Origin of the sequence: Emticicia sp. W12TSBA100-4 (genome assembly GCF_040253585.1) — a bacterium.
Taxonomy (GTDB): domain Bacteria; phylum Bacteroidota; class Bacteroidia; order Cytophagales; family Spirosomataceae; genus Emticicia.
Map to the genome: position 1 here is coordinate 237,844 of NZ_JBELAU010000003.1, position 198,356 is coordinate 436,199.

Sequence of the window (198,356 nt, forward strand, 5' to 3'; positions counted from 1 at the left end):
TTTCCGAATGAAGATTTTACTAAAATTGAACTTTATAGTAAAGGTGGAAAAGCTGAGTTGACCTCAGGAGCATTATCTCCATTGAAATCAATTTGGAAGAAATAAAATAGGTTTCTCGTGGGAACGTCCAAATTGGACGTTCATCGCAAAAAATAAAATAATTATACTATTAGTCGTTAAAAATAATGTCAAAGAAAAATATAGTTTGTTTTGGAGAAGTTTTGTGGGATTTGCTTCCTACTGGAAAAATAGCTGGTGGAGCTCCAATGAATGTGGCAGTTCACGCCAATCAACTGGGTTTGGATGCCATCATGATTAGTGCCGTTGGCGACGATGAATTGGGAGAAGGAATTACTTCATTTTTATCAAGCAGAGGATTATCCGTTTCAACTATTCAGAAAAATGAATATCAAACAGGTATTGTAGAAGTAACTTTAGATGCAAAAGGTAGTCCATCTTATGAAATCATCCAGCCTGTTGCTTGGGATTTTATTAGGTTGACAGAAAATGCAAAAAAAGCTGTTCAAGTAACTGATGCTTTGGTTTTTGGTAGTTTGGCTTTACGAAATGAAGTTTCTAAAAATACACTTTTCGCACTTCAAGCAGAGGCTAAGTTGAAGGTTTTGGATATCAATCTCAGAAAACCCTTTTACACTTCTGAATTGGCCGATGAGCTTTTTAAAGTTGCCGATATTGTAAAAGTTAACGACGAAGAACTCGAAATGATTTGTGCATGGTATGGTCAAACAGGCGACGAAACAGCAAATGCAAAGTTTTTGAAAGAACGCTATCAACTTAAAGGAATCATCGTAACAAGAGGAGGAAACGGTGCATTTTTTATAGATGAAAACAATGAGTTTGCTGAGCATCAAGGTTTTAAAGTGACAGTGAACGACACCATCGGAAGTGGAGATTCATTTTTAGCATCCTTCATAACAAAATGGCTAAACGGAGAAAAACCAGCCGAAGCATTAAAATTTGCCTGTGCAGTAGGGGCATTTGTGGCTACGCAGAAAGGAGCAACGCCAGTTATTTCGGAAGAAGATATTTTGAAAATAATGAATTAATTATGTACAACAATCTTCCAAATTGTTCTTGTAGTAACAATTTGGAAAATTGTTGTACTATCAGTTAGTAAATAAATACGCCCACGCTATCAAAACCAATTGTAAAGGAAGTCTTAACCACAGCAACCACTGTGGTATTTTTTTGAATTTTCCAGAAGTTGCCATGTAAATATTTGCTGGGAAAACCGCAATCAGCAATAAAATAATTCCCCATGCCGCCAATGCTTGAGTTTGACTAAAAAGTAGTCCAATACCCAAAATAATTTCTGCAATTCCGCTGATAATCACCATTTCTTCGTGGTTTGGAATGTACGGAGGCATGGCTTTCATAAAAAAGTTTTTCTTCGTAAAGTGAGAAATTCCAGCAAATACAAAGAATCCCGCCATGATATAAAGGGGTATTTTCTCCATAAGTCTCATCATTAAATTTATTCATCGCAAATTAAGCCAAAAATTGATTTTTATGGTTTATTTTACAGATAATCTTTATCCGAACTACATATCTATATGAATAAAACTTCTGCTTTTCTTATAATAATTTGGGGATTTTTGTATTTAAACTCTGTTTTTGCTCAAAAACCAAAAACAGAGGCCTATTTTCCTGCATTCAATAATTGGCAATCAAAGAATCCTGCCGAATTAGGTCTAAATGTAGAGAAGATTAAGGAAACGATAAAATTTGCTCAAGATAATGAAATAAAGAATCCAAGAAATATGGAAGTGTCTCATTATCAGTCATTTGGTAAAGAACCTTTTGGCTTTGCAATTGGGCCTTTTGCCGAACGTGGCGAACCAACTGGTTTAATCATTCATAAAGGATATATTGTTGCTCAATGGGGCGAACCAAATCGTTGCGATATTACACACAGTGTCACCAAAAGTTTTATGTCAAGTGTGGTTGGGCTTGCAGTTGACAGAGGTCTTATCAGAAGCGTTTTTGATACTGTTGCATCTTATGTTCCACCTATCGAAATTTATGGAAATCCAGTTAATCGTATGGCAGATGATTTTGGAAAACCCGAACTTCTTCAACTTTTTGATACGCCCCATAATAAAACTATTACATGGAATTCATTACTCCGCCAAACGAGCGATTGGGAAGGTACGCTTTGGGGAAAACCCGATTGGGCCGACCGTCCAGACAAAGATGCGGCAAAATGGCTAAATCGACTAAGAAATGCACAAGGAAGCGTTTATGAATATAATGACGTAAGAGTAAATGTATTATCATTAGCGGCGTTGAGTGTTTGGCGTAAACCTTTGCCACAAGTTTTGAAAGAAAATCTGATGGATAAAATAGGAGCATCAAATACTTGGCGTTGGACTGGCTATAGAAACTCATGGATAGTGTTGGATGGGCAAGCTGTTCAGTCGGTAAGTGGAGGTGGACATTGGGGTGGAGGAATGTTTATCAATGCCTATGACATGGGGCGTTTTGGTTTGCTTTCACTAAACAAAGGTCGTTGGAAAGACCAACAGCTTTTATCAGAAAATTGGGTAAATCAAGCACTAACACCAACACCCGCACAGCCAACGTATGGGTATATGAATTGGTTTTTGAATACCGACCAGAAACTATTGCCAAGTGCTTCATCAAAAGCGTTTTATCATCTTGGTAATGGAACAAACATGATTTATGTTGATCCCGACCACGATTTGGTGATGGTTGTTAGATGGATTTCAACTGATGCTATGGATGGAGTTGTGAAGAAAGTTTTAGAAGCATTTCCTCAGAAGTAGATATAGAAAAGTATGAAATATATGAAAGTCGGATTCGATAATTAAAATATAAGTTGTTTATAATAAGTGTTTTATCTCTTGTTTTTTGTCTAAAATCTTTCGTTTAGTTATTTAATAATTATCTATTCAAAATAAATCAAAATGAAAAAAATCAACCTAATTGCAGTTTTATTAATTATTTCAATGGGTGTTTTCGCCCAAGCAAAAAAAGAGTTTTATGAACTCCGTACGTATGAATTGAAATTTGGTACGCCCCGTTCAAATATTGAAAATTACTTTAAAAATGCTCTTTTTCCTGCCTTAAATAAATATGGTGTGAAAAATATCGGTGCTTTTGGCGAAATGGGATTATCTGACCCTGGAAAAATATATATCTTGATTCCTTATGCTTCTATCGAAGAATTTGCGAAAGTCAATGAAAAAATTAAAACTGATGAAGATTTCTTGAAAGCAACCCAAGAATATAATGCTTTACCGCCTGAAAAAGCACCTTATGCTCGTTATACTTCTTCGCTCATGAATGCGTTTGACGGAATTCCACAGTTGGTAAAGCCAACTGCTGACCAAAAATTATTTGAATTGAGAATTTACCAAAGTTATTCAGAAGATGCAGCTCGTCGTAAACGTAAAATGTTTAATGATGAAGAATTAAAAATTTTTAGAGATACTAAGCTCAATTCAGTGTTTTTTGGAGAAGTGATTGCGGGCGAACACATGCCTTGCCTTACGTACATGTTAGCTTTCAAAAACATGGAAGAGCGTGATGCAAATTGGAAAGTTTTTGGCTCAAACCCCGATTGGAAACGCATTTCGAGTGCTGCCGAATATGCCAATTCAGTTTCGCATATTATTAGAGTTTTCTTAGTTCCTTTACCTTATACGCAACTCTAAGATTATGAAAAAATACATTTTAATAGCATTTTCATTGTGTTTGACATCGGTTTTAAAAGCACAAAATGAAACTTACGCCGAAAAATTAGGTTTCCCGAGAGGAGCAAAGGTAGTAATCATGCACGTTGATGATGTCGGGATGTCGTATGATTCAAATGTCGGTGCCATTAGAGCCGTTGAAGAAGGTGTTGCTACTTCAATGAGCGTAATGATGCCTTGTTCGTGGGTGCCAGGTTTTGTGCATTATCTGAAAAGTCATCCTCAAATTGATGCTGGTTTGCATCTTACCCTGACTTCTGAATGGAAAGATTATCGTTGGGGGCCGCTGGCTGGAAAACCAACCGTTCCGAATTTAGTCGATTCAGAAGGGGCAATGTGGCGAAGTGTGGAAGAAACTGCCAAACACGCTTCAGCCGATGAAATTGAAAAAGAAATCAGAAGTCAATTAGAAAGAGCAAGAGCAATGGGCTTTGAACCAACGCACATGGACTCGCACATGGGAACACTCTTTGCACGACAAGATTATTTGGAACGCTATTTTAAAGTTGGTATCGAAAATAAAATTCCTGTGATGTTTCCAGGCGGGCATGATACGATGATAATGCGTGATGGTGCGGCAGGACTGACTTTGGAGCAAGCTCAAAAAATCGGCAAAATGCTTTGGGATGCTGGTTTGCCAGTCTTAGATGATTTGCACAATATCAGTTATGGCTGGACAATGGACAAAGTGAAAAATCCTGACGAAAAGGCTTTACAGAAATATAAAACTCAAAAATACATCGAATCATTTAAGGATTTGCAGGCGGGCGTAACAATGGTGATTATGCACTGTACTTCGCCAACCGAAGTTTTCGAGCATATTTCTGATTCTGGAAATACTCGTCGTGGCGATATGCTGGCCATGATTGACCCCGCTCTGAAAAAATATATCCAAGATAACGGCATTATTCTGACAACTTGGAGAGAACTGAAACAACGGAGAGATAAAGTGAAATAAAATAATTGAGTAAAACGCCCACCATAAAAAGATGGGCGTTTTATTTTTACATCATTCCAAAAATATCATTCGTATTAAAACCTCGGCGTTTGATGGCTTTTTGTTCTTGACGATATTGGTCAATTAGGTATTTAACTTGGTTGCTATCCTTATAATACGGTGCTTGTTTTTCTTCGTTTTTAATGATTTTCTTTAGGTTTGAAATCTCTTTTTTAAACTTAGTTTCTAAACTTTGGTAGTTATCAGAGCCAAAACGGTCATATAACGAAGGACCGAAAAATGAAGTTTGCCCAAACGAAGTTGTTTCTGAAAGCTCATCCTCGAGTTCGGCAACTTGTTGTTTCAATAATTTTACGTAATATTTCAAACTTTCATCATTGCTATGTTCGAAATCCGTTCCTAAAAGTTCGAGTCGGAGACGTAGCAAATCAAAAAGGTCGTCTTTTTCGTAAGCTTCCGTAATTCGGTGCATCAAAAGAGTTTTTCGTTCTTTTTCAAGGTCATCCTTTTCACGGTCGGGGTGAAATGCTTTCACCAATTCCATGTAAATCTGACGACTCGTTTTGTTCAAATTCTTTTCTTCTTGGCGTTTTTTATCTTCTTTTTCAATTTGTTTGGCTGTTTTCTTTTTATTTGCTCGTCGGGCTTCATATTCGGCTTCATCGGCGGCCATTTGTTGTTCGAGGTATTCTTGAAATTTTTCGGGGTCGCTCAAATCCACCTCATCATCGAATTTCATTCCAAACATTGAAGAGAATGATTCTTTTAGCGTTTCAGATGCCATTTTATTGGCCTCTTCGTTTGCTTCTTCAAAACTTACACCGTTGTTATGTCGAGTAAAAATATCGCTTAATTCATCAGATTGTGTTCGAGTGATATACTCACCCGCACGCTCTAAAATCATCTCCGAAAGTGTTTCATTTTCACGTTTTTTGAAGATATTTTGCTGAAAAAGAGCATCTAAATAAATGATTTCTTTTACCTGAATCTCAATAAGTTTTTGTTCGAGAGGTAAAATTTCGGCTGAAATCTTTACTTGAATCTGCTCAATTTCTGTTTTTACAAAAGCAATTTTACTTTTCAGCAAATCTATTTTCTGAATGTTTACATTGAATTGCTTCTGTAATTTGCTCAATACCGCTGAGTTTTGAGTTTTTATTTGAATGAGTTCTGACATCAGAATGTGCTAAGTTTTTTGATAGAATTAAACTGCAAAGTATTATTTTTGTGAAAAACGAATCGGCTGAATATAAAACAGCAGTTTTCAGCGTTATACAATCGAATGAAACATCTCGTACTTATATTGATATTTTTGTTTGCACTCCAAAGCTGCTATGTTTATCGACCTTGCCCTGTAAAATCTTGTAAGGTTGAGATGGAACATAAACACGGTGGACGTACTTTCAATCCACGTAAGTTTTGGAAAGGGAAAATACATTATTTGGGCGAAAAGGCCATGAAAGACCGCAAAAAGCAACAAAAACTTCAGAAAGAACGCCGTCGAATGGAACGTCAACGAAATTAATAGGCAGCACAAGTTTCAAACTTGTGCTATTAAAAATCTAAATGACAGTTTATCCAACCTTCATCAAAACGAGTTGGAAAGTTTTTGCGGTAGAAATTAATGGCTGGTTCGTTCCAATCAAGCACTTGCCACATCATTCCTGTGCATTCAGTGTTTTTTGCTTCTTCAATTACTTTATCGAAAAGAAGTTTTCCTAAGCCATATCCACGCATCGACTCTGTAACCACAATATCTTCAAGATATAAACGCTTACCTTTCCAAGTTGAATAGCGGTAGTAGTAGATTGAAATACCCTGAACTTTGCCATCCACCTCAGCAACAAAGCAACCAAAAATCTTATTTTTGCCGAAACCATCTTTGAGCATCATCTCAACGGTATTTGTCACTTGTTGAGGTTCTTTTTCATAAACCGCCAATTCATAGACAAGCTCATACACTCGCTCAACATCGGTTTTCTTTATTTTTCTTATCTTTATTTTCATAGTTTTAGCTCTAACACTTTGTTGGTAAATGAGATTTTAATTGGTTAGGTATTTCTATTGTTTTGATAACTAAGTTTTAAATGTCTTTTATTTTCGATTTAAAGTAAAAGGATGAATTTATTTTAAACTTGGTGAGGCTTAAAAAATTGTTGGTTAATGCCTTACATTCGTCATTCGTAAATCTAAATTCGTCAATCTACTTAATTAGGAACGTTCGTTATTTATATAAGACTCCCATTTTTCAAGAACATTCTTGAAATCATCGGGTAGCTCAGTATCAAACTGCATCCATTCTTTGGTTCGAGGATGAACAAAACCAAGAGTTTTTGCATGAAGAGCCTGTCGAGGCATTACTTCGAAGCAATTTTCAACGAATTTTTTGTAATTAGAAAACTGCTGTCCTCTCAAAATTTTATCTCCACCATATTCGGAATCACTAAAAAGAGTATGCCCCAAAAATTTCATGTGAACCCTAATCTGGTGAGTTCGCCCAGTTTCTAAATTGCACTGAATCAACGAAACATAGCGAAAATCTTTCAGAATCTTGTAGTGCGTAATTGATTCTTTGCCGTGAGAAGCATCTAAATATACTTCGCTCAGTTTTCGGTTTTTCAGACTTCGACCGATATGATTATGAACAGTTCCAGTTGTTTCTTTCGGAACTCCCCAAACTAAGGCATAATACGTGCGTTCGATGGAGTGGTCGGAGAACTGTTTGGCCAGAAAAGTCATCGAAAAATCGTTTTTGGCAATTACTAAAAGTCCAGAAGTATCTTTATCAATCCGATGCACTAAACCAGGGCGAATCTCACCATTTCTATGCGTTGGAAGGTTTTTAAGGTAATAAACTAAGCCGTTCACCAACGTTCCCGACCAATTGCCAACGGCAGGGTGCACCACCATACCCGCAGGTTTATTGACAACCATCAGGTCTTCGTCTTCATAAACAATATTTAGTGGAATATCTTCTTCGAGCAATTCATGGTCACGTGGAGGGCGTGGCAGCGAGAATGTAATGACATCGAAAGCTTTTACTTTGTAACTTGCCTTAACCGTAATGCCATTGACTTTGATGGCTTCTGCATCAATAGAGTTTTGGATTTTATTTCGAGAAATATTTTTGGTAAAATGAGGCAAATATTTATCCAGACGCATCGAAACTTGACCTTTATCGACCACAATACGTTGATGCTCGAATAACTCGTCTTCTTCTTCGTTTTCTATATTTTCTTGTACTTCAATCATTATCCTTAAATTTACGGCAAATTTAAGATAAAATGGCTGATATTTCTGCAAACATCGTTTTCTCTGAGCAAATTAATCGAATTCTTACTTTGCCTTCACCTTTACAAAAATTAGACGACGCTCTCTTTACAAAACATGGAATTGATGTTTTTGTAAAACGAGATGATTTGATTCACCCCGAAATTTCAGGAAATAAATGGAGAAAACTAAAATACAATTTGTTAGATGCTCAAAATCAGGGAGTTAGACAAATTATTACATTTGGAGGAGCTTACTCTAATCATATTTATGCAACGGCAGCTTCAGGAAAATATTTTGGTTTTGAAACCATAGGTATTATCCGTGGCGATGAATTGAGTGAAAATTCATCAGAAACACTAAGATTTGCTGCGGAATGTGGCATGAAACTACATTTTGTTTCAAGAACAGCATATAGAACTTTGAGAGAAAATCCAGCATCTCGTAATACATTCAGTCATTCAAAATTAATTCCAGAGGGAGGAACATCGCCACTGGCATTGGGTGGAGTAGGGGAAATGGTAGATGAAATTGTCCAGCAGTTGGGTCAAGCACCTGACTATATTTTTTGTCCAGTAGGGACGGCAGGTACGATTTCAGGAATAATTGCCAAAACTACACCAAAGACAAAAGTTATAGGCGTTTGTGTCTTGAAAAATGGACAGTATTTACTGAATGAAATAGACAATTTGCTTGAAGTCTCGAATGTTAACAGGGTTCAAAACCCGGTCAACGTTAATCTTGAAATTTTATGGAATGAACATCATGGAGGATACGCAAAAAAAACACCCGAATTGTTTGATTTTGTTTCAAAATTTAATGCTGAGCATGATTTTGAAATTGAACCAATTTATTCGGGTAAAATGTTTTTTGCATTTTATAAAAATTTTTTAACAATGATAAAACCTCAATCTAAAGTTATATTGATTCATACGGGTGGATTACAAGGATTTATTCACTAATGTCTTGAAAGTAAGTGTGTTACCATAAGTGGTCATGCCATTTGAAACCACAAATGCTCGAAAATAGTAGCTTGTATTTGGTATAAGATTGGTGGCATCTTCACTATAAATTGTTGGAAAAATACTTACATTTTTTTCTTTACTGGATTTAGAATCGCTCGTTGTAGGTAGATTATTGCTTGCCGACCAACAAATACCATATTCATTGACATCGAAAGTCCCTTTTGCTTCTACGATCCCTCTGAGTTTTGCCGTTGTGGTAAATATTAAAATAACGGCATCGGTTTTTATAGTTGGCTGAATGATATCAGCAGTTTTGAAGCTTATTGTTGGGCCAAAGATTGTTTCCGATGCAATAGTTGCATAATTTCTTGCATAATAAGTTGTACTCGTTTTTAAGCCTTGAATTATATCTGAAAACTTGAAAGGGACAACATTCACCACCGTAATAGCTCCATGCGATATTTTTGAGTCAGCCAAAGTTGGCATTGCATTTGTTTCAGCATAAACAAAGCCGTAATCTGATATATATTGATTGCCGACATCGATGATGGCACTCGAAAATCTCGTTGATGAAATTGTAGTTTCTGATACTGTAATAGCCTCTAAAATTGGTGGAATCGGAACAATTTCTTTTGTTTTGCAAGAAAGAATGCTTGTCAGACAAAGTAAATTAACAGTGATTTTAAAAAATGCTTTCATAATTACCGATGTTTTTTTTACAAAGGTCTGGGAAATTGCTTTAAAAAGTTTTACAGAATTATACTCAATTCTTATATCATTCACATTTCTTTGAAATTACAGAATAAAGGTGATGAGAAATGATGACTTAAATTATGAGATTAAACATATAATTGTATGAAAAATCCCCCAAAAGTTCTTATAAACCTTTTGGGGGAAATTCTTTAGCTTGTTCAAATAAGATCATAATTCTGATAGTAACAGCGGGGTTAGTTTCAACTGGGTTTTGGGCCAATGTAAATTTTTAAGTATTACAAATAAGAGAATTGTTGTCTTTTTCATGGACATAAAGAGCATGTTGCTTATGAACCAAAGTTCATCATTTAAAAATATGGTTTTGATGTAGCTCGTATTTTTAACTATGAAAACCCCTTCGATAAAATTAGATCATATTTAAAAGTAAAAGTTAAAAGCTCTATTTAGAGCTTTTTAATTGTAAAAACCACAGGACGTGCCACATAAATTGTTGCTGGATTTGAGACATCGTATAAATTTGAGTAGTAGTCACGGGTTGTAAAATTAAAGCTAATTTGGTCTCCAACAGTTAAACTTAATAAGCTAATGATTTTTGCTGCATCATACGAGACTGTGTTTGAAGCACAATCATACTTATAACCACCTATAAATTTTTCAATTACCGTTCCGTTTTTAACAATTTGAACTTGATAGTTGAATGACTTATAGCATAAGGGCAGGTTATTTTCTGTATCACTATATAAATTTGCATCACCTAATATTTCGTAAACTCCTGTCTCAGGCACTGTGTAAATACCCGTTGTGTTATTCCAATTACTGCTTACATCCAAATCTTCAGTTGTATTATTAAATGGATAGGCTGAGCCATCTCTAAAATCATTAGTCAGGTAGCTACTGAATCCCCCAGAAGGTCTTGTCACTTTTACTGCACCATAAGCTGGGTTACGCCATGAACTATTTCCAGTGGCATCAGACACTAAATTTTTACCGACTCCTTGGGTTCCATTAGAAATCTTTAAATCTCCTGTCATACTTGTATTACCGATTACAGACATACTTGCGTTTATTGTAGTACTCCCATTTAGGGTTGTTGTTCCACTTACAGTTGTATTCCCATTTAGTGTCGTGATTCCGTTTACAGTCGCATTTCCAATTACCTGGAATTTGCTGGTTGGATTGGTTGTTCCTATTCCAACATTACCATTATTTAAGATAGTCATTCTTTCTGTCAAACCTGAAAAAGAAGTACTTGCCCCCGTAAAAAACGATAAATTAGCCTCGGTGGTTGATGTACCCATTGCACTGATTCGTCCTGTCCAATAATTTCCATTTTTGAAGTACATATTGTTATTATTTGAACTAACAAGGGTATTAAGGTTTCTTAAAACCAGATTGTTTCCATCGGTACTACCCATATCAACTCTTCCACTCGGAGAAATTGAACCTAAATTGACTCCAATAAATCCTGCTGCATCAATTTCAACACCTTTATTGAAACTACTATTTGAGCCTGACCCAAACATAAAGCTATTACTCGAATAAAAATTAACATCACCACTACTACTAATACCAATTCCATTGTCAGCAGTACCATTTAACGATATTTTGGGAGTAGCTCCTAAAGCAAAGCTTAGTGGTGCGTTTGGGGTCGAATTTCCGATTCCAACATTACCATCAGTTGCAACTGTAAGAGCTGGCGAACCAATATTATTATTCGAAAAAAGTGTCAGAGGATGATTTGTTGTTGTTCCTATACCACCTGTTGTGGTTGTTGCATAGGTTGAAATTCCAATAGTTCCATTTGTATGTGTTAAACCTGAACTGTTTGTGGGTGTTTGTATAGTCAATCGACTTGAAGGAGAACTTGTACCGATTCCAACATTTCCTGATGTAGTAAGTGTCATTTGTGTACTACCCCCATTGGTATAAAAGTAAAGTGGAGCTAAGGTTTTAGTCCCAATCCAGCCAGCATTGCCACCTACATAAGTAGAAATTGTATTTGTACCATCAGTGTGAGAGATGCCATATGCGTTTGAAGCAGTTTGGACTGTCAATTTATCGGCAGGTACTGAAGTCCCGATGCCTACATTACCAGTATTGGTCGGTGATATATTATTATTGTTAACTATATTTCTTGACCATAGGTTTTCGCCCTCAGTGAGTAAAGACCAATTTGGGATAGATGGAATACCACTTCTGTTCACCCAAAAACCAGATGGACTATCTGTTTGGTAAATCAAAAGTCCTTGAGTGGGATTACTAATTGCACTCTTTTGGGTAGCGGTCACTCTTGGAATTGCAATTCCACCCGTTGTAGAGGAAATATTTATATTACCAGTATTACCAGAAGTAGGACTAATAGTAATTGATTGTCCAAGTGCATAATTTAAAGCAAATACTGAGAGGATAAAAATCTTTTTCATGGATATAACGAGTTTGATTGGTTATGATGCAAATTTCTGCATTCATTCAACACCCGTCAATCGGATAAATATATGGTTTTGTCAAACCAATTTGTCTTTCAAAGCCTTCACAACGGCTTCGGATTTTGAGTTTACGTGTAGTTTTTTGTAAATATTATTTATGTGGCTACGAACAGTTCCCATGCTGATATAGCAGTTCGAGGCAATCATTTTATATGAATCTCCATTGACGAGACATTTTAGAATGTCCAGTTCACGCTCCGAAAGGTTGTTTTCTTCGTTTTTAATAGCTTTGGGTTGGGCAAAATACTCCAAGACCTTACGGGCAATGGCAGGAGTCATGGGTGAACCCCCGTGATAGATTTCATGGATAGCTTCAATGATTTCGATGATTTTTGATTTTTTTAGTAAATATCCACTCGCACCAGCCTGCAAAGCACTAAAAAGTTTATCTCGATCTTCAAAAACTGTCAGAATTAGGATATTTACACTTGGGAAATGCTCTTTTATTAGTTGTGTGGCTTCAATACCATTCATTTGTGGCATATCAACATCCATCAGAATTACGTCAGGAATACCTTCATTCTGACAGTTCTGAATAATATTGATAGGAGATTCGTACGCTCCCAAGAAATCGAATTCTTCTGAGCTTTGCAGCAAGTGTGTGAGGCTTGTGCGAAGCGTCAGGTTATCTTCGTATAATACTACTTTTATCACGGTTTCAGGCATAATGGTTATGGGTAGCAAAGTGAATAATTTTATGTTTACGAATCAATCGGATAAATATATGGTTTTATGTGTTGATACTTAAATTTACCTTCGTGCCTTTGCCTATATCGCTTTGCACAACCAAGTCTGCCCCAATTTTTTCGGCACGACGTTTCATGTTTTTTTGTCCGTTTCTTTCTGATTGTGCCTCAGTATCAAATCCTATGCCATCATCTATGATGTTTATAATTAGTTTATTATAGTTTATTTTAGCATTAATTTCAACAGTTTTACACTTGCTATATTTTACCAAATTATTGATGGCTTCTTTTAGAATTAAGTAAATATTACGGCGTTTGCCCATATCAATACTCAAATTTTCTAACTCAACCGAAAAATTGAACTGAAAATCAATATCTTTCGATTCAAAAAGCGGAATAGCAAATGATTTTAAACGAGTTTCGAGGTTGTTGAAAGAATCATTTTCGGGGTTGATTGTCCAAATAATATCATCCATTTTTTCAATCACTTCTCTCGAATCATTGCTCACTTGCTGCATGATTTCTGGCTTAAATTCTCCCTTTTTTTGTTGAAATGCTACAATTTCCGATAAAATAGAAATACTACTTAGTGTACTACCTATTTCATCGTGGAGGTCGGCCGAAATTCTGTTTCTAAGTTTCTGATTTTCTTCCAATCGCTTCAATTTATTTCTATTATTCAGAAAGGCAATTGAAATAACAGCCAATAAAATTGCTAAAATAGTACCTCCTAAAAGAGCATTTCGTTGCCAATTGGCAGTTTTAGCTTCTTCGTTTAAAAGTTTTATTTGGGTTTCTTTTTGTTCGGTTTCGTATTTTGCTAATAAATCTCTTGATAGCTCTTCCGACTCAATTTTTGCACTTGAATCTTTCAAAGCATTGTATTCTTGCAGTAACTCAAATGCTCTTTTATGATTATTAGTCTTTGCATAAAACTCAGCCAAAATGTTGGTACTATATTCTTTGTCTGCCAAATCTTCAACTTTTGCATTTAGCTGATAAGCTTCTACCAAATATTTCTCGGCTTTAGGATAGTTTTTTTGTTCCATATAATACTCACCTAAAATCCCAGTAGCAGATTGAAGTCCAACAGGCGACTCCAATTGTCGGCAAAGTTTTTCGTTTTCAATTAAATAAGGTTCTCCTTTTTTTGGTTCTCCAAGATTTGCGTAAGTCCGCCCAACATTTGAAAGTAAATCAGTTTGCAACAATAAATAATTGGCCTTTTTGGCATGGCTAAGCCCTTTAAGATAATGAGCAAGGGCATCTTTTTCTTTGCCCATATCATCGTACAGATTCCCCATTTTATTTTCTTGAATACCCATACTTTGCTCATCGGCTTTTTTAATAGCTATTTCTAAGGCTTTTTGTGTATATTTTAATGCTTCTTGCGGTTTTTTATAGGCTTTCAAAACTCCAGAAACTAACCCATAAGGCCCCGCATCTAAAAACTTTATCGGAAAATTGTTTTTTTCCTGTAATTCTATGGCTTTTAAAGCCCATTCCATTGCTTTATCTTTATTACCAAGATTTCTGTGAGCTAATGCAATATTGGCAAGTGAAGCTTCCTTTAAATAAAGATTGAGTTTATGTTTCACAACCATTTCCAAACATTTTTCATAATTGGCAAGTTCGAGTTTATATTCAGATTTTTGATTATGAATAATCCCTTTTAATAAATAATGAAAATAATAGCCTCGTCCGTAATTCAATTTTTCGGAAAGCGACAAAACTACTCTATTCAGGGAATCGGCCATTTTATAATTAGCCTTTTCATAAATCACTTTCAAGGTGTAAGGCCGTAATGCCCAAATGTAAAGTGTATCTTTAGGTTTTGTTTTTAGGAATGTTGCCAGTGAGTCGTAAGTAGTAGGTACTTGGGCTTTCGAAGCGGTGGTGAAACAGAGCAATAAAATGAATAAATATAAAGTTCTCATCGACTTTTTAGGTTAGTATTGTGACATAACTATTTGATGAGCAGAAAATTAAAGCAGAAATCTGTGATTACAAAAACAAAAGTAAATTATTGAGAATACGGTATTTATGAGATGAAATAAAATTGCAAAAACAAATATTAAATCATAGCTTTGAAGCCTTAGAAATCATGTAATTTTAATAAATGCAAATACAAACTTTTCAAAACCCAGAGCAATTAGCAACTCATACAGCTAAGTTTATCATTGATTTAGTAAAAACCAAACCTACTGCGACACTGATTTTAACTTCGGGTGACACGCCAGTTTTGACGTATAAAAAAATAGTAGAATTGGCAAAATCAACTGATTTTGAGCAAGTTACAATCATTGGTCTCGACGAATGGGTCGGTATTCCTGCTACCAGTGAAGGTAGTTGTCGATTCATTGTTGAAGAAAATCTATTGAAACCACTTAGTATAAACCCCAAGCAATATACGTTTTTTGATTCAATGACTGCCGACCTTTATTCTGAATGTAAACGAGTTGATGAATTACTGTTCAGTAAAGGCGGAGCAGATTTGATAATTGTTGGAGTAGGAGTGAATGGCCATATTGGCTTAAATGAACCTGGCTATAGTTTTGAAAATTATTGTCATGTTTCTGAACTGGCCGATGTGACGATTCAAATCGGTCAGAAATATTTTAAAGAAAATACACCACTTACACAGGGAATTACGATTGGTTTGAAACATCTATTGGAAGCTAAAGTGGCGATTCTGATTGCAACTGGCGAACGTAAAGCTGAGGTTTTGAAACAAACAATCGACCAAGAGCCAAGTGTAGAATTACCCTCAACTGTATTCAAATTGCACAAAAATTCATTTGTGTGGATTGATGAAGCAGCAGCTAAATTATTATAAAGCATAGATTGATGACCCAAAAAAACAAACACTTGCTATTTATAGCTATTGCTATATTTTTACCAATTTTATATGGCGTTTTTTTTATAAGAAATTTCTCAATGCCTCTTTCGGGCGGTGGCGATGTGGACGAATGGGAATATGTCGGTTATTATTTATCGCAACATCTAAGTTTTAAGCCTTTTCCGAGTTTAGTTTTTAATCATAATCAAACTTTTTATCCATTCGGCACAACGCAGGTTTTTTCTGATTGGTCGCTCGAAAGTAATTATTGGTTTGCACTTTTTTATAATAATTTTGGTCATGGTGCTTGGCTAAACTACTATTATATTATTAGTTTAATTGTCTCATTTTTAGGCACTTATCTTATCGTAAAAAAAGATTTTGGACAAAACAAAGCTTTTTTTGTTGGCTTTGTAGTTACCTTTTTTAATTTTTATGCACTCAATAAATACCCTCATCATTACAATCATAGTACCATTCACTGGGCAATTTTAAGTCTTTTTACTGATTTTATTTTGGTTAAAAGAATTATCAAAAGTGAAAATATTTCCTTAAAGTGGGTTTTCTTGAAAGCATTTGTTTTGCTGGCTACACTTGGAATGAATTTAGGATATATCTGTGGATTTGCACTCAATAGCTTCGTTATCAGCCTTATCTGTGTAATTATTGTATTATTGAAAAGAGTTCTGAAGAACGAAAACCAAATAAAAACATATTTTCAATGTTGGTCTAATGACCTTAAAACCTCACCACTATTGTATTTGTTGTTGAGTTTTCCTATTCTGTTGATTATATATTTTTATCTGCCGCTCGTTTTTCAGATTTATTTTGAAGCTAAATCATTTCACCTTGATAACGCCAACGCACCGCATTTTTGGAGTCACCCTCTGAGAATTCTTCTTCCCTATTTCCCTAAAATTAACACAATTTATAATCCGTATAGGGAAATTTTGAAAGATATGCCCGAAGGAATGGGTTCGGGAAGCCCAGGCTGGTTCTGTCTTGGCTTAGGAATTATTGGTTTTTTTGGTAATCGAAAACAATTTTGGATGGTATTCTTACCTTTCTTGATACTTTTGGTAATTTCTACTTTTTATCATCCGAACAAAATTCCAACATTGAAGATTTTTCCTTGGGGAGCTTATAACCGTGTTCCATCAAGGTTCACTTCGCTTTTACCCGTCATTTTTTCGTGTTTTTTTCTGCCAACAGATTTAAAAATAATACCTTTTAAAAAAGTTTTTGTACTTCTCTTTACAACCTTTTTTGTGCTCGAACTGTCAGTAGTATATAGTTTCCGATTTGAGCGAAAACCTTATGAGTTTGATAAAAATTTTTTTGAATATGTTGAAAATTTAAAAAAACAAAAAGGTGAAGCGGTTATGGATTTTCCATTTTGTATTGTGGGAGGAGATGGCACAGGGTTGAGAGAAAATCTATGTCCGATTTTTCAGAAAACTTGTAATGTCTATGCTCTTAGTCGTTTTCATGGTAAAAAAGTAATAGGTGGTTATTATAGCCATGTCCATGAGTCTGCGGTAAAAGGATTTGTTGGTGTAGGAGTTGGGAGTTGGGCAAAACCAGATAATGATTCATACATAGAGGGATGGAAAAAGGCGACAAAAATTATCAACTCATTTGATGAGCAGCAACTGAAACACTTTGTGAAATATTTTCAATATAATGAATTTGCTGGTATCAATGTTTGTGTGGATTTAATTCCAAGCGAAATGTATCAGCAAATTGTAGAAGCTATTGGGCAACCGACCAATTCAACATATTTTCCTGGTGCGGGAAAAGTTGTATTTATTCCAAAACCAAAAGAATGGTTTAGATATACAAATACTGAAAAGGGGAAAAATATTAAATTTCCGTGCGGCTGTGATTGAATATTTGTTAAGCAATATTTCTATTCGTTGAGGTTGTTAATTTTGAAAGAATAGGTGGTTTTGAGTAGATCTTATTAAAAATTTTAAAATTATTTTAGAAAAGTTGCATGGCCAAGTTATTGGAGCTCCAAACATATTTGTCAGATAAGGGAAGTTTAACGGTATTTGAAAAAGTACTGAAGAAAGGAATTAAGCGTATATTTTATATCTATAATGCCCACAAGCAAGAACGAGGAGGTCATCGACATAAGTTAGCATACAATGCTCTTACTTGCGTAAGCGGCTCTTGTGAAGTTTATGTGCATAATGGCGAGAAAGAAGAAACTTTTATTCTTGACTCACCAGATCAATGCTTATTACTTGAACCAAGAGATTGGCATACAATGTATAATTTTTCTGAAAATTCCGTGCTTCTCGTACTTTCAGATAGATTCTATGAGAAGGAAGATTACATTTATGAAAAATATGAAGAGTTGATCGCAATAGTATAAAAATAAAAAGACGAACCTTGAAGATTCGTCTTTTTTGATATTGTACCTAAAGCGTTTCAATAATAATGTTATGATTGGTGTAGATGCAAATATCTGCTGCGATATTTAGGCTTTCTTGTACCATTTGCTCAGCAGTAAGGTTTTCTGCATGTCGTTTCAAAGCAATCGCTGCCGATTGGGCATACATACTACCAGAGCCAATTGAGGCAATCTGATTGTCAGGTTCAAGTACATCACCTGTTCCTGAAATAATGAGCATTTCTGCTTCATTTGCAACAATCAACATAGCCTCCAATTTTCTCAAAAAACGGTCAGTTCTCCAATCTTTTGCTAACTCTATGGCTGCACGTTTCATATTTCCACCAAAAGCATTGAGTTTTTCTTCAAATCGTTCAATTAATGTAAAAGCATCGGCAGTTGAGCCCGCAAATCCTGCCAGTATTTTACCACCATACAGTTTTCTAACTTTTCGAACATTGCTTTTGGCTACGGTGTTGCCCATTGTGGCTTGTCCATCAGCACCGAGAGCTACTTTACCGTTATGAATTACCCCCAAAACGGTGGTTGCGTGTATTTTTTGCATCTAATTATTTCGATTCAATTTTTGATAATTTCCAAACATTATTCTCCAAGTCTAAAGAATATATGTACGTAACTTTATATGGATTTTTTAAATTTACAACAACTTTGGCTTTATTTCCATTAATGGCTGATGTTGAGGTCTTATTTAAAGCAAACAACAGATCTTTTTCAGTTGGAGGGTCTTGCGACAATGTATATCTATCGTAGTCAATTCCTTCTGTAAAGCCTTTCTTTTTTATTTCAGATTGTTTAGATACAAATTCTTGTTGTAAACCTTTAATGTAAATGCTTGAGAATAAGCCAGTTGTTTCAATCGACTTGATGTATTTTTGAACACATTTTGTGTCAATTTTTGTAACATCTATACCGTCTGCCTCATAGCAATCTCCTTCAAAAGGAATAGTATCTGTTTTTCCATACCACTTATAAAAAGCCGCAATTCGTTGTTTGGGTGTTTCTTTTGCTTGTGCGAAAGTTTTAAAATGACATATAAAACAAATCCCCCATAGAGAGATTGTTAGCCAACTATACGGAGGATTTATCTTTTTCATTATTTCAGACCCTTTTAGGGAGTTTAGACCAATAATTTGTACGGCTCTTCGAGCAATTCTTTCAAGGTTACCAAGAACGCAGCACCCGTTGCACCGTCAACTACTCGGTGATCACAAGTGAGTGTAACTTTCATTACACTTGTTGCGTAAAACTGACCATTTTTAACAGCTACAATTTCTTTGATTCCACCAACCGAAAGGATACAAGACTCGTTTTTAGGATTATTGATAATCGAAGTAAATGACTCGATGCCAAACATTCCTAAATTACTTACTGTAAATGTATTTCCTTCCCAATCTTTAGGTTGAAGTTTGCCATTTTTAGCTTTTCCGCCTAAATCTTTTGTTGTTGCTGCTAAAACTGAGAGTGGGAGTGTATCAGCAAATCTGATTACTGGAACAACCAAGCCTTCAGCAATGGCCACTGCCATACCAATATGTACGTGAGCGTTGCGTCTGATGTGGTCTTCTCTCCAAGAAGAGTTTACGTTTGGATGTTTTTTAAGGGCGACACCACACGCTTTTAAAACCATATCATTGAAAGAAATCTTAACAGGAGATGCCTGATTCATTACTTCACGAGCCTGAATAGCTTTATCCATGCAGATTTCCATTGTTAATTGGAAATCAACTGCAGTCGATTGTGATTCTGCCAAGCTGCGTGCGATTGCTTTACGCATTTGTGTCAAGCCAATTTCTTCATAGCTTTCAACACCAGACACCGCTGCCACTTGAGCTGTTGCTGCTTTTACTTCTGGAACTTTCGGTGTGAAATTGTCAACATCAGATTTCACAATTCTACCACCTTCTCCAGAACCACTTAAGTCTGCTAATTTAATACCTTTTTCTTCGGCTAATTTTTTAGCGAGTGGTGAAGCTAAAATTCGTCCATTACTATTTGATGCCGACTGAACAGGTGCTGCTGTCGGAGCTGCCACCTGTGCAGAGGAAGAGGCTTTCGGAGCTTCTGCAGCAGCAGGAGTTGCTACTGGAGCTGCCGCAACTGGTGCGGCACCGAGTAGTGCTTGGTAATTTGCACCTTCTTCGCCAATAACTGCAATAACAGCATTCACTTTAGCTGCTTTACCCGCTTCTACACCAATATATAATAAAGTTCCATCTTCATAAGCTTCAAGTTCCATGGTAGCTTTATCGGTTTCGATTTCTGCTAAAATATCACCTGATTTTACTTTATCACCAACTTTTTTCAACCAAGTATGAATTACGCCCTCGGTCATGGTATCACTCAAAAGTGGCATTGTTACAACCTTTGCTTTGATATTTGACGTATCAACTACTGGTGCGGCAGCTACAGGAGCAGTAGCTTCGGCCACTGGTGCAGGCTCTGCAACTGGTGCTGTTGGAGTTCCACTCAATAAACTTTGAAAATCTTCTCCAGGTTTACCAATTACAGCCATGATAGCATCTACTGGAACGGCCTGGCCTTTTTCAACACCTATATAAAGTAGCGTTCCGTCGTAATATGACTCCATATCCATGGTAGCCTTATCGGTTTCGACTTCTGCCAAAATATCACCTGATTTTACAACGTCACCAACTTTCTTGTTCCATGCCGCAATTACACCTTCTGTCATGGTGTCGCTCATCTTGGGCATTCTGATTACTTCTGCCATTTTTTAAAATTTGCTTAGATTTTGGATAGTATCATTATTCAACCCTCAAAATTATAACAAAGTTTTGGATGTCCTTAAAAAACTAATGAGAAAGTTTATAATAAGTTTCATTTTGCCGTTTTTTATCCAAAAATTATCATAAAAATACCAAGTACCGATGATTGTGATAGATGATTATTAATTTATCCAAGTTGTTTAATATGTTTATGGTTTGTCATTCTTAAAAAACATTCTTTTAAGAATAATTTTCCTTTAAAAAATCTTGCCATTCATCAATTAATTTTCCTTTCAAAACTCTTGGAAACTTGTGTTGACCGCCCACTTTCCCCTTCTTTTTCATCCACTCGTAGAAGGCTTGTTGAGGAAGAACTTTGACAAAAATGTTTTTTAAACCGTGTCTTCGCTCTACGGCATAATCATCGTTGAGTTCGCAAAGTTTTTCGTCAAGTAATTTGCAGAATTGCTCTTCATCGACCTTTACATCAGAAGCAACATACCACTGATGAGCAAAAAGTGGCGGATGCTTAACTCCAATCACTGTAAATTCACGAATATCAAGTCCTAAATCTTTAGAAACTAACTCAATACCATTATTCATATTATCCACCGAAAGGTGTTCGCCACATAAACTCAAAAAATGCTTGGTTCTACCCGTAATTTTTATCTCCATGCGTTTTTTATCGGTGAATTTTACGGTATCGCCAATTAAATATCGCCATGCTCCCGAACAAGTTGAAATAAGTAGAGCATAATCAATATCTTCTTTTACATCTTGCACCATTAAGGTTTCGGGATTGCTCACGAGATTACCGTCTTCATCAAAGTTTTCCTCATTGAAAGGTATAAATTCAAAGAAAATACCACGATTTAGCACTAAACGCAAATTGCCATCTGGACGGTCTTGATAGGCCAAAAAACCTTCCGATGCCATATAAGTTTCAATATATATGACAGGCTTTCCGAATAATTTTTCAAGCCCTTGTTTATAAGGTTCAAGTGATACACCTCCCCACGCAAAAGCAGTAAGATTAGGCCACATATCGTGGATGTTTTTGAGGTTGTATCGCTTAATAATACGTTCCAACAAAATTGTGTGCCATGCAGGTACGCCCGCCAAGAAACCAATATCCCAATTGGGTGCATTCACTGTTATATCTTCAAGTTTATTTTCCCAGTCACGCAGAGCAGAGATTTTCTGACCGGGTTTATAAAAATTCTGAAACCAAATCGGAATTGTACCCGTGGTGATTCCACTCAAATCTCCTTCATAATGAGAGTCAACCTCATTGAGGGCTGTGCTTCCTCCGAGCATTAAATACCCTTTTTCAAATAAATCAGCGGGTAGTTCGGTATATTGTCCGAGTGTAATAATCTGATTAATACTGGTTCGCTGAATGGCCTTAATCATATCTTTCGTTACAGGAATTGCTTTTGAAGCTGCATCCGAAGTTCCCGAACTCAATGCAAAATATTTTACTTTTCCAGGCCAACAAACATTTTTTTCACCCAAACGAGCTTTGTACCACCATTCGTTGTAAATCCTGGTATAATCGTAAATCGGCACATTTTGAGTGAATTTTTCGTAAAATTCGTTTCCCTCTTCAAAAATTGCCGAACTGAGAATTTCCTCAAAATTGAATTTCTCACCAAATTGTGTATAGCGTGCTTTTGATAGCAATTTAGTGAATGCTTTTTTCTGCCATTTTGCAGGCTTTATTTTTCTAATTTGTTGAATCGTGCTTGTAAATTTGATACTACCCTTTAGTAGTCTTCCTAATACTGCCATATATTTTGTTTCGAATAAAGTAATCAAATAGGCTATATAATTTCAAAAATAATAGGTTTTCTTGTAAAAACATAAAATGCTTTTAGTCAATTGTTTAGTTTAACGTATAGGGCATTTTCTATTGCTAAATTTACAACTTCCAGCGTTTCAAATCTTTGATTGTTTTATGAGCGGTCATGTCATAATGTACAGGGACAATTGAGACATAATTGTTTTCGAGGGCGTGTAAATCTGTTCCTTCAATGTTTGGTTCACGGTTCACAAAATCGCCGCCCATCCAAAAATATGGTCTGCCATGTGGGTCAGTTCTGGCATCAAATTCTTCGTGCCAATATCCATTTGTTTGGCGACAAATTTTAATGCCTTTGATTGGATTCTCTGAATATTTTGGGAAATTGACATTTAGTGCAACATTTGCAGGAAATTCATTTGCTAAAGCTTTTTCAGTAATTCGTTTGATCCAACGTTTGATATGAGAGAACTCAGAATCATATTTAAAATCATCTAATGAGAAGCCAATTGATGGAATACCCTCGATTGCTCCCTCAACTGCTGCAGACATAGTTCCTGAATATATCACCGAAATAGAAGAATTTAGACCATGATTGATGCCACTCACAACTAAATCAATTTTGCGGTCTTTTAAGAAATGATGTTTGGCCAATTTCACGCAGTCGGCTGGTGTTCCTGAGCATTCGTAAGCCTCAACGTTTTTGTAAATTTTATTTTTCTTGACGTGAATAGTGCTATCAACCGTAATGGCGTGTCCCATTCCTGAGTTCGGACTGTCGGGAGCAACTACAAACACTTCTCCAATTTTTTTCATTACTTCAATCAATACCGAAATGCCTTTTGATGTAATGCCGTCGTCGTTTGTAACTAATATCAGTGGTTTCATAAATTGTGGAGCGAACCGAACTTCGGCCGCATCTTGTTTTCAATAAAATTAAAATGCAAATTAACAAAATGATATGCAGGCATACCATATATTTGCGGTCAAATTTGAAAAGATGATGGAATTATCGTACAGAGTTGCCACTCACAAAGATATTAAAGCGATTCGAGAAATCGCTAATAAAACTTGGTTTGTTACCTATGAACCAATATTGGGTAAAGAACAGCCAAAATTTATGTTTGATGAAATTTATAGTGAGGAAGCACTGGCAAAACAAATGGATGATGGACAAACATTTATTTTGCAGTTTTTGGGAGAAGATGTGGTGGCTTTTGCATCATATTCAATTAAAAAAGATGAGGAAATTACTTATAAATTGAATAAATTGTATCTGAATCCAGATTTTCAAGGCGGAGGATATGGCAAAAAGTTAATTTCGGTTGTAGAAGAAAATGTAAAAGCTCTGGGGGCAAAAATCTTAGATTTGAATGTAAATCGTTATAACAAAGCTCGTTTTTTCTACGAAAAAGTTGGTTTTGAAATTATAAAAGAAGAAGATATTCCGTTTGGAGAATATTGGATGAATGATTATGTGATGCGTAAAGTGTTAAGTTAATTGCTCAATTCGTGCAATGTAACGCTGAAAACGCTCTAAGTTTTGAGTAGGTTTACCCGATTCAATGTATTCAACCGAAAAAGGTGTTTCTCCTTTCAATGAGAGTAAATTTAGTTTACCTAAGATATTTTTCAGATGTCGTGCTGTACCTTCATTGCCGTCAAAAATGCTTAATTGTGGTGCCAATTGATAAAAAATTGGCTCAAAATAAGTAAAATGTGTGCAGCCAAGGACAATCGAACCAAATTTTTCAATATCAAGTTGGAGTAATGTTTCGGTGATATATTCTTCGGCAGCTTTGCCAAATTCCTCTCTTTCAGCGAGTTTTACTAATTCAGGCAAAGCCATTCTTTCAACTATTCCATCAGCATTGAGAGAGTCAACTAATCTTTGGAAACGAGCAGAGCGAAGTGTTATTGGAGTTGCACAAACCAAAATTTTCTTTCGTTGTGCATCAAGTTCGGCAGTATCATTATCAACCGCTACTTTCACGGCTGGCTGAATTGCTATGATTGGAATACTTAATCTGCTTCGTAAATCTTCGACACAAACATTTGTTGCTGTATTGCAAGCCAATACAATAGCTTTTACCTTTCGATCTAAGAAATAATTGATAGCTTCTTCAACAAATTCTTTGATTTGTTCCTCACTTTTAGTGCTGTATGGAACATTTTTGGTATCGGCATAATAGCAATATTGTTCATTAGGTAATTGTCTAATGATTTCGTGCAAAAGTGTAAGCCCGCCAATACCAGAATCAAAAACACCAATCATTACAAATACTTAAAGATTACGAGATTTTATTTCCTTTTCTATTTTATTTCTATAAATGAACTTTTGAGAAGCCGAATAAACAAAAAAGATTATTATGCCCGTTAGAATGAAACTAAATGTGTCTTTCAGAACATAAAGAGCCATCGAAATGCTTAGAATAGCTATGGAAATATGAGCAATGAAGGATTTAGGATTAAAAAAAGTGTCGAACAATTTCTTTTTCTCGGCATTAAGTTCCTCCAAAGTCATTTCTGAAAGTTTCTTTTTTGTATTCATTTTGCACTTTTTGAAAAAAATACAATTATATATCAATCAATTAGAAAGGAAAATCTGTTTCAGCATCCAAATTCCTTGGTTGATTTGCCTTACTTCCGAGTGTAACTGTACCACCACCAGTGTTTGGGCTCGGAGGTGCACTTCTCTCAAAGTTATCTAATGAGCCAGCAGTATTGATAGGTTTTGGCATATTAAAATCTCCAAAATTATCTTGTCCAGGAAGCGGCGTATAGAAACCATCTAAGTCAGTAAATTTGGTGTATTTACCAATAAATTTAAGTTTGACAGTATCGACATCTCCACTACGGTTTTTGGCAATAATTACCTCACCAACTCCTTCGGTTGAGTTTCCTTGTTCGTCCTGCGTAATTTTATAGTATTCTGGACGATACAAAAACATAACCATATCAGCATCTTGCTCAATTGATCCAGATTCACGTAAGTCAGAAAGTTGTGGGCGTTTATCACCTCCACGAGTTTCAACCGCACGACTCAACTGCGAAAGTGCAATTACTGGAACGTTGATTTCTTTTGCAAGGTTTTTCATCGCTCTCGAAATTGCCGCAATCTCTTGCTCACGGTTGCCTTTTCCGCCACCACCACTTTCAGCGGTCATTAGCTGTAAGTAATCAATAATTACCAAACCAATATCAAACTGGGCTTTCAAACGGCGGCATTTCGCACGCATTTCCAAAATTGAAAGGGCAGGGGTATCATCAATATAAATTGGAGCAGATGAAAGATTTTTGATTTTTTGGTGCAGTTGTACCCACTCATGGTTTTCGAGTTTTCCTTTGCGAAGTTTGTTACTATCGATTTCTGCTTCGGCCGAAATCAAACGTAGCATCAACTGGGTGGCCGACATCTCCAAAGAAAACATAGCCACAGGAATTCCCCACTCAACGGCCGCATTTCTCATGGCTGAGACTACGAAGGCCGTTTTACCCATCGCTGGCCTTGCAGCAATAATGGTAAGTTCGGTGTTTTGCCAACCACTTGTAATACGATCAAGTGCCGTAAAACCACTGGCTACACCGGTTAACCCATCTTTATTATTTTTCTTCTTTTCGAGTTCTTCGATGGTCGCACGCATGATGGTACTCGCATCTGCATAATTTTTACGAATATTACGCTCCGAAATTTCAAAGAAATTTTGTTCGATTTTATCTAATAGAGTAAATACGTCAGTTGTATCTTCGTATGCGTCTTTTAAAATATCGCCCGCAATTTTAATCATATCACGCTTGATAGCTGATTGTGTAATGATACGTGCATGATATTCGATATTAGCTGCCGAATTAACTTTATTTGTCAATTTTACAAGATACGATGCACCACCAATAAACTCAAGTTCGCCATTGCTACGAAGCTGAGTCGTTACGGTAAGCATATCAATCGGCTCTGATTTACCAAATAATTGAAGAATAGCGTTGTATATTCTTTGATGAGCCTCTTTATAGAAACTTGATGGTTGGAGAATATCTACAACCGAAGTTAGTGCATCTTTTTCAATCATTAACGCACCAAGAACTGCCTCTTCAAGTTCTAATGCTTGAGGAGGTAGTTTGCCCGATTCATTTCGGAAACTTTCTAAAAATAGATTTTTTCCGAAACCTCTTTGGCTATTTCTATCGCCAGTATTGCTATTTTGATAACTTTTTTCCATAATATTAATACAATGTTAAGAAGAAATTTACGGTTTTGAAATACATTGTATTTTAAAGTTTGGCTTTTAATTATTATAAAAGCCTGATAATCAGTCCTTCATCAAAGTTTTGAGTTTTTTTTGTGGAAAAATAAGCAAATTTGTGAATAATTTTTGAACTTTGGGAAACAAATAGCACCACTCAAAGGTCTTAATTTGTGAAATTAGCTATGTTTTACATTTAAACAATATAATTTTTATTTTGACAGATAAAGTATTCACATTAGAAGAAGAAATCTCATTGACCGATTTTCTTGGAGTAGAAAATATACACATCAGAGAGGTGGCAAGTGCATTTCCATTAAGCAAAATTATTTCTCGTGGAAATCAGATTTTAATCAAAGGAAATACCGAAGAGATTAATAGAATTTCGGAAGTGTTGGAAGCAATGATTGAGCATTTGCGAAAGTACGGAAGAATTTCAATTGACCAAGTAAAAAGTTATATCAAGGAAGATGCCGAGTCGGCCACACATGAAACCCCTGATGATGAACTGATTTTAGTAGGTACTAAGGGAAATGCAATCAAAGCAAAAACGGCCAATCAAAAGAAAATGGTCGAAGCCTGCAAAAACTTTGATATTATGTTTGCTACAGGTCCAGCTGGAACTGGTAAAACTTACACTGCTGTTGCATTGGCAGTAAGGGCCTTAAAAGATAAACAAGTAAAGAAAATCATTATTACTCGTCCAGCCGTTGAAGCAGGAGAGAATCTCGGTTTCTTGCCCGGTGATTTAAAAGAAAAAATTGATCCTTATTTACGTCCAATTTATGATGCTCTCGAAGATATGATACAGTCAGAAAAACTGAAGTTTTATATCGAAAACAGAACAATTGAGATTGCTCCTCTGGCTTATATGCGTGGACGTACCCTAAATAATGCCTTTATTCTGCTCGACGAAGCCCAAAATACTACTCCGATGCAAATTAAAATGTTTTTGACTCGTATGGGGCCGCTCTCAAAAGCCATTATCACTGGTGATAAAACACAAATAGATTTGCCATCGAAACAAAAATCTGGATTGGCTGATGCTCTTTATATTTTGAAGGATATTAAAGGAATTGGTTTTATTGAGTTAGATGATAGAGATGTTGTGAGACACAAGTTGGTCAGAGATATATTGAAAGCTTACGAAAAGGCCGAGGCTAACTAAAAAGCTTGTTGCGTTGCAACCAAATCCACTCAATGATTCGTCTTTATGGTTATGAAAAAGAACATTTACATTACAGTATTTTTTGCATTATTATATTGTAATTCAATGGCACAGAAATTTCGTTCGTGTGCCAATGAATTCTGTGATTCGGTGTCTAAAATTTCTGATGCACAATATCTTATCAGAAAAATGAGATATGAACAAGCTCTTGAGAATGAAGTGAATTTACGTAAAAACTTTCGAGTAGCGGCAGAAGTTATCCGAATTCCCGTTGTAGTGCACGTAATTCATAACCAAATTAATGGTCAAATCGCTGGGAGTAATATTCCTGATGAACAAATTTATTCACAGATTAAAGTTCTTAATGAAGATTACCGTAAAAAAGTAGGCACATTAGGCTTTAACACAAATCCTGTGGGTGCGGATACTGAAATTGAATTTTTCTTGGCAAGTATAGACCCTTCTGGTAATCCTACTTCAGGAATTAAACGAGTTTATTCACCAAGAGCGAGTTTTAATATTGTCAATGACAATGACCGACTGGCTATGTCAAATTTGTCTTATTGGGACAGTAATAAATATCTTAATATGTGGGTTGCTCCGCTGAGTTCAGGCTATATTGGGTATGGCGAATTTCCATATTCTGAATCTGTGGAAGGTTTAGATATTGATTCAGATGAAAGAACGGATGGTGTTTTTATTGACTACACAACTTTTGGAAGAAAATCGGGTACTAATCAGTCTGGAATTTATAGTTTTGGCAGAACAGTAACCCATGAAGTTGGGCACTGGATGGGACTTTACCATACCTGGGGCGATGAGCGTTGCGGAACTGATTATGTATCAGATACACCAGTTGCTACTACATCAAACAGTTCGGCTTTTTGCCGAGATGTGTTTTCCAATTGTACAGGAACACGCACCAGAAATATGATTGAAAACTACATGGATTATTCACCAGATTCATGTATGAATATTTTTACAGAAGGACAAAAACAACGCATGAGGGCAGCTCTTGACCTTAGTAAAAGACGTAAAAGGGTTTTGAACTATGCCAAATTTCAATTACCGCCTTCTACTTCTTTGCAAGTGAATTTTGAGAATCCTTTGCCTCTTACCAATCCACAGTTTCAAATATTATTGCCAGATTTTCAGGACTTTACTATTGTAATTCGTGATATTTTTGGAAGAATTGTTTACAATCAGTCTTATGTAGATTTACCAAGTACAGTCATTACATTACCAAAAGGAAATATTATACCCGGGGTTTATATTCTTAGTGTAACATCCAATCAACAATTGATACAGAAGAAATTAGTATTTTATTGAAAAGTTTTTTTAATGGTGCCACACCTGAGTGACACCATTAATTATAAATTAGTATTAATTCCTTCTCTTTTTTTTCTTTTTTGAGGTTTTTTCAACCTCTCCAATTTTCTGAATTGGAACCGATACTTTTACATTATCCCAGAGTAGAAGCATGTTAAACCCATTGTTCACATCTTCAAATTGAATAGTAAAACCTTCATAAATATCTGAGTTTGTACTTACTGATGCTTCATAAGTGAGCACGTTTTTACTGGCATCATAGGCAAAATCTCCCCATTGACCAAGTTCAGAATTTAGAATAATCGTCCATTTATCTTTATTAGGAATCGAAAAAAGCGTGTAAGTTCCTGCAAGAAGTTGAGTTTCTCCAATTTGGATATTTGTTGTAAATGTAACTTCGGTTGCTTCGTTTGCACCTGTTCGCCAAAGTTTACCATAAGGAACTAAATTGCCGAAAATTTCCCGTCCCTTCTTCAAAGGTTGTCCATAGGTACATTTTACGTAGTTATTTTCAGTAGTTTTTAAATTTGCAATCACAATCGGACTATTGCGTACTTGTGGTTTTACAATACTATCATTCAAGATACTTGCTGATGTTGATAACGGAAAAAGACAAATGAATACAAAAAGAAAACCTAAGGACAGCACTCCGTTTGAGTAAGATTTCATAATTTAGCGTTTTGATTTTTATAAGTAGCAAAAAGGGATTTTTGTTATATTTTTTACAAAGTAACGACCATTTTATGGAAAAAGTTGTAAAACAACGCCCAGATTTTGATGAAATTTTTATGGAATTAGCCGAAAACCTTGCCCTTCGCTCGCACTGCGTAAAGGCTCAAGTTGGAGCTGTTCTGACAAAAGATACACGAATTATTTCAATCGGATATAATGGACCACCTGCTGGAACTCATAATTGCGATGAGGAATTTCCAGAACATGGCTGTCCACGTGACTCTAAAGGAAGTTGTTCCTTAGCTCTTCATGCCGAACAAAACGCTATTTTATATGCTTCAAAAAATGGGGCGAATATTGAAGGTACAACTTTATATGTAACTCTTTCGCCTTGTATAGCTTGTGCAAGAGTCATTTACTCAATGAAGATAAAAAAAGTGTTTTATGCCAAATCGTATGCTCAATACAAAGGCATTCCGGTTGATGAAGGTGTAGAGTTTTTGAGAAAATTCGGTGTAGAGGTTATTCAATTTGGTGCTTAGTTGTTGATTACTTGTTATTAGTTACTGGTTATTAGTGAATTGCCACCAATAACCAGTAACCAATTTACTAATCACCATTTCAATGCACAACGCCACCTTCACCATGTACGTGTCCATGAGCTATTTCATCTTTGGTTGCATCTCTAACGGCCAATACTTTGCCCGAGAAATGCATATTTTGCCCTGCTAAAGGATGATTAAAATCTAAAATAACGAACTCTTCAGTAATTTCAACAATTCTTCCATTCATTCTATTTCCTTCGTCATTTGAGAATGGAATCATATTGCCAATTTCGAGCATCCCCTCAGGAATTTCTCCGTCTTCAATCTTGAAGTTTTCAATCGGAAAATCAATAATAGCTTCTGGGTCAGGATCACCATAACCTTCGGCCGCATCAATCGAAAACTTAAATTCGTCACCTGCTTGTAGTCCATTCAATTGGGCTTCAAAAGCTTCTGGTAAACCACTCATTCCTTGAATAAAAACCATTGGCTCGTCGTCTTGTACGATTTCGAGCATTTCTCTTTCATTTTCGCCGCCGATTTCTAATTCATAGATTATCTTTACTACTTTGTTTGCTTCAACTTTCATCAATCAATTTTTTTGATAGTTTATAGATGTTATTTTTCTAACTTTGTCGCAAACGTACGCATATTCGATTATTTTAATGAATTTTTTGGCACATTTATTTCTTTCTGGTAAAAACGAAGAGGTCATGGTGGGAAATCTTTTAGAAGATTTTGTAGTCGGTAGAATCGACCACCCAAGAAATGCAATTTATAATGATGAAATAAAAAATGGAATTTTACTTCACCGACTCATTGATAGCTTTACTGATACTCATCCTGCGGTAAGTGATTGTAAATCAGTATTATATGATAAGTACCATAAATATGCTGCTGTTTTAATTGATATTTTTTTCGACCATTTTTTAGCCGTTCATTGGGCAGAATATTCTACTGAACCTTTTGGTGATTTCAGGAAAAGAGTTCATTCTTCATTTGAAAATCATTGGTCAATACTTCCCGAAAAAATGAAGCCCATGATTGAGTCGATGATCAAACATGATTGGCTCAAAAATTACAGCGAATTTTGGGGAATTGAACGAGCTTTAATTGGAATTTCGAGGCGAACCACTTTTGAGTCGAACATGGAAAAAGCTACCGAAGATTTAAAGTTTCATTATCAACTATATGATGAAAAATTCGCAGTATTTTTTCCAAAAATGATTCTCGAATGCAATAAGTTTTTGATTGAGAAAGGTTATAGCGTAACCAATATGGATGCTTTCAGTAAAATCTAAAACTACTATTTTTAACAACAGTCAACGAGTAACTAATTTATAAACAACAGTGGCTTGCCACAATATAGTCGATGTCAGAGATTTTAAAGTCAATAAAAAAAGATTCTATAAAACCTTTGTATTTTTTACACGGTGAAGAACAATTTCATATTGAGCAGATTGTAGAAAAAATACAAAGTTTAGCTATACCTGCTCATGAAAAAGGTTTTAATGAGTTTGTTCTATTTGGAAAGGATTTAAACGTAGGTGCGTTGTTGAATTATGCCCGACGTTTTCCGATGATGGCTGAAAAACAACTGATTGTTGTCAAAGATGCCAATCAAATCCAAGGGATTGACTTAAAGGAAAATCAAAAGTTGATGGAGGATTATGCTCTAAATCCGTTGTCTTCAACAATTTTGGTTTTAAGTTTCTCAAATGCCCAAGATGAGCGTAAAACTTGGGTAAAGGCTTTTACAAAAAAAGGAGTCTTACAAAACTTTAAAAAATTGTATGATAATCAACTCCCAGAGTTTGTGGCAGCTTATTGTCATGGCCGAGGAGTGAAGATTAGCATGAAGGCCATTCAATTATTGATTGAACATATAGGAAATGACCTCAAAAGATTGACGGGCGAATTAGAAAAAGTAATTTTGAATGTTAAGTTGGGTGATGGAATTGATGCCGACGTGATTCAAAAATATGTTGGAATTAGCAAAGAATATAATGTTTTTGAGTTGCAAAAGGCACTTATTCAACGTGATGTAGTAAAAGCTAATCAAATAATTATCTACTTTGGTAATAACCCAAAAGACAATCCAATTCAACCTATTTTGATAATTTTATATAATTTTTTTAGCAAAGTTTTATTGATTCATGGCTCAAATGATAAATCTGAATCAGGTGTTGCGGCTTTATTGAAAGTAAATTCCTTTTTTGCAAAAGATTATTTAGCGGCTGCAAGAAATTATTCTTTGTCAAAATTAGCATTTGTGATACATTGTATTAAAATTGCTGATCTAAAGTCGAAAGGCGTTGAAGCAGGTGAAGAAAAAGAAAATGATATTTTACAAAAATTAGTTTTCGAGATTCTTCATTAAGCTGCGTGTAGAACTTATAATTTTCTTATTGAACTGTAAAATTTGCATAAAAAAAGAGTCTCAAAATAGAGACTCTTTGGAAGTTGCGGGAAGCGGAATCGAACCGCCGACCTTAGGGTTATGAATCCTACGCTCTAACCATCTGAGCTATCCCGCATTATTTTTAAATATTATTTGAGACTTTTGTTGTTGTCCCGAAGAATATGTTGCAAAATTACACAAAGTTTTCTTACATTGCAAAAAAAGAAACCGAAGTAAGTCAAGATTTCGTAAAAATTTATAGAAAATCTTGAAATAGTTATTTAATAAGGCTAAATCGAGTTCGATTTAGGTTGTATTTTTTTAAATTTTACGAATTATGGAAAAATTCAAATTTTCTCGTGAATACGAATTTAGGGCATCTCCCAAAGTTTTATATCAGTATTTTAGTACACCTGCGGGTTTACAACAATGGTTTGCTTCAAAGGTTAAATATACCAGTGACTCAAATTTTGATTTTATTTGGGACAACGAAAGCCACCCAGCTCGAATGTCAGTTCAGAGAGTCAATAAACTTGTAAAATTTGAATTTTTGAAAGATGAGCAGCGAGGAAATTACGTTGAATTTAAACTCGAACAGAGTGAACTTACCAATGCAACCTTCTTGAAAATTACAGATAATTCAGACAACCATGATGTTGAAGAATTAGAAGATATTTGGGATGATATGATTTATAAATTGAAGGAGATTGTAGGAGGTTGAAAAAGTAATTGTGTTAAATAAACTTAATGAACTTGTGAAAATGAATTTCCTGTCGGAATTTTGTGCCGTAGAATCATTATGTCTTGAATGAAGAAAATTGATATTTTAGTTATTAGGTCTTTCATTGGACCATTCATATTAACTACCTGTGTGGTAGTTTTTATTTTTTTGATGCGTTTCTTAATGCTTTACTTCAATGATTTTGTAGGTAAAGATTTAGGATATGATGTTTTTGGAAAACTCTTTGTTTATTTTTCTTTAATTACGGTTCCAATTGCACTTCCGCTGTCAGTTTTGTTGGCTTCATTGATGTGTTTCGGGAATTTGGGTGAATACACCGAATTAACTGCCATAAAGTCGGCAGGAGTTCCAATCTCAAGAGTTTTGCTGCCCGCAATGATTTTTGCTTTCTGTGTGAGTGTTTTTTCGTTGTGGTTCAATAATACAGTCAATCCGTGGGCGAACTTAAAAGGTTACAGTCTTTTGTATGATGTAAAAACAACAAAAGTTACCCTCAATGTAAAAGAAGGTATTTTCTACAAAGAAATCCCTGGTTATAGTATCAAGGTTTTAAAAAAGTTTTCAGATGGTAAAACGCTCAAAGGTGTAACAATATATAATCATTCAAGTAATAACGGCAATGTAAATGTTACGTTGGCCGATTCTGGTAAAATGTACACCATGTATGATAATACCTACTTGGTTTTTGAACTATTCAATGGCACAAATTATGTTGATTATAAGAGTAATGACGGAAATTATAATGAAACTCAGTTTGTGAAGAATAGTTTCAAGCAGAACAAAATGGTTTTTTCATTGGAATCTTTCGGTATGCGTCGAACAGACGAATCTCAGTTTAAATACCATGAGTATATGAAAAATATCACTCAGCTAAATAATCAAGCCGACTCTGTTGCAATTGATATTGATAAAACCCTGAAATCTCAAATCACTACGGTTTCGCAGATGTATAATTTTCAGTTTAAAAAATATCCAGTAGATACCTCAAAATTTGCCCGTGAAAAAAAGCCAATAGTTGCAGGAAAATGGGTGAATGATAAAATTAAGGATATTAGTAATAAATATGGTAATGAAGAAACTTTTGAAACGGCAATATCTCAATCCAAAAATATTCGTGACCAATTCTCAACTACAGTTGATATTTTGAAAAGTAAAAAACGTGATGGTATAAAAGCCCAAGTCGAAAAATGGCATAAGTTCACGATGGCTTTTGCATGTTTTGTGATGTTTTTGATTGGTTCTTCTCTCGGTTCTATCATTAAAAAAGGCGGTTTTGGAATGCCAGTTTTGCTTTCCATCACTTTTTTTATTCTGATGTATGTACTAATGCAATTGGGCGACAAGTACGCTAAAGAAGACATTTGGCCAGTCTTATTGGGTGTCTGGATGCCCGATGCTGTGCTTTTGTTTTTCGGTATTTATTTCTTGAATAAAGCTACCAATGATGCTCGTTTGTTTGAAAGCGATATTTATGATGTATATTTCGATAAGTTGAAAACCTATTGGAAAAATCGAAAATTTTTAAGGCCCAAAACAGTTGTTAATGTTTAAAAAAATGCCATGAAGTCAAACTTCATGGCATTTTTACTACAAAGGATTCCCTTGCTGTGTAAAATCGACAGTGATAATCTAAATATGCTGTATTTCAAGCTGCGTTCCCATACTTATATTTCGGTCGATTATTTCTACGATATGCTCGAAATCTTCGTTTCTTTCGGCATAGTCAAGGTTATTTACATCAACAATTATCAGTTTTCCATGAGTGTATAGATTCGCAAAGTCTTCGTAGAGTACATTTAGGCTCAACAGATAGTTTGGGTCAATGTTTTTTTCAAAATCTCGCCCACGTTTACTGATTTGCTTTTGTAACTTCGGAAGGTCAGCACGTAAATAAATCATCAAATCGGGGTGAGTTATTGCCTGTGTTATTGTATTGAACATACTTTTGTATGTCTGATAGTCAGTTTCATTAAATTTTCCTGACTCATAAAGGTTTCGGGCAAAAATATACGCATCTTCATAAATCGACCTATCTTGAATAATTGTTTTCTCTTCAGTCAGTTTCTTGATTTTCAAAATCTGCTCAAAACGGCTATTTAAAAAGTAAATCTGTAAATGAAATGCCCATTTTTCCATGTCGTCGTAAAAAGGTGGTAAATACGGATTTCCATCAACAGCTTCGTATAATACTTCCCATCCGTAATGATTTGCCAGTTTAGTAGCTAAGGTAGTTTTGCCGGCACCTATATTGCCCGTAATCGCAATGTGCATTGTTACTTTTTCGGAATTTACATTGATATAATTTACAAATTAAGGCTTTATCTGATAAAAATCATAGAATTAAAAAAATATGTTTCGTAATTTTGCATCAATTCAAATCAAGTTTACACCTTGAGAGATTGAAAATCAATGGAAAAACATACAAATACAATTACTGAAAGCTCAGTAGAAACAGCGATTGCTGCCCCAATTTATCACGTTTTGCTTTACTACATTTATTCGCCCATCGAAAACGTAGTTGAGTATCGAGACATTCATCATCAATTCTGCTTAGAAAATAACCTACTCGGACGTATCATCATTGCTCCCGAAGGACTCAACGGCACTGTTTCGGGTACACCAGCCGACACTGAAAAATACATGACTTGGGTAAAATCAGACCCAAGATTTACTAAAGTTGATTTTAAGGTTGAGAAAGTTTCTAAACACGCATTTACCAAACTTTATGTGCGTATCAAAAAAGAGATTGTACATTCTGAATTGCCCGTAAATCCCTTGGAACAAACTGGTAAGCATCTCGAACCAGCCGATTTTAAAGAATTACTGAAAAACGATCCAAATGTTGTTTTGGTTGATATGCGTTCAAATTATGAGCATTCGGTTGGAAAATTCAAAGGTGCAGTCACTTTTGATATGGAAAACCTCCGAGAATTGCCTGATCATGTCAATGAAATTGCTCATTTAAAAGATAAGAAAATCGTAACTTACTGTACAGGCGGAATTAAATGCGAAAAAGCCAGTGCTTATTTATTGTCGCAAGGTTTTTCGGATGTTTATCAACTACACGGAGGAATCATTAAATACGGTTTGGAAGAAGGTGGTGAAAATTTCGATGGAAAATGCTACGTTTTTGATAATCGCTTAACGACCGAGGTAAATTCGATTAACCCAGTTGTGATTTCAAAATGTCACATTTGTGGAACTGACTCTGACCGAATGGTCAATTGTGCCAATCCTGATTGCAATGAACATTTACCTATTTGCGAAAAATGTGGGCATGAAATGGAAGGTGCTTGTTCGGTAGCATGTAAAGAAAATCCAAGAAAACGTCCGTATGATGGTACTGGCTATTATGCCAAAACTACTGTTGGCTATAAACCCGAAATTGCTTTCAGAACTCGAAAAAATACCAAAACTCTTCACATTGTTGAAGAATTAGGGTTGAAATGATGAAAGTGCGAAGAATTATAGATTAAGGATTGCAAAATTAGAGATTGTTGATTGATGAGAAAAATCAAATATTATCAATCAACAATCTCTAATCTATATTTTTTTGTTTAAAAATTATTCTTCAAATCCAATCTCACCACATTTTCAACATGGTGTGTATGCGGAAACATATCCACTGGCTGAACTACCGAAATTGTATATTTTTCGCTTAAAATTGCCAAATCACGGGCTTGTGTTGCTGGGTTACAACTTACATAAACAATGCGTTTTGGAGCTGCTTCCATGAGCGTTCTTACAACAGGTTCGTCCATTCCTGCACGTGGAGGGTCGGTAATCACAACATCAGGTTTACCGTGTTGAGCAATAAATTCATTTGTCAAAAACTTACGCATATCACCAGCATAAAAGGTTGTGTTATGCAATTCGTTGACCTCTGAGTTTATTTTTGCATCTTCAATAGCTTCTGGCACATATTCAATTCCGATTACTTTTTTAGCCTTTTTCGCCACAAAATTGGCAATAGTGCCAGTGCCTGTATATAAATCATATACCAGTTCTTCACCTGTTAGACCCGCCAAATCTCTTGTAATTTTATACAGTTCATAAGCTTGTTCGGAGTTAGTTTGATAGAATGACTTTACTCCAATTCTGAAAATCAAACCTTCCATATTTTCTTCTATGTATGGTTTTCCTTGATAGGTATGTACATCTAAATCAAAAAAAGTATCGTTTCTTTTTTGATTCAAAATATAGTTTAATGAACTAATTTGCGGGAAATTGGTGTGCAAATGATTCATTGTTGCCTCAATGTCTTCTTTGTTATCTTGTGCAAATTGCACCATTACCATCAAATCGCCAGTAGTTGAGGTACGAATCATGACGTTTCGCAGAAAACCTTCATGAGCGATGTGGTCGTAATATGTATAATTATTGGCATCGGCAAAATCACGCAAGGCGAGACGAATGTCATTTGATGGGTCAGCTTGATGGTAACATTTTTCAATCGGTAGTACTTTTTCAAAACGTTTCGGCACGTGGAAACCCAAAGCATTTTTGCTCATGGCTTCTTCGGTATTGATTTCGTCTCTTGTGAACCATCTGCTATTCGAGAATGTATATTCCAATTTATTTCTATAAAATTGCGTTTTTGCCGAACCCAAAATTGGATTGATTTCTGGTAAATCAAGTTTTCCGATTCTCTTCAATTGGTCGCTTACTTGTGTGAACTTCAAATCAAGCTGTTTTTCATAAGGTACGTGTTGCCATTTGCAGCCCCCACAAACACCAAAATGCTTACAAAAAGGAGTAATCCTTTCACTCGAATATTCTAAAATCTCAAGTACATTTGCTTCTGCGTAGTTTTTCTTTCTGTTATTTACAAAAAGTTTTACTTTATCGCCTGGATGAACATTGCTTCCTTCAATAAATATTACTTGACCGTTGTGTTTTGCAATACATTTTCCTTCGGCTGCAAAGCTCTCAACTACAATTGACTCTATGACAAATGTCTTTACTTTTCCCATTATTTAATTTGCTTAACCATTTTGTTTAGAAATCGCATAATTTACGTTTTCTCTTTAGTTTTAAAACACAAAAGTATTTAACTTAGCTTGAAGTTCAAAATCCAACCTTTGCCTAAGAAATTTCGTCTATATAATTGATTCACTTGAATTGAATTTCTCCCTTCGAAACTTATTTGCTATGAAAAGATTTTACCTACTCGTTTATTTTCAGTTTTTAGTTTCAATATGTTTCGCTTCACACATAGTTGGTGGCGAGATTGAGGTTGTTCCCCTTAAAAGTCCTGTCGCTGGAAGCAGTACGCACCAAGTTACACTTAGTCTATATTTTGATGCAATCAATGGGCGTACTGCAGCCGAAGACTTATCAATCACGCTACAAATCTACCGCAAACGTGATTTAGCTCGCATGGGGCAAGTTACTTGCCCACAAGTCTATCGCCAACCTATCAAATATGTTGATCCTTCATGTCAAAAGGGCGATTTATCAACTTTATTAATGAAATACAGCAGTTCTGTAAACTTATCGGCAGAAAATTTTTCTGACCCTGACGGATACATGATTGTTTGGGAAAGATGTTGTAGAAATACTATTATTACTAATATTCAAAATCCAAGTAATGTAGGAATGGTTTTTTATACCGAATTTGCACCAGTAACTACTGTAAACACAACGCCACATTTTAGAGATATCATTGCGGATTATGTCTGTATGAACCAAAATTTCGAAATGGATTTTAGTGCTACCGATGCTGATGGCGATAGTTTGTCTTATGCTTTAGTTGTGCCGTGGATAGGTAATTCGTCACCTCAACAATCAAATCCCACAAATTCTCCAAGTAATAATTACCGTGAAGCAACTTGGGTTGCTGGAATTAGCCTGGATAATGTGATTCCGGGCGAAATTCCATTAAGAATTGATGCTCAAACTGGCGTTTTGAATGTGAAACCAAATAAACTGGGGCTTTACGTGTTTTCGGTAATGGTGGAAGAATTTCGTAAAGGTAAACGCATTGGACGAATGAAAAGAGATTTTCAGTTAAAAGTAATTGATTGTATTTTCAATAGTCCGCCACAGGTAATGGTTGCGAATCAAAACTCAAAGAAACTTTTTAAAGATGGAGAAATCATAACCCTAAAAAAAGGTGAAAAAAGATGTTTTGACGTATTGTTTACTGATCCTGATATCAATCAGAAAGTTACAATTACAGCACGAGGAGTTAACTTTGATACCCGAAAAATCCTTTTACAGTCAAGTACTAACATTGAAATAAAGAGCAAAGATACGCTGAAAACATCGTTTTGTTTAGAGGAGTGTATTGTGACGAGAAATAACGTTCCAGCTGAGTTTTTTATTAATATCAGTGATAATGGTTGTCCTGTCCCTCAAAATAGGGCCTATCGAATGAAAATTCAATTTGAAGAAAACCAAAATACTCGACCGACTATTACAACCTCATTGCTCGCAAACCCTGTTGTGACTTATGGAGACACACTTAAATTTACAGTTTTTGGAAATGATATCGATAATGATACCCTAGCTTTGACCGGCAATGGTCGAAATTTTAATTTTGGAAGCTACGGTTTTAGTTTTCCATCTAAACAAGGTCAAGGAACTGTCAATTCTATTTTACAATTTATACCTAACTGCGAAGCTCTCAAACAAAAGCAAATGTTATTAGACTTTGTGGTGCGTGACCAGCGTTGTGGTGTAAGTACCCAAACACTTTATTCTGTACCCGTGGAAGTAAAAGGAAAGCAAAATAATTCTCCAACCGTACTTACAACTCTCACAAATAACACTGCCGAACTTATTTTGAATCCAAATATTAATAATGAACTAACTTTTAACGTTAATTCACAGGATATTGATAATGAACAACTTACACTTACGGGAGTACCAAGTGGATTCGATTTTAAGAATGTCTTAATGGCATTTGAAAATAAAGAAGGAAAAGGGAAAGTGAGTAGTGTATTTACATGGAAGCCAACTTGCTTTATGCTTGGCGGCAAAGAATCAAGAGAGTTCATCGTTAATTTTACGACAAAAGACAATAATTGTTTGCAGTTACAAGATTCAGTAAGTGTTAAACTTATCTTGAAAGATAATGTAGTCATTGATAACCCTGTTCCACCATTCAATACATTCACTCCAAATGGAGATGGTAAAAATGATTATTTTACTTTGGGTGCTATTGCAGAGGATAATTGTAAAAGGCAATTTAAAAAGTTTGAGGTGATGAATCGTTGGGGAAATTCGGTTTTTCAGACCACCGAACGAGACTTTAAATGGACAGGCGAAAATGCTTCAGCAGGTGATTATTTTTATGCCCTTACTTTTTCCGACCAAGTTTATAAAGGAATCATTCATTTGGTAAGGTGATTTTAATTTCGAGCTTCTCGATTTTAATTTTTATCGGGAACATTTTTACGAAAAAAAACATTTTAATATAAATATAGTTGTACCAGATATTGGTAATAATTTATTTTTTTAAATATTTTTTTCCATGCTAACAGATAAAGTTGTAATCATTACGGGTGGTTCGTCAGGTATTGGTAAGGCTCTTGCCTTTGAGCTTGGTAAAGAGCGTTGTAAGTTGATTATTACTGGTCGAAATCTCGACAATTTAGAACAAACCAGTCACGAACTTTCAATCCAAGGAATCGAAAACCATTATATTGTGGCCGATTCAAGTTTAGAGTACGATAATAAACGTATTGTTGCCGAAGCAATTTATCATTACGGTCGCATTGACATCGTAATAAATAATGCAGGTATCACGATGCGTTCAATGTTTGAGGATGCTGATATTGATGCTACCATTCGTAAGGTAATGGACATTAATTTTTTTGGTACAGTTTATCTCACACAAGCAGCTTTGCCTTACATAAAAAAAGCCAAAGGTACCATTGTGGGTATTTCCTCAATTGCAGGCTTTAGAGGCTTGCCAGTAAGAAGCGGATATTCAGCTTCAAAATTTGCGGTCAATGGTTTCCTCGAAGCAATTCGTACTGAATTACTACACACAGGTGTAAACGTACTTACAGCTTGTCCAGGGTTTACTTCATCGAATATTCGTTTTGCAGCCATTGACGCCCACGGAGAGGTGAGTCAGGAAACCGTGCGTGACGAACAAAAAATGATGTCATCGGAAGAATGTGCTATGCACATCGTAAAGGCAATTAAGAAAAGAAAACGCTCGATTATTTTGACGAATGAAGGGAAGCTCACCGTTTGGCTCAATAAATGGTTCCCTCGATGGGTCGATAAATTAGTATATACGACACTATCCAAAGAAAAGAATTCACCATTAAAACAAATCAGTGAAATTCATTGATTTGTTAAAAAAAGTCCATCTACAATCATAGATGGACTTTTTTATTTCACCACCCAAATATCACTTTCTTTTAAATAACAGAAATTCCCTTCCCATAAAACTTGGTACCAAATATCGTCTGTTTTTATAACATTTAATCTGTTCCCTTCACTAATACTTCCTACAATTTGTGAAGCTGCCGAAGGGTAATCTCTGAGATAAACCTTCTCATTTTTTATAATTACAGATTTATAGTTATTAGGTAGATTTATTAAGCTTGCTAAGAAGATTAGATAGATGAAAAATATAATCTTATGTTTGATAGGGGAGAACTGTTTATTTTTTTTCTTCAGTATCAGCACGGTGAAAATATAAATCCCTAAAAGCAAGAAACCCGCCCAAACATAATTTGAATATTGTCGGTAATAGAACAGAAAATAGTTCAAATCATTTTTTTCGTAACCCTTAAAACCGTTTTCGGTTGCTACCACGTACATTTTTTCAAAAACCTTTTCGTTGGGCTGTTTAAAAAAATATAGATTGAGGTAATATAACTCTTTCACAAATTCTCCCTTCGATTCCGAAATATTAGCGAGTTTCAAATAAATTTTGGGATTGATATTTTCCGAATTTTCTAAAACTTTTTCATAAATTGAGCGGGCTTCATCAAATTTTTTCTGAATAAATAAAGAATCTGCTTTTTTATTTAGAGACGTTTGTCCTTGACTATCAAGTACTTGAAGGATTATTAAAAAAAAAGTAAAAAATATTTTCAGAAATTTCAAAAAGTTTGTTTGCATCGTATTGTTAAAAGTACTAATTTTGCACCATGATTTAAGAACAACGGCACAGAAAAGCAAAGTTAGTACAAATTATTCTACTTTCAAATCTGTTTAATTGTTTAATATTTAAGTCGAAAAAATAATGATTCCGTAGCTCAGCTGGTAGAGCAATACACTTTTAATGTATGGGTCCTGGGTTCGAATCCCAGCGGGATCACAAGGGCTATCAGTGATAGTTCTTCTTCGTGTCAGAGGACACATCAAATATATACAAACAGAGGTTAATTCCAAAAGTTTGAAGATTCCGTAGCTCAGCTGGTAGAGCAATACACTTTTAATGTATGGGTCCTGGGTTCGAATCCCAGCGGGATCACAGAAGCCTCCAACAGAGGCTTTTATTTTTAAAGTACAAAGCAGAATAAAAATTTGGAAAAATCTTTGACCTTATTTAGTTTTGCAATAGAAAATAAATCTATCAATGGCGAGGTGGTGAAATTGGTAGACACGCTACTTTGAGGTGGTAGTGGGCGAAAGCCTGTGAGAGTTCGAATCTCTTCTTCGTCACATCAAGTTCATACTTGAAAAATTTTTAAGTTTAAGTTGAACATTTGTTATTTGAAAAGCCTTTCCGATTGAGAAAGGCTTTTTTGTTGTTCAAATTTTGGTTTAAATTAATAAAAAACGGGTGATTCTTCATTCATATTGTTGTTCGCCATTCGTCAATTGAATAATTCGTCATTTACTCTAATCTTTGTTCTTTATTTTCATTATTTATTGAAAATAAATTCTTACCTTTGCAGTTGTTTTTCATATTTATTAATCTAAGTTAACATCAAATGTATTTAACTACGGAAAAAAAGGAAGAAATCTTTGCTGCAAAAGGCTTCCAAAAAAAAGCGACTGATACTGGTTCTGCCGAGTCGCAAATTGCATTATTTACTTTTCGTATTGCTCACCTTACAGAACACTTGAAATCTCACAAACATGATTACTCTACAAGAGCGGGTTTGTTGAAATTGGTAGGTAAGCGTCGTAGATTGCTCGATTATTTGTACAAAACAGATATCACTCGTTACAGAGCAATTATTGCCGAATTAGGAATTCGTAAGTAATAATACATTTCAGGGAATTCTCTTTTGGGCATTCCCTGATTTTTTTATTTGAAAAAAAGACCTTCAATAATATTCAATTTTATCCCCGCGGAATTCGGATAACAAACTACCACGTCGAAAGCGGATACGTGGCTTTAATCTTAAACTAAAAAATGTTTAACATTCACACTAAGACCATCGAAATGCCCGATGGCAAAGTGATTACCCTTGAAACAGGAAAACTTGCAAGACAAGCCGATGGTTCAGTAGTGGTGAGAAGCGGCAACGCAATGCTTTTAGCAACTGTTGTAGCTGCTCAAGAACACAAAGAAGGAACTGACTTCTTACCTTTATCAGTTGATTATCAAGAAAAATTTGGTTCAGCGGGAAAAATTCCTGGAAGCTTCCAACGTCGTGAAGGAAGACTTTCTGACAATGAAATTCTAATCAGTCGTTTGATTGACCGTGCTTTACGCCCAATCTTCCCAGAAGATTATCATGCAGAAGTTCAGGTTATCGTTACTTTAATTTCGGCCGATGCTGAAATTCAACCAGATGCTCTTGCTGCATTAGCTGCATCAGCTGCAATTGCGGTTTCTGATATTCCATTCAATGGCCCAATTTCAGAAGTACGTGTAGCAAAAGTAAATGGTAACTACGTTGTAAACCCAACTTCAACTGAAATAAAATCTGCTTCTTTAGACTTAATCGTTGCGGGAACAGTTGATAATATCATCATGGTTGAGGGTGAGGCAGACCTTTGTACAGAAGAGGAAATGATTGAAGCAATTAAGATTGCTCATGAAGCCATCATAGTACAAGTAAATGCTCAAAAAGAATTTGGTATTGCCGTTGGAAAAACAGAAAAGCGTGTTTACAATCATGAGACACATGATGAAGAGCTACGTGAACGCATGAATAAAGAACTTTATGATAAAGTTTATGCGGTTTGTTTAGAAGGAAATAATAAGAAAGAAGTAAGAAAAGAAAAATTCGGAGCAATCCTTGATGAATTTATTGCTTCGCTTTCTGAAGAAGAGTTGGCTGCCAAAAAGCAATTTATCAAACCATATTTTGGCGATATTCAATATTATGCGTCAAGAAACATGGTTCTAGATGAGCGTACAAGACTTGATGGTCGTAAACTTGACGAGATTCGTCAGATTGTTTGCGAAGTAGATTTCTTGCCCTCAGCTCATGGTGCAGCATTGTTTACAAGAGGTGAAACCCAATCATTGACAACTGCAACGCTTGGTACTAAACTTGATGAAATGATTGTTGACCAAGTAATGCTTTCTGGATACAGTAAGTTTTTCTTGCACTATAATTTCCCTGGCTTCTCTACTGGAGAAATCAAGCCTAATCGTGGAGCAGGTCGTCGTGAGATTGGACATGGAAATTTAGCTCAACGTTCGTTGAAGAAAATTCTTCCGCCAGATTCTGAAAATCCATATACAATTCGTGTGGTTTCTGATATTCTTGAGTCGAATGGCTCGTCATCAATGGCAACTGTTTGTGCAGGATGTTTAGCTTTGATGGATGCAGGTGTGCCAATTAAAGCTCCAATTTCAGGTATTGCTATGGGTTTAATTACCGACAATGCTACTGGAAAGTGGGCGGTTTTATCTGACATCTTAGGCGATGAAGACCATTTAGGTGACATGGACTTTAAAGTAACTGGTACTGAAGATGGTATTACTGCTTGCCAAATGGATATTAAAATTGGTGGCTTATCGTTTGAAGTTTTAGAGCAAGCATTGATGCAAGCAAAACAAGGACGTATCCACATTCTTGGAAAAATGAAAGAATCAATCGCTGTGTCTCGACCAGAATTGAAACCTCATACTCCACGTGCCTTTACTATCGTTATTGATAAAGAATTTATTGGAGCTGTAATCGGACCAGGTGGTAAGATTGTTCAAGAGATTCAACGTGAATCTGGTGCAACCATCACTATCGAAGAAAAAGATGGAAAAGGTTATGTATCTATTTTCTCATCAAATGGTGAGAGCATGGACAAAGCTAAGAAGAGAGTTTACGGTATTGTAGCTACACCAGAAGTGGGCGAAGTTTACGATGCAAAAGTAAAATCAATTCAACCATTCGGAGCTTTCGTAGAGTTTATGCCAGGAAAAGAAGGTTTGCTTCATATTTCTGAAATCTCGTGGGAAAGATTACCAAGTATGGATGGTGTTTTAGAAATCGGTGAAGAATTACAAGTAAAATTACTTGAAGTTGACCCGAAAACTGGAAAATTCCGTTTGTCAAGAAAAGCCCTTTTACCAAGACCAGAGAAAAAGTAATTTGGATATTGGTTAATTAGTTATTTGTTACTGGTATTAGTAAAAAGTTTTTAGTAAGAAAGTTTTATACAATAACCAGTAACTAATTTCCCAATAACGAGTAACCATCCAAAGATGAACATTTAACAAATTTTATTTGTTCTATAAGTCAAGGTATTTAAGTTTTTTACGTTATAATAGAAATCTGTTGGGCAACTGCCCGTTAAAAATAAGATATGCGTCAGCTAAAAATTAGTAAGCAAATTACCAATCGTGAGAGTCAATCTCTCGATAAGTACCTCCAAGAAATTGGTAAAGTAGATTTGCTAACTCCCGATGAGGAAGTTATTCTTGCACAGAAAATTAGAGATGGAGACCAATACTCGTTAGAGCGTTTGACAAAAGCAAACTTACGTTTTGTGGTTTCGGTAGCGAAACAATATCAAAATCAAGGTTTGTCTTTGGGCGATTTAATTAATGAGGGGAACTTAGGTTTGATTAAGGCCGCACAAAGGTTTGATGAAACTCGTGGTTTTAAGTTTATCTCCTATGCCGTTTGGTGGATTCGTCAGTCAATCTTACAAGCTTTGGCCGAACAGTCACGTATTGTTCGTCTTCCATTAAACCGTGTTGGTTCATTAAATAAAATCTCAAAAACTTTCTCTGATTTAGAGCAAAAATTTGAGAGAGAGCCATCACCAGAAGAATTAGCCGAAGTTTTGGAAATTACAGCTGCTGAGGTAATTGATACCTTGAAAATTTCTGGTCGCCATGTATCGGTTGATGCTCCTTTTGTGCAAGGAGAAGAAAACAGTTTGTTGGATGTACTCGAAAATGATAGCGAAGTAAAACCTGACCAAGGCTTGATTGATGACTCACTTCGTAGAGAAGTTATGAGAGCATTGTCAACTTTGACACAACGTGAAGCGGAGGTTATCACATATTATTTCGGCTTGAATGGGGAACAAGCTATGACGCTCGAAGAAATTGGTGAAAAGTTTAATCTTACTCGTGAACGTGTACGTCAAATTAAAGAAAAAGCGATTCGCCGTTTACGTCAAACTTCAAGAAGTAAGGCTTTGAAAGCTTATTTAGGTTAAAATTAATTTTGAATGATTGAATGTTAACAATATAATTCAATGAATTCAAATGCAAAATAATATTAAAAAAGGTGCGTTTAACGTGCCTTTTTTTGTTTCTTTTCATAAAACCAATTTTTGAAATGGCGATTTTACAACCGATTCATAATATTGCAGAAGTTTTTTCAAAGAAAAATGTAAAAACAGCGATTCTTTGTCCAGGTTCTCGTAGTGCTGCTCTTACTATTTCGATGGTACGCCACCCTGATATTGAAACTTTTAGTATTAGTGATGAACGCTCAGCAGGATTTATTGGAATGGGTATGGCTCACGTAACTGGAGAAAGTGTTGCATTAGTTTGTACGTCAGGAACTGCGGCTTACAATTTCGCTCCAGCAGTGGCAGAAGCATATTTTCAGGAAATTCCATTAATCGTTCTTACTGCTGACCGTCCTGCTGAATGGATTCATCAGTATGATGGACAGACAATTTTTCAAAGGGAAATTTATGGTAAACATGTAAAGAAGAGTTTTGAATTACCCGCTGATTATACAAATGCGGACGCTGTTTGGCAAATTGAAAGGGTTTTGAATGAAGCATTAAATCTCGCACAAGTACATCCTAAAGGACCAGTCCATATTAACGTTCCGATTCGAGAACCTTTTTATCCGACAGCTGAGGAAGAAATTACTTTTGACAGAAATGTGAGAATTATTGCTAATGCTCAGATAGAGAAAAAACTATCGAATCAGTTTTGGAACGATTTCAAAGAAATTTGGCAAAGCTGCGAAAATAAACTAATTATAGTTGGGCATCGCCAAAGTTCGGAATTGAATAAAACTTTACAGAAATTTTCCGAAGAGCTGGGTGTTCCTGTAATTGCTGATGTTATTTCAAATGTAAATAATATTGACCCAATTTTGGCGGATGTATTTTTATCTTCTAAAAATGAAGAGTTTAAAAGAAAGCTGAAACCTAACTTACTGATAACTTGTGGGAAGTCAGTTATTTCTAAAAACTTGAAGATATTTATTCGGAACAACCGACCTACGTATCATTTTCACATACAAGAAAATCCAGATTTAATTGACCCGTTCCAAACGCTGACTCATAAAGTTGAAGTTTCACCTGAATATTTTTTTAAGCAACTTTTTGAAGATTTAGACTTTTTGAGTTTTAAAGAAGGTGATGAAGAAGCCGATAGTCAATACTTTGAATTTTGGAATGAGGCAAGTATAAAAGCAAAGCAAAAACTGAATAGTTTCTTGAATGAGACAGATTATTGTGAGTTTAAAGCAATTAGAAATGTGATTGACAAACTGCCTGAGAATTCGATATTTCACGTTGCTAACAGTATGGTAGTGCGATATTCAAATCTCATAGGCTTAGAAAAGGGTAAAAATGTAGAAGTTTTTGCTAATCGAGGTACAAGTGGCATTGATGGTTCACTAAGTGCTGCTGTTGGAAGTGCATTAAAAACTGATAAAATTGTCACTTGTTTGATAGGGGATATGTCATTTTTCTATGATAGAAATGCCTTTTGGAATTCGTATCTACCTGATAATCTGAGAGTTATCTTAATAAATAACCACGGAGGAAATATTTTTAGGATAATCGACGGCCCAAGTAAACAGCCAGAAGTTGGTGAATATTTTGAAACCAAACAAAACAGTTCGGCCGAGTATTTTTGTAAAGAAAATAATGTGGAATACTTTAAAGTTAATGATGAAACAAGTCTCGAAAATGCGTTAAACTTGCTTCACCAAAAAACGAACCGACCAGTTGTGATTGAAGTGGAAGTGGATGGTTCTCGAAATGTTCAAGTCTTTGCTGAATACAAAAAATTATTTGCAGACTTTGCTTAACATTTCAATCGACTTAACTTCATTAAGTTTCTGACCAATTGACCAATATTCACAAGCCTTGGATTTATTTCCGAGGCTTTGTTGTGTTAAGCCCAAGTAGTAATTCAATAATTCGACAGTCGGGTCAATTTTATCCGATTTCAAAAAGTTTTCATTAGCACTCGATAAATCATTAGTTTTCAGAAAATACACTCCGAGATTTCTGAAAGCCCAAGCACTATTTTTATTTTTTTCAAGAACCAAATCCAATAGTTTTTTTCCTTCTTCGAGTTTACCTAAATTTAATAAATAATAAGCTTTGTTATTTTGGTAGATTTCATTTTTGTTTATTTCAATCGCTTTTTCTACGGTTTCGAGTGCTTTTGCGTAGTTTTCTTTTTGGGCATAAATTAAACTTAAGTTATTAAGTGCAAAATCTTGCTTTGCATTTAAGCTGATAGCTTTTTCAAAGTTTTGTTTTGCTGCATCATAATTTTTATCAGTATATTGTATGTATCCTAAATTGGTGTAAGCTTTATCGTTCTTTGGATTTAATTTTAAAGCAACTGCGAGATTAGAATTAGCTTCCGCAAAGTTATTTTTTTGAATAAGTACATTACTGAGCGTAACATAATAGAATGAAGAATCTTTGTATTGATTTGAAATTTGTTTCAATAGCGTTAATGACTCTTCTAATTTATCCGTATTTGAGTAGGCTTCCGCTAAATTGAATTTTGCCATATAAAATTTATCATCAATCGAAACTGCTTTCTCAAAATCTTGTATTGCACCTTCCAAATTGTCTAATTCAAGTTTTACTCTTGCACGGTTATTATACGCATCCGCAAATTTTGGTGTTTTTTCAATTGCTTCAGTATAAAACTTTATGGCCTCTTCATAGTTTCCTTTCTTATAAGCCACATTTCCTTGTATAAAAAACAATTCTGTATCTTTTTTAGCTCTTCCACAGCCATATAACATAATAATAGGTAGGAAAATATAAAAAAATCTAAAAGTATTAAAAGTATTTTTCATTATTAATTTATAGTTTGTATAATAAAATATTTAAGTTTTGTTTTTTGAATTGGAAATACTTTCGTAACATTGCATTTCAATCAACAAATTATTCGAAAATGAAATTTATAAAAGAGATTCCCAATAATTTTTGTAAGGCTTCCCTCTTTGTATGGAACAATAAATTCATCATAAAGTTTGAAGCAGGTATGTACGAACAGACATACAAAGTTAGTGAATATGATGTGTCGGGCGAAGATGAAATTGAAGAAATGCTTGGTGATACCTTTATGGAAAGAGTGGTGACAAGATTTAAAGAGATGGCCGATGATTTTGAATTGATATTAGATTCAGTAGATTAACAAAAAAAGCTCGCAGAAATGCGAGCTTTTTTGTTCGAAAAAATTATTTTATGAATAACCACTTCTTATAGAGTGCTTCTTGTTCTGCTGATGGGTTTTGTACTTTTTCAAGTTTAAACTTAATCGCTGGATTGGCTTTTAGAACAACATCATAAGTAAATTCTTGACCGAAACGTTTTACTTTTACAGCAATTTTATCTCCAACTTTTTTGTCAGAAATTGCAGCTGTTGGGTTCATTGTTCGCATACCATTGATTTCCAAGATTTCATCATTTACATTTAATCCTCCATCATAAGCAGAAGTTCCTCGTTGAACACTTGCGATTCTACCGTTTGCAATTGTTACTCCCAAAAATGGAGTATTTGTGTCAATTTCTTTGGTAAGAGTCATTCCAACATATTTATAGAACTCATTGTAATCAATTGGTTCGGCTTTCCAAACATATTTGTTGAAGAAGGAATCCATGTTTTTACCTGCAATTAATTCACATGCTTTCTGGAATTCTTCATCTTTAAATCCTCTTTTTTGTTTTTTATAATATTCATTCCACAAGTAACGAAATACATCATCAAGTGATTTTTGACCTTTAGTCTCTCCCAAAATATAAACGTTTAATAAAGCTCCTAATACGCCACCTTTATCGTAATAAGAAATTGTACTATTTCTTGAGTTTTCATTTGGTCGATAATATTTTATCCAAGCATCCCAACTTGCTTCTGCAACTGGTTGAACTGCATTTCCCGCTTGATTTTCAATGCCGCTAATGGCAATTTGCTCACGTTTGATGTAATCGTCTGGGGTATAAATTCCAGCACGTAACAAAATATTGTCTTCGTAAAAAGAAGTAATCCCTTCCGAAACCCAAAGCATGTGTGTGTAATTTTCGTTTTCATAATCGAATGGTCCGAGTGCTATCGGACGAATACGCTTTACATTCCAAAGATGAAAATATTCATGAGCAATCAAACTCATCGAATTTTTCATTGTCCCTTCATTCATGTAGGCACTCGGCGAAGTTTGACAAGTTGTAGAATTTAGGTGTTCGAGTCCGCCACCGATGCCAGGTAATTGATGAATAATAAACGTATAGTCTTCACATGGATGTTCGCCAACTACACTTGCCGCCGCTTCGGTTACTTTTTTGAATGTTTCAACCGTCAATTTTTCATCTGCCAAAAGTGGAGCATTACTATACAAGGCAATAGCGTGTGGAATTCCTAAAGCTTTGAAATTCAAAACTTTATGTGTGCCAATTTCGATGGGGCTATCAACCAAAATATCAAAATCTGGTGAGAAGTAAGTGAAGTCTTTATCAGAAACTCGTTTAAGTCCAGTCGAAATGGTATTCCAGTTTTTGTATGGTTTGATTGTCAAAACTGATGGCGACATTTTCAATTCGGGTACATATAAGAACATACTCGCACCGTTCAGATAACCGTGAGAATCATCCAAAAAACTATTTCTTACGCTCAGCTCAAAAGAATATACTTTATAGCTAATTATAATTTTTGAATTTTTACCGTAAACTCGCCATGTGTTTTTACTAATCTTTTCAAACTTTAAATCTTTTTTGCCATCGGAGACTTTTACCGATTCTACATTTTTTGCGTATTCTCTAATCAAATAAGAACCCGGAGTCCAGACTGGCATTTTGAAATCTACATAATCTTTTTTGCTTAGAGCTTCAATTTTTTCAATATCGCTAAGAGTCATGCTTACTTCAAAATAGTGTGTCCAAGGTTCAGACATACCAAGTTCATAAGCAATATTGGTTTTTGGAATTGTAGTTTCTTCAGGAGTTTTTGCAAAACTAAATTTGATACCAATCAGTAATAGAAAAAGTGGGAGTTGCCTAAAAAGTGTTTTTTTCATCGAAAATTAAGGATTTGTTTGTTGTTGAAACTTGATAAACAATTTTTTTATAAAAATATCGTTTTTTGCATGAAATTACTTCATTTTTCTCGCAAATATAAAATTGGCATCCTGTTTGATTTAATATTTTTACCTAACTTGGTTTTTGTTATACTATCCTTAATTCCATGAATAAATTTATTGTTTCAGGGCGACGTCTCGCTTTGCTAGTCGGTACATTATTGCAAGTCAGTTATTCTTCGCATTCGCAAAATACGCTTGCATATACCGACCCCGAATCTCACTACAACAAAGGAATTGAACTTTTTCAGAAAAAAGTTTACACTGCTTCTCGTGAAGAGTTCAAACATTATATTCAGCTTACAGAAAAAACACTCAAAGAAAATGAGTTTAATTTGACAAACGCTGAATACTATTCAGCGTTATCGGGTTTATATGCTAAAGCCATTGATGCCGATATTGAAATTGAACGTTTTGTGGTTAATCATTCCGACCACCCCAAAGCCAAAGTTATCTACAATGATTTAGGAAAATATTTTTACGACCAAGGAGACTATAACAAAGCTATCGTCTATCTCGAAAAAGCCACCTCTGATGCGAGTGATAGTCAACAATCGCTCGAACTGAAATATAAATTGGCGGTATCTTATTATCAGACTAATAATTTTCAGCGTGCGTTACCAATTTTTAATGAGGTAAAAGCAGTTGCTTCTGATTATCAATCACATTCTGCCTATTACGCAGGCGTGATTAACTACAAAAATGAAAATTATGATGCTGCACTTACTGATTTAAAGAGGGTTGAAAATGTGAATCCTTATAGAATAGAAATCCCGAATTGGATTGCTAATATTTTATATGTCCAAAAGAAGAATGATGAGCTTTTGGCCTATACCGAACCAATCATTGAAAAACCGAATGGAAAAAAAATAGATGATATTTGTTTAGTAACGGCTGAGGTTTGCTATTTCAAAGATGATTTTGTGAAAGCGGCAAAATATTATGATAAATTCAGAAATTTTAAACGTGGAGCAGTCTCAAATCAAGTTACCTTCCGACACGCTTACAGTTTATATAAAACCAATGTTTTTGATAAAGCCGTAGAGAATTTCAAGAAAATTGCTGCTCAAAATACAGAAATCGGTCAACAAGCGGCTTATTATTTAGGCATTTCTTCATTAAAAGTCAATGATTTGAATGCGGCATTGGCAGCATTTGACCGTGCGAAAACCGCTAACTTTGATAAAGTAATTAAAGAAGAAGCTCAATTCAATTATGCTAAAGTTGCCATTGACTTAGGTAATAATCAGCAGGGAATAAATGAATTACAAGATTATCTAAAAAATTATCCAACCGGAAAATATGAAGATGAAGTAAATGAAATTTTGAGCGATGTTCTATTCGATTCAAACAATTATTCACAAGCAATTTCATACATAGAAGGCTTAAAGAAACGTACTAGCAAAATCAACTTGGCATACCAACGCCTATGCTACAATCAAGGAGTATTAGATTTTAATGCAGAGCGATATACCCGAGCCATTCAGTATTTTGATAAATCATTGTCGCAATCAATTGATGGTGAACTAAAGAATAACGCACAGTTTTGGAAAGCTGAAGCTGCTTATGCTGTAAAATCTCCTGAAGCTGAGGCTTTGTATAAAGATGTTATCAATGGTTCAAATGAAGTTCTCAGACAAAAGAGTCGCTATGGCTTGGCTTACTTAAATTACAATAATAAAGACTATAAACAAGCGAGTAATTATTTCAAAGAGTTTTTGAAAGGAAAACGTGATGAAAGCAGTCGACAAAATTTTGAAGATGCATTGGTAAGAATCGGAGATTGTTATTTGGCAACCAAAAATTATAATGATGCCATCACGTATTATGACCAAGCAATCAAAGAAAACAAAACCGAGAAAGATTATGCGATGTACCAAAAGGCACTTACATTAACCTTTTTGGGCAAAAATCAAGAAGCTCAACAACTTTTTGATAGACTTTCTGCACAATATCCAAATTCTCGTTTAGTTGACGATGCTCTTTATCAAAGTGGTGCTTTAGAACTTGACAAAGGAAATAACCAAAGTGCTATTACGATTTTGAGTAAAATGGTTCGTGACCGTCCGAAAAGTGCTTTAATGCCTAAAGCTTTAGCAAAAAGAGCCTTGGCGTATTCAAATATGAAAAACTTTGAAGCTGCAATTATTGATTATAAGGTTATTTTACAACGCTACGGAAGTTCAGATGAAGCTGATAATGCTTTATTGGGTTTACAAGAAAGCCTAAATTCTGTTGGTCGTCCAGAAGATTTTTCTACGGTAGTTGATGAATACAAAAAAGTAAACCCAGCCAACGGTTCAGTTGAAAACTTGGAATATGAGTCGGCTAAAAACCTTTATTTGAATGAAAAATACGATAAAGCGATTGCCGCACTTCAAAAATACATCAGGAACTACCCAAATAGTACCAATAGCTTTGAAGCAAAATATTACATTGCTGATTCATATTATATTTCAAATGATAAACCAAATGCTTTGAAGTTTTATAGTCAAGTCATTGCCGATAACCGTACAACCTTTGTTACTAAATCTGCGTTAAGAGCAGCGGCTATCGAAGTATCAAATAAAAGCTACCGAAATGCAATTACAAATTATAAAACTGTATTAGTCACTTCTCAGAACAAAAGAGATATTGTGACGGCATGGCAAGGTTTAGCGGATTCATATTATACAACGGGTAATCAAGACTCTGTAATGGTATTCTGTCGTGAAATTATCAATAATGGCGGAAGCATTGTTATGGGAGCCACTAACAAAGCCCAACTTCAACTCGGAAAAGCGTATATGCAAAAAGCTGATTATCAAAAAGCCGAAGAAGAATTTAAGAAAACGATTGCAATGGCCAAAGATAACAATGGAGCGGAGGCAAAATACTTCATCGGTGAAATGCAGTATAAATCGAGAAAATATAAAGAGTCGATAAAAACTTTACAAGAATTAGCCCAAGATTTCTCAGAATTTGTGTATTGGTATGAGAAAAGTTTCTTGCTTATTACGGAAAATTATATTGGTTTGGACGATTATTTTATGGCTAAAGCAACGCTTAAATCAGTCATTGAAAATTCGGATACTCCCGATACTATCGATGCTGCTAAGAAGAAACTAAAAGAAATCGAAAACAAAGATTAAGCTGTTAGTTGTCTTTTTCTTAAAGTCTCATAATCAATAAGTTAAGTGGGTAAACTTAAAAAAAACTTAAAAACATGAATTTTCTCAAAATTAATAACTCGTTACCGCTCAATAATTTTATGGTTTTTAGAATTATGTCAATTTTTGGCGTAGTTTTAATAAAAAGTACAAGTGTTTTTGCACAATTAGATGATGACATCGTAATCACAAAAGACCGTAAAGTGGAGCTTCCACCAGCCAATCGTGTCTTTGAAAAAATTCCTCCCATAAAACAAAATCCTGAAGACCGTCAGATGAAATATTCTTTCTTCGACCGTAAGTTAAAGGGAATAGAAGAGGTTAAATTTAATCCAACTGTGGTTTCTCCCGATGGAGGAAAAAAGAAAGAAGAGCAAGAAAAATACAATAATTATGTAAGTCTCGGAGCTGGTAATTTTGGAAGAATTTTTGGAGAATTGTATGTCAATTCTGCTCAAGATAGTAAAATGATTTTTGGGGTTCATGCCATGCACAACTCAACAAGTCGTGGCCCTGTCGATGATAAAAACTCTGCAAATATGTATGACAAAGCTGAGTTGACAGGAAAATATTTGGCTGAGAAATTTCAAATTAATGGCGGCCTTTCCTACAATCGTGACCAATATTATTTTTATGGATACAAGCGTCCAAGAGTTGAGTTTGACCGTAAAGAAATACGTCAGATTCTGAACACATTAAACTTCAATGTTGGTTTTGAAAACATTGCTCCAAATCCAAGAGTCGATTATGCTCTGAAAACAAATATTCGTTCGTTAAAAGACAACTACGCTGCTCAAGAAACCGATTGGACAACCACTTTCAATGCTTATTTCCCGATTATCGAAGATAAATTTATTGCTGTCGTAGATGCAGATGCCAATATGGCTCAACGCAGTGACGGGGAAGTTGATAAAAGAAATTTGTTCAGAGTTGAGCCATCTTTCAAAGTCAATCTCAATCGTTTTGGAGCAAGTTTCGGTTATAAAGCGGTCAATGAATTTGATGAAGTCAAGAAAATCAATCGTACAAAAGGATATCCAACGGTTGAACTTACCTATAAATTCCCAAGTTTAATTTACGTTTTTGCAGGTTATGATGGCGATATTATTCGTAATACACTGGGTAGTTTCTTGACAGAAAACCCATACTTAAAACCTCAAACTCAATTATTAAATACTGAAAAACTGCAAGAGTACTACGTCGGTGGTAAAGGCGACATTGTTTCGGGGCTAAGTTTTAATTTTAGAGGCTCAATGGGATATTACAAAAACTTGTATTATTTCAATAATTATGCTCCAAAAGCCAACGAAATTTTGGCTGATACTGCAAAATTTACTGTTTTGTACGATAGTCTAAAAACGCAATATCTGAATGTTAATGTGCAATTAAATTACCAACCAGCTCAGATCTGGCGTACATATCTTCGCACTGAAATCAATCATTATCAAAGAAGAGCCTACGAAAAACCATTCCATCGTCCACTCCTTACTGTTAAGTGGGGAAATACTTTAATCGTTTCGGATAGGCTCATCGCAAATTTAGATTTGGCTTACATCGGAAAAACTTTTGCTAAAAATCCGACTACAAATGCACTCGTGACCAACAAAGCGATTTTTGATATGAATGCCGAGTTTGATTATCTGTTCGGGAAGCAATTCACCGCTTTTGTTAAATTGAATAACATTTTAGGGAAGAAATACGAACGCTATCTCTATTATCCGCAACAAGGTTTGAATTTTCTTGTAGGAGTCAATTTTTCGTTTTAACTTAGCATTACAAAGGACTCCAAATTTATAATATCTCTCATGAGACCAGTTGCTGACCATATCCGTACCTTATTATACGAACACGATTACGTGACCGTACCAAACTTTGGGGCTTTTATCGCAAATTATTTACCCTCAAGTTTCAATGAAATTAGTGGCTCATTGATGCCACCACAAAAAAGAATTGCTTTCAATGAGATTTTAAAACAAGATGATGGGTTGTTGGCTACACACATTTCTCGCCGTGAGAGTGTAACCATTGATGAAGCAAAAAGAAAAATTCAATCTTTCGTAACCGACATCAAAGATTCATTGGCCACCGAAAAAACATTTAGTTTTGATAAAGTTGGAAATTTTGTGTTGAATGAAGAAAACAGTTTAGTTTTCGAGCCAGATAGAAAGAATAATTTTTACAGTGAAAGTTTCGGTTTTGATAGTTTATTTCCACGCCAAATTGCTAAAGAGAAATATACTTATAGTCAAAATTTTGAAGAAGATGCCGAGGAACTTTTGATTCATAAGTCATCGTATTCGAGTACAGCCGTAAGAAAATCGACTGGTTGGACTTACGCACTTTATTCTATTCCGATTTTACTTTTATCAACTGGCTTATTTGTTGTTCTTTTTGCAGGGCCAAAAAGTAATAGCGATACTGCAAAAAGTAGTTTTAATCCTCTCGACTATATTCCTAAAAAAGAGGAAGTTGTTCAGAAAGTTGCCTTTAAAACTCCAATTACAGAAACCGAAATCATCAAACCGAATTTTGATGAAAAACCATTAACTACAACTGAGTTAAAACCAGAACCTGCAAATCCAGTTGCAAAAATTGAGATTGCTCCAAAACCAGTGGAGGCTAAACCAGAAGTTACGAAACCAGTTGTAAAACCAACAGTTGAGACAGTAGTTTCAACAATAAATAATACTGAAAAGCGTTATTTGATTGTTTCAGGTGTTTTTAAAAGTTTAGAAAACGTAGAAAAATTGCAATTTATTCTTCAAAAGAATGGATTCTCTCCAAGTGTTGTTAAAGTAGGTGAATTATCAAAAGTAGTTGCTGCCGAAGCCAGTTCTTATGCTGAAGCGACACAGCTTGCCGAAAAACACACGAAATTAATTGGAGAACGACCAGCAATTATCAAAGCTAACTAATTCTATTCGATTGATACAAAAAACCTGTAAGCAGCACTTACAGGTTTTTTTATGAATATTTGTTATAGCAAAATAGGTAGATAAATCTTTATAATTCGTCAATCATCATTCGATTTATTCGTCATTTAAAATAAAATTCTATGCAATCAGCATCGCTCGATAACGAAAATAAGCAAAATCAGACTACTGCTTTTTTATTGAGTTTAGTAATCTATGCTCTATTTTTGGGTTTACTGTTTTTTTTAGAATTGATGTACACACCGCCAGAAGAGGCAGAGGGTGTCGAACTCAATTATGGTGTTGACTTAGTTGGGAGTGGCGATATTCAAACAACCAACAAAGCCAATGTCTCACCAAATAACTATGATGTAAAACCTTCAGAAAAAGATGAGGCCGAAGCAAAACCACTGAAAACAAAGCCAATCGTTACGCCACCACCTGTCGAGAAAGTTGAAAAGGTGAAAGTGAAGGAAGCTCCTGCAAAACCCGTGATTACGGCTGATGATGAGAAAAGTCCAGTAACTGAAAAAGAAAATAATAAGCCAGTAAAAAAGGTTGAGACTAAGCCAGTAGTTAAGCCTACTCCAGTAGAGACAAAAGCTAAACCAGAACCAGTGAAGCGTTCAGTTGAAGAAGGTTCGATAATGAAAAAAGGTGGAACGGGTTCTGGAAGTGGAGCGAAATCTAATAGTTCATCAAACGGAACAATCGGTACACGAGATGGAGTTGGTGGTAATAATAATGGTGATGGTAAAAAAGGAGAAGTCGGTGATAAAGGAGACCCAAGAGGAACGCCCGATGGAAAAAGTATGATGGGCAAGCCTGGTAAAGGTGGAGGCTCTGGTGCTTCAATTGGTGGACTTAGTGGATGGAGTAAAAGAAAATTATCATTACCCAATGATGGTTCTTCCGAAACTGGCAAAATTGTTTTTAAAGTTACAGTTGACGATTCAGGAGATGTGGTTGGTATTAGCGTTATTTCATCAACGGTTAGTCCATCAGTACAGAACTTTTACAAAAATTATATTCAACAAAAACTTAGCTCAGTGCTTTCTCCCGAAGGAACGCCACCGCCAAGAGCAACGGGAACAATTACAATTAATATACAATCGGGTAATTAATCTAATTCAAGATAAAATCAAAGGGCATCCATCGGATGTCCTTTTTTATTTGTCCATTTATTCAACTAAATACATTTTCTGTTTTGCCACTATCTTCTTAGCTTTGCACTAAAGTTTATTTCTCGAATGACGTACAAAGAAACCATAGATTATTTATATTCACTACTCCCAGTTTTTCATCGAGATGGTGAAAAGGCATTTAAAGGGGATTTGACAAACATTTTAAAAATTTCCGAATATTTAGGAAATCCACATTTAAAGTTCAAAACAATTCATGTGGCAGGCACTAACGGAAAAGGCAGTACATCTCATTTTTTATCAGCAATTTTGCAGAGTGCGGGATACAAAACAGGGCTTTATACCTCTCCACATTTGAAAGATTATACAGAAAGGTTCAGAATAGATGGTGTATCAATTCAAAAGGCGAATATAATTTCCTTCGTTCAAGAGCATAAGGACTTTATTGAACAACTACAACCATCTTTTTTTGAATTGAGTGTCGGAATTGCATTTGATTTTTTTGCTAAAGAAAGAGTAGATATAGCTGTAATTGAAGTTGGTCTCGGTGGTCGTCTTGATTCAACCAATATCATTACACCTGAACTCAGTGTCATAACAAACATTGGCTTTGACCATGTAAATATTTTGGGGGATACATTACCAAAGATTGCCAGCGAAAAAGCCGGTATTATTAAACCAAAAGTACCAGTTGTAATTTCAGAATATAATGATGAAACGAAGCCAGTTTTTTTAGAAAAGGCACAATTGACAGACTCTGAAATTTATTTTGCCTCAGAAAATCTCAACATTATTGAAAAGGAAAGCCAATCAACTAAGTTGATAGTTGATGTTTTTGCAGTAGATGGTGCAGAGGAAACTTTGTTGTATGAAAATTTATCGTCACAATTGATTGGTAAATATCAGTTAAAAAATATTGCTGGAGTGATTCAAAGCATTCAAGTACTCAATAAAATCGGTTTTAAAATTTCAGATAAAGCTCTCAAAAATGGTATTTCAAATGTTGTAGATTTAACTGGTTTGAAAGGCAGATGGCAAATCTTATCAGAATCTCCATTGACCATTTGTGATACTGGTCACAACGAGAATGGAATAAAAAGTGTTTTAGCTCAAATCTCAAAGCTTAAAGTTAAGAATAAGTATTTTATTCTTGGCTTTGTGAAAGATAAAAACATAGATGAAATTCTTGATTTATTTCCAAAAGATGGAATTTACTATTTTTGTCAAGCTAAAAACCCCCGTTTTACGCCCGCTGAGAATTTGATAAAAATAGCTGATTCGCATGGATTATCAGGCTATTCAATTCTCAGCGTGAATGAAGCACTTGAATTTGTTAAGAATTTGGCTCAAAAAGATGATTTTATTTATGTAGGTGGAAGTACTTACGTTGTAGCCGAGTTAGATGAGATATAATTTAAAATGTATAGTTTTATTAAAAGTATATTTAATTTAATAAAATTATTTTAAATATAAATACTAAAAGTATTATAAGAAAAAGTATATAAGTGTTTGATAATTAATAATTTGTAAATAAAGTAGGAGAGTGGCAAGAAGAAAATTACCAAGATTTCAGCATAATGCAGAATCTGAAAATGTTGTCGAAAGAGGCAAAGAATTATACACTACCATCAAAGGGAAATGGAGAGAAAAATATTTCAAAAATTCTAATCCAATTGTTCTTGAACTGGCCTGTGGTAAAGGAGAATATACAACTGGTTTAGCAAAAGAATTTTCTGATAAAAATTTCATTGGAATTGATATAAAAGGCGACAGAATTGCTCGTGGGAGTAAACGTGCCAATGATTGGGGACTCACAAATATCGCTTTTTTGCGAACTTCAATGGCTTTTTTAGAAGAGTTTTTTGAAGATAACGAAGTTGACGAGATTTGGTTAATTCATCCCGACCCTCAACCACGAGATAAAGAAGAACGGAAACGTCTTACTAACAGTCGCTATTTAGGTCTTTATAAAAAAGTCCTAAAAAATGATGGAGATTTCTTTTTCAAAACTGATAATTACCCTCTTTTTGAGTACTCTCTCGATACTATTCCAGCAGCTGGATTTGAAATTTTAAGGCAGACAACCGATTTATATACTTCACCGTTACTTGCCGAACACTTCGGAATTGAGACTCATTATGAAAAATTGTTTGTTTCTAAAGGGTATAAAATCAATTATTTAGCGTCTAAAAATCGAAAATAAGTAATAAAAAAAAGGGCTGTAAAAGCCCTTTTTTTTATTATAAGTAGTCCAGAGACTACAAATTATTTTGAAATCAATGTTGCAAAATACTTAACAGTTCTTACAAGTTGACTTACATAACTCATTTCGTTGTCATACCAGCTAACAGTTTTTACTAATTGGCTATCACCAACCGTTACAACTTTAGTTTGTGTGGCATCAAATAAGCTACCGAAAGTTGTTCCGATAATATCGCTACTAACGATTTCGTCAGTGTTGTATCCAAAACTTTCAGTTGCGGCTGCTTTCATTGCATCATTTACTTCATCAAGCGTAACTTTTTTGCTCAAAATACAAGTCAATTCTGTCAAGCTACCAGTAATTGTTGGAACACGCTGAGCACCACCGTCTAATTTACCTTTCAATTCTGGTAAAACTAAACCAATTGCTTTTGCCGCACCAGTACTATTAGGGATGATATTAGCAGCAGCAGCTCTTGCTCTACGTAAATCACCTTTAGCATGAGGAGCATCGAGCGTATTTTGATCGTTAGTATAAGCGTGAACTGTTGTCATGCTACCAGCTACAATTCCAAAGCTATCATTCAATACTTTAGCCATTGGAGCTAAACAGTTAGTAGTACAACTTGCACAGCTAATGATTGTTTCACTACCATCTAAGATATTATGATTTACATTGAAAACGATTGTTTTCAAATCGCCAGTTGCAGGGGCACTGATAATAACTCTTTTTGCACCAGCAGTTAAGTGAGCAGCAGCTTTATCTTTATCAGTAAAAAAACCTGTACATTCCAATACTACATCAACATCATGCTCTCCCCAAGGAATATCCGCTGGATTTTTTTGAGCATAAATTCTGATTTCATCACCATTAACAATAATGCTATTTTCAGTCGATGTAACAGTAGCGTTAAATCTTCCTTGAGCACTATCATACTTTAATAAATGAGCGAGTGTAGAAGGACTTGTTAAGTCATTGATTGCTACTACATCAATTCCTTCCATGTTATAAATTTGACGATAGGCTAATTTACCGATACGTCCGAATCCATTAATTGCTACTTTAACTTTTGACATTTACGTAAAATTTTGGTTTAAGTAATACGATGCAAGTTAATAAATTTATTGTGAAATATAAATATAAAACGATTAAGAAGTTTAGAATCATATATTTGTAATCCTTGGTTAGTAATACAAAATATAAATACTAATATAATTAGTATTACTAACTAAAAACTCAATTATATTTTAGCAAAAATTGCTAAAATATATAGTAATATTTTACTCTTTCATTCACAATGTCGAGTATAAATTCTATATATTTCGCCTCCTTACTAAAGTATTTAACTTTAAAATAGCAGCCTTAGCTTATTTTCAAAGTTTTAAATTGACTATCATTATACAAAGTTTATTAATCCCAGATGGTGGAAGGTAGGGAAGGAGTCTTTATCCTCCTCAATAACCATTATTAAATACACTCTCTACTTGCAAATAAACTTCTACCTATGTATCTTTGAGTATTATAAATTTAGATCAAAACAAAGGATATCTTAATATCTGCCAAATTTTATTTGCCTTAGAAAAGTACAAGGATTTTAAATAAATATAAAACTTAAAAAAACCTTAAACTAAACACGTAAACACCTTATAATTAACCATTTACACCAAATAAAGCAAACAAATACTTTATATACTTATTTTATAATGAATCAAAGAGAAATCATCGAACAAGCATGGGATAACCGTGAATTATTAAAAGAACAAAGTACACAAGATACTATTAAAGAAATAGTTGATTTGGTTGATAAAGGAGAACTTAGAGTGGCTGAGCCAACAGCAGATGGATGGCAAACTAATGACTGGGTAAAGAAAGCTATTATCCTCTACTTCCCAATGCAACAAATGTCGGTACAAGAAGTTGGTATTTTTGAATACCACGATAAAATGAAACTAAAAACTGGCTACGATAAATTAGGTGTACGAGTTGTACCTCCAGCCGTGGCTCGTTATGGTGCTTTTTTAGCAAAAGGTGTTATCATGATGCCATCTTATGTAAATATAGGAGCTTATGTGGATAGTGGTACAATGGTTGACACTTGGGCGACAGTAGGAAGTTGTGCTCAAATCGGTAAAGATGTTCACCTTAGTGGTGGCGTTGGTATCGGTGGAGTGCTTGAACCACCTCAGGCTTCACCAGTAATTATCGAAGATGGTGCATTTATTGGTTCAAGATGCATCGTTGTAGAAGGTGCAAGAGTTGGAAAAAGAGCAGTTCTTGGTGCTGGTGTAACAATTACAGGCAGTTCAAAGATAATTGATGTAAATACTGGTACTGAATATATTGGATATGTACCTGATAACTCTGTTGTTATTCCAGGAATGTTACCAAAAAAATATCCTGCTGGAGAGTTTGGAGTTCCGTGTGCTTTAATTATTGGCCAAAGAAAGGCAAGCACTGACTTAAAAACATCACTCAATGAAGCTTTAAGAGAAAATAATGTTTCGGTTTAAGATAAAAACAACGAATTATCTGATACCAATAACAAACACAAAATGCCCATTCAAACTAATTTGAATGGGCATTTTTGATTAATGCTGTCTATTTACCAAAAACATATATATTATCCTCTTCAACTTACTCTGTCTTATTCATTTTTAAGCTCTTAGAGACCTCTACACGCTGCGAGTGATAAATTCCCTTACTGCCACTAAAATAATACGCCACAACACATGAAATAGCGTAAAACAGGATATATTCACCGCCAAATAATTCAACTCCAAGTATGATACTTGCCAAAGGAGTATTGGTAGCAGCGGCAAAGACCGCAATAAAGCCTAATCCCGCCAAAAGGTCAATCGGACAACCTAACAAAACAGCCAATGTATTCCCCAGAGTTGCTCCAATGAAGAAAAGAGGTGTTACTTCTCCACCCTTAAAGCCCATACTTAGGGTAATTGCAGTAAGTAACAATTTCCAAAACCAACTAAATGCCTCTACACCATCTTTATTAAATGCTGATACAATACTAACACCACTTCCACTTTGAGTCTTTACACCCAATCCAAGATAATCAGTTGTGCCAAGCAAATAACTTATCGCTAAAACTAATCCTCCGCCAACAATGGGTAGAATCCATTTTAGTTTGATAAACTTACTACTTGTTTCTTTAATCATATCTGAGGTTTTCACAAACAGCATGGCTACTAAACCAAAGGCAATACCTGATAATGTAACTTTTGCAACCAAAACAAAATCAACAGAAGGTTTTAACCACGAAACAGATTGATGATAGTTGATATAATATTCTGTATGCGTAATTCCACAGGCAGTACAAACAACATCGGCCACGATAGCAGCAAACAGACACGGCAATAAAGCATCATACTTGATACGCCCAATAGATAAAACTTCTAAGGCAAAAACTGCTCCTGCAATTGGGGTTCCAAAAACTGCCCCAAAACCTGCTGCAATTCCAGCCATGAGCAATACGCTATTATCACTTTTTGAAAGTCTAATGATTCTCGAAAAAAAAGAAGCAATACTTCCACCAATTTGAACTGCCGTTCCTTCTCTGCCAGCCGAACCACCAAACAAATGAGTAAAGACTGTGGTGAAAATAATGATAGGTGTCATTCTCAAAGGAACCCCATTTTCAGTGCTTTCGTGTATCTCATTAATGATTAAATTGTTTCCAGCCTCTGTGCCTTTTCCATAAAACTGATATAACATCGTGATTACAATCCCTGATAACGGTAATAGATAAATCAGCCAATTATTATTCCATCTAAGTTCAGTTGCAAAATCAAGCATCCACAAAAAAAATGCAACTAACAATCCAATTACAACAGCAACGGGTGTAACCAATAAAATGCTTCGGAATATATGTCGTATTAGTTCTATCTGCTCTCTTGTATTATTGTTCTTTACCATATAGTTCTGTTTAATCTCTCCTGTGTAGGGGAGAAGACTTAGATTATAAATTAAAAAGTTTTTGTTGCGAATGCGTTGGGTAGTTAATTGGCGAATATGTAGTTCATTTTTACCCGTATTTCAACGCTCGCTCTAAATTACGAGTAATTTGTTAGGTGTTGCGAATGAGTCGGGTAAAATAATGGCGAATACGTCGCTACATCAAAATCCAGAAGTACCAAAAAACACATGTTTAGATTAAGCCAGAAATATTTTTTGCGAATCCGAAGGCAAATAGACGAATCTGACGATTATTAATTTGCATGGAATAATAGGCAGCAAATACAAACATGAAAGACAAAATGACAGATTAAGTAAAGAATAGATCGTTAGTAAAATAAAAACTCCTACCTCAGAAAGATAGGAGTTTATGACGATTGAATCCCAAATTGTTGGTATTGCTACCCTCAATGTAAACCTTTACTTAAATTTTTCTTAAAATTCTTTTAATTAGAAAAGCAACGTAAGCCGATAGTTTTTTAATTTATTTAGAAAAGCACTTGTTAATACCTCTGAGTTTGTGTTTACAAAGATAAAGACATTTGTATTAAAAACAAAACATTTGGCAATTATTTTTAAATTTTATTTACTTATGTACTTTCTCTCATATTGTTCATTTAAATCAAATAATTGCTATTATTCTCAATTTCACAAAATTCAAATCGAGAATCTGGACTTTACTTGAGCCAACTTTTAAAAATTACGAAAGCACCTAAAATACAATATAAACAACTGATAATCAATTGGTTAATATTTGTAAACACCCTGTAAACAGCCTCTATTTACAAATATAAAAATATATTTACAAAAGTATTTGGTTTACAATCTCAAACAATTTATATTTGTACATAATCAGTTTATAATTGTAACTATTTACTCTTTTATACTGTTTCATTATGTAAAATTCATAATTTAACTTTGTGACAAAATGAACCTCAACGAAAAGATCAGACGCTTCATAAGTGAGCAAGATTTAACATCCACCAAGTTTGCTGACGAGATAGGTGTGCCTCGTCCGAGTATTTCACACATTTTATCTGATAGAAACAAGCCAAGTTTGGAAATTGTACAGAAAATGTACCGTAGATACCCCGAATTAGGTTTCAATTGGTTTTTGGAAGAAGATGAAACAACGATTAAAACACCCACTCAAGTATCTGGTAATCAAGCACTTACGAGCATAAAACGCCCAGAGTATTCGCCACGAGAATCGAATGAAAGAAAAATGCCAGAGCTTAATACAGCACAACAAAATCTGAATCCTGCCATTTTGTCAAATCTGAACCAAAACCATGGAAGCATTGCTCGTATCATGGTTGTCTTTACAGATGGAACAATTCAGGAGTTCAAGACCAACTGAAAAAATATTATCCCAAATTGAGATTCATTATAAAATGTCTTAACGGCCAAAACACATTACGTTTGTTTTGGCCGTTTTTTTATCCTCTACAATTACAAATCATATCTTCTGTTTTCAGAATCAATTTTATTCTATTACCTTTGTTTATGAATTACGGTGCTATCGGTAAAACTTCTTTTTGCTTTTAGCTTAATAGGGAATCTCGTCCAGCAGTAATGCTCCAATCGAGAACTGTCCCCGCAACTGTAAACCTCCTCAGAATTTCGGTTCTGAAAACTGATTGCCTTGTCTATGGCATACTTAGCTTTACCACTGCTTCTAACCAAGCGGGAAGGTGTCGCAATCAGTGAGGTGAGTCAGGAGACCTGCCGTATTTCGTATGTATCATTTGCTTTCGGAGGAAGAGCAATGTTGCGAATCATTTTCAAAATCCTTGTTTTTTATTAGTCGAAAAGCACCGACTTGACTAACCTTTATTTGGGTTTGAAGTGTGCTTTTTGAAGAATAATTTTATTCTATTTTCAAATGCAAAATCCTGCGAACGCTGCCTTACGGCGTATCAAGAAACTGGCCCAAAAAAGCCAGAATAATATTCCCAAAATTTTACTTTTGGGCTGGAGTTTTGGTATCTCAGTAGGGGCTTTTTCTCAAGAAATTTCATCACCCGATTGCAAGGATTGTAAGCAATTAAACGAAGTTCAGGTGTTCGGATTTTCGCCAGAAAAATTCATGGCGGGATTAAAAGTACAGAAGATTGACTCCATAAATTTGGCTCGATTTCAGTACCAAAACTTGTCAGATTTTTTGCAGTTCCAAGCACCCATAGCCCTAAAATCTTACGGCTCTGGCCAGCTCACAACCATCTCTTTTCGAGGAACCTCTGCAAATCATACAGCAGTACTTTGGAACGGTCTAAACATCAATTCACCAACAGTCGGGCTATCAGATTTATCTACAATCCCACTAATGGGTTTCGACCAAATGGCTATTCAGTATGGTTCGTCGGCAAGTTGTGTGGGTAGCGATGCAGTTGGAGGAAGCATTTTACTAAGCTCTGTACCTAACTGGAACAACAAAGGAGTGAATGCAGTGGTTGGCGGACAATACGGAAGTTTTAGAAGTGGAAATCTGAATGCAGGATTACGCTTCAGCAAAATCTATAAAAATGGCGTCCTCAACGGAAAAACACTTTTCTATGGTGGAAACATCCGAAACTTTGACGGTAAAACTCCAGCACTCAATGAATCAAGAATTGACAGGAATGGTCGTGAATACGCTATTGAACCTTCCGAAACTACTCAAAAAGGACTCGTACAAGATTTATATTTTAGATTTAATACGAATAAAAAATCTTCCTATCGACTTATTTACCTCAATGCTTGGCTTACTGATAATAAACTAACAATTCAACCGAGTATCATTGATTTTAGAGAAATTACTCAAACACAAGCATTAAGATTTATTGGCGGAACACAACTCGATAATACTTCAATAAAGCTTGGTTTCATCAGAGATATTTTAGATTATGGCAAAGGTGATTTCTTAAATCCAAGCAATGCCTCAACTGACCGATACATCATAAGAACCGAACATGACTTTATTAGCCATAAAAACCACGCCGGTTTGACCGTCAGAGCTGGTGGTGAATTCGTTCATTATGCCACCAGAGTTGATGGTTACGGGCCTGATATCATCCATGAAAACCGTGGCGATATATTTGCTCTTATCCGTAAATCATTTGAATGGAATAATCAACCAAATAAAATTATTACGACGCTTAACCTAAGACAAGCACTTTCAAGTCGATACAAAGCTCCATTCACCCCCGCATTTGGATTAATTTTAAATCTTTTTACGAATAAATCTCAACAATTGGAGTTCTTAGGAAATGTAGCTCGTAGTTATAGACTTCCTACTTTAAACGAACGGTACTGGAAAGTTTTGGGCAATATTGATATTCAACCAGAAAATGGTTTCAATAAAGAAATAGGTTTGGAGTATAAACAACTGCACGGACAATATTTCAAATCTTCTTTTTCGGTCAATGCTTTCCATAACCTCATCGACAACTGGACGTATTGGAATCCTGAGAAAAACTATAGGGTAGAAAATCTACAACAGGTTTTGAGCAAAGGAATAGAGTTTAGTTCTTCTCTCAAATACAATGATTTCATTCAGCAGAAAACTGCGGGTTTAATTTTGGCATATTCACTCACCTATGCTTCACAACAAAAAGTGTATGATGTCTATGCTCAAGACCTCATCGGTAAGCAACTTATCTATGTGCCTCGCCATGCGGTTTCTGGCAGTATTTATTACAGCAAAAAACGTTGGAATGCCAGCCTACAAGGGGTGTTCAATTCTGAACGCTATTTCACTTTCGACCACTCAGGTCAGCCTTTCCCGTCATACTTTATCCTTAACTCAACTTTTACACACAAAATCAAAATTATGTCGCAAGATGCTAACTTGATTTTTCAAGCTAATAATCTTACGAACACAGTTTATCCGAATGTCAAACGCAATGCGATGCCAGGTATCAATTTTCAATTGGCAGCAGTATTCAATTTTCATTAGACGCCCTAATATACTGCTAAGTGTATCACGGTATAGAGAAACTTTAGACAACATTATTCTCAACATCAGCAAACAGTCAAAAAGCATTAATAGTAAATTTTCAAACTAAAATTGCGGTAGGCCCGCCCAAAGAAAAATGACAAACAATTTTTTATCAACACGCACACTCAGAAATCTAAGTTTAATTTCATTAACAGCCATCGCATTTAGTTCATGCGAGAAAACAGAAAGTACTCCAGCACAACCTTATGATGATGGCGTCTTCATTATTAACTCAGGAAACTTTTTTGATAATAACGGAACGCTCTCTTTAGTGAACAGAAGTAGCAAAACCGCCTCGACTGACATTTTCTTAAAAGAGAATAACACTTCGATAGCAGGCGGTATTACAGATTATTCAGAGATTGACGAAAAAGGCATTATATTGGTAGATAATTCAACCGATGGAAAAGACGCCATTGAAATAGTCAACGCTCGTACATTCAAAAGTATAGCAAGTATTAAAGGAGAAATAGATAACCCAAGAAAAGTAGTTAAGGCAGGAGCTAACAAAGCCTACATAACCTGCTGGGATACATTTAATCCTGACTATTCATACAAACAAGGCTTCGTGGCAGTGCTTGACTTATCCACTAATAAAATCACAAAAAAGATTCCAGTTGATAAAGGAGCAGAGAGTATCTTAGTAATTGGTACAACGGCTTACGTTGGTAATGTTGGCAGTCAGAAAACAATTAAGGTAATTGATACACAGAAGGACGAAGTAACGACTACGATTGAAGTAGGTGCGAATCCAAGTAATTTTACTTTAGATGCGTCAAATAAAATTTGGATGATTGCCGAAAAAGAATTGAAGTTGTTTAATCCAACGACTAAAATAGTGGAAACAAAATTGAAAGCTGGTACGAATGATAAAAAATCTCCGAGCAGTTTAAGCATCAGTAAAGATAAAAAAACACTTTATTGTACCTACAATTTTTATGATGCAGCCGATGGTTATAAACTTAAAGGAGAAGTAAATGCAATTGATATTGCTACTGGCACAAGCAAAACTTTTATCAATAGAACATTTACAGCTGTTGGCTTCGACACTGAAAGTGACATTATTTACACAAGTCTGATTCCGTCATACAAACAAGCTGGTTATATTTTCAGATACCAAACCTCAGGAACATTAATAGATTCAGTAAAAGCTGAGATAGCTCCGAGCGGATTTTATTTTAAATAAAAGAAAAAACGAATCAGACATTTTATAAGGAGGAAGGCAACTTTCTCCTTTTTTGTTTTATAATTTATACTAAAATTTATCCCTAAAATTCATTTTTAGCGTCCAAATTTGAAAATGCACCACATTATTGGATAAATGAAATTTTCCCATCCATATTACAAACTAATGCTACCTAATTTTAAGCCCCAAATAACTCCATTGAAGCCATCCAAGATTACAGATAAGGTAGTTTATCATTTCTTAAAAAACACACCGCTTAAAAACGATTTTCAAGACCTTTTGAAACCCAAACCTTTTCTATAATATTATACTATTCGTACATATTTATATACTTATAAAATATTTTTCATACACAACAAACAATACTTTTAATACTTTCTTATATTTTTATTTATATAATACTATAAGAACTTTAAATTATATATAATTTTTACTTTTAAATTTACACATATAAATTGGTTTATTATATAAATAAGTTTTATATTTTTAATTAAGTATATAAATATTATTATTTTGAAATGTATTTTTTAAATATATACTTAACAATATTTTTATACATATTTTTTTGTTATTAAATATTAATCATTAAGATTTTAACAATAAATATTTAACAATTAATAAGTACTATTACAAAATATAAGTATATTTTGTTAGATATTAACTTATTAAAAAATACTGTGGATAAAATTAATAACAACGATATTGCTGATATATTTTATTTGACCTATATTGCGGGTAAATATTATTCTTTCATATCCAATGATTATTAGCGTAGTTAACAACAAGGGGGGGGTTGGCAAAACCACTTCAACTCAAAACTTAGGAGCGGCGTTTCAAAAATTTGCAGGAGCAAGAGTCCTGTTTATTGACCTGGATGGACAAGCGAGTTTGACTCGTTGCTTCGGAGTACAAGAAGCTCAAGTAGGAAAAAATCACGTAGGAAATTATTTGACTGGTGAATTATCATTCGATACCGTAGCCATTGAAACACCCATTGGTGATTTACTACCAAGCTCTGCTGAACTGAATGCTAAAGAGGATACCATCAAGGCATCGCCTGTATTTCCATTCAACTTAAAATTATTACTTGATAAGGTCAAGAAAAATTATGAGTTCATCATGATAGACTGTCCGCCAACACTTTCGGGTATGACACGAATTGCACTCATTGCTTGCGATATGTATTTGGTTCCGCTTCAAGCCGAATTTTTGAGTTATGAGGGTTTGCGTAATTTCTTGATTTACTCATCGGAGCTTCAACAGATAAGTCCAAATACACATTTGGGTGGAGTATTTGCAACTCGATACAATCCGAAGATAAACAAAAAATTAAGTAACGACTTAGTTGAAGCAACCAAACAGCAGCTTGGCGATAAGTTTTTCAAAACTACGATTCGTGATAACATTGCAGTTTCGGAAGCACAAGCCAATGGCACGGATATTTTTTCTTACTCGCCAGATAGTAATGGAGCAATGGACTATTATAACCTGACCAAAGAAATTTTGGAAAGTATAAAACAGTAGATTGTTCATAGAGCACCTAAAAGATTTTGAATATACTAATAAGATAGTATCCTAAAGTAAAATTTAAGACAATGGCAAAAAATAAAAATTTCACATTTGAAAGTTTAGTTCCAGCAGGCAAAACCGCTGAAAGTGCAGCAGCAACTCAAGCAAATACGATACTAAATGCTATGCAAGAATCTGGGCCATCAACCAAAGTCACTTTTGACTGCCCGAATGAACTTGTTGAACAAATGAAAGACTATGGGTACTGGGAAGGCATGTCACAAAAAGATATTATAATAGAAGCACTTGGTGTATTCTTTGAAGACAAAAAGATAAAAGAACGCCCAGAAAAAGTAAAAATGCGTAAGAAAGTTGGTCGTAAGCCGAAAGCATTAAAGGCTTTTATGAGTTAAATATAATAAATTTCCTCTGTAAGTTTCAAATCCTGAAACTACGTATCAGAGCATAGTAGCCATTAATTCTCAAAGAAACTGGTATACTATGCTCTTACAACTATTATCAGCATTCTCCAATAAGAGGTATATAATGAAGACTTAATTTAGAATTATTCAGTAGGGGACTCAATTACTTTAGATATTCTCAACACATATTCACAAAATATTTCACTTTTTCCACAAATGTTCCACGTGGATTTTTCTGCATTTGTGGATTTATTTTTCCGAAAATAGTCAATTTGAAGAAATGAAATACTACTTATCAACACTCTACAACTGGCAAGTAAGAAAAATTATCCATACGTTTCAGAAACTACAAATTTATTATTCCCTGATTGAGAATACTCTAACTTAATTTTCGTTTGAAAAATCATTCTAATTTCTGTAAGCAATCATACATGAGATTAAATCTATTTAACGCAATTTGTTCAAAATAGCCTTAACAATAACAGCAGTTTCTTAAAAAATTATATTAATTTAATTGTAGATTTATTCGAAAACCTTGTTTTTAAGCTTTGCGAGAATTGAATATTTACCGACAATCTATCAGGAAACATTTTTCATTCAATTCTCAGCCACAACAAAAATGAGCAAATCATTGAATTAGTCGATAAAATTTAAATGTACTAAACGGAGCAATTTGAATTTTGAAGAGTGTAGTAAGGTGAGAAGTGAGTGAAGGGGTCGAGTAGAAAAGAACACCAATAGGGTTTATATTTAATACTAATTTTACTTATTAAATATAAAGAAAGTATATTATATATACGTATGCTACGAAGATAGCTTGACAGCATTCAATCATCCCGAATTTACAGGTTTTCTAATCACATTAGAAAACCTTATTTTTTTATACGGATACCACCTAAGTCTTTGACTACCAATAGATTGATGAGCCTGCTTAGGCGTTTTGTAATCTAATGAGGCATGCGGACGGTAATCATTATAAGTCTTGATTACTCGTTCAATTACCTCCGAAGCCTCACAAAAAGAAATAAATCCCTTCACATTAAAATCCTCTTTTAAAGTACGATTCAGGCGTTCAGCCATCGAATTTTCATTGGGTTCGGCCGCAGAACACATACTAATTTTCACATTTGCATCCCTTAATAAATCCACATACGCCCACGAGCAGTACTGTACACCTCTGTCAGAATGGTGGATTAATTGTGTGGCTTTAGTGCGGGACTGTAACGCCATTTTTAGAGCTAAAACAGGCCCCTTAGCATCCAACTTTTTTTGTAAAGACCAACCAACAATTTTTCGAGAAAAAGCATCCATAATCAACGATAAATAAGCAAAGCCACGACCACACGAAAGATAAGTCATGTCGGACACCCACAACGATTCTGTTTCGGTTGGAATAATATCTTTTACTAAATTTGGATACTTTTTCAAGCAATGGTCAGAATTGGTCGTAACCACTCTACGACCTTTCTTTTTGACCAATAAACCCTCTTTTTTTAACAAAAGATGAACCTTATCTCGACCCATTTTAATGAAATGGGAAAACAAAAAGGGCTTTAAAAGCTCATACAATTTAGCCGTGCCAATACCAGGTATTCGCTTACGAATAGCCAAGATTTCAGCCAAAACAGCATCAAATTCAAACGAAACCTTTTCTTTCTGCTTGATAGCCGCATACCAAGCTTGACGACTAAACCCAAACAACGAACAGAGCAAACTCATACCCAGCAATGGGTAACGACAAGTCAGCTTTTCAACCGTTTGGGTGCGAACTTTTTTTTGATGGAAATATTCATAGTTTCTTCGGCCACATCGACCAAAGTTTCCCACGCAACAGCCTTCAATTTGAAGAATTCTTTTTCTTTTTCAAGCAACTTGATTTTTGCTTCAAGTTCTTTGATTCGAGCATTGTCTGATTTCATTTTCTTAGTCTTTTTAGGTTTAAGAAGGGGCAAAATTCGATGCTTAAAATACCATCTGTTAAGATGTCGGACACGCTTAAAATCCATCTGTAAACCAGTCTTCAATTCAGTAGAAGAGACCAGTCCAGCACGGTAGCTTTCTACTACTTTTCGTAAGTAGGGTATGAAGTTACGATTTTTTTTATTTCTTTGTAAGTCCTTGATTATCATATATTTATAAGATATATGTCAAGTCAATTTAGTAGCATATGATATGTTTTATAATTTACATTATGTTAAATAATAATTTCCTATTCCCCCATATATACTTGCGATATACATAATAAAAAAAGCCTGCTAAGAAATTTCTTAGCAGGCTTTTTTTATTATAATTCACAAATAAATAATTGATAATCAATTATTTACGTTTAGCACATTGCTCAAGTACTCCTTTCAAATTTTCGAGATTTGAATTTGTATCTTGGTCATCAGCTTTCAATGACTTACATTTATCAAAATATATTTTTGACTGCGTAAAAGTTGCACAAACTTGCTCTTCGATGGCTTTACCTTTCTCATTATAAGTTTTCATATCCATTCTATCTACAGCTCCTTTAGCTACAACGGCAGAGTTAAAATAAAACACTCCTAAGTTATAGTTTGCATCAAAATTACTTGGGTCGATTTCAAGAGCTTTTTTATAATTTGAAACGGCCAAATCTTTCAATTCTGTTTCTTTTGCTCTTAAACTATTTAATTCAGCTTCATTTTTGCTGTTATTTTGTGCTACTTGAGCTGCTTTTTCAATTTTCTTTTTGGCAGCATCAACTTCTGCTCCTGCTGCTGCAATCATTTGATTTACAGAAGCAATGCTACCTTTAATTGAAGCTGCATTTTTAGGCTCTTTTTTCAATCGGTCAGTTAAACGCTTTAATTCTTCTTCTTGAGCAGATTTCTTTCCTTCTACATTTGCTAATTCTTTCTCAGCCTCAATTTTATCTTTAGCAGCTTGAGTTACATCATGTTCAAGTGGACGGATTTTCTTTTCGTATTCTCCAGCACCATTTTCATATAAAGTTCCCAAGTTTTTGAAGTCTTCAGCTAAATTCTTAGCATTCTCAGGTGTATTCGGTGTGCTCGCAACTCTTTGTTTCATCATTTCAATAGCTTCATTCATCATACCACCACCTAAATAAGCATTGATAAGTGAGCTTTGTAAATCTTTATCTTTCGGATTTACGGCAATACCTTTCTTTAAGATTTCTACTGCTTTCGCATGTTCTTTATCGTTTCTGTATAATTCAGACAAACCATAAAATACTGCTACGTCTTTTCCACCTTGGTCGATAAATTTTCCAAAATATGTTTTGGCATCATCCATTGCCTGCCCTTGTTGTGCTACAATACCTGCATATAAAGTTGCGATTGTATCTTTAGGACTTGTTGTCGATGCTAATTTGAAAAGATTAAGGGCTTTACTGTAATTCTTTAGGTTATAATAGCCGGCACCTTGTTGCATCAAAGAAGTGTATAATCTTGATGTTGAACCTGTCATTGCTGCTTCAATATCTTTCACGCCCTTCCCTCCTGCTGCTTTATCTACTTCCAAAGCTTTCAAATAAGTATTGTACGCTTTTTCTGATGCTGTTGAGTCTTTGCCACAATCAATAGCCATTTCAAGTTGAGACTCAGCGAGTTTTACCCATGTTGCTGATTTCAATGCTTTCTTGGCATCTTGAGTTGCTTTTTCTGCTTTAGCTATATTATCAGTAGCGGTTTTACATTGGGCTTCTTTTAGTTGGGCATCAATTGCACCCTGTGCATAAACGCCTGTTGTAAATACTGTCATTACAGACGCTAAAATGATTTTTTTCATTTGATAAATTCGGTTTTGGTGATAATTATTTTCAATTTAGGGTTTTGACTATTTTTTTAGTCGAAAATATGAAATTTCTGAGCAATTAACAAAAGTTTAACATTATCAGTTAATAAACTTCAATAAACAATTATCATCTATTTTCTTGTATTCTAATGTAACCTATTGACGAATAGACATTTATGTAAATCTTTAGGTGAATGATAATTGTTTATTGAAAGCCTCTTCTCTCCTACTCTATTCTAAATTTCTTACTCTACAGTTGGCGTTTCTGACGAACCTGAAACTTCAGTTGCTGAAGATCCATCAACTGCACCATCTGCTGAATTTTCAACTTCTTCTTCCTCTTCTCTGATAATTCGAGTTACGGATGCGATATCGTCGGTATCGCTCATGCGAATGAGTTTAACACCTTGGGTATTACGCCCCATTACACGCAAATCAGAAACCTTGATACGGATAGCAACTCCTTTTTTTGTGATAATCATTAAATCATCATCATCGGTCACTTCTTTGATGGCTACCAAAGCACCCGTTTTATCAGTAATATTGAGCGTTTTAACACCCTTCGCTCCTCTCGACGTTACTCGGTAATCTTCAACATCAGAACGTTTTCCGTAGCCTTTATCCGATACAACTAAGAGTTGCGTATCTTCTCTCGACACACAGACCATTCCAATTACTCGGTCGCCTTCTTCGAGATTAATACCACGAACACCAGTTGCCGTACGGCCCATCGGACGAGTACCTGATTCATGGAAGCGAACTACTTTACCATTACGAGCTGCGATGACGATATTGTTATCGCCGTTAGTCAGAGCAACATCTAAGAGATTATCGCCTTCGGCGATATTGATGGCAATGATACCACCTTGACGTGGACGAGAGTAAGCCTCCAAAAGAGTCTTTTTCACTGTTCCGTCTTCGGTACACATTACGATGTAGTTATTTTTTATGTAATCTTCATCAACGAGCGTTTTGACATTCAATACTGCTTGAATCTTATCATCGGCTTCGATATTGATAAGGTTTTGAATAGCTCTACCTTTTGATGTTTTTGCTCCTTCGGGTGCTTCAAATACACGCATCCAAAATAAACGACCTTTGCGTGTAAAGAATAATAAGTAATTGTGATTGGTTGCAGCAAAAAGATGTTCGGTATAATCTTCATCTTTGGTTTTTACACCACGTGAACCAGTACCTCCACGCCCTTGTGTTCGATATTCTTGCAGTGGTGTACGTTTGATATACCCTTGATGTGAAATGGTTACGAGCATTTCATCATCTGGAATCATATCTTCAATACTAAATTCACCAGCAGCCATCTCAATTTTAGAACGACGTGCATCGCCATAACGAGCTTTCAATTCAGCCAACTCATCTTTGATGATAGTACGTTTACGTTCTTCTGATGCCAAAATTGCTCTCAAATCATCAATAATTGCTTTGATTTCGTTGTATTCAGCAATAATTTTATCACGTTCTAAACCTGTGAGGCGTTGCAAACGCATATCTAAGATAGCTTTTGCTTGAATTTCGCTCAATATAATTCCACTGGCAGCGTCATTGTCGTAAGTTCCTTCGATTTGAAGGCGTTGAACACCCGAACTTAGGAACTCATCTTTTTCTTTAGCCGTCATAAAATTACCTGCCATCAATCCAGCTTTTGCTTCATCGGCATCTTTCGACTTACGGATGAGTGCAATTACGGCATCGAGATAATCTAAGGCAATTAATAAACCAACTAAGATATGAGCTCGTTTTTGTGCTTCACGGAGATCATATTGAGTACGACGAGTGATAATCTCCATGCGGTGGTCAACGTAGAAGCGAATCATATCTTTGAGGTTGACCGTTACGGGGCGACCTTTAGATAATGCTACGTTGTTGATACTAAATGAAGATTGAAGCTCAGTATATTTAAATAAATTATTCAAAACTACATTTGGCACGGCATCCTTACGGAGGTCATATACGATACGCATACCATCACGGTCTGACTCGTCACGCATGTCGGAGATTCCTTCAATCTTCTTATCATTAATCAAAGAAGCAGTTTTCTCAATCATTGCTGCCTTATTGACCATATATGGAATTTCAGTAACAACGATTTGGTCTTTGCCTGTTTTTGACACTTCAAAATTAGCAACAGCTCTAATGACGATACGGCCACGCCCAGTCTCAAACGCAGATTTAACACCATTGTAGCCATAGATAATTCCTCCTGTAGGAAAATCAGGTGCTTTGATGTGTTGCATCAACTCCTCAACCGTAATTTCGTTATTATCAACGTAAGCAGTGATACCATCTACTACTTCCGACAAATTATGCGGAGCCATATTGGTAGCCATACCAACGGCAATACCAGACGAACCATTTAGAAGCAAGTTTGGTATTTTACCAGGCATTACTGATGGTTCTTCGAGGGAATCATCAAAGTTAGGTTGAAAGTCAACCGTTTCTTTGTTGATGTCAGCCAAAAGTTCTTCGGCAATACGCTTTAAACGTGCCTCGGTATAACGCATGGCAGCGGGTGAGTCGCCGTCAATTGAGCCAAAGTTACCCTGTCCGTCAACGAGCATATAACGCAACGACCAAGGTTGGGCCATACGCACCATTGTACCGTAAACTGATGAATCGCCGTGTGGGTGGAATTTACCCAGTACCTCTCCTACGATACGGGCTGATTTTTTGTAAGCACGATTGTGATAAACGCCTAGCTCTGCCATACCGTAAAGCACACGACGGTGAACGGGTTTTAGACCATCTCTAACATCAGGTAAAGCACGTGAGATGATAACAGACATTGAATAATCAATGTACGCACCACGCATTTCGTCTTCGATGTTAATTGGGATAATTGTGCCGTTGTTGGAAGATTGCGAATCGTCGCCAATTGGAGTTAAATTTTCTGTTTCCTCAGCCATTAGCCTTTAATTTTACTTAAATGAAGATAATTATATAATTTTTTTAGGTTTTTATTGTACTTTTCTACCTGTATCATATACAAATTTACTATTTTTTTATGGATTTTGCAAGGAAAATGCGGTGTTTAAAGGTAAAAATAGGGGTTTGATAATATATTAACTATACTTTTTAATAATATATATCTTTTTATTTTATATTATTAGTTTGTTTTGCATAATACTAAATATAATTTTCATAAATATTATTTATGATCAGTAAGCTCTCTATTTAGAATGGTAAAGCTTGATAAAGTAACTTTCTTATCACGATGCAATATTTTTATTACTCTGTAAGTGAGGTTTTGAATATTAAATTGCTTGAACTCAACTGAATAACTTAATGCCATATAAGACAATTCTTACCACGGAGGTACACGAAGTATAAGACTAATTTATACAAAGAAAAAAAAGAAAACTCATTGATTTTTTAACTATAGGCAAATATCTTTGAATAAACACAAAGAAACACTAAATTATCAATTGTGAACCAATAGTCGAAAACTCAACGGCTACAACCGTCTGAATTTATCTTTCTACTCGTAATTAGTGTAAACTGTGAACTTGTGTTTTTCAAAATGTCTGCTTCTACAGTCAATATGTTAGTATTCTAAACTTAATTAATTGTAAAATACATTAAGTCTATATAAGGATTTTGCAAAACTGAGGCGAAAGTATTAAATTTGACCTGTGTACTTCTATCGAACTGTGTGCTTCTAATAAACTGCGTTGATAAATTGAACTTTTATGTTCCAAATACCTCAACTTCTCAAAGCCCCAGACTGTTGTGAGTCATGCTCAAAGGGCTAACCCTATTTAAACTAATGATTAATTACTGATAAACGAATGCTATTTAATTCTCTACAATTTGCTATATTCTTACCTATTGTTTTTGCTCTTTATTGGTTCGTAACAAATAAAAGACTTTACTTACAAAATGCTCTATTGCTCATATCAAGCTATTTCTTCTATGCCTGTTGGGACTGGAGATTTATGTTTTTACTTATGTTTTCAACTTTACTTGATTATTTCACGGGCTTAGAGATGCAGCATGCCAAAAATCTTCAAGTAAAAAAGTTTTGGTTTTGGTTAAGTATTATTGTAAATCTTGGTTTTCTTGGAATTTTCAAGTATTACAATTTTTTCACCGAATCATTTGCTTCGGCGATGTCATCTATCGGATGGCAAGTCAATCCTTTGATGATAAAAGTCATTTTACCTGTTGGAATTTCTTTTTATACTTTTCATGGGCTGTCGTATGTAATTGATATTTATAAAGATAGAATCAAGGCTGAGCAGAGTTTCGTGGATTATGCAGTATTTGTAAGCTTTTTCCCTCTATTAGTTGCTGGTCCAATCGAGCGAGCCACTCATTTACTACCACAAATAAAAAAACAAAGGATATTTGACTATAAGAAATCCGTTGATGGCTTACGACAAATACTTTGGGGCTTATTTAAAAAAATAGTGATTGCTGATAATTGTGCAGAATTTGCGAATCAAATTTTCAATAATTCAACCGAAATGAGTGGAAGTACACTTTTTTTGGGAGCAATATTTTTTACTTTTCAGATTTATGGAGATTTCTCTGGGTATTCAGACATCGCCTTAGGTACTGCTCGATTATTTGGCATTGAATTGTTACGCAACTTTTCCTATCCGTACTTTTCAAGAGACATAGCTGAATTTTGGAGACGTTGGCACATTTCTTTATCGTCTTGGTTCAAAGATTACTTATATATCCCGTTAGGAGGAAGTAGTGGTGGCAATTGGATGCGAATTCGTAATACATTTATTATCTTTATTGTAAGTGGCTTTTGGCACGGTGCTAACTGGACTTTTATTACTTGGGGAGCATTGAATGCTCTTTTCATCATGCCTGCTATTATTATGAAGACCAACCGCAACTATATTGACATCGTTGCTAAAGGCAGGCAATGGCCAAGCATTAAAGAGTTTTCTCAGATAATTATCACTTTTCTTTTAACTGTATTTGCGTGGATATTTTTTAGGGCAGAAAGTATCCATCACGCAACAAATTACATCTCTGGTATTTTTTCTTCTTCAATTTTATCAATTCCACAGTTCGAAGAAACAAAACAAGCATATATTACATTAGCTTTGATAGGTATTTTTGTTTTAATCGAATGGTTTGGAAGAGAAGAACAATACGCTATTGCAAAATTAGGCCACAACTGGAAACGTTCGTTGAGATATGCCTTCTACTACGCAATTATCATTACAATATTCACAAAAATATTCTTATTTTCAGGCCAAGACCAACAATTTATCTATTTTCAGTTTTAGGATTTACATGAAAAAATTTATACTCAAAACATTAGTATTTCTTTCACCAATACCACTTGCATTTATCTTGGGAATATTGCTACCCACAACTCCTCGTGCTTCAAAATCACTTTTAATGGCCAGCATTGGAAAGAATTCATTATTACAAAATACGCCATCGCCACGAATAATTTTTGTTGGTGGTTCAAATCTTTGTTTTGGCTTAGATAGTAAAACTATAAAGGATTCCTTAAAATTAAATCCGATTAATACTGCTATTCATGCTCTGATAGGTATAAAATATATGATTGATAATACAAGCGAATATATACAGAAAGGTGATATTGTAATTCTTGTTCCCGAATACGGTCATTATTATAGAGGCCTTGATGCGGGATCTGAAGAGCTAATGAGAACAGTTTTTGATGTAGATTTTATGAATATAAAGCATTTAAATCTGCCTCAACTTTCGAATATAGTTCCGTTTTTACCAAAATACATCTTAACAAAGTTTAAGATAAGTGAATATCATAATTTTAAAGACAGTGATATTTATTCCGTAAATTCGTTTAATCAATATGGAGATACCTACACACATTTAGAAAAAGAGCAAGAACATTTTGACCCCTATTCTACCATCGGTGGTGAATTTAACGATGACGTGGTACGGTATTTTGAAAAATTCCAGATCGAGCTCAATAAAAAAGGAGCATCACTGTATGTTTCATTTCCTTGCTATCAGGAAGCATCCTATAATAATTCGATTATTCAAATTAGAAAAGTTCAAGAAGAATTGAGAAAATCAAAACTACAAATTATAGGCTCAGCTGAGAAATATAAAATGCCTGATTCACTTCTATACAATACCCCATATCATTTGAACAAAAAGGGAATTGAATACAGAACAATGATGATGATTGAAGACATAAAAAAAGCCCAAAATAACAAAAAATAGCCTTAGTAAATACGGAAGGAATTACAGTAACAAAAAAGACTTGACCTTAAAGTCAAGTCTTTTTTGTTACTGTAATAAATCTGGTCGACGCTCTTGGGTGCGTTTAATAGATTGCTCCATTCGCCAATCATTGATTTTTTTCTCGTGGCCAGAAAGTAAAACCTCTGGCACTTTCCAACCCTCAAAATCGGCTGGTCGAGTATATACTGGCGGAGCCAAAAGATTATCTTGAAAAGAATCTGTAAGGGCTGATGTTTCATCGTTTAGCACGCCAGGTATAAGACGAATAAGAGCATCGCTCACAACAGCTGCGGGCAACTCTCCACCTGACAAAACGTAGTCTCCTATTGATATTTCTTTAGTAATAAAGTGTTCTCTAACACGCTCATCAATTCCTTTATAATGCCCACACAAAATCATAAGATTTTTGCTCATCGAAAGGCGATTGGCCATCTTTTGTTGAAAGCGTTCGCCATCGGGAGTCATATATATTATATCGTCATAAACTCTAATACTTTGTAAATTACGAATACATCGAGCAATTGTCTCGATTCCGAGTACCATTCCAGCCCCACCACCGAAGGCATAATCATCAATCTGTTTTTGCTTCTGGATTGAGTAGTCACGGAGGTCATGAATCACTACTTCGGCATGACCAGCATCTTTGGCACGCTTCAAAATCGAGTGGTCGAAAAAGCTATCCAACAAGCGAGGGACACACGAAATGATGTCAATTCTTAGTCCAGAATTTGGGGTATCTTCAATAGTTATTTTTTCTGCTTCCATCATTTCAAAACTTCTTATTCTTCCTCGTCGGCATCATCGGGTGTTCCAGCTTCATCTAAATAAACTTCAATTAAGCCCGCTGGTAAATTTGTATAAAGTTCTTTTTTTTCACGGTCAATCGTCTTCACGATTTCATCACTCACCGGAATTAATATTTCTTGGTTCTGATAATTCATCGCAATCAAGTCTTGAGCCTCGGCGGTATAAACGGCCGTCACTTTACCCAATTTTCCTTGCGTATCATCCACTATATCAAAACCTATAATTTCGTGGTAATAGAATTGATCGTCGTCCAATTCTTCCAAATTTTCATTTGGCAAATATAAATCACAATTGACGAGTTTTTGTGCCGCTTCAATCGAATCTACATCTTCAAACTTAATGATTGATTTATTGGCTCTGATTTGAATCTCTTCTACGAAGTAAGGTATCAACTCTCCCTTCATTTCTACCAGAATAGATTCTAAGTCTTCGTATTCTTCGGGGTAGTCAACATCTAACCAAATGGCCATTTCGCCTTTTAGTCCGTGGGTTTTGGTTAGTTTACCCACTAAATAACAATCTTCTTTTGTCATAGTAAGCGAATTATTGAATTAAATAAAAATCCTCGCTTTTGGGGCGAGGATTCTTTATAAATGACTGCAACTGTAAGAATTAAGCTTCTGCAGGTGTTTCCTCAGTAGTTTCTGCTACTGGAGCTTCTTCTGTGGCTTCTGCTTCTTGAGCAGCAACCTCAGCTTCTGCTTCAGCTATTGCTTTTTGTTGAGCGGCTTCCATATCAGCACGTTTTTTCTTTTCTGCATCAAATGCTGCTTTCTTAGCTGCATCTTTCCCTTCAGTTAACTTTGCTATCTTAACTTCTCTTTTTGCGTCTTTTTCTTTAGACCAAGCCTCGAAACGAGCATCAGCTACTTCTTGTGTGATAGCACCTTTTGCTACACCTACTTGTAAGTGTTTTTTCAACATAACACCTCTTACTGACAAGATTTTTCTTGTAGTATCTGTTGGCTCTGCTCCAACCATTAACCAATACACAGCTCTATCATCTTTCAATGAAATTCCTGCTGGAGTTGATTGTGGGTTGTACTGACCTAATTTCTCGATGAATTTACCATCACGAGGTGAGCGAGAGTCAGCTACTACGATGTCATAAACTGGTGCTTGCTTGCGTCCTCTTCTTGCTAATCTGATTTTAACTGCCATTTCTTTTGTTTTATTTAAAGTTGGGGAACTCGTCCCCTGTTTTATTTGGACTGCAAAGGTATAACTATTGCATTGAAAATCAAATATTTAGCAGAAATTTTATTGAATGGTAAATAGTAAAAGGCTGTTTTTAAGGAATTTTCTATCCGAATTTGAAGTTTTGTAAAAGAAAAAATAAGCCTATAAGCCGAATTCTGTATTTCGATTTCTCGAAATTCTTATCATTTATCTCGAACAAGTATCGCTACTTGCCTCTATCAACCTACCCTCCGACTCAGACGAGCAGCCTTAGTCCCGAAGGACTGTCGGTTTATTTGGTCTTTCAGCTCATGAGGTTTACCGTGCCTCGTTTGTCACCAACCGAGCGGTAGGCTCTTACCCTACCTTTTCACCTTTTCCGTATGACTACGGTAGTTTATTTTCTGTTGCACTGGCTGTAAATAATCAGTCGCCCAATTACTCCCTACCCGTTAGGTAGCATGATGCTCTTTGCTGTTCGGACTTTCCTCAATTCTCTAAAGAATCGCGATAAGACGGCTTACTTTTTCTGATGCAAAGGTAGAAAAAAAACCTGTAAGGCCTTGAATACCTTACAGGTTTTATATTTAACGTCAATGTATGTTTTTCTTATAAACCTTCTACTTTTACTTCTACTTTACCCTTTGCCATCACGAGTGCAACTATACTTGTTGGAGTAAGATATACTTTATCAGGTTGAACAGCATCAATTTTCCCGCTTAGTTTTACACCTTTTTTGTATTCGGTATTCATGGCAGTTTCTATATTCTGTTTGGCATAGGTGATTAGTTCATCAACTGGCAAACCATATTCATCTTCAATCATCTTCACGAGTTTACCTTCTAAAAGCCAAGCAGCAGCTTTTGCTAAGATATTTTTTGTCTGAATATCAAATTGCGAATTCGATAATACGATTTTTTTCTTTATTGGGTCATACACAGGAATACCTTTAATATATACAGCACCTTTTAGACTACCTTTAATATCAGCCTTGATTACCAAAAACTCATTGCTTCCATAAATGTCAATTTCGGTAATCTCGATTTTATATTTTCCTTCTTGAAACTCATATTTCTGCCCTACAAACATCTTTTTTGCCTGTGCGGCAGCTTCTGTAAACAAAACATCGCTCATTAAACCTACTTGAAAATCATTTGGAATACCTGTGACAATCTTTAGGTTAGGCACAGAACTCACCGAAAAAGGAGCAAAAGGGCGGTCGCCAGTAAGTGTTTCGGTGAATGCTTTAATACCAATAACTGACTTTATATTACGCCCTACGGTTCTTAATGGTACCATCGAAATCTCCAAAGGGGTAATTTTCACCCAAGTGTGATATTCTTCTGATACTAAATAAGGTTGCATAGCCGCATTCCACGCTTGTATAACATAAGGCTTGATTGTCATATTCTTTGCAACGGCATCATCAAGCGATTTAGCGAATTTGGTGTGGTTATTATCAATTATTTTTCCGACAATGAAATCAAGAGGTACATCGAAACCAACATTTACCTTTGGTTTTGTAATCCATTCATAGCCATTTGGCGTGGTAAAAGTTTGCACTGACCAATCGGGTTTTATGGTAAAACGGGTCGAAAATTTCAGATTCATCTCAAATTCAAGTGGAATATACTTCATAATACCGAATGCTCCTATACCTTTTTCAGCCCAAACTTTAATCGGAACAGTGAAATCAAAGACATCATTTGTAGCAGCAGTAATAAGGATATTAGACTTTTTCCAAACTTTACATTTAAAATTATCATTATTATCATCGGTATAACTATTATCTTCGAAAATCAAACCCGTGACTGTTGCATTAATTTGCTTCTCGATGTCGCTCATGGCAATATCGAACGGAATACTAATATTTGAAGGTATCTTCTGCACGAGTACGGTATCTTGTAAATAGTTTTCGACTGGAGCTTCGGGGTTTGATTTCTGCCCGATGGCATAGAATGATGTAAAAAAGGCAGTAAAAAAGGCAATAGCAACAAAATTGAGACTCGCTAACTTACTTTTCATTGATTAATTTAATAATGGTTTGGTTATATTTGACAAATAACTTCAAAAAGTATCATTTTATTTTAATTCGAGTAGCTCCGTAGCCAAATTTTTCTTTTTGAGCATCTTGAAACCAAGCTACATTTTTATGTCCTGCTAATTTCTTCTGAATCTCTTGCTTCAAGACACCATTTCCTACACCATGAATAAATACGATTTCATCCATACCAGATGCAATGGCATTTTCAAATTTTGCTTCAAAAGTTCGCATTTGTAGGTCGAGCATTTGTGCATTATTCATACTCAGAGCATTTGTGGTGAGTTGCTCAATATGCAAATCAATGGTTGCAGCAGGTTTTTCAATGGTTTTGAGAGGAATTTCTTCCGTTTTTGACTGCATCATTTTCTCTTTCAGTTCCGCTGGGTTGATTACAAGTGGCAAATCATCTGCATCTAACTGAAATAAATAACAGTCTTTGGCAAGAATAGGTGCTGACTTTTTGTGGCTGAAGAAAGTATTGGCACGCAGCCGCATTTTCTTTATAAAAGTTGGCCGCTCAATGAAATAACCCAAATTATAGTAAAATGCTTGAAAAGTTAAATTTCCCCAATCGTCAAAGTCTATTAAGTCTAAATCTTTAGGATATTTCTGGAAACTTCGAGCCGTGAGAAAACCACCAAGCAAGCCTCGATGTGTTTTTTCTGAGCCTGTAGTCAATGAAAACGGCAAATCCCAATCACTATTGTTAATGATGTGCAATGAAACCAATTTTTCATTGATCGGCAAAAATGCTAAGTAGATACCTTTATCGGCTTTTACGTGTGAACTACTTCTTTCAGCAACAGGTCTCTGTGGTGGTATCGTTTCTTGTACTCTCGACTGCGGCTTGAAAGCCTTATCTTCTGCTTTTGAAACGACTGCCAATTCTTTGCGTAAAACAGGCAATTTAAAACCTTCTTCAATTTCAACCTCTACGACATCATTCTTCAAAAAACGGGTTACTATACCTTCTTCTTTTGAGTGTATGAGCCTTACCTTATCTCCTATATTCATTATTTTGGTTATCCTAAAATTATGTTAAACTTAATGTATTCTGCAAAATTAGCTGAAAATAAAGCAGGATTGAAGATAAATGAATAATTTGTAATAATGACCATAAAAAATTCGCCATACGATTTTAAACAAACTGTATGGCGAATTAAATGAAGAGATAAAATTATTGCTCTTTAGTAACTTCCAAGGTATTTACGTATGCCCCATTCTACGGTGGCAAGTACCAATAATAGAAAGAAAAACCACTTCAGATTGATAAACTCATTCATCTCCTCGACACTCGTCACTTTATCTGGAGCTTTATTTGAAGATAAGAAGTCTTTCAATTTTTCAAGTTGATTCGCCACAAAGAATTTACCATTATTTTGAGTGGCCAAAGTACGCAACATATTAAAATCAGCAGTTGTATTGAGACTTTCCAAGTCAGTATTACGAACAATAAACTGCCCATCAACAACTTCGCCTTTACCCAAAACTTGCGTAGATGCCTTGTAACGATAGACTCCTTCGGGCAAGCCAGTAATCTCAAAACGGCTATTATCTTTCGTTGTAGTGTAGCTAAAGCTTCTTACTTTACCTTTTTCATCAGTGATATCCAATTTAATATCTTGGTTGTAGATTCTCTCATAAATATCATTATATGCCTCGTTTTCAAAGATAACTTTTTCATCAATTGAGAAATCGGGCGAGATTGGATAAACTCTAAGTTTACGTTTATCATCTTTTACTGAAATCAATTGAAGGGTTTTCATCACCACTTCATCAATAATTTCTTGTTTATCGGTCAACGAAAACTCTTCGAGACGCCAAAGCCAAAGACCTTCGCCAGCCAAAACTGCTGATTTTCGAGCGGAAGTTGTATTGGCAATCAACAATGGTTTAGGTGTGGTGAGTGAACCGACTCTCTGATAAAGGATAATTTCGCTACCAGCCGTTGGTTTATAATCACCAAAAGGAGCCAAAATAGGCGGAAGTCGTTCTAAAAGGCTCAGTTTATCCCCATCGAGATTAAATAAATTGAAATTAGTATTAAACTTTGCGGTCACTTTATCGGCCTTTCCTGCTTGGGCAGCAATCGAAAGTGTTTGCTGCATTCCATTAAAGCTTGTGATATTCGTTTGATTTCCGAGTACGAATAAGGTCGGTTTCGCTTGTGCCAATAATCGACTTACCACATTGCCGCCCATTCCATAAATATCAGGCAATTGATGTAAAATCAAAACATCGAACGGTTGAGAACCAATTTGACTTAAATCATCGCTTTGAATAATCTTAATTGTCAATTCATACAAATCATTTTTTTCGATGATACTTTTCAATGCTTTTACATCGGGATGTGGAGCAAGTGCCACAAGCAAAACTTTTTCTTTCCCATCAACAATATCAATATAGGCATCTTTTGCGTTATTTTTAGTCGAAAACTCTGCATTTAGCGGTACAACTTCTACCGTAAAGCGTTGCATTCCTTTTTGTTGAGCAGTTACATAAAATGTAATTTGCTTCAAATCATCTTGCTTATCGAAGCTAACTATTTGTTTATCAACGACATTTCCTGCTTGTTTCAATAAAACTGTTGTTGATTTCCCTTGAAAACCATAGCTCGACACCTCGGCTTGAATTGGGAATTTATTACTCAAATAAGCAATTCTGTTGGCATAAATAGCATTTAGTTTCACATCTCGTTTCTGAGTTGTATCACCTAATCCGACTGCATGAATATTAAAGTTATATTTGCCGTAAGTTGGAGAAATACCTTCATTAGCAATACCGTCAGATACCAAAATTAAATCAGTGAGGTTTCTACCTTCATAACTCGACTTGATATTTGCCAGCATTTGCGATAAATCTGACCTCTTTTTATTGAATTTTATATCACTAATATTCTTATTATCAGCTTCTTCATCAAGGCTTTGAATTTCGACACTCGCACCTTTTGCTTCGATAGACTCTTTTAGTTGTTGTAGATTTTTCTTTAATGCTTCTAATTTTGCTTGTCCGCCATGCATCATCGACGATGAATTATCAACAGCCAATACCACTGTTGGCTTCTCTATCGTAGATTTATTATTGCGTAAAAGCGGGTTTATTAACAAAAAAGCCAATAAGCTAACCAAAAGACCACGAATGATGGTCAGCATTCGATTTTGTACAGGACTGAAAGTTTTTTTGTTTTGATAAAGTACGAAAGCGTAAATCCCACCAGCCAACAAGCATAGTAAAATAAACCAAGGTGAAGATTGAAAAATAAATTCTGATTTCATTTATATATAAGGTCGATGGTCTATTAGGTGCTACTATATTCCAAGTCGAAGAGTATTTCAAAATTGTGATATAGCACTCAATTATAACAAGAATAGCTGTTCAAATATTCTGCCAAGATACAAAAAAATGTCGTCAAGCAGAAGAAAACTTCTACCTGACGACACTTATTATGAGCTTTTCGTCTATTCTTTTCTTACATTAACATTCCACCATCTACTTGGAGGGTTTGACCTGTAATATATTTCGACATATCAGAAGCCAAGAAAACGCACGCATTTGCCACATCCTCGCCTTGTCCTGCACGTTTAAGCGGAATATTTTTCAACCAATCTTCCAAAGCTTTCTCATTCAATTCGCCTGTCATTTCAGTTTCGATAAAACCTGGAGCAATAGCATTTGAGCGAATGTTTCTTGAACCTAATTCTTTAGCTACTGATTTGGTAAAGCCAAGAATACCAGCTTTTGATGCCGAATAATTTGCCTGACCAGCATTTCCCATTAAGCCAACTACCGAAGTCATGTTGATGATTGAACCACTTTTAGCTCTCATCATTGGCTTTGTGGCAGCTTTTGTAAGGTTAAAAACTGACTTTAAATTTACTCTTAACACTTCGTCCCATTGTTCCTCAGACATTCGCATTAAGAGTGTATCACGAGTAATACCCGCATTATTAACTAAAATATCAAGCGTTCCGAAGTCAGCTACTACATCTGTTACTAATTGCTCGGCAGCAGCAAAATCAGAGGCATCCGAACGATAACCTTTAGCTTTGATTCCATAAGCAGCAAGTTCGGCCTCAAGAGCTTGACCCTTTTCAATGCTTGATAAATATGTAAAGGCAACGTTTGCTCCTTGTTCAGCAAATTTCTTAGCAATTTCACGTCCGATACCACGTGAAGCACCTGTAACTAAGGCTACTTTGTTCTGTAATAAAGTCATTATTAAGAGAATATTAAATTACACGATTACGGTTCAAAATTACGGTTTAATCATTTGAGATTTCAGAAAAACTTCGTAAATTTTCATAGAAATCAAACAACACAGCCTATGACAGACAAAGAAATGGAATTATTTGAGAAAATTCAAGCCTTTGAATTAGACGATAATTCTGCCAATTTCAAATTCTCCGAGCGACTCGCAAGAGAAAATGGTTGGAACAAAATTTACACCCTAAGAGTAATTGACGAGTACAAAAAGTTTATTTTCCTCTGCTGCATTACTGATTCGGGTGTTACTCCCTCCGACCCCGTTGACCAAGCTTGGCATTTACATCTTACCTTCACAAAATCCTACTGGATTGATTTCTGTCAAAACACTCTCAGTCAGCAAATTCACCATAATCCAACAAAAGGAGGAACTAACGAAAGAGAAAAATTTAAAAGCTACTACAATTCATCTGAAAGTCTCTACAAAGAAAAGTTTGGCATTTATCCACCCGATGATATTTGGCATAATACTCAAAAACGCTTTTCAGAAATAAACTTCCAGAGAGTAAATCTTCACAAAAACTGGGTTATACCAAAACCAAACTTTGAACTTATCTCTAAAACACTACTTTTTTCTTGTATTCCGTTTATCATTCTACAAGCAAACCCAACAAAAACAGTCCTGATAGCAATTTTAATTTTTGGAGTGTTTTCCATAATTGTTTACGCAGTGGTTAAGGCTTCACAAAATCAATCAAGTCCAAATGATAGCACTGGTGGCAGTGGTTGCTCTTCCTGCGGCACTTCACATGATACTGACAGCGGTGGTGATAGTGGATGTTGTGGCGATAGCGGTTGCTCAGGTTGTGGCGGATGCGGTGGTGGCGATTAAGCCTCTACTCGTTCCTTAGCTAACTCTTCTCGCAATTCTTTACTTGTTTTCGTGCTACCATCTGGTGACCAGCCAGGTGGCATCAAAAGTAATTTAATTTTAGTTGAAAAGTTTGATGGCTTTCGGAGGTCATTCCACAAATCTACCCAAGCATGAAAAACAATATTTACGGCTCCCCGATTCTCTAATGGATAAGTTAGTCCGTACCTGATTGGTAAATCATCAATTTCTTCTTGAAAAGTACCAAACAACCTATCCCAAATAGATAAACACATACCCATATTCTTATCTAAATACTCAGTATTTGATGCGTGATGAACTCGGTGCTGAGAAGGAGTTACAAATACGTATTCCAAGAGCTTATAAGGCATTTTACGAAGTTTTGGAACATAGCTTGTATGAACTAAAATTCCATAAATTTGAGTAATCGAATACATCACTGCCATATCTACAACCTTGAAACCAAGCAATGAAAGTGGAATAAAATAAATAAAACGATATAGCGGCTGAAACACCGAAGACCTAAACCCAACTGTTAGATTAAACTGTTCAGAAGAATGATGTGTAACGTGAGAAGCCCAAAAAAAACGAGTATAATGGTCAACCACATGAAGCAGATAGTACACAAAATCTTCGGCAACAAAAAGTAAAAACCAGTATAAAATAGGGTTTTGAATCTCAATAAAATGATATTGATAGACCCATGCCAAAATTCCCCAAGTAATTCCTCGTGAAAGCAAATCGAGACCACCGTTCAAAATCATTAGATAAAGATTCGTAATTGTATCTTTAAATGTATAAAAATGACGATGCTGAAAATTACTCAAAAGTATCTCGCCAACGATTAAAATCGTATAAAGTGGCGTTGTAGTAAAAATAATAAACTGCTCTAAGGTAAGGTTTTTAATGGTTTCAAACATTCTAAAACTCAATTATAGGTTATGTAATGGTTATTCTTTCCCTGCAACAACTATAACAATTTCACCTTTTACCGTACGATTGGCAAAACTTGCAATAATTTCGGGTAATGTCCCACGCACATTTTCTTCAAACATCTTTGTGATTTCTCTCGAAACACATGCTTGACGCTCTGCTCCAAAATATTCAATAAACTGTTCTAAAGTTTTTATTAATCTGAAGGGTGATTCATAGAAAATCATCGTTCTATCTTCTTCAGCCAATGCTTTCATTCGAGTTTGTCTTCCTTTTTTTACAGGTAAAAAACCTTCAAAAACGAATTTATCACATGGTAAACCCGAATTTACTAAAGCAGGAACAAATGCTGTCGGACCAGGTAAACACTCTACTTCTATCTCATTACGCAGGCATTCTCTTACTAATAAAAACCCAGGGTCGGAAATTGCGGGGGTCCCAGCATCTGAAACTAAGACGATTTTTTCACCTTTTTTAATCCTTTCTATAACTTTATTGAGCGTTTGATGCTCATTAAAAGCATGATGGCTTTGAAGTGGCTTCGAGATTTCGAGGTGTTTTAGTAAAAATCCAGTATTGCGAGTATCTTCTGCTAAAATCAAGTCAGCTGATTTTAAAACATTAATTGCTCGTAAGGTTATATCTTCTAAATTGCCAATTGGCGTTGGTACTAATACAAGTTTCACAGTGTTTTTTTCGACAAAAGTACAAATTTTTATAGCTATTAACGCAAGATCGCAGTAAAATATCAAAACTTAATCACATAAAATCAAGACATTTTTCTCCTAAAATATATTGCATGACACCGTTCAATAAGATTTATTATTCAAAAGTTATATAATTTTCAAAATTTTCTGAAAATACTTGACAAATAAATATTTAATACTTACTTTTGAATCAATTATTTCCCTTTAATCCTAATAAATCCCATAAAGCCATGTTATTAGCAGCATTAGCACTCGCAATCGGCGGAATCATGATGACTAAAGTTCGTGAAACCGAAGAACTTTACGCTCCCAAAGGTTATTTAGCAAGTTTACAATCTCGCCCACGTAATGTTTATTACTATTAGAATGGATTAAAAATAGTTTTTATTGAAAGATTCCACTAAAAATCATCTCTTTAAAAAATATTTTAACATTTTTTCTAATCATCGAGTGTATTTTTTCAGGTTTTACGATAAAAAAATCTGATAATCAATACTTGCTTTTTAATTGGCATTGTTTTTAATAAAGTAAATAACAAATATTACACCATAAAACGTGCAAAACTATGTTATTACTCACAATTGCCTCACTCGCTATCGGTGGTCTTTTAATGACCCGCATGAACGAAGAAAAAGAATTGTATGCTCCAAAAGGTTATTTGGTAAACTTACAATCTCGTCCTCGTAATGTTTATTCATGGTATTAAGATTTATCTTTCATCTTAATTGAAACAATACATATTTCAAAATATGTATCCTTGAATGCTTTTGCTTATTTTTTGATTAGATTTATGGCTTTTTAGCTATAATATTGCTAAATTTTTGTCTAAATCTTCTATAATTGTGCTGGCTTCTTCTAATCCGATATAAAATCGGAGCATATTAACTTGTGGATCATTGGCTTCTACAAATGCACATTTAGGCATTATTAAAGATTCGTGTCCTCCCCAAGAGACTGCGATTAGAAAGTTTTGTAAGGATTCACAAAATTTCTTGATTGCAGATACATTTCTATTCTTCAAAGCTATAGTAAACATACCCATCGGCATCTTCATTTGCTTTTGGGCGAGAGTTTTTTGTGGGTTATCATCGTTAAAAGGATACCAAATATGTTCAATTTTATCTGAATTTTTCAGATACTCCAATACTTTAAGAGTTGTTTCTGATGATTGTTTCAATCTTATTGGCAAAGTTCGTAAGCTACGGAGCATCAACCAAGCATTATGCGGGGCCAGAATATTACCAAAAGTCATAAATTCATTATGAAATATTTGAGTAATTTTCTCTTTTAAACCACAAATTGCACCAGCTACCACATCACTATGCCCGTTATAATACTTTGTTGCCGAATAAATTACCAAATCAATGCCAAAATCTATCGGTCTTTGGCATAATGCTGTACAATAACTATTATCAATGACGGTTGTAATTCCTCTACTTTTGGCAAAATCTGCAATTTGAGCTAAATCTTGTAATTCAAATGTCCATGAACTTGGAGATTCTAAATAAATTAACTTCGTTTCTGGCTTACAAGCCATTACAAAATTTTCAAAATCTGTTCCATCAACAAATGTTGTTTCAACTTTAAATCTTGGCAAAATCTTAGTCATCAAATGATTAGCCCACGAATATGGGTTCTTCACACTCACTATATGTTCACCAGCATTTACCTGCGAAATCACTGCATTGCTGATTGCAGCAGCACCACTACCCACCATTAGGCAATCTTCACTCCCTTCGAGTGCCGCCATTTTTTTACAAAGCATATCTACCGTCGGGTTATTTCCTCGTGTATATATGTGCTGGTCTTTTTCATTTTCTATGGCAAATTTAAATTCATCAACGGTTGGATAGGCAAAATTGCTGGTTTGAATAATTGGTGGAGCGACTGCATGAAAATAATTTTCTCGGTCTTCAGCTAACTGATTTAGGATAAAGGATTGGTTCATTTTTTATCAATAATTGGATTTAAAAATCTTATTATCAGGCATTTACATACTTGCTAATGTACTTCACTTAATATTTTTCTTTTTAAAATATAGAAAAACTACTGAGCCGATAGCTAAAAAAATAATACCAGCTATGGCTTGTTGTGGCTTTTCAATAAGTGTGTTTAAAACAATGAAGCTACACATTGCTATAAATACTATAGCTGTAAGTTTACCAATAAGTGTTTTTTGTTTGATAAGTTTAAAGTATGTAGCTGCTGTTAATAGAAAGAAAGCTGTATCTACAAAAACTACATAAGTAATTAAATTTGAGAAGGTTTTCCAGAAAATTAATAATAATATAGTCCATATTGATTGAAAAATGATGGCCCAAAATGGTGTATGGTATTTAGGATGTATCTCAGCAAACTTCTTAAAAAATAGACCATCATCGGCCATTGCAAAATAAATGCGAGGAGCTGTTAAAATATAAATTCCAATTGTTCCTAAAACAGATAAAACAATCAAAAAAGATATAAATTTACCTCCGAGAGTCCAAACAGTACTAATCGCATCTGAGGCTAAACTACCTGAACTCGCAATCTGAGTAATTGGAATAAGCTTAAGATAAGCAAAATTGATAAATAGATAAGCGGTACAAACCGCAATTATACCTAAAATCAGAGCTTTTGGCACAATTCTACTGGCATCTTTTACCTCTGCTGCAATAAAAGTTGCATGTTGATACCCTCCATAAGAAAAACTTACGCCAATTAAAGCAAGCCCAAAAGCTGAAATAAGTGATAAATTATTCATATTTGTTGGGAAATCAATGTTAGTAAAACTCACATCAGTGTTTGTGCCAAACAAAAATCCAATAAAAATAACTGATATGATACCGAGTAATTTGGCAGAAGTAAAAATGCTGGCAAAAAGGCTACCTAATTTTACACCTAAAATATTCATTATGGTAAGTAATGTAATCGAACCAATTGCGATTACGAGTTCCATACTTTCGGAAACGGGAAAAAATACTTTTAAATAAGAGGTAAAAACTAAACTTAGGGCAGCTAACGAACCAGTATTAATGACAATCAACATTGACCAACCATATAAAAATGCGGGTAGTTCGCCGTAAGCTTCTTTCAAATAAACATAAAATCCACCAACTTTTGAAAAATGTTCTGCAATTTTAGCAAAGGTTAATGCTCCACATAATGCAATTGTTCCGCCCAAAATCCAAACTGACAGCATTAATCCTTCGCTTGGTAAATATCCAGCGATTTCGGATGGAGTACGAAAAATACCCGACCCAATACTTGAACCAATCGCTATCATAGTCAGACTGAATAGACTTATTTGTTTTTTTAGCAGATTCGACATTTTATAGTTTTAGTTAGGATGAAAAGTATATCAGAATTATAGGTTTTAGGATTTTTTTATACGATTATGTACGTTTTATTACCACTGAGAATCAAATATCCTTGACTAAATACAAGGAAATGCATTTATATTCAATTCTCAGGCGTTTTAAACCGTATTTTTAGGCCCGTTTTTTGCAACTTTCGTATAAAAAAATCCTTTAATGTGGGTTTTAATACTTATAGTAAAAGCAAAAATAGACATAACTATCTGATTATCAACAAGTTACAAACACAGGTGGATAAGTTTTTTTGCTGCCTCTCAATCAATTAATTTATCAATTGCAGCGGCCAGTTTTCTGTCTTTTTCAGTAATTGTATTTCCAGAATCGTGAGTAGTTAACTCAATTTTTACAATATTCCAAACATTTGACCAATTAGGATGATGAGCTTGCTGCTCAGCCAACATTGCGACTCTTGTCATGAATGAAAAAGCTTCGGAGAAATCTTTGAAAGTAAATGTGCGAGTGAGTCGATTATCTTGTTCTTGCCACATAAAGTTTGAGATGATTGAGTTTATATGAAAGTAAAGATACAAAAAAAAGCCGAATCTTTCGATTCGGCTTTCGGTGCAGAGAGAGAGGGATTCGAACCCCCGGACCCTTGCGAGTCAACGGTTTTCAAGACCGCCGCATTCGACCACTCTGCCATCTCTCTATATTGTTGGTCACTGCCTTATTGTGATACAAAAGTACGGCGTTTTTTTCTAAATGTCAATAGCGTCGCAAAAAAAAACATATTTTTTTTCAACTTTTTTTCGTACGAAACTATATCTGGTTGACTATCAATATTTTATAAATTATTTTTTTTAAAGTTTTTTCATAAGTACTAAAAATAAAGAACTTCCAAAAAAACCTTTTTTAAGCAGCTTTTCCTCAAGCTTCACAACTCGATAAAAGAATGTATTTACAAAATCAGAAGGTACAGTAACGTCTGATTTAATATTATTCAGGTTGATTAATTTCAGCTTCAATTGTATTTGTTGTATGAGCCTAACTGCCAAAATGAGTGGAGATATCAACACACTCCAATAAGTGTAGTGCGTGATTTTAAGTTGAAGATTTGAGAAAATCTTCTCAAAATCAGATAGTGTAAATCGTTGCTTTCCTCCTACTGCAATATCGTGCGTTCCATAAAAAATACTGAATGCATTATTATTTGTAATGATGATTCCACCTGACTTTAGAATTGTTTGAAAAGTATGAAAAATATTCGTAATAGTGGAGTTATCAAATTGATATACGACATCATCATTGACAATTACATCAAAACTTTCTTTCTCAAACACACTTTCAAAATTAGTTATGTCGGTTTGTTGAACATTGAGGTTTCGCTCTTTACAAAAACTTACAGCATCGGATGAATAATCAAAACCTTGAATATTTTGGTATCCGTGCTTTATTAAAAAACTCATTAGTCCACCCGTTCCGCAGCCAGCATCAAGAATTTTGATTTGCTTATTTTCTTGAAATTTAATTTGAATTTCATCCAAGACTTTTTCATGTAGAATTTTGTACCACCAAAGTTTTTCTTCGGCTTCATACATCATTCGATACTCGCCATAATTGATAAGCATTTGCTATTTAGGGTTTGATTAGATAGTCTTAAATTATTTCTCAATAAACTGTGGTGTTTGGTTTTGTGATAAAAATGCTTTTGATACATATTCACCAATGATACCGAGTGACGTAAGCTGAATTCCGCCAAAAAAAATAAAAATTGCAATTCCCCAATCTGGTATAATTCTGAGAATATATAAAATGACTAACAATATAGAAAGAATCAACGAAGCAATTCCCAGCGACAAAATTATACGAACAGGTAAGATTGAGTATCCGAAAAGGATTGTCATAAAAAGAGTAATCAATCTTTTGAGTGTATAGTTTGATTCTCCTTCCATTCGAGCATTATGCTCTACTTGAATTTTGTCTACATTGTTTGTCACCCGAAAAATGAGTGCATCAATATACGGATATGGCCCTTTATATTTTATTATTTCCTGGATTACCTCAAAATTAATAAGTTTGAAACTCGACAAATATAAATCGGCTGGTTTTTGAAGTAATGAGGTAGTAAGTCGATTGACGAGCCAACTTCCAAAGTTTCTGAAAAAATGATGTTTCTTTTCGGCATAATAACTATACACAACATCAAAATTTCCTGACTGGGCTTTCTCAACTAATTTAATAATCTCAGAGGGTGGATTTTGAAAATCATCATCGATGATAACTGCGTAATTTCCTTCTACATGATTTAGGCCACACATAACGGCGTTGAACTCCCCAAAATTTTTCCGTAGAGAATAAAACTTTAGGTTTGAGTTTTGGGTTTCTAAAATCTTACATACTTTTTCAGAATCATCGGGACTTCCATCATTGACTAAAATTATTTCAAAATCGTATTGTTTCAGTTCTACCTGCAAAGTTTCTACAAGATGAGCAATGGTTTTTGCTCCTTTATATACAGGTATTACGACTGAGAGTAACTTTGTTTTTTCGTTAATCATTCAATAATTTTCTTCTTTTGGACAATTAATATTTGTTTATTTTCTCAATAATGTAACTTACTTCTTTTTCGGATAAAACAACATTGAGTGGGATACTGACAATCTCTTCATGGATTTGTTCGGCAATCGGAAATGTACGATTATTCCATTCTCGATAAGCGAGTTGCTTATGAGGTGCAATCGGATAATGAATATCTGAACCAATTCCATTATCAGTCAGATATTTCCTAAACTTATCTCTATTTTCAACTCTCACCACAAACAAATGCCAAGCATCTTGATTAGCAGTATCAGCTGGAGGAAGAATAATTTTTGTGTTATTTATTTCGGATAAATATCTGTTTGCAATTTTTTGGCGAATAAAATTCTCTGATTCAAGATGTGGAAACTTTACATTGAGGATAGTCGCTTGCAATTCATCCAGACGGCTATTCAATCCTTGATAATCAAAAACATACTTTTTACCCGAACCATAATTTCGTTTTGCTCTAAGTCTTTCAGCCAGTGCATCATCATTTGTTGTGATTGCTCCAGCATCGCCCATTGCTCCCAAATTTTTTGTTGGGTAAAAACTAAAACCTGCACCATCGGCCAAATTACCAGCTCTCTTACCTTGGTAAATTGCTCCGTGAGCTTGAGCTGCATCTTCAAAAACTTTTAAGTCGTATCGGTGAGCAACCCTCATAACAGACTCCATGTCACAACATTTGCCATAGAGATGTACTACCAAAATAGCTTTGGTATTTCGGGTAATTTTTTCCTCAATTTTTGCTGGGTCAATTAAGTAGGTATCTAAATCTGGTTCAACCAATATTGGTTTAAAACCAGCCAAAGTGACTGCTAAGATTGAAGCAATGTAAGTATTTGATGGAACTATAATTTCGGAGTCGGGTGGAAAATTTGATGCCTTTAACAAAAGCACCAACGCATCGAGTCCATTGGCAACTCCTATACAGTGCTTCACTCTACAAAACTCGGCAAAAGTTTTTTCAAATTTCTTTACCTCATCGCCCAATATAAACCAACCAGAGGCAACTGCATTTTTCAATGCAGCATTTATTCCTTTTTCATAAGGTCGGTTTATCAACTTTAGGTCGAGAAATGGAATATTTTTAATTCCCTTAGATGAAGTCTTAATGTTAGTTTTCAAAATACACTAATTTTATTTACCACAAATCCCTTTGAAATCGCATCTTTCGCAAGTTTTGATTTCTGTAGTTTGGACAAATGGTATTTCTGGATTCAATAAATCGGTAATGATCTGAGTCAGAATTTCTTCTGACTTTTCTATAAAACCAAAAATCGTTGGGTTACTTTCAAAACTCAAATTTACTTCTAATTTTTCCTTTAAATTACGGAATGAATAAATTTTAGCTGTCACGCCATAATTTTCAAACTTTTCTCCACCAATGATTAGCTTTCGCTCGTTCATTGATTTTGTGACAAGGTATTGATACAGCCAAAGCTGGCGTAATTTTTCTTTATCTGGGTCGTGTAGTACTTCTTCCAAAGTTAGGTCTTTCGGAGTTTCTAAATCTTTAGCCACTACTTTTCCAGTTTTATAGTCGATTACTTTCAGCATTTTCCCTTCTCTTTCAATACGGTCAATGCGTCCAGCAATTTTAATTTTCTGAAGTTTGCCCCAAATTAATTTTTCGTAAACAACTTCAATCAACTGCTCGGCTTCAATTACTTCTATTGGAAAACTTTGTGTTTCTTTTTGACTCTCAAAAAAATCTTTTAGTAATTGTTCAGCTACTTGTTTCAATAAATAATTCATACCTGACTCTACCACAAAACCTCCAAACTTTTCTTGATAGGCATAATCAAGTCGCTCTTCTAATTCACTTATAATTTTTTCAATATTTTCTTCAAAAATTATTGGCCCATAATCTTTGTCAATTTTTTCTAAAGTATTATGAATCCAAGTTCCGAAAACATCCGCCCCGAAATTTTCATCTATTTCTTCACGCTTTGAAATCTTGGCTACTTTATCAAAATAAAATTGAAGCGAACATTTCAGATAATTGCTAAGCGATGTTGGATATATCCCTTTCTCAGAAATTAACTTACTAATACTTTGAAGAATCTCCTCATTCTTGAAGATCTCAATTTTATTAAAAACTTCAATGTCAGTATCCTTCCCGAAACTAATTTTTGGGTACGACAATTTAATATTTTTATTCTCTTTTACCAACTCATTTTCTATTTGTAAAATAAATCTACTTTTCTCACTGCTTCCTCCTCCAAGTCCTTCGCCATTTGGAATCACATATAAAATATCAATTTCTTTGGCTCTTTGCAATAATCTAAAAAAGTGATACGACGTCACAGCATCTTGGTCGGAATGCACAGGAAGGTGATACTCAATACAAGCATCAAACGGAATAAGTGAGTTGACATGTTTAGCAGCTGGCAAAGTTCCCTCATTGACCGACAAAATAATCACTCGTTCAAAATCCAAACAACGAGTTTCGAGCATACCCATTATTTGTAGATTTGAAACAGGTTCACCACTAAACGGGATTTTCTCTTGTTTAATTAATTCATATAGAAAATGCTTGAAACTTCTAAGACTTAACTCTCGATTTTGAAATAGTATTTTTTCAAGACGATGCAGAATAGTCAGAAATAAATATAGATACTCTGTTTCAATAGCGTCGTTTGAGTCTCGGTAAACATTACGGAGTTCATCTATTAAATCATAAAATGCAAAAAGTGCTTTTTGCGGATTATCTCCCCAGCGAGAAAACAGAATTTTGAAAATAGGTTCGTTTTCGCCCAGCTCCAACATTTCGTCTTGACTTAGGTAAACCTTATTGGCTCTTAAAATTTCAGAAAGAGTTTTTCTAAAAACTGTTCGCTCCTGAGATTTTGATTGAATTTCCGCCGCATATTTAATTTGTTCGTAACGGCGAATAAAAGGATGATTCAGAACTTTGAATATATGACGGTGACTAAATTTTGGCATTTTTACTGTCCCACCATCTTTGGTTTTAAACTCAGCAATATTTTGTTGAAGTTCAAAAACTGCGTCAATTAATGTAAACAACATTGAACCACGCAATGAAAGTCCCATCGTAATATTGAAATCAGAGATTCGTTCGTTGAGTGAGTACATCACTGGCTGCAACAAATTTTCATCAGCCAATACAATCACAGTTGGTACATCAGGGTTTTCAGCAACTGCATCAGCGTAGAGGTGTCCCGCAATTTTTGTTTGGAGTGTTGCATTTTCTACTCCAATAATTCGCATTTCTTTTTCACCTTTGAGCAACTCATCCGTTTGCCAATTCCACTTACCAAATCTTCCACTATTTTTATATGACCGCAAAAGTGTTCCTGCTTTATGGTTATATTCAGGACTCATAAAATAAGTATCTGCATCCCAGAGAGTTTCGGCTCTATTGGTTTTTACGAGTGTTTCTATAATTTTTTCTTCGGATGCACTTAAAGCATTGAAACCTACAAAATAGTATTTTTCAAAGATTATCGAATTTTCATTTTTCTCAATGAGAAGTTGTTTTACCGATTCTGCTAAAATACGATAGGCCATTCCACGATAAGCCAAGCCTTTTTCGGTTAGAGCTTTTTGTAAATCAGCATAAACATTGTAAATATTCTCGAAAAGCTTGAAGTATTTATCAATCGTAGGAGTTATCTGATATTCGGGTTTCCCATTTTGAAGTTGGGCAGGGTTCCATCTTTCCAAAACCTTCGCCTCACTCATGTACTCAAAAATTGACTTTGGATTATCAACTAAATATAAATCAATCGTATCAAAATCTCGGAGAAGCGTTGGAGCCCACGAAATGAATCTTTCAAATTTTACTTCGGGGTCATATTTCTTAAAAGTTTCATAGAGCTCAAACAGCAAACTTACTGCATCAATTTGGTTGACACCAGACATCTGCATAACAAAATCATCGATGGCAAGAATCTCAGGTGAGATAAATGGAGCATCCGATAATTTTGCTAAGGCTTGTTTAAAATAAAAAACCGCTCTACGACTCGGCAACACCACACAAATATTTTTCAGTTGTGCGAGTGGGTGCTTATCAAAAATATACTGAGCCGATTGATTAAGAAATGTCATCTTTGTTGGATTACTAATGATTTAGGGCGAGAACCCTCAACCAAAAATACACACTTCGGCTCGAAGTAGCAAATCATTCTACTTTTTATCTAAGGCATCTTTGTAAGCTTTCAATACTCGTTCACGGGCAAATGTATGGTCAACAATCGGACGAGGATATTCAAAACTATTCAATTCGGGAATCCACTTTTTTATGTACTTCAATTCGGGGTCAAATTTCTGAGTTTGTGACGTTGGGTTGAAAATCCTGAAATACGGAGCGGCATCACAGCCACTACTCGATGCCCATTGCCAACCACCATTATTTGCTGAAAAGTCAAAGTCCATTAATTTTTCAGCAAAATATGCTTCGCCCCAACGCCAATCAATCAGTAAATGTTTTATCAAAAAACTGGCGGTTATCATTCTGACTCGATTGTGCATAAAACCAGTTGCGTTGAGTTCACGCATTCCAGCATCTACAATCGGATAACCAGTTTTTCCTTCGCACCATTTTTTAAATTCTACTTCGCTGTTTCGCCAAACAATAGTATCGTATTCTTTTCTGAAAGAATGCCCATCGCTGATATGCGGAAAATGAAAAAGAATATTCATATAAAAATCTCGCCAAATGAGTTCATTCAACCATTTTTCATTCAAAGCGATTGCTTTCTGAGTTAGTTTTCTGATACTGACAGTTCCGAATCGAAGATGTACACTTAATCGGCTTGTTCCGAGAATGGATGGAATGTCTCTTACTTCATCATATTTTTTAATCAACTCTTCACGCAAATCTTTCTTCGGAAAAATGCTACCCGTTTCAACGAATCCAATTTCTGTCAAAGTTGGAAATTTGAATGGTTCTGTTTTTATGAAGTTCTGAAAATAATTTTCAGTTGGATATGATTTCAAGTAAAACTCATTGAGGGTTTCTTTCCATTTTCGGCTGTATGGTGTAAAAACCGTGTAGGGTGTACCTGCTCCACTCAAAACTTCATTTTTCTCAAAAATCGTTTGGTCTTTAAAAGTATAAAAAGCAGTACCATTGGCATTGAGCATCTCTCCTATTTGCTTGTCTCGTTCAATGGCATATTTCTCATAATCATGATTGGTATAAACCTCGGCAATTTCAAAATCTGAAATTAAATTTTTCCAAATCTCAAAAGGGTATCCAAACTTCACTAATAATGACGAACCAAAACTCAATAGTTGCTCATTTACGTCAGCCAATGCATTATAAATAAATTCAACTCGTTGGTCTTTCTTGTTTTCGAGTTTATCCAAGATATTTTTATCAAAAATAAAAATCGGCAAAACTTTATATCCACTCTTCAAAGCATGGTAAAGTCCAGCATTATCTTCTAAACGGAGGTCACGGCGAAACCAAAAAATGGCCACTTTTTCTTTTGTCATTATTTATCAGTTTTTTATATACTTCTATCCTTTTTTTGTATGCACATTAAAATAAAAACTTTACATTTGGGTAAATTGTTTGTCTAAACATCAAATTCAATCAAAATTAAAAAACAATGAAAAAACTAATTGTAACCGCATTTTCTTTAATCACTTTCGGGGCTTTTGCACAAGATACACCAAGTGCCGATGCAATCATAGAGAAATATTTAACAGCCATCGGTGGTAAAGATGCTATCGCAAAAATTCAAGATTTAACCATCAGTAGCACAAGCGAAACCCAAAGAGGTACATCAGAAACCGAAATGAAATTCAAATTTCCAGACCGCTACGCAATGTCAGTTTATGCAAACGGTAACGAAGTGATGAGCACAATTTATGATGGAAACAAAATGAAAAGTGGTAGTAGTTTTGGTGGAGGGAATCGCCCACCGATGGAAGGGAAAGAAGCTCAAATGGCGGCAATGAGAAGCAACCCATTTTCTGAAACATTGTATGACAAAATGGGAATCACTCGTACAGTTGTTGGCAAAGAAAAAGTTGGAGACAAAGATGCTTACAAACTTGAACTTGCAACTGCCGACGGAAAAAAATGGAATGATTTTTATGATGTTGAATCGGGTTTAAAGGTAAAAACTTATTCAATGAACGAAACTCCAAGAGGAAAATTTGAGAATAATGTTTATTACCTAAACTACAAAAAATTCAAAGGAGTTGATGTAATGTTGCCATCGCAAACCAAAAGAAGTGCAGGACAAATGGGAGACATTACCTCGGAAGTACAATCTGTTAAGGTCAATAAGGGTCTCAAGGATTCAGATTTCGTGATAAAGGAGTAAGTTGATTTCAAATATTCAATTCTCAGTGCCGATAATTCTTGGGAGATATTACCTCAGAATTACAATCTATCAAAGCAAATAAGAGTCTCAAGGATTCAGATTTCGTAATACATGAGTAAGTTGATTTCAAATATTCAATTCTCAGGGCAGATAATTTTACGGTTATCTGCTCTTTTTTTGCCATTTAAGCCAATAATTCGTTAATTTTGAAGAAAATTATCATCAATTCAATGGAGGAACGCAGAAAAATCAGAGAAAACGAACGAAATTTAATCATATTTTTATTGGAAAAATTGGGGCTAAATACAGAACAATACCCAATCAATGAAGACGTTGAAGAATATGAAGGAGGGAAAATGGGAAGTATCAGCATGGGAAACCCTGATATTTCACCTTATAAAGATGACCTCATTCAAGCAAAATATATAGATTCAGATGGAACTGAAGTTATAATTACACTCACACAATGTATTAATAATCAATTACTTGACTTAGATTTTTGGAAAGTTGATTTCTCAAAATTGATTACTTTCCCAAAGCCTGAAGATTTGACTTTTGCAGACTAAACATTTTTTTTAACAAGTTGAAAACCTGTGCTAAAATCACGCAAAATGATATTAAAAAAATCACTTATTTACTTTCTATTTTTTGGTTATCTATCTTTTCAAAATTCATTTGGACAAGATAAAACTATCTTATCGAATCAAATTGACTCTTTGATAAATACAAAATCAACGAAACCTTTTAATGGAATCATCACAATTGTAAATCACGGAAAAATACAATATTTTAAAATAAAAGGTTTTGCTGATAATGAAAAGAAAACTCTGCTAAAACGCAATGACCAATTTGTCATTGGTTCAATCAGTAAGCAATTTACGGCAGCCTTAATGCTACGTACATTTGATGCAGGAAAGGTTGAACTACACAAACCTATCAAAAGCTATCTGCCTAATTTAATGGCTACTTGGTCAGATTCAGTCACAATTCATCAACTTTTGACTCATACGCACGGAATTACGGCATTGAATAAACCTCTTTCATTTAAGGCAGGCACACAATATGCGTATTCACAAATTGGCTATGATTTGCTGGCACAGATTCTTGAAAGTGTCACACAGCAATCATTTGCACAACTTGCAGACGAACTTTTCAAGAAGTGTGGAATGCTAAACACATTTCACCCAAACTTAAAAAAGTACAAAAATTTAGTTAAAGGATATTCTGAGCAAGAAAACGGAAATTTAGTATTTGAGACAGCGACTTTTGAAAATTATCCAGCTGCGGGCGGATTTATTTCTACTATTGATGATTTAGTAAAATGGAACGAATGGCTGTATTCAGGGAAACTATTTAAACCAGCTACATTTCAGATGATGAAAACCAAACAACCAGTAGCTGTGCGTCAACATCCACTATTTGGAAAAACTGAATATGGCTACGGAATTACGGTTGATGATAAAGAAGGATTACTTCAACTCGGACAAACTGGATATACTCCAGGTTTTATTTCGATGAATTTTTATTTTCCTGAAACGCAAACGAGCCTTGTTATCTTAGATAATTTTGTTTGGCATCCAGAAGAATTAGACAAAGCATTCAGATACCATACCGAAATACTTAACTATGTGAGAAAATCACTCAAATAAATTTATTTTGACGTAAGGGTTCCTGTACTACTGATTACATACTCATTACTATTAATCAATAATACCACACGGGCTGGCGAAAACGAATCGTCAAGGCTGACTAAGATTTTTTCTTTTCCATCGATGTAGCCTTTTTTCTTGTCGAGTTTGGCCAAAACTATGTTGCTTTCTTCGTCATACTTTGGGTCGAGCGGAGAAGTATAAACAATTCTACCTTGTAAATCTATGTAATGAAAATTACCATTGAGTTTAACAGCGGCCATTCCTTGGTCGAATGCACTGGCTTTATCGAAAGTAGCAGGAATAAACTCATAACCTTGTTGATTTACAAAACCATATTTTTTGTTGGCTTTAAAAACCGCAATACCGTCTTCAAAATCATCCAATAAATCGTAACGTGGTGATATTATTTCTTTCCCTTGGTGGTCAATTACGCCAAATTTATTGTTTTTCATCACCACCGCAACACCTTCTTTAAAACTACGAACAGTCTGATAACTGGGTTTTACTACAAAATTTCCTTTTTTATCAATGGCTCCAGCTACGTTATCCAACTTCACAGAAGCAACTCCTTCGTGAAACGAACTTGCCAAATCATACTTCGGTTCGATTACGACCTTACCTTTTTTATTAATGTACCCAAACTTACCATTTTTCATAAATACTGCATAATCTTCTGAAAATGGCAATGAAAACTCAAATTGATAATCAATAACTAATTTTCCTTTAGCATCTATATATCCGTTGTGACCATCTTTGCCAACTAAGCCCAAACCTTCGCTGAAGCCCATTGCAAAATCATGGCGTGGATAAACTACAATTTTTCCATTTTTATCAATAAAACCATATTTATTTTGGAAACTTACCATTGCAAAACCATTGAAGAAAGGCTCGCATTTATCAAAAATCAAGGGCGTGAGTAACGAGCCATCTGTACGAATAAAACTATGACGATTATTTTCGGTGACAATTGCGAGTCCGTCTTTAAAATCTGATACTTTATCAAACTGACAAGGAATCTGCAAAATACCTTGGCGGTTAATAAAACCAAATTTTCCTCCGATATTTACTTTGGCCATTCCATCATAGAAAAAAAGGCCGATACTTTCTCTTTTAGGAGCAATCGGTTCTTCAATGTGTTCTTTTTGAGCTAAAGTATTGAAACACAAGCTACCAAAAACACTAATCAAACCTATAAATACACTTATTCTCATAGCAAAATATTGTAATAGTCAACCTAAAAACCTTTCAGGTGCTTTTATTTGATATGCCAAACATTATGCCAAATGTATCCGCTTAATAATTTTTTAATTTTTACTAAGCACAAAAAAGCCTCATAATTCTAAGAATATGAGGCTTTTAAAAACTATTTTATTGAAATCACTTCAATTATTCGTATCTCAAAGATTCAATCGGGTCAAGTTTTGAGGCTTTGTAAGCGGGATAAAATCCAGATAAAATACCCACAAATACGCACACAACAAAGCCCATCATTATCCAAGCCCACGGAATTATGAAACTACTTTTATCGCTTATAAGCTTGGCAATCACGTTTCCAATACCAATTCCCATGATAATCCCTGCAATTCCACCTAAAATACAAATCACAATTGCTTCCATCAAGAACTGCAAACGAATCTTGAATGGAGTAGCTCCAATGGCTTTTCTGATTCCTATTTCACGAGTTCGTTCCGTAACCGAAACCATCATAATATTCATCAGAGCAATGGCTGCTCCCAAGAGCGTGATAATTCCGATTCCAAACCCACCTACTCGTAAATAGCCAGTTACCTCTTCAAAATCTTTTGCCAGTGCATCAGAACGCTCAATTTCAAACGAAGCAGATTTTCCGATTGCATCTTTCCGAACTCTACGCATGACAGCTTCGGCTTCACCAATAATGTAATCCATGTCTGAAACATTTTTTACCGAAGTTGTAATATCAAAAGTCAATTTTCTATTTCCAGCAATTTGACGACCTGTTTCAAGCGGAACAAGTGCCACACGGTCATCGCCTCCACCAGTAATGCTTCCTTTTTTCTCTAAAACACCAATTACTTTGAACCTTAAACCGAGTAATGAAATTTCTTTATCAATCGGGCTTTCCTTTGGAAATAGTGAAACGGCCAATTCATTAGCCAAAATCACTACATTATTTGTAAAATCAATGTCATTATCACTTATATTTCGGCCAGCCGTCAATTTATAACCCTTCATATCCAGGTAATCAGTGTCAATTCCACGAATCAAACTATTGGGATTTGTCTTAATCGATTTATATTTTAACTGAGCAGCACCAGTTACACTCGTAAAAATACTGACGGTTGCACCAGAGTTTTTTGCTTGAAAAAGCTGTTTATATTGCTTTGCCTCACGGTATTCGATGGGTGGAAAATCTTTGTCATTTACACCCCCACTTCTACGGCGAAACATTCGTGGGCCTTTTATATCAAAAGAGTTTGCACCAAGCCCCGCAAAACTATTATCGACCGAACTTTGCATTCCATCAATAGCTGTCAAGATTCCTACTAACGATGTGATACCAATCGCAATAATTAAAGCAGTAAGTACAGTACGAAGCATATTACCCTTGATAGAGCGTAAACCTTCGCTGACATTTTCTTTTAAATTCATGTTTTTACCTTAAATTTAGTACGTTTTGTACTTAGATTTCAATGATACAAAATTCATCAAGAGTTTTCAAAAGCACAAACGATTAAGGTAGGTGATTCAACCGCTTATCATTTTTTTAAACACATTCACTTCTTTTTCTGTTAAATGAGTTGTAATTATAGAATGTCATTCAAAAATTCATTGAGCTTCAACTAATAATCAAATAGCAATTTCGTTGATAATTGGTATAAAGATTGCTACATTTGAATACATAATTTTTATAGAAAATAATGAAGAAACTGACACTATTAGTACTGTTGACGTTTTCGTTATCATCTAATCTTTTTGCTAATCGCATTTTGATTCCGATGGATGAAACTCAACGAAATCATTTGAAAGCCTACGGGATAGCATTTTGGCTATTAAAAACTCATGGAACTGAGGTTGAATGGCTACTTAATTATAAAGGTGGGAGCTTTTTATTTACAGCTTCGCAAACTTTTATCAATGAATGTGTGATTCGTGGTGTGAGCTATGAAGTAATTTCGGAAGCAGAATCGCAATCGATTTTGAACATAATTGCGTCGAATGATGCTAACATGGATGCGGTAAAATTGAACAAAGCTCCCAAAATTGCTGTTTATTCACCAAAAACTACACAACCGTGGGATGATGCCGTTACATTAGTTCTTACTTATGCCGAAATTCCTTACGATAAAATCTTTGATGAAGAAGTTTTAGAAAACAAACTTCCTGAATACGATTGGCTCCACCTCCACCACGAAGATTTTACGGGGCAATTCGGGAAATTCTTGCGTATGCGTGGACAAGCGTGGTATCAAGAACAAAAACAAGAAGCCGAAACAATTGCTAAGAAATTTGGTTATACAAAAATACCTGATTTGAAATTAGGAGTTTCAAGAAAAATCAGAGATTTTGTGTTCGGGGGTGGTTATATGTTTGCAATGTGTAATGCAACCGATACTTTCGATATTGCTTTGGCGGCTGACGGAGTTGATATTGTAGAAGCTCCTTACGACGGTGACGGTGCAGACCCAAATGCTGAAAGTAAACTAAAATATGATAATTGTTTTGCCTTTAAAGATTTCAGGCTAATTACCAATCCTTATGAAATGGAATTTTCAAGCATTGATAATCAGCAAGAAGAACGTGGTGTAACCGAGAACAATGATTATTTTTCGCTGTTCCAATTCTCAGCAAAGTGGGACCCAATTCCGACAATGCTTACACAAAACCACGCAAATTTGATTAAAGGTTTTATGGGTCAAACTACTGCATTCAAAAAACAATACATTAGACCCGATGTAATTACGCTTGCCGAGAATCGTTCAATTGGTGAAGCTCGTTACATACATGGAACAGCAGGAAAGGGCTTTTGGACTTTTTATGGTGGCCACGACCCCGAAGATTATCAACATTACGTTGGAGAAGAACCAACCGATTTGAATCTTCATCCAAATTCTGCTGGTTATCGTTTGATTTTAAATAATGTACTTTTCCCAGCGGCAAAGAAGAAGAAATTAAAGACCTAAAAACTCCAATAAACAAGTACCCGCCTCACTTTGATTATCGAAGTGGGGCTTTTTTTTATAGCGAAGCTCAGCAATAGCGTCAGGTTTGAAACCTTACCAACGTTACGAGGAACCAACTCTAATTTGAATCTTCATCTAAAAATGCCTGATTATCGTTATCCCAAATAATGTACTTTTCCTTACAATAAAGGAAAAGAAATTACCGTCTTAACAACTGAAAAAAGTCTAAGCCTAATTATCTCCGTAATTGAAGTGGAGCTTTTTTCCAAAGTATCCAACTACAAAGTTGACAAGGGTTGAAACCTTATAGGGATTAAAGAAACTAAACTCTATAAACATAAAAGAAGCCCTACTCAAAATTTGAATAGGGCTTCTCTCATATACTTTTATTTTTTAATTACACTTACCTTCGCCACCTTCGGTGCAACAACGGTTATAGTTTTTACTTAAAGCTTTGTATTGTTTTTCTGTAAGAGTAACATAAATTTTATTGTAATCCCCAAGACTAACATCTTGTTTTGTGAAATTATAAGTCATTTTCACAGGAACATTGATATTTTGGTCAGCAGGAGCAACACCATCTTTGGTACAAACTCTTAAGATTTTAGAAACATCGCTACCACCAGAAGTTGTAAATTCATAAGCAGATTTTACAGGAACTTGGAAACTTCCAAGACAAAGATATTTTTCTGGAGTTTCACCTTTGTCCAATTTACCTGTTTTCTTATAAACACCAATGATAGTCACGTCATTTGTGGCACTTTTTACGCTACCATCTTTGATTTCCGTTTTGCCAAAGAAATTAATTTTTTGGTCAGCACATTTCGGGTCGCTACCACCAAAGGTGCTTGAAGCTGTTTCGGTTGCTGTACTTGAGCTTACTTTCTTAGCCGCAACTTCTAAATTTGGAGTTGATGTTGAAGTTACATTTACTGCTTTATATGCTTTGCTCAAAGCCTTGAATTGGTCATCTGTTACATTTAAATATAATTTTTCACCATCACCAACCAAAACATCATTCTTAGTAATTTTATAATTTAAGTTTAGCGGTAATGATAGATTCATTGGTGCTGGAGCAGAATTTACATCCGTACAAACCTCAACAGTTTTAGAATACTGAGCTTCTCCTTTCACATTAAAATCATAAGTCGAGCGAACTGAAACTGGATATGAACCTAAAAGTAAACCTTTTGTGCTACCAGAAGTTGAGTTGACAGCCACAATTTCCATTGTTTTACTGGTTGTCATCACATCACCACTACTTACTTGTCCTGTACCAGTAATATTGATTGTTTGTGTTTTACAAAAATTTACGATAGGAGTCTTCTCACAACATCCTTGGCTATTACAAGTATAGCCTTCTGGGCATGGGCAAGGGCTAACTGGGCAATTAGGTGCTGGTGGATAGAAAGCATTTCCACATTTTTTCATGATATAAAGGAAACAATCACCGCCTTTAGCATAAACTTTGAAAGTTGGGAAAGCATTTCCTAATGTTGACCATGCGTATTTGTGTCCACGAGAATATGCACCCATCCAACCGATTGTTCCAGCAGGAAGAGTTTCTGGAATTAAACTTTTACTTGTAAAAGCTGGGTCATTGAAGCCAGTATAACCTAATGCTTGTAACAAGTCATCAATTTCAGCTCTACTATTTTTGGTATTCTTTTTATAAACAGACTTTAAATGATTATAAGCAGATACACCCGTATGCTTAGGAATTTCACCAAATTGTGGACTTGTACCAAGTACCTTTAATACGACGGGTGATTTATCCGATGCTGCTTTAAAGATTGAGTAGGGAAGTAAATTACATTTTGAATTAAGTTGCTGAGCAAACCCTACAAAAGGTAAAAGTATTGCTAAAGTTAGCACGGAAATTAGTTTAGACTTCATTTTGGTTAATTGTTAAGATTTCTGTTTGAAAAATGCTCCAATCAGGTTCTAAATTAAGTTTACAGAAATAGTATATATTAAAATTTTGTGCCAATTTATGAAAAAAATACCTTTTGGCAAGCTAAAATCTCATAAAATTATTGTTTGAGCCTATAAAATCAAAAAAAAATACCTGTAAACTATTAGACTTGTTTATGATTATAAAGTTACTTGCAAATCAAATAAAATCATAATTTTAATGGAAACTAATAAAGCCGCTAATTGCAACTTTTCTAAAATAATACTATCTCTTTACAAACGAAATTTATTACTTTACCGTTTTGAAAGGGCAAGTACACGATAATTAGCTTATATTTCATCTTTATTATATAAATTATTCATTCAAACTCATGAAAATCAATAAAATATTGCTGGTTTGTGCTTTAGCCATTTTTCAACAAATAGCGGCTCAAACACCCACAACATCAAAGTATGACCACCGTGATGCCTTTAATCCGCTCTTTAACTTCATGCCAGGAACAGCGTATCGTAGTGGGACAGGTGCACCAGGACCAATGTATTGGCAAAATAAGGCCGATTATAAAATCAATATCAAACTCGACGAAGAAGCGAATACTTTGTCAGGAGATGTTGAGATAACTTATAAAAATAATAGTCCCGACAAATTACCATTTTTATGGCTTCAACTTGACCAAAACCAATTTAATAATGAATCAAGAGGGGGAAAAACCACTACAATTGCAGGTGGACGTTTCGGAAATACAGGTTTCGATGGTGGCTATACTGTTCAGTTCGTAAGTGTAGAAAAAACTTCTCAAACTGGGAAAAAAGTCTTTACCCGTTCCGTCTATGCCGAACATTTGACTGATGATACCCGAATGCAAATTCGTTTGTCAGAACCCATGCTAACTAACGAAGAGGTAAAAATCAAAATTTCGTATTCTTTTAAAATTCCACGTTATGGCTCCGACCGCATGGGAAAACAAGAGACCCAAGAGGGAATTATCTACGAAGTAGCTCAGTGGTATCCAAGGATGGCGGTGTATGATGATGTAGAAGGATGGAATACCTTACCGTATCTGGGTGCAGGAGAGTTCTATTTAGAATATGGAGATTTTGAATATAATATAACAGTTCCGTATAATCATATTGTAGTTGGTTCAGGAGAATTAATGAATCCGAATGAAGTATTGACAACCGAGCAAATCAGACGCTTAAATGAAGCAAAAAATAGTGATAAAACTGTAATCATCAGAAGTGCCGAAGAAGTTACTGATGCAAAGTCACGTCCACGCACAAACGGAACACTTACTTGGAAATTTAAATGTAAACAAGCCCGTGATATAGCTTGGGCAAGTTCAAAAGCATATATTTGGGATGCTTGTAAAATTAACCTTCCAAGTGGCAAAACATCTTTAGCACAATCGGTTTACCCAAAAGAAAGCAATGGAAATGATGCTTGGGGACGTTCGTCGGAATATGTAAAGGGTTGTATTGAGTTTTATTCAAAATATGTTTACGAATACAGCTACCCAAGTGCCGTAAATGTGGCTGGAGTTGTTGGAGGAATGGAGTATCCAGGGATCGTTTTCTGTGATTACAGAGACAAAACCGAAAGCCTCTGGGGCGTAACCGACCATGAATTCGGGCATAACTGGTTCCCTATGATTGTGGGAAGTAATGAGCGTAAATATGCATGGATGGATGAAGGTTTCAATACTTTTATTAATAGTCTTTCAACCAAAAACTTTAATAATGGTGAATATTACAGTCCAGAAAATGTTCGACAAATGACTCCCTATTATTATGACCGTGACCCGATTGCAAATATTCCTGATGTAATTCAAGATAATAATTTGGGAATTGCGGCTTACATGAAACCAGGCTATGGCCTTACGATGCTTCGTGAATTAATTTTAGGTGAAAAACGTTTCGATTATGCTTTTAAAGAATACGTTAATCGTTGGGCTTTCAAGCACCCTACTCCTCTTGATTTCTTCCGAACAATGGAAGATGCTGCAGGTGAAGATTTAGGTTGGTTTTGGAAAGGTTGGTACTTGAATGATTGGAAAATTGACCAAGCAGTAAAAGACGTAACTTATGTGCAGCAAGATGCCACTAAGGGTTCAGTGATTACGATTGAGAATTTGGAAAAAATGCCAATGCCAGTCACGCTCGAAATCAAAGAAACTAACGGCACAAAAAAACGTGTGCAGTTACCTTTTGAAATATGGCAGCGTGGCAGTACATGGAGTTTCAGACATGATTCAAAATCAGCTATTGAATCAATCATAATTGACCCTGACAATAAATTGCCAGATGTCAATATACGAAACAATCAATGGAAGCCTTCTAAACTTGCAACTCCTCAACCAAATTAAGGTACTGAAATCGTAACTTTCGAGCGATGGCAAATACCCCCAAGTGGCGGATTGAATTTGGAAACATTAACCGTAACAGCCTCAACATGAGGAAATTGCGATTTAATAGCTTCAATGATTTTATAAGCAATGTGTTCCAGTAGCCGATGTTTTTCATTCATAACATCGGCTACAATTTTATATACATCTTCATAATTTACAGTCAATTTCAATTTATCTTCTTGTGCAGCACGGCTCAAATCGGCCGTAATTGCAATATCAATTGAAAATTTACTACCAATTTTTTGTTCTTCATCATAATACCCATGATAAGCAAAAAACTCAAGACCTTCGAGCGAGATAATTCCCATAAAATATTTAATGATTGATAGTTGGAGATTAATTTTTTACCAACAGTACAGTTTTTAACAAAAATGAAACAAAAAAAGGTTCAAGCAATTACTTGAACCTTCTCAGTAAATATCTACCAATTATAAATTATCAAAAAATGAACTGTTTGAAGTACTCTCATTTTTTGAAATTATATCATTTAAGGTTGGTAATGGAGTGTTATCCTTCACAGGAACATCATTTTTTTCAACCATTGCTTTTCTGATAGCCGCCTTTACTTTATTTACTTTTTCAAGCATTTCTTCAGTAATCGAATCAAGATTATTCTCAACTGGGGCAGCCGTAAATGATGAAATATTCTCTTTGACTTCTTCTACAATTGGAGCAACAGCCACTGGCTTCTCTACAACAATTGGCTCAGGTGCAGCAATTATTTCATCTATAGCTGAAACAACTTCGACAGGTGCAGGTGTTTGTATTTCGGAATTAACATCAGCTACTTCCTCAACCTCATCTTTCTTAGGTTCACGTCCACCAACTAAATAGAATTTCAATGCTTCCAAGTCATTCCAACGGCCCTCGGCAGCAAGTTTGGCTTGTTGCGTCCAAGTACTTGGGTCGTGGCGGGCAAATTGTGGTCCAGCTTGCTCTAAAATTTCTTGGATTTTATAAACAGGTGTCGTGGCTAAATCACGAAAAGTAAAGATTCCAGAATCGTAAAGCAACATCGCTATTTTTGGACCAATACCTTCTATTATTTCTAATTCATCAGCTTTTGGAGTATTGTTTTTACTTATATATTCTTGTTCAACGACTGCTTGAGGTTCTACATAACTATTGACCGATGAAGATAAGATTGTGGTGGTCACAACCTGCTCCTCGATAGGCTCTTCCATCGTTTCAGTCAATGGTTCTGGCTCAATTATCGGTAATTCTGCTACTGCTTCCTCGATTATTTCTTCAATTGAATCTACTTCTGCAACTGTTTCTTCTATTGGAGTTACTTGATCAATTACTGGATCTGTAATTTCAAGGGTTTCCGGTATAATACTTGGGATATCCGCAACTACCTCTTCTTCAACTAATGCTTCAAGTTTAATGTTTTCAATCTCATTAACTTTGACTTCCTCAATTGGTGCAACTATTTCCTTAACTACTGTTTCATTAACTTCGGTGAGCATCGACGTAGCCTCTTTAAACTTCGCTTCAACTCCCTCTTTATCAAATTTATCTTCAAAGCGTTGTACGTGTTCGAGAGTTGCCGTCGAAAGGCTACGCATCTGCACCAAAAGATTAGTTTTGTAGTGGTCCATCGCACGGAAATCTCTTTCTAATACTTTTACATCACCCAAAACCTCATCTTTAATATACCTCGCTCTATCCTCCGCTTGTCTAACTATACCATTAGCTTTTTGTTGAGCATCCATCAACAACTTTTCACCCTGTAATTTTGCCTCTTGAAGATGCTTATCAGCCTGTTGATTTGCCTGTTCAGTAATCATTGTGCTGGTATCTTCGGCAGTTTTTAAGGTTTTGAAAAGCGTCATTTCAATTTCTCGCAACTTATTTGCTTCTTTTTCAGCTATTTCGAGTTGCATTCTGAGCATTTTGCTTTCATTAAGCACACGCTCCCATTCTTGGGAAAGATTAGTTAAAAAACTGTCGACTTCTTCGATATTATAGCCTCTAAAAGTTTTTTCGAATTCATGTTGGCGTATTTCGAGGGGGGTAATCTTCATTGTTAAAAATGTTTTAGGGAATTCTGAAACGTTTTCTGATGGCGGAGCAATAGATTTTTGCTCTTTTTGATTGCTGAAATACTCAAAAAGATATTTTCAATCAAAAATTTGTTAAATATAAGTTAATCAGCAAAAGTAACAAAAAAAGTATGTTTAATATTAAAAATTTAATACATTTATTCAAAAACGATGCCATTCCATCATTTCAAAAGGCCAGTTTCCAAACCGAAATGGTACGATCATCACTGGCTGATACAAGCTGATTGTCGTATTGAGTCCAAAGTAATTTATTAACCGATGTGCCATGTCCTGCGTGTCTGGCACGGTCGATTACCTTTAATAATTTAAAACTTTCAGCATCCCAAATCTTCAATGATTTGTCCATACTACAAGTGGCAAAATACTTATAGTCAGGGCTATAATCAATATTATTAATAGCAAAAGTATGAGCTACAATTTCTTTTTCTAAGAGATAACTTTTTTCAACATCCCAAATTTTCAGACGAGCATCTCGACTTCCTGAAAGCAAATATTTGAAATCTGGTGAATATTTTAGGGCAAAAACTGAATTTTGGTGAGCTTCAATAACTTTTTTGAGCTGAAAAGTCTGCAAATCAAAAATCTTGATGGTATTATCACTAAATCCTGCTGCAAACTCTCTCTCAACAGGATTAATTGATAAACATCGAACACTCATTTCGGACGCTTTTATTTGCTTAACAAAGTTTAATGTATCGGTTTCAATAATAGATATAACGCCATCACCACCCGCAATGTACGCTAAGTTTTTATAAATCTTAATATCGAAATAATTAGTTGCTGCTAATTTTAACGAATGAATCTCTTGTTTGGTATCAATATCTATGACATGAATACCTTCAAAGTTTTCGACAATCCAGAGATGATTTTCGTTGGGTCGATATGCCATTGCATAAACCGAATGGGCAACTTTAGCAATCATTTCACCTACATCTGGCTTCTGCAAATTCCATCTGACGATAAATCCATCGCCCGCTGCCGAAAAAAAACGATGAGCCTCATCAGATTTTTCTAAGGTATATACACAATCTCGATGCCCCGTAAAGGTGTCTATTTTTTCAACTTTTATCATAATCATTCTCACATATCTATTATTGAACTTTATGAATGATAAACGTCGAAGTTTAACATAAAATCAACAAAAGACTATATTTTCTTAGGAAATCGGCAAAATTTCAAGGAATTATCAAACAAAATACTATTTTTGCTCACAAAATTAATTCATTAATACGTCATTCATACACATTCTCATGAATTTTTCGGCCGAAACAGAAAAAACAGCAGTCTTTGAAGCAGTTGAAAAAGTAATCACTGATTTAGGATTCAACATTGACAAACAAGACCAAAGCCGTCCGTGGGGTGGCTTTTTTGTACTTGACGAGTCGCAAGCACCTCAGTTCATCGAAACTTATTTTCCACATTTATCGGTAAATGACTTTGGAATTGGACGTAAACTTAGCCCGAAAATCTTGGTGGTTGCTCCGCAAAAACGTCTTTCGTGGCAGTACCATTTCCGTAGAGCTGAAATTTGGAAAGTTGTGGGTGGAACAGCGGGAGTTGTGACCAGCGAAACTGATGAAGAGAACGAACTCCAAACGTTACCGCTTGGCACAATTATTAACTTAAAACAAGGCGAAAGACATCGCTTGATTGGTCTTGATGGCTGGGGAATTATTGCCGAAATTTGGCAACATACCGACCCAGAAAATCCATCAGACGAAGATGATATTGTAAGAGTACAAGATGATTTTGGTAGATAAAAGAAAAACAAAGTCTTCCCTTAAAGGGAAGACTTTGTTTTTCTTACGAGTCTCCGATGATAATTGATCTGTCCAAGATGATAATTGAGATGAGAAAGTAGATGTATCAAAAAAAACTCATTGGTATCATTGCCACCATGAAATTCTGTCGTATGATTTTGAGTTAAAGTCTCGGTAGAAATGCTGGGTAAAATTTCTTGAAGTAGTATTCGGGTTGCTTCTATTTTTTCAATTAAAATAGCTTTAGGTATATTTTTATCTGAAAACTCTAATGGCCTATTTCTTACATAATCAGTACCACCCAACTGATGCCCTATGTAATGATTTAAATTTCCAATTAAGTGCAAACAAAGATTACCCGCCGAATTATTGATTTCGGATTTAACTTGCCATAAGTCATCCTCATTTTTATAAGCCTCTATTTCACTTCTCAATTTTCTTAAATCACGGTCGTAAAGTCTAATCAAGGATTCGAGCATAGTTTTGTTTTTTTTATAAAAGATACATTATTACTCAAAATCAAGCTCCATTATTACGTAATCTTTACCGTTTTTTCTGATACTCTCCGAAGCAACTTTCATTCCAAAACGTTGATAAAATTCTATAGCAGTTATTCGAGCATTACACTTCAAGGATTTAATATTTTGCTTTCTGGCTTCTCCAATTAGGTAATTAAGAAGTTTTGTGCCATACCCTTTTCCTTGATAATAATCATCAGTGGCGAATTTCCTGAATTGCCCTTCTTGACCATTAATAAATAAAGAAATAACAGAAACGAGTAGTTCCTTTTCAAATAACCCAAAGTGTAGTCCTTCATCATCATTCGGAAGGACTACAAAATCTAAAGGTTTACTTGGCCACATTACTTTGTGTCGAAGTGGCCAAGTTTCCGATGCATCTATTTCTTTTATTTCAATCATACATTATTTTCCAGCATAAGCTTGATAATATTTTTGTGCTTGTGGCATTTGCTTTTGTAAATCAGCAATGCGAGTTTCGTCGGCAGGGTGAGTTGAAAGTAGCTTTGGTGGTTTCTGAGACTTTGCTCCCGCCTCTGCCATTCTTTTCCAAAACTCTACGGCATTTTGTGGATTATAACCAGCCATAGCCATAAAAATTAAGCCTAATTTGTCTGCCTCTGATTCTTGGTTACGGCTATTTGGCAAAACATAGCCAAGCTGCGAACCAATCCCTAATACTTGAGCCGCCACTTCCATTACTTGTTGATTACCAGTAGCAACTCCTGCACCGACCGCACCAATTTGTGTTATTCCTTGAGCAGCCATTGCTTGGCTCATACGCTCACGTCCGTGGCTGGCAATTGCGTGTGCAATTTCGTGTCCCATGACTACTGCTACACCGGCTTCATCTTTGCAAATGGGCAAAATACCAGTATAAAAACAAACTTTTCCACCTGGCATACACCATGCATTTAATTCTTTGTTTTGAACCAACTTAAACTCCCATTGATAACCATCTATAACTTGGCTATAATTATTTTGAATCAAATAGTTTTCAACGGCAGTTTTGATTCTTCCGCCCACACGAGCAATCATTTCAGCATCTTTCACATTCGATGACACAACCTTTGATGTGTCCATAAAACCTTTATACTCCGTAAAACTCATTGCCATCATTTGTTCGTTAGAAACTAATCCAACAAATTGTTTACGACCAGTAAGTGGAACTCGCTGGCACGCCCAAATAATTATTACTAAACCGATTGCAGCAATCGAAGATTTAAAAAATGTTTTCATTATTTTTCTATTATTAAAATTTACTTTTACGACGATTTTTTGTTTCAAATATTACAATTTTGAACAGTTATTTTTGAGAAAACTTAAAAAATTATGCCAGATAAAGGATGCTTACAAACGATTTATTGCCTATTTTTGTAAACAGAATTGATCTACTGACGTGCAAATATTGTCAATTCATCCGAATTTTTTTTCTTCAAATTTTAGAATATTTTTCATGAAAATTATCGCTATTGGCCGAAACTACGCCGAACATATCAAAGAACTCAATAACGAACGCCCCGACGAACCCGTTATTTTTACAAAACCAGAAACGGCTATTTTGAAAGATAATGAGCCATTTTATCATCCTGATTTTTCACAAGATATTCATCACGAGGTTGAGATTATTGTAAAAATCAGCAAAATGGGAAAAAACATTGAGGAAAAATTTGCCCATAAATATTACGAAGAAATCGGAATCGGTATTGATTTTACTGCCCGTGATATACAATCAAAACTTAAAGCTAAAGGTTTACCATGGGATTTGGCTAAAGGTTTCAATGGCTCTGCTCCTATTTCTGGCTTTGTTCCAAAAGCAAAATACACTGACTTAACAAATCTCAATTTTCATTTAGATGTAAACGGGGACCTACGTCAAGAAGGAAATACATCGATGATGCTCTACCCGATTGATACCATTATTGCTTTTATCTCAAAGTATTTTACATTAAAAACTGGAGATATTATTTTTACGGGAACACCTGCGGGCGTAGCAGCAGTAAAAGTAGGCGACACGCTAACAGCCTATATTGAGGGAGAAAAAATGTTGGAATTTGAGGTAAAGTAAGTTGTTATAAACGATGGAAAATAAATAAAATATTTATACAAAAAAATCCCCCTTTAGGGGTTAGGGGTACTTATGATTATTACACGCATTCTAAGCACACTTTTGCTCGTTACATATTTAGTATCTGATACTTCTTCCAACAGGGCTTTTGCCCAGCGAAGAAAAGCAGCACAAAACAAAGAGTATCCAAAAGGCTATTTCATGTTTCCAATACAACCTGGCCAGCAAGCATCTCTATCTGGCGGTTTTGGAGATTTGCGAACCAATCACTTTCATGCAGGAATTGATATTCGTACGGGAGGTGTTGAAGGGTATCAAGTTTATGCCGCAGCAGAAGGTTACGTTTCAAAAATCAGAGTCATGCGTGGCGGTTATGGAAATGTAATTTATATCACGCACCCCAACGGCTACACCACTGTTTATGGACACTTAAAAAACTTCAATGCTCGCATAGAGCAGTATGTTCGTCAAAAAGAATATAACCAACAAGTTTGGGATATTGAGCTTTCACCTTCCCCTAAAGATTTACCTGTCAGCAAAGGTGAAATCGTGGCAATTGGTGGTAATACTGGAGCATCAGGTGGGCCGCACCTTCACTTCGAAATTCGTGATGAAGCCGAAAATGCCATCAATCCATTAAAGTTTGGTTTTTGGGAAATTCAGGATTCACAAGCACCTGTTATTGAGCGAGTTATCTTGAAAACTCTCAATGCATACTCACGTGTAAATGGCGAATTCGGCAGAGTTTCTATTGCTCCAACTCGTACTTCGAATGGTAATTATAGCATCCCCGCCGTCATTAAAGCTCATGGTACAATCGGGCTCGAACTCAATACCTATGACAGAAGTCAAACATCTCCTTTTCGTTTGGGTGTGACTGATGTTGAGGTAAAAATTGATGGTAATATAAGTTATAAACTAAGTCTTGAAAAAATGCCTTTTGATATATCAAAAGATATCAACGTACATATTGATTATGACATTGCAGAAAGCAATGGAGTAAGAATTCAAAAATGTTATGTCTCCGATGGAAATCGCCTTTCTATTTACGAAACTGACCAAAATCAAGGTAAAATTGTTATTAAAGACAAAGAGATCCATCAGATTTCGATAGAAGTGAAAGATACCTATGGCAATGCAACAACCATGAACTTCTCTATTCAAGGCGATCAACCAAATGAAGTTTTTGCGGAAGAACTGGCTCAGGAGAGTAACTTTTCTGGCAATATCTCTACTTCTATTACCGAAAATACATTGGCTATTAGAGCAAAAAATGCAAAATCACCTACCGCAGTTTTACAATACAAAGGAATTCCTACGGCTGTTCCTTTAGCTTATCGACGAGGTGCCGAGTCGGTTTATTTGCATGATTTGAACAAAGGTATTGCTGATTTTATTCAAGTAGAAAATAGCTCTGAGAGACTAAATATCAAGCAGGAAGTTTTACCACAGAAAGGACAATATTATGCTGAGCCAAATCTCAATATCGACTTTGTCGATGCTCTTTACGACACGCTTTATTTGAAAACTACCCTAAATGGCAATCGTCTTTCGATAAATACTGAGAAAATTCCGCTAAAAGATTTTATGACTATAAATTGGACTCCTTCGGGCGTGGCCATTTCTCCTAAAGCAAGTGTCTATTATGTAAACGATGGACGAAAATATTTGGGCGGAACATGGTTGGGCAATCAGATTCAGTTTAAGACCAAAGAATTAGGCGATTTTCAAGTCATTACTGACAATGAAGCACCAAGTATTCGCCCCGTAAGAATTGATTCTACTGAGTTACGTTTTACAATTTCAGACGGGCTTTCGGGCATAAAAAACTTTAATTGCTTCGTAAATGGTCGCTGGGTTCTGATGGATTATGAGTATAAGTCAAACCGAATTTGGTCAATAAAGCTTGATGAATCAGAAACATTTAATGGTGATTTGAAGTTAGAAGTAACAGATAATGTGGGTAATTTGGCAGTTTATGAAGTTAATATTAACGAATACATAGCGACCCAAAGAGCAGTAAAGAAAATTACTAAGAAATCATCTAAGAAAACCTCTAAAAGCAAGAAAAATGTCTCTAAAAGTAGGAAGTCAAGCTCCAAAAATTCAAGCAAAAAATCAAAGCGGAAACGTCGTTAATTTGTCAGATTTTCTTGGCAAAAAAGTAATACTTTATTTCTATCCAAAAGATTCAACACCAGGTTGCACGGCACAGGCTTGCAGTCTTCGAGATAATTATGAAGCACTTTTAGCTAAGGGCTACGTAGTCTTGGGTGTAAGCGTTGACGATGAAAAATCACACCAAAAATTTATTAAAAAATACGAATTACCTTTTGATTTACTGGCCGATACCGACCAAAAAATCGTAAATGATTACGGTGTTTGGGCAGAAAAATCAATGTATGGCCGAACTTACATGGGAATTGTTCGTACAACTTTCGTTATCGACGAAAAAGGTATTATCGAAGAAATCATTCAGAAAGTAGATACTAAAAACCACGCCGAACAGATTTTAGGATAATTTTATTCTGATACTTTTTTGTACAAATAATATAGATTTTAGCAAAAACCTCACGAAAGCGAGGTTTTTGTGTTTTTAAAGCAAGATGTATTCCGTACTTTTGCATAATACTAAGTAAAACATTCCTTTTTTATATTTTTTTATTACTTTTGTATTAATTGTATATTTGACACTTAATAATTATTTGTAAATGCAAACCAAAGAATTACAAGACATCGCTTCGCAAGTACGTCGAGACATCGTTAGAATGGTTCATGGCTGTCAATCAGGTCACCCAGGTGGTTCATTAGGTTGTACTGATGTGATTGTTGGACTTTATTTCCAACAAATGAAAATCAACAACCGTAAAGGTAAAGGTGGATTCCTGACTTTTAATATGGATGCCACCAACGAAGATTTATTTTTCCTTTCAAATGGTCATATCTCTCCTGTTTTTTATAGCGTTTTAGCTCACAGAGGCTATTTCGACAAAACAGAGTTGGCTACTTTCCGTAAATTAGATTCTCGTTTACAAGGTCACCCAACAACGCATGAGCATCTTCCAGGTATCCGTATTGCGTCTGGTTCACTCGGACAAGGCTTGTCAGTAGCAATTGGTGCAGCATTGGCGAAGCGTTTGAATGGCGAAAAAACAACAGTTTATTGCTTAATGGGCGATGGCGAACAACAAGAAGGACAAGTTTGGGAAGCAGCACAAGCCGCTCCACACCACAAACTTGATAACTTAGTTGGAATCATCGACTTGAACGGACAACAAATTGATGGCCCGACTGAAAAAGTAATGTCGAACCGTGATTTGAAAGCTAAATACAAGGCATTCGGTTGGAATGTTATGGAAATCAAAGACGGTAATGATATGGAGCAAGTAGTAGCGGGTTTGCGTAAAGCAAAACGTTTATTGGGCAAAGGTCAACCAGTAATGATTTTGTTGAGAACCGAAATGGGTGCTGGCGTTGACTTCATGATGGGAACTCACAAATGGCACGGTACAGCTCCAAACGACGAGCAATTGGCCGCAGCTTTGGCTCAATTGCCTGAGACTTTGGGAGATTATTAAGCCAAATCAATACAATTTTAGTTATTCAAGAAAACCTCTTCAATCAAACATTCATTATTGATTGTTTGAAAAACGATATTATAAAAATGACAAAATATCCATTTACCGAGAAAAAAGATACACGCTCTGGATTCGGAGCGGGCATGACCGAGCTTGGTCGCACAAATCCTAATGTCGTGACACTCTGTGCCGACTTAGTGGGTTCATTGAAAATTGATACTTTTATCAAAGAAAACCCTGAGCGTTTTATCCAGTGTGGTATCGCTGAGGCAAACATGATAGGTGTAGCAGCTGGTTTGACCATCGGCGGAAAAATTCCGTTTGCTACAACTTTCGCTAACTTTGGTTCGAGCCGTGTGTATGACCAAATCCGTCAGTCAGTTGCTTATTCTGACAAAAATGTTAAGATTGCTGTTTCACACGCTGGTCTTACATTAGGCGAAGATGGTGCAACTCACCAAATCTTAGAAGATTTGGCCATGATGCGTTCGTTGCCAAACATGACAGTTATTAATCCTTGTGATTTTAACCAAACAAAAGCAGCAACTATTGCTGCTGCCGAACACGAAGGCCCAGTTTACTTACGTTTTGGTCGTCCAGTTGTGCCTGTTTTCACTGCACCTGACCAAAAGTTTGAAATCGGAAAAGCATGGATGGTTTCGGAAGGTAAAGATGTAAGTATCTTTGCAACAGGTCATTTAGTTTGGGAGGCTATCCAAGCTTGTGAGATTTTGGAAGCAAAAGGCATCAGTGCAGAAATCATTAATATCCACACGATTAAGCCTTTAGACGAAAAAGCGATTTTAAAATCGGTTCGTAAAACTAAATGCGTGGTTTCGTGCGAAGAACACCAAATGAATGGTGGTTTGGGCGATGCAATTGCTCAGACTTTAGCGAAAAACTTCTTAGCTCCACAAGAATACGTAGCGGTAGATAATTCATTCGGAGAGTCAGGAACACCTGCTCAATTGATGGAAAAATACGGTTTGAATGCTGCCTCAATCGTAGAGAAAGCATTGAAAGTGATTGCGAGAAAAGGATAAAATATAAGTTTCAAATAGAAAGTGCTGGTTACAAATATTTCGTAATCAGCACTTTTGCTATTAATTTGAATATGAAATTAAACTTTATTTGAGTTTAATAGTCAAACCTACAACACAGAAAATATTTTTTGTATGATATCCGATTCGGAACTGCTATTACAATTTCAAGATGAGTTTAAACGGCACAATGCTTTTAGTCAACTGATAAAAAAATATCAGCAGAAAATCTATTGGCATATCCGTAAAATGGTTATTGACCACGACGACGCCGATGATGTTGTGCAGGAAACTTTCATCAAAGTTTGGCAAGGTTTGCAGAATTTCAGGTCTGACTCTCAACTCTATACATGGATTTATAGAATTGCAACCAACGAAAGTTTAAATTTTTTACAGAAAAAACGTCGTCAAAATCACGTTCCGCTTGAAAACGACGATAGTCTTGATTTGCTCAATACACTCGAAAGTTCAATAAGTCAAGATTATATTTCGGGCGATGAAATTCAAATAAAATTACAGAAGGCTCTTTTACAACTACCTGATAAACAACGACTTGTGTTTAATATGAAGTATTATGATGATATGAAGTACGAAGAGATTTCTGAAATAACAGGTACTTCAGTTGGAGCATTGAAAGCTTCTTATCATTTAGCTGTCAAAAAAATTGAGGAAAACTTGAACGCTCAAGAAGCAAGTTTCTGAGAAAAAAATTAAACCTTTTTAAAATATGTTTGTCAAAATATCGTTCTGACAAATTTTTGAAGCACAAACAGCATGATTTCACTTGATAAAATAGATAAATTCAATGTTTTCAAAGTACCTAATCATTACTTTGATGAACTCACCTTGTCTATTTTAAAACAAACTTCTGAATCTACTACAAGCTTTAACTCAAAAAAACAAACGCCATTTTCGATGCCTGAAGGCTATTTTGAAGGACTTTCAGCCAAGATTATGGGAAGAATTGAGCAAATCGAAAAGAAAAACATTGATTTAGAAAGACTCGAAAGAGTAAATATTTTCAAAGTTCCAGACAACTATTTTCAAGAACTTGAACTCAATACTAACATAGAGCGATTTGGAAAAACAAATATTTTTAGAGCTCCAGAGGGGTATTTTGAAGGTCTAAGCGAGAAAACCCTGTCACATATTGCACCAAAATCAGGCAAAACTATTAAAGTGAATTGGTGGAAAACACCACAAATTAAATGGTCGGCAGCAGCAAGTGTGGTATTGATTGTAGGTTTATGGGTTGGCATCCCGCAATTTACCAAAGACAAAACCGAACTCGCCTTAGAAAAAGTAAGTAATGAAGAGATAGAAACTTATCTTGAAACTCAGGATTTAAGTTATCTTGAATACGAATCAGCCACCGAAACTCCTCAAAACTCAACAAAAGCAACTGATAATAAAGTTTTAGATGGCCTGAATATCAACAAACAAGATATCTTAGAACATCTCGAAAATCAGGATTTAGAAGAAGATATTTAACACAAAGGTCTGACTGTATGTCTGACCCAAAAATAGTTTTCGATTACCATAAACTGGTCAGATGCACAGTCAGACCTTAAATACAATGAAAAAAACAATTTTTATACTGCTGCTAATTCCGATAATATCAATTGCACAAAACCGTCAAGGTGGCAGCGGTGGTGGGCGATTGCAAAAAATCCATTCGGCCAAAATTGGAATGATTACCGAACGCTTAAATCTTACGCCAGAGCAAGCTCCACAATTTTGGGCGGTTTATAATGAGTACGAAAACAAAAAAATTGAGCTTAAAAAGAGTATTCGACGAACAATGGAAGATGCAGTCTCGTTGGCCGCAACTGACGATAAAATTCTTTCAGCTCAAAAACAAGTAATCTCTCTTCGCAGAAAAGAGCTTGATTTAGAAGAAGAATATATGAACAAAATCCTTCGGACAATTACCCCTCGACAGTTTTCTGAACTCAAACGTACCGAAGCAAATTTTAATAAAATGCTTCTTGAAAAACTCAACGAAAAGGCGGATAATTAGTAAAAGTTTATTAAAAAGGAAGACTTCGCTTCGAGCGAAGTCTTCCTTAAAAACGCTAAAAGGTCAATTTCTCAGTAAATTGACCTTTTTTATTTCTTAAAAGAAAAATAACGCATGATTTTTGACTAATTTTGCGTAGAAATTATTCTTTTTGAAGATGCAAAACAATATCAATAAAAGCAATCGTCTCAATAATTTGAGTTATGCCATTCGTGGCCCAGTTTTCGAGAAAGCCCAGCAACTCGAAGCAATGGGACAAAAAATCATCAATCTCAATATTGGTAATCCCGCCCCGTTTGGTTTTGATGTACCCGACGAAATTGTGCATGATATGATTATGAATATCCGCAACGCACAGGGATATGTACACCATTTGGGTATTTTTGCTGCCCGCAAAGCCATTATGCACTATACCCAGCAGATTGGCATTCATGGGGTTACGATTGATGATATTTTTATTGGGAATGGCGTGAGTGAGCTAATTGTAATGACAATGCAAGCTCTCTTGAACGATGGAGACGAAATTTTGATTCCATCTCCTGATTATCCACTTTGGACAACCTCTGTGGCACTTTCTGGCGGAAAACCAGTGCATTATATCTGTGATGAAGAATCTGACTGGAACCCAGATTTAGATGATATCCGTCGCAAAATTACTCGTAAAACCAAAGGTATCGTAGTTATCAACCCCAATAATCCAACTGGGGCAGTTTACGATAAAGATATTTTAGAAGGAATCATAAAAATTGCCGCAGAGCATAATTTGATAGTATTTGCTGATGAAATTTATGATAAAATCCTTTTTGATGGAGCAAAACACATTCCAATGGCTTCATTGAGCGATGATGTATTTGTGATGACTTACGGTGGTTTATCAAAAAATTATCGTGCGACTGGCTTCCGTGGAGGTTGGGTTATTTTGAGCGGAGCAACTCATCGGGCAAAATCTTTTGTTGAAGGTTTTACTCTTTTGGCAAGCTTACGTCTTTGTGCCAATGTGCCTGCCCAGTATGCGATTCAGACTGCTCTTGGAGGTTATCAAAGTATCAATGATTTAGTTGCTCCTAACGGGCGTTTGTGCAAACAACGTGACTTGATTCACTATAAAATGACTGATATTCCTGGAGTTACGTGCGTAAAACCTAAAGGAGCATTATATCTTTTCCCGAAAATAGATTTAAGAAAATTCTCGTTCAAAGATGATGAACAATTTACTTTTGATTTATTATGTGAGCAAAAGGTATTGGTTGTGTCAGGAACTGGCTTTAATTATATAAAACCAGACCATTTTAGAATCGTATTTTTGGCCTCATCGGAAGAGTTAGAAACTGCTTCTGGCCGAATCAGAAACTTCTTAGACCACACTCGCACACGAGTTGACGAACTGGAGTTAGCTTAAACTAATTGAAAATTAAAAATTGAGAATGATAAATTAGAAGTTCTCAATTTTTAATTTTCAATTATCCATTATCAATTATTAATTAAAAAAGATGCTTCATTTAGGTATAAAAAATACATTACGCATTCTTCGTGGTACAGGCGTTGGAATGTTTTTGGGAGATGATGAAGGCAATGATGTTCTTCTGCCTAAAAAATACGTTCCCGAAAATGCCATCGTGGGCGATGATATCGAAGTATTTGTTTATCGAGATTCAGAAGACAGAATTATTGCGACTAATCTTGAACCTAAAATTCAGTTGAATCAATTTGCTTGTTTGCAGGTAAAATCGGTTACGGCGATTGGTGCTTTTTTAGATTGGGGACTCGAAAAAGATTTGTTTGTGCCATTCAGAGAGCAAAACAAAAAAATGGAAGAAGGTAGATGGTACGCTGTTTATCTTTATTTAGATGAAGAAACCGACCGTTTGGTGGCTTCTTGTAAAGTAAATCGCTATTTCGAGAAAGAAAACATTGATTTGCAAATTGGTCAAGAAGTTGATCTTTTGATTTTTGAAGAAACTGATTTAGGCTTAAATGCCATTATCAATAATAAATACAAAGGTCTGATTTATGAAAATGAGATTTTTCAGCGAATAAAAATAGGTACTCGAACCAAAGGTTTTGTAAAAAACATAAGAGACGACAACAGAGTTGATTTAAGTTTGCAAAAACAAGGCTACGCCAACGTAGAACCAAACGCCGAACGTATTCTGGAAAAACTTAAAGCCAATAATGGTTTTTTGGATGTGACAGATAAAAGCGATGCGAATTATGTGATGTATCAGCTCGAAATGAGCAAAAAGACATTCAAAAAAGCGGTTGGTGCTTTATATCGCCAAAAGGTTATACGAATAGAAGAAGATGGAATTTATTTGAATTGATATTTAGAGACGTTGCAATGCAACGTCTCTACTGTTATTTATTCAATTCGGTAGCCAAAACCATTCTGATTTTCAACTTTGCACCGAGCGACATCGCATCTACTAAATCTTGCACGGTCAGCGAGCTTTCTGCTCTTAATACAACCGTTGGCTCTTCCATTCCTTGTACTGCAGCCATTAAACGCTCTTCTAACTGTGGAAACGGAATTGGTGTTGAATTGATATAATATACTTTATCTTTAGTAATTGTGAGCGAAACAGGCTGTTTACTTACATCATGGGTCGATTTTGAAGATTTTGGAAGTAACAGTTTTATTACGTTTGGATTTCCTAACGTAGATATAATCAAGAAGAACAACAATAAGAAAAACATGATGTCGTTCAGCGATGATGTAGATACCTCAGCTACAAATCTTCTTTGTCTTTTTAATTTCATATTTTAGACGATGGTCGATAGACGACTGACGATAATTTTTGTTTAAAAATGCTTATTAATAATCCTCATAAATAGTTTAATTTGAACTATAAACGACGGACTAACGAACAGGCTCATTCAAAGTATCAAGAAAATCCATAACCGTAGCTTGTAACTGGATTCCAAATTTATCAATCATCATATTGATTCCATGATAACCGATGTAGGCAATCAAACCTACAACCAAACCCGAACATGAAGAAATCATTTTTTCATACAAACCATTGGCAATAATTTCTATCGTAAAATTTCCAGTTGTACCAATATCATAAAAAATACGAATAATACCCAAGATTGTACCCACAAAACCTAAAATTGGAGCAACCCCTGCAATAAGGCCCAAATAACCCATATTTTTCTCCATTTTTGAAACTTCCAAATTGGCTTGAATCTCCATCGCACTTTCAATATCTTTCACGGGTCGACCTATACGAGTAATACCTTTTTCTAAGATTCTTGCAATAGGCAAGTTTGTACTTTTACACAAAGTCGTTGCGGTACGTAAATCTCCTCTCAAAATATTATCTTTCAATGACCTCAAAAAACCAAAATCAATGTTTGATGCACTTCTGATGAACAAATAACGCTCAATCATAAAGAAAATCGTAACAAATAATAAGATTAAGATTGGATAAATGACAACACCACCTTTGAGAAGAAGGCTTAAATAATTGATTGATTCCGCACTTGCTGCCGTGGCAGTCGAGTCAACTTGAAGCAAAACAGTTTGTAACATATAAGGTCGAGAAATGTATGGTTCGGTTATTTAACTTAAAAACGGTAAAATTTAGTATGTAAGATTATTGTTTTTTATTATTTCTGAACTGAAAGACTAAGCCCCCATTGATTTTAAGGCGGTCTTCATGTTTTCGACTTGGCGTTTTTTCTGTAAAATCACAGGGGCAGCTACTCTTTCTTTACAATCAAATAAACTACAACGTTCACAGGTTTGATTCACCTCTCTAACAGGAATTTTTGGGTCGGCTAAAAACTTAAACTTACTCCTCAGGTTCTCGTTTAACTCAAAACCCATGGTCACACTGATATTCAAGTGCGAAATAATATTAAGTGGACGAGCCATCGACATCACAAAGTACTGATTTTCAGAATCAACATAGTTTGAAATTTGTACTCCAACTAAAGGCTCTTTATATTTATTAGCTTGCTGTAAAACTGACATATCATCTAAGATATTCAGCGAAATCCAACGACGACAATAATGTTCTTTTTGAGTTTCGTGTGGATTATGCCTTTTTGCCAAGTGCATTTCTTTGGTCAAATGATAATCTTTATGTCCAGAAGGCGATTCAAAACGCAAGAAGAAAATTCCATCAATGCCAAAGTACTTTGGTAAGACATTACTAATTCTGTGATAGAGCGTTTCAGGGGTTGCTTGAAAATTATCAGCCAATTCTACCAAAGTTTTATCATTCCAAGTTTCTTGATTGAAAAGTTTTTCAAGTTTTTCGATGAGTTTTTCTTTACGAATCAGAATCGCTCCCGCAAAATATGAGGCATTAAAATTATTGAGTACAGAATCAAATGATTTTACCTCCACCCACGAAGAAGTATAGGGGCGTTCTTTGATTTTCATATACAAAAAGCCTAATTCTCTCCCCAAAGTAAAAGCTCTTTGGTCAGATGTAATTCGCTTGTTGATAAGCAAAGTATTGGTTTTCGGTAAAAATACCGAACGAATGTTCACAATATCAGGATAATCTTCCTCGTCAAAATATTTTATTGTAAACCCATATTTATCAGTTAGTAGGTTAGACAGAAAATATTCGTCAACTTGTTGTTCGGGAGATATTTTGTGCTCGGCCAGAAAATTTTCAACTTCTGCTTCAATTTCGGGGAAATAATTATCGTGCATTTCTTGGTACGAACGAAGTACTGCAAAATAAAACTGCTCAACCGACATATTGTAACTTCGCCCAATTTCGATAATTGTACTAATGAATGCACTCAGTTTGGTTGGGGCATCAGAAAGAAGTTCGAGCAAATCAGCAGGTGAGATTCCAAATATTTCAAAAGGTAATTCAGTAAGAAAATTTGACCGCAAGAGTTCTGAAATAGGTTCTAATTTTTTATTGAGTTTCAGCGAAACAAGCGTATCATAATCAACGCCCATTGCTTCGGCCAAAGCCACTATTTTATCAGATTTTGGATATTTTTTACCTTTCTCAATCTCATTTATATATGACATCGAAAGACCAGACTTTTGTGCCAGCTCAGTTAGTGACATTCCTTTGTCGAGTCGCAGTTGTTTCAATTTTAGTCCAAATACAAGACGGATGTTATCAGTATTAAGGCTCATCAATTAATTTGGAGTTTCTTTGGTTTATCTTAGGGTTGTTGGCAGAAAATGCATTTTTTATATTTTCAACAATAAAGGTAACAAAAATGTACAAATTTCAAGTGTATTTCTTAAAAAAACACAAAAAAAAGCGTGTGCTTTTCAGCAAACGCCTTCAATAGTTTCTTCTTACTTTAAGAATATCGAATCAAAAATATTAGATTTTATTTTTTTTTTGAATAATGAGTGTATGATATTGAGTATTAATTTAATCGAAATCTTCTCCTGGACTTCTCTATTTGTATTTTGGTTAATAGCGATACCATAAATTATCAAGAAATACGCTAAGGCATTAAATATATAAAATGGTATATACAACAAATGTTGATTACTTTTAAAAACAAAAAAGAAATAACTATACAAAATATCTTTCAATAAAAGTAACGTCACTCCGACAGCAACAAGCCAATACTCATTTTCAGATACGGGTCTAAAATACCCTATTACTACTAAAATAGCCACTTCAATAGCATAAAAAATGACCATAAAATATAATACATTCGGAAGCACTGGTAACAGAACAAATCCGAAAAAAAAGAAAACGATCAACGCAGGAACGAGTACCTTTAAAATATTTATTTTAGCTATATTAAAGACATATGCCCCTTCATTTCTGAAAATATTTATAAAAATAAAATGCACGAAAAAAGCAGAAACCAACTGCAAAAACTCGCCTTTTTCATTCAAAACGAAAAAAATAATTCCATCGCCAATACATCCGATCAGGCAGACCAAAAATATTCTTTGGTCAATTTTACCAAATTGCCAATCTCTCAAAAAGCCATAAACTAAGCCAGTTATAGGCATAAAAAGCATATGACCTAAAATTTTATAAATTTCAGACGGTTCATATAAAAAACTGATTGAATTAAAAATAACAAGCAGTATTGATATAATGTATAAAAATTTAAGCATTATTTGTTGTAAAGCATTTACAACAAATGTATATAATATTAATTGAAACATTCCTATTTTTTTTAATTATTTGGCACACATTTTGATAAAATATTTTTATTATCATAAAAACCCAACAAACCATGAAAAAACTATCGCCTCAAATGTCTTTTGTCAATGAAACATTTTCTAAGGCACGAGAAATTGGAATCATCAGAATGAAAACTTCTCATGATGAGCAAACAGGAAGCTCATTTATTGTTAATGGCAAAAAAATTAGTAATTTTTTGACCAGCAACTATTTGGCATTTGAGATGGATGAAAGAGTAAAGCAAGCAGCAATTGAAGGAATCCAGCGATTTGGTCTCCAGATTGCTATTTCAAGTACTTATTTATCATTTGAACATGCCATTGAATTAGAAGAAAAGTTAGAGAAAATCTTCGGGCTACCTGTCATAACAGCGTCAAGCACTTCGGCTGGTAATATGGCTTACATTCCAACAGTTATAAGTTCGAATGATGCAATCATTTTAGACCAATTTGTGCATGAAAGTGTGAAAATGGCAGCCGATATTGTAAAAGCTAAGGGTGGACATGTAGAAACGATCAAGCATAACCAGATGGAGGTTCTTGATAAAAGAATTAAAACACTTAGCGAAACACACGAAAATGTTTGGTATTTAGCCGATAGTGTCTATTCGATGCATGGTGACACTGCCCCTTTCAAGAATATTGAACTTTTATTGAATACGCATGACAAATTCCACTGTTATATCGACGATGCTCATGGAATGAGTTGGATTGGAGAAAATGGTAAAGGTTTTGCACTTCATTCGATTCAAAAACACCCTAAGTTGTATATAATTACCTCTTTAAATAAAGCTTTTGGTGCAATGGGATCGGCACTAATATTTCCTGATAAAGCAACCAAAAGTTTTGTCGAAAATTGTAATGGAGCAATTCGTTACTCCTCTCCGACCCCATTAATGGGAGTTTTAGCTGCTTCAAAAATTGCAGATATCCATCTATCAAGTGAAATTTACGAAAGACAAGCTCGATTGAATGAATTGATAGTTTTCTTCAAGAAAAAAGCAAAAGAATTAAACCTTCCCATAACAAACTATACACATTCTCCTTTGTTTTATTTAGCAACAGGAAGCAGTATGGAAAATATCTATAAATTTTCAACTCATTTCAGAGATTCAGGTTTCCTCATGGGTGCTTGTACATTACCTGCGGTGCCAGTTGCTCAATCAGGATATAGAATTTCACTTAGCTTGTATCAAGACATTAGTGAAACAGAGAAACTGCTCAACAATATTGCTGAATACATGGAGGATTTAGAACGCAAAGGGCAATTCAATCGAGAAGAAGCACTTAAAGGTTTCAAACTAAACATTAAAGAGAGAGAACGTGCATTAGCATTAATCTAAAAATTTTCATTGATATAGCTGATTGTTTGAAATGAGATATTATTTCTCATTTCAAACAATTTTGCTTTATATTAGGCAAATCAATCGAAACCTTTCCTAAACTTCATATGTTTGATTAGAAAAACAAACAATGTAATTTAATGAATTGGAATAAACTTACCGAAGAGAATCAGTTAGACGTAATCAAGCAAGAATCATATAATCAGCCAGTTATGATTCTGAAACACAGTACAACTTGCTCAATTAGTGCTACGGCTTTATCAAGATTAGAACGTGCATGGAAAGACGAAGAAGCCAAAGATTTAAAACCATATTATCTTGATTTGCTCAGGCTTCGCCCTATTTCAAATAAAATTGCTCAAGAATTTGATGTAGAACACGAATCCCCACAAATCTTAATCATCAAGAATGGCCAATCTGTTTATGATGCCTCTCACTTCGATATTCGTTTCGATGAAATCGTCAATCAATTGTAAATATTCAATGGTAAATGATGAACCTCAAACATTCATCATTTACCATCATTGTATTTAGGCAACTGTCCAAGTAAAATTAAATACTTGTTCAATCTCTGGGTGTAAACTCAATGATACTGGGCAAGTATGTGCAGCACGCACATATTTAGCTTGCACTTCCTCTGAAAGAGCTTCGGGAGTTTTCATGGTAAAATCAACGATAACTTTAGCAATCTTACGCGGTGCTTCCGCTGACATTACTTTTGTAACTTCAATTTCAGAGCCACTAAAGTCAACACCTTCACGTTTGGCCATGATTCCCATGATTGTCATCGCACAACTACCAAGCGATGTAGCAGCTAAATCTGTTGGAGAGAAAGCTTCTCCTTTACCATTATTATCTACTGGTGCGTCAGTAATAATTGTTTCATTTGATTGCAAATGGGTGGCTTGTGTGCGTAAATCGCCGAGGTAAACTATTTTTGAAGTAGGCATTTTCTTTGGTTAATTAGTTATAATTTTATCAATAAACTACTCAAAATAAGGCAAAAAACACTATTTTTCAAAAACAAAGAACATTCATTTAATTTATTTAGTTAAATAGGTGATGTTTTTATGAAAAAATACGTTTATATTTATATTGTTAATCTCGAATAAAACAATGGCTTCTGTGATTGTCAAATTTCTAAGCATATTTTTTGTACTTTTTTCAGTAAGTACATTTGCACAGCGTAAGTCGTCTTCAACTGCACCTAAAAAAACAAGTGAAGACTACAAAATGTTGGCTTATGGTGCCACAACCAACACCAATTCTGGATTGCTTGGAGGAGTCGTGGTGCGTCATTCAAGTGCTATCGGTACAAAAAAAGGCCATCCACTGCATCGCTATATAGCTATTGAAGCCATTAATATCAAACATCCCAAAGAAAAATCGGAGCCTACAAGTATTGCAAATCGATTTATTTACGGGAAAACTAACTATTTATTTTCAGTTCGTCCGCAATATGGTAGAGAGATTGTTTACTTCAAGAAAAACGGAGAAGATGGTATCGGTATTAGTTTGATTGTTGCGGGAGGGCCTTCGATTGGTATTCAAAAACCTTATTACATCAAATATGACCGCACAGGTCGTGGACAGATTGATGTTGTACAGTATGACCCAAATATCCACAAAGAACTCAATCGCATTCAAGGTTCGGCAGGTATTTGGCAAGATTTCTTCAAAGGAATGAGCCTAAACCCAGGAGCTCACGTGAAAATCGCCGCAAATATTGACATGAATACTTTCGGAAATAGTCTAACAGGTTTTGAAATTGGCCTAACCGCCGAAGCTTTCAGCAGAAAGCCTGAAATTATGTCCAGTCAATTATCGCAAAACTCACAATTTTATACGGCAGGTTTTCTAACGGTCTATTTTGGCAATAGAAAACAAAAAAAATAGCTTCTCGAAAGGTTTAATGCCTTACCTTTGCACCATTAAATTATTCTCGTTTTACCAAAGAGTAAGACAAGTTCAGTAAAACTTCCGTAAAATAATGATAGAATTACCCGTTGTAAGTACCGAACAACGTACTCGTCGCCCAGATTGGTTGAGAGTGAAACTTCCTATTGGCGAAAATTTTAAAAAAGTACGTGGCTTAGTTGACGAATATAAATTACACACGATCTGCCAGTCGGGAAATTGCCCGAATATGGGTGAATGTTGGGGCGAAGGAACTGCCACTTTTATGATTTTGGGAAATGTCTGTACACGTAGTTGTACATTCTGTGCAGTAGCAACTGGTCGCCCGAATGAATATGATACTGATGAGCCTCGCCGTGTCGCTGAAGCAATCCAATTGATGCAAGTAAAACATGCTGTGCTGACTTCAGTAAACCGTGATGAACTAAAAGATAAAGGTGCTGAAATCTGGTATCAGACAGTAAGAGCAGTAAAGGAAGTTTCTCCTAAAACAACCATCGAAACGCTTATTCCTGATACAAAAAGTAATTGGGAGGCCCTCTACCGTATGATTTCGGCAGGGCAAGAAGTCGTTTCACACAATATGGAAACAGTTGAGCGTTTGTACCGAAATGTGCGTCCACAAGCAAAATATGCACGTAGTTTGGAGCAAATCCGTAGAACAAAAGAGTACGGTCAACGTACAAAATCAGGTATTATGCTTGGTTTGGGCGAAACTCAGGATGAAGTTTTCAAAGCAATGGATGATTTAGCAGAAAACGGATTAGACATTCTGACGCTCGGTCAGTACCTTCAACCAACAAAAATGCACCACGAAGTAATTGAGTTTATTCACCCAGATACTTTTGCAATGTATCGTGAAGAAGGCTTACGCCGTGGGTTGAAATATGTTGAGTCAGGGCCATTAGTTCGTTCAAGCTATCACGCCGAACGACACGTACACGTATAAAAGAAAATATTCCACAAACATATTTCTCAAAAATTTGTTCTTCCATAAGATAAACAATTGTTTACGTTTATCTTATGGATTTTATATTTTCAGCAAAACCTAAATACTGTGAAAGATAATCATTGGGATTTTATCATCTGTGGAGGTGGAATGGCGGGGCTTTCGTTGGCATATTATCTACAAAATAGCCAGTTAAGTCATTCTTCCATTTTGATAATCGAACCCCAAGAAAAAAACAAAAATGACCGTACTTGGGCTTTGTGGGAATCTAAAAAGGGCACTTTTGAAAATATTTTATATAGAAAATGGAATACTGTTAATTTTCGAGATGCTTCCAACAAAATTCAAAAACTTGATATTGGAAATTATCAATACAAACTCCTCCGAGGTATAGATTTTTATAATTTTGTACTTACTGAACTACGAAAGTCACCTAATATTCAATTTATCAAGGATTCAGTAATCAACATCGAAGATACTGATGAATATGCGATTGTAAAAACAGCAACTGGAGAAACATACAAAGCTGGTTTTGTATTTGATAGCACTTACAAACTCAAGCTCAATATCCCTAAAAACCATAACTTGTTGCAACATTTCAAGGGTTTGGTCATTCGTTCGGAAAAAGCGGTCTTCGACCCTACCCTACCCGAAATGATGGATTTTGGCGTAGAACAGTACAACGAATGTCGTTTTATGTACGTTTTGCCTTTTGATGAACACACCGCCATTGTTGAATATACACTATTCACCGAAAGATTATTAGAAGAAAAAGAATACGATGATGAGCTAAAAAAATATATCTCTGAAAAATTACAAATAGCTGATTATGAAGTAATTGAAGATGAATTTGGAATAATTCCGATGTCTGATGAGGCTACGAATGAGTTTCCGAGTAAACACGTAGTAAGAATTGGAACGGCTGGCGGTTACACCAATCCTGCTACTGGTTATACTTTTCAGAATACTCAAAAACGCCTAAAAACTTTGGTAGAACAACTCGAAAAAACAGGTTCACCAATAATAAAAACTTCTTGGTTTCAAAAACGCTTCTTCTTCTACGCAAGTGTTTTATTGAATGTTCTCGAACAAAAACGTCTTCCCGCTGCCGAAGTTTTTGCACGCTTGTACGAGCGAAATCCAGCCTCACAAATTTTTAAATTTTTAGATGGCGAAACCAATCTTTGGGAAGAAATTAAGATTATGAATTCGACTAAAAAGCTGAAATTTATAGCGGCTGTAATTGGTGTAATTCGTAGGAAATTTTAACAGTGTAGTAAACATTCTGTTCGCTTACATATTAATCAATCTGAATGATGGTTGAATACTTCACATCGTGCAGCACCACTGCACTGCTATGCACTTTAACTATCTGAATTTCAGCCAGTTGTTTTAAAAAACTATCATATTCTTTAATGTCTTTTACGAAAACTTTTAACTGATAATCGACCAGACCTGCCAAGTGATAACATTCCAAAACCTGCGGCATTGAACGCACTATATTTTCAAAGTTTTCTATGTTTTCTTTGGTATAAATCGGCATCGAAACATTACAAAAAACTACCTGCCCCTTCCCTACTCTTTCGGGGTTTAACAAAGCCACGTAGCCTTCAATTACTCCTTCTTTTTCTAATCGTTTAATTCGCTCAAAAATCGGTGAAGTCGTAAGATTCAGTTCTTCAGCCAGCTCTTTTATGGTCAATTTGGCATTTTTCTGTAAAAGCCCCAAGATTTGTTTATCGACATTATCCAGCATAATTTGCTTTTTGTTTATCTCATTGTATAGTCTAAAAGAATATTTTGCTTAAAATTAGTATGTATTTCTATTTATATTAGAAAAATTTCTCATTTAAAAGAACAAAATCTAACTTTATCAAAATTTCAAAGCATTTATCAAATCAAAATCATGCGAAGCTTTCTATTATTTGTTGTACTTTTCTGTACTCATTTGAGTCATGCACAGTACACTCCTCAACAAATTGAAAGTGTCAATTCTGCACTCACGAAACTACATGAACAAGCTATGTTCAACGGCGTAGTCTTGATTGCCCAAGAAGGAAAACCGCTCTTCAAAAAGGCTTTTGGAATTGCGAGTATTCAAACACAAGAAGTACTTACGACGAATTCATCATTTAATTTGGCGTCGGTTTCTAAGCAATTTGTGGCAATGATGACCATGATTTTGAAAGAACAAGGTAAACTACAATTTGATGATAAAGTAAAAAAACACTTACCGAATTTCCCTTACGATAAAATTACTATTCGCCAACTACTCACTCATACTTCTGGTTTGCCCGAATATTTCGATTTAGCTACCAAATACACTAATACACTCGATACCCTCAATAATGACAAGGTACTTAGCTTATTGGCAGACCTCCGCCCAGCACTTGAGTTTGAGTCAGGTAGCGAGTGGCAATATTGTAATACAGGCTATGTTTTGTTAGCATCAATCATAGAAAAAACCTCAAAAATGAAAATTGAGACTTTTTTTGATAAATATATTACCAAACCACTTCTTCTAACAAACACCTTTGTTTATTATCTAAACATGAAAAGCCCGTTGAGCCTAAAAACTCAGCGGGTTTACGGGTTTGAGCGTCAAAATGGACAAAATTCTTTGAATGACCTTATGAGATTTGATGGTGTCGTAGGCGATGGCAATATTTATTCTTCGATTGAAGATTTATTGACTTGGGAACAAGCTCTTTATACCAATAAATTAGTAAGTAAAACAACGCTACAAGAGGCATTTACCCCAGTGAAACTAAAAAATGGTAACTCCTATAATTATGGTTTTGGTTGGGGAATTAGTGAAGACAAAACAACTTTTGTGCATACAGGTAGCTGGGTAGGCTTCTTCAATATTATCAAACGAAACATTGATAAAAAAAATACGCTCATTATTCTGAGCAATTCTACGAATAAAAATTCGATTGAAATAGTAAATGCTATTTTAGAAAATAAAAAATATGAAATTCCTACAACCCAGCTCATCAAAAATATCAAACTCATTGATGGTACTGGTTCGGTTGCTCGCGAAGCAAGTGTGCGTTTAAAAGATGATAAAATCTGGGAAATTGGAAACTTAACCGCTTTTCAGAACGAAGAAAGTACAGACGGACAAGGATTGGTTCTATCACCTGGATTTATTGATACCCATAGCCACCATTTTGGGGGACTCAATAAAGTTCCTGAAGCAATACCAGCTGTTAGTCAGGGCATTACGACTATTGTAATTGGCCAAGATGGTGGCAGTTACCCGATGGATACATTGAAAAGTTTCTTCAAAAAACGGCCAGTTGCAGTCAATATTGCTACCTATACAGGGCATTCGACTCTACGGAGTGAAGTAATGGGAGCCAAAAGTTTATATCGAACTGCCAAGCCTTCAGAAGTAGAAAAAATGAAGGTTTTACTAAAAAAAGAATTAGAAAAAGGTTCTTTGGGTCTGGCTACGGGTTTGGAATATGAATCTGCATTCTTCTCAAACCGAGATGAAGTTTTGCAACTTGCTCGAATAGTGGCCGGAAACGGTGGTCGATACATGAGTCATATACGGAGTGAAGACATCAATTTGGATGATGCCATTGATGAAATCATCGAAATTGGTAGAGAAACTAAAATTCCTGTACAGATTTCGCACATCAAAATTGCGAAAAAAGACCAATGGGGTAAATCTCCGCAATTGTTGGCAAGGTTACAAAAAGCTCGTGCTGAAGGAATCAATATCACAGCCGATTGCTATCCTTATGATTTTTGGAATTCTACCCTTCGTGTGCTTTTTCCCAACCGAGATTATACGAATTCTACCAGTGCCGAATTTGCTGTCAATCAATTATTTGACCCAGAAAAATCTGTTTTGGTGCGTTTTGCCCCAAATAAATCTTACGCAGGAAAAACAATTTCGGCGATTGCTAAAGAACGCAACGAAAAACCATCGCAAACGCTGATGAATTTAATAGCTATTGCAGCCGAATTTGAAGAGAAAAACCCAGATTTTAATGAAGGAATTGAGGCAATCATGGGAAAATCAATGGACGAAGCCGATGTTGCTAATTTTCTCCTTTGGTCGCATACCAATATTTGCTCTGATGGTGCATCGAGCGGCCATCCACGTGGACATGGCACTTTTACAAAGATTTTGGGTAGATATGTGCGTGAACAAAAACTCATGCCCCTCGAAACGGCAATCTATAAAATGACAGGTTTGTCGGCCGAGAATTTGGGTATCAATGATAGAGGAATCATTGCCAACGGAAACTATGCCGATTTGGTACTTTTCAACCCTGATACTGTCATTGATAATGCTAATATTCAAGATGGAAAAGCCCTTTCGACAGGTATCGAAAAAGTTTGGGTAAATGGTCAAATCGTGTATCAATCTCAGAAAGGTACGGGCAAATATTCGGGAGTTTTAATAGCTCCCAACCCCCGAAGGGGGCGAAATACTGAAAATGATAATTAATTAAATAATTTCATGGAAAATCAAATTCAAACAACTAATGCACAGCCAGCCCCCATTGGGGGTTTGGGGGCCGCAGTTATTCTTACCAATGGTTTATTGCAAAAAAGTGATGCCAAAACTGCCCACGGGCTTATTAGAGGCACAGAACGCTATGAGATTATTGGTGTGATAGATTCGGCAGAAACAGCAGGAAAAGATGCGGGCGAGGTGCTTGACGGAAAACATAGAAATATTCCAGTTTTTGATTCGCTCGACTACGCAATAAACAATTTACAATCAATCGATTATCTAATCATAGGCGTTGCCACAATTGGTGGCGTTTTACCGCCATCTATGCTCGATATTATAAAAATTGCCATCGAAAATGGCATTTCGATTGTCAATGGCTTACATGAATATTTATCCGAAAAACCAGAAATCGTTGCTTTGGCCGAAGCAAACAAAGTAGAATTAGTTGACATTAGAAAGCCAAAAAGTAGAAAAGATTTACATTTTTGGACGGGCGAAGTAAGAGATGTCAAAGCTAAGATAATTGCCGTGATTGGTATGGATTGTGCAATGGGTAAACGCACCACTGCCCGAATGCTTCGTCAAGCTTGCGAACGAAATGGTTTGAACGGACAAATGATTTTTACAGGTCAAACTGGCTGGTTGCAGGGCGGAAAATATGGTTTTATCTTTGATTCTACGCTCAATGATTTTGTTTCGGGCGAATTAGAAAATGCTATTGTAAGTTGCTGGAAAGACACTCACGCTGATTTTATATTTCTTGAAGGACAATCTTCATTACGCAATCCAAGTGGCCCATGCGGACTTGAATTTTTGATTTCGGGCAATGCGAAACACGTAGTTTTACTGCATTCACCCAAACGCAAATACTTTGATGATGACCCACATTGGGGCGAAATTCCGAGCGTAGAATCAGAAATTGAAATCATCGAAAAACTGGGTTCAAATGTAATTGCGGTGGCACTCAATACCGAAAAATGTACTGATGAGGAAGCTTTTGAATATCAAGCATTTTATGAGGAAAAACTCCAAATACCAGTGCTTTTGCCCATACAGGAAGGTGTAGAAAAATTGATTCCGACACTCATTGCCTTATAACCATGAAAATAAAATCAATTACACCCTATCTAAAAAAACTGGCTTTAACAAAGCCTTATACGATTGCATATAATACCTTTTATGATGTCGAATTAGTTTTTCTGGAAATCGAACTTGAAAACGGCATTGTAGGTTTAGGCTCGGCCAGCCCTGCCGAAGAAGTAATTGGTGAAAACTCTCAGCAAACCTTACAAAACTTGCAAACTGACTTTGTGCAGAGTTTTATTGGGCGAGATATTCGACATTTCCGACAAATCATTTTTGAAACCCATCAACATTTTCCATTGCTGGCTGGTACACAAGCGGCCATCGACTTGGCCCTGCACGATGCTTTTGGGAAGTTTTTAGATGTTCCAATCGTTGATTTTTATGGACAAAAAATAAAATATCTACCCACTTCCGTAACAATCGGCATTATGGCTGTGAATAAAACCCTTGAAGAAGCAAAAAAATATGCTCAACTGGGCTTCAAGGTAATAAAAGTAAAGACAGGAATTGACGTTGACGAAGACATTGAACGCATTATACGTCTGCACGAAATTTATAAAAATAATCTAAAAATCAGAGTCGATGCCAATCAAGGTTATTCTTTGGAGCAGTTAAAGAAATTTCTAACCGAAACCTCAAAAACTAACGTAGAATTAATCGAACAACCATTAAAAGTTGGTAAAGAATCAGAATTATTTGCCCTTAGTGCAGACGAGTGTAAACTACTTGCTGCCGATGAATCTTTGAAAAATGCAAAATCAGCTTTATCATTCAGTGCCATTCATCAGCCTTTTGGTATTTTTAATATTAAGCTAATGAAATGTGGAGGTATTTTAGGGGCTTTAGAAATTGCTAATATCGCTCAACAAGCAAATATTGATTTGTTTTGGGGCTGTAACGACGAAAGTATTGCCAGTATAACGGCTGCTCTTCATGTGGCCTATTCGTGTAAAAACACTCGCTACCTCGACCTTGATGGCAGTTTCGATTTGGCTGAAGATTTAGTTAGCGGTGGTTTTACTTTGGAAGATGGTTTTCTTAAAATAAATCAGAAAGCGGGTTTTGGATATGAGAAAATTGTGTAATACGTAGTCCACGGTCAATAGTCAACAGTCCACAATAGTATAAATGTATTCCTTAATAGTTCTTTATCCAAAATACAAGTGTCGTTCATTCTTATTCATCAACTTATCTATTTTTAATAACAATAACGCAAGTTAGAAACTTGCTCTACTATGTCGAAACTAACACCTAAAATTGGATTACGAGCAGCTACTATTTTGGTAGTGAGTGTGATTGTTGGCTCTGGGGTATTCAAAAAAATTGCTCCAATGTCAGCTGAGTTGGGTTCGCCTATTTTGGTGATTTTATGTTGGGTTTTGGCAGGAATTATCAGCTTAGCAGGAGCATTGTCAACTGCTGAAATGGCGAGTATGTACCCCGATTCTGGTGGTGAATATGCTTATTTTCAGAAGATTTATGGCCGTTTTTTTTCTTTTTTGTACGGTTGGGGCAATTTTACGGTCATGAAAACCGCCTCCATTGCGGCTCTGGCTTATATTTTTGCACAATCATTCAATAGCCTTGTTCCACTCGCTGATTTAAATCTTAGTTTTATCATTTTTGGCATAAATATTCTTGATAATTTTTCTATCAAAATACTGGCTTCGGGCTTAGTTATTATGTTAAGTCTGCTCAATTATAGAGGTATTACTGTTGCCGAAAGCTTAAGTAGTGTGCTTACTTATTTGATGTTTGGGGCGGTTTTACTACTAATCATCTTAGGGATTAGTTCTTCACATGGAAGTTTTGAAAATCTCACGCAAAAAAGTAGTCATTTCAATAATACCTCGGTCGAAGGTTGGGGTTTAGCTAAAGCCATGATGCTGGCAAGTCTTGGTGCTTTTTGGGGCTACGAAGGCTGGAATCATATCGGTTATATTGGAGAAGAAGTAAAAAATCCGCAACGAAACTTGCCTCTCGCTTTGGGTTTTGGAACAGGAATCGTGATTTTGATTTACGTTTTGCTGAACATCGTTTTCGTTTATATTCTGCCGATAGATTACTTCATTCAACTCAACGAGACGCCGAATAAAATTGCCGCTATTGAAGTTGCAAATCAAATTCTTGGAAAAACTGGGGTACTTTTTGTGGGTTGTTTGATACTTGTAACAACGCTGAATGCCACTAATAGTTCAATTATGATGTCGGCCAGAATCTTTTATGCTATGTCGAGAGATGGTTTGTTTTTCAAGAAAGCCTCTTCCATTCACCCGAAATTTCAAACACCCGACTTTTCACTTTTTATACAAGCAATATGGTCAATACTTTTAATATGGTCAGGTAGTTTCGACCAACTGACTGACATGCTTGTATTCGCTTCGTTTATTTATTACGGAAGTACAGCTTTGGGAGTAATTATATTAAGAATCAAAAGTCCAAATATCGAAAGGAAGTATAAAGTAGTTGGTTACCCATTTGTACCCGCATTTTTTGTAATTTTCTGCATATCTCTACTCATTATAACCATATACAACCAGCCAAAAGAAGCCTTGATGGGACTTGGTTTGATTGCCACAGGCATTCCTTTTTATTTATTTTGGAAGAAAAATTAATAAACTAAGTAGTCCACGGTCAATAGTCGACAAGTCCACAGTAAAGTAATGAGCTTATAGACAGCTATATAACTGTCTATGAAATTGTCGAATAATATTAACCTATTATGTACTGAGACGAAAATAAGCGAAAAAAAACATTAATTAATTTATTGATAATCAAACATTTATCTCGAATCCTGTATCTCGTCTCTTGTGTCTCATTACTTATCTATCAACTTCACCCATCACCACATCAAGCGAGCCAATTACAGCCACTAAATCGGCAATCATGCCACCACGAGATAATTCGGGCAAAACTGACAAATTATTGAACGAACAAGCACGAGCTTTTACCCTCGTTGGAATATCCGAACGACCATCGGTACGGATAAAGAAACCTAATTCACCTTTAGGATTTTCAGCCCGACAATAAAAATCCATCTTCGGTGGACGAATTTTCTTCGGAACAAGTGCTTGTGGGTCGAAATCGGTGGTTCGTTTATGCTCTTTCGTCAGTTTTTCTAAACATTGTTCAATAATTTTCACCGATTCCCAACATTCTTGCACACGCACATTGTTTCTATCCCAACAATCGCCTACTTTTCCCATCTCACCTTTTCCGACTGGAATATCAAAATCAATTTCACCATAAACTGAATAGGCATCTACTTTTCGTAAATCCCATTTTAGTCCCGAACCACGCAAAACTGGGCCCGTACAACCATAATTAATGGCCATCGGTAAAGGTAAAACTCCAATATTGGCGGTACGATTGATAAAAATATGATTTTCGATGACCAACTGTTGTAACTCAATGAGTTTTGGTTTCAGATAATCAATAAATTCTCGGCAACGCTCTTCAAAACCTACTGGTAAATCATAGAATAAGCCCCCTACCCACACATAATTATAGAGCATTCTGGCTCCGCAAAGCCATTCGAGCATACGCATAATATGTTCACGGTCACGGAAAATCCAAAGAAATGGCGTTGCAGCACCAATATCGAGTGCATAAGTCCCGATAGCAATAAAATGGGAAGCCAAACGGTTCAATTCTGCCACCAAAACTCTGATATATTCTACTCTTTTAGGCAAATCTTTATCTATTCCGAGCATTTTTTCAATACCCATCACATACGCCAGCTCCGAATTCATGGCAGCTACATAGTCCATTCTATCAACGTAAGGAATAATTTGATTGAATGGTAAACTTTCGGCGTGCTTCTCGAAACAACGGTGCAAATAGCCCAAATGGGATACAACATCGACCACAATTTCGCCATCAGTAAGCACTTCCAAACGCAAAACACCATGCGTAGATGGGTGTTGTGGACCAAGATTCAGTACCATTTCTTCCGAATACAAATCTTCGGGTTTGTATTTGTTCGGTTCTGAAATAGTTAGGTTTTCGGGACGATATTTATATTGTATTTGTTGCATTTTGAGACAAGAGAAGTAAGACAAGAGAAGTAAGACAAGAGATTTGAGAGGTCTGCATCTCATGTCTCTTGTCTAAAATCTAATATCTTATTTTATGTAAAAAATATTACTTACAGGGCGTTCGCCAGCGTGGTCGAATAATTTATTATCTGATGGATAATTCACAACGCCACTTTCGGGTTGGCCTTTGATATACATGGTTGTTGAACCTCCACCATCAAAATTAATAGCATCTTTACAATTCAGAGCCTTTGTCAATGTACTTAATTCAGCTAAAGTCATACCAAAAGACTCAGTCGAGCGACCATCTACTGTAATCAACAACAATTTTTTATCATTTGTTACACACGCACATGTACGAGGGTGACGATTATCATTGAATGGTGTTTTGGCTAATTCTTCCATTACGCCGTTGTATATCAACAAAGGGCCAGTCAATAAAACATTTTCTTGCGTTAGGTTTTTCTCCCAACCCGCTTTTTGTTCTCCTTTGATGATGCTTACCTTATTATTTTCGATAATTACACCCGAAATAGAATGAAATGGAAGACGAGCTACATTAGAAAGTCGAGTTGTGTCAATTACCGTTCCTTCAATTTTCAGAAAGTCAACCGCTCCGCCGTTTTTCATATCAAAAAAACCGGCATTTACGGCCGCAATTGCTCCTAAATCGGCTGCGATTTTACTTGTCTTCTGTAACGAACGCTTGATTTGAGGATCTGTTTTTATTGAATCGACGGTTGCGAAACCAAACTTTACTTTTTTATTATTGAGCGAAATCTCCAAAATATTAATAGACTGATTAGCACTAAAAAGCTCTTTTTGCTTAAAATGTATTCGTTTCCAATAAAACTTTTTCCCCAGCTTTGTAGTTTCCCAAGTAGCCTTTTTGATAATTGCGGCATCATCTTGTGCCATGCAAAAGTGAGATAACAGAAATAAAAAGAGGAGTTTTTTCATATAATAACCTAAAGTTTACCAAAAGTACAGATGCAAAATATTCTTCCCAAAGAATTTTACGAAAAACATGATACATTGACTTTATCAAAGTTACTTTTAGGCTGTACTTTGGTGCATGAAAGCCCCGAAGGACGCACCGCAGGAATCATCGTAGAAACCGAAGGCTATCTTCAAGGCGACCCGGCTTGTCATGCTTATCGAAAGAAATCAGTTCGTAATGCTCCCATGTTTGAAAGCCCAGGAACGTGCTATGTGTATCTAATTTATGGAATGCATTATTGTGTAAATATTTCAAGCGGAGCAAAAGATATTGGAGAAGCCGTTTTAATTCGGGCCTTAGAACCCACAGAAGGTATTGAATTGATGCAAAAACGTCGCAAAACCAATGATTTAAAGAATTTATGCAGTGGCCCAGCAAAATTGGTGCAAGCAATGGGCATTACTCTCGATTTTAATTTTCTAACACTTGATTCCGACGAATTTCATTGCCTCAAATCAACCAATAATGACTTTTCAATCGTCACTACTACTCGAATCGGTATTACACAAGGAGTAGATTTACCTTATCGGTTCTATATCGAAGGGAATAGGTTTATAAGTAGGAAATAAAATATTATTGAACACAAGCATTATTTTATACATAATAAAAAAGAATGACCTCACAGAGTTCCAATAGCATTGATGCACCCAATAAGCAGTTTACATTTATGCTGTTTTATTTCTTGCGAGATATTAAGAGATTATTATTCAAAAGAGATTCTTCCAAGTACCTTTAATAAAATTGTATTTTAAAGTGCTCGGAAGGGCTTTCCAAAAATATTTGTTGATCTCCACTGAGAAAGATGGTTGCATATAACAATTTATTGTGCAGCCTTCACACTCTTTTAATTTCCCCTCTAAGGCTACAATATTTTGAACATCAGTTGAATTGTATAGTTCATGTAAATTATTATCAATCAGGAATTCTTTGCTCCCCAGATGATAACAAGGAAGTACTAATTTATTTTCTGGCGAAATAACAATTGTTGAAGATGCTGCTTTACAAATTGGATTATTAATATCATTACCACCGTTTTTTCTTAGAGTAATGAATGCTTCATTCAGAAAAACATTTTTCTGTTTACCCCACCACAATAGTTTATTCAAACTTTCATCAGATAGTTTTTCACCCGTTTCAACATTATTATAATCAAAAACAGGATTTAATATCAACATTAGATTGTTTGGTTGCGTAAACTCTCGCCAAACCCTCTCTATAAGTTCAATGTTATTTTCAAAGACTGTAAATAAAATGTCTGGTCTTTCTCCTAATTTTTTTGCTATGGCAATTGATTCAACAACTTTATCAAAACATTTTACTCCTCTCGACTTATTATGGGCATCTTCGTCTGGAGAATCAAGTGAGAAATGCAGCATATCAACCTTGTTTTTTAAACGTTCTGCATATTTTGGGTATAACAAACAATTGGTTGTTACGGTAGTAATCATTCCCATAGCTTTGGCTTCTGCTAAAAGAATATCCAAATCTCTATGGAGCAATGGTTCTCCCCCAGTAAAATCAATGACTTTGACTCCCAGTTTTTTTAGATCTCGAAGGTTATCTTTAAAATTTTGAAGTGTAATATAAGGTGAAGGTTTTTCCCATATATCACAAAAGCTACACGAAGCATTACAACGATAGGTAACGTAATAATTGCATAGAATGGGATGGTTGATAATTCTCATTATAATTGACTTTGGGTTGATATAGGAAAGTTTTTTTCATATTAATTTGAAAATGGTAAACTTTCAAAAAATAGCAAACACTATTATATCCTATCCAACCTTTACTATTTATATTCTTCAAAGAAAGTTTATAAAAGGTACTTATTGATAATTTATAATCTGAAAGAATGTAACTGAAAGAAAGATTTAAAATTGCTCTTTTAGGGCAATGATATGATTCAAAAGCTGGGTATCTTCTTCAAGTAAATTACCAATGACAATTACGTCGGCACCAGCTTCAAAAGCATCTTGAGCTTTTGAGAGCGTATTTATTCCTCCTCCAATTAATAGCGGAACATTGATGTTGGCTTTTACTGCTGCTATCATTTCCTTATTGATTGCTTTCTCAGCTCCGCTCCCCGCATCCATAAAAATTAATTGTAGTCCGAGCATTTCTCCCGCCATTGCTGTACATACCGCAATTTCTGGTTTATCATTTGGGATAGCTTGAGTTTGGCTCATATAATTGGCAGTTGTCTGTTTGCCGCCATCAATAAGCATATAGCCCGTTGGAATAACTTCTACACCACTTTTTTTCAGCATTGGTGCGGCAATTACTTGCTGTCCAATCAAAAATTCGGGATTACGTCCAGAAATCAAACTTAAAAATAAAATCCCATCAATACCTTCACTAATATGGATGGCATTTCCGGGAAACATCACAATGGGAACCGTAAAGATATCTTTTAATTTATTTATTACATTATGGATCTTTTGTGTAATTATGAGGCTCCCTCCAATAAAAACATAATCTATTTGTAAAAGACTTACTTTATCAATTTCTTCAAATTTAATTTTATCAAATTTATCTGGGTCAATTAAAATAGCCAATGATTTCTTTTTATTAGAATAATTTTCATGTAATTTAAGAAGAATTTGTTTCATAGCAAGCTTTGGTAGTTTCGTGACTTATGGCTTAAAGTATGTAAAAAAGGCACGTCTATTTATTGAAGGTATTGTTAAACTTTCAAGAATAATTAAAGAAAAAATACAATTACAGTACATTTTTTTTTAAAAATATTCATTAAAATCTCTACTTCAAAAGAAACAAGCTTATATTTATTATTCGGCCGTAATTATTGTATAATATAAAGATTGACTATCACATTCACCATTTTTAAAGCCGAGCTGTAATAGGATAAAGAGAAGATAATTTTAGAAATAAAGTCCAACAAAATTTTGAGAAATCTTTTAATTTAATTTTTGTAGAATAAGTAAAACCTATAAGGCAAAATATGATACACCTCTGTGCATGAACAGCCGCTGCTATTCCACATTTATTTTGTCAGGAAATTAAATGTTGACAGGCCTCTGCTCTATTTTATAGGTTGTGTAAAGAGGTTATTTTTTCCCCAAATTAAATACTACTCCAACACGAAGACCCGCCCACATATCTAATGCTGTTCTGTATGAGGATATTTTTTTGTCTTTAACCTTACCCAAGTCGTCATTATTACCATCAATTGTTGCATCAAAAATATCGGAATATACTTTATTATGCCCAAAATCAAGTTTCAAAGCTGTATTTGAGTTCAGCTTAAATTTGAATACAATACCATAACTTAAAACAAATTTGGTGTCATTCGCTCGTCTTAGCGACATATCATTATCTAACTCGTTCGCATAACTCTTAAACCCATTCATTCCAACTCCTACATATAAATAATTATTGAAACGTTGTTTTTCAAATGGAATACCTCTATGAGTTAGGTTAAAAATATCCATTTCTATTCGTTGAGTAATCTGATAAAACGAAGTAGTAGTGCTTAAGTTTATCGAATTTTTAAACGCTTTAAAGTTCCCCCCTTCAAGTGTGAGCTGAGTATTGAAATAAGGGCTGAGTTTTTTTCCAATGCAAAAACCAAAAAGAGGGTCTTTTATCTCAAAATAATGACGAATATCTAAGTTGCTTTCTTGTTCATTTAAATCTCCATAATACTGAATTGTACCAATGTATGTAGAAATGAAATATTGTTTGTTAGCATCTTGGCAATACGACTTTGTATTTACTACAAGTAAAATTAAGGTAAAAAAAAATAAAGACTTCACAATAGCAATCGGTTTTAATAATCACCCTATCAATTATCAATAATCGTACCTTACAGACGTTAGACAATAAATTATCATATTTTATCCTTGTATATTCACATTCTAATATTGATTAATTACGTATTATTATATTTTTAAAAATCTTACGAAAACAATGCCATTTTTTGAAACTAAAATTATCAAATTTATCTTTATCACAATTATACTGATATGTTAAGTTATTTCATCTATTTTTACTTTTTAATAAGTACCATTGTCTCATTTCTTCATTTTCTAAACTAACTCGTAACAATATGAATAGAAACTTCACAGATGGGTTAAATTTCTTTTCAAAAGTTACCACTAAACGTGCCTGGAATGCCTTAGTTAATGTTTCAAGCTATATTGAATCAAAAATTACGGGTAAATCCAATCATCGAGCTTTACCAATTGCCATCTCGATAGAGCCAACAACCTCCTGTAACCTAAGATGCCCAGAATGTCCGAGTGGATTAAGAAGTTTTACACGCCCAACTGGAATGTTGGATGATAAGTTATACAAACAAGTCATTGACGAACTCTCTGAAACATTATTGTATTTAATTTTTTATTTTCAAGGAGAACCTTACTTACACCCCAAATTTCTTGACTTGGTCAGATATGCCGCCAACAAAGGCATCTACACGGCTACCTCAACCAATGCCCATTATTTGAATGATACGAATGCAAAGAAAACTGTCGAATCTGGACTCGACCGCATGATTATTTCAATTGATGGTACTACGCAAGAAGTATATGAGCAATATAGGATAGGTGGAAATTTATCAAAGGTAATTGAAGGAACTAAAAATATTGTTCACTGGAAAAGAGAATTAAAATCAAAAACACCTCATATAATTTTCCAATTTTTGGTAGTAAAACCCAACGAACATCAACTGGAAGAAGTTCGGCAGCTCGCCAAAGAAATTGGAGTTGACGAAGTAGCTTTCAAAACAGCCCAAATTTATGATTACGAGCATGGTTCAAACCTGATACCAAGCATTGATAAATTCTCTCGTTATAAGCAAACACCCGATGGTACTTATCAAATAAAAAATAAATTACTTGATAATTGTTGGAAAATGTGGCATTCTTGTGTGATTACATGGGACGGATTAGTTGTACCCTGCTGTTTCGATAAAGATGGAGAGTATAGATTAGGTGATTTGAAAAAACAAACCTTTAAGGAACTTTGGCAAAGCAAACCTTACAAAGACTTTAGAAAATCGCTCACAAACGCACGTGCCGAAATTGAGATGTGTAAAAACTGCACAGAAGGAACCAAAGTTTGGGGGTAATGATTTACATTTGATTTAATTTTTTAGAATGACAAAAGGAAGTTTAGAAAATATAATTGCCATCATCGGATTAGGCAACATTGGTTTACCACTGGCTATTGAATTCGGCAAGAAATTCAAGACCATAGGCTTTGATGTAGATAAACACCGAGTTGATACCTTACAACAAGGCATCGACATCAGAAATACAAGTACTGAAATGATAAGCATTTCAGAAAAGCTCACATTTACTTCTGAATATCAAACACTTCAGGTTTGCAACATTTTTATAATTGCGGTGCAAACAAGTACTAATAATGATAGTACACCTAATATCAATGCCTTAATCAATGCAAGTCAAACGGTCGCAAAAATATTGAAGAAGAATGACCTTGTCATTTATGAATCTACGGTATTTCCAGGTTGTACTGAAGAAATTTGTGTGCCTATATTGGAGCAGTTCAGTGGTTTGACCTATAATTCTGATTTCTTTGTTGGTTATTCTCCTGAAAGAATCAATACGGGCGACTCGGTGCATACACTTACTAATACCATAAAGATAACAGCAGGCTCAAACACTGAAACTGCACAAAAAGTAGATAAACTCTACCAAACAATTATTAAAGCGGGAACGCACCTTGTAAGCTCAATCAAAACCGCTGAAGCAGCAAAACTACTCGAAAATGCCCAAAGAGATATCAATATTGCCTTTATGAACGAGGTAGCCGCCATTCTAACTGGACAAAATATAAGCTTCGAGGATGTTTGGAATGCGAGCAGTACCAAATGGAACTTCCTTAAGTTTTCGCCTGGCTTGGTAGGTGGTGAATGCTTGCCTTTGGCATCAAATTATCTGCATTATCTTTCTAAAGACAAAGAGGGTGTACTTCAAAGTTCAAGAATGATAAACAATAATTTTCCTCAGACCATCGCTCAGGTAATTGAAGAAAAAATCAAAACTGATTTCCCAAATTTGGATAATGCTAAGTTATTGGTATTGGGAATCACCTATAAACCTGATTCGCCAGATTGTAAAAACTCACTCGTTCCGCTTTTTGTCAACTCCTTAATTAACAAAGGGTTTGATATCAATTGTTATGACCCAATTGCAGTAAATGCACCTTTAAAAGTCATTGATACACTTACTGATGACCACAAATACCATTTAATTATCAAAGCAAGCAAACATAGTATTTTTGAACAATTGAATTATTCATCATTCACACACCCAGATTACCTAATTTTCGATATTCAACAATTTTCTTTTCATAAAGGCAAGCCAACTATGGCTGAAAACTAAAACCCAGACCTATCCACTTACATCTTTGGGCTTCAAATTTACCATAAGGAGTGTGTCCATTATAGACTTCGAGTAATAAGTAAAAGGTTTTCTCGTAGTTTGGTAAATGAAAACCAAGCCCTGCTCCTATTTTTGTTCCCGGATAGAAATTATTTTGGGCTAAAATTCTATTGTCAATACCGAGTATAAATGATTGGTTCTTATTCTTTAAACTCTTTTCATACATGGCACCCAACTGAAAAGCTAAGCGTCGGCGTTCATCTCCTTCTCTAAAAGAAGGCCTTATGCCGTAGCCAATACCCCCATAATATCGCCAATGATTCTTTTTATATGCCGCAATCAAATCTAACTGTTCATAATTCACTGGGTTATTCTTATAGACTCCTAAGCCATTCTGAAGTAGGTAATCATCACCTAAATGTGATGAAATATGAAAACCTCTAAACCTAAACTGCCAATTGTTTTGTTGCCATGCGTAACTAAGAGAAATCTTATAATCAGCATTTCGCATATATCTGTGAAACTTACCATTATCGCCGAACATATCAAATTGAGTAAAAACACTCACATCCATATTGAGTTGCTGGGTTTCACTCCATTGATAGATCGGTTTGTTTAAGCCAACTGCAAAGGGAGCATAAAGCCCTCTGTCACTATGCCCCTCGGTTCGCTTTCTGGTAAAATAGCCATAAGATTGTGCTTCGATTGGATCGAAAAGCAGTGGTCTAAAAAAAGTTGTTTTTGGAAAAAAGCCCACATAGCCTTTACTTTTCTCCTGAGCCTGTACGCTCATCTGAAAAAAGACCATAATCGCACATAAAAAAAAGCCAAAGACTAACCGATTAAGGCTTCTTTTGGCTTTTAAGGTATGGAAGTAAAGTTTTTCTATCAATGTAATAGTATTTAATGATGAAAAACGTAAAGTTAAAATTTTAGTTTGAACCAATCACACGTGCTTTCACTTTTGTATAAAATTTTAATTTAAGGCTAAACTTTACAGGCGACTGATTCACACTTCCATTATAGTAAACCGTAACTTTATAAGGAGATGCTTTCATAAAACCACCTAAGGTGGCAATCGCCGTACTCGGAACTGTTAGGTCAGTTTCTTTGCCATTCAAGGCCGATAAATTAACATTACTGAAACTACCAATATTCACTTTGCCTTTACCATCTCCATCGGCAGCATCAAACGAAGCACTGGCCGTTTGAGTATTTGTTCCTTCAAAATTACTAATTGTATAAGTAACCCTCGTAACAGTTATATCGTTGAGTTTTTTTGAATATTTATCAAACTGGGCATTGGTAGTTGGATCTAAAAGTTTAGTGCCATCATACTGCGTTCCAGGTTTATTAATATCAAAATTCATCTCATTTGAAAGATCAAATGAAACCGTTGGAAAATCCTGACAAGAGAGGAAAATTAAGAATGGTAATAATAATAGGTACTTTTTCATGCTTATTTCTTGGTTTAGTACTAATTTAATTTTTTCTATGTAAATATATAGATTTGCATGAAGCATATATACCGATTAATAAATTTTTTATTAAGCGGTAAAAAAAAAGGATAATTTTATAAAACTTATACTGTATATTGCACGTACTTATTAATAAACAATGATTTTTACTATCATTAAGTAATGTCCTTAAGATGAAATTTAAAATTTTACTTTTTACTTTATTCATTGTTTATAGCAGCCATGGACAAGTAGTTTACGAGCCACTTTACCGAAGTGTGTATAGTTATTTATCAAGGATTTCTCAAAGAGGGCTCATTGATTTTGATGATATGGTGCAACCCATTTCTCGAAAAGAGATCGTTGGACACCTTACTCAACTGCAACAAATAAATTTCAAGCTAACAGCACTTGAAAGAAAAGAACTTAGTTATTATCTTAAAGAATATACCCAAGAGATAAATTTATTATACAGAGATTCTACGCTCAAAGAAACCGATAAGGTAAAAATACTTAAATACACACAGCATGATAGATTTAGGTTTCTCTCATCACAAGACAAACTATTTACTATTAACTTTCAACCTATCTATGGATATAACTTTCAGACTACCAACGGCAGTTTAAGTCTTACCCATCGCTGGAGTGGATTCTGGACTTACGGTTACATTGGCAAAAACTTTGGTTATAGTTTTGATTTCAGAGGCAACCAACAAGATGGCACTGGAGTTGATTCAAGCAAAGCCTTTACACCCGAAACTGGCGTAATTGCTCGCTATCGCAAAAATGGTCTTGAATACAGTGAGGTAAAAGCAACATTATCTTATAATTGGAAATGGGGAAATCTGACCGTAGGAAAAGATTATATGCCCATTGGTTATGGCTCTAACGGCAAGATAATTTTATCAGATAAAGCCCCTTCTTTTCCATTAATAAGGTTAGACATCAAGCCTGTGAAGTGGTTTGCTTTCAATTATGCCCACATTTGGTTGAATTCTGATGTGATAGATTCAACTAAAATTCGGGCTTCGGGTATTCCGGGCATTAATCAGGTGAGCGATGTACCCAAATTTATGGCAACTCATTCATTGATCTTTACCCCATTTAAAGGCTTTAAATTCTTATTGGGCGAATCAATCATTTATAATAATCAAGTACAATTGGCTTACTTGACACCTATTTTGTTTTACAGGGCAATGAGTCATTATCAAGGCGAATTAACGAGAAGTAACACAGTGAGTAATGGCCAAATTTTTACACAGATAAGTTCAAGAAACCATCTACCAAATACGCATATTTACGCTTCTTTTTTTATTGATGAGGTCAGTCTCGTGAACAAGAAGCGAAACCAAACAGCTTATAATATAGGTGCATCACTGACTGACTTCCCTATTAAAAACTTATTTTTTAGTACCGATTATACCCGTGTAAGGCCTTATACATATATTCACTTTATCCCTTCACAAACGTATCAGAATGCGAGTTATAATCTTGGACATTGGATTGGAGACAATGCGGACCAATGGACAAATGAACTTAGGTATCGCATTAAACGTGGACTTGATGCACGGTTCCTCTTCCGTACTATTCGAAAAGGAACTATTGGAGATGGAGTTGGACAACAAGATACGAAACTGAAATCCAATTTTCTATGGGGACAAACAAAATCCTTACAAATAATTGAAGCAAACATTAATTATGAAATTATTCACGATTTATTTGTTAAATTTGGCTATCAAAACTCAACTTATATAAATAAACAAAAGCAAAATAATCTATCATTCAGTCTTAACTATGGGTTTTAATATGACCTTAGTATAGATTTTTCCTTAAATTCACTAATAAAAATGGTAAAACTGTTCTCTTATTCAACACTCAAACGAATCCTTGTACTTGGAGTCTTGCTTGTAGCTGTCCTACACTTACAATCTTGCATCAATACACCTCCAATTGCGTATTTTCAGTCAAGTGATTCATTGAAATTTCAGCAATTAAAGAAAATTCAGCCTACTATTACCCGCATCCAGCGGAACGACATTTTGGCCATCACAGTTGGCTCGCTTAACCAAGAATCGAATGAGATTATGAATTTTGCTAATGTGAATGCCTTGACAACGACCAATTTCCCAGGACAACAAGGATTACAACGAAATCAACCATTAGGCTATTTAGTTGACTCTTCTGGACATGTAGAAGTACCCTTTGTAGGAAGATTAAAACTCTTGGATATGACCCTTGAAGAGGCGGCTAATGTAGTAAGGGCAGAGGTTATCAAATCATTGAAAGACCCCGCTATCAATGTTCGGTTCTTGAACCATAAGTTTTCGGTTTTGGGTGAAGTAAATCGCTCTGGTACTTTTAATTTACTGGATGACCGCACAACTTTGCCTGAAGCCTTGGCAATGGCAGGAGATTTGACAATCTATGGTAGCCGAACCAATATTATGGTATTGCGTGAAAATAATGGTATTAGAGAGGTTGCTCGGCTCAACTTATTAAACCAAGAAGTATTCGATTCACCCTATTATTATATACAAAATGGCGATTTGATATACATTGAACCTATCAAAGCCAAAGGAACATTTACTGACCAACGCTTGCAGCTGATACCGATTTATACGGGTATTGCTACTACGGCGGTGGTTGTTTTGAGCCTATTGGTCAATATTCTAAAATAAACGTTAATTACAAGACGTAAGACACGAGACAAAAGATTATACATAAAAGTCTGATTAGTATTTAATTATATTTATTTAATTAAGTAACTAAGATAATAGTAATCGAGAAGCTGAAATATTGTAGGTATTGATTTTAGTGTTTTATGGTTGCTGCGAACCGTCTCTTGTCTCGAATCTCTTGTCTTTTGTCTCAATACTAAAAAAACTAAAATCATAAAATAAAAAGGATGAATAACTTTGAACTTTTGCAAGAAAAAGAGGATACATTTGATTTGAAACTTTTTTTTCTAAAATACTTACGCTATTGGTATTGGTTTATATTAGCCCTATTTTTAACATTAGGTTGTGCGTTTTTTTATTTACAATATGCTGTACCAGTTTATGATATTTCAGCTACAATTTTGATAAAAGATGAGAAAAAAGGCTCAAGTGCTGGAAACGAAATTCTGAAGGACTTGGATATGTTTAGCGGAAGTAAGATTGTAGAGAATGAAATAGAAGTATTTAAGTCAAAAGTTTTGGCAGAGAAAGTAATAGATGAACTCAATCTAACCGTATCTTATTATTCGGAAGGTTGGATTCGTGATACTGAATTATTCAAAAAAAGCCCAGTTACTTTAAACTATGTAAGCTTAAAAGAAGTAGCTTATAAAGACCCTTTGTATATTAGATTGGTAGATACTCAGAACTTTGAACTTTTGGATGAAAACAAAAGTGTGATTGGCAAGTACTTATACACTCAAGCTCTAAATAATAGCTATGGACGTTTCAGAGTGTTTTTGAATAATCCCAAAGCAAAAAATGGCGAAGTTATAAAAATTCGTTTTATTCACCGAGAGGAAATGGTTGAAAGGTTTACTAAAAACATCAAGGTTGAATTGATTAATTTAAAAAGTACAGTTTTACAGTTAGGTTTAGAAGATCCCGTCCCTGAAAAAGGAAAATCAATTTTAGCTAAATTGATTGAAGTGTATACTTTCTCATCCTTGGAAGACAAAAATAGTGAAGCAACCGCTACTTTAAGATTCATTGGTGAAAGATTACAGTTAATTACTGGTGAATTAAAGGATGTAGAAAAAGATGTGGAGGTTTATAAGACCAGTCAAGGAATAACTGATTTAAGTAAAGAAGGAAACCTTTTCTTAGAAAAAGTAAAAGAAAATGATACCAAATTAAGTGAGGTTGATATCCAGTTGAAGGTTTTGGATGGTGTTGAACGTTATCTATACAGCGGGCAGACTAATGTAGCACCTGCTACATTGATGGTAAATGACCCTATTTTAACTTCCTTTATTGAAAAATTGGGAGAATTAGAGCTCCAACGGGAAAAGGTTTCACGAACTGTTCAACCAGGAAATCCATTTTTGGAAACAATAAACACTCAAATTGCCAATACCAAACAAGCCATCCGTGAAAACGTCTCCAACCAAAAAAGAGGCTTAATCATTACAAAAAATGGTTTACAAGGTAATAATAACCGTTTTGAAAGTGCTATTCGTACTATCCCTCGAAAAGAACGTGAATTTGTAAACATTCAAAGACAACAAAATATCAAAGAAAGTCTTTACCTATTACTTTTACAGAAGCGAGAAGAAACGGCCTTGTCATATGCCTCTACAGTAACTGATAGTAGGATAGTTGATACTCCTCATTCTACTCCGAAGCCAATTAAACCCAAACCAATGATTGTCTTTTTAGTAGCCCTTTTCTTGGGTGTATTTATTCCAGTTGCAATAATTAATGTTAGAGAGTTGTTGAATGATAGTGTACAATCTCGAAAAGATATTGAGCATATTACAGGGATGACAATTTTTGGTGAAATTGGCCAAAAGTCTAAAGAAATAGAAGGTTCGTTAGTAGACATTAAGAGTAGAAGTTTCCTTTCAGAACAATTTCGAAGTCTTCGAACAAACCTCCAATATATTAATACAAACAATCATGGAAAAGGAACTGTACTCGTGTTTACTTCTTCAACAAGTGGTGAAGGAAAAAGCTTTGTGACACTAAATTTAGCAGCCAGTTTAGCTTCCTTAAACAAAAAAGTTGCTGTATTAGAATTAGATTTACGTAAGCCTAAGCTTTCTGCTTATTTGAATGAAAGTCGGGAGTTTGGTATTTCAAATTATTTAGTTGGAAATACCAATGAAACAGATATAATCAAAACTACTTCTGTTAGCAATTTATTCTTGATTTCAAGTGGCCCAATACCTCCTAATCCTGCTGAACTATTATCAAATGGAAGAATTGAAACTTTGATAAATGTTTACAGGGAGACATTTGATTATGTATTGATTGATTGTCCACCTGTTGGATTGGTAACTGATGCTATGCTTCTTTTTCCTTATGCAGATACTTGTTTTTATTTAGTTAGACATGAAGTTACAAAACTTCAAAATTTAAATATATTAAATGACCTGAAAAAAAGTACTCAAATAAAGTCTTTAAATGTCATTTTAAATGGTGTAAATTATAAAAATAGTCATGAATATCGTTACGGTTATGGCTATGGCTATGGCTATGGAAAAGGATACTATATAGAAGACTTTAAAAAATTGAGTTTTATTAAAAAGCTAAAAAGAAACTTAAAAAAAAATAAAATCTCTAATCTTTTTAAATAAAGATTTTATGCCTTTTCATAATAATACTTTTTAATTTAAAATTAAAAAGTATTATTATGAATATTACAAGAAGTTTGATTATCCGAATACATTTTACTTTTTTTAGTTTAAATATATCCTTATATTTAAACTATTATATTTGGTATAATGCATAAGTATAAATAATGTTATATATTAGTCCATTTCTACTTCAAAATTCATTTAATAGCAATTTAAAATTAAAGTTTTTTAACACATTACTTATTCAAAAGAAATAGCAAGTAAAGGCTAACTTGGGAAAATTTTGACATATTTACATAATGACATTTTTTCTTAACAAAAAAGTAAGTAATTAAGATATTTAAATTTTAAAATGGATTTGTAAAATTAATTTTTTATATTTTGTACACACAATTTATAAATATAACATCTACAGCCTAAAAATGTGATATAATTAACAAATAGAGTATTTTCTTATGAGACATCAAATTAGTTCTATAAAGAAAATCCATCTATGCTTTACATAAGTTTTGATTAAGCACTATTCATTTTTTAGTTAATTTGACTTTTTTATATGAACTTAGTTTATCTCATCTCATTATTCTTATCTTCCAGCTTTTTACTTTTGCAATGTAATAGTGATGCAAGTTTAGTAGGTAATAACACAGGTTTAATCAATACTATTGAAAATAATCCTCATTTAAAGGAGGGTTCAATCGATGCTGACATCGTGGTATATGGTGCAACCTCTTCGGGTGTGATGGCTGCAATTCAAGCATCTCGAATGAATAAAAAAGTTGTCTTAATTTTAACTCCAAATGAAACAATTGGAGGGATGAGTACAAATGGTTTAAGTAATACCGATATTGGCAATGTTACCGCTATTGGAGGGCTTGCATCAGAATTTTACAGTAATATTGGTTCACATTATAATCTTCCTACAAAATTTACTTTTGAGCCCAAGATAGCTATGGAAGTTTTTTTGCAAATGATGAAAAGAGAAGATATTATTTTGGTAAAAGCCAATAATTTTAATACAATTAAGAGTGTAAAAATAGAAAATGGATATATTCAAAATATTGTTACCAACGATGGTAAAATTATATATGGCAAAATCTTTATTGATGCATCTTATGAAGGTGATTTAATGGCAGTGAGTAATGTAGATTATATCGTTGGAAGAGAGTCTAATTCAATGTATAGCGAAAAGTTGAATGGAGTTACTCCACCTATTCTTAGTTGGGTGGTAAGTGTTTTTAAAATTAAGAATGATGAAAAAAGTGGTGTTTTACCAAATATAAGTACAATCAGTTCATTTAACAAAATTGGTTTAGGTGATAATAAAATACAGCCTTATAATTTTAGGTTATGTATGACGACAAAAAAAGACAATCAAATTATGATTGAAAAACCAGCTGAGTACAATATTTATGATTACGAACTATTAGTAAGATACGCAAATTTAAATCCAAAGAATAATTTTTTAAGTGTTGTCCCATTGCCAAATAATAAATTTGATGTAAATAATGAGGGGTTTATTTCGACTGATTTACCTGGTATAAATTTTGATTATCCAAAAGGTGATGATGAAATGCGATTAAAAATCAAGAATAAAATAAAAAATTATATGCTTGGTTTTATATGGACTTTACAAAATGATGTAAGAATTCCGCTTGAAGTCAGAAATAAGTATAGTAATTTAGGCTTAGCGAAAGATGAGTTTGTTGATAATAACAACTGGCCGTTTGAGGTATATGTAAGAGAATCTAGAAGATTGATTGGAGAATATGTGATGACTGAGCATGATATATATTCAAAAACAAAAATTAATGATTCGATAGGTATGGGTTCTTATAACATAGATAGTCATCCAGTTCAATATGAAATAAGTAGTAGGAATTTATTAGCTATAGAAGGAGGATTATTTTATCCTATCTCTAAACCTTATCCAATCAGCTATAAATGTATTCTCCCAAAGAGGGAACAATGCAGGAACTTATTAGTTTCTGTTTGCGTATCAGCGAGCCATGTAGCACTTAGTTCAATGAGAATGGAGCCAGTATATATGATTTTAGGCCAATCTGCTGCCATAGCTGCAAGCTTATCTATAGAAAGTAATGTCGCTATTCACGATTTGAGATATGATATTTTAAAAGTATCTCTTTTAACGGCTGGACAAAAATTATATTGAGAGATATTTTTCCAATATGGTGGAGTTAATATAAATCCTTATCAAAAAGTTATAATACTTCTATTTAAATAGAAATATTATAATTCTATTATAAGACACATTTTAATGTCAATATGTCTAAAGAATTAAACTAAACAAAATTTTCTTTTTTAAAATAATCATAACATTTTTTGAGAGATAAAATTATTTTATCAATGCAGGCAGCAAAGAAAGTTACAGTAAATACCGCAATTTCCTATTTTAGGTTAATTATTACAGTTGTTATTTCTTTCTATTCAACTAGATTAGTGTTGAATTCATTAGGAGCCATAGATTACGGAATTTTTAACTTAATTTCTGGAGTTGTAGCAATGTTATCTTTCTTAAATGTAGCAATGTCTACTTCTACTCAACGTTTTTTTTCTTACTATCATGGCAGTGAAATAAAAAATGTCCAAAAAAAAATTTTTACTAATAGTGTTGTTATACATTTAATAATTGCCATAATTGTAGTTGTGATATTAGAATTGTCTGGACTTTTTTTGATTTCTAACTTCTTGAAAATACCAGAAAGTCGAATTGATATAGCACTAAAACTATTCCATTTCATGGGATTAAGTGTTTTTTTTACTATAGTTTCAGTGCCTTTTACAGCACTTTTAAATGCACATGAGAATTTAATTGTAATTGCAATTGTAAATATTTTGGAAGCAATTTTTAAAATATTAATTGCTTTAACACTTGATTTAATAAATATTGATAAATTATTACTTTATGGAATACTTATCAATTCAATTAGTATAGTTAGTACAGGGTTTTATCTTACCTATTGTATTAGAAAATACGAAGAATGCACATTGATTAGATTGTTTGAAATGGATAAAGTATTAGTGAGAAAACTTTTATCGTTTGCTGGATGGAATTTATTTGGGTCCATTTGTTTTTTAGGGAGAACACAAGGAATAGCAGTACTATTAAACTTATTCCACGGAGCAGTAGTTAATGCTGCTTATGGAATATCAAATCAGGTTTCTGCACAAATGAATTATTTGTCAGTTTCAATGTTGCAATCTTTAAACCCCCAAATCATGAAAAGTGAAGGTATGAATGATAGGGAAAGAGTATTACGACTTTCTATGATGGCCTGTAAATTTAGTTATTTTTTGTTTGCTTTTATAGCAATACCCTCAATTGTAGAAATGGATGAAATTCTATCCTTTTGGCTAAATAGTATACCAATTTATAGTTCAATATTTTGCTCTTTATTATTAGTAGGAATGTTAATTAATCAATTAACAATTGGTATTCAATCAGGATTACAAGCTGTGGGTAAAATTAAACATTATCAGTTTATTGTAGGGACTCTAATTCTATTGAATTTACCAATATCATTTATATTATTATCATCTGGGTATGAGCCATATTTCGTATTTATCACTTTTATCTTTATAGAGATACTTGCCTGCTGTATTAGACTTTTATTTTTAAAAAAGGAAGGTGGCCTGGATATCATGGAATACGTAAATAGAGTATTATTAAAGATTTCGTTTCCAACATTTACGATAATCGCAGTAGCACTTACTTGTAGGTATTTATTTAGTTTCCCTAATAGATTCATTGTAACATTCCTTTTTTCAATTTCATGTTTTGTTATAAGTATTCTACTAACTGGTTTGTATAAAGATGAAAAGGAATTATTAGAAAATTTTATTTTAAAATTCTCAAAGGGAAGAAAACTTTTAAATTGGAAATAATAATTTAGAAAACAATAAACGATAATAACATTTCAAATGAACTATATCTACTATAAAGCACAAAAAGGAAACTTTGGTGATGACTTGAATGCTTGGATTTGGCCAAATTTTTTTGGAGAGCATAATGATAATGATAATATTGCTTTTCTGGGTATAGGTTCTATATTGTACAATGATTTCCCACTAATAAAATCTTTAACCTCTCAACGGAAAATTGTTTTTGGGTCAGGGGTTAGACTGACTTATGACCAATTTAAATACGATAGCTCTTGGGACATTAAATTTTTACGTGGCCCATTGTCTGCATCTGCATTAGGAGGTAAGAATAAGCATATCATAGATGCTGCTTATACAATTAGATTAATGAATAATTTCGATGAAATATTGGCAACTCCAAAGAAGTATGATATAAGTATTTTTCCTTATTTTAAATCTATTGATTTTTTTGATTGGCCACAATTGTGTAAGAAAATGAATTTTCATTACATTTCACCAGAGTCCGAATTTGGTGTTGAACATACGTTAAAAGAAATTGCCGCTTCCAAATTCGTTATTACTGAGGCTATGCATGGTGCAATTTTGGCTGATGTACTAAGGGTGCCTTGGCATAGATTTGTTTTGTCAACACCATTTACTGAAGGCCCAATGGTATCTGAATTTAAATGGATGGATTGGCTATATTCAATAAATTTGCCCTATCCACAGACTACATTTATAAAATTCTTTAGAAAAACATTTCTTAATAAATTAGTATATGATTTAAGTTTAAAGACAATAAATGCTGAGTTTTTATTTAAAAAGAAAATCGAAAACGATATTATTACCAATCTTTCAAGCCCTAAAGAATATTATCTATCTTCTGATTCACTAATAAGTGAAATTAATAGCAGATTATTTGATGAAATTCACACTATTAAAAATGAAATACTATGAATCAATAAAAATCACATTGATTATTATTGAATTTTGGATTATTTCGTATTAGTTAATACTTCAATAGATATTTGCCATGAGTACCTTTATAATTTTGGAATTAATTTTGTTGTTTTATTTCTCTAGAATACTGTTTAGTAGAGAGAAAAACAAAAAATATTTATTACTAAGTTTTTTTATTGTTTCCGTGCCATTTGAATTAACAAAAGTAATAGGAAGTGAAAATACACAACTTGTTTCTGGAACTTTAGGTTCAAATATAATGATTATTCTACCTAATTTATTCTTGTTAGGTATCATTATTTTGACCCATGAATGGAAAAAATTAAAAAGAATATTTTTATTTGATTTTTGGGTAAAAATATTATTCATGTTAATAATTGTATCTTTAATAAATCCAAATAATTCTTCCTTAATTTCAACAGTTATTTTCGCAATTTTTGTATTCCAGTATTTAATATTATTTAATTTATTCCATTCCACTTTAAGCTATTTCCAAATTATTGAGGGACTTTTTGATGGCTTTAGGGTAGCGTCTATAATTCAATTAATTTTAGCGATTTGCTTCCCAATATTAAAAATGAAGACAGTAACAAGTCTATTTCACACAGCTTCAATCGAATGGTCAACAAGGTTAGGATCACGTGACGGTGCAGTTGGTTTTTTTGTTTCTCCTGGCAATCTGGCTATTTTTAATATGATTGCAATTGCTTTTTTCTTCTCATGCTACACCAATAAAATTAAAAAAACATACAGTTTAATTTTTTTAATTTTTAACATTATTACTCTTTTTTTGACTTATTCAAGGACGGCATATCTTTCAACTGTTGTAATGATATTCTGTATGTATTTCATAAATAGGTATTCGGCAAAAAATATTTTTTCTATTGTTAACCTTCTTAAAGTTATACTTCCTATTTGTCTGATATTATCTTGGGTTGTTTTCTACTCTCCAGTAAGTGATTTATTCTTAAAAAGCGATGGAACGGAGCAATATGATAACAGAATGGTTCATTGGCTTATGGCTGGTAATATTTTTTCAGCTTCACCAATTTTAGGGGTTGGCCTGAACAGTCACCTCTCATTTTTAAAAAGTAATTATACATTTGCAAGTAGTGTAACTTTTAATGAGTTTTTCACTTCGAATCCAATCCATAATATTCATCTAATTGTGTTATCAGAAATTGGATTGTTAGGTTTTATCTTATGGATAGTGTTTTTTTTAAGACTTGTGAATAAATTAAAGATTTCTTTGAGTTTGAATAATAATAAAATAATTCCACTATCAACTATAGGAATTATAATTGCATTTTTCCTTTATGGAATTACAGGTTGGGCTCCATTTTCTGTCAGTATTTTGCCCTATTTTATTTTTTTTGTATTTTACTCAATAAAGGTAATTGGAAGTGACTGAAAACAACAATTAGAATTAAATAAAGACTATAGCTATGTATAATAATAAAAAAACTCTACTTATAATAACAGAGTGCTTGCCATATCCTTTAAACTCTGGAGGCAATATCGCTCAGTTTGAAATGAATGATGCTGTTAGGGGACATTTTAATATCATAATTATTTTTCCACTCCACAAGGGTCAAGAAAACGATTTCTATGAACTTAAGAAATTATGGGACAATGTAAGTTTTTTTCCATTTTACAATAACAATAAAAATAAGCTACACAAACTTATTTACAAAAAGCCTTTAGAATGGTATTACCGTTTGATGAGGAAATTTGTTTTATCTCAAAAAAATCTCTCTAAAATTGACAGTTTTATTTTAAAAAATACAAAGATTTTTTCATCAGGTTTTATAGATGTGGAAGGAGAATTTGTGAAGCATGTAAATTCAATTATTGAAAAAAATCATGTGGATATTATTCAAGTCGAATTTTACGAACTTGTTACACTTGTAACATATTTACCTAAAAATATAAAAAAGATATTTGTAAATCATGAACTAAGATATGTAAGAGAAGAAAGAGAGCTTGCCTTGTTAACTACACAAATTCCTTATTTAAAATATCTATTTATTAGAAATAGAGGTTATGAGATTTCATTTATGCATGAATATGATCGTATTATTACTGTTTCGAATGATGATTGCAAAGAACTTTCATCTTATCTACCTCCAGCAAAACTATATTCCTCCCCTTTAACTATAAAATTACCAACTATTAGTCAGAGTGATGTAACAAAAACTATAAAAAGTATAATTTTTCTCGGTGGTGAGGAACATTTTCCAAACCATGATGGTGTCCAATGGTTTATAGAAAATTGCTGGAACGAAATTAATCAATTGTATCCATTTTTAAATTTTTCGATTGTAGGTAAATGGAGTAAAGAAAGTGAAAAGTATTATTCAAAATATAAAAACATCGTATTTCATGGATTTGTTGATGATTTAGGTAATATATTAAGAGATGGAGTTTTTATAGTTCCGATAAGGATTGGGAGTGGGATGAGAATGAAAATTGTTGATGCAGTTAATTACCAATTACCATTTGTGACTACTTCTATTGGTGTTGAAGGCTTACTTTTTAAAGATAAAAAGGATTGTCTTATTGCCGATGATGTTCAAAGTTTTATTGATAGCATAGTAAATCTAATCAAAGATGCGAATCTAAGAGAAAATTTATCAAGAAATGCAAAGGAAACATTGTTTAAGGAATATTCTCACGAAAAATTAATCAATAAAAGAATTGAATTATATGATTCTATATAATTTTTGTCTCCAAGTAAAAAAATAAATTAGACTTCAAAGCGATAATAATGGAAAATAAATTAAGAGCATTAGCTATATACTTACCTCAATTTCATCCCATTCCTGAGAATGATTTATGGTGGGGAAAAGGATTTACAGAATGGAGGAATGTTGTAAAGGGAAAACAAATAGTAAAAGGACAATACCAACCTCATTTACCAGCAGATTTGGGGTTTTATGATTTAAGAATCCCAGAGGTGAGAGAACAACAGGCTGAATTAGCCAAAGAAAGTGGGATTTATGGTTTTTGTTATTATCATTATTGGTTTAATGGAAAAAGACTATTAGAACGCCCTTTTAATGAGGTATTGAATTCAAAAAAACCTGATTTCCCATTTTGTTTATGTTGGGCTAACGAAAATTGGTCAAGGAATTGGGATGGTAAAAGTAACGAAATGTTATTGGAGCAAAAATATTCCAAAGAAGATGATATTAACCATATTAGATACCTATGTGAAAATGTTTTTCATGATGATAGATATATAAAAGTTGATGGAAAACCTGTATTTATTATTTATAGACCATCTCTTTTCAAAAATATAAATGAAACCGCTGAAACTTGGAGAAATGAAGCAAGAAAATATGGCTATAAAGATTTGTATTTAGTATTTTTTTGGTCATTTGATAGTGGAATTAACCCAAATACAATAGGTTTTGATGCTGCGGCTCAGTTTACACCAAATAAAATGCAATTTGTAAGATTCAAAGCTATAAAAACTGAATTAATTCGTAAACTTGGTTTTTTTTCTTCAACACAAAGTAAATACCTTGTAATTGATTATAATGAAGTTGCTGATTTCTATAAAGAAACTTCATACCCTGATGATTTTACTTTGTTTCCTTGTGTTACACCAATGTGGGACAACTACGTACGAAGAAGAGAAAAAGGAGGTACAATATTAATAAATTCAACTCCTCAAAAATATCATGATTGGTTGGATGCCGTTTGTAAAAATTGGGTTCCTCCTTCTAAAGAAGAAAACTTTATTTTCATAAATGCGTGGAACGAATGGGCCGAAGGGAATCATTTAGAACCATGTGAAAAATGGGGTAATAGTTATTTAGATGCAACTCAAAAAGTTTTAAAGAATTATTAAAAATAATCATTTAGATATAGATATGAAAAATGGGTTATCTATAATTATAACATATTATTTTGGGTCAAAGTATATAATGGAATGTATCAACTCAATATACAAATCATATGATACCTCCCTAAGTAAAATTCAAATGGAGATTATTTTAGTTATAGATTCACCTAATGATAATTCATTTGACTTTAACCAACTAAAAAATTATTATGAGAATAAAGGTAACTTGAAAATACTATTTAATGAAAAAAATATTGGAGTTGCCAAATCAAGGAATTTAGGCCTTTTAAATTCAACAAAAAACCATTTTACTATATTAGATCAGGATGATTTTGTTGATATTAACTATTTCAAAACTATTGAAAATGAAATAAATAATAGTAATGAAGATATTTACTTACTGAATGGTAAATACATATTTGTAAATCAAAAATCCGCAAAAATGTTTTACTTTTCACCAAAGTTTACGATAAAAAGCATTTTAATGCAATATACTAATATTATTTCTCCTGGATTAGTCATTTTTAATAAGAAAAACATAGAAATAGATAACTTGTTTTTTGAGACATCTCCATATTATAGAGGATGCGATGATTGGGCTGCCTATATAAATATTATTCTGAATGTTAAAAATTTGAAATTCAAATTTATTAACAAAGTTCTATTTTATTACAGGTTTCATGAAAATAATTATGGTAATAATATAAAAGGTATGATTTATTCTACTCTATCAGTAATTGATTATTTTTCAAAACAACAAACAAATAATTCTTTAAAAGTATTAAAAAATGCAAGGAGCCGCTATTATTTCCTTTATTTATTAAAAGTTAAAAAGCACAGTTTGTTAAAGCTTTTTCAATATTATCCAATGTATACATTTGAACATTATTTTACATCATTTTTTAACATTGAGAGATTTAATAGTGTAATTGCAAAATTGACTAAAAGGTAATCTTGTTTTGATTTTCTAATATGATAAAAAAGCCAATCTTATCAATTTGTATTCCAGCACATGGAAGACTTGAATATGTAATCAATACACTTGAAAGTATATTTTCAGTCGAAAATTTAAGAAATGTTGAACTATCAGAATTTGAAGTAATTATTTCAGATAATGATGAAAAAGGAGCATTAAAAGTGCTTTCTGAAATATTTAAATATCCCAATTTCAAATATTTCCAAACTGATTGTAAAGGCTTTGAAAATAGTTATTTTGTTTTGACATATGGTAATGGTGAATTTTTAAAATTGCACAACAGTCAAGAACTTTGGAATGAGGGTTCATTGTTCAGAGTAATTAATCTAATCAAAAATAATTTGCAAAAAAAACCACTCTTATTCTTTACAAGTGGAATTTTACTTAAAGGTGAAATTATTGAAGTTAATACATTTAATGATTTTATTTTTAAAACCTCATATTTTACATCATGGAGTAATTCATTTGGGATCTGGAATGAAGACTTTAATAAAGTTTCAATAGATTGTATTTTAAATAAATTGTTTCCGCATACTTCTTTATTGGTAACCCAACATTATAAACATGAATTTAAAATTGTTGATATTCCATATTTTTCTACTCAGTTTGTAAAGAAGAGAGGTGGTCATAATAAATTCCAAGCATTTACAGTTGAATATCCAACGATTGTTACAGATTTATTTAATAAAGGATTAATTACAAAAAAAACTAAAAAAAGAGTTTTTAGAGATTTACTTTGTGAATATTTTCCATTATTGTATTTCAACGTAAAAGTTTCCAGAAGAGAAACTTTTAGTTCTGAAGGTTTCGAGCAAAATTTAGAAATTTTCTTTCCGAAAGGTTCCATTTACTTAGTAGTTTTTTTAAGTTTTATTATACCAATAAAAATCATTTTCCGAAAGATATACTTGAATTATATTTTAAAATCTAAAGATTGAAATTGATTCTTTATAATCAGAGTGAAAAGTTTATTTTCTTGTATTTAAATTAAATATGCCGAAAAGTAAAATCAATTCATATGTAAATAAATTATTACATTTAACAAATTGAAAGAAATAATTAACAAACTTATAATTTAATTATTAGTTAATATAATAATCTAAGCTATTGTTTTATCAGTTAAACACTTAAATAGTATAGATATATCTTTACAAAAATTTATGAACTTAAAAGCTATTTATTGTATAAATAAATTCATCATTATTCCATTTATTACGATATAAAGTTTGTAGAAAAGAGTATTATGAACCAAAAATCATAGCATTAAAAATCTATAATCATGCATTCAATATTAAGTATAATAATTAGTAGACTAAAAAATGAAAAGTTCAAATTTGATAATAAAATACCTATTTCATATTTGATTAGATTTTTCATTGAAAGAATAATTATGTTTTTATATGGAAAAATACTTTTCCCTAACAGAAATAGATGTTTTATTCATCCAAGTTCTATCGTTCGATGTAGATCAAAAATTAGTTTTGGGAACAATTTTACAATCGGAAGGAGTTGCTTTGTTGATGCACTTTCAATAAATGGGTTTAAATGTGGTGAAAATGTCTCTATGGGGATTTATACACATGTTTGTCTAACAGGCAGTCTTAAAAATTTAGCTTTGGGAATTTCTATTGGAAATAATGTTGGTTTGGGATCTCATGGACACTATGGAAGTGGAGTTGGAGGGTTACAAATAGGTGATGATACTATTATTGGGAATTATGTAAGTTTTCATCCTGAGACGCATAACTACAGCGATCTTGATGTTCCAATACGTTTACAAGGTGTGCAAGGAAATGGAATAATTATAGGTAAGAACTGTTGGATTGGAGCTAAAGCGACTTTTCTTGATGGAGCTAATGTGGGAGATGGATGTATTGTAGCGGCTGGATCAGTTGTGAAAGGGGAATTTCCTCCAAATACAATTATAGGTGGAGTTCCTGCCAAAGTTTTGAAAATGCGTGTTAATTAAAATAAATTGTATTAAAATTAAAAAACACATTAAGGTTTGGGGTATGCGTAAGTTGAAGAATATTGATGATTTGAACAATTTTCTTGCAAAGAAACGATTATTTATTTTTCCTCAACAAAAAAAGTTCCGTAAACATAATTGTTCAAATACAACTAAATAAGAACCAGCATGTGATAATTTAATTATTAACTATAATGATTTATAGGGAGATTAAATAAAAAAGTCAACTACTTGAATTTACAGAAATAACAAATTAGTCATTTGTTACTTTTCTTTTATAACTCTATTTTTTTGAGTTGTCAATTTAGTCTCTGAAATGATGCTATTAATATTATTTTTTTAAATTCTATAGTATAAAATTTGTTTCCAACTAATCTCAACTTTGGTAGTAAATCTAATTAATAATTAAAAATATTTAGCTTAAATTTTAGTATTTACTTAACAATTTTGTAGGCAAAAAGGTAGTGGTCAAAAAGTCAAGCGTCTACAATTTAGTACTTTATTATTATTTCTAAAAAATAATTTAATAACATGATTAAAAAATTAACAATTTATCACTTTTACTTGATTTGTTTTTGTTTAATTCAAAACAAGTGATATTTGATAACATTTAATTCTTTTGAATTTACAAAATATAAATTTTATAGATCCAAAGGAACATATCAATTTGTTTTTATTTTGAATTTATTTGTTCCAATAAAATTTATTCGGATGAAAATAAATGTCAAGTACTTCTAAAGCCTTGAAAATAAATAAAATCCATGAAAATAGCAATAATAGGTACAAGGGGTATTCCAAATAACTATGGTGGTTTTGAACAGTTTGCTGAATATTTAGCCGATGGTTTGGTTAAAAGAGGGGTTCAGGTCACTGTTTACAATAGCCATAGTCATCCTTTTCAAGAAAAAGTTTGGAGAGGGGTAAATATTATTCACTGTTATGATCCAGAAGATAAGTATGGAACTGTTGGACAGTTTGTATATGACTTGAATTGTATCTTAGATTCAAGGAAGCGAGACTTTGATATAATCTTACAGTTAGGCTACACAAGCAGTACTATTTGGGGTTGGTTATTACCTTCAAAACCAGTAATTACTACAAATATGGATGGTTTAGAATGGAAACGTAGTAAATACTCAAAACCAGTTCAAAAATTTTTACAATTTGCTGAGTATTTAGGTACAAAATTTAGTGATTACTGGATTGCTGATTCTATTGGAATACAACAATACCTCACTGATAAGTATCAATTAAAGTCAACGTATATTCCCTATGGAGCATTTGTTTTTGAAAATCCCGAAAGCAAAGCATTAGCAAATTATAAAGTTGAATCTTATCAATATGATATGTTGATTGCTCGTTTAGAGCCTGAAAATAATATTGAGACAATACTTGATGGGGTCGTAAAATCATCAGTTAAACGTCCTTTTTTGGTTATAGGTAAACATGAAACCAATTATGGTAATTATTTAAAAAATAAGTTTAGCAATACTCCAACGATCCATTTTATTGGTGGTATTTATGATATTAATGTTTTGAATAATTTGCGTTATTATTCAAATATCTATTTTCATGGACACTCAGTAGGTGGTACTAATCCATCACTCTTGGAGGCGATGGCTTCAAATGCTTTGATTTGTGCAAATCAAAATAAATTTAATTCAACAATATTAGGAAATGATTCATTCTACTTCTCTAATTCTGATGAAGTAGCAAATATTCTTGAAACCAAAGTAAAACAAAACGAACTTATAAAGACAACAACTAACATTGAGAAAATTAAAAAAATATATTCTTGGGAAATTATTATCGAACAATATCTATTACATTTTAAAGAAATTATAAACTAAAGATAACTCTAATAGACCAAATCTAAATTTTAACTTACCATGAAAACAATTAAAACCACCTTACAAGGGGTTTACATTATTGAACCCAATATCTTCAAAGACGAAAGAGGATACTTCTTTGAGTCCTTTAATGCCGAAACTTGGAAAAAACTTGAATTACCCCATTCATTCGTCCAAGATAATCAATCTTTTTCAACAAAGGGAGTATTACGTGGTCTTCATTTTCAAACAGGAGAACACGCACAAGGGAAACTGGTTCGTGTTATTATGGGTAGAGTATTAGATATTGCGGTTGATATACGTCCCGACTCTCCAACGTTTGGTAAATACGAGTTTTTTGAATTAGACGCCGCTTCTAATCGCATGGTTTACATACCAGTCGGATTTGCTCATGGCTTTTTAGCTTTAGAAGATAGCATTTTTAGTTATAAATGTACGGCGGGCTATAATAAAGCAGCCGAAGCTGGTATTATTTGGAATGACCCAACACTTCAAATAGAATGGCCCGTTTCTAACCCAAACGTATCAGAAAAAGATATGCTTTTACCAACTTTTAGCTCTTTTTTCAACTTATAATTAGCCATAAATTACCAAAGAAAATGAAAAAGATTTTAATCACAGGCGGAGCAGGCTTTATTGGCTCCCATGTTGTTCGTTTGTTTGTAACACAATATCCCAATTATCAAATCTTCAATTTAGATAAATTAACATACGCTGGAAATTTAGCTAACCTAACAGATATTGCCAATGCTCCAAATTATACTTTTGTAAAAGGAGACATTGTAGATGCTGATTTTATCAATGAATTATTTGAAACGCAACAGTTTGACGGCATTATTCATTTGGCGGCAGAATCTCATGTTGACCGCTCTATCACTGAACCAATGGCGTTTGTGATGACCAATGTAGTAGGTACTTGTAATTTATTAAATGCTGCTAAAAATACATGGAAAGCTTCGGGATATGAAGGAAAACGCTTTTACCACGTATCAACTGATGAAGTTTACGGAGAATTACATAACCCAGAAGATTTTTTCTTAGAAACTACACCTTATGACCCTCGTTCGCCTTACTCTGCCTCTAAGGCATCTTCCGACCACTTTGTAAGAGCGTATGGCAATACTTATAAACTACCTGTTGTGATTACCAACTGTTCTAATAATTATGGTCCAAATCATTTCCCTGAGAAATTATTACCATTGATGATTAACAATATATTACACAATCGACCACTTCCTGTTTATGGAAAAGGTGAGAATGTAAGAGACTGGTTGTTTGTGGTTGATCATGCTCGTGCAATTGATATGGTTTATCATACAGGAAAAGAAGGAGAAACCTACAACATAGGAGGCTTTAATGAATGGAAAAATATTGATATCGTTCGTTTGGTCTGTAAAACGATGGACAGCAAATTAGGTCGTCCAGAAGGAACTTCGGAGCAATTAATCACTTACGTAACTGATCGTGCAGGGCATGACTTACGTTATGCTATTGATGCTACCAAAATTATGAACGAATTAGGTTGGAAACCATCGCTTCAATTTGAAGAAGGATTAGAAAAAACCGTTGACTGGTTTTTAAATAACCAAGAATGGTTAGACAATATTACGTCGGGAAATTATAAGGAATATTACGACAAAATGTATTCGTAAAGTCACTTACCCCTCATCTAACTATCGTTGGTCAAATCTGACAAACTTTTTAACACAAAAAATATAAATAATAAACACTCCTCCGGAGTTACAGCTATGAAAGGCATCATTTTAGCGGGTGGGTCAGGAACAAGATTACACCCTTTAACGTTGGCAGTAAGTAAGCAGTTAATGCCTATTTATGATAAACCAATGATCTATTATCCTCTGTCGATTTTAATGTTGGCAGGAATTAAAGAAATTTTAATTATCTCTACTCCTCATGATTTGCCTAATTTTAAGAAGTTATTAGGGGATGGCTCGCAGATAGGATGTCGTTTTGAATATGCAGAACAACCCCTTCCTAATGGACTTGCTCAGGCATTTGTGATTGGAGAAGAATTTATTGGTGACGATAAAGTAGCCCTTGTATTAGGTGATAATATTTTTTACGGAAGTGGGTTAAGTAAATTATTGCAAGCAAATAACGACCCCATAGGAGGTGTAGTTTATGCGTACCAAGTGCACGACCCTGAACGCTATGGAGTAGTTGAATTTGACGAAGATTTCAATGTACTTTCAATTGAAGAAAAGCCTGAAGTACCTAAATCAAATTATGCAGTTCCTGGCTTGTATTTCTACGATAATTCGGTTGTTGAAATTGCCAAAAATATAGCTCCATCGCCAAGAGGAGAATATGAAATTACGGATGTAAACAAAGAATACCTTCGTCAGGGAAAATTAAAAGTGGGCGTATTGAATAGAGGAACAGCTTGGTTAGACACAGGCACATTTACTTCTTTAATGCAAGCAGGGCAATTTGTTCAAGTACTCGAAGAAAGACAAGGATTGAAAGTTGGTTGCATTGAAGAAGTGGCTTACAGAATGGGTTTTATTGATGCAGAGCAATTAAGTGTTATTGCTAAGCCTTTAGTTAAAAGCGGTTACGGGAAATATCTATTAGATATGTTAAAATAAAAGAAATACGAAATACTCTTAAAAAATTACATAATTATGAGCAATATATTAGTCTTAGGAGGAAGTGGACAGTTGGGGCAGAGTTTACAGAAAGTAGCTGCTATAAGAGGTATTGAGGCCATAGTTTTTGCGGACGAAATCAAAGGTAATATCTTAGACAAAGCCGTATTGACTGCATTGTTTGAAGAAACTCGACCTTCTTATGTGATTAACTGTGCTGCTTATACTGCAGTAGATAAAGCAGAAGATGAAGTCGCTTTAGCTCGTTTGATTAATAAAGACGGAGCAGCTAATATTGCAGCACTTTGTATTCAATTCGAAGCTGAGATGCTGCAGGTTTCGACAGATTTTGTATTTGAAGGCAACATACCAACTTTATTAACTGAAGAGATGCCTGCCGAACCAATAAGTATTTATGGTTTAACTAAATTAGAAGGAGAACAATCAGTAGCAGAGTTATTACCTGCTCATTATATTATTCGAACAAGCTGGTTGTATTCAGAATTTGCCAATAATTTCATGAAAACTATGCTGCGTTTAGGAACAGAGCGAGACGAGTTAGGTATTATTGTAGATCAGGTTGGCACACCAACTTATGCTGTTGATTTGGCAGGAGCTTTATTTGACATTATTACTTCAAAGAAAAAAGCTTACGGTATTTACCATTACAGCAACGAGGGAGCTGTTTCTTGGTACGATTTTGCTCAGGCCATTTTTGAATTAGGAAAAGTAAACGTGCGAGTGAAAGCGTTGAAAACAAATGAGTATCCAACAAGAGCAACTCGTCCAGCTTTTTCAGTAATGGATAAAAGTAAAATTAAAACAACCTTCGGAATAGATATTCCATATTGGAAGGATAGTTTAAAAAAATGTTTGAAACACTTTAATTATATCGAATAAAATTTAAACATTACATTTCTGCTAATCTTAGTAGCAGAATTTTTATAATACTGATCAACGAATTAACTGCTGTTTTCCAAAATAGTCTTTGGGGCTTGAATAAAAACTTACTAAAACCACATACCGCTGTCGGTTTCCTTTTTATACCCATCGATATATTGGCTTAGACTTGCTCCTACTGCCAAAGTCAACCAATCAAGAAATTTAGAACCATTTCATTATTTTAATAATGAGTTGTAGCTGTGACAATGATACACTTTTCCGAGTCAAACATAAAAGTTTTACTTAAAACCCAAACATATAATGAACAAAGACTCAAAAATATACATAGCTGGGCATAGAGGCATGGTTGGTTCGGCCATTACTCGCCATTTGAGCAACGAAGGGTTTTCTAATTTGCTCCTACGTACATCAAAAGAGCTGGATTTGAGAAACCAAGCAGATGTATTTTCTTTTTTTGCCAACGAAAAACCCGATTACGTTTTTCTGGCAGCGGCCAAAGTAGGTGGTATTGTGGCCAATAATACCTACCGAGCCGATTTTATTTATGAGAATCTGGCCATACAGAATAATATCATTCATGCGGCTTATTTGCAGGGTGTAAAGAAACTGATGTTTTTGGGGTCTTCGTGTATTTACCCAAAAATGGCTCCTCAACCACTCAAAGAAGACTATTTACTGACAGGCCTTCTCGAACCTACCAATGAGCCTTATGCCATCGCCAAGATTGCGGGCATCAAAATGTGTGAGGCTTATCGGACACAGTATGGTTGTGATTTTATATCGGTGATGCCAACCAACTTATACGGGCCAAATGATAACTATGACTTACAAAACTCGCACGTGCTACCTGCCATGATACGCAAGTTTCACGAAGCCAAGATAAATCAAGATAAAGCTGTATATTTGTGGGGCAGTGGCTCACCTATGCGTGAGTTTTTGCACGCCGATGATTTGGCCAATGCTTGCATTTTTTTGATGAACAACTATAGCGAGGCAGGTTTTGTGAATATCGGTACGGGTACTGATGTAACCATCAAAGCTTTGGCCGAATTGGTAAAAAAGATAGTTGGTTTTGAAGGAGAATTGGTTTGGGATAGCTCAAAACCAGATGGTACGCCCCGCAAATTGATGGATGTATCGAAGCTTCACGGTTTGGGTTGGCAACACCAAATTGAGCCTGAGCAAGGTATTGCTTTAGCCTATCAAGATTTCTTGGAGAATCATGATGCACTAAGATTATAAAATGATTGCTTGCTGAAAATATAAAAGTTGTTTTTTAAAATACAGCACTATTAATATGGATAAAAGTCTGACAAATATTTTGCTGCCATATAATAGTAGATACTTTGGCGAAACAACACTGGTCAACCAAGAATAAAAATACAAACAACTATTTTTTTAATTATACATTAACGTAACACATTTACCCATGAAAAAAGCCCTAATAACTGGTATCACCGGTCAAGATGGAGCTTATTTAGCCGAATTTTTATTGAACAAAGGCTATGAAGTACACGGAATCAAACGCCGCAGCTCATTGATAAATACCCAACGCATTGACCATCTATACGAAGATTTGCATAAACGAGATGTAAAGTTTATCATGCACTACGGCGATTTATCAGACTCTACAAATATTATTCGTATAGTTCAAGAGATTCAACCCGACGAGATATATAACTTAGGGGCGATGTCGCACGTGAAAGTATCGTTTGATGAACCAGAATATACTGCTCAAGTAGATGGCATCGGTACCTTAAGAGTTCTGGAGGCCGTGAGATTACTGGGTTTGATTGAAAAAACAAAAATATATCAAGCATCAACCTCCGAACTGTATGGTTTAGTGCAGGCTGTGCCACAATCTGAGACTACGCCATTTTACCCACGTTCGCCTTATGCAGTAGCAAAGCTATATGGTTATTGGATTACGGTCAATTATCGTGAGGCATATAATATGTTTGCGGTCAATGGTATTTTATTCAACCACGAGTCTCCGCTTCGTGGAGAAACTTTTGTAACTCGTAAGATTACGAGAGCAGCGGCACAAATCGCCCTTGGTCAGCAAGAGAAATTGTTTTTGGGTAATTTAGATGCCCAACGTGACTGGGGTCATGCCAAAGACTACGTGGAAGCCATGTGGTTGATTTTACAACAAGAAGTAGCAGAAGATTATGTAATTGCCACTGGTATTACCACTCGTGTAAGAGAGTTCGTACGCATGGCTTTTGCTGAAGTAGGCATTGAAATTGCATTTGAAGGAGAAGGTGTTGATGAGAAAGGCCGAGTGGTGGCTTGTCATAATCCACTCTACCAAGTGCCAATAGGAAATATTGTAGTTGAGGTTGATCCTAAGTATTTCAGACCAACCGAGGTAGAATTATTGATTGGAGACCCAACAAAATCAAAAACGAAACTTGGTTGGGAACCTAAATATGATTTGCCAGCTTTGGTAAAAGATATGATGCAATCAGATGTAGCTTTGTTTAGCAAATAAACTAAACATCTTTGTAAACAGCGATAGATTTGACTATCGCTGTTTTTTTATGCTTAATAATAAATCGGATAAAATTTAAAAGGCACATTTCGCCCAAACTGAATAGCTGGTGCAGGTATTTTGATATTGACCATCGAATTCACCACAGTTTTCCAGAATAGTTTTTTTGGTTTAAATAAACGCTTGGTATCAATATCTAATGCCAGATACCACTGTCGGTTTCCCTGTCCGAAGCCATCGGTATATTGGTCGAGGCTCGCTCCTACTGCCAAATTCAGCCAATCAGGAAATTTGGTATCTTTCAATGCTCGCACATTATTTTTGATGTTCACCGAAAACCAATAGGTCTGGTTAATATAATCATCGTGCCAAGTTGCGGTACGTTTCCGAACGGTAGGGTCAATGATTGGGCCATATTCTCGTGGGAAATACGAAAACTTTACCTCGGTATTGGCAAAAAAACGACTTTTTGATTTGAGATATGGATAAAAGCAGCCCAAACTTCCCCATGTAGCATCTCGCCAGCTAAAGCCGTAAGTAGGTGCATACCCATCTTTTACTTCCACAATAAACTGTGTAGCCGAACTCCACAAAGCTCCATAGAGTGCAGCTTTATTTTCTTCTACCCCACTCCACCTCAATAAGGCTCCCATTCTATCAGATACAAAAGAACCCAAAAAGAAATGGCCCATTTTATCGTGCCCACGAGCATACTTTTTATCTCGACCTCCATCAAAGTGAAAATCAACGGGGTTCTCTTTCCACCAAGCTTGGGTTTTCATGTAATAATATACATATCCATAAGTAAAAACCGTAACACCACCAACTATTGCTAAACGCTTAGGATATACATGAGATTTGGTAGCTGAGTCGGCTTCAATTTGAGTTGAATCTGTTGTTTGGGTATGAGCAAAAGAATAGCTCTGCACCCAAAAAGTAAATAGAAATAAGATTTTAAAGTTTTGAGTCATTAATGTATATGTTTTGCAAATTGAAAGGAGTTGTGCCTAACTCAAAAATCTACTTGAAAATAGTTTCATGGCGTATGGTGATAAAGTTATAGACTTTGTATAGTATTTTCAAACTTCTTGCGATAAAATTATCATTAAAATTCTGATGCCTTGACAGAAATTTGAATATATCTTTAACTTCTATAATAAAATAAAGAATCTTCATAAAGTAGATACCGATCAATAAATAAATGATGGAAATGTTATTTTTTGTTTTTAATTTTAACTTAAAAAGAAGGATATTTGATTATCAGATGCATTGGAAAGTAAAAAATTGTTGAATGGTATCAAAATTAACTCTTATCGACCATGATGTATTTTAAACCAATTCTGTATGCGATAGTTGTTAGTTTATCTTTACTACTAAGTTCGATACCACTCAAAGCAAGCGTTAAGAATGATACAATATCATCTTATATTCCAAGAAGTTTTTCGGTGAATCTTTCGAGCAGAGGATACGGAGCAGAAGTGGGTTTTAAGTTGAAAGAAAAACCAAGTTTTGGTTTAAGAATTGGCCTTAATTATTTGGCTTTTCAAAAAGCCCAAAATATTAAAATGGATAAAGGTACCAGTGTTGATATTTTTCCTGATATAAAAACATTAGTACTGAGTGGTTTTGCCGATTATTATCCATTTAAAAAAAAGATCTTTAGACTAACTGGTGGTTTAAGTTATGAAATTATTCAGCAGTATCAGGTCGCATTTAGTTCAGCCTCAGGCTTGAATTTAGGAGGCCTTCAGATTGCGAGCGATGATTTTGGAAATATAAACTTTGGCATGAAGTGGAATGCACTTAGGCCATACCTTGGATTTGGTTTTGGAAGGAGTATTATGAAAAACCGCCTTGGGTTTGGTTTTGATATGGGGTTTGCCTATATGGGAAGTCCAAAACTAAAACTGATCTATGAAGGTTTTTTAGAAACTACTACCATTGACGACGAAATGAAGAAAATTGAAGCAAATATGAAAGGATATAGCTATTATCCATACATTGGCTTCCAAGTGAGATATAACACGTACCCTATAACAAAGTTAAAGTAAACTTTTGAATAAACAGGTCTTTGAAAATGATTCAAAGCTAATAGCCGTTAACTCTAAATAAATAGCCATGTATGCTAAAAAGTTATACATAGGATTACTTTTTGTATCCCTGTTGGTTATCTCATGTACAAACCCGCTCGACGGATTTGTACTTGGCTTCAAAGAACCGCTTGATAAAGCTACCGTTAGAGTGCAATTTTCATTGCCTAATGGGGGGAAATTACCTTCAGATTTGAACTTTCAGGTTGTTGGTAAAGATGCCGACAAGATTGTCACCAACTTAAATACAAAGAATTTTAAAATTAGTAAAGAAGGTGTATTGATATTAGCAGTATCACCCGAGTTCGTACCGAGTAGCAGTAATCCCATTAAAATCACTTTGGTGGCTGAAGCAAAAGACTACACTAAAATCATCAAAGATGTTACCTTCACAAATACCAACAACTATAGTTTTTATTTTGGTTTCACCCAACGAAATGTGGCAGGAAATGCCAATGCCAACCAACTTGTATTGGATATAACAAAATCGAAAAAGCTTGAGGTACAGTCATTCAATAACACAGAAAAAATACAGTTAACGGTTCCTGATAATGTTGGATTTCTAACTGCCAATAATGAAAATGTAAAAGGAGTAATTGACGTAACCCTCAATCATTTTAATAGCAAAAACTCGAAAGCTTATTTACCCGCTGGAGGTGTGGCTACCAATCCGGTTGATAAAAACAACAAACCTTTAGCCGAACCTTTTGATTTTTATCAAACAGCGGGCGGGGTTTCGATTGAAATGAGTACACAAAACCACGAAATCATAAAAAAGTTTAGTGTTCCATTGAAGGTTAATTTAGATGTGAATAATACCATTTTAAATCCAATTACTAACAAAATTATTGCTGAAAAAGATAAACTGACACTCTTCAGCTATGATACTGATACTGGCATTTGGAAAGAAGAAGCAGAGCTTGCCATAGAAAAAGACAGTCAGACTGGCAAATTAGGAGTAACATTCGAGATGCCTCATCTTACTTACTGGATTATTGGTTGGAAACGAAACATTTGTAGGGTTGGCCCCTCATTCACTATCAAAAGTGATTTGAAAGATTTAGACATCGCTTATTATGCACAATTAGTTGATGCCAGCAATAATCAACTAATTAGAGATTATTACATATCACTCAACAATGGGGCAGTTGCCTCAATCAACTTTATACCAAGGGTAGCCGAAAATGTGAAGTTTAGAATATTTGATTACAATAATTATTACGGTGGTAATAACAAAGTATTTATAGTTGAGTCGGCTGCTTTACCAATATGTGGCACCAATAATTTGTCATTAGACCTCAGTAAATTGTCCGCCCCCAAATTTATTGAACTCGATATAAAAGTGGTTTGTCCACAAGGAAAAGTTCTTGATGAAGCAGGATTACCCGCACAAATGAGAGTACAGTACAGCGAACCTGACAAAAATGTGTGGAGAGATGTAGGCGTACTTACGAGATTTAACAGAAAAGTTAGAACGTATAGAATGCAACTTGGTAAAAAATATGATATGAGAGGAAGTACAGATGGAGGTGTAACTTGGCCCTATGTACAAAGGAATTATTTGGTAGATAAACAGTTATGGAGTTTTGAACTCCCCGGAAAAGAATATTGCAAGTAAAGATCAAATTAAGTATAGTAAGTCTAAAAACTTTTGCCCAAAGAATCATAAGCACATATAATTAAATCATCATGAAAACACTTATAACTAAAAACCGACAAAAACGATTGGCATTTGATCTTATTCTGTTATGTGGTTCATTCTATTTAGCAATGCTAATGAGCCACAAACCGATAGATAATAATCAAATACTTATACCAATAATATTGGTATTTATTTGGTATTTCACGAGTAAATATACCAATTTGTATGATGATTTCCGTACCACTACTTTTATTGAAGAGTTATTGGTTCTGGTACCAAATGTCTTATTTCAACTAATAGCAGTTGGTTTTATCTATTTTACAATTAATGATCACCTCTATGTACGAACTTTAGCTCTGTATTATGTTTTGTTCATGACAATTATCTTGGCATTCAAGAAATATTTTTTGAAGCAATGGAAACTTTATAACTGGGTAACTGGAAAGGACATCAAAAATCTGCTAATTATTGGTAGTGGTGATCAAGGAATGGCATTTTATAATACGGCATTAACCAACAAACAGTTTGGGTATAATCCGATTGGTTTTATTGAAGATTATCAACCACACCATTTGAATGGGAAGTATAGAGGTACAACTGCCGAACTTGAAAAAATTATCGATGAATTTAAAGTAGATGAAATTATTATAAGTTTGGCCGAATATGATACTACGAAAGTAAAAAAGATTTTGGCCATTGCTGATAAATATGCCATCAGAACCAAAATCATTCCTGAATATTTTCAGTTTTTTTCGAGCAAGTTTAAAATGGATATTTTTGGTCATTTACCAATTATTACTGTTCGAGAAGAACCGCTCGAAGAGTTTCATTGGTATATGATGAAGAACATCGCAGATGTAGTCTTTACATCACTCCTATTCATCTTTGTCTTCAGTTGGTTATTTCCAATTATCGCCATTGCTATAAAACTTGACTCAAAAGGGCCAGTATTTTACATACAAGATCGATGGGGGAAAAATGGAGTAGCATTCAAATGTATCAAATTCCGTTCTATGGTTCATAATGCAACTACCGTAAAGGACAATGGCAAATTTAATCAAACGGTTAAAAATGATGCAAGAGTAACAAGAGTTGGAGCATTTTTGCGTAAAAGCAATTTTGATGAATTACCACAGTTTTTTAATGTTTTGTGGGGTAATATGTCAGTAATTGGCCCAAGACCACACGCCGTTCAGCACAGTATCGAAAGTAAAGAACAAATCGATAATTATTTACTTAGACACCTCGTAAAACCAGGTATTACAGGCTGGGCTCAAGTTAATGGCTATCGAGGCGAAACAAGTGATATTTTTATGATGAAAAAGCGTGTAGAGTTTGATATATGGTACATCGAAAATTGGAGTCCATGGCTTGATCTTAAAGTGATCGTTATGACGCTTTATAGTATGGTAAAAGGAGATATGATGGCTTATTAATTTTGATTGAGAACTTCAGTAACAACATAACATACAGTTTAATATTGTATGGGGGAAAATGAAAAAGGCGGGTTTAAAACCCGCTATTTTTTTACAAAAGACTGAAGTTTTTAAATGGGTATTTATCCAGAGTCTTATGTATATCAGAATCATACTTCCCATCATTCAACAATTTTAAATGTCTATCATGGTGCATATCTGTCCCTAAAAAATCAATAAGACCTGCTTTAATGAGGCTATAAGCTAAGTTTTTGGTCGGTTTTCCGTAATATCCTAATAAGGATGGAATATTTATCTGCATTAAACACCCCAATTCTCTAATATGTGGAAAAACCTTATTGTTTTCTTGCCAGTAGTTGTAGCGTTCTGGGTGAGCTAAGATTGGCGTATAGCCTTTTGTAAGCAAATTGAAAATAGTTTCTTCAAAATTAGGTGAAGGCGAAATGAATGACATTTCGAAAAGTACATATTTTTTAGGTCCAAAATGCAAGATATCATTTTCTACAATCAATCGTTCAAAGTGAGAATCCAAGAAATATTCAGCGGCGGCTTCAACTTCAATTTTAATATTTCTCTTTTTTAATTCTTCCTTCAACTGAACTAATCCATTACGTACGATAGTGCTATCATTTGGATACAAATCAGTCATTATATGTGGTGTAGTGACGACTTTTTCATAGCCAAGCTCCGATAAGTTAATCAAAAAGTTAATACTTGTTTCTAAATCAGGACTACCATCATCAATACCTGGAATAAGATGAGAATGCATATCAACTTTGAGCATTTCTGCAAAAGTCAATTTAGGGGATTTTCTAAAAAAGGTTAGCATGTAATTAATTATATTTGAAATGAGGCTATTCGATTAATTTACCACTAAAAGTAAAATTTAGTTACTTGAAGTTCTAAATCACAAACTATAGTACGCAATATTTTTTGAGACTTCTTACTTTTTATTTAGTACTGATTATTTTTATTTAATACTGTTATGATCATTTTTCTTATTTGATTTATAAAAGTGTTTTTATAGTTACAAAATAAGTATTTCAATTATTCATAACCTACAAAAATTGTACTAAAATAAGAACTATTGAAGTTTTTCTTTTATTAATCTTTTGTTTTGAAATCTTTATTTACAAAATCCCACATAATTTAAATTTAGATAAAAAAAAAGATACTACCAAATTTAAATTACCGAATATATAAAGAAAATAATTCTTCTTTATTTTGAAACCATACACAGATTTTTCTACACTTGTGTATATATCTTAATTTCTATATATGGTATTCGTCTTTTATTTAATCTTACTCAATAATTTTATTTAGACATAGCAATGTATAATAGTTAAACGTACCATCCCTCCTATTTCATAACGTTTAGCCAATAGTGCTACGATCTACTTTAGGTTGTTTTCCTCCTTACTCATCTTTATCATGCATTCTCATCATCATTGCTGCTATAAGAAACCACTGACTAAGCAAAACTATCGCATTTTTTTAATGATCATGATTTCATAATATTACTGCTCAATATTCCAAGTTTCGCCCAATTCCTTATTCAATATTTAACCTCGTAGATTTATGTTGACGTAATTGTATATACTTCTTCGATTTTCCAAGAATTATCTTTCGAGATTCTTTCATCATCATTAAGGAGATGAATTTTACCCTTATCGTTTTCCATATTTTGTGGTAATTTGCTCATCACAACTCTCTCCCACACCAAACTTTAGATAATTGTACTTATTAAAACTAATTCTTTAAGCATCTGTATTGATTCATCGTTTTGATTCTTCAACAATCAATGGCAGAGTGCTGCAAGGGGCAATCCTGTTCCAAATCAAGCTACCGAAGTCATTATATAACATTATTCACAGCCCAAAAGTGAACTCTACTTTTAATTTAACAGCCCTATTAAGGAGGTGGAAATTAAGTACAAAGAAGTATTTAGTTAATAATATTTACCAAAGAATTACACGAGGTACAGCACAGAAGCATACATAGAAAAAAATAAAAACTCTGTGGATCATTAAACTTTGAGCAACTCTGCTGCGACAGTCGCTATGGCAAAAAAAATTGTCAATTAAATTTTTAACATTATTGGTTATCAATCCAATCCTTCCATAATCTCAATCACAAATGCGACTGCAATTGGTGCAAATGCTATTGTAAATTTAAGAATAAAATTAGCATTGGTGATGTCTCAGTGATTGAAGGGCAAGTCCTTTGGAGCAATCCATCAGATATTAGACTTAAAGAAAATGTTATATATACAAATCGTTTGGTTTTGTAGTTTATCACAAATCTTCAAACTACTTCTATAATTATATTTCAGATAAAAATAAAATTAGATATGATGGATTAATTGCACAGGACGTTGAAAAAGTTTCTAATGCAATAGGCGGCGTTCCGTTCAGTGGACTAAAAAGTCAGATGATGGAATTTACTCCTTATCATATTCAGACTTTGTTATTTCCTTGATCAATGCAGTTAAAATATAAAATAGACAAATTTAAGACTGAAAATATCTCTTTAATTGCTACTATTCAAAAACAAAATGAAATTTTGGAATCAATACGGAAGAAAATAACTGAACTATCGGCTAAAAATGTAAATATTATTAATATGGAACCAAGTAAAAATATTTTTATCGGATACATAATACCAAAGAAGATACACCGCTACTCGCATCGGATCGACGAGGTGGCCGCTATTTAATCATCAAAAAATTACAAGATTGGTCAGTTTCACTAGTTCATAGGACAGAAATCTTGTTTCGTTTATATCTCGATTTACAACAAGCGTATCAACTTAGTATACAGTTTTTTTACCCATTCAAAAGAAAGAATTGTTGCCTTTAAAAATTTGACTCTTTGGTACAATGATATCGATGTCGGAAAGGTATCTTTCAAATCATTCATCACCAAAACTATTTAAAATAATTATGAAAAATCTTGAATTTCTTTGATAATAGAAGCACAAATGCGTCAGTTGAATCTTTCAATCGCAGCGGCGAACCATGCAAAGATAAAAGTTTTCAGAAATCAGTTTATAGGTGTAAGAAATGTTAACATTTCATGTTTATGCGTTCAAAAACTTATGCATAATTCCCCAACTTTTCTGATTGATCCTACACTTGTATGTACACTTTTTCAAAATCAAAATTTTGGCAATAAAAAAGCCTTATAATCTATTGACTATAAGGCTTTTAACTCTGCTCCCGAAGCTGGGAACGTTCAAAAATGTTTAATCTACTGACAGTCAATCTTGTACAACATGAAACGCACTTGCATTTCTTACGGTGGGTTGGTTTATGGGTTATTTGCTCCAAAAAAAACAGTCCCATAAGTTGGCATCAAACCACCGTTGTTAAAATTTATAGCAAGTTTTTCCTTGATAAATCCTTTCAAAAATTCATTCTCTTTCTTTAAATATTCAATCAACATACTATCGACTGAATTATTTAATTCTGTTAGATTTATTGCACTTCCTTGACTAAAAGATTTACTTAACTCTAAACCTAAATACTCATTTATTTTATTGAGTGTTTTGGTGCTACCTGAATTGTTTCTATACATTGAATACAAAGCTTGCTCTGTTATTTCAATATCTTCGCACATTTTTTTTGCTGAAATACTTCTTTCTTTCAGTCTTTTTGAGATGATTTCTTTTAGTGTTTCCATATAAAAATAAAATAATTATTTAAGTTTACTTGCACAACTAAAACTTTTCTTTTAGTATTGCATCGTCTTAACGTTTTTGTGTACCGAAATAACGCAAAAAGTTTAGGAATTGATTCAAAAAAGTAAAATATTTTTTTCAACACTAAAAATATTTAAGGTTTTGAATCAAAAAAAAAGCCCCGCTGTGAAGCGAAGGCCTACCTTCTTAAGCTGACTTATGCAGTGAGGTTTAAAAAGGATTTTGAACTAATAAACTTGTACGCTGCAACCGCAAACGCCAAACAGATTACAACTGTAAGGGCAAATGCAGGAACGCCAGCAAGTCTGATAGTACCGCCAAATGCTGACAGTTCTATCAAGTTGTTTTCATTCTTCATGCGAAGAACACAAAGGGGCTAAGGGGGAGTTAGATTCCCCCATCTCCTTTGAATTGTAAATGTATTCTTTTTTTCAACACTAAAAAATCTAAGGAAATGACACAAGTAAATGAAGTTCCTGAAACTGCTGTAAAACCACATTCTATTATAGCTTCAACAAAGTCTCAACACGTTAAAAGTCGTGAATTATTCAGTAGGATTAATTATCCTTTCTTAACCCTCAGATTGCCTTCAAAACAGATTCATACTGATGCTGAAATTATCTCGAAAATACTTGTGCCTTTCCTCAAAAACTTCAATACTGAAACTGTAACTATTCAATACTTATTTCGTGAAGATGTTGACGCGGACGGTAATATCTATTTCTCTTTAATGTATGATGCTGTGCTAAATAAAACCGAATTATTTGAAAAATGGGCTGAATGCACCGAAAATTTAGGCTACATGACCCGTGCTGAAAAACTTAAAACCCGTGCCGAAAAACGCAATGAAGCTATTGCCGAACATCAAAGTTAGATACCAACAAACCGATAGATAGATACAGCGTTCGTGTGAAATAGTGAGGTGTTTCGTCCAGTACAGTAGAGAGAATGGACAAATTTATTTGAGTTGGTCAGCTTAAATATCTGAGAATGTGGCTCTACCCTATTTGAACGCAAATGATGACGACCGCCCCAAACAAATGGTTTGGGGCTTTTCTTCCCAAATATTCTTTTTGAAACTATTTAACTAACAATCAAATGACAGTCGAACAAATTGGCTCACTTACCGATAAAATCGGTGATTTTTTGCAAACGCAAGGTATTAATGAATTTCATCTTCTTATTCCTGTTGACTTACCGAACTCACCAAGTGTAGCCAGTATTACACGGCTACATAAACCAAAAGAAAGTGTTTTTTCTTCGGTTTCATCAAGTATCAGCGAAATAGTAACTGCCATGCTTGAATCATAAATTCAACCTAAATAACTCTCTAATGACTGCTTTAATAATCTTCTTTGTGTTGGGCATCCCTGCCTGTGTGATGTTCTTTTGGCACATAATTTTTGGGGTTCGTCCCTTCTTACACGAACTAAAAAGTTTTGATATGACATTCACATTTGATGTTTTTGGATTTGGTAAAATATCGAAAGAAACACCAACAGGTTTGCATATTACTCTTATCGCTCCATTCATGTTTTTTGATTTTGAATTTACTGTTTTCGATACTATCAAATGATTTTACCTATTATAACTCTCTCTACTTATGACACATCAAACCACATCAAACCCCGTCTTAGAACCGAACGTAATTGGTCAAGCGTATTTTAATTCTGACGAAGTTACTAAGGCTCATTTTATCGAAGTTGCCGAACGTATCGCTCTTAAAAACGGCTCTAAACTTGTTAAGTTTCGTCGAATCTTTCAAGAAACGCACGCTTATTTGCCAATAGCAAATGTGTACACTTACTTTCTTCATGCTGCCCATCAAGTGTACGGAATCAATTTTGATTTTCGGGTGTCGGCTCGTTCGGCAAACGCCAAAACCATCGTTCAGGAATACGAAGGCAAAAGAATTGAGTTAAGCATTGAATCAATATGAAAGCTTTATTCTGCCTTCTTATCATTATCGTATTTTTCCCGATAATGCTTGCAAGCGTGTTTCGTCACCTTTTTGTAAAAGGTTTCTTTCTCCGTGAACTCCGATATTTTTTGCATGGCTCTGATAATGCCTGATAATGGAAACCCCAATTTCGGTAAGTTACTGTTATTTTCTTCCAGTGCTTACCCCCTACCAATTTTGCCGTAAAATAATGCTACATCAAAAAGAAATAGATATTGCCAAAAACAATATCAAGGAAATGGTATCTGATACCGTCGTGAAGCATTGGACAAAACGCCCTCAATTGATTGCTTTTGCTCATACTATTCATAATGCACATAAGCATTTGAGACTGACCGAACGAAATACTCAATCGGTCGTAGATGCTTTGGCTGGTGCTGTGCAAAAAGGCATAATTACCGATGCTGCTAAGAAACACCTGCTCGAAACTATTCAACAGGCAATGATGGACAATAATATTATTGTTGAAAACGAATTTATAAAAAAACAAAAATGAAATCAGAAATAAAAAACCGTTGGGTAAAAGCCCTAAAAACAAATCAATTCATGGAAGCCCCAAAAGGTATTGTATTGCATGACTATCACGATACTCCAACCGAAGGCGGTGTAATCGTCAGAACAGAACGCTTTGCCCCTATTGGTGTATTGGTGGAGTTATTCAGACAAGATAATAACATTGAATCAACACCCGAATTTTGGTCTGAAAGCTGGTCTGAAAATGGGCAATTACCAAATATTGAGGAATGGGCTGGTTTTAGTTGGTCGAATGACAAATATAAAAGAGTATTTGCCTCAATCATGCAAGCCGATACCAATCATCATCAGGTGCAAGCAATTTGGATTCGTAAGTATATGCCCGTTACACCAATTGCTAAACGCTTAAAAAAAACTACTCTTAAAGTCGTAATGTGATGTATATAAAAGTCTTAAATGTAGAATCGGAAAAAGTAATGATTGCTAAAGTTGAAACTTTTCTTAGCATTCATAAATCTGATGTAGGTATTGTTTTGCTTCCCGATGGCAATTATGCGGCTGTTTTGCTTAAATATGGCCTTATCATTAAAGATACCGTTGCTGACAGTTCTCATAAAGCTTTTTGCTCATTTGAATTTAAACGCCCAAGCATCAGACAATGGTCTATTATCGGTGCTGAAACTGGGGCAGCTGGCTTCTGTGAAAAACTAAAAATTGATTATCCTCTAAACCCTGAATACCGATGAACGCTGAAATAAAACAACAATGGATTGCAGACCTTAAAAGCGGTAAGTATCAACAATGTATTGAAGCCTTTAAAATTGATTCTGCTTATGATGCTTTGGGTTTACTCATTAAACAATATAATGAAGCACACCCCGAACAGGCTTTTGATATTGAAAGTACGGAATCGTTTCCGTCGGTGGTTTCGCTGTGGGCTGGTATTACTGCACCAACCTTTGAAAACCCCGTTTCTATTCTTGATGTAATGGAAATGAATGACGGAGGTACGCCATTTTCGGAAATTGCTGACTTTGTAGCGGCTAATTTGTAGCAAAAACAGGCGTCAGCCTTTGGCTTGTCTTACGCTCGGTTTTACCTTTTTTTCGGGTTTAAATTAATTCTTCCAATCAATCGAATACTATGCAAGGTTTACAATTTGATATTCATGAAAATCTCACTCCAACAGTTGCACCACCAACGCCAAAAAAGGCCGTGCCAGCTGTGAAGAAAAAAGCCGTTTCACAATATGAAAGCGAAGGTTTCGACGATACTACTCGAACGCTGGCACACATGACCACAACGGCCACAATTAAGCCACATTCGATAACGGTATCAACAAAGTTTCAGGCGGTCAAAAGAAACGAGGTATCAAATAAGAATTTATTGCAAGAATCTGATAGAAACGGTGTGTATAACGGCTATTTAAGCCCAAATACGAAACGAGAAATCAAGAAACGATTAGATAATTGGCTCACGGCCATTTCTGAAAACGTAGATTTTAAGAATGCACCAAAATCAATGAACCGAAATCAGGTATATCCAACTTTCGTCACTCTTACGCTCCCATCAAAACAGGTACATAAAGATACTACTATTAAAGACAGGTGTTTTTTACCTTTCGTAGAATGGTTGTGTAATCAGTCTCAGGAACTCGACCGCAAAGGTAATTTAAAAGGTTGTGGCGTAAATGGGTACTTTTGGCGTGCTGAATCGACCAAAGGAGGCAACATTCACTTTCATTTGATAATTGACCGCTTTGTGAACTGGGATCGTCTCAGGAAGAAATGGAATCAATTTATTGAGCGTTTAGGCTACGTAACCCGTTACAAAAACCGTATGCAAGCGATATACGCTGATGGCTTCGTTTTGAACACCAAACAACAGTCTTTTGAGGTAAAACGTCTCAAAAAAATAGCAGATGCGTTTAATGAAACTGGTAAACTGCCGAAACGTTGCCATAAACGATTGATGAAAGAACTTGAAGAATGTCAGCGACTTAACCGAAAAATAACTCAAGCAACGCTTTTGCAGGTTTCCGAAGGTATCCAATCGGATGCCTATTTTGCAGGAAAATTTGATGATTGGAAAAATCCTAACAGTACCGATATTAAAAAAGTTGATAATATCGGCTCTTTGGCTTCTTATGTATGCAAATACGTTGCTAAGGATGCTGAAACCGCACCATTATTAGCAAATCAAAAAGTAGAAACCATTGATGGTAAAAAGTGGCTTATCACTACAACGCTCGAAGATGGTTGGGTAATTGAATCTGAAAAAATAGAATTTAAACCTGTTTTTCTCATCCGCAAAGTTGGCGGCCGCCTATGGGGTTGCTCAGATAATCTCCGACAAAAAGAAGTTGAATATCCAAAATATGAAATCTTACAGGAGGAGCGAGTTATGGATAACGACCCAAAAGCGGTGCAAAAATTCTACACTCGAACGCTTGAAAAAGATGAAACCGTAATTGAATGTATTGAAACCGTTAAGGCTATGCGAAAACAAAATCTTACAATTACGGTCAAAGGTGAGAAAAAGACTGTTAAAAAAATTGAAGAAAATCGAATCAATGATTTTTGCATAACTTATTCAAGCCGCTTGAAAATGAAAGATGTTGTTACCGCCCCTATCAAGGACAAATACAACATACACTATCGAAATTTGTTCAATCACCTATACTATGGCTCAACCACTTGAACCGCTCAAACGGTTCGGTGAATGGCTTGTTTTTGAAAATGGAAACATGGTACACAATACAGAAGGTTACGAAATTGACCATGACCGATTGAATGAATCGGATTGGTGGACTTTTTTCTTCACCGAACCGAAATTTAACTGGAATGAATTTATACCTGCTTATTTTTTCGCCTGTAAACAGGCAAATGTACAAACATTAAATCTTAATCTTAATTTGATATGATAGTACCTAATCTTATACTTTCACTTTTTCAAGGTATCGGAATGCTCGACGAAGGTTTTGTGAAAAATGGATTTTGTGTAGTTACTGGACCTGAACGTATCCTGAACGGTGACATTCGTAATTTTTCAGGTGTACCAAACGTTTTTGCTGGTGTAATTGGTGGCTCACCGTGTCAGAGCTTTAGCGGTTTAAATCGTAATCCTGACGGATATAGTGAAGAAATGAAAAACGAGTTTGAAATAATAGTTGAAGAATGTCAGCCACTATGGTTTTTGCTCGAAAATGTGGTGCGTGTACCTGACTGCAAAATAAACGGATACTATGTGCAACGTTTTAACATATCACCCCGTGACCTCGGATTTAAACAAAGCCGACCCCGTACATTTCAATATGGTTCTAAAGTTGGATATATACTCGAACTTCCTGAGCCTGTACATAATGATTCTGAGTTCGTGGGTTGCCTTACTGCTTCCGATGGAACTAAAACCAATAGAAGGACTTTTTTAGAATTTTGTAAGTTGCAAGGATTAGACCATGAACCAGAACTTGAAAATTTTACTAAAACGGCTAAATACCGTGCCGTGGGCAATGGTGTACACATTGGGGTTTCAAATGTGATTGCTCGATTAATAGCGAACGTCACCACGTCACAAAATCCTACCACCATATTCAATACTAAAATATGTGCCTGTGGCTGTGGGCGTATCCCATCAGGTAATAATAAATCTTACTCGGATGCTTGCCGCCAGCGATTAAGTAAAAAACGTAAGTCGTCGCTTTTGTCTGAGTTAGTCTGATTTACGATGTGACCACGCAGCGGTGAAAGTTCTCAGTAAAAATACAATATATCTATTCAGGTAATATAAAAACCCATTTAATCACAATGAATAAACCATTTGAAACATATTTTGGCGGCAAAGGTTCTGACGGAACTTTTCAAACTATAATAAATCATATCCGTCCACATAAGCACTATTTTGAGTTATTTGCTGGTAATGCTACAATTGCACGCCACAAAAAGAAAACCGATTATAATAATATTTTGGTAGAAATAGATAAAGACGTTTGCCAAAGATTATCAGAAACAATGCCTGATTTTGAAGTAATCAATGCAAACGCTCTTAGTTTTCTTGAAAATGAATTAATCAACTATTCAATTCAACGGGGACAAAATATGTGTATTTATTGTGACCCTCCTTATCCTATTTCTTCTCGTTTGTCAAATCATCGTTATAAACATGAGTTATCAGATGATGAACACGATAAATTATTATCTCTACTCAAGCAATGTAAATGTGATGTTTTAATAAGTACTTACCCGAATGATTTATATAAAGAACGTTTGAAAGATTGGCATTTAATTGAATTTCAATCAAAAACACGTAAAGGTTCGGCCACTGAATGGCTTTTTATGAATTATCATCAAATTGATTCACTACACGATTATTCATTTTTAGGTAATAATCATCGTGAGCGACAACTTATCAAAAGAAAACAAAAACGGTGGGTAAATAAATTTTTGTCATTGCCACAACTTGAACAACAATCATTAGTTTCTATTTTACTGAAGTAACACTCTAAATGGCGTTGCTGGCCAAGGTAATAA

At 34.6% G+C, this 198,356-nt stretch carries 177 protein-coding genes, 5 tRNA genes, 1 other RNA gene and 1 riboswitch (1 of these 184 running past the window's edge); of the genes, 108 read left to right on the plus strand and 75 right to left on the minus strand.

Annotation, left to right across the window (positions count from 1 at the left end):
* Positions 1-105 carry the 3' end of a glycoside hydrolase family 32 protein gene (locus tag ABR854_RS04915; protein ID WP_350264252.1) on the plus strand. It extends 1,434 nt beyond the left edge of the window, so the window shows 105 of its 1,539 coding nt (coding positions 1,435-1,539); its start codon lies off the left edge, out of view; it ends in the stop codon at positions 103-105.
* A gap of 80 nt (positions 106-185) precedes the next feature.
* Positions 186-1,067, plus strand: coding sequence for a carbohydrate kinase family protein (locus ABR854_RS04920; RefSeq protein ID WP_350264253.1), 882 nt, complete (start codon positions 186-188; stop codon positions 1,065-1,067).
* Positions 1,068-1,127: 60 nt separating this feature from the next.
* Here the strand turns inward: ABR854_RS04920 and ABR854_RS04925 are convergent, their stop codons facing one another.
* The gene (locus ABR854_RS04925) at positions 1,128-1,478 is read right to left on the minus strand and encodes a DoxX family protein (protein ID WP_350264254.1); all 351 of its coding nucleotides are present in this window, start codon (positions 1,476-1,478) and stop codon (positions 1,128-1,130) included.
* A 96-nt stretch (positions 1,479-1,574) separates the two neighbouring features.
* Between ABR854_RS04925 and ABR854_RS04930 the strand changes: the two genes are divergently transcribed.
* The 3 genes from ABR854_RS04930 to ABR854_RS04940 all read left to right on the plus strand — a co-directional run bounded on the left by ABR854_RS04930 (position 1,575) and on the right by ABR854_RS04940 (position 4,695).
* Positions 1,575-2,807: a serine hydrolase domain-containing protein gene (locus tag ABR854_RS04930; RefSeq protein ID WP_350264255.1), complete on the plus strand. Its 1,233-nt coding sequence runs from the start codon at positions 1,575-1,577 to the stop codon at positions 2,805-2,807.
* Positions 2,808-2,948: 141 nt separating this feature from the next.
* A complete protein-coding gene (locus tag ABR854_RS04935; protein WP_350264256.1) occupies positions 2,949-3,698 on the plus strand; it encodes an NIPSNAP family protein in 750 nt (249 codons plus the stop codon).
* A gap of 4 nt (positions 3,699-3,702) precedes the next feature.
* The gene (locus ABR854_RS04940) at positions 3,703-4,695 is read left to right on the plus strand and encodes a polysaccharide deacetylase family protein (protein WP_350264257.1); all 993 of its coding nucleotides are present in this window, start codon (positions 3,703-3,705) and stop codon (positions 4,693-4,695) included.
* 46 nt (positions 4,696-4,741) lie between these two features.
* Here ABR854_RS04940 and ABR854_RS04945 read toward each other — a convergent pair whose 3' ends face one another.
* Positions 4,742-5,872, minus strand: a complete 1,131-nt coding sequence (locus ABR854_RS04945) for a hypothetical protein (protein ID WP_350264258.1) — start codon at positions 5,870-5,872, stop codon at positions 4,742-4,744.
* A 105-nt stretch (positions 5,873-5,977) separates the two neighbouring features.
* Between ABR854_RS04945 and ABR854_RS04950 the strand changes: the two genes are divergently transcribed.
* On the plus strand, positions 5,978-6,220 hold the full coding sequence (locus tag ABR854_RS04950; protein ID WP_350264259.1) for a hypothetical protein: 243 nt from the start codon (positions 5,978-5,980) through the stop codon (positions 6,218-6,220).
* A gap of 29 nt (positions 6,221-6,249) precedes the next feature.
* Here ABR854_RS04950 and ABR854_RS04955 read toward each other — a convergent pair whose 3' ends face one another.
* Together ABR854_RS04955 and ABR854_RS04960 are read right to left on the minus strand one after the other, a co-directional pair.
* A complete protein-coding gene (locus ABR854_RS04955) occupies positions 6,250-6,702 on the minus strand; it encodes a GNAT family N-acetyltransferase (RefSeq protein ID WP_064196547.1) in 453 nt (150 codons plus the stop codon).
* A 204-nt stretch (positions 6,703-6,906) separates the two neighbouring features.
* The gene (locus ABR854_RS04960; protein WP_350264260.1) at positions 6,907-7,947 is read right to left on the minus strand and encodes an RluA family pseudouridine synthase; all 1,041 of its coding nucleotides are present in this window, start codon (positions 7,945-7,947) and stop codon (positions 6,907-6,909) included.
* Between the two features lie 32 nt (positions 7,948-7,979).
* On the opposite strand from ABR854_RS04960, the gene ABR854_RS04965 reads away from it, so the two are divergent.
* Entirely contained in the window at positions 7,980-8,927 is a 948-nt protein-coding gene (locus ABR854_RS04965) for a 1-aminocyclopropane-1-carboxylate deaminase/D-cysteine desulfhydrase (protein ID WP_350264261.1), read from the plus strand.
* Here ABR854_RS04965 and ABR854_RS04970 read toward each other — a convergent pair.
* The 4 genes from ABR854_RS04970 to ABR854_RS04985 form a co-directional block, all read right to left on the minus strand.
* On the minus strand, positions 8,907-9,629 hold the full coding sequence (locus ABR854_RS04970) for a hypothetical protein (protein ID WP_350264262.1): 723 nt from the start codon (positions 9,627-9,629) through the stop codon (positions 8,907-8,909). The two genes, ABR854_RS04965 and ABR854_RS04970, sit on opposite strands and share 21 nt — an antisense overlap.
* Positions 9,630-10,087: 458 nt before the next feature.
* Positions 10,088-12,067, minus strand: coding sequence for a beta strand repeat-containing protein (locus ABR854_RS04975; RefSeq protein ID WP_350264263.1), 1,980 nt, complete (start codon positions 12,065-12,067; stop codon positions 10,088-10,090).
* Positions 12,068-12,148: 81 nt separating this feature from the next.
* Entirely contained in the window at positions 12,149-12,796 is a 648-nt protein-coding gene (locus ABR854_RS04980; RefSeq protein WP_350264264.1) for a response regulator, read from the minus strand.
* A gap of 64 nt (positions 12,797-12,860) precedes the next feature.
* Complete coding sequence (locus ABR854_RS04985) at positions 12,861-14,753, minus strand: tetratricopeptide repeat-containing sensor histidine kinase (protein ID WP_350264265.1); 1,893 nt, start codon at positions 14,751-14,753, stop codon at positions 12,861-12,863.
* Between the two features lie 182 nt (positions 14,754-14,935).
* On the opposite strand from ABR854_RS04985, the gene ABR854_RS04990 reads away from it, so the two are divergent.
* The 3 genes from ABR854_RS04990 (at position 14,936) to ABR854_RS05000 (ending at position 18,035) form a co-directional block, all read left to right on the plus strand.
* Positions 14,936-15,652 carry a glucosamine-6-phosphate deaminase gene (locus ABR854_RS04990; protein ID WP_350264266.1) on the plus strand — a complete coding sequence of 239 codons (717 nt, stop codon included), beginning with the start codon at positions 14,936-14,938 and terminating at the stop codon, positions 15,650-15,652.
* A gap of 101 nt (positions 15,653-15,753) precedes the next feature.
* Entirely contained in the window at positions 15,754-17,544 is a 1,791-nt protein-coding gene (locus ABR854_RS04995) for a hypothetical protein (RefSeq protein WP_350264267.1), read from the plus strand.
* A gap of 107 nt (positions 17,545-17,651) precedes the next feature.
* Positions 17,652-18,035 carry a sugar 3,4-ketoisomerase gene (locus ABR854_RS05000; RefSeq protein ID WP_350264268.1) on the plus strand — a complete coding sequence of 128 codons (384 nt, stop codon included), beginning with the start codon at positions 17,652-17,654 and terminating at the stop codon, positions 18,033-18,035.
* A gap of 46 nt (positions 18,036-18,081) precedes the next feature.
* Here the strand turns inward: ABR854_RS05000 and hslV are convergent, their stop codons facing one another.
* The 5 genes from hslV to surE form a co-directional block, all read right to left on the minus strand.
* Positions 18,082-18,618, minus strand: coding sequence for an ATP-dependent protease subunit HslV (hslV, locus tag ABR854_RS05005; protein WP_350264269.1), 537 nt, complete (start codon positions 18,616-18,618; stop codon positions 18,082-18,084).
* A gap of 4 nt (positions 18,619-18,622) precedes the next feature.
* Complete coding sequence (locus ABR854_RS05010; protein ID WP_350264270.1) at positions 18,623-19,168, minus strand: hypothetical protein; 546 nt, start codon at positions 19,166-19,168, stop codon at positions 18,623-18,625.
* 23 nt (positions 19,169-19,191) lie between these two features.
* Positions 19,192-20,802 carry a dihydrolipoyl dehydrogenase family protein gene (locus ABR854_RS05015; protein ID WP_350264271.1) on the minus strand — a complete coding sequence of 537 codons (1,611 nt, stop codon included), beginning with the start codon at positions 20,800-20,802 and terminating at the stop codon, positions 19,192-19,194.
* Between the two features lie 235 nt (positions 20,803-21,037).
* The gene (locus ABR854_RS05020; RefSeq protein ID WP_350264272.1) at positions 21,038-22,588 is read right to left on the minus strand and encodes a GH3 family acyl-acid amido synthetase; all 1,551 of its coding nucleotides are present in this window, start codon (positions 22,586-22,588) and stop codon (positions 21,038-21,040) included.
* A gap of 130 nt (positions 22,589-22,718) precedes the next feature.
* Positions 22,719-23,486 (minus strand): 5'/3'-nucleotidase SurE, encoded by a 768-nt coding sequence (surE, locus tag ABR854_RS05025; protein ID WP_350264273.1) that lies wholly within the window; start codon positions 23,484-23,486, stop codon positions 22,719-22,721.
* A gap of 112 nt (positions 23,487-23,598) precedes the next feature.
* Between surE and ABR854_RS05030 the strand changes: the two genes are divergently transcribed.
* A complete protein-coding gene (locus ABR854_RS05030; protein ID WP_350264274.1) occupies positions 23,599-24,099 on the plus strand; it encodes a GNAT family N-acetyltransferase in 501 nt (166 codons plus the stop codon).
* Here the strand turns inward: ABR854_RS05030 and murI are convergent.
* Genes murI through dnaB form a run of 3 tightly spaced genes read right to left on the minus strand, consistent with a single transcriptional unit; the run spans position 24,091 to position 26,815 of the window.
* Complete coding sequence (murI, locus tag ABR854_RS05035; protein WP_350264275.1) at positions 24,091-24,873, minus strand: glutamate racemase; 783 nt, start codon at positions 24,871-24,873, stop codon at positions 24,091-24,093. The two genes, ABR854_RS05030 and murI, sit on opposite strands and share 9 nt — an antisense overlap.
* A gap of 9 nt (positions 24,874-24,882) precedes the next feature.
* Positions 24,883-25,149, minus strand: coding sequence for a hypothetical protein (locus ABR854_RS05040; protein WP_350264276.1), 267 nt, complete (start codon positions 25,147-25,149; stop codon positions 24,883-24,885).
* Between the two features lie 40 nt (positions 25,150-25,189).
* Complete coding sequence (gene dnaB / locus ABR854_RS05045) at positions 25,190-26,815, minus strand: replicative DNA helicase (protein WP_350264277.1); 1,626 nt, start codon at positions 26,813-26,815, stop codon at positions 25,190-25,192.
* 241 nt (positions 26,816-27,056) lie between these two features.
* Between dnaB and ABR854_RS05050 the strand changes: the two genes are divergently transcribed.
* Both ABR854_RS05050 and ABR854_RS05055 read left to right on the plus strand, forming a co-directional pair.
* The gene (locus ABR854_RS05050; RefSeq protein WP_350264278.1) at positions 27,057-28,007 is read left to right on the plus strand and encodes a PhoH family protein; all 951 of its coding nucleotides are present in this window, start codon (positions 27,057-27,059) and stop codon (positions 28,005-28,007) included.
* A 105-nt stretch (positions 28,008-28,112) separates the two neighbouring features.
* Positions 28,113-29,336, plus strand: a complete 1,224-nt coding sequence (locus ABR854_RS05055) for a M43 family zinc metalloprotease (protein WP_350264279.1) — start codon at positions 28,113-28,115, stop codon at positions 29,334-29,336.
* Positions 29,337-29,390: 54 nt separating this feature from the next.
* Here ABR854_RS05055 and ABR854_RS05060 read toward each other — a convergent pair whose 3' ends face one another.
* Positions 29,391-30,005, minus strand: a complete 615-nt coding sequence (locus ABR854_RS05060; protein ID WP_350264280.1) for a DUF2911 domain-containing protein — start codon at positions 30,003-30,005, stop codon at positions 29,391-29,393.
* Between the two features lie 74 nt (positions 30,006-30,079).
* Between ABR854_RS05060 and ABR854_RS05065 the strand changes: the two genes are divergently transcribed.
* Positions 30,080-30,550, plus strand: a complete 471-nt coding sequence (locus ABR854_RS05065) for a deoxycytidylate deaminase (protein WP_350264281.1) — start codon at positions 30,080-30,082, stop codon at positions 30,548-30,550.
* Positions 30,551-30,629: 79 nt separating this feature from the next.
* Here ABR854_RS05065 and ABR854_RS05070 read toward each other — a convergent pair whose 3' ends face one another.
* Positions 30,630-31,142, minus strand: a complete 513-nt coding sequence (locus tag ABR854_RS05070) for an FKBP-type peptidyl-prolyl cis-trans isomerase (RefSeq protein ID WP_350264282.1) — start codon at positions 31,140-31,142, stop codon at positions 30,630-30,632.
* 76 nt (positions 31,143-31,218) lie between these two features.
* Here ABR854_RS05070 and ABR854_RS05075 point away from each other — a divergent pair, with 76 nt between their 5' ends.
* The gene (locus tag ABR854_RS05075) at positions 31,219-31,854 is read left to right on the plus strand and encodes an acyl carrier protein phosphodiesterase (RefSeq protein ID WP_502881180.1); all 636 of its coding nucleotides are present in this window, start codon (positions 31,219-31,221) and stop codon (positions 31,852-31,854) included.
* Positions 31,855-31,925: 71 nt separating this feature from the next.
* The gene (gene holA / locus ABR854_RS05080; protein WP_350264284.1) at positions 31,926-32,933 is read left to right on the plus strand and encodes a DNA polymerase III subunit delta; all 1,008 of its coding nucleotides are present in this window, start codon (positions 31,926-31,928) and stop codon (positions 32,931-32,933) included.
* Between the two features lie 83 nt (positions 32,934-33,016).
* Here holA and ABR854_RS05085 read toward each other — a convergent pair.
* Positions 33,017-33,090 (minus strand) — tRNA-Met (locus tag ABR854_RS05085).
* 201 nt (positions 33,091-33,291) lie between these two features.
* Here ABR854_RS05085 and ABR854_RS05090 point away from each other — a divergent pair.
* Both ABR854_RS05090 and ABR854_RS05095 read left to right on the plus strand, forming a co-directional pair.
* Positions 33,292-33,675: an START-like domain-containing protein gene (locus tag ABR854_RS05090; protein WP_350264285.1), complete on the plus strand. Its 384-nt coding sequence runs from the start codon at positions 33,292-33,294 to the stop codon at positions 33,673-33,675.
* Positions 33,676-33,762: 87 nt separating this feature from the next.
* A complete protein-coding gene (locus tag ABR854_RS05095; RefSeq protein WP_350264286.1) occupies positions 33,763-35,247 on the plus strand; it encodes an LptF/LptG family permease in 1,485 nt (494 codons plus the stop codon).
* Between the two features lie 78 nt (positions 35,248-35,325).
* Here ABR854_RS05095 and ABR854_RS05100 read toward each other — a convergent pair whose 3' ends face one another.
* Positions 35,326-35,967 (minus strand): deoxynucleoside kinase, encoded by a 642-nt coding sequence (locus tag ABR854_RS05100; protein ID WP_350264287.1) that lies wholly within the window; start codon positions 35,965-35,967, stop codon positions 35,326-35,328.
* A gap of 138 nt (positions 35,968-36,105) precedes the next feature.
* Between ABR854_RS05100 and trhO the strand changes: the two genes are divergently transcribed.
* Positions 36,106-37,146, plus strand: a complete 1,041-nt coding sequence (trhO, locus tag ABR854_RS05105) for an oxygen-dependent tRNA uridine(34) hydroxylase TrhO (RefSeq protein WP_350264288.1) — start codon at positions 36,106-36,108, stop codon at positions 37,144-37,146.
* Positions 37,147-37,253: 107 nt separating this feature from the next.
* On the opposite strand, the gene rlmD is transcribed toward trhO, so the two are convergent.
* Positions 37,254-38,669: a 23S rRNA (uracil(1939)-C(5))-methyltransferase RlmD gene (gene rlmD, locus ABR854_RS05110; protein ID WP_350264289.1), complete on the minus strand. Its 1,416-nt coding sequence runs from the start codon at positions 38,667-38,669 to the stop codon at positions 37,254-37,256.
* Between the two features lie 178 nt (positions 38,670-38,847).
* Here rlmD and ABR854_RS05115 point away from each other — a divergent pair, with 178 nt between their 5' ends.
* Both ABR854_RS05115 and ABR854_RS05120 read left to right on the plus strand, forming a co-directional pair.
* Positions 38,848-41,049, plus strand: coding sequence for a T9SS type B sorting domain-containing protein (locus ABR854_RS05115; RefSeq protein WP_350264290.1), 2,202 nt, complete (start codon positions 38,848-38,850; stop codon positions 41,047-41,049).
* Between the two features lie 124 nt (positions 41,050-41,173).
* Positions 41,174-42,004 carry an SDR family oxidoreductase gene (locus ABR854_RS05120; RefSeq protein WP_350264291.1) on the plus strand — a complete coding sequence of 277 codons (831 nt, stop codon included), beginning with the start codon at positions 41,174-41,176 and terminating at the stop codon, positions 42,002-42,004.
* Between the two features lie 41 nt (positions 42,005-42,045).
* Here the strand turns inward: ABR854_RS05120 and ABR854_RS05125 are convergent, their stop codons facing one another.
* Positions 42,046-42,783: an SH3 domain-containing protein gene (locus ABR854_RS05125; protein WP_350264292.1), complete on the minus strand. Its 738-nt coding sequence runs from the start codon at positions 42,781-42,783 to the stop codon at positions 42,046-42,048.
* A gap of 126 nt (positions 42,784-42,909) precedes the next feature.
* Here ABR854_RS05125 and ABR854_RS05130 point away from each other — a divergent pair.
* From ABR854_RS05130 to menD, 7 genes are all read left to right on the plus strand, one after another.
* Positions 42,910-42,982 (plus strand) — tRNA-Lys (locus ABR854_RS05130).
* An 83-nt stretch (positions 42,983-43,065) separates the two neighbouring features.
* A tRNA-Lys gene (locus tag ABR854_RS05135) sits at positions 43,066-43,138 on the plus strand.
* Positions 43,139-43,245: 107 nt separating this feature from the next.
* Positions 43,246-43,329 (plus strand) — tRNA-Leu (locus ABR854_RS05140).
* Between the two features lie 272 nt (positions 43,330-43,601).
* Complete coding sequence (gene rpsO, locus ABR854_RS05145; protein ID WP_188765111.1) at positions 43,602-43,877, plus strand: 30S ribosomal protein S15; 276 nt, start codon at positions 43,602-43,604, stop codon at positions 43,875-43,877.
* A 152-nt stretch (positions 43,878-44,029) separates the two neighbouring features.
* On the plus strand, positions 44,030-46,159 hold the full coding sequence (pnp, locus tag ABR854_RS05150) for a polyribonucleotide nucleotidyltransferase (RefSeq protein ID WP_350264293.1): 2,130 nt from the start codon (positions 44,030-44,032) through the stop codon (positions 46,157-46,159).
* A 215-nt stretch (positions 46,160-46,374) separates the two neighbouring features.
* The gene (locus tag ABR854_RS05155; RefSeq protein WP_015031001.1) at positions 46,375-47,238 is read left to right on the plus strand and encodes a sigma-70 family RNA polymerase sigma factor; all 864 of its coding nucleotides are present in this window, start codon (positions 46,375-46,377) and stop codon (positions 47,236-47,238) included.
* A gap of 122 nt (positions 47,239-47,360) precedes the next feature.
* On the plus strand, positions 47,361-49,082 hold the full coding sequence (gene menD / locus ABR854_RS05160; RefSeq protein WP_350264294.1) for a 2-succinyl-5-enolpyruvyl-6-hydroxy-3-cyclohexene-1-carboxylic-acid synthase: 1,722 nt from the start codon (positions 47,361-47,363) through the stop codon (positions 49,080-49,082).
* Here menD and ABR854_RS05165 read toward each other — a convergent pair.
* Entirely contained in the window at positions 49,062-50,096 is a 1,035-nt protein-coding gene (locus ABR854_RS05165) for a tetratricopeptide repeat protein (RefSeq protein WP_350264295.1), read from the minus strand. The two genes, menD and ABR854_RS05165, sit on opposite strands and share 21 nt — an antisense overlap.
* Before the next feature lie 98 nt (positions 50,097-50,194).
* Between ABR854_RS05165 and ABR854_RS05170 the strand changes: the two genes are divergently transcribed.
* The gene (locus ABR854_RS05170; protein ID WP_350264296.1) at positions 50,195-50,437 is read left to right on the plus strand and encodes a hypothetical protein; all 243 of its coding nucleotides are present in this window, start codon (positions 50,195-50,197) and stop codon (positions 50,435-50,437) included.
* A gap of 43 nt (positions 50,438-50,480) precedes the next feature.
* Here ABR854_RS05170 and ABR854_RS05175 read toward each other — a convergent pair whose 3' ends face one another.
* A complete protein-coding gene (locus ABR854_RS05175) occupies positions 50,481-52,310 on the minus strand; it encodes a M61 family metallopeptidase (RefSeq protein ID WP_350264297.1) in 1,830 nt (609 codons plus the stop codon).
* A gap of 167 nt (positions 52,311-52,477) precedes the next feature.
* Here ABR854_RS05175 and ABR854_RS05180 point away from each other — a divergent pair, with 167 nt between their 5' ends.
* The 6 genes from ABR854_RS05180 (at position 52,478) to trmB (ending at position 61,776) form a co-directional block, all read left to right on the plus strand.
* Complete coding sequence (locus ABR854_RS05180) at positions 52,478-55,501, plus strand: tetratricopeptide repeat protein (protein WP_350264298.1); 3,024 nt, start codon at positions 52,478-52,480, stop codon at positions 55,499-55,501.
* A 74-nt stretch (positions 55,502-55,575) separates the two neighbouring features.
* The gene (locus ABR854_RS05185) at positions 55,576-57,285 is read left to right on the plus strand and encodes a TonB-dependent receptor (RefSeq protein ID WP_350264299.1); all 1,710 of its coding nucleotides are present in this window, start codon (positions 55,576-55,578) and stop codon (positions 57,283-57,285) included.
* A 39-nt stretch (positions 57,286-57,324) separates the two neighbouring features.
* Positions 57,325-58,434, plus strand: a complete 1,110-nt coding sequence (locus ABR854_RS05190) for an HU domain-containing protein (protein WP_350264300.1) — start codon at positions 57,325-57,327, stop codon at positions 58,432-58,434.
* Between the two features lie 140 nt (positions 58,435-58,574).
* On the plus strand, positions 58,575-59,555 hold the full coding sequence (locus ABR854_RS05195) for a hypothetical protein (RefSeq protein ID WP_350264301.1): 981 nt from the start codon (positions 58,575-58,577) through the stop codon (positions 59,553-59,555).
* 126 nt (positions 59,556-59,681) lie between these two features.
* Positions 59,682-60,986, plus strand: a complete 1,305-nt coding sequence (locus ABR854_RS05200) for a bifunctional folylpolyglutamate synthase/dihydrofolate synthase (RefSeq protein ID WP_350264302.1) — start codon at positions 59,682-59,684, stop codon at positions 60,984-60,986.
* Between the two features lie 130 nt (positions 60,987-61,116).
* Positions 61,117-61,776, plus strand: coding sequence for a tRNA (guanosine(46)-N7)-methyltransferase TrmB (gene trmB, locus ABR854_RS05205; protein ID WP_350264303.1), 660 nt, complete (start codon positions 61,117-61,119; stop codon positions 61,774-61,776).
* Positions 61,777-61,838: 62 nt separating this feature from the next.
* On the opposite strand, the gene gap is transcribed toward trmB, so the two are convergent.
* The gene (gene gap, locus ABR854_RS05210; protein WP_350264304.1) at positions 61,839-62,852 is read right to left on the minus strand and encodes a type I glyceraldehyde-3-phosphate dehydrogenase; all 1,014 of its coding nucleotides are present in this window, start codon (positions 62,850-62,852) and stop codon (positions 61,839-61,841) included.
* Between the two features lie 627 nt (positions 62,853-63,479).
* Here gap and ABR854_RS05215 point away from each other — a divergent pair.
* Positions 63,480-64,286 carry a 2,3,4,5-tetrahydropyridine-2,6-dicarboxylate N-succinyltransferase gene (locus tag ABR854_RS05215; protein ID WP_350264305.1) on the plus strand — a complete coding sequence of 269 codons (807 nt, stop codon included), beginning with the start codon at positions 63,480-63,482 and terminating at the stop codon, positions 64,284-64,286.
* Positions 64,287-64,410: 124 nt separating this feature from the next.
* On the opposite strand, the gene ABR854_RS05220 is transcribed toward ABR854_RS05215, so the two are convergent.
* Positions 64,411-65,706: a voltage-gated chloride channel family protein gene (locus tag ABR854_RS05220; RefSeq protein WP_350264306.1), complete on the minus strand. Its 1,296-nt coding sequence runs from the start codon at positions 65,704-65,706 to the stop codon at positions 64,411-64,413.
* 967 nt (positions 65,707-66,673) lie between these two features.
* On the opposite strand from ABR854_RS05220, the gene ABR854_RS05225 reads away from it, so the two are divergent.
* The 5 genes from ABR854_RS05225 (at position 66,674) to ABR854_RS05245 (ending at position 72,832) form a co-directional block, all read left to right on the plus strand.
* On the plus strand, positions 66,674-67,105 hold the full coding sequence (locus ABR854_RS05225; protein WP_350264307.1) for a helix-turn-helix transcriptional regulator: 432 nt from the start codon (positions 66,674-66,676) through the stop codon (positions 67,103-67,105).
* Positions 67,106-67,242: 137 nt separating this feature from the next.
* Positions 67,243-67,492: riboswitch (cobalamin riboswitch) on the plus strand.
* A 138-nt stretch (positions 67,493-67,630) separates the two neighbouring features.
* Positions 67,631-69,682 (plus strand): TonB-dependent receptor plug domain-containing protein, encoded by a 2,052-nt coding sequence (locus ABR854_RS05230; RefSeq protein ID WP_350264308.1) that lies wholly within the window; start codon positions 67,631-67,633, stop codon positions 69,680-69,682.
* Between the two features lie 136 nt (positions 69,683-69,818).
* Positions 69,819-70,910 carry a YncE family protein gene (locus ABR854_RS05235; RefSeq protein WP_350264309.1) on the plus strand — a complete coding sequence of 364 codons (1,092 nt, stop codon included), beginning with the start codon at positions 69,819-69,821 and terminating at the stop codon, positions 70,908-70,910.
* Between the two features lie 759 nt (positions 70,911-71,669).
* Positions 71,670-72,434: a ParA family protein gene (locus ABR854_RS05240; protein WP_350264310.1), complete on the plus strand. Its 765-nt coding sequence runs from the start codon at positions 71,670-71,672 to the stop codon at positions 72,432-72,434.
* Positions 72,435-72,505: 71 nt separating this feature from the next.
* Positions 72,506-72,832 (plus strand): hypothetical protein, encoded by a 327-nt coding sequence (locus ABR854_RS05245; RefSeq protein WP_350264311.1) that lies wholly within the window; start codon positions 72,506-72,508, stop codon positions 72,830-72,832.
* A gap of 840 nt (positions 72,833-73,672) precedes the next feature.
* Here ABR854_RS05245 and ABR854_RS05250 read toward each other — a convergent pair.
* From ABR854_RS05250 to gyrA, 4 genes are all read right to left on the minus strand, one after another.
* Positions 73,673-74,560 carry an IS3 family transposase gene (locus ABR854_RS05250; RefSeq protein WP_350264312.1) on the minus strand — a complete coding sequence of 296 codons (888 nt, stop codon included), beginning with the start codon at positions 74,558-74,560 and terminating at the stop codon, positions 73,673-73,675.
* Positions 74,561-74,583: 23 nt separating this feature from the next.
* Positions 74,584-74,760 (minus strand): hypothetical protein, encoded by a 177-nt coding sequence (locus ABR854_RS05255; protein ID WP_350264313.1) that lies wholly within the window; start codon positions 74,758-74,760, stop codon positions 74,584-74,586.
* Between the two features lie 397 nt (positions 74,761-75,157).
* On the minus strand, positions 75,158-76,615 hold the full coding sequence (locus ABR854_RS05260) for a tetratricopeptide repeat protein (RefSeq protein ID WP_350264315.1): 1,458 nt from the start codon (positions 76,613-76,615) through the stop codon (positions 75,158-75,160).
* 251 nt (positions 76,616-76,866) lie between these two features.
* Complete coding sequence (gyrA, locus tag ABR854_RS05265; RefSeq protein WP_350264316.1) at positions 76,867-79,542, minus strand: DNA gyrase subunit A; 2,676 nt, start codon at positions 79,540-79,542, stop codon at positions 76,867-76,869.
* 1,041 nt (positions 79,543-80,583) lie between these two features.
* Between gyrA and ABR854_RS05270 the strand changes: the two genes are divergently transcribed.
* Complete coding sequence (locus tag ABR854_RS05270) at positions 80,584-81,885, plus strand: MBOAT family O-acyltransferase (RefSeq protein WP_350264317.1); 1,302 nt, start codon at positions 80,584-80,586, stop codon at positions 81,883-81,885.
* 7 nt (positions 81,886-81,892) lie between these two features.
* Positions 81,893-82,819 carry a hypothetical protein gene (locus ABR854_RS05275; protein WP_350264318.1) on the plus strand — a complete coding sequence of 309 codons (927 nt, stop codon included), beginning with the start codon at positions 81,893-81,895 and terminating at the stop codon, positions 82,817-82,819.
* A gap of 66 nt (positions 82,820-82,885) precedes the next feature.
* Here ABR854_RS05275 and trmD read toward each other — a convergent pair whose 3' ends face one another.
* The 8 genes from trmD to fabG all read right to left on the minus strand — a co-directional run bounded on the left by trmD (position 82,886) and on the right by fabG (position 91,086).
* Entirely contained in the window at positions 82,886-83,605 is a 720-nt protein-coding gene (gene trmD, locus ABR854_RS05280) for a tRNA (guanosine(37)-N1)-methyltransferase TrmD (protein WP_350264433.1), read from the minus strand.
* A 14-nt stretch (positions 83,606-83,619) separates the two neighbouring features.
* Entirely contained in the window at positions 83,620-84,180 is a 561-nt protein-coding gene (rimM, locus tag ABR854_RS05285; protein WP_350264319.1) for a ribosome maturation factor RimM, read from the minus strand.
* Positions 84,181-84,259: 79 nt separating this feature from the next.
* Positions 84,260-84,808, minus strand: a complete 549-nt coding sequence (locus ABR854_RS05290; RefSeq protein WP_350264320.1) for a 30S ribosomal protein S16 — start codon at positions 84,806-84,808, stop codon at positions 84,260-84,262.
* 167 nt (positions 84,809-84,975) lie between these two features.
* An RNA gene (rnpB, locus tag ABR854_RS05295) (RNase P RNA component class A) lies at positions 84,976-85,353 on the minus strand.
* A gap of 82 nt (positions 85,354-85,435) precedes the next feature.
* A complete protein-coding gene (locus ABR854_RS05300) occupies positions 85,436-86,851 on the minus strand; it encodes a DUF4403 family protein (protein WP_350264321.1) in 1,416 nt (471 codons plus the stop codon).
* A 52-nt stretch (positions 86,852-86,903) separates the two neighbouring features.
* The gene (locus ABR854_RS05305) at positions 86,904-87,884 is read right to left on the minus strand and encodes a Smr/MutS family protein (RefSeq protein ID WP_350264322.1); all 981 of its coding nucleotides are present in this window, start codon (positions 87,882-87,884) and stop codon (positions 86,904-86,906) included.
* 173 nt (positions 87,885-88,057) lie between these two features.
* Positions 88,058-90,145 carry a vWA domain-containing protein gene (locus tag ABR854_RS05310; RefSeq protein WP_350264323.1) on the minus strand — a complete coding sequence of 696 codons (2,088 nt, stop codon included), beginning with the start codon at positions 90,143-90,145 and terminating at the stop codon, positions 88,058-88,060.
* A gap of 194 nt (positions 90,146-90,339) precedes the next feature.
* On the minus strand, positions 90,340-91,086 hold the full coding sequence (gene fabG / locus ABR854_RS05315; RefSeq protein ID WP_350264324.1) for a 3-oxoacyl-[acyl-carrier-protein] reductase: 747 nt from the start codon (positions 91,084-91,086) through the stop codon (positions 90,340-90,342).
* A gap of 108 nt (positions 91,087-91,194) precedes the next feature.
* Between fabG and ABR854_RS05320 the strand changes: the two genes are divergently transcribed.
* Complete coding sequence (locus ABR854_RS05320; RefSeq protein ID WP_350264325.1) at positions 91,195-91,965, plus strand: glycine-rich domain-containing protein; 771 nt, start codon at positions 91,195-91,197, stop codon at positions 91,963-91,965.
* On the opposite strand, the gene ABR854_RS05325 is transcribed toward ABR854_RS05320, so the two are convergent.
* Together ABR854_RS05325 and rsmI are read right to left on the minus strand one after the other, a co-directional pair.
* On the minus strand, positions 91,962-92,885 hold the full coding sequence (locus ABR854_RS05325; RefSeq protein ID WP_350264326.1) for a sterol desaturase family protein: 924 nt from the start codon (positions 92,883-92,885) through the stop codon (positions 91,962-91,964). The two genes, ABR854_RS05320 and ABR854_RS05325, sit on opposite strands and share 4 nt — an antisense overlap.
* Before the next feature lie 30 nt (positions 92,886-92,915).
* Positions 92,916-93,584 carry a 16S rRNA (cytidine(1402)-2'-O)-methyltransferase gene (gene rsmI / locus ABR854_RS05330; protein WP_350264328.1) on the minus strand — a complete coding sequence of 223 codons (669 nt, stop codon included), beginning with the start codon at positions 93,582-93,584 and terminating at the stop codon, positions 92,916-92,918.
* Positions 93,585-93,835: 251 nt separating this feature from the next.
* Here rsmI and ABR854_RS05335 point away from each other — a divergent pair, with 251 nt between their 5' ends.
* Together ABR854_RS05335 and ABR854_RS05340 are read left to right on the plus strand one after the other, a co-directional pair.
* Positions 93,836-93,970: a hypothetical protein gene (locus ABR854_RS05335; RefSeq protein ID WP_350264329.1), complete on the plus strand. Its 135-nt coding sequence runs from the start codon at positions 93,836-93,838 to the stop codon at positions 93,968-93,970.
* A gap of 200 nt (positions 93,971-94,170) precedes the next feature.
* Complete coding sequence (locus tag ABR854_RS05340) at positions 94,171-94,311, plus strand: hypothetical protein (protein ID WP_350264331.1); 141 nt, start codon at positions 94,171-94,173, stop codon at positions 94,309-94,311.
* 96 nt (positions 94,312-94,407) lie between these two features.
* Here the strand turns inward: ABR854_RS05340 and ABR854_RS05345 are convergent, their stop codons facing one another.
* The 9 genes from ABR854_RS05345 to ABR854_RS05385 form a co-directional block, all read right to left on the minus strand.
* Positions 94,408-95,553, minus strand: a complete 1,146-nt coding sequence (locus ABR854_RS05345) for a trans-sulfuration enzyme family protein (protein ID WP_350264332.1) — start codon at positions 95,551-95,553, stop codon at positions 94,408-94,410.
* 63 nt (positions 95,554-95,616) lie between these two features.
* Positions 95,617-96,915, minus strand: a complete 1,299-nt coding sequence (locus ABR854_RS05350) for an APC family permease (protein WP_350264333.1) — start codon at positions 96,913-96,915, stop codon at positions 95,617-95,619.
* A gap of 300 nt (positions 96,916-97,215) precedes the next feature.
* On the minus strand, positions 97,216-97,449 hold the full coding sequence (locus tag ABR854_RS05355) for a 4a-hydroxytetrahydrobiopterin dehydratase (RefSeq protein ID WP_350264334.1): 234 nt from the start codon (positions 97,447-97,449) through the stop codon (positions 97,216-97,218).
* A gap of 76 nt (positions 97,450-97,525) precedes the next feature.
* Positions 97,526-97,610 (minus strand) — tRNA-Ser (locus ABR854_RS05360).
* Positions 97,611-97,761: 151 nt separating this feature from the next.
* Entirely contained in the window at positions 97,762-98,529 is a 768-nt protein-coding gene (locus ABR854_RS05365) for a class I SAM-dependent methyltransferase (RefSeq protein WP_350264335.1), read from the minus strand.
* 33 nt (positions 98,530-98,562) lie between these two features.
* Complete coding sequence (locus ABR854_RS05370) at positions 98,563-99,459, minus strand: glycosyltransferase family 2 protein (RefSeq protein WP_350264336.1); 897 nt, start codon at positions 99,457-99,459, stop codon at positions 98,563-98,565.
* Between the two features lie 25 nt (positions 99,460-99,484).
* A complete protein-coding gene (locus ABR854_RS05375) occupies positions 99,485-100,609 on the minus strand; it encodes a DegT/DnrJ/EryC1/StrS family aminotransferase (RefSeq protein WP_350264337.1) in 1,125 nt (374 codons plus the stop codon).
* 12 nt (positions 100,610-100,621) lie between these two features.
* Positions 100,622-103,555 (minus strand): PD-(D/E)XK nuclease family protein, encoded by a 2,934-nt coding sequence (locus ABR854_RS05380; protein WP_350264338.1) that lies wholly within the window; start codon positions 103,553-103,555, stop codon positions 100,622-100,624.
* Positions 103,556-103,633: 78 nt separating this feature from the next.
* Positions 103,634-104,947, minus strand: coding sequence for a cryptochrome/photolyase family protein (locus ABR854_RS05385; RefSeq protein WP_350264339.1), 1,314 nt, complete (start codon positions 104,945-104,947; stop codon positions 103,634-103,636).
* Positions 104,948-105,063: 116 nt separating this feature from the next.
* On the opposite strand from ABR854_RS05385, the gene ABR854_RS05390 reads away from it, so the two are divergent.
* The 3 genes from ABR854_RS05390 (at position 105,064) to ABR854_RS05400 (ending at position 107,435) form a co-directional block, all read left to right on the plus strand.
* A complete protein-coding gene (locus ABR854_RS05390; protein WP_350264340.1) occupies positions 105,064-105,786 on the plus strand; it encodes a hypothetical protein in 723 nt (240 codons plus the stop codon).
* A 230-nt stretch (positions 105,787-106,016) separates the two neighbouring features.
* Positions 106,017-106,352: a DUF6984 family protein gene (locus ABR854_RS05395; protein ID WP_350264341.1), complete on the plus strand. Its 336-nt coding sequence runs from the start codon at positions 106,017-106,019 to the stop codon at positions 106,350-106,352.
* A gap of 45 nt (positions 106,353-106,397) precedes the next feature.
* Entirely contained in the window at positions 106,398-107,435 is a 1,038-nt protein-coding gene (locus ABR854_RS05400) for a serine hydrolase domain-containing protein (protein WP_350264342.1), read from the plus strand.
* Positions 107,436-107,437: 2 nt separating this feature from the next.
* Here ABR854_RS05400 and ABR854_RS05405 read toward each other — a convergent pair whose 3' ends face one another.
* Entirely contained in the window at positions 107,438-108,649 is a 1,212-nt protein-coding gene (locus ABR854_RS05405; RefSeq protein WP_350264343.1) for a WG repeat-containing protein, read from the minus strand.
* A 175-nt stretch (positions 108,650-108,824) separates the two neighbouring features.
* Positions 108,825-110,069 (minus strand): ABC transporter permease, encoded by a 1,245-nt coding sequence (locus ABR854_RS05410; RefSeq protein WP_350264344.1) that lies wholly within the window; start codon positions 110,067-110,069, stop codon positions 108,825-108,827.
* A gap of 269 nt (positions 110,070-110,338) precedes the next feature.
* Between ABR854_RS05410 and ABR854_RS05415 the strand changes: the two genes are divergently transcribed.
* The gene (locus ABR854_RS05415) at positions 110,339-111,601 is read left to right on the plus strand and encodes an asparagine synthetase B (RefSeq protein ID WP_350264345.1); all 1,263 of its coding nucleotides are present in this window, start codon (positions 110,339-110,341) and stop codon (positions 111,599-111,601) included.
* Between the two features lie 393 nt (positions 111,602-111,994).
* On the opposite strand, the gene ABR854_RS05420 is transcribed toward ABR854_RS05415, so the two are convergent.
* A complete protein-coding gene (locus ABR854_RS05420; protein ID WP_350264346.1) occupies positions 111,995-113,497 on the minus strand; it encodes a hypothetical protein in 1,503 nt (500 codons plus the stop codon).
* Between the two features lie 389 nt (positions 113,498-113,886).
* Here ABR854_RS05420 and ABR854_RS05425 point away from each other — a divergent pair, with 389 nt between their 5' ends.
* Positions 113,887-115,878: a M1 family metallopeptidase gene (locus tag ABR854_RS05425; protein WP_350264347.1), complete on the plus strand. Its 1,992-nt coding sequence runs from the start codon at positions 113,887-113,889 to the stop codon at positions 115,876-115,878.
* Here ABR854_RS05425 and folB read toward each other — a convergent pair.
* The 3 genes from folB to ABR854_RS05440 form a co-directional block, all read right to left on the minus strand.
* On the minus strand, positions 115,875-116,228 hold the full coding sequence (gene folB / locus ABR854_RS05430; protein WP_350264348.1) for a dihydroneopterin aldolase: 354 nt from the start codon (positions 116,226-116,228) through the stop codon (positions 115,875-115,877). The two genes, ABR854_RS05425 and folB, sit on opposite strands and share 4 nt — an antisense overlap.
* A gap of 120 nt (positions 116,229-116,348) precedes the next feature.
* Positions 116,349-117,947 (minus strand): DivIVA domain-containing protein, encoded by a 1,599-nt coding sequence (locus ABR854_RS05435; protein WP_350264349.1) that lies wholly within the window; start codon positions 117,945-117,947, stop codon positions 116,349-116,351.
* A gap of 205 nt (positions 117,948-118,152) precedes the next feature.
* Positions 118,153-119,058, minus strand: coding sequence for a WD40 repeat domain-containing protein (locus ABR854_RS05440; protein ID WP_350264350.1), 906 nt, complete (start codon positions 119,056-119,058; stop codon positions 118,153-118,155).
* A gap of 178 nt (positions 119,059-119,236) precedes the next feature.
* On the opposite strand from ABR854_RS05440, the gene ABR854_RS05445 reads away from it, so the two are divergent.
* Entirely contained in the window at positions 119,237-119,746 is a 510-nt protein-coding gene (locus ABR854_RS05445) for a cupin domain-containing protein (RefSeq protein WP_350264351.1), read from the plus strand.
* Positions 119,747-119,766: 20 nt separating this feature from the next.
* Here the strand turns inward: ABR854_RS05445 and ABR854_RS05450 are convergent, their stop codons facing one another.
* The 3 genes from ABR854_RS05450 to ABR854_RS05460 are packed head-to-tail and all read right to left on the minus strand — an operon-like array spanning position 119,767 to position 121,503.
* Positions 119,767-120,225 carry a DUF1572 family protein gene (locus ABR854_RS05450; protein ID WP_350264352.1) on the minus strand — a complete coding sequence of 153 codons (459 nt, stop codon included), beginning with the start codon at positions 120,223-120,225 and terminating at the stop codon, positions 119,767-119,769.
* A gap of 30 nt (positions 120,226-120,255) precedes the next feature.
* Positions 120,256-120,666: a GNAT family N-acetyltransferase gene (locus ABR854_RS05455; RefSeq protein ID WP_350264353.1), complete on the minus strand. Its 411-nt coding sequence runs from the start codon at positions 120,664-120,666 to the stop codon at positions 120,256-120,258.
* Between the two features lie 3 nt (positions 120,667-120,669).
* The gene (locus ABR854_RS05460; RefSeq protein WP_350264354.1) at positions 120,670-121,503 is read right to left on the minus strand and encodes a M48 family metallopeptidase; all 834 of its coding nucleotides are present in this window, start codon (positions 121,501-121,503) and stop codon (positions 120,670-120,672) included.
* Positions 121,504-121,720: 217 nt separating this feature from the next.
* On the opposite strand from ABR854_RS05460, the gene ABR854_RS05465 reads away from it, so the two are divergent.
* The 10 genes from ABR854_RS05465 to ABR854_RS05510 all read left to right on the plus strand — a co-directional run bounded on the left by ABR854_RS05465 (position 121,721) and on the right by ABR854_RS05510 (position 131,291).
* On the plus strand, positions 121,721-122,332 hold the full coding sequence (locus ABR854_RS05465) for a fumarylacetoacetate hydrolase family protein (RefSeq protein WP_350264355.1): 612 nt from the start codon (positions 121,721-121,723) through the stop codon (positions 122,330-122,332).
* A 72-nt stretch (positions 122,333-122,404) separates the two neighbouring features.
* Positions 122,405-124,471, plus strand: coding sequence for a M23 family metallopeptidase (locus ABR854_RS05470; RefSeq protein ID WP_350264356.1), 2,067 nt, complete (start codon positions 122,405-122,407; stop codon positions 124,469-124,471).
* On the plus strand, positions 124,404-124,853 hold the full coding sequence (bcp, locus tag ABR854_RS05475) for a thioredoxin-dependent thiol peroxidase (RefSeq protein WP_350264357.1): 450 nt from the start codon (positions 124,404-124,406) through the stop codon (positions 124,851-124,853). Before ABR854_RS05470 ends, bcp begins: the two co-directional genes overlap by 68 nt.
* Positions 124,854-125,043: 190 nt before the next feature.
* Positions 125,044-125,910 carry a transketolase gene (locus ABR854_RS05480; protein ID WP_350264358.1) on the plus strand — a complete coding sequence of 289 codons (867 nt, stop codon included), beginning with the start codon at positions 125,044-125,046 and terminating at the stop codon, positions 125,908-125,910.
* Positions 125,911-125,996: 86 nt separating this feature from the next.
* Entirely contained in the window at positions 125,997-126,953 is a 957-nt protein-coding gene (locus tag ABR854_RS05485) for a transketolase family protein (RefSeq protein ID WP_350264360.1), read from the plus strand.
* A 135-nt stretch (positions 126,954-127,088) separates the two neighbouring features.
* Positions 127,089-127,652 (plus strand): RNA polymerase sigma factor, encoded by a 564-nt coding sequence (locus ABR854_RS05490; protein ID WP_350264434.1) that lies wholly within the window; start codon positions 127,089-127,091, stop codon positions 127,650-127,652.
* A gap of 72 nt (positions 127,653-127,724) precedes the next feature.
* Positions 127,725-128,441 carry a hypothetical protein gene (locus ABR854_RS05495; protein WP_350264362.1) on the plus strand — a complete coding sequence of 239 codons (717 nt, stop codon included), beginning with the start codon at positions 127,725-127,727 and terminating at the stop codon, positions 128,439-128,441.
* Positions 128,442-128,526: 85 nt separating this feature from the next.
* Complete coding sequence (locus ABR854_RS05500; RefSeq protein WP_350264363.1) at positions 128,527-128,970, plus strand: Spy/CpxP family protein refolding chaperone; 444 nt, start codon at positions 128,527-128,529, stop codon at positions 128,968-128,970.
* 157 nt (positions 128,971-129,127) lie between these two features.
* Entirely contained in the window at positions 129,128-130,369 is a 1,242-nt protein-coding gene (locus tag ABR854_RS05505) for a pyridoxal phosphate-dependent aminotransferase (protein WP_350264364.1), read from the plus strand.
* A 91-nt stretch (positions 130,370-130,460) separates the two neighbouring features.
* A complete protein-coding gene (locus ABR854_RS05510) occupies positions 130,461-131,291 on the plus strand; it encodes a CvfB family protein (protein ID WP_350264365.1) in 831 nt (276 codons plus the stop codon).
* Between the two features lie 34 nt (positions 131,292-131,325).
* On the opposite strand, the gene ABR854_RS05515 is transcribed toward ABR854_RS05510, so the two are convergent.
* The 4 genes from ABR854_RS05515 to ABR854_RS05530 all read right to left on the minus strand — a co-directional run bounded on the left by ABR854_RS05515 (position 131,326) and on the right by ABR854_RS05530 (position 135,088).
* Positions 131,326-131,727: an ExbD/TolR family protein gene (locus tag ABR854_RS05515; RefSeq protein ID WP_350264366.1), complete on the minus strand. Its 402-nt coding sequence runs from the start codon at positions 131,725-131,727 to the stop codon at positions 131,326-131,328.
* Between the two features lie 100 nt (positions 131,728-131,827).
* Positions 131,828-132,502 carry a MotA/TolQ/ExbB proton channel family protein gene (locus ABR854_RS05520; RefSeq protein WP_350264367.1) on the minus strand — a complete coding sequence of 225 codons (675 nt, stop codon included), beginning with the start codon at positions 132,500-132,502 and terminating at the stop codon, positions 131,828-131,830.
* A 96-nt stretch (positions 132,503-132,598) separates the two neighbouring features.
* The gene (locus ABR854_RS05525; RefSeq protein WP_350264368.1) at positions 132,599-134,083 is read right to left on the minus strand and encodes a helix-turn-helix domain-containing protein; all 1,485 of its coding nucleotides are present in this window, start codon (positions 134,081-134,083) and stop codon (positions 132,599-132,601) included.
* 168 nt (positions 134,084-134,251) lie between these two features.
* On the minus strand, positions 134,252-135,088 hold the full coding sequence (locus ABR854_RS05530) for a hypothetical protein (RefSeq protein WP_350264369.1): 837 nt from the start codon (positions 135,086-135,088) through the stop codon (positions 134,252-134,254).
* A 71-nt stretch (positions 135,089-135,159) separates the two neighbouring features.
* Here ABR854_RS05530 and ABR854_RS05535 point away from each other — a divergent pair, with 71 nt between their 5' ends.
* Both ABR854_RS05535 and ytxJ read left to right on the plus strand, forming a co-directional pair.
* Positions 135,160-136,449, plus strand: coding sequence for an aminotransferase class I/II-fold pyridoxal phosphate-dependent enzyme (locus ABR854_RS05535; RefSeq protein ID WP_350264370.1), 1,290 nt, complete (start codon positions 135,160-135,162; stop codon positions 136,447-136,449).
* A 140-nt stretch (positions 136,450-136,589) separates the two neighbouring features.
* Entirely contained in the window at positions 136,590-136,925 is a 336-nt protein-coding gene (ytxJ, locus tag ABR854_RS05540) for a bacillithiol system redox-active protein YtxJ (protein WP_350264371.1), read from the plus strand.
* A gap of 54 nt (positions 136,926-136,979) precedes the next feature.
* Here the strand turns inward: ytxJ and ABR854_RS05545 are convergent, their stop codons facing one another.
* Complete coding sequence (locus ABR854_RS05545; RefSeq protein ID WP_350264372.1) at positions 136,980-137,399, minus strand: OsmC family protein; 420 nt, start codon at positions 137,397-137,399, stop codon at positions 136,980-136,982.
* 175 nt (positions 137,400-137,574) lie between these two features.
* On the opposite strand from ABR854_RS05545, the gene ABR854_RS05550 reads away from it, so the two are divergent.
* The 3 genes from ABR854_RS05550 to ABR854_RS05560 all read left to right on the plus strand — a co-directional run bounded on the left by ABR854_RS05550 (position 137,575) and on the right by ABR854_RS05560 (position 140,584).
* Positions 137,575-138,345 carry a hypothetical protein gene (locus ABR854_RS05550; protein WP_350264373.1) on the plus strand — a complete coding sequence of 257 codons (771 nt, stop codon included), beginning with the start codon at positions 137,575-137,577 and terminating at the stop codon, positions 138,343-138,345.
* Between the two features lie 94 nt (positions 138,346-138,439).
* Positions 138,440-139,315: a lipoyl synthase gene (gene lipA / locus ABR854_RS05555; protein ID WP_350264374.1), complete on the plus strand. Its 876-nt coding sequence runs from the start codon at positions 138,440-138,442 to the stop codon at positions 139,313-139,315.
* Positions 139,316-139,423: 108 nt separating this feature from the next.
* The gene (locus ABR854_RS05560) at positions 139,424-140,584 is read left to right on the plus strand and encodes a lycopene cyclase family protein (protein ID WP_350264375.1); all 1,161 of its coding nucleotides are present in this window, start codon (positions 139,424-139,426) and stop codon (positions 140,582-140,584) included.
* Between the two features lie 31 nt (positions 140,585-140,615).
* Here ABR854_RS05560 and ABR854_RS05565 read toward each other — a convergent pair whose 3' ends face one another.
* Positions 140,616-141,071 carry an Lrp/AsnC family transcriptional regulator gene (locus tag ABR854_RS05565; RefSeq protein WP_350264377.1) on the minus strand — a complete coding sequence of 152 codons (456 nt, stop codon included), beginning with the start codon at positions 141,069-141,071 and terminating at the stop codon, positions 140,616-140,618.
* A gap of 150 nt (positions 141,072-141,221) precedes the next feature.
* On the opposite strand from ABR854_RS05565, the gene ABR854_RS05570 reads away from it, so the two are divergent.
* The 4 genes from ABR854_RS05570 (at position 141,222) to ABR854_RS05585 (ending at position 147,493) form a co-directional block, all read left to right on the plus strand.
* Positions 141,222-143,783: a serine hydrolase gene (locus ABR854_RS05570; RefSeq protein ID WP_350264378.1), complete on the plus strand. Its 2,562-nt coding sequence runs from the start codon at positions 141,222-141,224 to the stop codon at positions 143,781-143,783.
* Positions 143,784-143,795: 12 nt separating this feature from the next.
* Complete coding sequence (locus ABR854_RS05575) at positions 143,796-144,890, plus strand: N-acetyltransferase DgcN family protein (RefSeq protein WP_350264379.1); 1,095 nt, start codon at positions 143,796-143,798, stop codon at positions 144,888-144,890.
* 2 nt (positions 144,891-144,892) lie between these two features.
* Complete coding sequence (locus ABR854_RS05580; protein WP_350264380.1) at positions 144,893-145,963, plus strand: mandelate racemase/muconate lactonizing enzyme family protein; 1,071 nt, start codon at positions 144,893-144,895, stop codon at positions 145,961-145,963.
* A gap of 150 nt (positions 145,964-146,113) precedes the next feature.
* Positions 146,114-147,493 carry an APC family permease gene (locus ABR854_RS05585; protein WP_350264381.1) on the plus strand — a complete coding sequence of 460 codons (1,380 nt, stop codon included), beginning with the start codon at positions 146,114-146,116 and terminating at the stop codon, positions 147,491-147,493.
* Between the two features lie 207 nt (positions 147,494-147,700).
* Here ABR854_RS05585 and ABR854_RS05590 read toward each other — a convergent pair whose 3' ends face one another.
* The gene (locus tag ABR854_RS05590; protein ID WP_350264382.1) at positions 147,701-148,915 is read right to left on the minus strand and encodes an NADH-quinone oxidoreductase subunit D; all 1,215 of its coding nucleotides are present in this window, start codon (positions 148,913-148,915) and stop codon (positions 147,701-147,703) included.
* 87 nt (positions 148,916-149,002) lie between these two features.
* The gene (locus tag ABR854_RS05595) at positions 149,003-149,875 is read right to left on the minus strand and encodes a phosphodiester glycosidase family protein (protein ID WP_350264383.1); all 873 of its coding nucleotides are present in this window, start codon (positions 149,873-149,875) and stop codon (positions 149,003-149,005) included.
* Positions 149,876-149,905: 30 nt separating this feature from the next.
* Here ABR854_RS05595 and ABR854_RS05600 point away from each other — a divergent pair, with 30 nt between their 5' ends.
* Complete coding sequence (locus ABR854_RS05600) at positions 149,906-150,484, plus strand: DNA-3-methyladenine glycosylase (protein WP_350264384.1); 579 nt, start codon at positions 149,906-149,908, stop codon at positions 150,482-150,484.
* 138 nt (positions 150,485-150,622) lie between these two features.
* Here the strand turns inward: ABR854_RS05600 and ABR854_RS05605 are convergent, their stop codons facing one another.
* From ABR854_RS05605 to ABR854_RS05615, 3 genes are all read right to left on the minus strand, one after another.
* A complete protein-coding gene (locus ABR854_RS05605; RefSeq protein WP_350264385.1) occupies positions 150,623-151,600 on the minus strand; it encodes a radical SAM protein in 978 nt (325 codons plus the stop codon).
* 186 nt (positions 151,601-151,786) lie between these two features.
* On the minus strand, positions 151,787-152,524 hold the full coding sequence (locus ABR854_RS05610; RefSeq protein ID WP_350264386.1) for a phosphoglycerol geranylgeranyltransferase: 738 nt from the start codon (positions 152,522-152,524) through the stop codon (positions 151,787-151,789).
* 456 nt (positions 152,525-152,980) lie between these two features.
* Positions 152,981-153,688 carry a hypothetical protein gene (locus tag ABR854_RS05615; RefSeq protein WP_350264387.1) on the minus strand — a complete coding sequence of 236 codons (708 nt, stop codon included), beginning with the start codon at positions 153,686-153,688 and terminating at the stop codon, positions 152,981-152,983.
* Positions 153,689-153,981: 293 nt separating this feature from the next.
* Between ABR854_RS05615 and ABR854_RS05620 the strand changes: the two genes are divergently transcribed.
* Together ABR854_RS05620 and ABR854_RS05625 are read left to right on the plus strand one after the other, a co-directional pair.
* A complete protein-coding gene (locus ABR854_RS05620; RefSeq protein ID WP_350264388.1) occupies positions 153,982-155,004 on the plus strand; it encodes a radical SAM/SPASM domain-containing protein in 1,023 nt (340 codons plus the stop codon).
* Between the two features lie 28 nt (positions 155,005-155,032).
* Positions 155,033-156,283, plus strand: coding sequence for a nucleotide sugar dehydrogenase (locus tag ABR854_RS05625; RefSeq protein WP_350264389.1), 1,251 nt, complete (start codon positions 155,033-155,035; stop codon positions 156,281-156,283).
* Here ABR854_RS05625 and ABR854_RS05630 read toward each other — a convergent pair.
* On the minus strand, positions 156,267-157,175 hold the full coding sequence (locus ABR854_RS05630; RefSeq protein ID WP_350264390.1) for a DUF1207 domain-containing protein: 909 nt from the start codon (positions 157,173-157,175) through the stop codon (positions 156,267-156,269). The genes ABR854_RS05625 and ABR854_RS05630 overlap by 17 nt on opposite strands.
* 40 nt (positions 157,176-157,215) lie before the next feature.
* Entirely contained in the window at positions 157,216-157,740 is a 525-nt protein-coding gene (locus tag ABR854_RS05635) for a hypothetical protein (protein ID WP_350264391.1), read from the minus strand.
* Positions 157,741-157,934: 194 nt separating this feature from the next.
* Here ABR854_RS05635 and ABR854_RS05640 point away from each other — a divergent pair, with 194 nt between their 5' ends.
* The 19 genes from ABR854_RS05640 to gmd all read left to right on the plus strand — a co-directional run bounded on the left by ABR854_RS05640 (position 157,935) and on the right by gmd (position 182,526).
* Entirely contained in the window at positions 157,935-159,545 is a 1,611-nt protein-coding gene (locus ABR854_RS05640; protein WP_350264392.1) for a capsule assembly Wzi family protein, read from the plus strand.
* A gap of 42 nt (positions 159,546-159,587) precedes the next feature.
* Positions 159,588-160,418: a polysaccharide biosynthesis/export family protein gene (locus tag ABR854_RS05645; protein ID WP_350264393.1), complete on the plus strand. Its 831-nt coding sequence runs from the start codon at positions 159,588-159,590 to the stop codon at positions 160,416-160,418.
* A 227-nt stretch (positions 160,419-160,645) separates the two neighbouring features.
* On the plus strand, positions 160,646-163,036 hold the full coding sequence (locus tag ABR854_RS05650; protein ID WP_350264394.1) for a GumC family protein: 2,391 nt from the start codon (positions 160,646-160,648) through the stop codon (positions 163,034-163,036).
* Positions 163,037-163,589: 553 nt separating this feature from the next.
* On the plus strand, positions 163,590-165,206 hold the full coding sequence (locus ABR854_RS05655) for an FAD-dependent oxidoreductase (RefSeq protein ID WP_350264395.1): 1,617 nt from the start codon (positions 163,590-163,592) through the stop codon (positions 165,204-165,206).
* Positions 165,207-165,400: 194 nt separating this feature from the next.
* Entirely contained in the window at positions 165,401-166,939 is a 1,539-nt protein-coding gene (locus tag ABR854_RS05660) for an MATE family efflux transporter (RefSeq protein ID WP_350264396.1), read from the plus strand.
* A 36-nt stretch (positions 166,940-166,975) separates the two neighbouring features.
* Positions 166,976-167,872, plus strand: coding sequence for a polysaccharide pyruvyl transferase family protein (locus ABR854_RS05665; protein WP_350264397.1), 897 nt, complete (start codon positions 166,976-166,978; stop codon positions 167,870-167,872).
* A gap of 76 nt (positions 167,873-167,948) precedes the next feature.
* Positions 167,949-169,286: an O-antigen ligase family protein gene (locus ABR854_RS05670; RefSeq protein WP_350264398.1), complete on the plus strand. Its 1,338-nt coding sequence runs from the start codon at positions 167,949-167,951 to the stop codon at positions 169,284-169,286.
* 34 nt (positions 169,287-169,320) lie between these two features.
* A complete protein-coding gene (locus tag ABR854_RS05675) occupies positions 169,321-170,595 on the plus strand; it encodes a glycosyltransferase family 4 protein (protein WP_350264399.1) in 1,275 nt (424 codons plus the stop codon).
* Positions 170,596-170,642: 47 nt separating this feature from the next.
* The gene (locus tag ABR854_RS05680) at positions 170,643-171,731 is read left to right on the plus strand and encodes a glycosyltransferase WbsX family protein (RefSeq protein ID WP_350264400.1); all 1,089 of its coding nucleotides are present in this window, start codon (positions 170,643-170,645) and stop codon (positions 171,729-171,731) included.
* A gap of 22 nt (positions 171,732-171,753) precedes the next feature.
* Positions 171,754-172,677, plus strand: coding sequence for a glycosyltransferase family 2 protein (locus ABR854_RS05685; RefSeq protein ID WP_350264401.1), 924 nt, complete (start codon positions 171,754-171,756; stop codon positions 172,675-172,677).
* 20 nt (positions 172,678-172,697) lie between these two features.
* Entirely contained in the window at positions 172,698-173,639 is a 942-nt protein-coding gene (locus ABR854_RS05690) for a glycosyltransferase (RefSeq protein ID WP_350264402.1), read from the plus strand.
* Positions 173,640-173,980: 341 nt separating this feature from the next.
* Complete coding sequence (locus ABR854_RS05695) at positions 173,981-174,670, plus strand: acyltransferase (protein ID WP_350264403.1); 690 nt, start codon at positions 173,981-173,983, stop codon at positions 174,668-174,670.
* Between the two features lie 761 nt (positions 174,671-175,431).
* Positions 175,432-176,520 carry a DUF1972 domain-containing protein gene (locus ABR854_RS05700; RefSeq protein WP_350264404.1) on the plus strand — a complete coding sequence of 363 codons (1,089 nt, stop codon included), beginning with the start codon at positions 175,432-175,434 and terminating at the stop codon, positions 176,518-176,520.
* Between the two features lie 39 nt (positions 176,521-176,559).
* Positions 176,560-177,096, plus strand: a complete 537-nt coding sequence (gene rfbC / locus ABR854_RS05705; RefSeq protein WP_350264405.1) for a dTDP-4-dehydrorhamnose 3,5-epimerase — start codon at positions 176,560-176,562, stop codon at positions 177,094-177,096.
* A 23-nt stretch (positions 177,097-177,119) separates the two neighbouring features.
* Positions 177,120-178,172, plus strand: a complete 1,053-nt coding sequence (gene rfbB, locus ABR854_RS05710) for a dTDP-glucose 4,6-dehydratase (protein ID WP_350264406.1) — start codon at positions 177,120-177,122, stop codon at positions 178,170-178,172.
* A gap of 96 nt (positions 178,173-178,268) precedes the next feature.
* Positions 178,269-179,129: a glucose-1-phosphate thymidylyltransferase RfbA gene (rfbA, locus tag ABR854_RS05715; protein ID WP_350264407.1), complete on the plus strand. Its 861-nt coding sequence runs from the start codon at positions 178,269-178,271 to the stop codon at positions 179,127-179,129.
* A 36-nt stretch (positions 179,130-179,165) separates the two neighbouring features.
* Complete coding sequence (gene rfbD / locus ABR854_RS05720) at positions 179,166-180,029, plus strand: dTDP-4-dehydrorhamnose reductase (protein WP_350264408.1); 864 nt, start codon at positions 179,166-179,168, stop codon at positions 180,027-180,029.
* 303 nt (positions 180,030-180,332) lie between these two features.
* A complete protein-coding gene (gene fcl / locus ABR854_RS05725; RefSeq protein WP_350264409.1) occupies positions 180,333-181,274 on the plus strand; it encodes a GDP-L-fucose synthase in 942 nt (313 codons plus the stop codon).
* A gap of 187 nt (positions 181,275-181,461) precedes the next feature.
* Positions 181,462-182,526 (plus strand): GDP-mannose 4,6-dehydratase, encoded by a 1,065-nt coding sequence (gene gmd, locus ABR854_RS05730; RefSeq protein ID WP_350264410.1) that lies wholly within the window; start codon positions 181,462-181,464, stop codon positions 182,524-182,526.
* 53 nt (positions 182,527-182,579) lie between these two features.
* Here the strand turns inward: gmd and ABR854_RS05735 are convergent, their stop codons facing one another.
* Positions 182,580-183,497 carry a DUF2279 domain-containing protein gene (locus tag ABR854_RS05735; RefSeq protein ID WP_350264411.1) on the minus strand — a complete coding sequence of 306 codons (918 nt, stop codon included), beginning with the start codon at positions 183,495-183,497 and terminating at the stop codon, positions 182,580-182,582.
* A gap of 348 nt (positions 183,498-183,845) precedes the next feature.
* On the opposite strand from ABR854_RS05735, the gene ABR854_RS05740 reads away from it, so the two are divergent.
* The 3 genes from ABR854_RS05740 (at position 183,846) to ABR854_RS05750 (ending at position 187,694) form a co-directional block, all read left to right on the plus strand.
* The gene (locus tag ABR854_RS05740; protein ID WP_350264412.1) at positions 183,846-184,577 is read left to right on the plus strand and encodes a hypothetical protein; all 732 of its coding nucleotides are present in this window, start codon (positions 183,846-183,848) and stop codon (positions 184,575-184,577) included.
* Between the two features lie 67 nt (positions 184,578-184,644).
* Positions 184,645-186,234, plus strand: a complete 1,590-nt coding sequence (locus ABR854_RS05745; protein WP_350264413.1) for a hypothetical protein — start codon at positions 184,645-184,647, stop codon at positions 186,232-186,234.
* Between the two features lie 71 nt (positions 186,235-186,305).
* Complete coding sequence (locus ABR854_RS05750) at positions 186,306-187,694, plus strand: undecaprenyl-phosphate glucose phosphotransferase (RefSeq protein WP_350264414.1); 1,389 nt, start codon at positions 186,306-186,308, stop codon at positions 187,692-187,694.
* Positions 187,695-187,785: 91 nt separating this feature from the next.
* Here the strand turns inward: ABR854_RS05750 and ABR854_RS05755 are convergent, their stop codons facing one another.
* From ABR854_RS05755 to ABR854_RS05765, 3 genes are all read right to left on the minus strand, one after another.
* Positions 187,786-188,523: a tyrosine-protein phosphatase gene (locus ABR854_RS05755; protein WP_350264415.1), complete on the minus strand. Its 738-nt coding sequence runs from the start codon at positions 188,521-188,523 to the stop codon at positions 187,786-187,788.
* A 2,479-nt stretch (positions 188,524-191,002) separates the two neighbouring features.
* Positions 191,003-191,374 (minus strand): helix-turn-helix domain-containing protein, encoded by a 372-nt coding sequence (locus ABR854_RS05760; protein WP_350264416.1) that lies wholly within the window; start codon positions 191,372-191,374, stop codon positions 191,003-191,005.
* Between the two features lie 215 nt (positions 191,375-191,589).
* Positions 191,590-191,751, minus strand: a complete 162-nt coding sequence (locus ABR854_RS05765; RefSeq protein ID WP_350264418.1) for a hypothetical protein — start codon at positions 191,749-191,751, stop codon at positions 191,590-191,592.
* A 96-nt stretch (positions 191,752-191,847) separates the two neighbouring features.
* On the opposite strand from ABR854_RS05765, the gene ABR854_RS05770 reads away from it, so the two are divergent.
* From ABR854_RS05770 to ABR854_RS05825, 12 genes are all read left to right on the plus strand, one after another.
* Entirely contained in the window at positions 191,848-192,267 is a 420-nt protein-coding gene (locus ABR854_RS05770) for a hypothetical protein (protein ID WP_350264419.1), read from the plus strand.
* 224 nt (positions 192,268-192,491) lie between these two features.
* Positions 192,492-192,704 (plus strand): hypothetical protein, encoded by a 213-nt coding sequence (locus tag ABR854_RS05775; protein ID WP_350264420.1) that lies wholly within the window; start codon positions 192,492-192,494, stop codon positions 192,702-192,704.
* Positions 192,705-192,726: 22 nt separating this feature from the next.
* Entirely contained in the window at positions 192,727-192,969 is a 243-nt protein-coding gene (locus tag ABR854_RS05780) for a hypothetical protein (RefSeq protein ID WP_350264421.1), read from the plus strand.
* Between the two features lie 27 nt (positions 192,970-192,996).
* Positions 192,997-193,332, plus strand: coding sequence for a hypothetical protein (locus tag ABR854_RS05785; RefSeq protein ID WP_350264422.1), 336 nt, complete (start codon positions 192,997-192,999; stop codon positions 193,330-193,332).
* 211 nt (positions 193,333-193,543) lie between these two features.
* Positions 193,544-193,849, plus strand: a complete 306-nt coding sequence (locus tag ABR854_RS05790) for a hypothetical protein (RefSeq protein ID WP_350264423.1) — start codon at positions 193,544-193,546, stop codon at positions 193,847-193,849.
* On the plus strand, positions 193,846-194,265 hold the full coding sequence (locus ABR854_RS05795; RefSeq protein WP_350264424.1) for a hypothetical protein: 420 nt from the start codon (positions 193,846-193,848) through the stop codon (positions 194,263-194,265). The genes ABR854_RS05790 and ABR854_RS05795 overlap by 4 nt, the downstream gene beginning before the upstream one ends.
* Complete coding sequence (locus ABR854_RS05800) at positions 194,265-194,573, plus strand: hypothetical protein (RefSeq protein WP_350264425.1); 309 nt, start codon at positions 194,265-194,267, stop codon at positions 194,571-194,573. Before ABR854_RS05795 ends, ABR854_RS05800 begins: the two co-directional genes overlap by 1 nt.
* Positions 194,570-194,881 (plus strand): hypothetical protein, encoded by a 312-nt coding sequence (locus ABR854_RS05805; protein ID WP_350264426.1) that lies wholly within the window; start codon positions 194,570-194,572, stop codon positions 194,879-194,881. The genes ABR854_RS05800 and ABR854_RS05805 overlap by 4 nt, the downstream gene beginning before the upstream one ends.
* Positions 194,882-194,970: 89 nt before the next feature.
* A complete protein-coding gene (locus ABR854_RS05810) occupies positions 194,971-196,527 on the plus strand; it encodes a hypothetical protein (protein WP_350264427.1) in 1,557 nt (518 codons plus the stop codon).
* Positions 196,511-196,750: a hypothetical protein gene (locus ABR854_RS05815; protein ID WP_350264428.1), complete on the plus strand. Its 240-nt coding sequence runs from the start codon at positions 196,511-196,513 to the stop codon at positions 196,748-196,750. The genes ABR854_RS05810 and ABR854_RS05815 overlap by 17 nt, the downstream gene beginning before the upstream one ends.
* Entirely contained in the window at positions 196,747-197,547 is an 801-nt protein-coding gene (locus tag ABR854_RS05820; RefSeq protein ID WP_350264429.1) for a DNA cytosine methyltransferase, read from the plus strand. Before ABR854_RS05815 ends, ABR854_RS05820 begins: the two co-directional genes overlap by 4 nt.
* An 86-nt stretch (positions 197,548-197,633) precedes the next feature.
* Positions 197,634-198,323, plus strand: coding sequence for a DNA adenine methylase (locus ABR854_RS05825; RefSeq protein ID WP_350264430.1), 690 nt, complete (start codon positions 197,634-197,636; stop codon positions 198,321-198,323).
* Positions 198,324-198,356 lie beyond the last annotated feature (33 nt).

Bases quoted from the DNA above. Each gene is read 5' to 3' on its own strand.
- ABR854_RS04920 (WP_350264253.1), top strand. From the start codon at position 186: ATGTCAAAGAAAAATATAGTTTGTTTTGGAGAAGTTTTGTGGGATTTG.
- ABR854_RS04925 (WP_350264254.1), bottom strand. From the start codon at position 1,478: ATGGAGAAAATACCCCTTTATATCATGGCGGGATTCTTTGTATTTGCT.
- ABR854_RS04930 (WP_350264255.1), top strand. From the start codon at position 1,575: ATGAATAAAACTTCTGCTTTTCTTATAATAATTTGGGGATTTTTGTAT.
- ABR854_RS04935 (WP_350264256.1), top strand. From the start codon at position 2,949: ATGAAAAAAATCAACCTAATTGCAGTTTTATTAATTATTTCAATGGGT.
- ABR854_RS04940 (WP_350264257.1), top strand. From the start codon at position 3,703: ATGAAAAAATACATTTTAATAGCATTTTCATTGTGTTTGACATCGGTT.
- ABR854_RS04945 (WP_350264258.1), bottom strand. From the start codon at position 5,872: ATGTCAGAACTCATTCAAATAAAAACTCAAAACTCAGCGGTATTGAGC.
- ABR854_RS04950 (WP_350264259.1), top strand. From the start codon at position 5,978: ATGAAACATCTCGTACTTATATTGATATTTTTGTTTGCACTCCAAAGC.
- ABR854_RS04955 (WP_064196547.1), bottom strand. From the start codon at position 6,702: ATGAAAATAAAGATAAGAAAAATAAAGAAAACCGATGTTGAGCGAGTG.
- ABR854_RS04960 (WP_350264260.1), bottom strand. From the start codon at position 7,947: ATGATTGAAGTACAAGAAAATATAGAAAACGAAGAAGAAGACGAGTTA.
- ABR854_RS04965 (WP_350264261.1), top strand. From the start codon at position 7,980: ATGGCTGATATTTCTGCAAACATCGTTTTCTCTGAGCAAATTAATCGA.
- ABR854_RS04970 (WP_350264262.1), bottom strand. From the start codon at position 9,629: ATGAAAGCATTTTTTAAAATCACTGTTAATTTACTTTGTCTGACAAGC.
- ABR854_RS04975 (WP_350264263.1), bottom strand. From the start codon at position 12,067: ATGAAAAAGATTTTTATCCTCTCAGTATTTGCTTTAAATTATGCACTT.
- ABR854_RS04980 (WP_350264264.1), bottom strand. From the start codon at position 12,796: ATGCCTGAAACCGTGATAAAAGTAGTATTATACGAAGATAACCTGACG.
- ABR854_RS04985 (WP_350264265.1), bottom strand. From the start codon at position 14,753: ATGAGAACTTTATATTTATTCATTTTATTGCTCTGTTTCACCACCGCT.
- ABR854_RS04990 (WP_350264266.1), top strand. From the start codon at position 14,936: ATGCAAATACAAACTTTTCAAAACCCAGAGCAATTAGCAACTCATACA.
- ABR854_RS04995 (WP_350264267.1), top strand. From the start codon at position 15,754: ATGCCTCTTTCGGGCGGTGGCGATGTGGACGAATGGGAATATGTCGGT.
- ABR854_RS05000 (WP_350264268.1), top strand. From the start codon at position 17,652: ATGGCCAAGTTATTGGAGCTCCAAACATATTTGTCAGATAAGGGAAGT.
- hslV (WP_350264269.1), bottom strand. From the start codon at position 18,618: ATGCAAAAAATACACGCAACCACCGTTTTGGGGGTAATTCATAACGGT.
- ABR854_RS05010 (WP_350264270.1), bottom strand. From the start codon at position 19,168: ATGAAAAAGATAAATCCTCCGTATAGTTGGCTAACAATCTCTCTATGG.
- ABR854_RS05015 (WP_350264271.1), bottom strand. From the start codon at position 20,802: ATGGCAGAAGTAATCAGAATGCCCAAGATGAGCGACACCATGACAGAA.
- ABR854_RS05020 (WP_350264272.1), bottom strand. From the start codon at position 22,588: ATGGCAGTATTAGGAAGACTACTAAAGGGTAGTATCAAATTTACAAGC.
- surE (WP_350264273.1), bottom strand. From the start codon at position 23,486: ATGAAACCACTGATATTAGTTACAAACGACGACGGCATTACATCAAAA.
- ABR854_RS05030 (WP_350264274.1), top strand. From the start codon at position 23,599: ATGATGGAATTATCGTACAGAGTTGCCACTCACAAAGATATTAAAGCG.
- murI (WP_350264275.1), bottom strand. From the start codon at position 24,873: ATGATTGGTGTTTTTGATTCTGGTATTGGCGGGCTTACACTTTTGCAC.
- ABR854_RS05040 (WP_350264276.1), bottom strand. From the start codon at position 25,149: ATGAATACAAAAAAGAAACTTTCAGAAATGACTTTGGAGGAACTTAAT.
- dnaB (WP_350264277.1), bottom strand. From the start codon at position 26,815: ATGGAAAAAAGTTATCAAAATAGCAATACTGGCGATAGAAATAGCCAA.
- ABR854_RS05055 (WP_350264279.1), top strand. From the start codon at position 28,113: ATGGCACAGAAATTTCGTTCGTGTGCCAATGAATTCTGTGATTCGGTG.
- ABR854_RS05060 (WP_350264280.1), bottom strand. From the start codon at position 30,005: ATGAAATCTTACTCAAACGGAGTGCTGTCCTTAGGTTTTCTTTTTGTA.
- ABR854_RS05065 (WP_350264281.1), top strand. From the start codon at position 30,080: ATGGAAAAAGTTGTAAAACAACGCCCAGATTTTGATGAAATTTTTATG.
- ABR854_RS05070 (WP_350264282.1), bottom strand. From the start codon at position 31,142: ATGAAAGTTGAAGCAAACAAAGTAGTAAAGATAATCTATGAATTAGAA.
- ABR854_RS05075 (WP_502881180.1), top strand. From the start codon at position 31,219: ATGAATTTTTTGGCACATTTATTTCTTTCTGGTAAAAACGAAGAGGTC.
- holA (WP_350264284.1), top strand. From the start codon at position 31,926: ATGTCAGAGATTTTAAAGTCAATAAAAAAAGATTCTATAAAACCTTTG.
- ABR854_RS05090 (WP_350264285.1), top strand. From the start codon at position 33,292: ATGGAAAAATTCAAATTTTCTCGTGAATACGAATTTAGGGCATCTCCC.
- ABR854_RS05095 (WP_350264286.1), top strand. From the start codon at position 33,763: ATGAAGAAAATTGATATTTTAGTTATTAGGTCTTTCATTGGACCATTC.
- ABR854_RS05100 (WP_350264287.1), bottom strand. From the start codon at position 35,967: ATGCACATTGCGATTACGGGCAATATAGGTGCCGGCAAAACTACCTTA.
- trhO (WP_350264288.1), top strand. From the start codon at position 36,106: ATGGAAAAACATACAAATACAATTACTGAAAGCTCAGTAGAAACAGCG.
- rlmD (WP_350264289.1), bottom strand. From the start codon at position 38,669: ATGGGAAAAGTAAAGACATTTGTCATAGAGTCAATTGTAGTTGAGAGC.
- ABR854_RS05115 (WP_350264290.1), top strand. From the start codon at position 38,848: ATGAAAAGATTTTACCTACTCGTTTATTTTCAGTTTTTAGTTTCAATA.
- ABR854_RS05120 (WP_350264291.1), top strand. From the start codon at position 41,174: ATGCTAACAGATAAAGTTGTAATCATTACGGGTGGTTCGTCAGGTATT.
- ABR854_RS05125 (WP_350264292.1), bottom strand. From the start codon at position 42,783: ATGCAAACAAACTTTTTGAAATTTCTGAAAATATTTTTTACTTTTTTT.
- rpsO (WP_188765111.1), top strand. From the start codon at position 43,602: ATGTATTTAACTACGGAAAAAAAGGAAGAAATCTTTGCTGCAAAAGGC.
- pnp (WP_350264293.1), top strand. From the start codon at position 44,030: ATGTTTAACATTCACACTAAGACCATCGAAATGCCCGATGGCAAAGTG.
- ABR854_RS05155 (WP_015031001.1), top strand. From the start codon at position 46,375: ATGCGTCAGCTAAAAATTAGTAAGCAAATTACCAATCGTGAGAGTCAA.
- menD (WP_350264294.1), top strand. From the start codon at position 47,361: ATGGCGATTTTACAACCGATTCATAATATTGCAGAAGTTTTTTCAAAG.
- ABR854_RS05165 (WP_350264295.1), bottom strand. From the start codon at position 50,096: ATGAAAAATACTTTTAATACTTTTAGATTTTTTTATATTTTCCTACCT.
- ABR854_RS05170 (WP_350264296.1), top strand. From the start codon at position 50,195: ATGAAATTTATAAAAGAGATTCCCAATAATTTTTGTAAGGCTTCCCTC.
- ABR854_RS05175 (WP_350264297.1), bottom strand. From the start codon at position 52,310: ATGAAAAAAACACTTTTTAGGCAACTCCCACTTTTTCTATTACTGATT.
- ABR854_RS05180 (WP_350264298.1), top strand. From the start codon at position 52,478: ATGAATAAATTTATTGTTTCAGGGCGACGTCTCGCTTTGCTAGTCGGT.
- ABR854_RS05185 (WP_350264299.1), top strand. From the start codon at position 55,576: ATGAATTTTCTCAAAATTAATAACTCGTTACCGCTCAATAATTTTATG.
- ABR854_RS05190 (WP_350264300.1), top strand. From the start codon at position 57,325: ATGAGACCAGTTGCTGACCATATCCGTACCTTATTATACGAACACGAT.
- ABR854_RS05195 (WP_350264301.1), top strand. From the start codon at position 58,575: ATGCAATCAGCATCGCTCGATAACGAAAATAAGCAAAATCAGACTACT.
- ABR854_RS05200 (WP_350264302.1), top strand. From the start codon at position 59,682: ATGACGTACAAAGAAACCATAGATTATTTATATTCACTACTCCCAGTT.
- gap (WP_350264304.1), bottom strand. From the start codon at position 62,852: ATGTCAAAAGTTAAAGTAGCAATTAATGGATTCGGACGTATCGGTAAA.
- ABR854_RS05215 (WP_350264305.1), top strand. From the start codon at position 63,480: ATGAATCAAAGAGAAATCATCGAACAAGCATGGGATAACCGTGAATTA.
- ABR854_RS05220 (WP_350264306.1), bottom strand. From the start codon at position 65,706: ATGGTAAAGAACAATAATACAAGAGAGCAGATAGAACTAATACGACAT.
- ABR854_RS05225 (WP_350264307.1), top strand. From the start codon at position 66,674: ATGAACCTCAACGAAAAGATCAGACGCTTCATAAGTGAGCAAGATTTA.
- ABR854_RS05230 (WP_350264308.1), top strand. From the start codon at position 67,631: ATGCAAAATCCTGCGAACGCTGCCTTACGGCGTATCAAGAAACTGGCC.
- ABR854_RS05235 (WP_350264309.1), top strand. From the start codon at position 69,819: ATGACAAACAATTTTTTATCAACACGCACACTCAGAAATCTAAGTTTA.
- ABR854_RS05240 (WP_350264310.1), top strand. From the start codon at position 71,670: ATGATTATTAGCGTAGTTAACAACAAGGGGGGGGTTGGCAAAACCACT.
- ABR854_RS05245 (WP_350264311.1), top strand. From the start codon at position 72,506: ATGGCAAAAAATAAAAATTTCACATTTGAAAGTTTAGTTCCAGCAGGC.
- ABR854_RS05250 (WP_350264312.1), bottom strand. From the start codon at position 74,560: ATGAGTTTGCTCTGTTCGTTGTTTGGGTTTAGTCGTCAAGCTTGGTAT.
- ABR854_RS05255 (WP_350264313.1), bottom strand. From the start codon at position 74,760: ATGAAATCAGACAATGCTCGAATCAAAGAACTTGAAGCAAAAATCAAG.
- ABR854_RS05260 (WP_350264315.1), bottom strand. From the start codon at position 76,615: ATGAAAAAAATCATTTTAGCGTCTGTAATGACAGTATTTACAACAGGC.
- gyrA (WP_350264316.1), bottom strand. From the start codon at position 79,542: ATGGCTGAGGAAACAGAAAATTTAACTCCAATTGGCGACGATTCGCAA.
- ABR854_RS05270 (WP_350264317.1), top strand. From the start codon at position 80,584: ATGTTTTCAACTTTACTTGATTATTTCACGGGCTTAGAGATGCAGCAT.
- ABR854_RS05275 (WP_350264318.1), top strand. From the start codon at position 81,893: ATGAAAAAATTTATACTCAAAACATTAGTATTTCTTTCACCAATACCA.
- trmD (WP_350264433.1), bottom strand. From the start codon at position 83,605: ATGGAAGCAGAAAAAATAACTATTGAAGATACCCCAAATTCTGGACTA.
- rimM (WP_350264319.1), bottom strand. From the start codon at position 84,180: ATGACAAAAGAAGATTGTTATTTAGTGGGTAAACTAACCAAAACCCAC.
- ABR854_RS05290 (WP_350264320.1), bottom strand. From the start codon at position 84,808: ATGGCAGTTAAAATCAGATTAGCAAGAAGAGGACGCAAGCAAGCACCA.
- ABR854_RS05300 (WP_350264321.1), bottom strand. From the start codon at position 86,851: ATGAAAAGTAAGTTAGCGAGTCTCAATTTTGTTGCTATTGCCTTTTTT.
- ABR854_RS05305 (WP_350264322.1), bottom strand. From the start codon at position 87,884: ATGAATATAGGAGATAAGGTAAGGCTCATACACTCAAAAGAAGAAGGT.
- ABR854_RS05310 (WP_350264323.1), bottom strand. From the start codon at position 90,145: ATGAAATCAGAATTTATTTTTCAATCTTCACCTTGGTTTATTTTACTA.
- fabG (WP_350264324.1), bottom strand. From the start codon at position 91,086: ATGACTTTATTACAGAACAAAGTAGCCTTAGTTACAGGTGCTTCACGT.
- ABR854_RS05320 (WP_350264325.1), top strand. From the start codon at position 91,195: ATGACAGACAAAGAAATGGAATTATTTGAGAAAATTCAAGCCTTTGAA.
- ABR854_RS05325 (WP_350264326.1), bottom strand. From the start codon at position 92,885: ATGTTTGAAACCATTAAAAACCTTACCTTAGAGCAGTTTATTATTTTT.
- ABR854_RS05335 (WP_350264329.1), top strand. From the start codon at position 93,836: ATGTTATTAGCAGCATTAGCACTCGCAATCGGCGGAATCATGATGACT.
- ABR854_RS05340 (WP_350264331.1), top strand. From the start codon at position 94,171: ATGTTATTACTCACAATTGCCTCACTCGCTATCGGTGGTCTTTTAATG.
- ABR854_RS05345 (WP_350264332.1), bottom strand. From the start codon at position 95,553: ATGAACCAATCCTTTATCCTAAATCAGTTAGCTGAAGACCGAGAAAAT.
- ABR854_RS05350 (WP_350264333.1), bottom strand. From the start codon at position 96,915: ATGTCGAATCTGCTAAAAAAACAAATAAGTCTATTCAGTCTGACTATG.
- ABR854_RS05355 (WP_350264334.1), bottom strand. From the start codon at position 97,449: ATGTGGCAAGAACAAGATAATCGACTCACTCGCACATTTACTTTCAAA.
- ABR854_RS05365 (WP_350264335.1), bottom strand. From the start codon at position 98,529: ATGCTTATCAATTATGGCGAGTATCGAATGATGTATGAAGCCGAAGAA.
- ABR854_RS05370 (WP_350264336.1), bottom strand. From the start codon at position 99,459: ATGATTAACGAAAAAACAAAGTTACTCTCAGTCGTAATACCTGTATAT.
- ABR854_RS05380 (WP_350264338.1), bottom strand. From the start codon at position 103,555: ATGACATTTCTTAATCAATCGGCTCAGTATATTTTTGATAAGCACCCA.
- ABR854_RS05385 (WP_350264339.1), bottom strand. From the start codon at position 104,947: ATGACAAAAGAAAAAGTGGCCATTTTTTGGTTTCGCCGTGACCTCCGT.
- ABR854_RS05390 (WP_350264340.1), top strand. From the start codon at position 105,064: ATGAAAAAACTAATTGTAACCGCATTTTCTTTAATCACTTTCGGGGCT.
- ABR854_RS05395 (WP_350264341.1), top strand. From the start codon at position 106,017: ATGGAGGAACGCAGAAAAATCAGAGAAAACGAACGAAATTTAATCATA.
- ABR854_RS05400 (WP_350264342.1), top strand. From the start codon at position 106,398: ATGATATTAAAAAAATCACTTATTTACTTTCTATTTTTTGGTTATCTA.
- ABR854_RS05405 (WP_350264343.1), bottom strand. From the start codon at position 108,649: ATGAGAATAAGTGTATTTATAGGTTTGATTAGTGTTTTTGGTAGCTTG.
- ABR854_RS05410 (WP_350264344.1), bottom strand. From the start codon at position 110,069: ATGAATTTAAAAGAAAATGTCAGCGAAGGTTTACGCTCTATCAAGGGT.
- ABR854_RS05415 (WP_350264345.1), top strand. From the start codon at position 110,339: ATGAAGAAACTGACACTATTAGTACTGTTGACGTTTTCGTTATCATCT.
- ABR854_RS05420 (WP_350264346.1), bottom strand. From the start codon at position 113,497: ATGAAGTCTAAACTAATTTCCGTGCTAACTTTAGCAATACTTTTACCT.
- ABR854_RS05425 (WP_350264347.1), top strand. From the start codon at position 113,887: ATGAAAATCAATAAAATATTGCTGGTTTGTGCTTTAGCCATTTTTCAA.
- folB (WP_350264348.1), bottom strand. From the start codon at position 116,228: ATGGGAATTATCTCGCTCGAAGGTCTTGAGTTTTTTGCTTATCATGGG.
- ABR854_RS05435 (WP_350264349.1), bottom strand. From the start codon at position 117,947: ATGAAGATTACCCCCCTCGAAATACGCCAACATGAATTCGAAAAAACT.
- ABR854_RS05440 (WP_350264350.1), bottom strand. From the start codon at position 119,058: ATGATAAAAGTTGAAAAAATAGACACCTTTACGGGGCATCGAGATTGT.
- ABR854_RS05445 (WP_350264351.1), top strand. From the start codon at position 119,237: ATGAATTTTTCGGCCGAAACAGAAAAAACAGCAGTCTTTGAAGCAGTT.
- ABR854_RS05450 (WP_350264352.1), bottom strand. From the start codon at position 120,225: ATGCTCGAATCCTTGATTAGACTTTACGACCGTGATTTAAGAAAATTG.
- ABR854_RS05455 (WP_350264353.1), bottom strand. From the start codon at position 120,666: ATGATTGAAATAAAAGAAATAGATGCATCGGAAACTTGGCCACTTCGA.
- ABR854_RS05460 (WP_350264354.1), bottom strand. From the start codon at position 121,503: ATGAAAACATTTTTTAAATCTTCGATTGCTGCAATCGGTTTAGTAATA.
- ABR854_RS05465 (WP_350264355.1), top strand. From the start codon at position 121,721: ATGAAAATTATCGCTATTGGCCGAAACTACGCCGAACATATCAAAGAA.
- ABR854_RS05470 (WP_350264356.1), top strand. From the start codon at position 122,405: ATGATTATTACACGCATTCTAAGCACACTTTTGCTCGTTACATATTTA.
- bcp (WP_350264357.1), top strand. From the start codon at position 124,404: ATGTCTCTAAAAGTAGGAAGTCAAGCTCCAAAAATTCAAGCAAAAAAT.
- ABR854_RS05480 (WP_350264358.1), top strand. From the start codon at position 125,044: ATGCAAACCAAAGAATTACAAGACATCGCTTCGCAAGTACGTCGAGAC.
- ABR854_RS05485 (WP_350264360.1), top strand. From the start codon at position 125,997: ATGACAAAATATCCATTTACCGAGAAAAAAGATACACGCTCTGGATTC.
- ABR854_RS05495 (WP_350264362.1), top strand. From the start codon at position 127,725: ATGATTTCACTTGATAAAATAGATAAATTCAATGTTTTCAAAGTACCT.
- ABR854_RS05500 (WP_350264363.1), top strand. From the start codon at position 128,527: ATGAAAAAAACAATTTTTATACTGCTGCTAATTCCGATAATATCAATT.
- ABR854_RS05505 (WP_350264364.1), top strand. From the start codon at position 129,128: ATGCAAAACAATATCAATAAAAGCAATCGTCTCAATAATTTGAGTTAT.
- ABR854_RS05510 (WP_350264365.1), top strand. From the start codon at position 130,461: ATGCTTCATTTAGGTATAAAAAATACATTACGCATTCTTCGTGGTACA.
- ABR854_RS05515 (WP_350264366.1), bottom strand. From the start codon at position 131,727: ATGAAATTAAAAAGACAAAGAAGATTTGTAGCTGAGGTATCTACATCA.
- ABR854_RS05520 (WP_350264367.1), bottom strand. From the start codon at position 132,502: ATGTTACAAACTGTTTTGCTTCAAGTTGACTCGACTGCCACGGCAGCA.
- ABR854_RS05525 (WP_350264368.1), bottom strand. From the start codon at position 134,083: ATGAGCCTTAATACTGATAACATCCGTCTTGTATTTGGACTAAAATTG.
- ABR854_RS05530 (WP_350264369.1), bottom strand. From the start codon at position 135,088: ATGTTTCAATTAATATTATATACATTTGTTGTAAATGCTTTACAACAA.
- ABR854_RS05535 (WP_350264370.1), top strand. From the start codon at position 135,160: ATGAAAAAACTATCGCCTCAAATGTCTTTTGTCAATGAAACATTTTCT.
- ytxJ (WP_350264371.1), top strand. From the start codon at position 136,590: ATGAATTGGAATAAACTTACCGAAGAGAATCAGTTAGACGTAATCAAG.
- ABR854_RS05545 (WP_350264372.1), bottom strand. From the start codon at position 137,399: ATGCCTACTTCAAAAATAGTTTACCTCGGCGATTTACGCACACAAGCC.
- lipA (WP_350264374.1), top strand. From the start codon at position 138,440: ATGATAGAATTACCCGTTGTAAGTACCGAACAACGTACTCGTCGCCCA.
- ABR854_RS05565 (WP_350264377.1), bottom strand. From the start codon at position 141,071: ATGCTGGATAATGTCGATAAACAAATCTTGGGGCTTTTACAGAAAAAT.
- ABR854_RS05570 (WP_350264378.1), top strand. From the start codon at position 141,222: ATGCGAAGCTTTCTATTATTTGTTGTACTTTTCTGTACTCATTTGAGT.
- ABR854_RS05575 (WP_350264379.1), top strand. From the start codon at position 143,796: ATGGAAAATCAAATTCAAACAACTAATGCACAGCCAGCCCCCATTGGG.
- ABR854_RS05580 (WP_350264380.1), top strand. From the start codon at position 144,893: ATGAAAATAAAATCAATTACACCCTATCTAAAAAAACTGGCTTTAACA.
- ABR854_RS05585 (WP_350264381.1), top strand. From the start codon at position 146,114: ATGTCGAAACTAACACCTAAAATTGGATTACGAGCAGCTACTATTTTG.
- ABR854_RS05590 (WP_350264382.1), bottom strand. From the start codon at position 148,915: ATGCAACAAATACAATATAAATATCGTCCCGAAAACCTAACTATTTCA.
- ABR854_RS05595 (WP_350264383.1), bottom strand. From the start codon at position 149,875: ATGAAAAAACTCCTCTTTTTATTTCTGTTATCTCACTTTTGCATGGCA.
- ABR854_RS05600 (WP_350264384.1), top strand. From the start codon at position 149,906: ATGCAAAATATTCTTCCCAAAGAATTTTACGAAAAACATGATACATTG.
- ABR854_RS05605 (WP_350264385.1), bottom strand. From the start codon at position 151,600: ATGAGAATTATCAACCATCCCATTCTATGCAATTATTACGTTACCTAT.
- ABR854_RS05610 (WP_350264386.1), bottom strand. From the start codon at position 152,524: ATGAAACAAATTCTTCTTAAATTACATGAAAATTATTCTAATAAAAAG.
- ABR854_RS05620 (WP_350264388.1), top strand. From the start codon at position 153,982: ATGAATAGAAACTTCACAGATGGGTTAAATTTCTTTTCAAAAGTTACC.
- ABR854_RS05625 (WP_350264389.1), top strand. From the start codon at position 155,033: ATGACAAAAGGAAGTTTAGAAAATATAATTGCCATCATCGGATTAGGC.
- ABR854_RS05635 (WP_350264391.1), bottom strand. From the start codon at position 157,740: ATGAAAAAGTACCTATTATTATTACCATTCTTAATTTTCCTCTCTTGT.
- ABR854_RS05640 (WP_350264392.1), top strand. From the start codon at position 157,935: ATGAAATTTAAAATTTTACTTTTTACTTTATTCATTGTTTATAGCAGC.
- ABR854_RS05645 (WP_350264393.1), top strand. From the start codon at position 159,588: ATGGTAAAACTGTTCTCTTATTCAACACTCAAACGAATCCTTGTACTT.
- ABR854_RS05650 (WP_350264394.1), top strand. From the start codon at position 160,646: ATGAATAACTTTGAACTTTTGCAAGAAAAAGAGGATACATTTGATTTG.
- ABR854_RS05655 (WP_350264395.1), top strand. From the start codon at position 163,590: ATGAACTTAGTTTATCTCATCTCATTATTCTTATCTTCCAGCTTTTTA.
- ABR854_RS05660 (WP_350264396.1), top strand. From the start codon at position 165,401: ATGCAGGCAGCAAAGAAAGTTACAGTAAATACCGCAATTTCCTATTTT.
- ABR854_RS05665 (WP_350264397.1), top strand. From the start codon at position 166,976: ATGAACTATATCTACTATAAAGCACAAAAAGGAAACTTTGGTGATGAC.
- ABR854_RS05670 (WP_350264398.1), top strand. From the start codon at position 167,949: ATGAGTACCTTTATAATTTTGGAATTAATTTTGTTGTTTTATTTCTCT.
- ABR854_RS05675 (WP_350264399.1), top strand. From the start codon at position 169,321: ATGTATAATAATAAAAAAACTCTACTTATAATAACAGAGTGCTTGCCA.
- ABR854_RS05680 (WP_350264400.1), top strand. From the start codon at position 170,643: ATGGAAAATAAATTAAGAGCATTAGCTATATACTTACCTCAATTTCAT.
- ABR854_RS05685 (WP_350264401.1), top strand. From the start codon at position 171,754: ATGAAAAATGGGTTATCTATAATTATAACATATTATTTTGGGTCAAAG.
- ABR854_RS05690 (WP_350264402.1), top strand. From the start codon at position 172,698: ATGATAAAAAAGCCAATCTTATCAATTTGTATTCCAGCACATGGAAGA.
- ABR854_RS05695 (WP_350264403.1), top strand. From the start codon at position 173,981: ATGCATTCAATATTAAGTATAATAATTAGTAGACTAAAAAATGAAAAG.
- ABR854_RS05700 (WP_350264404.1), top strand. From the start codon at position 175,432: ATGAAAATAGCAATAATAGGTACAAGGGGTATTCCAAATAACTATGGT.
- rfbC (WP_350264405.1), top strand. From the start codon at position 176,560: ATGAAAACAATTAAAACCACCTTACAAGGGGTTTACATTATTGAACCC.
- rfbB (WP_350264406.1), top strand. From the start codon at position 177,120: ATGAAAAAGATTTTAATCACAGGCGGAGCAGGCTTTATTGGCTCCCAT.
- rfbA (WP_350264407.1), top strand. From the start codon at position 178,269: ATGAAAGGCATCATTTTAGCGGGTGGGTCAGGAACAAGATTACACCCT.
- rfbD (WP_350264408.1), top strand. From the start codon at position 179,166: ATGAGCAATATATTAGTCTTAGGAGGAAGTGGACAGTTGGGGCAGAGT.
- fcl (WP_350264409.1), top strand. From the start codon at position 180,333: ATGAACAAAGACTCAAAAATATACATAGCTGGGCATAGAGGCATGGTT.
- gmd (WP_350264410.1), top strand. From the start codon at position 181,462: ATGAAAAAAGCCCTAATAACTGGTATCACCGGTCAAGATGGAGCTTAT.
- ABR854_RS05735 (WP_350264411.1), bottom strand. From the start codon at position 183,497: ATGACTCAAAACTTTAAAATCTTATTTCTATTTACTTTTTGGGTGCAG.
- ABR854_RS05740 (WP_350264412.1), top strand. From the start codon at position 183,846: ATGATGTATTTTAAACCAATTCTGTATGCGATAGTTGTTAGTTTATCT.
- ABR854_RS05745 (WP_350264413.1), top strand. From the start codon at position 184,645: ATGTATGCTAAAAAGTTATACATAGGATTACTTTTTGTATCCCTGTTG.
- ABR854_RS05750 (WP_350264414.1), top strand. From the start codon at position 186,306: ATGAAAACACTTATAACTAAAAACCGACAAAAACGATTGGCATTTGAT.
- ABR854_RS05755 (WP_350264415.1), bottom strand. From the start codon at position 188,523: ATGCTAACCTTTTTTAGAAAATCCCCTAAATTGACTTTTGCAGAAATG.
- ABR854_RS05760 (WP_350264416.1), bottom strand. From the start codon at position 191,374: ATGGAAACACTAAAAGAAATCATCTCAAAAAGACTGAAAGAAAGAAGT.
- ABR854_RS05765 (WP_350264418.1), bottom strand. From the start codon at position 191,751: ATGAAGAATGAAAACAACTTGATAGAACTGTCAGCATTTGGCGGTACT.
- ABR854_RS05770 (WP_350264419.1), top strand. From the start codon at position 191,848: ATGACACAAGTAAATGAAGTTCCTGAAACTGCTGTAAAACCACATTCT.
- ABR854_RS05775 (WP_350264420.1), top strand. From the start codon at position 192,492: ATGACAGTCGAACAAATTGGCTCACTTACCGATAAAATCGGTGATTTT.
- ABR854_RS05780 (WP_350264421.1), top strand. From the start codon at position 192,727: ATGACTGCTTTAATAATCTTCTTTGTGTTGGGCATCCCTGCCTGTGTG.
- ABR854_RS05785 (WP_350264422.1), top strand. From the start codon at position 192,997: ATGACACATCAAACCACATCAAACCCCGTCTTAGAACCGAACGTAATT.
- ABR854_RS05790 (WP_350264423.1), top strand. From the start codon at position 193,544: ATGCTACATCAAAAAGAAATAGATATTGCCAAAAACAATATCAAGGAA.
- ABR854_RS05795 (WP_350264424.1), top strand. From the start codon at position 193,846: ATGAAATCAGAAATAAAAAACCGTTGGGTAAAAGCCCTAAAAACAAAT.
- ABR854_RS05800 (WP_350264425.1), top strand. From the start codon at position 194,265: ATGTATATAAAAGTCTTAAATGTAGAATCGGAAAAAGTAATGATTGCT.
- ABR854_RS05805 (WP_350264426.1), top strand. From the start codon at position 194,570: ATGAACGCTGAAATAAAACAACAATGGATTGCAGACCTTAAAAGCGGT.
- ABR854_RS05810 (WP_350264427.1), top strand. From the start codon at position 194,971: ATGCAAGGTTTACAATTTGATATTCATGAAAATCTCACTCCAACAGTT.
- ABR854_RS05815 (WP_350264428.1), top strand. From the start codon at position 196,511: ATGGCTCAACCACTTGAACCGCTCAAACGGTTCGGTGAATGGCTTGTT.
- ABR854_RS05820 (WP_350264429.1), top strand. From the start codon at position 196,747: ATGATAGTACCTAATCTTATACTTTCACTTTTTCAAGGTATCGGAATG.
- ABR854_RS05825 (WP_350264430.1), top strand. From the start codon at position 197,634: ATGAATAAACCATTTGAAACATATTTTGGCGGCAAAGGTTCTGACGGA.